Raw genomic sequence first — 223,405 nt, forward strand, 5'->3', positions numbered from 1 at the left:
GAACAATACTACGCTACGTCACCCCAAGCGACCCTCCCGCGGAGCGGGTTCGTGCATTGGTCGTTAGCGGACGTACCCTACCCCTCTCCCTTGAGGGAGAGGGCTGCGTAGACTTGGCTGCTTGCAGCCTTAGTCGTAGCTGGGTGAGGGTGTCACGGCCTCACGCGGGCGCGCGCCACTCGCGTCGATCCCCCTCATCCAACTTCGCCTAGGCGGCTTCGTCGCCAAGGCTTCGTATCCTTCTCCCCCAAGGGGAGAAGGGCGTGTTGCTTCTCGCCGTCATCCTATCCAGCGCACAAAAAAGGGGCCGACTTGGCGGCCCCTTTTTTCTCATTCGGCTTTGCGCGCCCTTAGCGGGGCGGCTGGGCACCGGCTGCGCCTTGCTGTTGCTGCATCATCTGCTGCATCTGCATGATTTCGGCGCGCGACTTGAAGTCGTGGAGGGTGACGTCGAAGATCAGGATCGAGCCGGCGGGGATCGGCCCTGCCGCCTGATCGCCATAGCCAAGCTGCGGCGGGATCCAGAGGCGGTATTTGCCGCCCTTCTTCATCTTTTGCAGGCCTTCGGAGAAGCCGGGGACGACGCCGTCGATCGGCATCGGTGCCTGCGGATTTTCGTCGAACACGGTGCCGTCGAGCAGCGTACCCTTATAGCCCACCAGCGCCACGTCGGCGGTGGTCGGGCTGGGTCCGGTGCCTTCGGTCAACACCTGATATTGCAGACCCGATGGCGTGGTGATCACGCCGTCAGCATCAGCATTCTGCGCCATGAAGGTGGACGGCGAGGCTTCGATGCCCTGCTGCCCGGCCCAGGCCAGACCGCCAGCCGCCAGCGCAAGCGCAGCGACACCAATCCAGAGGCGCGTCAAAGACCCCCTGGCGATAGGACGAAGGGGAACGGCCGTTGTGGACATGGCGAAGCTTCTCGCAATTATGAGCGGGCAGACAGCAGGAAAGCGGGACGGCGCAGGCCGCCCCGGCGGCGCTTACTTCGCGCCGTCGCGCTCGGCGCGCTTGCGGTCCATCTTGCGGGCACGGCGCACGGCAGCGGCCTTTTCACGGGCGCGCTTTTCCGAGGGCTTCTCGTAGTGACGACGCAGCTTCATTTCGCGATACACGCCTTCACGCTGCAGCTTCTTCTTGAGCGCGCGGAGGGCCTGGTCGACATTGTTGTCGCGAACGATGATCTGCATAAGTCCGTCAATCTCCAATCGAAAACGAGCGTTTTGCCGGGATTTTCCAATCCGTCCCGACAGCCCGTCGCAATAGCAAAGCCTGTGAGTCGTCGCAGGTCACCCTACGCCGTGTGGGGCGCGCCCTACCAGCAGAGTCGCGGCAATTCAACCCTAAAGCCCGCGCTCTAGACTTACGTGCGCGGAAGGTGGATAATATTTGCCACTATATAAGAGAGGATCGCCCATGGCCAGCGCCGCAAAACGCCCCGACATATCCCCCGCCGAATGGGAGGCGCGCCAGCAACTGGCCGCCTGCTACCGCATATTCGACCATCTCGGCTGGTCCGAACTCATCTACAACCACATCACCGTGCGCGTGCCGGGCGAGGACAGCGCGTTCCTGATCAACCCGTTTGGCCTGGGTTATCATGAGGTGACCGCGTCCAACCTGGTCAAGATCGACATTGACGGCACGGTGCTGGACGGCAGCCCCTATCCGGTCAACCGGGCGGGCTTTGTCCAGCATAGCGTGTTTCATCGCCATTTGCCCGACGCCCATTGCATCATACACACCCATACGACAGCGGGGATGGCTGTGAGCGCCACGGTCGAAGGGCTGCGCCCGATCAGCTTCTACGCCGCCGCCTTTGCCGGGCGGATCGCCTATCATGATTTTGAGGGCGTCACGATTCGCGGCGAGGAAGGCGAGCGGCTGATCGCCAATCTGGGCGATAGGCGGGTGATGATGCTGCGCAACCACGGCACGCTGGTGATGGCGGAAAGCCTGCCCGAAGCCTTTTTGAAGCAATGGATGCTCCAGCGCGCCTGCGAGATTCAAGTGGCGGCCGGGGCGGCGGGGACGCCGGTGGAGCTGAGCGCAGACGTGATCGCGGTGCATCAGCGCGATCTGGCCGGGGTGCAATTGCCGGTCGGGCCGGGCGTACCGGATTTTCAGGCGATGGTGCGGGTGATCGACCGGGCGGACCGGAGTTGGCGGGATTAGGGAGAGCGAGAGTGGATGCCCCCCACGCCGTTTGTTTCGTCCGCAGTCGAGAAACCTGCGCGCGACGTTTCTCGACTTCGCTCGAAACGAACGGAGGTTGGTGGTTTCACGGCCGCGGACAACTCGCGCCCTCATCCGCCAGCCGTCGCACCTCCTGCGCGGCGACCTGGGCCAGCCAGGCGCGGCGTTCGGCCTTGTCGGCATTTTCTTCCGCCAGTTTGCGCGCGGCCTGCGCTTCGTTCCGCTGCTGCACTGCCATGCGGGCATAGGTGAAGGCGGCGATCGACAGGCCGCTCAGCACGACGATCAGCAGGAAGGCGAAGGCGCCGAGCGCGGCGGCGATGCGGCGGCTGCGGCGCTGGTCGCGGCGGTAGAGGCTGGCATAGGGGGTGCCGAGCAGTCCGGCGATCAGCTTGAGCTTGACGATGTTGCGGTCATTTTTCTGGAGATCGGGCGCAAGCGGTTCGAGCGGCTGGCTGCGATCCAGTTCGCCATTGGCGTCGAGCGCGAACAGCAGGGGTGCGGGGAAACAGTCGGTGTCGACATCCCCCGGCTTGCCCGCCGCGATCAGCGCGAACACCGGAGCGTCCGGGTTGATCGTCTTGAAGCTGCGAATTTCCTTGTCGACCCAGACCGATCGGGCCGCGCTTGGAGAGCAGATGACGATCAGCGCGTCGGAGCGGGCGAGCGCGCCCTGCAATTTGGGGCCGAGTTCGGCGGCCCCGGCCAGCTCATCCTCATCGCGGAAAATCGGACGCAGCCGGGCGGGGATCGGGCCGCGATCGCCCGGCGTGCCGACCAGCGCCTTTGGCACGCGATAATTTTCGATCGCGCGGTGCAGCCAGCGGGCGACCTTCATATCGGCATGGCTGTAGCTGATGAAGGCGGCATAGCGCCCTGCCCCCGCCCCGCCGACCAGAGCGGTCAATTGTTTGGCCAGGTCCGCGCCACCGCTCAGCACTGGCTTTCCGACCATGGCGGCAGTATCCACGGGAATGGAGATGATCTTGCTGAAAGGGTTGGACATGAAGCGCAAAATCCTAGTCGCAAGTGGGGCGATGATGCTGGTGGCCAGCGGGGCGATGGCGCAGGACGCGGCACCAGTTGCCAAGGCACCCGCCGACCCCTTCGCGCAGGCGATTGCCGCGCGGCAGGTCGCCGACTTTGCCAGGCGCGAGGGCGATCCCCATGCGATGCTGACCGCTGCGCGGATGCTCAAGCAAGTGCCGATGACCGATGGCGCGACTCCGGCGGAGGGCGACGCGGCCTTTTCGCCCGATGCGCTGTTTGCCGAGGCCAAGGCGCTCGCGCGCGACGACCAGGCGTTGCTGTTGCAGATCCGGCTGGCCCAGTCGGCGGCGGGGCGCGGCGTAACGGAGTCGGCGTTCGGCAAGGGGCTGGTGCGGCGGGTGCAGGATGTCGGCGCGCGCAACGCCTATCGCTTCACCGTGACGGCCAAGGGTGGCGAACCGCTGCGCATCGGCGCGATCGGCGACATCGGCACCAGCATGTATATCCGCCTGCTCGATGCGTCGGGCAAGCAATTGTGCCTGGACGATAATGCCGATTATGCGCCGGTCTGCGCCGTGACGCCGCGCGCGTCGGGGCAATATCGTATCGACATCGGCAATAAGAGCGCGGCCAAGAGCCGGACGGTGATTTTGAGTAATTGAGGCGCTACTGGCGCATCCGCACCGGCCCACACCCCCACCCGACCGCCCACAGAGTATATCCTGAATGGGCGGTCGGGTGGGGGCGTGGGCCGGTGCGGCAACCGAAATGCGCTCTTTCGCGCATTTCGCCAAAAGGGTAATTGAAATCGGCATCGCGTCAGTTGCCGGTATAAAGTTCGCCGATCGACAGGCTGGCCTGCCCCTGCGCCTTGGCCAGCAGATCGCGGATCGGCGCGACCAGCCGGGCGGCGGCGCGCTGATTTTCGACCGTGCGTAACAGGACCCGGAAGGCTTCGGGCGGCTGGGGCGTCACCAGGGCGACGACATGGTCCGCGCCATAGGGGGCGATGACCTGGCTTTCGAGGACGGGGAGCGACTGGCCCGGCGCAAGGCGACCGTCGCCATCCGAGGGCGCGGATGGGAAGAGGCGCTGGACGGTGCCGTCCGACGCTATGTTGAACACGGTGGCATATTGGGGGGCGGTAACTGACTGAGCGGTCCCCTGCTGCGCCAGCGCCAGCGTGACCGGCGCGCCGGACGGATAGCGCGCGCCATTGTCGAGTGGACCGACCATCAGCCGCGTGCGCTGTTCCGACAGGAGCGGGCGCAGCGCCTCAATCGCGGCCCATTTGTCGATGACGCCGCGCAGTTGCGGCAGGGTTTTGACATTTTGCGCGACCATGTCGCCAGTGCGGCGGAGCATGGCGTGACGGGCAGTGTCCCAGACGAAATCCGCGCCCTTGCCGTCGGTCAGGATGCGCCACGGATGGTCATTGCCGGTGACGCTGGCGCGCGCTTTGACGTCGGCAACATAAAGGCCCGGCAGCGGCGGGGCGACCGGAGGCGCTGGCGGCGGCGGCACGGTGGCGAACAGCCCCTGCCCTTCGCGGCCCGGCGGAATGATGCTGCTGCTTTCCTGCCGCTGGCCGCTCAACATGCGGACCTGGACGTTGAGATAGGTGCCCAGTTCGCCGATGGTCAGTTTGCCATCGCCATCCTGATCGGCCGCCATGCCCTTGCCATCGGCGCGCGGTGTGGTCAGCCCCTGCTCGAACGACCAGGTGAGGAAACCGCGCGTCGGTGCGCCCTCGACCGGAAGGGCGTTTTCCCAAGCGACCTGATCGTCACGCGCGGCGCTGATATAGAAGAGGTTGGGCAGATCATCCCGCGTGGCGGTGAGCGCCGCGCCCTCGACCGAGGCGAGCGTGCTGGCGAAACGCGGGGCGGGGCGTGATCCCAGCTCGACATTGCGCCCGCCCAACGTCAGGCGCGGGGTCATGCCCATGGCGCGCGGATCGACCGAGCGGTGCAATGTGCCGGAATGGCAGGTGTCGGCCATCATCAGCACCTGCACCCCGCGGGGGACATAAAGAGCAAGCCAGGTGTAGAAATCCTTGTCGACGATGAAGCGTTCGGCGTCCTTGCTGTCGGGATCGAAACCGGGCAGCGGCAGGAACTGGTCGGTATCGCCGTCGCGCGTCCCCTTGACGCTGGCTTCGGCCAGTGCGCCATGACCGGTATAATAAAGGAAGATCCAGTCACCCGGTTTAGAGCGAAGCCCCAAAGCATGGAGCGCGGTTTCAACCGTGGTGCGACTGACGCCGTCATTACGCAACACTGTGACATCGCTGGCACCCTGACCGCGAATCACTGTTTCCATCGCCTGGAGATCATTTTCGGGACCGGCCAGATCCATGATCAGGGACGAGCGGAACTGCCAGGCGCCGACCAGCAGGGCGCGTGTTTCGGCTTTGGCGATCGAAGGACATATCAATATTGTGACAAAAGTCGTCAATACTGTTGCCCAGAGTCCACGACGCCCCTTCGCCACTTGGAATCTCCCGCGCTTTTTTGTTGCCTGTTCAGTCATAACCCCATAATCTCATAATGGTTGGGGGAGCAATAACTATATCATGACTCAGGGGGGAACGATGATAATAGTCAGAAGCTTCTTAACCATTGCTTCTGCGGGACTTTTGCTGGGCATGGCATCTGCCGCGCTGGCGCAGGCCAACCCACCCGCGACACCGCCGCAGGATCAGCCGGGCCACGCGACCGATGGCGCGGCGGCACGCGGCGTGCGCATCATCGCCCCCGAAGCGCCGCCCGCGAACGTTGTTGCGAATGGGCAACAAGCCGCTCCCGCGACCAAGCCACCTGCGGCCAATGCGATTGCGCCAGTGAAGCTGCGCCCGGCAGATCCCGTCGGCGCGCGGCCAGTCCCCGTTCCTGCACCCGCCGTGCTGAAAGCCTGCAACCGGCCGGTGGCCAAGCCCACGCTCCGCTTTGCCGATCCTGCCCGGTTCGACCGCGCGCTTAAAGGCGCGCTGAGGCGGGGCAAGACCGTCGTGGTCGATCTCGATTCGCCCTATCCGGTCGCCAATGAAGCGCCCGCGCCGCTGGGTGCCTGGCTGAACGAGGTTGAAAAGAGCGGCGGCATGGTCACGGTCAGTCCCTATTGCCAGAAGGGGCGCGGCCTTGGCGGCTTCCTCGCCAAGCTGTTCGGCGGCGGTCCGGCCGAACCGTATAAGGCCGCGCGCGCCTATGACGCAGTGCTGCATGTCGATGCGGTCGACCAGATCGTCACTCAAGTGGAATTCGCGCCGCGCAAGGCCACGAAATGATCGCGCGCGCTGCTTTGTCTCTCGCGCCCCTGTTCCGCGCCATGGCAGCGCTGGGCCTACTGGTCGCGCTGCTGGCTGGCGGCGGGGCGGCGCAGGCCGCGGACGAACCCCGGCTGGCGCTGGTGATCGTCAATGGCGCCTACCAGTCGTTCGACAGGCTGGCGTCCACCTATGCCGATGGCGACAAGATCACCACCGCGCTCAACGCCACCGGCTTTGTCGATGCGAGCGGCGAGGGACCGGTGCAGGTGCGCCGCGACCTGTCGCGTGACGCGATGCTGGCCGCAATCGCTGATTTTCGCGCAAAACTGGCCGCCGCCGGACCCAAGGCGTTCGGGATGCTCTATTTTTCCGGCCATGGCGCGGCGCTGGGCAGCTATGGCGATGTAATGCTGCTGCCGGTCGATGCCGGGCGCGACGTGACGGCGGAGACGGCGACGCTGACCCGCGCCGCGCTGACCCGCAACCTGCTGGGGTCGGGCGCGAAAACGATGCTGATCGTGCTGGACATGTGCCGCAATGTGCTGGCCGCGCCGCCGCCCTCGCTGGCGCAGATGATCGCCGACCAGACTGGGGTCGAGACGAGCGCCGTGGGCGAGCTGGCCGGGAGCAAGGGGCTGCGCCGGATGGTGCGCGCGCCTGCCGCTGCGATCCGGCCCGACCAGGGCTATCTGGTCGCTTTTTCCACCAGCGCGGACCAGTTCGCATTCGACGATGGTATTTTTTCCAAGGTGCTGGCGGAGGAAATCCGCCGCCCGCAGCAGAATATTGCCGATGCCCTGAAGCGCGTATCGGATCGGGTCGCACTGTCGTCTGGCAAGAATTTCCAGAAGCCGACCTTCGACTATGGCCTGCAAGGCGCGCCGCCCTGCTTCATTTCCTGCGACCGGGCGGCGAACGACCGTTTCTATGATTGCGCCAACTGCCCGTGGATGCGCGCCATCCCCGCCGGCACCACGCCGTTCGGGTCGCCCGCGTCCGAGCCGGGACGCGGCAGTGACGAGCCGGTGCAGGCCAATGTGCGGATCGAACGGCCCTTTGCGATCGGTGTCTATGAAGTGACGATCGCGGAATGGAATGGCTGTGTGCGTGACAATGCCTGCACGAAGCTGGGCAATTGGGCGAAGGAAAATCCCAATCCGCTGATTCCGGCGACCGACATTAGTTATGAGGATGCGCAGGCGTTTCTGGCCTGGCTGACGGTCAAGTCCGGGCGCACCTATCGCCTGCCGACCGAGGCGGAGTGGGAATATGCCAGCCGGAGCGGCACGCCGAGCGCCTTTCCGTGGGGCGATGACATCAGCCCAAGCCAGGCCAATTATGACCATACCGCCCGCTATCGCGGATCGGATACCGCGCCCTATCGCGGCTATCCCGAAAGCGTGAACGGTTACCCCGCCAACGCCTTTGGCCTTAACCAGATGCAAGGCAATGTGTGGGAATGGACGTCGGGCTGCACCGACCAGTCGTGCCGAACGCGCGTGATCCGTGGGGGATCGTTCGAAAGCGCGCCCGATGCGCTGCGATCGGCCAATCGCTTCACCGTTGCGCCATCCAAGCGACGGCAGGATGCCGGACTGCGGGTCGTACGTGATCTGGACCCGGACGAGATACTCGGCGCGTCCTGACAGTTTTTCAATGAGGGTCAGGAACCGGACAGGGAAGCCGGTTCCGCAACAGGGGTGAGACAATGAAGAAATATCTGGCGACGGCGGCACTGATGGCAGTTGTGCCGGGGATGGCGCAGGCGGCGCCCTATCTGGCGACGGTGGGCAGTCCCAACAGCCTGCAACATAGCGCGGTGACCACGGCGCTGAACCTTAATGATCTGGACTATGACGATGACCCGGACACGCCCGGTTTCGACATGGAGGGGGATGCCGATACGATCGGCGCGGCGATCACCTATTGGGGTGCCTATGGCAATGAAGGCCAGCGCTACGAGCTGCGCTATCAAAAGGCGCTGCGCCCGTTCGAGGGCAGCCGCGCGCGCGTGCTGATCGACCCGGTGCTGAACGTCCTGCACGTCAACAATGGCGCGACCGCGACGATGGGGACGCTGTCCACCGGGATCGAGATACCGGTCCAGCCCAACTGGCTGATCACCCCGCGCATCGCCTATGGCGTCACCGACGCGGGTGCCTTTTTCGGATCGACCAGCAGCGACCTGATCACCGTGTCGGCCAGCAGCCGCTACAAGATCGCACAGGTCGGGCGCGGCGACCTGACCATCGGTAATATGATCGGCTGGTCCACCACCACCGATTGGGGTCTGGGGCGTGATCCGGCCTTCTATCTGAAGGAAAATGTCTTCACCTTCCGCAATGGCGTGGCCTATCAGCTGCCGTTCAAGGGGCGGATGTTCGGCGGGCGGCAGGGATCGCTGCGCGCCAGCTACACCTGGACCAAGCTGACCGACGATCCGCAATCCTATGAAAATGTCCATGAAGCGGCGCTCAGCATCGGTGTCCGTACCCGCGAGGCGGAACAGAAGAGCAAGGCGGAGCAACTGCGCATCGGCCTGATCTACACCCATGGCACGAGCAGCTTTTCGCATGATTTCGATTATGACGCGGTGACGCTGACCATCGGCTATCGCTTCTAAAAGCGGCACATCCAAGGGGAGGAACGGGCGATGACGCATGGGGCCAGAAGCTGGGGTGTTGCGGCATTGCTGGCGCTGTCGGGGGTCGGCCTTTCGGCGCTGTCGGCGCAGGAGGCGGACGATCCGCAGTTCATGACAGGCGCAGAACCCGTTTCTCCCGAAGAGTATGCGAAACTGCCCAAACAGGGGCGGTTTCGCGCCTATCTGCCCAAGCGGGTGGACCTGTCCAACGCCTATCCGCCGCCCGGATCGCAGGGACCGCAGCCCAATTGCGTCGCCTGGGCGACCACCTATGCCGCGCGCACATTCCTGAACTTCCGCGACAAGGCTGTGCAGCCCGCCACCCCCGCCGACCAGATGAGCCCGGCCTATGTTTACAACCGGCTGCGCCCGGCCGGATCGCCGTGCAGCGGGACGATCAGCATCGTCCAGGCGCTGACATTGCTCAAGAATGAGGGGACGGTCAGCCTGGCCGACTTCCCAGACGATATGACCAAATGCGCGATCCCCGCGCCCGAAGCGCTGAAAGCCAAGGCGGGCAATTATCGCCTGCTCGACTGGCGCGCGGTCGACCGCGAGGTGAAGGATGACTGGCGCACGCCGATCATCCTGGATGACGTCAAGGGTGCGCTGGCGCGTGGCGCGCCGGTGATCTTCGCCATGCCGGTGCCTGCCGATTTCAAGGCGCATCGGGGCAATGGCATCTATGCCCGTGCCGACAAGCCGGACAAGGCCAGCTATCACGCCATGGCGATCGTGGGCTATGATGAGGAGCGGCAGGCGCTGCGCATCATGAACAGCTGGGGTCCGATCTGGGGCGACAAGGGCTATGCCTGGATCGACTATGCGACCTTCCGGCTGCTGACCGGGGAAGCCTATTCGCTTGAAGCGCCGGTTGTCCCGGCAGCGCCCGGTACGCTGCCGTCTGCGCCCAAGAGCGCGGCGCAGATGGTGAGTGAACAGGCCGCCGCGATGCCGTGTGGGGCCGTCAATATTAAGGGCGGCGCAGTATCGGGCTTTTCCGGCGACCTGAATGCGATCGCCGCCTTGCGCGAAGCCGCTTTGAAGGCGGACCCCAAAACCAGGTTCGAGGTGCGTCATTTGCCCTGGCCGCAATGCGAGGCGGCGCTGACGCTCGCTGCACCACTGGCGCGCGCGGGGACGCGGATCGCGGCGCTGACCGAAGCGGGCACGCCGCGTGAGGGCGATCCGGTGACGATGAAGGAGAATGAGATTTTCGGCGTCAGCGCGACCACCACGGCGGCGCGGCCTTATCTCAGCATCATCTATCTACAGGCCGATGGCAGCGCGGTGGAACTGCATCGCGGCCATCCCGAACCCGATCGCAAGGGCGTGCGGCAGGTGATGATCGGCCTGTCCAAGACCGCGCAACGCTATGCCGTCGCCCCGCCCTTCGGCCCGGAACTGATCGTCGCGCTGGCGTCCGACAAGCCGCTGTTTGGCGATGATGAGGTGGTCAATGGCACCGAACGGCAATTTCTGACGCGGCTGCGCGCCAAGCTGGTCAGCCATCCCGGTGACGGCGTGTCCGCCGCCTTCGTCCGCCTGCACACCAGCAACTGACCGCCACGATGCGCGGGGGCAAGCAGGGCAAGGGACTAAGGCTGCCGCCGGTAGCGCCGATCGTGCGGTTCGGGGCGATGGGGGTCGCTTTCCTGCTGGGTACATGGGGCTTTGCGCAGGCCTACGGGCAGGCCGGGATCGCCTCCACCCTGGCGCAGGATGCGTTCCGGTCGCTGCGGCTGATCGTCGGCAATTTCCCGCAGGCGCTGGAGGGACGCGATTTGCCCGTCGCGCTGCATATCGCGCGCTGGGCGCTGCCGCTGCTGACTTTCTGGTCCACCGTCGCGCTGGCGTGGGAGCAGTTGCGCAATCCCTGGCGGCTGGCGGTGATTCGCGCGCGGGGCGACCATCTGGTGATTGCGGGCGACGCCGATAGCGGGCTGGCGGCGCAGGCAGCGACGGGCGCGCTGGATGAGGGGCGGCGGGTGCTGCTGTGGCCAGGGGACCGGCGCACTGTCTGGGTTGCCGACGCGATCGAGGCTGGGGCAGCGGAGGTCGAGCAGGCGGAGACGGACGACAGCGTGCAAGCACTGGCGCTGGACAAGGCGCGGGCCGTGCTGCTGCTGAGCCGCGAAGCGCGGACCAATATCGCGCTGGCCTCTGCCGTTATGGGGCAGGGGGCGCGGGTGCGGGCCGCTGGCGATCCGCTGGACGTCATCCTGCGGGTCGATGACCTCGACCTGCGGCGCAGCGTCGAGCAGCGTTTCGAGCAGGGCGACCGCAAGACGGCGCGGGTGCGGCTGGCGGCGCTGCCCGACATAGCCGCAAGGCAGCTGGCGTTGGCCCGGCCGATCGACGGTTTCAGTCGCGCCGGACAAACGGGGCGCGGGGTGCTGGTGATCGGCTTTACCCCGCTGGTCGAACGCTATGTGCTGCGGACGCTGGCAGGCGGCCATTATCGCGACGGGGGCAAGCCGTCCTTCTTCATGCATCTGGCCGATGCGGCGATAGCTGAGGCGGGGTTCCGGGCGCGCAATCCGGGGGCGGACAGCCTGTCGCCTGTGCGCTTTGTCGAGGCGCGGCCTGATCCGGCAGGGATCAGCGCGCTGATCGACCTGCATGTCGCGGCGCAGGGTGAGCCGGTCGCGATCCTGATCGATGCGGGCGAGGATGACCGGGCGCTGGCGATCGCGCTGGCCGTCGATGCGCGCTATCGCGCCGCCGCGCTAGTCGCGCCGCCCATCCATGTGCGGATGAATGGCGGGCATGACGCGCGGCTGGGCGCGGGGATTTTACCGTTCGGGGCGCTAGCCGATCTAGCCGATCCCGACATGCTGTTGCAGGATCGGCATGATGCGCTGGCCCGGTCGATCCATGATTTCTATCTGGAGGGCCGCTTTGCGGAAGGGGAGCGGATCGGCGTGCGGGCGTCGATGCAGGAATGGGACAATCTGCCCGAATCCTTCCGCGACGATAACCGGCTGGTCGCCGACTGCTACCAGTTGAAGCTGCGCGACATTGGCGCGCGGCTGGTCGAGGGCAGCGGGCCGTCGCTGCTGCTGACGCCCGACGAGCTGGAGGAATTGTCGCGCGCCGAGCATGACCGCTGGATGGCGGCCAAGCTGGTGCAGGGCTGGACGTTCGGCGCGGTCCGCGACGATGCCAAGCGGCTGCATCCCGACATTATTCCCTATGATGATTTGAGCGAGGCGATCAAGGATCTGGACCGGGAGCAGGTGCGGATCATGGCGCGGTTGCTGGGCGCGTCGGGACGGCGGGCATTGCGGGTGCTGACCGTGGCGATCTTGCCCGGTGGGGAGAGCGCGCCGCCCGATCCGGGCGCGCTGCTGGCGGCTCTGGACGTCCATTACCCCGATCGGGTGCCGCTGTTCGCGGGTGATCTGGCCGATGACTGGTCGCGAGCGATGATGGGGGGGCTGCATGAGCGGGGGCAGTTGATTCAGCTGAGGCTGACCAGCCATGTCCAGGCGATCATCGACAGGCTCCATGGCGGCGACGCGCGGATCGCAGCGAAGTTGGTGCGGGCAGCGGACGGCATCGATGCAGTCGCCGATCCGACCCATCTGCCCGATGCGCAATTGATCCTGACGCCGGGTCCGATGGAGGACAATCGCGCCGTGCAACTGGGCAGCGACGGCGCGATCGTCCGGGCGCCATGGGCGCGCTGAGGGGCAGCCGCAAGATATTTGCCGCGCTGGGGGCCGGGCTGTGGCTGATCGGGCGCGCGGCGCGCGGCATGGCGCGTCGGCTGGTAGCGGGCGACCGGCTGGCGCAGCGGCAATTGGCCGATGGCCTGCCGCTGCATGTGTGGCGACCCTTGCGCACCCTGTTGCCGCTCGCCGCGCTGGCGGGGATGATCGCCGGGATTGGCGCGGCGCGGCTGCTGGCATTGTACAACGCGCAGATTCCGGTGCAGGCGGCTTTGGCGGAAACGCTGTTGCGCGACATCGTGCCGTTGCTGGTCGGGCTGTTTGCGTCGGGCAGCGTGTCGGTGGCGCTCTCATCCCGGCTGGGGGCGATGTCGCTCAATCGGGAGATTGACGCGCTGGAGGCGCTGGGGCGCGATCCGGTCGGCCATGCGCTAGGTCCGGCGCTGGTCGCGGTGCTGCTGTCGGTGCCGATCCATATGATGCTGGCAGGGTTGGCCGCGCTGGTCGGCTGCGCCCTGCCGCTGGGGTTGATGGCCAATATCGACTGGGCCCAATGGGCGGGCTTTGCCTTTTCGCACGAGGCGGCGGGCGCGATGCTGACCGGCATGGGCAAGGTGCTGGTCTATGCGCTGATCGCCTTTGGCGTGGGCGGCGCGGTGGGGGCCAAGGCGGTGCGATCGCCCGCCGACATTGGCCGCCGCGCGACCACTGCCTTTACCGCCGGGCTGCTGGGGATTTTTGCCGCCGCAGTGGTGTGGACGGCCTTGGCATGAGCGCATTGCTGGCATTTGAGGGCGTCAGTCTGGTGCTGGGCGGAGTGCGGCTGCTGGACCGGATCGACCTGCGCATCAGCGAGGGCGAACGGGTTGCTATTGTGGGGGAAAGCGGGTCGGGCAAGGGCTGGCTGTTGCGGCTGGCGGTCGGGCTGGCGGAGCCGGGTAGCGGCACGGTGCGGCTGATGGGGGTTGCGCTGGACGGCGCGGATACGGACCAGCGCCGCCTGTTGCGCGCGCGGTGCGGTCTGGCGATGCAGGGCGGGTCGTTGCTGGGCGATCTGACCGTCGAGGAGAATATGCGGCTGGCGCTGGGGCGCGGCGGCGGGCGCGACGCGCGGGCCGGGCGGCGGATCGACCGGCTGCTGCTGGAATATGGGCTGGAGCAGGCGGCGAGCATCCGTGCCGATATGCTGTCCATCGGTGAGCGGCGGCGGGCGGAACTGGCGCGCGCCTTCATGCGTGATCCTGACCTGCTGATTCTGGACGAGCCGTTCGAGGGCGCCTATGCGCGCGGCGCGGCACTGGAGGAACAGGTGCGGCGGCGGATCGTGCCACATGGCCGGGCGCTGCTGCTGCTGACACAGGATGCGGCGCTGGCGGGGCGATTGTGCGAGCGGGTGTATCGGCTGGAGGCTGGGCGGTTGGTGTGACGCCGCGTGTTCCCGCGCAGGCGGGAATCCATTTCAGAGGGACGGACTGGGTTCCCGCCTGCGCGGGAACACGCGGGGTTGTTCAGCAGGGCGCGGCCGTGACCTTGCCCGATACGGCGTCCTCTACAAAGGCCGCGACCGCCTGCTCGATCGCGCCCTGAAATGCCGCAGCCCGTGCCGTGCCTGCTGCCGAGGCGATCGGACGGGTGGCGCAATAGCGGCCGGTCCAGACCGCCTTGCCCTGCGCCACCTGGGTCACGTCGAAGGCGATGACAGCCTCAGCAACGCCAGCGCCGGTCACTTCCTCGAACCGGTCGAGCGTGGCCACGACCCGGCGGTCGGCGGCGAGCGACAGGTCCGGTCCGGTGACGGCGGCAAAGCGGGTGCGCAGCCCGGCGACCAGCGCGCGGGCGAGCATGGTGGCGGGTGGTTCTTCCCAGAACAGGGTCGCGGCCTGCCGGATTTCGCCGGGCGTGGCGGCATCGACATAGGCGTAGCGCAGCCCGCCGCTGAGGCCTCGCGCCTGTACCGGGGCGACCGCCAGCGTCGGCGCAGGCTGGACCGGGCCGGAGGTGAAGCGAGGCGAAACACGCATGGTGACAGGGGCGTCGCCACCCTTCAGCGCGGCGCAGGCCGGGAGCATCAGGAGCGAGAGGATCGAGGCGAGGCGCATCATTTCTTTCCTCCCGGCGGTGGCGGATCGGCGTAGCGCTGGCCCCGGATCGCGAAGGTCGGGTCGCCCGCCAACCTTTCGCTGAGGTTTCCAAGGCTGGCGCTGGTGCGTTCCAGATTGGCGCTGGTGGCGATCAGCGAGGCGGAGGCGCCTTCGAGGATCATCCGCGCCTCGCTGGCGCTGCCCTTCCCTTCGGCCAGCAGTCCGGCGATGCTGCTCTGGTTCTGCGCGACCATCGCCTGGGTTTCGCGCAAGATGCCGTTCAATGCGGCGATGTCGATTTCCGACGCGCGGCCGGTCGCCTTGCGGACGTGGGAGAGGGTCAGCGCAATGTCGCCCTGCCCCGGCGTGAAGCTTCGGTCGAGCTGGGTGCTGAGCGAGTTCAGGGCGGCGAGGGTTTCGGTGGCGTTGCGGGCGACCTGCGCCATGTCGACCGCGCTGCCCGATCCATCGCCCTGCAACATGGTGGACAGCCGCTGCGCCATGGCGTTGGCGGTGCGGGCGACGGCAGCGGCTTCGCCGATTGCGATCGAGGCGGTTTCGAACAGGTCGGCGGGGCGGCGGCATCCGGCGATGGCGTCTGCGCTCTGTGGCCCGGCGATGCTGTCGCAGCCATAGGCGCGGCGGGCGGTGGCGCATTGGGTGGTGGCGGTTTCCAGCGCGACCAGTTCGATGCGCGGGGCCGTCAGCGGATTGGCGGCGGCAACGGTGGCGAAGGCGCAGGGCGATGGCCGCCAGTCCTTTGCCACGCCCATATGGACCGCGAAGGTGCGGCTGGCACCATCCAGCTCGACCGAGCGAACCTGTCCGATAGGGGCGCCGCGAAAATAGACCTGAACGCCGGGGGAAACACCCTCGACATCGTCGAGCGTCGTGGCGATGACCCGCTGGCGGAAGAAGGGATCAGGGACCAGCGCCAGTATTGCGACCAGCGCGACGGCGAGGATCGCGGCCCCGACGCCCCATCTGATCTGCGTTGCTGCGTCCGGCGTCATCAACCCCTCCCCTGCCGGTCACAACAGACCCGCGCGGGGGTCTTGTCAAGCAGGATCGGATGGGCCGAAGCCGCCACCGCCGGGGGTTTCGATGACGAATATATCGCCTGCCTGCATATTCGCGGTAGCGGTATGGCCGAGCGGTTCGATGCGCCCGTCCGCCCGTTCGATCGCGTTGCGGCCGGGGCTACCCGGCGCGCCGCCAGCCACGCCGAAGGGCGGGACGATGCGGCGGTTGGAGAGAATACCGGCGGTCATATCCTCCAGAAAACGGATGCGCCGGATCGCGCCGTCGCCGCCCTTGTGAAAGCCCAGCCCGCCGGAGCCGGGGCGGATCGAAAATTCTTCCAGCAGCACCGGGAAACGGGTTTCGAGGATTTCGGGATCGGTCAGGCGGCTGTTGGTCATATGGGTCTGCACCACCGCCGCGCCGTCGAAGTCGGGACCGGCGCCGGAGCCGCCCGCGATCGTCTCATAATATTGGTGGCGGGCATTGCCGAAGGTCAGATTGTTCATCGTCCCCTGCGCGCCTGCCATGACACCCAATGCGCCGAACAGCGCGTCGGTGACGACCTGGCTGGTTTCGACATTGCCGGCGACCACGGCGGCGGGATGGCGGGGGCGGAGCATCGAGCCTTCGGGGACAATGATGGTGATGGGCTTCAGGCACCCGTCATTCATCGGCACCGCCTCGTCGATCAGGGTGCGCACGACGTAGAGGACGGCGGCGCGGACGACCGAGACGGGGGCGTTGAAATTGCCGGGAAGCTGGGCCGACGATCCGGTGAAATCGACGGTGGCGGAACAGGTCGCGTGATCAACCCGGACAGTGACCTGGACAATAGCACCATTGTCCATCGCGTAGCTGAATTGGCCGTCGGACAGGCGGGTGATGAGGCGGCGGACGGCGGCTTCGGCCTGGTCCTGGACATGGGCCATATAGGCAGCGACGGTGGCCGGGCCATAATCATTACTTATCCGTAACAATTCTTGACTGCCCCGCGCGCAGGCGGCGATCTGGGCGGTGAGATCGGCGATATTCTGGTCGATATTGCGCGCGGGCCATGGTCCCGACGCCAGCAGCGCGCGTATATCGGCTTCGCGAAACATGCCGCGATCGACCAGCAGCATATTGTCGAGGATGACGCCCTCTTCCTCAACCGATACGCTGCCCGGTGGCATCGATCCGGGGGTGATGCCACCAATATCGGCATGATGGCCGCGCGCCGCGACATAATAAGACGGGGCGGCATCGCTGCCAGTAAACACCGGCATGACGACGGTGACGTCGGGCAGATGGGTGCCGCCATCATAGGGCGCGTTGAGGGCATAGACGTCGCCCGGCTGCATTCCGCGTCCGTCGATCGGTTGCCCGTCCGGCTTGGTCCCGCGCCGCGCCATGATCGTGCGGATACTGTCGCCCATGCTGCCCAGATGGACCGGCATGTGCGGGGCGTTGGCGACGAGATTGCCCGCCGCATCGAACAGCGCGCAGGAAAAATCCAACCGTTCGCGGATATTGACCGAGGAGGCACTGTTCTGAAGCGCGGCCCCCATTTCCTCGGCGATCGCCATGAACAGCCCGCCCATGACTTCGAGCCGGACGGGATCGACGGTGCTGGCGTCGCCGGTCTGCGGCGCGGGGCGTGGGGTGTGGCGGGTGAGGATCAGATTGCCGATCGCGTCGAGCCGGGCGCGCCAGCCCGGTTCGACGGCGGTGGTCGAGACAGGATCGATGATCAGCGCTGGGCCGTCGATGACGCTGGTGAGGGCAAGGCCCGCGCGGTCGTGGACCGGGGCGGTTTCGCCTGCATAGTCGATATGAGCCAGTGGTGGCGCGGGTTGCGCGGCGATGGTGGCGATCGCGCTCATCGCTTCGCTGGTGTCGGCAATCGCCTCGACACGGGCCATGTCGATGAGGATGCGGCCCTGTCCGGCAAAACCGAAGCGGGCGCTGTGCCGGGTCAGGAAATCGGCGCGCATCGCCTCAATGTCCGCCAGCGGCACATCGAACAGGCTGTCGGTCCCGTCATAGCGCAGCCGCAACAGCGTTTCGATCCGGTCGGCCTGGGGCAGGTCGGCGCGGGCGTCTGCGGCGAGGACGGCGAGCGCCTGATCGAGTTGCGCCATATTCTGCGCGTCGAGCGGCAAGGCCAGCGTGCGCTCCCGCACCGCGCGGCGATCGGCCAGCCCCATACCATAGGCGGACAGCACCCCGCCCAGCGGATGGATCATCACCCGGTCCATGCCGAGCGCATCGGCGACCAGACAGGCATGTTGCCCCCCTGCCCCGCCGAAGCTGGCGAGGGTGTAGCGCGTCACATCATGGCCGCGCGCGACCGAGATGCGCTTGATCGCATTGGCCATGCTGGCGACGGCGACGGCGATAAAGCCCTGCGCGGCGTCGCGCACGGTCAGGGTGAGGCCGGTTTCGACCTGCACCTGCGCGCAGATGGCGGCGATGCGGGTTTGCGCCGCGGCGGGATCGAGCGGCTGGTCGCCGTTCGGGCCGAACAGGCTGGGGAAATGATCGGGCTGGATCTTGCCGAGCAGCAGGTTGCAGTCGGTGATGGTGAGCGGCCCGCCGCGCCGGTAGCAGGCCGGCCCTGGCACCGCCCCCGCCGATTCCGGGCCGACGCGAAAGCGGCCATCGACGAAGCTGCAGATCGAGCCGCCGCCCGCCGCGATGGTGTGGATGCGCATCATCGGCGCGCGCAGACGGACGCCCGCGACCCGCGCCTCATTGTCGCGCTCATAGGCACCGGCATAGTGCGACACATCGGTCGATGTGCCGCCCATGTCGAAACCTATGACTTCGCGGAAACCGGCCTGCTCTGCGGTGCGGGCAAGGCCGACAATCCCGCCCGCCGGGCCGGACAATATCGCATCCTTGCCCCGGAACAGGCTGCCGTCGATCAGACCGCCGCTCGACTGCATGAATAGCATGTCGGCCTGATCGCCCAGCGCGTCACGCAGGCCATCGACATAGGCGCGCAGCACGGGCGAGAGATAGGCATCCGCCAACGTGGTGTCGCCGCGCCCGATCAGCTTAATGAGGGGGGCGACATCATGGCTGGTCGAAATCTGGGTGAAGCCGATATCGGCGGCGATCGCAGCGATCGCCTGTTCATGCGCCGGATAGCGATAGCCGTGCATCAGGACGATGGCGATGGCGCGCAGACCGCTGTCATAGGCCGATTGCAGCGCAGAGCGGGCCGCGTCCTGGTCCAGTGGGGTCAGCACCGTGCCATCGGCCATGAGCCGTTCGTGCATTTCCGCCACCTGCGCATATAGCGGGTCGGGCAGGATGATGTGCCGGGCGAACAGCTCTGGCCGATCCTGATAGCCGATGCGCAGCGCGTCGCGGAAGCCGCGCGTGATGGCGAGAAGCGTCGGTTCACCCTTGCGCTCCAGCAGGGCGTTGGTGGCGATGGTGGTGCCGATCCGCAACGAACAGGGTGGGATTGGTCCCTCGCCCGCCCCGGTCAGCCGCCGCACCGCCTCCACCGCCGCGTCGGCATAGCGTTCCGGGTCGCTGGACAGCAATTTGGCGGTGTGCAGCCGCCCGTCAGGGTCGCGCGCCACCACATCGGTAAAGGTGCCGCCGCGATCGATCCAAAATTGCCAGTCCATGGCGCGGGTGATGGCCCTGCGGCGGGCCGATGGCAAGAGCGTGGACTTGCACATGATTGGAACATATAAAGAACATCATGGTCCAAATATCCACCCGTCAAAAACTCGAAATCCTCGCCGATGCGGCCAAATATGATGCGTCCTGCGCCTCGTCCGGCTCCACGAAGCGCGATTCGCGCGGGGGCAAGGGGATCGGATCGACCGAGGGCATGGGGATATGCCATGCCTATGCGCCGGACGGACGTTGCATATCGTTGCTCAAGATATTGCTAACCAATAGCTGCATTTTCGACTGCCATTATTGCATCAACCGCCGGTCGAGCGATGTGCGGCGCGCGCGCTTCACGGTGCAGGAGGTGGTCGACCTGACGCTCAGCTTCTATCGGCGCAATTATATCGAGGGGCTGTTTCTCTCGTCGGGCATCATCGCTTCGTCCGACTATACGATGGAGCAGATGGTGGCGGTGGCCCGCAGCCTGCGTGAGGAGCATGATTTTCGCGGCTATATCCACCTTAAGACCATTCCCGACGCTGACCCTGAACTGTCGCATCAGGCAGGGCTGTTTGCCGATCGTCTGTCGATCAATGTCGAACTGCCGACCCAGGCGGGGCTGGAACGGCTGGCCCCGGAAAAGGATGGCGGGCGGATCGAGGGCGCGATGGCGGGGATGCGCAGCGCGATGGAGGATATGGGCGAGGCGCGGCGCAAATATCGCCACGCGCCGCGCTTTGCCCCTGCCGGCCAATCGACCCAGATGATCGTGGGCGCGGACGATGCCAGCGACAGCGCTATCATCAACCGCGCGAGCAGCCTTTATGACCGGCACCGGTTGCGCCGCGTCTATTATAGCGCCTTTTCGCCGATCCCGTCGCCGAGCGCCGTATTGCCGCTCAAGCGGCCGCCATTGCTGCGCGAACATCGGCTCTATCAGTCGGACTGGATGATGCGCTTTTACGGCTATGCGGCCGACGAAGTGGCGAGTGCGACCGATCCGGTGACGGGATGCTTGCCGCTCGACATCGACCCCAAACTGGCCTGGGCGCTGCGGCATCGCGGGATTTTCCCGGTCGATGTGAACCGCGCGCCACGCGAAATGCTGCTGCGCGTGCCGGGGTTGGGGGTGAAGGCGGTCAACCGCATCCTCGCCAGCCGCCGCCATCGCCGGTTGCGGCTGGACGATGTGGCGCGGCTGACGACGTCGATCAAGAAGCTGCGGCCTTTCCTGATCGCCAGCGACTGGCGACCGGTGCAACTGGCCGATCAGGCGGACCTGCGTCGCCAGATGACCCCTGCCCCCGCCCAGCTCGATCTTTTTTCATGAAAAAGACGCATTTTGCGGTTGATCGCGGGGATGGTTCGTGAAACTCTCAGGGTCAGGTCATCCAAGGGGGTCAGGGTCTTGGCGGCAATGTTCGACAGTCATGCCATGGGCAGCCGCAATGTCGGCTTCGCAAAGCGCATCAGCACGCATCTGGCGGCGGCGCTTGTCACCTTCTGCCTGTTGCAGATATTCATCGTCGCCAAGATGGGCGGATCGCTGGTGCTGCATCTGGGCATCATCGTCGCGATCGGCGGCTTTGCCGTGGCGGCGCGCGGGCTGGAGCGACGCTGGCAGATGCTGGAACGAAGCGACCTGTCGCACAGCGGACTGGCGCTGCGGTTCCGCCGCGACCTGCTCCAGTTGTGGGTTGCCAGCCTGCTCGGCGCGATGCTGTGGATACCAGTCGCGATCATCTTCCGCTTCCTGTTCAGCTGACACGGACCCATTTGCCGGTCCCATCGTTCTCCTCCCCATATCTGGAGGAGACATTGCCATGGCCAACACCACGATTTTCGACCGTCTGAAACAGGATCATGATGCGCATCGCCAGCTGTTCGCCAAAATGGCGGACGCGAAGGACGATGCCGACCGGCTGAAAAAGCTGTTCGACCAGTTCAAGGTCGAGGTGTCGGCTCATGCCGCGGCCGAGGAAGAAACGCTCTACGCCACCATGTTGTCGCGCCCGGACCTGCGCGAGGATGCGCAGCATAGCGTGTCCGAGCATAAGGAAATCGACGATTATCTGGAAGAATTGGACGAGTTGAAATTCGACGGCGAGGCGTGGCGCAAGAAATTTGCGAAGATGAAGGAACGCTACCTCCACCATATCGAGGAGGAAGAGGAAGAGATGTTCCCGACCGCCGCCGAGGATTTGACAGCGGACGAAGAGAAAAAGCTTGGGGCGCTCTTCGCCAAGCGCAAGCCCGCCGAACTGGCCCGCGCCGAGGCTGACAGCTAAAAACGCCATGTATCGCGCGTCGCTGGCCGCCCCGGATGATTTTGACGGCTGGCGGGCGGCGGCGCGTGGCCTGGCTTTGTCCGGGGTCGATCCGGTCGATATCGTGTGGCAGGTCGGGGACGAGAGCGGCGACCTGTTCGCCAGCGATGCGCCTGCGCCGGTCGCGGCGCAGGCGGCTTTCGCGGTGCCGCGCGCCTTTGTCGATCTGGCACAAAGCGCGATCCTGCATCGCGATCCGCAGCGTTTTTCGCTGCTCTACGCGCTGCTGGTGCAGCTGCGCGACCGGCCCGGCACGATGGAGGACAAGGCCGATCCGCTGCTCCGCCGGATCGAGGGGCTGGCCAAGGCGGTGCGGCGCGATATCCACAAGATGCGCGCCTTCGTACGGTTTCGCGCGCTGGAGGATGCGGACGGCACGCGCTTTGTCGCCTGGTTCGAGCCGGAGCAGCATATCGTGCGCGCCAATGCCGGCTTTTTCGTGCGACGCTTTGCGACGATGCGCTGGTCGATCCTGACGCCGGAAGCGAGCATCCACTGGGATGGCGAGACGTTGACGCAGGGGCCAGGCGCAGCACGTGGCGACGCACCGGGGGACGACCCGGTGGAGGAGATATGGAAGGGCTATTATGCAGCCATCTTCAACCCCGCACGGCTGAAAGTGGGCGCGATGCTGTCCGAAATGCCGAAAAAATATTGGCGCAACCTGCCCGAAGCGGCGCTGATTCCCGCGCTGGTCGCGGGCGCACAGGCGCGCGAGGCAGCGATGATCGCCACCGCCCCTGCCCCCGCCAAACGGCCCGGCAACGCGATGGCCGCCTGGACCGCGCTGCGCGAGGACGCGCGCGGCTGCACCCGCTGCCCGCTACACGGCCCCGCGACCCAGACCGTGTTTGGCGAGGGGCCGGTCGATGCGCCCCTGCTGTTCATCGGCGAGCAGCCGGGCGATCAGGAGGATCTGGCCGGGCGGCCCTTCGTCGGTCCGGCGGGGCAATTGTTCGACGCCGCGCTGGCGGAGGCCGGGGTGGATCGGGCGCGGGCCTATGTCACCAATGCGGTCAAGCACTTCAAATATGAGCCGCGCGGCAAGCGCCGCATCCACCAGACCCCGCAGACGGGCGAGGTGCAGGCGTGCCGATGGTGGCTGGAACAGGAACTGGCGCTCGTACGTCCGCGCGTGATCGTGGCGCTGGGCGCAACCGCGGCGCGCGCCCTGCTAGGCAAGGCGGTGGCGATCGGCAAGGTACGAGGTGCCGCGATCCCGCTGGCGGACGGCGCGGAAGCCTGGGTCACGGTGCATCCAAGCTATTTGCTGCGGCTGCCCGACGCGGCCAAAGCGGCGAAGGAGCGGGCGCGGTTTGCGGCGGAGTTGCGCCTTGTAGGAGAGCGGGTGCGGGGGTTGGGGTGAAAGGATTGCATGGGGTGGATGCGGACAGGCTGCTTTGGGGGCGAAACCGGCGTTAATAGCCGTTGTAAACTGCCCAACATCAACGACTGCGTCGCCCATGTGACGAACAAAGGCATTACGAAGCCCGTCGATGTGGCTTTGCCACTTCGTGCGATCCTCGTTCGGATCGACGCCATCAGCCTCAAATAGCCAATTCACAAACTGGTCGGCTGTTACTGTTCCGCTTGCGGGCAGGAAGTCTGTAACATGCAAAGGCCGATCGTTGACGACTGCTCCACACCAACCTCGCTCAACGCAGACCTCATGCATTAACGCATCAAATGGCTCTCGGTTTTGCATCTGTTTATATTAGCAGGTCGGTCGTCTCGTGTCTGCTTTCAGAAACCAAGCTATCTACTCCAAGCGGCAACAAATGGTCGCCAGCGGACGCTCCCCCTCTTCCAACTGCGCCTAACCGCACTGCGTGCGGCAAGGCTTCATATCCTTCTCCCCGGCGGGGAGAAGGAAGCGGCGCGCGCGCCTCTACACCAGCCCCAATTTCGCCAGTTCCCCCAACATCGCGGCTGGCATGGCCGCGGTGGCATCCTCTTCCCCCTCGCCCAGATCGCGCGGGGCGTCCTCCGCCGCCAGATAGCGCCAGCCTTGATGGGCGCGCTTTGGCAGGGGGTGGACGGGGATCAGCGTCGGTTCGAGCCTGATCCAGTGGCGGCCCTGCCCGGTTTCGGCGAAGCCAAGGATCGGGCTGCGGCCGATGATGCGGTGGCCGTGGATCCAGTAGAGCGACCCGCCCGCCATTTCCTCGACCCGCTTGGGCAGATAGCGGGTGGTCAGCCGCGCTTCATCGGCATGGCTTTCCAGCCAGGCTTTTAAGGTGGCGGGGCTTTCGCTCTGGAAGGCGATCTTGGTGATGTGCAGCGGCATGGCGGCGATCTGGGGACGGCGTGGCCGGGGTTCAACGCAGGAACAGAGTAGCTAGCCCCAGGAAGCTGAAAAAGCCGAGTGAATCGGTCATCATCGTCACGAACACGGCGGAGGACACGGCGGGATCGACATTATTGCGTTCCAGCGTGATCGGCACCAGCACCCCCGCCAGCCCCGCGACCAGATTATTGGTCAGGATCGCCGCGCCGAACACCAGCGACAGGTCCATCCGCCCGTAAATCACATAGGAGCCGATGCCGATCAGCGTCCCCAGCGTCGCGCCATTGGTGGCGGCGATGCGGAATTCGCGTCCGATCATCCGCGCGGTGTTGGAACTGGTCAGCTGATTGGTGGCGAGCGCGCGCACGACCACGGCCAGCGTCTGCGTCCCCGCATTGCCGCCCATGCCCGACACGATGCCCATCAAAGCGGCCAGCATCGCGAACCGCTCGATCGTCCCTTCAAACAGGCCGACGACCGAGGCCGCGAGCATGGCAGTGCCAAGGTTCACGACTAGCCAGGTGAGGCGCGCGCGCACCGTCATCAGGATCGGCTCGTTAATGTCGCCCTCACCCGCGCCGGACAGGCGAAGGATATCCTCGCCCGCTTCTTCGGAGATGATGTGGACGACGTCATCGACGGTGATCATGCCGACCAACCGCCCGCTGCCATCGACCACGGCAGCGGAGATGAGCGCATATTTCTGGAAGCGCAGCGCGACTTCCTCCTGATCCATATCGACCGGGATCAACGTCTGTTCGCGCTTCATAAGGTCAGCCATGGCGACGCTGCGCGGACAGGTGAGTATCCAGCTGAGCTGGCAATAGCCGATCGGCCGATGCTTGGCATCGACGACGTAGATTTCCCAGAAATCGGTGGTCAGGTCGCCATGGTCGCGCAGATAGTCGATCACCTGACCCACGGTCATATGTTCAGGCACCGCGACCAGATCGCGCTGCATCAGGCGGCCGGCGGATTCCTCCGGGTAAGACAGTGCGCTTTCGATCGCGGCGCGATCTTCCGGGTCGAGTGCCTCAAGGACGGCCTGCTGATCGGCATCGTCCATATCCTCGATCATGGCGACGGCGTCGTCAGTATCGAGTTCGGACGCGAATTCGGCGACCTGTTCGGGCGCGAGATCGCCGATCAGATCGTCGCGGACATAGTCGTTGAGTTCGGACAGGACTTCCGCGCCGACCAGATCGCCCAGCGCCGCAGCGACTTCGCCGCGCCGGTCGGCAGGCGTCAGTTCCAGAAGGTCGGCAATGTCGGCGGGGTGCAACGGCGAGACAAGTTCGCGCGCACGTTCGGCGTCGCCTTCCTCCACCGCGTCCAGCACGGCGGAGACGAATTCTGGCTTTAGCCGGTCATCCTCATCATGGCGCGATTCTGCCGCGGCAGCGATCGCTTCGTCTGCGTCATCCCCGTCCAACAGGGGCTGGGCTGTGTCGCCGCGCTCGCTCATGGCGCCCCCTACTGTCCGGTTCCTGTTGCATTGCGATCCTTTCGCCCATGCACAATATAATTGCAATGGCGCAGAGGGACCGGAAGCCCAAAACACGGGCTTCCATCATGACTTGCAGCCTCTATATGGGTGCCAGCACTAACCCATCCCCCCAATGAGAGGATTTTTCATGGCTGACGATACCCTGACCCTTAGCCTCGACAGTGGCGGCGACGTCGTCATCAAGCTGCGGCCCGACCTGGCCCCCGGCCATGTCGAGCGCATCACCACGCTGGCCAAGGACGGTTTCTACGACGGCGTCGTGTTCCACCGCGTCATCCCCGGCTTCATGGCGCAGGGCGGCGACCCGACCGGCACCGGCATGGGCGGATCGAAGCTGCCCGACATCAAGGCCGAGTTCAGCCGCGAAAAGCATATCCGTGGCGTCTGCTCGATGGCGCGTTCGTCCAACCCGAACAGCGCCAACAGCCAGTTCTTCATCTGCTTTGACGATGCCACCTTCCTGGACGGTCAGTACACCGTCTGGGGCGAAGTGACGTCGGGCATGGAACATGTCGACGCGCTGCCCAAGGGCGAGCCGCCGCGTACGCCGGGCAAGATCGTCAAGGCGACCGTCGCCTGATTGGCTGAAAGGCTGAACAAAAGGCCCGCCTCCAGAGCATGGAGGCGGGCCTTTTTGTTTGGGCGATGACATCAGCTATCACCGTTCGTCCCCCGCCTTCGCGGGGGCAGGCTCTGAGTAGACGCTGAGCGAAGTCGAAGCGGCATATCGAAGGACAAGCGCCACATGCTTCGATACGCGCCTTCGACAGGCTCAGTCTCTACTCAGCACGAACGGCGGTTGGTAAACTCAACGCAACGCCATTAACGCCCGCCCGCCATCCCGTCGGTCGCGGAAACGGCCTGTGCCGCCTCTGCCCCATTGCCCGCCGCCTCGACAACCGGCGCGGTGTAAGGCCCGATCCTCTCGATATGCCAGCGGCGCTGTTCGGCGGTTGAGCCGGGGACGTCGTTCACCCGGCGCAATATCACCTGGCGCAGCGCGTACCAGGGCTTGCCATTGGCGGCCAGGCGTCCGTAAATCTGCACCGGCACGCTGACATAGAGCGATCCTGCCGCCCCCTCCGGTTCGCTGGGTGCGCCGATATTGGCGTGAATTTCGCTGAAGCCCCGGAAGCGCGCGGCGAAATGGGCGTCGTCCTGCTGGCCGATCGCGCCGGTGGGGTTCCACAGATCCTGTGCGTCCTCGAACCGTTTTTCCTCCAGCAGGCCATAATAGCCCTGCACCACCTGCGCCGCGCCCTGCCCACTGTCGGGGTCGATCGTGCCTTCCGCCAGCGGGGTGCGGTCATCGGGGAGGCCGCCCGGTGTTCCGGGGGCTGGCGGAGTGAGTGGTTCCATGACCGCCATCGCTTCGGCGCGGACGTTATTTTCCACCTGCACCGCATTGGCGCCATTGGCGAGATTATTAATCGCGCTCTCCTCCCGCCCGTCGCAGGCCGCGACGAGCAGGAGGGAGAGCAAAGCGGTGGCCTGTACCGGACCCCGCATCAGTCAGGGCGTTCCTGCCGCGAGGCACCGGGCGCGCGTGAGCGGACGGCACGTTCGGACGGGGCCGGACGGGCGCTCCAGTCGCGCTGCGGACGGGGCTGGTTCATTTGCGGACGCGTCTGGGGCTGGCGCAGGCCCGGCTGGGGCGTTGGGCGCACTGCGTCATTGCCGCGCCAGTTGCCACGACCGCGCGGGGAGTCCGTCCCCTGCGGCGGACGGGGGCGATTGGTCCAGTTCTGGCCATTGCCGGGCTGGCCATCGCGGCCCTGCCAGCGCCCATCTCGATCATCCCGGCCATCGCGACCGTCACGATCGCGGCCGCGCCATTGGCCATAGTTGCGGTCGTCCCGTCGATCATCGCGACGCTCTGCCCGGCGGCCTTCCCAATAGCGGCGCTGACCGTCATTCCAGCGCTGTCGGCGTCCGGCGCGGTCGTACACATAGTAGCCGGTGCCCGGATAATAATAATTATCATACCAGCCATTATAGAGGCCGGGCTGATAATAGCCGGTCGGGCCATAATAACCGTCGCCATAATAGCCGCCACCGCCATAATAACCGGTGCCGACACTCACGCCGCCATATCCATAGCCATCATCATAAGCGCAGCCGCCCAGTGCCAGCGCGCCTGCCAGTCCCATCACGGCCAGAATCCGATGTCGGAAGCCCGTCATCGTCTTTCTCCTCTTCTCCATCTGATCATGGCGTAACGCCCGGCGGTTGAATTGGTTGTGAATGGATTTGGGGCGCTGCGTCCAGCGTTTATCGCAGGTTCAGATAAGCCGGGTTTTGTTCATCGGGGCGACAGAAAGCGTGTTGTTTCCGTCACATAATCGCCTTTTGCCCGATTTTTATGATCCGTTCAGGAAACCTTCGGACAGGGCCGGTCATTTATCCCCCGTCGCCTGAGCCGCTTGCAGCGCTCGTTCGTGCGACCCGGCGGGTCCACACCGTCGCACCAATCCACAACAGAAAAAGGGTCATACCCATGAAGACACTGCTTTTGACGGCAGTTGCTGCCGCGTCCTTCGTTCCTGCCGCCATGGCCCAGGATCAGGCTGGTTCCCCCAGTCGCATCGAGCCTTATGTCGGCGTGATGGGCGGCGTGCATAATTTCGACAGCGAAACCGGCAAGGAAGGCATCCCGCCGGTCGGCTATAAGGGCCGCATGGTCGAAGGCGTCGCAGGCGTGAACTATAATGTCGCAGGCCCGCTGGTCGTCGGCGTCGAAGGCACCGCGTCCAAGGGCGTGTCGGGCGATATCGACTGGGAATATGGCGCGGCAGGCCGGGTCGGCGTGAAGGCGGGCAAGGACAGCCTGATCTTCGGCAAGGTCGGTTATAAATGGGTCAATTTCGACGCGCTTGGCCCCGATAGCCCGGACTATCATGGGACCACCTATGGCGCGGGCGTCGAATTGTCGGCCGCAGACATGGGCGGTTCAGCCGCCAGCAGCAACATCCGTTTCCGGGTTCAGGCCGACACGATGGGCAATTTCCGATCGATCCGCCCGATGGCTGGTGTCGTCACGAAGTTTTAAAAGGTTTGGCGGGCTGTAACGGCCCGCCCCACCGGCCAATCCCCGACCAGGGTCCACCCTGATCAGGGACTGGGGTCCGGGACGGCGCATTGGACTGCCGCCGTCCCGGATTCGCCCCCCTAGCCGCTGTTCCGCAGTGCCGTTGCGATTGCGTTGATCGACAGTTCGATGCCTTCCTTGATGCGCGGATCATCCTCACCCGCGCGATGGCGCTTCAAAAGTTCTACCTGGAGCAGATTGAGCGGCTCGATATAGGGTAGCCGCAAGCGGATAGAGGTTTCCAGCGTCGGATTCTTTTCCAGCAGGCGGCTCTGCCCGGTCACGGCGAGCAGTCCGTCATGGGTCTGCGCCCAACCCTCGCGGATGCGGCCGAACAGCCGTTCGGCCGGTGCCTGATCCTCCACCAGCGGCAGATAATGGGCCGCGATGCCAAGGTCCGACTTGGCGAGTACCATTTCCAGATTGCCCATCGCGGATTTCAGGAACGACCAGCTTTGCGCCATGTCGGTGAGCAGCGCCTTGTCCTCGAACGCGGCGATCGCATGGCCCACGCCGTACCAGCCCGGCAGCATCACCCGCGCCTGCGCCCAGCTGAATACCCAGGGAATGGCGCGCAAATCCTCGATTGCCGTGCTTTTGGTGCGGCTGGCAGGACGGGAGCCGATCTTGAGGCCGGAGATTTCCTGGATCGGCGTAAGCTGCCGGAAAAATTCCTTGAACCCCTCCGTGCCGTAAACCAGATCGCGATAGGCGTTGAAGGCGTTTTTGGACAGCTCGTCCATCGCGCCTGCAAAACGCGCGGCATCCTTGTCCGAAATCCCCTCCGGCTCCAGACTGGCGAGCAGGGTCGCGCTGGTCATCGCCTCCAAATTGGTCATGGCGACATCGCGCGAACCGAATTTCGCCGCGATCATCTCGCCCTGTTCGGTGATGCGGATGCGCCCCTGCACCGTGCCTCTGGGTTGCGCCTGGATCGCGGCGAAGGCGGAGCCGCCGCCGCGCCCGACAGCGCCGCCGCGGCCGTGGAACAGCTGCATCGCTGCGCCGGCATCGGCAAAGACCGGCTCCAGCGCCTTGCTCGCCTTGAACAGGCTCCAGGTCGACGTGATGTAGCCGCCATCCTTGTTACTGTCCGAATAGCCGATCATCACTTCCTGATGCCCGCGCTGCTTCACCACCCCGGCAATTTCGGGCAGGCCGAAATAGGCGGACATGATTTGCGGCGCGGCCTCAAGGTCGGCGATGGTTTCGAATAGCGGGATCGACATGATCGACGCCTGCGGCGGCGCGCCATCGACACCGGCGCGCCACAGCCCCGCTTCCTTGAGCAGGATGTTGACCTCCAGCAGGTCCGACACGCTTTCCGCCTTGGAAATGATATAATGGGTGATGCAGGCGGGCCCGTAGATGCGGTGCGCTTCGGCAGCGGCGTGGACGATCGCCAGTTCGGATGCGGTCTCCTCCGAATAATCGGCAAAGCGCGACCCCAGCGGGCGATTGTTCGCCAGTTCCCGGCGCAGCAGCGCGATGCGGGCATATTCGTCGAGCGCGGCATAGTCCGGCTCGACCCCCGCGACTTTCAGCAGTTCGGCGACGACGCGCTGATGCACATCGCTATTCTGGCGCATGTCGAGCGTGGCGAGATGGAAGCCGAACGTTTCGACCGCGCGGATCAGGCGGCCAAGCGCGCCCCCGCTCGCCAGTGCGCCATTGCCCTCGCTCGCCAGACCCTGCGCCACGGTGACGAGATCGCGGCGGAAATCGGCGGGGCTGGCATAGGCCGCCCCTTTAAGGCTGGAGGGGCGCGGCGGCTGGCCACCGGTCAGCGTCGCATAGGTCGCGGCCAACCGGGCGTAGATGCCCGAAATGGCGCGACGATAGGGTTCGTCCTGACGGCTGGGCGATGCGTCACCGCTGGCGTCGGCAATGTCCAGCACCGCCTGGGGCACATGGGCGAGTTCGGTCGAGAGCGAGAGTTCAGCGCCCAGCGCATGGAGCGAATCGAGATAATAGGCGAGCGCCGCCTGCGCCCCGCGCTTGAGCGCGAACTCCAACTGGGGCGCCTGCACGAAGGGATTGCCATCGCGGTCGCCGCCGATCCAGCTGCCCACGCGCAGGAAACTTTGCGGGCGGGCGCCCAGCACCCGCTCCCACCGGGCATAGAGTGCGGGCAGCACCGGCAGGAAGGTGTCGCGGAAATAGGCGAGGACATTGTCGATCTCATCCGCGACGAACAATTTTTCGCGGCGCAGCGGGCGGGTCTGCCACAGCAGGGCGATCTGGCGGAAGATCGCCTCGTCCAGATTTTCGCCATCGTCCGTCTCTTCGCGGCCCGCATCCTTGAGCAGCATCAGGTCGGCGATGCGGTTCTTGTGATCGATCATGCTCTTGCGCCGCACCTCGGTCGGGTGGGCGGTGAGGACGGGGACGATCAGCGAGTGCGACAACAGACCCAGCACGGCGTCGCGATCAATGCCATGCGAATCCAGCCGGGCGATGGCCGACGCGACATCGGCCCCCGGTTCGGCCGCGATCCCCTGCCGGTCCTCCGCCAGATTGGCGAGCATCGAAAAGAGCATGAAACCGCGCACGAAATTGAGCGTGTCGTCGAGGCTGAGCGCATCCAGCCCGGTGTCGACAAAGTCCGCCCCCTGAATCCCCCGCGCCCGATCGACCGAGGCGGAGCGGATATATTCGGTCTGGCGATAAAGGCTTTCCCCGCCATAGGCCCGGATCACGTCGCCCAGCAGGCGCCCCAGATAGCGAATGTCAGGGTTCTGCGTGATCGCAGGAGCGGACGGTGTGGAGGAGAGAGTCGCCATGGTAACGATGCTGCATTGCAACAGGGAATGGGTCAAGCAGTTCCCATCGCTTTGCAGCCGGGTTCAGGCCGCCTTGAGCGCCTCGATCAGGCGTCCGAACTCAGCCTGCACCTGTTCGACCCCTTGTCGCACGGCTGCGCCCTGCGCACGGGTCGTGGCGGCAGCCTGTGCCGAATGCCGCAGTGCATCGGAAATCGCATCGACCGCCTGATTGGTCGCGCCCGCATCCAGCGCGACCGAACGGGAAACGCGCTGAATATCCTCGACCGACGCAAGCTGTTGCTGGGCAGAGGATGCGGCCACCCCGATCGCCTCGACCAGACTGGCCAGAACAGTGTCGACCGACCCGACCAGCGCGAACGTCTGCTCCGCGGCCTGCTCGATACCGTCCGCGCGCGCCTGAATTTCGCGCGTGGTCTGGGCCGTCTGGGCGGCCAGCGCCTTGACTTCATTGGCGACGATCACGAAGCCGCGCCCCGCTTCCCCGGCGCGGGCCGCCTCGATCGTCGCGTTGAGCGCCAGAAGATTGGTCTGGCCGGTAATTTCCGCGATCAGCTTGGTGGCTTCGTTGACGCTGCCGACATGACGACGCAGATTATCATTGGCGTGGTGCGCGGCGGCCGACTGGCCACTGGCGGTTGCCGCCGATTCGCGGATGTCATAGGCGGTGCCGGTGAAAGCACCGATCGATGCGGTCAGTTCGTCAATGGTCGCGGTAATCGCCTGGGCCGACCCGGCGGTATCGCGTGCGCGCGCGGTTACGGTATCGACATGCCGCTGCTGCTCGTCGATCGTGCGCATCGTATCGTCGGCGCTATGTTCAAGCGCGGCGGCCGTTTCGAACAATCGGGTCACTAGCACGGCCATGGACCGCTCCAGCGCCTCCGCTATCACGCGCCCGTTGCGCCGCAATTCTTCCTGATGTCGCCGTTCCTCGGTCGCGACCTGATCGGCACTGGCTGCCAGTGCCTGCCGCGCGGCTTCAGCCTGCACCAGTGCGTCGCTGGCCTGCTGGGCGGCGGTGCGCGCTTCGTTTTCCGCATCGCGCGAGTGCCGGACCTGCTTGCGCAAAGCCCCATGCGCCGCCACCAGCCGCCATGCCAGCCAGCCCGACATGGCTAGGAATGTCAGGATGATGGCGGTCACGGCGGGCATGATCTGGCGCAACGCCTTGGCCCCGGCCGATGATCGGCGCCATTCCACCTGCCCCAGCACCTGGCCGGTAATATCCTTGACCCGAATCCCGTTTTCGGTGTCCCCGGTGGTGCCGACATTCCATTTCAGCGACAATTGATTGGTACGGCTCATATCCGCCAGAAGGGTCGCGTCGATCGGCTTGGTCAATACCAGATAGCGCAGATCCCCGGACGGCAGGCGGGCGACGTCTTTCCATGGCGTGATCGCGCGGACGGCCAGGATCACCGCTTGCCCCTGCAACCGGGCAAAACGCACGATCGCCTGACGCTCGCCCAGTGCGGCGCGATGGCTCTGCGGCAGCGCCGCCATCACATCATGCAAGACAGGCAGGGCCAGCGCTTGGTCCAGCGGCAGGCGGGGGGCGCGCCGGGGCAGTTCGCTGCCCGCCGCCGCCCAGACGGTGCGTCCACGAACATCAAGCACATAGGCATCGGCCACTTCGGTAGCGAGGTTGCTTTCGGCCCATTCCCTGTTGAATCCGCCATAAACATGGTCGACCGCATCGTCCCAGCGCGCCGACGCCATGACGGCATCGGCCAGTGCCGCGCGCTCACGCAGCAACGCGCCATTGACGACGCGATGGAGGTAGGCGTCGGCATTGCGTTCGATCTGGGCGCTGAGCAGGCCAAGGAGGATGGCGGTGCCGATTATGGCCAGCAGGATGACGCCGCCAAGCGGCACCATCGTGTCCCCTAAATTGTTGCTGCCCGCCAGCAATGCACGCCTGCGCAACATGTGTCGGGCCTGAAAGAGGAGGGACTTCTTTACCATCTTCTCACGGTTAACGCAGACTGGTTGAAAATTGGTGAGCAAGCTTCTTCTTGCGCCAACCCGGCTCACTGGGCCAAAGGACGAGCGTGACCGCCAGCATCAGCATAGGAACCGACAGCCACGGCAAGGACGTGCTGGTCGACGTGGAGGAATTGCTTGCCACCCGGCTGCTCGTCCAGGGCAATTCGGGGTCGGGCAAGTCGCATCTGTTGCGCCGCCTGCTGGAAGAAAGCGCCCCGCTGGTGCAGCAGGTGGTGATCGACCCGGAGGGGGATTTCGTCACGCTGGCCGATAATTATGGCCATGTGGTGATTGATGCTGGCGACTATAATGAGCGCGAGATCGTCAAGATGGCGACGCGGATTCGCGAACATCGCGCGTCGGTGGTGCTGAGCCTGGAGGCGCTGGAGATTGACGCGCAGATGAAATGCGCCGCGTCCTTCCTGAACGCCTTGTTCGATGCGCCGCGCGACCATTGGTATCCGGCTTTGGTGGTGGTGGACGAGGCGCAGATGTTCGCGCCTGCCGCTGCTGGCGACGTGTCCGACGAGGCGCGCCGGGTTTCGCTGGCGGCCATGACCAATTTGATGTGCCGGGGGCGCAAGCGTGGGCTGGCGGGGGTCATCGCGACGCAGCGGCTGGCGAAGCTGGCCAAGAATGTCGCGGCGGAGGCCTCCAACTTCCTGATGGGGCGCACCTTTCTGGACATCGACATGGCGCGTGCCGCCGATCTGCTGGGGATGGAGCGGCGGCAGGCGGAGCAGATTCGCGATCTGGAGCGCGGGCGATTCCTGGCGCTAGGTCCGGCGATCTGCCGCCGTCCGGTCGCGGTGAAGATCGGCGCGGTCAAGACCAGCACGCGCGGCGGCACGCACAAGCTGATGGCCCCGCCGGTGACGAGTGGCGAGGATTTTCAGGAATTGCTGTTTGCGCCCGAAGCGGCGGATGCCGCCCCGGTTGCGCCGCCCCGCGCCGATCCCCCGCCCCGCGCCGCCGAGGATATCATCCGCGCGCTGGCCGATTCGCCCCAGGCCAAGCCCGCCGCGCCCGAACTGGATTTCGGCCAGAATGAGCCGGTGGTGATGGCGGTGCTGGAGGAAATCGTCGCCGATCTGGGCGATGCCGCGCCCAGCATATCGACCCTCTATCAGGATTTTGGCGTGCGCTGCCGGATGAAGGGGCTGCGCACCCCGCCGCTCGACCTGCCTGCCTTCCGCAAGCGCTTTGCCATGGCGCAGGCCGGGATGATGGACGCCGCCGATGTCCGCTGGGAACCGGCAATGCGCGCCGCCGATCCGCTGCCGGAGGATATGCTGGCCCCCTTCCTGCTGATCGCGCGCGCCGCAATGCAGGGCCACCCCTGCCCTGACGACGCGGCGCTGGCGCGGGCCTATGGCACCAGCTCGCCGGGGCGGGTCCGGCGGCTGATCGACTATATGGAGAAACTGGGCGTCATCGTCGCGCGTACCGACTTTTCGGGCAAGCGCTCCATCGGCGTGCCGGGGCTGGGCCTGTCGACCGCGGTGGCGGAGGGGTGACGCCAGCGGTCCTCTTCGTGTGTTTGGGCAATATCTGCCGGTCGCCGCTGGCCGAAGCGGCGTTGCGGGCGGAGGCAGAGCGGGCCGGGCTGGACATATTGGTCGATTCGGCGGGGACGGGCGACTGGCATGTCGATTGCCCGCCCGACGCGCGCGCGATCCGGCAGGCGTTGCGCCATGGCATCGACATATCGGGCTATCGTGGGCGTCAGGTGAACGCCGCCGATTTCCACCGCTTCACCCATATCTTTGCGCTGGATGGCGAGAATCTGAAAAATCTGCGGCGCATCCGCCCCGCCGACGGGACGGCCAAGCTGGCGCTGTTGATGGACATGGTGCCGGGGTACGAGGGGCGCGGCGTGAGCGATCCCTATTATGGCGACGAAGCCGGATTTGCGCAGACGTGGGACGATGTGACCCGCGCGGCGCGGGCGATCGTCGCGACATTCGGCACGATTCGCCAATAGTGCCGGATCAGTCGCCTGCGACCCGATCCCGCATCGTTTGACTCGCACGGAAGGTCAGGACGCGGCGCGGTTCGATAGGCACTTCGACCCCGGTCTTGGGATTGCGGCCCATACGCTGGGTCTTGTCCCGCAGGACGAAGGTGCCAAAGCTGGAAATCTTCACATTTTCGCCGCGTCCGAGCGCGTCGGACATATGATCGAGGATCGATTCGATCAGCGCCGCCGCTTCGGCCCGCGACAGGCCGACATGGCGGTTGACGCTTTCAGCAAGGTCTGCGCGCGTTAATGTGCCTGTCCTCGTCATCGGATTCCCCATTTCCACCCCATGGACCATCGCGGTCGGATGGCCTCTACAGGAATGTGCGGGATTTGCAGGGGTTTGGCAAGGTTGCGTGATATTGCGGGATCAGACCCGCAGGACGCAGGCGCCCCAGGTGAAGCCACCGCCCATCGCTTCCAGCACGATGAGGTCGCCCGCCTTGATCCGTCCGTCGCGAATGGCGCAGTCGAGCGCCAGCGGAACCGACGCCGCGGAGGTGTTGGCGTGGCGATCCACCGTCACGATCACCCGGTCGGGCGAGAGTTTGAGCTTGCGCGCGGTGGCGTCCAGGATGCGGGCATTGGCCTGGTGCGGCACCAGCCAGTCAATGTCGCTGTTGGACAGGCCCGCCATACCCATGACTTCGTTCAGGACCGAGGCAAGGTTGACGACCGCGTGGCGGAACACTTCCTGACCCTTCATCCGCAGCTTGCCCACGGTCTGCGTCGTGGACGGTCCGCCATCGACATAGAGAAGGCCGTTGTGTCGGCCATCGGCATGAAGCTTGCTGGCCAGGATACCCCGCGCGCCGTCGGCGCTTTCCTCTGCGCCCAGCACGACGGCGCCCGCGCCATCGCCGAACAGGACGCAGGTGGTGCGATCCTCCCAGTCGAGGATACGGCTGAAGGTTTCAGCGCCAATCACCAGCGCGCGATGCGCCGCGCCGGAGCGGATCATGCTGTCGGCGACGGTGATGGCGTAGAGAAAGCCCGAACAGACGGCCGCCACGTCGAAAGCGACGCAATCATTGATGCCGAGCGCTGCCTGCACCTTGGTGGCGGACGCCGGGAAGGTCTGGTCCGGGGTTGCGGTCGCCAGGATGATGAGGTCGATGTCCTGCGCGGCGACACCGGCGGCGTCGATCGCCGCGCGGGCGGCGTCGGTGGCCAGCGAGGCGGTGGTTTCATCGTCGCCCGCAATATAGCGATTGCGAATACCGGTGCGCTCGACAATCCATTCGTCGCTGGTGTCGACGGTCTGCGCCAGTTCAGCGTTGCTGACCGTGCGGACAGGCAGGGCCGATCCGGTCCCCAGGAGAATCGCACGACGGATCACTTGGCGGGCTGCTCCAGCTTCGACGAGGCGGTGAGCGCCTGCACGGCGGCCATGTCGGCCGCAATGCGGCGGGTGATATCTTCTTCCAGCAGGCGGGCGGCAACATGGACCGCATTGGCGATGCCCTTGGCATCGGCGCTGCCATGGCTTTTGACGACCACGCCGTTCAGGCCCAGAAACACCGCGCCATTGTGATTATTGGGATCGAGGTGATGCTTGAGCAGGTGCATCGCGGGCTTGGAGATCAGGAAGCCGATCTTCGAGCGGATGGAGCTGGTGAAGGCGTTGCGCAGCACGTCGGTGACGAAGCGGGCCGTGCCTTCGATCGTCTTGAGCGCGACATTGCCGGAAAAACCGTCGCACACGATGACATCGGTATCGCCCCGGCTGATCTTGTCGCCTTCGGTAAAACCGTCAAAGCTCATCGGCAGGGCGTGCGCGGCGCGCAGGATGGCCGCGGCGTCGCGGATTTCATCCGTCCCTTTGAGGTCTTCGGTGCCGATGTTGAGCAGGCGCACGCGGGGCCGTTCCAAGTCGAACGCGATGCGGGCATAGGCTGCCCCCATCACCGCGAACTGGACGAGATTGCGGGCGTCACATTCCGTGTTCGCGCCCAGATCGAGCATGACCACATCATTGTTGCCGAGCGTGGGCAACAGCGCAGCCAGCGCAGGTCGATCAATGCCGGGCATGGTGCGCAGCGCCAGCTTGGCCATGGCCATCAGCGCACCAGTATTGCCGGCCGAAACCGCAGCCCCCGCCTGACCCGATTTGACGGCCGCTATGGCCATGCTCATCGAGCTGCTTTTCTTGCGAATCGCGACGCTGGGCTTGTCGGCACCATCGACGACGGTATCGGCATGGACGACGTCCGACGCCGCGCGCAAATTGGGATGGCTGTCGAGCGCCGCCTTGATGCGGGTTTCGTCGCCGAACAGGGTGAAGCGCAGCCCTTCATGGCGGTGACGGGCGAGCGCCACACCCGCCATCATCACGCGCACGCCTTCATCCCCGCCCATCGCGTCTATGGCGATTCGCGGTTGGCTGGACACCCTAGATCACCCCTTTGCGGAGATCGAAAAGTCGTTACGCCCCGACGGCGACGATTTCGCGGCCGTTATAATGGCCACAGGCGCCGCACAGATTGTGGGGACGCTTGAGTTCACCGCAGTTGGAGCATTCCTGGAATGCTTCGACGCGCAGCGAATCGTGGCTGCGGCGCATACCGCGCTTGGAGGGGGACGTTTTCCTTTTGGGGACAGCCATGTCGGCACCTTGTTCCGTAAATCTATCAGGTTGTGCGAACGGCCAGATCCAACATGAAAGCTGACGCCACAGGCGCCGCAGACCCATGCGGCCCTGGGTGATCGCGAAGCCCTGCGCCTATAGCGCTTTTTGATCGGGGTGCAAGTCCTTCCTTGCCCGCCCGGCCAGGGCGGCTAGGGTGCAGGTCATAGAAATGAGGGGAAAACCGATGCTGTTGCCGATCACACTGACCTTTGCTGCCGCCTGCGCGCTGCTCAACTTGTGGATCGCGACGCGGTGCGCGCGGATTCGCATTTCGGACAAGGCGCTGCATGGCGATGCGGGCAACGCGCTGCTGGCGCGGCGGATGCGGGCGCATGCCAATTATATCGAATATACGCCGATCGTGCTGATCCTGTTCCTGGTCGTCGAACTCGCGATCGGCGCATCGCTATGGCTGTGGATCGGGGCGCTGGTCTATATTGTCGCACGGGTCGCCCATGCGTTCGGCATGGATGCAGACGCCGCTACCGTGTGGCGCGGCGGCGGGGCGCTGCTGACCTGGATCGTCATGGTCGGCATGGCGATAACGGCGCTGACGATCGCCTATACCGCCACGCGCGAGGTGCCTGCGCCGCCGGCGCTGTCGGCGCAGGTGTAACCCCATATCCGTTCGGGCTGAGCCTGTCGAAGCCCTGCCCTTTACTTCAAGAAGAGCGCCCCTTCGACAAGCTCAGGGTGAACGGAGGGGGCGCCAGACGAGGATTAGCCCAGCACCGAATCGGCGACGAAGGGGTTGGTGCGGCGTTCGTGGGCGAAATTGCTCATCTGGCCATGGCCGGGGACGAAGGCGGTGTCGCCGCCCAATGGCCACAGCTTGCCGGTGATCGCGTCGATCAGTTGCTGGTGATTGCCGTGCGGAAAGTCGGTGCGGCCGATCGACCCCTGGAACAGCACGTCGCCGACGATGGCGAGCTTGCTGGGGGCGTGGTGGAACACGACATGGCCGGGCGTATGACCGGGGCAATGGAGGACGTCGAGGGTAAGGTTGCCGACAGTTACCTGATCGCCATCGACCAGCCAGCGATCCGGCTCGAAACTTTCGCCCGGCACGCCCCAGCGCTTGCCGTCCTCCGCCAGCTTGTCGATCCAGAAACGGTCATCTTCATGCGGCCCCTCTATCGGCACGCCCAGGTCGCGGGCCAGCACGCCTGCCTGCCCGCAATGGTCGATATGGCCATGGGTGACGAGCAGCTTTTCGATGGTCACGCCATGCTGCGCCGCTGCCTGTTTCAGCACCGGCAGATCGCCGCCCGGATCGACGAACGCACCGCGCATGGTGGCGGTACACCAGAAGAGGGTACAGTTCTGCTGGAGCGGGGTGACCGGGATCAGCGTGGCTTTAAGTGGACGGTCTTGGGGGGATGTCGTCATCCGCCCGATGTGGCGAAGCGGCGGGACGGACGCAAGACCTAAGCCTCGTCCAGCGCCGCAAACGGCTCGGCCAGGCTGATACCGTCCAGCACCCGCGCCGTCTCGTCGCGCACGCGCAGCATCACACGGTGCAAGCGACATTCCGATTCGGGCAGGCAGTTGGTACAGCTTTCATGCGCGAAGCGGCTGGCGCAGGGCGTCAGCGCGAGCGAGCCGCGGGTCAGGCGGACAATGTCGCCATAGCTGATGTCGACCGGGGCGAGGGCCAGCCAATAGCCCCCGTCCCTGCCCCGCTGCGTCGCCACTAGCCCTTCGCGCGACAGTTCGGACAGGATCACCGTCAGGAATTTGCCCGGAATATTCTGGCGCGCGGCGATCTCGTTCAGCGGCACTGGTCCCTGACGATAGCGGTCGGCAAGATGCTGGAGCGCGCGGATGGCATAACGGGTCTTTTGGGACAGCATATTAGCGTTATTCGCTCAGGCGATGCGTTTGACAAGTCAAGGCGCGGCTTTCTCCAGCACGGTGCGCGCTTGGGCGGGGAAATCGGTAAAGGCCGCGTCCACCCCGGTCGCCGCCACCGCGCGGACATAGCCGGCAAAATCGCCCCGGCCCTGCGCGTCATCGGGGCGCTGATATTGGACGGGCAGGAAGAAATTTTCCATCCGCAGCGTCCAGATATGGACCTGTAGCCCGGCATCATGCGCCTGCCCTACCAGTGCGGTCGCGCCGTCATCGGCCAACACCCGGCTGGTGGAGGGGCCGATGCCATCGGCATAGTCCGCGATGGCCCGTAACCCTTCCACGCTCATCATTGCGTCATAGGTCAGGTCAGGCCGATCCGCCGGTCCGCCGGTACTGTCAATCAGCTGGATCAGCCGCAGCCGGGTGACCGCGCGCAGAGCCTGGAGATTGCCGACCTCGAACGACTGGATAAAGACCGGGTCCGCTTCAGTCAGATAGCCATATTGTTCCAGCAGCGCGAGCATCGGCGCCTGATGCGGCAGGCCGATCCCGGCGAAATAGCTGGGATGCTTGGTTTCGGGATAGAGGCCGATGCGGCGGCCCGCTTCCGCCTCCTTGGCGCGGACCAGCTTCAATATCTCCTCGAACGTCGGGATGAGGTAGAGATCGTTGAAGCGGGTATTGGCGGGGCGCAGCAAGGGCAGCCGTTCGCGCGCGCGCAGGGTACGCAGTTCGGCCAGAGTGAAATCTTCGGTAAACCAGCCGGTGACCGCCGCGCCGTCGATCGTCTTGGTCGTCTTGCGATCGGCAAATTCGGGATGGTCGGCAACGTCGGTCGTGCCGCTGATTTCATTTTCATGCCGGGCGACCAGCACGCCATCCTTGGTCAGGACCAGATCCGGCTCGATAAAGTCCGCGCCTTCGTCAATCGCCCGCTCGTAGGAAGCGAGCGTATGTTCGGGCCGTTCGCCGCTGGCCCCGCGATGGGCGATCAACAAGGGTTCGGCCATGGCGATCTCTACCGGCAAAAGGAGGAGCAGGAGCGTCAGGCAGGCGCGGATCAGGCGCCGCCCGCTCATGCTATGGCACCTGCCAGCGCATTCTCATAGGTCGTCGCCTTGAAACCGACGATGGTCTGCTTGCCCGTGTCCAGGATCGGTCGCTTGATCATCGACGGGTTGGTCATCATCAGCAGGATGGCCTTGTCCGCGTCGATATGCGCCTTGTCCCCGGCGTCCAGCGCCTTGAAGGTGGTGCCGGAACGGTTGAGGATGGTTTCCCAGCCATGCTCCATCACCCATTCCTCCAGCTTCGCCTTGTCAACGCCCGACACTTTATAGTCGTGGAAGCTGTAGGAGACGCGCTCATTGTCGAGGAAATTGCGCGCCTTCTTGATCGTGTCGCAATTTTTGATGCCGTACATCGTGATCATGGCGGCTTACCCTTTGAAAGCGGTGACTTCGATTTCGATTTTCATGTTCGGCTTGATCAGCCCGGCCACGACGCAGCTGGCGGCGGGGCGGATGGTGCCGAACACCGGCGCGGTCGCCTGACCCAGTTCGTCCCAATAGGCGGGATCAGTGATGTAATAAGTGACGCGCACGACGTCGGCAAAGGCAAAGCCCGCTTCGTCCAGCGCCGTGCCAATGACCTTGAGCGCGTTGGTGGCCTGATCGGCGACGCTGTCGGGCATGGTCTTGGTTTCGGGATCGGTGCCGGTGGTGCCGGCGACGAAGCACCAGTCGCCCTGGACGACGGCACGGGAATAGCCGACCTGCGCCTCAAAGGGCGAGCCGGACGAAATAAGCTGGCGGGACATGACGGATTCCTGCTGCAGTGCGAAAGGATCGCGCCCGCCCTTGCCCCCTTGGCCCGATGCTGTCCAGTGGATTCAGCGACGCCCAAGCGGAACGGCGGGCGATGCGGACCGTTAGGGAGGGATTGAACCTGTTACAGGAGAGCGTCCATGGCCCACCCTATCCCCGACAATGATATCGACGACAATGCCGAACAGAGCGAGGCGGGAACGCAGGCGCAGGATGTGGCGGAGTCCGCTCGGACGCGGGCTACCGACCTGAGTGAGGATAGCGAACGCGGCGGACACAGCAATCCGGCGCAGATCATCCCCGATGACGTGCCGGACCTGGTGGACACGATGAATGCCATGAACCGGTCCGGTCGGATCGACATGGATGCCTATGCCGGAGAACCGGCGATGGATGACGAGGACGGGGCGGAAAGCGACGAGGACTGAAGCCTTCGATCAAGCGGCTGCGCTGCCACCGTCCAGCGCGAAATTGATCATGCCGCGCGCCATATGTCCCAGAGCCTGTGCCATCGCATCACCAATGGCCGGGTCCATATCCTTCTGGCCCGCTATGGCGCAGGTCATCGCCAGCGCCCAGTCGTCGGCCAGTGCGGGGGTGATCGGGAAGGCGCGGTGGAGCGACATGACGCACTGGCCGCGCCCGAACCAGTCGCGCGGGCCACCCAGCCAGCCCGACAGGAAACGGGTCAGGCCATGACGCACCGGCCCCAGATCGGCGGCATGGAGCGCGCGCAAGTCAGCATAGAGGCTGTCCTGTTCGATCAGGTCGTAGAAGCGGTTGACGATCGCCGCGACGACCGGTTCGCCGCCGATGCGGACATAGGGGCTGGGCGGCGCGGCGGCGTTCATCGATTGGCTCCATTTCGGATGAAGGAGGGGCCAGCATGACGCATGGAAAGCGCGCGTCATTGATCCGCGTCAAACCCGATCGTCACCGGATCGGCGAGAGGATGGACCGGCTTTAACGCCCTCTTTGCCAATGGCCGCCTATCCTGGCGGCATGGCGAGACAAAGATATGGACGAGCGCAACGACGCAGCGCGGGCTTTGGCGGCCCGGCGATCATCTACGCGCTGTGCCTGGGGCTGCTGCTCGGCTGGTATGGGCCGATCTGGATGGAGCGCGGCGCGTGGCAGCTGCTGGAGATGCCGCGGCAGAGCGTCCCGACCGATAGCCTGTCCGCTCAATTTGGCTTTTGCCATAGTGGCGGCGGGGTCAATTGCGTGGTGGACGGCGACACATTCTGGTTCAGCGGCGAAAAATACCGGATCGCCGATATCGACACGCCCGAAACCCATGGGCCAAGCTGTGCCGCCGAGGGTGCCCTCGGCGCGCGGGCGACGGAGCGATTGCAGGCGCTGATGAACGAAGGCGCGTTCTCGCTGGAAAGCGGCGATCGGGATACCGACCGTTATGGCCGATCGCTCAGAGTGGTGACACGCGGCGGCGAATCGATCGGCGGGATATTGGTGGCCGAGGGGCTTGCGCGCGAATGGGACGGGGCGCGCCGAGGCTGGTGCTGAAAAGGGCGGACGCGCAACGCCCGCCCCTTCCTTCAACTTAGCGGCAGTTCAGGCTGCCACGGTCGATTTCGCGGCCCAGCAGCGCGCCTGCGCCGCCGCCGATCAGGATGCCCGCGACATTGGACTGGCCACGGTCGATCTGGCTGCCGAGCAGGCCACCCAGCGCCGCGCCGACGATCAGGCCGGTCGTGCCGTCCGAACGACGGCAATAATAGCGGTCGTCATAGCCGCGATAGATGCGGGTACGGCGATCGACGCGGATGGGCTGATAACCGGCGCGATAATAGCGGTCGGGCCGATAGCTGCGGCCATAGCGCGGATCGGGACGGTTCCAGTCATAGCTGTACACCGGGCGGCCGGGCTGGCGATAGGTGACGCGGCGGTCGTCGCGGCGATCATTGCGACGGTCGGCGCGGCGCTCCTGCCGATCATCGCGGCGGTCTGCGCGTCGATCCTGACGATCATCCCGACGGTCCGCCCTGCGGTCCTGGCGATCATCGCGCCGTTCGCGATTGTCGTGGCCCGGCTGGGCGAAGGCGGGGGTGGCCGCAAGGCCGGTCAGCGCCATCGCGCCGAGCGACAGGGCGGCAATGGCCTGTCTGAAAGTGAATGTCATGGGCGGGGTCCTTCGCTTGGGTGCAGTGTTAAATATCAGAACCACCGACGATAGAAGATGTTGCATGAACGATACAAAACCGCCCGTTCATCGTGGAGCAGGATGAGACGGGGCGGGATGGCGGCAGAATCGCCACGAACAGAAGCTGTATAGTGAAATTGGGTGATACGCCGGCACGACCCTATGGTGAGGCCGTCAGCCCTGATCCTGATAGGCCATCTGGAGTATGCCCCAGTGCCGACCCTTCACATGGATCGACGCGATCACCTGTTTCAGCAGGATGACGTCGCCGGACGCGGTCAGGCGGCGATAGGCCTTGATGCAGAAGGGCTGGGTGGTGCGACATTGTTCGCGCGTATCGGGGAAATCGAAGATCAGCCCCTGGCGCGAATATTCCGCATTCCATGGGTCATCGCCCGGCCGCTGCGGATGGGCGCGTTCGGGCATGGCGATCGCGCCAAAGGCGTTGCGGTCGGTAAAGGTCATGCCGAACAGGCCGGTAAAGGCACGGGCCTTGTCCTGCTGCGCGCGCGCGGCGGGCAGCATCACATCCTGCACGGGATGGCTATATTGTTGCGGATTGGTGCCGGGTATCGGTATCGGCTGGCTGCTGAACAGCGCGGCTTCGCTGATCTGCCCGCTGTCGATCGCCTGCTCGATCGCGCGGCTGACGATCTCGGCCGATTCCAGGCTGAAACTGATATAGGGCGAATCGGGGATGGCGACCCCGCTTTCGGCCAGATATTGCAGCAGCATGTTGGTATCTTCGCTGGCGGTCGATACGCGGCCCGACAGCCTTTGCAGGCCACCCGCATTGTCCGCCGACGTGCTGGCGAGCGCAGCCAGGCCGGAGCGGATTTCGCCCGCCGACCCAACGATGGACGCGATCCGTTCGGCCACGCCCTCGCTATTGCTCGACAGGTCGACCATCAATGACCCCAGCCGCTCGACCAGCGCCTCTATGTTGCGCGTGTCCGATTGCGCGGTGCGCGCGGTCTGCGCGCCGCGGTTGATACTGTCGAGCATCCCGCCCGCTTCGCCGGTCAGCGCCGCAATCGACTGTTCGATCGTGTGGGTCGCAGCGCCCGTTTCCTGCGCCAGTTTCTTCACTTCGGCCGCGACGACGGCAAAGCCGCGCCCGGCATCACCCGCGCGCGCCGCTTCGATCGTGGCGTTGAGCGCCAGCAAATTGGTCTGGCTGGCAATGCCGCTGATCACATTGGTGACATGGGCGACGGTCTTGAGCGCTTCGCCAAAGCCGTCCAGCCGCTCATGGATGCGGCTGACCTGATCGATCAGGTCGACAAACACATGGTTGGCGGCGGACAATTGCCGGCCCGAATCGTCGATGATGGAACGGGCGGCAATCGCCTTGGCGCGCGCGTCCTGCCCGGCATATGCCACGCTTTCGCCATCGTGCGACAATTGCGTTGCCGCGCCGCTGATCGCCTCGATCGTGCGCGCCTGCTGCGTTACCCGGTCGGCCAGTTCGCTGATGTCGGCCTGTAAATCGAGCGTGCGTATCCCCAGGTCGCCCGACAATTTGGCCACCTTCATCACCGCTCTTGCAACGGTTTCGGATTTCGCTTCGCTACCCACGGATTGAGGGCTAATCCAACATGGTAAAGGAAAGATTAGCGTCGCGTCAGAGCGATCCGGCCAGCGCCAGAACCACGCCCGTCACGACCAGCAGCAGCCCGATCGCCTCGCTGCGCTGCATCTGTTCCTTGAGATAATAACGGGCAAAACCCATGGTGAAGGCGACCTCGACCTGCCCTACGATCCGCACCAGTGCCACTGGCGCGGTGGCAAAGCCGGTGAACCAGCAGGCCGATCCAAGGGCCGAGAGCATCCCGACCTGTCCCGATACCCGCCAGGTAGCAAATACCCGCCGCATCTCGCTCGGTTCGCGCGCCAGCAGCCAGCCGCCCTGCATGACGGTCTGGAGCGCGACCGTCACTGCCAGGACGACCAGCGCTGCCAGGATCGGATCGTCCGTTTCCACCTGCTGCGTCGCGCGGCGGATGCCGATCGCGGTCAGCGCGAAGAAAAATCCGGACGCGATGCCGCATAGCGCGGCGGGCTGGCCCAGCGCGCGGATGAAATCCATTGGCCTCATGCGCCTGCCACCAGTCGATAGCAGCATCACCCCCGCCACGCCGCAGCCGATCCCGGCCCAGGCGAGCGGCGACAAGCGTTCGCCCATGAGCAGGAAGGACAGGAGCGCGCCTTGCACGGCTTCGGTCTTGGAGTAAGCCGTGCCGACGACGAAATTGCGATGGCCGAACGCCAGAATCAGCAGGTTGGTCGCGATGATCTGCGCCAGTCCGCCGCCGATGCAGAAGAGCAGGAACGATGGTCCGACGGCTGGGAGAGTCGCGGGATTGGCCAGCCAATATCCGCCCAGCAGCAGCAGTGCGAACGGCACGCCATACAGGTAGCGCACCAGTCCCGCCGCGTTGAGCGACAGGCTCTGGCTCACCCGCCGCTGGACGGCCGTGCGCCATGCCTGCACCCCACCTGCCATCAGCGTTGCGGGCAGCCAGATCGGCGATGTAATCATCGCGCCGCTATAGCCGCCAGACGCTCTGCGTCATCCCATCATCACCAGCATGGTGAAGAACAGCGCCAGCGCGAGGCAGGCGAACATATAGAGCAAAGGCAGCCGCCACAGCGCGCCAAGGCGTGACAGGCTGTAGGCATCCTTCATCTGCCGGTACATGTGCCAGGCGGCATAGAGCAGCAGCGCGGTCGTCACCAGACCGGCGGTGACATGCAGCGCCGACAGCAGCATCGACAGCGAAAAGAGCAAGGACATGAAGGCGATCGAATAGGTCACATAGATCGCATGATCATACATTTTGAAGCGGCGGCTGAACGGGAAGAGCAGCCATACGAACGGCATGGAAAACAGGATCAGCGCCCAGGAGAATTTATAGGCGTTGGCCTTGAGCTTGTAATAGGCCAGTTCCGGGTCTTTCGCTGCGGCGCTGACCACCTCCCCCACCGTGGCGGCGACCCCGCCATTCATGCCCTCACCGCGCAGACTTTCGGTCATGTTGGCGGCGAGCGAGATGCCCTTTCGCTCGTCGCGCGCCTCGCCCAGATCTTCGTTCAGCGTCGCGCGCTGTGCCGGGGTCAGGCCGGGTGCCTTCAGCCGTGCCTCGATCTTCGCAATCTGCGCGTCGGCCTTCGCCTCTTCGGCGCGCAGTTCGGCGATCGCGCCATCGTCCATCTGCACCATCTTGCCTGCACTGGCGCCATGGCCGCTGGTCAGCGAGAAGATGGCGTACATCAGGAAGGCGCTGAACAGAAACAGGGCGAAGGGCGACACGAATTTCGCCCGCTCGCCATGGATGTAGCGCCGCGTCAGCTTGCCCGGCCGCAGCGCCAGTTCCGGCAATGTCCTGAATATCTTGCCTTCAAAATGCAGCACGCCATGGGCCAGATCATGCCCGATCGCGCCGAAACTGCGATGGACATGCGTCGCCTGCCCGCATTGCGCGCAATAGGCTCCGGCGATTGTCGCGCCACAATTGAGGCAAGCGCCATGGCCTTCATACTCTGACTCGCCATGCCCCGGCTCGACCGCGCGCGCGATCATACCTCCGGTAATGGCGTCCCCCGCTGCGTCGATTTCCCCCGTCATGGGGATCAGGATAACAGCGGTGTATGACGCATGCCAGACGGTTGTTGCGTTTAGCTGGGCTTGACGCCGGGCAGGCCATGGCGCGCCCAGTCCCGCCCCATCGTCCAGTTCGCCTCCAGCCGCACCAGCGGATTGGGCGCACACCAGATTTCGCCGCTGTCGGACAGGCCCGTCACCCAGATCAGATTATGCTCCTGCCCATAATCGATGACGGCCAGGGCATAGCCCTTCCCCTTGCCCTCGACATGAACGGGCAAGGGTGGGTCGAGTTGGGTGAAGGACATGGGACTGGCTCCGGTTTCAGGGTGCGGAGACAATGCCGGGTAAGCGCCGGGGTTCCGGGGGATTAACGCAGGTTGATGCGATTAAGCATCCTTCCCATCTTGCGATGGGGAGGATTATCCTGTCACACGCCCTCCAGCAGCCCTTCGCGCTTGATCTTCTCCTGCCAGACCAGCGGGGCGAGATGGTGGACATTCTGACCTTCGCTATCGACCGCGACGGTCACGGGCATGTCAGCCACATCGAACTCGTAAATGGCTTCCATGCCCAGATCTTCAAAGCCCACGACCTTGGCACCCTTGATCGCGCGGGCGACCAGATAGGCGGCACCGCCGACCGCCATCAGATAAGCGCTCTTATGCTTGGCAATGGCTTTGGTTGCCGCCACGCCGCGTTCGGCCTTGCCGACGCAGCCCAGCAGGCCCTGCTCCAGCATCATGTCCATGAAGCTGTCCATGCGCGTCGCGGTGGTGGGACCAGCGGGGCCGACCACTTCGTCGCCGACCGGATCGACCGGGCCGACATAATAGATGACGCGGCCCTTGAAATCGACAGGCAGGCTCTCGCCGCGGCTCAGCATATCCTTGATCCGCTTGTGCGCGGCGTCGCGCCCGGTCAGCATCTTGCCGTTGAGCAGCAGCCGGTCGCCATGTTTCCAGCTCTGGACGATCTGAGGCGTCAGCGTGTTGAGATCGACGCGGATCGCCTCCTTGCTCGGCGTCCAGTTGACGTCGGGCCATTCGGACAATTTGGGCGCTTCCAGATAGGCGGGGCCGGAGCCGTCCAGCGTGAAATGAGCGTGGCGGGTGGCGGCGCAGTTGGGGATCATCGCCACGGGCTTTCCCGCCGCATGGCAGGGATAGTCGTAAATCTTGACGTCGAGGATGGTGGACAGGCCACCCAGACCCTGTGCGCCGATGCCCAGCGCATTGACCTTGTCGAAAATCTCGACCCGCATCTTCTCGATCTCGGTCTGCGGCCCGCGCGCCTTGAGTTCCCCCATGTCGATCGCGTCCATCAGGCTTTCCTTGGCCAGCGCCACCGCCTTTTCCGCGGTGCCGCCAATGCCGATGCCCAACATGCCGGGCGGGCACCAGCCCGCGCCCATTTGCGGGATCATCTCCAGCACCCAGTCGACGATCGAATCGCTGGGGTTCATCATCTTGAACTTGGTCTTATTCTCGCTGCCGCCACCCTTGGCCGCGACATCGATGACGACCTTGTTGCCCGGCACCATTTCGACCGACAGGACGCAAGGGGTATTGTCCTTGGTATTCTGACGGCTGAAGGCGGGATCGCGCAGGATCGAGGCGCGCAGGCGGTTTTCGGGGTTGAGGTAGGCGCGGCGCACGCCTTCGTCGATGACGTCCTGCATGGAGCGGCTATTGTCGTCCAGGCGGCATTCCATGCCCCATTTGACGAATACATTGACGATGCCGGTGTCCTGGCAGATCGGGCGATGCCCCTCCGCGCACATGCGGCTGTTGGTCAGGATCTGGGCGATGGCGTCCTTGGCCGCCGGGCTTTGCTCCGCCTCATAGGCTTTGCCCAGCGCGCGGATATAATCCATCGGGTGATAATAGCTGATGAACTGAAGCGCGTCGGCGACGCTCTCTATCAGGTCGGCGGTCTTGATGAGCGTCATCTTACCCAGATCCCTTATGTCTGCGGCCCGGCCCTGCACGGCGGGTTCCTGCACGGGCAGCGGCTAGTCAGGAATCGCCCGCCTGTCCAGAGAGGTGCGGCTTAGAGTCTGTTTGGAAAAGCCGGTTCCGGCCCGCTCCCCCGCCCAACCACCCGATCCAGTATCATCCTGTCGGGTGGTTGGGCGGGGGAGCGGGCCGGAACCGCACTTGAAAAGCGCCCTTTCGCGCTTTTCCAAACAGACTCTTACCCACCCGCAAAGGGGAACATCGGCCACCACGGTTCCTTCTCTGCCAGCACCCGCGCAAAGCTGGGCCGCGCCACCAGCCGGGCGAGATAGGCGGACAGGCGCGGATGATCGCTGCCGATCGGCACGATCTTGTCGGCATAGAAGAGCGCCGGGGCGGCCGCGCAATCGGCCAGGGTGAAATTTTCCCCCACCGCCCAGCCGTGCGTGCCGATCCGCGTTTCCAGCAGGGCATAGGCTTTCGCGATCAGCGCGCGGGCCTGCTCTACGCCATAAGGGTCGCGCGAATCGGCCGGGCGCAGCCGGTCGGCGACGATCGCCTGCATCGGGGTCATGACATAATTGTCGAACAGCCGGTCCATCAACCGCACCTGCAACGCCGCGTCGGGATTGAGCGGAATCGGCCGAAACGTACCCGGCTCATGGGTCATCAGATATTCAATGATGATGCTGGCTTCGGCGACGATCGTGTCGCGGGTCGAATCGCGCAGCAGCGGGAATTTGCCGATCGGCCACAACGCCAGCCATTCCTGCGCGACGCCCTCCTCCTCCATCATTCGCGGCGTGAAGGGCGTGCCATTTTCGTAAAAGGCGATCAGCACCTTCCAGCAATAGGAAGAGAGCGGGTGATAATAGAGAATCATCGGTCGGCCTTTGCGTCGGGTGAACGGGACGGGCGGCGGTCTACTCAAGGCACCATCATAGCGCCTTTTGCGCGCACCACGCATTTGCGTGGCAAGGCAAAATTATTTTTTATTCCGTTTTTCCCTCTTGTCTTTCCGGGGAGCGAGGAAAGTCCGTGCGTCGCTGCGTTACAACGGGCAAATTCAGCGACGAAAGGAATCGGAACAGCGACGAGCTGAGTCCCTAAACCGTCATTTACCCTCTTGCGCCCAAAACAGGCTATGGCACTATCTGTGGTATCGGGTAAACGGGGGTCACCCAACAGATTGTGATTGTGTCGCTGGACCAGTTTTCAGTGCAAGGGGGTTTTTGTCCCTGCAATCCCGTCAGTTGGTCCCATTTCCGCCCCGTCGCGATACGGTATCTGCTAAGGTGTCGGCACCTGCCGAACCAGCTTGACCGAATCGAACGGAACAGGAACATTCGGGGGCGTATATGGATTTTCGTGATAGCGGACAGGGTGGTACAAACGACGTGGCGACTGTGATGGATGATGTGATGGACCGGGTGAGCGAACAGCCTGCCGCGCCGACCAAGGCGGAGCCTTTATCCTCTTCCGCGGTGCAGGAACGGCGCTTCGACGTCGTGACCGATCCGTCGCGCGACGCACTGCTGACGGAATTTGGCAAGGATACGCTGAACGACCGTTATCTGCTGCCGGGCGAAAGCTATCAGGACCTGTTCGCCCGCGTCGCGGCGGCCTATGCCGATGATCAGGGCCACGCCCAGCGCGTCTACGACTATATTTCGCGCCTTTGGTTCATGCCCGCCACCCCGGTCCTGTCCAATGGCGGCACCGGGCGCGGCCTGCCGATCAGCTGCTATCTCAACAGCGTGGACGACAGTCTGGAAGGCATCGTCAACACCTGGAACGAGAATGTCTGGCTGGCTTCGCGCGGCGGCGGCATCGGCACCTATTGGGGCAGTGTGCGCGGCATTGGCGAACCGGTTGGCCTCAACGGCAAGACGTCGGGCATCATCCCCTTCGTCCGCGTCATGGATTCGCTGACGCTGGCGATCAGCCAGGGCAGCCTGCGCCGTGGCTCTGCCGCCTGCTATCTCGACGTGTCGCACCCGGAAATCGAGGAGTTCCTCGAAATCCGCAAGCCATCGGGCGACTTCAACCGCAAGGCGCTCAACCTGCATCATGGCGTGCTGCTGACCGACGAGTTCATGGAAGCGGTGCGCGACGGTGCTGACTTCCACCTGCGCAGCCCCAAGGATCAGTCGATCCGCGGCACCGTCAACGCCCGCGCCCTGTTCCAGAAGCTGGTCGAAACCCGCCTGGCCACCGGCGAGCCCTATATCGTGTTCAACGACACGGTGAACCGCATGATGCCCAAGCATCATCGCGATCTGGGGCTGAAAGTCTCGACCTCTAACCTCTGTTCCGAAATCACCCTGCCGACGGGTCGCGACCATCTCGGCAATGACCGCACCGCCGTGTGCTGCCTTTCCTCGATGAACCTGGAAACCTGGGACGAGTGGAAGGATGAGAAGCTGTTTGCCGAGGATATCATGCGTTTCCTCGACAATGTGCTGCAGGACTATATCGACCGCGCCCCGCCCGAAATGGCGCGCGCCAAATATAGCGCCAGCCGCGAACGCTCGGTCGGGCTTGGCGTCATGGGCTTCCACAGCTTCCTCCAGGCGCGCGGAATTCCGTTCGAGGGGGCCATGGCCAAGTCGTGGAACCTGCGCATGTTCAAACATATCAAGAGCCAGGTGGACGAAGCCTCGATGCAACTGGCGATCGAGCGTGGCCCCTGCCCGGACGCTGCCGATCAGGGCGTGATGGAGCGTTTCTCCTGCAAGATGGCGATCGCGCCGACCGCGTCCATCTCCATCATCTGCGGCGGCACGTCGGCCTGCATCGAGCCGATCCCGGCGAACATCTACACCCACAAGACGCTGTCGGGCAGCTTCTCGATCAAGAATCCCTATCTGGAAAAGCTGCTGGTCGAAAAGGCCAAGGATTCGACCAATGTCTGGAATTCGATCCTGGAGCATGGCGGCTCGGTCCAGCATCTCGACTTTCTGAGCCAGGAAGAAAAGGACACGTTCAAGACCAGTTTCGAGATCGACCAGCGCTGGCTGCTCGAGCTGGCCGCCGACCGCACGCCCTATATCGACCAGGCGCAGTCGCTTAACCTGTTCATCCCCGCCGATGTGGAAAAATGGGACCTGCTCATGCTCCACTTCCGCGCATGGGAACTGGGCATCAAGTCGCTTTATTATCTGCGGTCGAAGAGCGTGCAGCGTGCCGGTTTCGCCGGTGGCGTGGAAGCCGACAACACGATCGACGCGCCCAAGTTCGAGATTGGCGAGACCACGGACTATGACGAGTGTCTGGCCTGCCAGTGACGCGCATAGCCATGGGCGTAGCGCGGCGGTCCATACCGCCGCGCTACCCGGCTTATTTTTCTTCTTCGAACGTCACGGCAACATCGCCATTGGCGCTCAACCGCACGGTGCCGTCGCTTTCGATGTCGGCGATCAGGCCTTGGGAAATATAGTGATGATGCCCTTTGTGGCTCCCTTCCCCGCTGTCCTTCTTGGTCAGCTTGATGCGGTCCCCGTCCATATGGTCGACGGTGCCGACATGCACGCCGTCTGCGCCGATGACTTCGGCATGTTCCTTGATTTGGCTGAATTCAACCATGATTGCGCTCCTGTGCTGGGGGTGGTGTGTCTTGAACGCGCCGTACCCGCACTGGTTGCGCCTACCTTTTAAAGCGGAGCCGTCCCATGTCCCTTCTCAAAGCCTCCAAAGTTTACAAGCCGTTCGAATATCCATGGGCCTATGAATTCTGGAAGCGCCAGCAGCAGCTGCACTGGCTGCCCGAAGAAGTGCCTTTGGGCGAGGATTGCCGCGACTGGGCGCAGAAGCTGTCTGATCATGAGCGCAACCTGCTGACGCAGATTTTCCGCTTCTTCACCCAGGCCGACGTGGAAGTGCAGGATTGCTACCACGAAAAATATGGCCGCGTGTTCAAGCCGACCGAGGTCAAGATGATGCTGACCGCGTTCAGCAACATGGAAACCGTCCATATCGCGGCCTACTCGCATCTGCTCGACACGATCGGGATGCCCGAAAGCGAATATTCGGCCTTCCTCCAATATAAGGAGATGAAGGACAAGCACGACTATCTGCAACAGTTTGGCGTGGATACGGACGAGGATATCGCCCGCACCCTCGCCATGTTCGGCGGCTTTACCGAAGGCTTGCAGCTGTTTGCCAGCTTCGCGATGCTGATGAACTTCCCGCGCTTCAACAAGATGAAGGGCATGGGCCAGATCGTCACCTGGTCGATCCGCGACGAGACGCTGCATTGCGAGGGCATCATCAAGCTGTTCCACGCCTTCTGCGCCGAACGCCAGTGCCTGACCCCCGCGGTCAAGGACGACATCATGGACATGTGCCAGAAAACCGTCCGTATCGAGGATGCGTTCGTCGATCTGGTGTTCGAAATGGGTCCGGTCCCCGGCATGACTCCCAAGGACATCAAAAAATATGTCCGCTACATCGCCGACTGGCGGCTGGGCCAGCTGGGTTTGAAGCCCATCTACATGATCGACGAGCATCCGCTGCCCTGGCTCGCCCCGATGCTGAACGGCGTCGAACATGCCAATTTCTTCGAAACCCGCGCGACCGAATATTCAAAGGGCGCGACGCGGGGCCAGTGGAACGAGGTCTGGGACGCCTTCGACCGCCGCAAGACCCGCGCGGCACCGGCCAACGCGGACGATGCCACCGATCCTGACATGTTCAAGGCGGCGGGCATCGCGGCGGAGTGATTGCCAAATTCGTGAAGGGCATCGGGGTGACATTGCTGTTTGCAATGGTCGCCCTGTGCCTGGCCGTGACGATCGTGCCGCCCTTCCTGGACCGCATCTATTATGAAGGGCCGGAAAGCCGCCATTATGACGGCGCGCATTTCTTCAATCCCGATGGCGTGATCGATGTGCCGGCCCCGCCGGGGACGAGCCGGCAGGGCTTTATCGCCCGCTGGCTGCTGGGCCATGACGACCGGCCGCCATGGCCCGACGCTATTGCGGTCAAGCCAGCCCGCCCCGCGCCTTTTGCCGCGCCGCGCGGGATGGTGGCGACATGGGTGGGCCATGCCACGGTGCTGGTGCAGGCGGCGGGCATCAACATATTGACCGACCCGATCTGGTCGGACCATGCCAGCCCCCTGCCCCCCTTCGGCCCCAAGCGGGTCGCGCAGCCGGGCATCCGCTTCGACGATCTGCCCAAGATCGACCTGGTCGTGCTGAGCCACAATCATTACGACCATATGGACCTGCCGACGCTGAAAAAATTATGGGACCGCGACCGGCCCAGGATCGTCACCAGCCTGGGCAATGACACGATATTGAAGGCGCATGGCATTCCGTCGACCGCGCTCGACTGGGGCCAGTCGGTCAGCGGTGCGGCGCTCAATGGCCTTGCCCCGCAGGCGGTGATCCAGTGCGGCAATTACGAACATTGCCCCGACTATCGCGTCCATGTGACCCGCAACCATCATTGGGGCAGCCGCTGGGGCGCGGATCGCAACCGGGCGCTCTGGTCGAGCTTTTTGATCGAAACGCGCGCGGGCAATATCTTCTTTGCAGGCGACACCGGCGCGGGCGACATGGGATGGCCCTATGAGGCCTCGCGCTTCGGCCCGATCCGGCTGGCGCTGATTCCGATCGGCGCCTTCCGCTTCTGGAAGGGGCAGATGGCGTCGGACGCGCATATCGGCCCGCAACAGGCGGTGGAGGTGTTCAAGCGGCTGGGCGCATCGACTGCGATCCCGATCCATTGGGGGACGTTCCGCCTGTCCTACGAACAATGGGATACGCCACCCCGGATGCTGGACCTGTTCCTGGCGTGCGAAGGCATCGACCGCCAGCGCTTCGCCCCGCTGCGGATCGGCCAGTCTCTGCTGGTGCCGGTCTATTCCGCCGTGCCGCGGGGCAAAGGACGATGTGACCGACGCGCGATCAGGGCGCTGGAATAGCCCCCCGCATCAGCCCTTGGGACAATCCCCCACCCGCTTGCCGGAGAGGTCATAGGTTGCGCGCAGCACTGCGCCGCCGCCTTCCGATTGGGTCATGGTTTCGCCCAGTGTCAGCGTATCGCCGGTATAATTGCCCTCCACCGCAATTTCCGACGTGCCCTTGCCCGCCGTGCAGGCCAGCGTCGCGATCAGGCGGCCCTTGCGCGCCATCTTGTCCTTATAAGTGCAAGCCGTGCCATCCTTGCCCGCCAGGGCCGCGGCGTCCGGCATCCCTTCGGCATCGACGGTGAGGCAGACCTTGTCCTCGCTGACTTGGCTGAGCGCCGCCTGATATTGCGCCGGGGTGACGGTGGGGGTGTTGTAACCGGTGGTCTTGCGGGTCAGCACCCACTCGCCCGCCTGCATCAGGATCGGCGCTTCCTCCGCCTGCGGCGCGGGGGCCGGTTCGCTACAGCCGCCAAGGGTCAAAATCGTTACAAGCGGCATCATCGCAAGCGGGATCGCCGCCAGCACGGTCTTTTGCATATCCTCTCCCCCGTTCTCTCAATCGGAACGGGGGCAAGGCTCTACCCGTCGCGGCCAAAGCGCAAGCGGAAATGCGCGGGAATTATTCCGCCGTGGTGCAGTTCGGCCCGATCCACTTGCCTTCGGACCGCGCCTTCATCGCCATGGCCGCGCCGTTAGGGCCGCCTGCCATCTTCATGTCCATGTCCATCGCATAGGCTTCCCCGCCATAGGTGCCGGACATGGCGGCCGTCATCGTACCGCCATCCGCCTTGCACGACACCTGCCCCTTCACGCTGCCGCCGCTGACGGCAAAGCCCTGATAGGTGCAGTTCTTATTCTCCTGACCGGAAAACATCTCGCCGCTGGGATTGGCCGCTTCTTCGGGGGTGACGCAATATTTGAGCGAAGTCTGGCTCATCATGCTCTTCATCTGGTCCTTCATGCCAGCAGGCGCGCCCGGCATATTGGACAGGTCGATATCCTGCACGGTGAAGCGCCCCTCCCACTGGCCCGGCTTCAACTGCACCTTGTCGACCGCAGCCTTGACCTCCTCCTTGGTCATCGAGCCGTTGGCCGACGCGTCGCCGGGCTTGTCGCCGCAGGCTGCGAGCAGCAGGGTCATGGTGGCGGCGGCAAATACAGCTCTGATCATCGCTTATCCCCTCATCGCGTCGGCATGGGCTGGGCCGTGGATAGCGGAGCATATCAAGCCGGTGCGACATTGCAAAATTGTCGCCGAAATGGACGGGATTGAGCTATTTGTTCTTGATTTGTTCTGATTGTCGTGCTACCTGATTTTCCGCAAATCGGGGGATGCGCCAATGCCGGAGAATGAGTCGAGCCGACAGCCAGGACGGACAGCCTTCAATCTCTATCTCCGTACGGGTCGGCGACCCGCCCTGGCCCCGCCCGTGCAGGTCGAGGTGAAATTCAACCCGTGGCACGACGAAGAGGATGGGCGATTCACCTTTGCCGGACAAGGCCGTTACTTTCCGCGCGGCGGTAATACTCGCGCACAGACCATGGAAACCGCAGCGGGCGGACAGGTGCGGCGACCGGCCCGGCCGGATAGCGATGGCGTGCCGGATCGCCGCCACCTGCGCGCCGATCATCCCGGCAACCATTCGACCCATATCGTGCAGCCGGGCGATACGCTGACGCGCATTGCGGCGCGGCGCAAGGGGCTGACGGCGCGCGATCTGGCATGGCTGAACCAGCATCCACTCGACCGGCCACTCAGCATCGGCCAGCGGATCAAAGTGCCGCATCAGGCCTATCTGGATGCCGGACGTGCGGCCAAGAACAAGTTTCTGGCACTAGCCTATTATATGGACACGCATGGCGGAAAATTGCCGCCCGACCCGGCCAATCCACCGTCGCTGGAAAGTCAGATCCTCGACACGAACTGGCGAAAGGAGACGAAAAATGGCTATGATTTCCATATGGATGTCATTGCGCGACCGAGGGAAGTCGTTGCTGTGCTTACAGACGGCCCGATTGCCGCGCGCTCACGACGCGCTCAGGCTCAGGCGGGGCATCCCGATCGCCGTCCGGGCGATGATGGCGGTCATTTTATCGCTGCCCGCTTCAACGGTCCCGGCGACAGCGTCAATCATTTCGCCCAGGACCGGAATTTCAACCGCGGTGCCTATCGCGCCATGGAAGATGGTTGGGCGAGGAATTTGCGAGACGGCAAAAGCGTCGTCGTCCATATCGTTCCACTATATGCGGGAACCTCCAAACGGCCCTATCGCATCAACGTCACATGGCGCGTCAACGGCAAAGAAGAATTCAGGGATTTCTCAAACGAAAGCAAAGGCAAGCCCCGTGACCGATAAACTTGACGCCTTGGGGCCGCTTATGAACGAGATTGGACTCGAATTGGCCGCCCTGGTCGGCGGCGATCCGAATGGTGTTTTTCTTTATGTGGAAATCGGTGAGGGTTGGGTGAGTCCCAGCGTTTTTAAGGACGAGGGAGAAGTCATCCGCTATTATAATCCAAGTGATACAAATCTTAGCGATATGCTGTGGGAAGCTTGGTATCTCGAACCAGATGGACCAAATATGCGATGGTCGGTTCTGGAATATACCATCCAAGACAAAAAATTCCACGTCAGCATGAAATATCCCGAAGAGGTCAACGTAGAGATCGTCGATGACGAACGGCGCGAAGCCGCCCTGCGCGCCCGTTTCGGCGACAAGCCTGTCGTCTATCCACCCCCGCCCAAAGGCGCGTTCGAGTTGAAGCCCTGACGTCAATTGCGTCCTGACGCAAAGACCCCATATTGCCCCCATGGCCATTCAGATCCGCACCACGCTCGACGAGCCCGATACCGACGCCCATTTCGTGCCGCACCGGCCTGCGCGGCCGGACAAGAGCGAGGGGGGGCGGCCCTTCACGCTGGTGAGCGATTATGAGCCGTCGGGCGACCAGCGCACCGCGATCCCCGAACTGGTGGAACAGGCGCTGGCCGGGGAGCGCGATCAGGTGCTGCTGGGCGTCACAGGCTCCGGCAAGACCTTCACCATGGCCAAGGTGATCGAGGCGTTGCAGCGCCCGGCGCTGATCCTGGCGCCCAACAAGATTCTCGCGGCGCAGCTTTATGGCGAGTTCAAGAGCTTCTTTCCCGACAATGCGGTCGAATATTTCGTCAGCTATTATGATTATTACCAGCCCGAAGCCTATGTCGCGCGGTCGGACACCTATATCGAGAAGGAAAGCAGCGTAAACGAGAGCATCGACCGGATGCGCCATTCGGCCACCCGATCGCTGCTGGAACGGGACGACTGCATCATCGTCGCATCCGTCTCCTGCCTCTATGGCATCGGCTCGGTCGAAACCTATTCGGCCATGACCTTCTCTATGAAGAAGGGCGGGATAGAGGATCAGCGCGAGATCATCCGCAAGCTGGTCGCGCTTCAATATAAGCGCAACGATGCGGGCTTTGCGCGCGGCAATTTCCGGGTGAAGGGCGATAATCTGGAAATCTTCCCGTCCCATTATGAGGATACCGCCTGGCGCATCAGCTTTTTCGGCAACGAGATTGAGGCGATCGTCGAGTTCGACCCGCTGTCGGGCAAGAAGGTCGCAAGCCTCGACTATGTAAAGGTCTTTCCCAACAGCCACCATGTCACCCCCGGCCCAACGCTCAAACAGGCGATGGAGGCGATCCGCTTTGAACTCACCGAACGGCTGAAGGAATTGGAGGCGGAGGGCAAGCTGCTGGAGGCGCAGCGGCTGGAGCAGCGGACCAATTTCGACCTGGAGATGATCGCCGCGACCGGCAGCTGCGCGGGGATCGAAAATTACAGCCGTTTCCTGACCGGGCGTTTGCCCGGCGAGCCGCCACCGACCCTATTTGAATATCTGCCCGAAAATGCGCTGCTGTTCGTCGATGAAAGCCATCAGACCGTGCCGCAGATCGGCGCGATGGCGCGGGGCGATCATCGGCGCAAGATCACCCTGGCCGAATATGGTTTCCGCCTGCCCAGCTGCATCGACAACCGCCCGCTGCGTTTCAACGAGTGGGACGCGATGCGACCGCAAACGGTCAGCGTCTCCGCCACGCCCGGCAAATGGGAAATGGAGCAGACCGGCGGCGTATTCAGCGAACAGGTGATCCGCCCCACCGGCCTCATTGACCCGCCTGTCGAGATCAAGCCGGTCGAGGATCAGGTGGATGACCTGATCAACGAATGTCGCAAGGTCACGGCCAACGGCTATCGCACGCTCGTCACCACGCTGACCAAGCGGATGGCGGAGGATCTGACCGAGTTCATGCATGAGGCGGGGATCAAGGTCCGCTACATGCACAGCGACGTCGAGACGCTGGAGCGCATCGAGCTGATCCGCGACCTGCGGCTTGGTGTCTATGACGTGCTGATCGGCATCAACCTGTTGCGCGAGGGTCTGGACATTCCCGAATGTGGGCTGGTGGCGATCCTCGACGCGGACAAGGAGGGCTTTTTGCGCTCCGAAACCTCGCTGATCCAGACGATCGGCCGCGCCGCGCGGAACGTGGACGGGCGCGTCATCCTCTATGCCGACCGGATCACTGGCTCCATGGAGCGCGCACTCAACGAAACCGGGCGCAGGCGCGAGAAGCAGGAAGCCTATAACCGCGAACATGGCATCACGCCGACCACGATCAAGCGCAACATTGGCGACATCATCGCCCATGTGTCCAACAAGGACAGCGTGCTCATCGAAACCGGCGACGCCGACCGGCCCCACATGGTCGGCCACAATCTGCGCGCCTATATCGAGGATCTGGAAAAGAAAATGCGCGCCGCCGCCGCCGACCTAGAGTTTGAGGAAGCCGGCCGTATCCGCGACGAAATCCGCAAGCTGGAGGCCGAGGAGCTTGGCCTGCCACACGAACAGCAGGTGGCCGCGCCCAGGGGGCGTGCGACCGAAGGCAAGCCGGGGACGCGGAAGTTGCGATACGGCAAGACGCAGAAGAAATTTGGGCGGTAAGGCTTTTTGCGCCCCTCCCGCAAGCGGGAGGGGAAACAAGGTTCGCCACTCCCAAAAAACCACCGCTGGATAATCCCGCGCCGCGCTCTACATAGCGCCTATGCCGCCTGACATGCCCACATCTGCGCCCTTGCCCCCTGTCTGGGCGACGCTTCGGCGGTTCCTGCCCTATTTGTGGCCGGCGGATGCCCCGGCGCTGCGGCGGCGGGTGGTTGTCGCCATGCTGTGCGTGCTGGCAGCCAAAGCCATTAGCCTCGCCATGCCCTTTGCCTATAAGGCCGCGATCGACCGGATGGTGCCGGGGATGGAACCGGCCGCGAGCCTCGCCATCGCGCTCGTCGCGGTATATGCGGGTGCGCGCTTTGGCAGCGTGTTGTTCGACAATCTGCGCAATGCGGTGTTCGAGAAGGTCGGGCAGGAGGCCGGACGGCGGCTGGCCGACGATGTGTTCGTCCATCTCCACCGTCTGTCGCTGCGCTTCCATCTCGACCGGCGCACCGGCGCGGTCACCAAGATTGTCGAGCGCGGGACCAAGAGCATCGACACGATGCTCTATTTCCTGCTGTTCAACATCGCCCCCACCGTGCTGGAGCTGGTCGCGGTCTGCGCCATCTTCTTCGTGAAGTTCGGCGCGTGGCTGGTCATCGTCACGCTGGCGATGGTCGCGCTCTATATCTGGTTCACCCGCACCGTGACCGAATGGCGCAACCAGTTGCGCCGCGACATGGTGGACATGGACACCAACGCCGTCGCCCATGCGGTCGACAGCCTGCTCAATTTCGAGACGGTCAAATATTTCGGCGCGGAAGCGCGCGAGGCGAAGCGTTACGGCACGTCGATGCGCCGCTATGCGCAGGCGGCGGTCAAGAGCGAGAATAGCCTGGCATGGCTCAATATAGGCCAGTCGCTGATCACCAACCTGATGATGGCGGGGGCGATGGGCTATACCGTGTGGGGATGGAGCCGGGGGCAGTTCACGACGGGCGACGTGGTGCTGGTCAATACGCTGCTGGCCCAGCTGTTCCGGCCATTGGACCTGCTCGGCATGGTCTATCGCACGATCCGGCAGGGGCTGATCGACATGGAGGCGATGTACAAGCTGATGGACACGCCGCAGGAGATTGCCGACGCGGACGGCGCGCCTGCCCTGGTCCCGTCCGGCGGCGAAGTGCGGTTCGATCATGTGCGCTTCGGCTATGATCCTGAACGGGAGATTTTACACGATGTGAGCTTCACCGTCCCGGCCGGGCGGACGCTGGCGATCGTCGGGCCATCGGGCGCGGGCAAGTCCACCATCGCGCGCATCCTGTTCCGCTTCTACGATATTCAAGGGGGCCAGGTCAGCATCGACGGGCAGGATATCGCCAGCGTGACGCAGGCATCGCTGCGCGCGGCGATCGGCATCGTGCCACAGGACATGGTGCTGTTCAACGACACGGTCGGCTATAATATCGGCTATGGCCGCGAAGGCGCTTCGCAGACAGAGATCGAATCGGCAGCCAAGGCCGCGTCGATCCATGACTTCATCCTGAGCCTGCCCAAGGGGTATGAGACGCGCGTGGGCGAGCGGGGTCTGAAACTGTCAGGCGGGGAAAAGCAGCGGGTGGCGATTGCCCGGACGCTGCTGAAGGACCCGCCAGTGCTGGTGCTGGACGAAGCGACCAGCGCGCTCGACAGCCGCACCGAAAATGAGATTCAGGATGTGCTGCGCAACATTGCGCGCAAGCGGACCACCCTGATCGTCGCGCACCGCCTGTCCACCGTGGTCGACGCGGACGAGATCATCGTGCTGGACCAGGGCCGCATCGTCGAACGCGGCCGCCACGCCGATCTGGTGCGGGCTGACGGGCTCTATGCCGTGATGTGGAACCGGCAGGCCGCCGAGCGGGAGGATATGCGGGTCGAGCCGGGGATAAGCGACGTGTTTGAGGTGGTGCGGCCTTAACCGATCATCAGCTGGGATAAATATCCTGCTGTCGCTCAACAATATCGGACCAGAAGGGTATGTGTCGTGGAGAGCTAATTTCGTAACGACCTTCAAATTCGTTGCGGAAATATTCCTTCAAGTTTGCGCCATAGTAAACTGTATCGAACCCATGCATCGAGAAAACCGGATTGCCCGCCTCACTTGGTGTTTCGGGAATAAAGCGATGCGAAAGCAACGGTATGAGACGCGGCGCTGATTGGAATGCTGCGCGCACAATCTCTGCCCGCTCTGCCGATAGATCAGGAATATCTCCCCAATCTGGCCACCAAAGGCCATTTTCGACATTAAATAACAGACATTCCAACGGCCAATTCAACATTTGCCTGATACGGTCATTTTCTGATGCCCAATTGTAGCCATCTTCCGGCTGCCGGTCTAAGAGCACGTCGATCAAGTCTGGTGGAAAGCGCAGGGCGTAGCGTTCCTGTGCGTCATCCAGCTCGCTTTGGGTATAACCGGTAGTCCAGCGGCGCATATCTCACTCACGTTTCAACTGGCACCAACCTGCTGTCTTGTCCTTTCACTCCGCCGCGAACCGCGCCGCCACCTCCGGCGGCACGCGCAATATGCGGCCCGTGCCTTTGTCCACGATCGCCCAGGTCGATCTGGCCGTGACCTTCACCTTGCCGTCGGGTCCGGTAAACTCGATCAGCCGGTCGAAGCGCGCGCCGCGCGGGCCGTCGGGTATCCAGGTGCGCGCCGTCACCGTCTCCCCCTCCGCCACATTGCCGCGATAGTCGATTTCGTGGCGAGTCACGACCCAGACATAGGCATCGACATGGGCTGGGTCGGCATCATGGGTCCAATGTTCGGTCGCGACCTGCTCCATCCACTGGACCCAGACCGCATTGTTGACATGGCCGAGTATGTCGATGTCAGCGGGTTGGGCGGTGATGCGTGTGGTGTAAGTGGCGGGCATTCTTCTCTACCTCCGTTCGGGCTGAGCGAAGTCGAAGCCTTCTGCTGAGCGGAGCGAAGTGGCTTCGCTCCGCTCAGCCTGGCCCTTCGACAGGCTCAGAGCCTGCCCCCGGCTTGATCGGGGGGCGAACGGAGGAGAGGTTGGCTCTGTCACGCGCCAGCCATCCCCATCTGCCACAGGATGAACGCAAATTCCTCCGCGCTTTCGTGCAGACTCTCGAACCGCCCGGACTTGCCACCATGGCCCGCGCCCATATTGGTCTTGAGCAGCAGGACATTGTCGTCGGTCTTGGCCGCGCGCAGCTTGGCGACCCATTTGGCTGGCTCCCAATAGGTCACGCGCGGGTCGTTCAGCCCTGCCGTCACCATCAGCGGCGGATAATCCTGCGCCGTCACATTGGCATAAGGGTCATAGGCCAGGATCGTCTCGAACGCGGTCTTGTCCTCGATCGGGTTGCCCCATTCGGGCCATTCGCCCGGCGTCAGCGGCAGCGTCTCGTCCAGCATGGTGTTCAGCACATCCACGAACGGCACATGCGCCACCACTGCGCCCCACAGGTCGGGATCGCTATTGATCACCGCTCCCATCAACTCGCCCCCGGCCGATCCGCCCGAAATGCTGATCCGCCCCTTGCTCGTATAGCCCAGATCGATCAGCTCCCTGGCCACATCGACAAAGTCGGTGAAGGTATTGTTGCGCTTGTCCAGCTTACCGTCGAGATACCATTGCTGGCCCAGATCGTCGCCGCCGCGAATATGGGCGATGGCGAAGGCAAAGCCGCGGTCGAGCAGCGACAGTCGCCCGGTCGAAAAGCCCGGCTCCATCGCCATGCCATAGGCGCCATAGCCATAGAGGTGCAGCGGCGCGCTGCCGTCACGCGGCAGGTCGGCGGGATAGACGATCGATACCGGAATCTGCGTGCCATCGCGCGCCGGGATCATCAGCCGCTCGGTGGCGTAGCGGGTCGCGTCATAGCCCGACGGGATTTCCTGCACCTTGAGCAGTTCGAACCGTTCTTCGGTAATATGATAGTCGAAGATCGTGTCGGGCGTGACCATCGATTCATAGCCGATGCGCAGCACCGTCACATCATATTCGGGATTATCGTCCAGCGACGCGGAATAGCTCGCCTCCGGGAACGGCAGGCGTTTTGGCGTGTGGGTCGCATAATCGCGCAGCTCGATCTGGTCGAGACCATCCAGCCGCCCTTCGGTGACGTAGAAATGTTTGAACAGGGTGAAGTCGGTCAGGTAGAAATGCGCGTCTGGCGCGATCACCTCCGTCCACTGGTCGGGCGCGTCCAGCGTCGCCTTCACCAACCGGAAATTGGGATGGGTGTCGTTGGTCTTGATATAGAGCGTGCCGTCATGCTCATCGACATCATATTCGCGCCCCGCCTGCCGCGCAGCCACCAGTAAAGGCGGCGCGGTGGGATTGTCTGCGGGGATCAGCCAGGCTTCGGTCGTCACATGATCGCCGGTCGCGATGACGATCCATTTTTCCGACGAGGTGAGGCCGATCGAGACGCGGAACCCCTCATCATCCTCGTGGAACAGCTCGACGTCAGACTCGATGCTCTGCCCCAGCCAGTGCAGCCGGGCATTGTCGGTGCGCCAATTCTCGTTGGCGAGGCCGTAGAGCAGCCCCTTGCTGTCGGACGTCCACACCAGCGAAGATAATGTGTCGGGGATCGATTCCGGCAATATCTCTCCGGTGAACAGATCCTTGATCCGCGCCTCGAACCGTTCCGACCCGTCATTGTCGATCGCATAGGCAAGGTAGCGCCCATCGGGGCTGACCGACATCGCGCCCAGCCGGAAATAATCATGCCCTTCCGCCAGCGCCGGTTCGTCCAGGATCAGCTGGTCCGGCCCGCCGGCCACGGGCTTGCGATACCATTTGCGATATTGCGCCCCGGTCTCGAACGCGCGCCAGTAGATATAGTCGCCATCCTTTTGCGGAACGGAACTGTCATCTTCCTTGATGCGTCCCTTCATCTCGGCAAACAGCGCGTCGGTCAGCCCCTTGTGCGGGGCCATGGCGGCCTCGAAAAATGCATTTTCCTGGCCCAGATAGGCCAGCACATCCGCGTCCTTGACGTCCGGGTAGCCCGGATCGCGCAGCCAAGCATAGTCATCGCTGACGGTGATGCCATGATGGGTGATGCTGTGCGGCCTAGGCGGGGCAACGGGCGGCGTGGTGTTTACGGTCATTCACTATCCATCTGCAAGGGAGCAAGGCGGGCGCTGGCATATGTGCCACAGCCTGCTTATGTTGTTGCCATTATGGCCTGCGCAAGGGGGCCGATACGCAAGGAAGTATGAATGTCCACCTATCAAGACCGTCTCAACGCCCTGCGCGCGCAATTGGTGCGCGACCGGCTGGACGGTTTCGTCGTGCCTTTGACCGACGAGCATATGAGCGAATATGTCGGCGCCTATGCCCAGCGCCTAGCCTGGCTGACCGGGTTTCAGGGGTCTGCGGGCAGCGCAGTGGTGCTGCCGGAACAGGCGGCGATCTTTGTCGATGGCCGCTATACGTTGCAGGTGCGCGAGCAGGTCGATGGCGCTTTGTGGCAATATGAAAGCGTACCGCAAACCTCCATCGCGGCCTGGCTGAAAGCCCATGCCCCGGCGGGCGGGCGGATCGGCTATGACCCGTGGCTGCATACCCGCGCGTGGGTGGAGCAGGCCAGCGCCGCGCTGGCGGAAAAGGGGGCGACGCTGGTGGCGGTGGACACCAACCCGATCGACCTGGTCTGGCCTGACCGCCCTGCCCCCAGCGACGCCCGGCTGGTCGTGCATGACGATCGCTTTGCCGGGCAGAGCGCGGCGGAAAAGCGGCAGGCGATGGCCGACTGGCTGGTCGAGAAAAAGGCCGATGCTGCCGTGCTGTCCGCACTGGATTCGATCGCCTGGACCTTCAATATTCGTGGTAAGGATGTGGACCGGACGCCGGTGGCGTTGGCCTATGCCATCGTCCACGCCGACGCGACCGCCGACCTTTATGTCGCGCCCGAAAAGATGGACGAGGCGGTCGCCAAGCATCTGGGCAACGCCGTGCGCGTGCATGATCGCGCCGCCTTTGCCGATGCACTGGCCGGTTTTGCGGGCAAGAGCGTGGTGGCCGATCCCGAACGGGCGGTGGCCGCGATTTTCGAGGCGCTCGACAATGGCGGGGCGACCGTGATGCCACTGCGCGACCCCGCGATCCTGCCCAAGGCGATCAAGAACCCGGTCGAGATTGCCGGGCATAAATCGGCACAGGCGCGCGACGGCGCGGCATTGAGCCGCTTTCTGCATTGGGTATCGGTGGAAGCGCCCAAGGGCGGCCAGACCGAAATGACCGCCGCCGACCGGCTGGAGGCGTTCCGCAAGGATACCGGCCTGCTGGAGGATTTGTCCTTCGACACGATCAGCGGCGCCGGGCCAAACGGCGCAGTGGTGCATTACCGGGTCGAGGAAAAGACCAACCGCTCGATCGAGAGCGGCACCCTCTATCTGGTCGATTCGGGCGGCCAATATCGCGACGGCACCACCGACGTGACGCGCACGCTGGCGATCGGCACGCCGACCCGCGAGATGCAGGAACGCTTCACGCTGGTGCTGAAAGGCCATGTCGCGCTGGCGTGCGCGGTGTTCCCGGTCGGGACGCGCGGCGGCCAGTTGGACATATTAGCGCGGCAGTTCCTCTGGGCGCAGGGGTTGGATTACGCCCATGGCACCGGCCATGGCGTCGGCAGCTTCCTGTCGGTGCATGAAGGGCCGCAGCGGATCGCGACATTTGGTGGCGGCGACGAGCCGTTGCAGGCGGGCATGATCCTCTCCAACGAGCCGGGCTATTACAAGACCGGCGAATATGGCATCCGCATCGAAAATCTGGTGCTGGTGGAGGAACGCGCCGTGCCGGGCGCGGAAAAGCCGATGCTGGGCTTTGAAACGCTGACCTTTGCCCCGATCGACCGCCATCTGATCGCGCTCGATCTGCTGAGCGCCGACGAGCGGGCCTGGGTCGACGCCTACCATGCCAAAGTGCTGTCGGTCGTCGGGCCGCAACTGGACGGCGACGCAAAGGCGTGGCTGGAAAGCGCCTGCGCGCCGCTTTAATCTTTCGGACTGTCGGGCGCAGGCGGCGGGGGCATGACTTCGCGCGCCTGCGCCTTGCGGCGGCGCAGATTGTTGCGCAGCGCCTGCGCCAGCCGCGCCTTGCGATCATCCTGTTCGCTAGTCATGGCATGGCCTTAAGCAAAATGTGGCATCGGCTGCAACCCGCCTTGACAAGGGCGGCGCGCGCAGCCATAGGCCCGGCTCCGCAGGCCGAACAGGCCCGTGGACATGAAATAGTGCTGCCGTAGCTCAGTGGTAGAGCGCATCCTTGGTAAGGCTGAGGTCGTGAGTTCAATCCTCACCGGCAGCACCATTTCTCCCCCCGATATATTCGTGAATGAACCCGCCCGGCGGGGCCATGTACGCCGTCAGGCGGGCGGTGGCGCGCTTGATTCCGCGATCAGCAGCGGCAGATCGACCTGCATCAGCGTATCGGTAGGCCGTTTGGCGATGATGTCGAACAGGCACCGCGCGGCCATCTGCGCCATCTCCCCCATCGGACGCTGCACCGTCGTCAGCGCCGGGACGATCATCCTGGCTAACAGGCTGCCATCAAATCCTATGACGGTCAGGTCGCGCGGCACCATCAGGCCGCGCGACGCGGCGACCTTGATGACACCGGCGGCCATGATGTCATTGGCCGCAAAGATCGCGGTCGGCATCGGATCGATCGACAGCAGCCGCTCCGCCGCCGTCACGCCCGATTCAAAGCTGTAATCGCCAGCCGCCTCGCCCACCAGCGTTCCGCCCGCAGCGGTCAAAGCGGACAGGAAGCCCGCGCGCCGCTCCTGCGCCGACAGCATGGCCGGCGGGCCTGACACATGGCCGACGCGCCTGTGACCCAGCGCGACGATATGCTCCGCCACCCGCGCGGCCGCACCGCGCTCGTCGGACACCAGCATAGCGTCGAACCCGGCAAGGCTGACGGACGAAAGCGCCACCGCCGGGATGCCGACGTCCTGAAGCGCGTCGGCCAGGCCCGGCACGCCCGATACAGGAGCCAGGATGATAACGCCATCGACACGGGAGCGCCGGACGAAATCCAGCACATCCTCGATCGAGCCATCCTCGCCCGTCGGGGTTGCATGGGCGATGACCTCATAGCCCTGCGCGGTTGCTTCGTTCGCCAGTCCGCGCTGCACATCGCCCAGCACCAGCACGTTCCTGTCATTATGGATCATGCCAATCAGATAGGACCGCCCGGTCGCCAGCCCCCGCGCCCGCGCGCTCGGCCGGAAACCCAGTGCTTCGATCGCGCTCAGGATCGTCGCGCGCGTCTCCGCATTGACCTTGGGCGATCCGTTGATGACGCGGGATACGGTGCGAATGGAAACATGCGCCCGCGCGGCCACGTCTGCGATCGTGACATCGGCCCCGACCGCCCAATTCCCCTGCTTCGTCATGCAGCAGCCATAGCCGGTCTGCCGATGCAGGCAAGATCAGGCTGGCGGCGGGATCAGCCTGTCTTTATGCGCTCTCTTGCACGGCTTCCACCGGCGCACGGCGCGACCGTTCCTTCACCTTGTAGAAATCCGCCTCAAACTTGGGGCGCATCGTGCCGCACAGCCGGTCCCAGATCGTGGTGTAGCCGCCGAAATTACCGGTGAAATAGCGATGATGCTGATCGTGGAAGGTCGTGGAGATGAACCATTTGGTCGCCCAGCTGCGGTTCCACCAGCGCGGCAGAAATTCATAGCCCGAATGAACATAAAGACCCATGATGATGTTGGTCGGTACGATCAGCGCGACGGTAGCGTCATGAACCGTAAAGACCGCCAGGAACAGCGGCACGAACCCGCCATTGATCAGCGATTCCAGCGGGCTGACCGACAGGGTGGTCAGCAGATTGGGCGACGTTGAGCGGTGATGCAGCTTATGGACCCAGCTATAGACCGGTTCCTTGTGCATCCAGCGGTGCAGCCAGTAGAAATAGGTGTCGAACAGGAAGAAATAGAGGGCATATTCCAGCCCCACCCGCCAGAGCGCTGGCCCCGTGGCAAAGCTGATCGCACCCGACGCTTCCAGCGCATGGCGGAGCGTGCCGAGCAGAAAGCCGGTAATGGCGAGATTGATGACTGCAAACAGCGCTTCGTTGCGGAAGATCGCCCATTTGAAACCCTTGGGCTGGATCTTGCGTGCCTTGAAATAGCCGCTGACCACGCCTGCCGCGATGCCGCTGGCGACGAACAGCCCTAGCCAGATCGACAGCAGATGATCGCCATTGAGTAACCAAGCAAACATGACACGCCTTCCCGTCCCGCGCCATTGATAGCGCGGGACAGGCGCTATCACCTGTCAGGCTGAGAAATTTGTCCGTCCCGACAAATAGGGCAATATCGTCGCGCCCTCAGTTCGCGAAGCTGATGCCGATCCATAGGGTGCGCGGGGTGCCCAGGTCCATCGACCCGCCCGCGTTGCGGGTGACGACCGCCTTGTCGAACAGATTTTCGCCGCGCGCCACCAATGCCACGCCATGGCCGACCGGCAGCCGCGCGATCGCATCGACCGTCAGCGCGTCGGGCAGAACGTCGCTTTGCAGGTCATCCTCATATTGTTTGGCGACATAGCGCAGCGTGGTGGACAGGGTCGGTCCCTGCGCCGGGCTGTAGGCGATCGTCGCGCTGGCGGCATGACGCGGGCTTTGCGCCGGGGTCAGGCCGTTGAAAGCAGCGCCGGGGGCGTGGACGCGGCTGTGACTATAGGCGTAGGAGGCCGACAGGCGCAGGTCGCCCAGCGCGGCCGTTGCGGTCAATTCTATCCCCTTGGCGACGATGCGATCGACATTGCGACGCTGGCGGGTGGTGGCATTGATCGTGACATTGGCGATGGCGTCATCCAGCCGGTTGTAGAAGGCCGTGGCTGACAGGGTGACGCCCGGCGTGGGGGTCAGGTCGATGCCACCCTCCGCGCCTTTGAGCTTTTCCGGGGTCAGCGCATCATTGGCCTGGGTCGTGATCGGAAAGACCACGAAAGGCCGATAGAGTTCATTCAGAGTCGGCAGACGGAAGCCGCTATAGGCAGCGCCGCGCACGGCAATGGCCTCGCTCACCCGGTAGAGCGCGCCGACCCGGCCCGACACTTCCCAGTCCGACCGATCGGCAAAGGCGCTATTGGTCGCCGCCCCGGTGGTGGCGCTCACCTGCCGGTAAAAGCCGTTGCAGATCGACCAGCGATCAGCCCGCACCCCGCCGGTCAGGACCAGATTACCAATCGTCCAGTCATCCTCTACGAAGACGCCGCTGGTCAGCTCTTCGCCCCCGGCATGACGGCGGAAGGTCGCCGGGTTGCTGGCGATATTGGCGTTAAACGCATCCTCGAACATATCGCCGGTGGCAAAGCGGGTATCGACGCCGACGCGCAGCAGATGGTTGCCGCCAACCGGCGGGCGCAACTCGATCTTGCCGCCAAGCCCGGTCGAGGGCGTGTTGCGCTGATCAAGCGACTTGCGGAAGGTCGAGGCGGACATGACGATGTTGGAGAAGTTGCGCGCCTGGATATAGGCCAGCGCATCGACCTGCCAGCGTCCGCGATTGATATAGCGGATGCTGGCGTCCTGTCCCTGGCTCATACTGTCCGCGCCCGCAAAACGCAGCGTGCGGTTATCCTGAAACAGGGTCGCGCGAAATTGCAGTTCGGCGGTGGTGGAAATGGGCGCAACCGCGCGCATATTGGTCGACCAGCCGTCATAGGCGGCTGGCACGGTCGCGGCGCCGCGCTGGTTCTTGAGCGTGGTTTGGAAGCCATCGCCCCGGTCCCACCGGCCCGACAGTGACACATAGCCGCTGCCAAGGTCCGGGGTGAGGCTGGCGGACAGTTCGGTCGAATTGCGGCTGCCGTAAAAGGCGCTCGCACCAAAGGTCGGCAACTGGTCGCGCGTGGCGCTGGCCAGTTCTATGGTGCCAGCTACCGCCCCCGCGCCGAACGCACCAATGCCGCCGCCGCGCGTCACCCGGACGACCGAAAGCCGGTCAGGCACCAGCGCGCTGAACGGGATATAGCCGAAGAAGGGATCGGCCATCGGCACGCCGTCGAGCAGCACCAGCGTCCGGCTCGACGCATTGCCGCCCAGCGCGCGCAGGGTCGCCCCTTGCGCTGAAGGGTTGGCGGATCGACTGTCGGAGCGGCGGAACTGCTGGAAACCCGCAACATCGCCCAGCACGCTTTCGATCCGACCCGACGCGCTGTCCTGCAACCGGGCGCGATCGATCAGCACCGATCCATAGGCCGGGGTGCCGGGCGGCAGCGACAGGCCCGTACCCGTGACGATGATGGACGGCGTGTCACCCGCATCCTCCGGCACCTGTGCCAGCGCGGCGGTAGGCATGGACAAGAGCAAGGCGGGCAGGACGATAATTTTCATGGCGATCCCCTCGACGCCCCTCTCTTTATTTTCCATCGTCTTTGCAAACGGAAAGGGGCCGCATCCCTGTTTAGGATGCAGCCCCCGCCCCGTGACATTGTTCCTTGGGTCGATCAGCCGATCAGAAGAACAGGATCGCCCCAGCCGCCAGCGCGTCCGAACTGGCCTTGTTGTCATTATGCGCTTTCGACGTCGTGTGGACATATTCGCCCAACAGCGTGACCCAGCTGTTCAGGCCATAGCGCAGTTGCCCGACCCAGCTGCCATTCTTGTCCACCAGCAGCGGATTGGCGAGCGCATCGCCGGCATTGGCATAGTCGAGATGGCTTTCGCCATAGCTGGCCCCGACCGAGATTTTGCCGAACGTCGCCAGCCCCTGAAGATAGAAGCCATGGCTGTCGCGCCGGTTGCCAAGGCCATCGGTGTCGAACAGGTTGAGCGCGGTGGTGCCAAGGCCCGACGCATCATAATAGGTGCCAACCACGGTGATCGGCCCGAACGTGACCTTCGCACCCGCGTCCCAGCCCCAGCCGGTATAGTCCGGCCCGGCGACCACATTATGCTTCTGGCTGATCCCCGACAGCCACAGCCGCGTCGCGACATCGCCCAGCTTGCCATCATAGACGAATTTGGCCTGGAAGCCGGGCTGCTTGTTCGATTCAGCTGGCCCCGTCAGGGAAGAAAGCGGCTCGAAAATGCCGATGCTGGCGGTGAAGCCATTGAAACTGGGCGTCGTATAAGTGATCTGCGGCTGGAAATCGGTATAGATATAGCCGGTGCCGATGCGCCCCAGCGTCGTGTTGGATGGCGCGACATTGCCCGCCGGCGTGCCCGATGACAGCAGGGTGATGTCATTGAGGATCGCTTCTGACCCGAACAGGCCGATGTCGCGACCGATCTTTACCTCGCCAAAACCCGCCCGGCCAAAGGTCAGATAAGTCTGGCGAAAATCGATCCCGGCGGTCTGGAGCGCACGGGGATTGCCGGGGCCGTTGGCACCGCCCGCCGCTGCATAATTGACCGAGTTGATGCCCGGATACATGCCGAAATGCGCGCCGACATCCCAGCCTGCCTGTGTCGTCATCGCCTCCACTTTCAGGAAGCCAGGCAGCAGCCCGTTGCGGACCGCGGAACTATTGCCGCCAACCGTCGCCACACCGCCCACGACGGTGTTGGTGGCGCTGGGTGCCTCGCCATTGTCATGGACGTAGAAGCCATTGACCGAACCGGAGAATTTGAGCGTGACGTCGCCCATTTGCAGCCCAACGCCGCTGTCGGCCATGCGGACGAGCGGCTTGCCGCCCGACGCATCGGGGGTGACCGGCGGTGCCTGCGCGGCCTCGGCGCTCTGGCCCTTCACCAGGTCCTGATATTCCTCATCGGTCAGGATGCCCTTTTCATGCAGGCGCTTGAGCAGATCGGCGGTGGTGCCGGCCATGGCCGGTGCAGCGGTGGCGGCGAGCAGCAGCGCGCCCGCCGCGCTCATCAGGCGCAACGTCCTTTTCATATCATCCTCCCGTTCGTGCCGCCGGTTTCCCCCCGGCTGAAGCAGGAGGGTGGCGCGCCCGGATGGACGGGGAAATTGGACTTAGGTTCTCATTCCTTCGGACAGGACAAGCGCGCGGAACGGGCGCGCAATCAGTGGCTGATCAGGCCGACGATGCGCACCAGTTGCGATTCCCGGCGACACCCGGTCTTGTCGTAGATGCTGCGCAGCTGCACCTTCAATGTTTCCGCTGACACGGATCGTGCCGCCGCGATGTCGGCGCGGGACTGGCCCGCCGCCAATCGGATGGCGATGTCCGCTTCGGCCGGGGTCAGGCTGAATGTCCGCATCAGCAGCTGGACATGACGATCGCTTGGCGCACCGACCCGTGCGATCACGATGGCGCGCGGCGCGAAGGGCAGCGACCAGGGGCGGCTGGGCAATGGATAAATTTCAAGCATGATCCCAACGCCACCGGCGTCGTCGCCCAGCGCGACCGGATCAGCCGCGCGGCCGGGCGGGTCGATCACAGTGCGGACGGCGCGGGTGATGGCGCGGCTTTCGTCCGCCCGTTCGCTTGCCAGCCAGCCGTCGCTCACCCTGATACGGCTGGTCGCCAGCAGCGCTTCGGCGCGCGGGGTCATGCCCCCGACCCGGCCCGTCGCATCGAGCAGCCAGCAGGCGCGGTCCATCGCCTCGAACGTACCGGACAGCAGGGAAAATCCCTGCTGCTCGATCGCGCGCTGGAGCCGCACCGCAGTGCGGGCATGGCCGGCAATCTCGCCGAACAGGTCACGCTGCTCCTGCGTCGTGCGCCCGTCCTTGCTGTCGCGCAGCAGCGCCAGCCCGATCATCCCTTCCCGTCCAGCCAGAAGGCGGGTCTGGCAGCCGTCAAAAATGTCGAAATCGGCGCACAGGTCGAGATAGTCGTCCGATCGCAACGACTGGCGGGCGACGTCATAATGGACTTCGTGGACGATCGGCGGATTATCCGCCAGCCCGTCGGCGGCGACACGGAAATTCAGGTCGGGCCGGGACTGGTCGATCGCGGCGGTCTTGGCGATGATGCTGTCATCAATGTCGCTGATCCAGTTGAAGCCGCTGGCACCGGGACCAAAGCCGATCAACTGGCCATGACGCGAGCCCGTAGCATTGGCCATGGCCCTGATCGCCCCGTCCCAATTTTGCGGATCAAGCGCGGCGGACAGAAACAAGTCTGCCCATTTATCCCCATCCGTGGCGTATGACGCCATCCCCAAAACCCCCACAGTCCCGTGGGCATCCGTTACGCAATATACCGATGAAGTCAAATAAACGGCGAGAATAGTGTCTTATAATTCTTGGCGATGTTGATCTGGATTAATCCAGATCAGGCCGCCTGCGCCAGCGCCTCTTCCCGCACGGCGCAGAACATCCGGCAGGGGGGAATATTACGCCATTCCAGTTCATCGCTGACCCGCCCGAACACGGGGTCGAGCAGGCGGCGGACATAGCGCGAATATTGATAGACCAGAAACGCCCCGCCCGGCCGCAACGCGGCGCGTGTTTCGGCGCAGATCGCCGCGCCCACGCCATCTGGCAGCGTCGAAAAGGGGATGCCGGACAATATATAGTCGGCTTGGGGCTGCCCTGCTTCCCGAATGAAACGGCGTACATCAGCTGCCGATCCATGCACGACCTTAAGCCGGGGATCGTCGAACTGCGCCTCCAGATAGGCAACGAAATCCAGGTTCAGGTCGATCGCCAGCAGGGTGGCGTCGGGATGCAGCCGGTCGAGGATCGCCTGGGTGAAAGTGCCCACCCCCGGTCCATATTCGACGAATAGTCGCGTATTGTGCCAATCGACCTGATCCAGCATGCGGTTCACCAGCGCGGCGGACGAGGGGATGACCGATCCGATCATGCCGGGATGCTTGACGAACTGGCGGAAAAACATGCCCCATTGCTGGAAGAACCGGCCTGCACCTGCCTTGCTGCCCGGAATGTTTTTCTTTTTCAAGGGTATGGAGGCCATCACTATCCGTCTGTCTATGGTCGTGGTCGGGCGTCGCAAATATCGGCGCGACTGGCAAGCTGCTTTGCGTGTGCATGACAAGGAACGCGCAGGCGGCAGATGGTTTCCCTGCCGCCTGCCAGCGCCCTAATCCTGATCCCGCTGCCGCCCGCGCAACATGCCCGGCGCGACGAAGCCGATCGGATCGACCTGCATCGCCTTCTGCTTCAGCGTCGCCTGGATCTTTTCATATTCATGCTCCATTTCCGGCGTCACTGACGCGCGGGTTTCTTCCAGCGCTGCCTCGAAATGCGCCATCGTCACCTTGTCGACCGACAGCGACTGGCGCAGCGCGAACAGGCCCGCCCGCCGTGCCAGATCCTCCAGATCCGCGCCGGTAAAGCGCTCCGTCCGTTCCGCCAGCGATGCCAGATCGACATTGTCGGCCAGCGGCATCTTGCCCGTGTGGATCGACAGGATGCGCTGACGCCCCGCCTGATCGGGGACCGGCACATAGATCAACTCATCGAACCGCCCCGGCCGCAGCAGCGCCGGATCGACCAAGGTCGGCCGGTTGGTCGCGCCGATGACGACCACCGATTGCAATTCTTCCAGCCCGTCCATCTCGGCCAAGATCGTGTTAACCACTCGCTCGGTCACTTGCGGTTCGCCCATGCCATTGCCGCGCGCGGGGACCAGGCTGTCCAGTTCATCGATGAAGATGACGGTCGGCGCCACCTGCCGCGCACGGGCAAACAGGCGAGCAATCTGCTGCTCGCTCTCACCATACCATTTGGACAGCAGGTCGCTAGATTTGGTGGCGATGAAATTGGCCTGCGCCTCCCGCGCAACGGCCTTGGCCAGCAAGGTCTTGCCGGTGCCGGGCGGACCATAGAGCAGGAAGCCCTTGGCCGGGCGGATGCCGATGCGGCGGAAGGCGTCAGGGTCTTTCAGCGGCAGCTCGACCCCCTCCTTCAGGCGCATCTGCGCCTCGTCCAGCCCGCCGATATCGGACCAGCCGATATTGGGCGCCTGCACCATCACTTCGCGCATCGCCGAGGGCTGGACCCGCTTGATCGAGGCCATGAAATCGTCGCGTGTGACCGACAATTCCTCCAGCACGTCGGGCGGAATCGTGCCGTCCTCCAGATTGAGGCGCGGCATGAAGCGCCGCACCGTCTCGATCGCGGCCTCGCGGGTCAGTGCGGCAAGATCTGCCCCGACAAAACCATAGGTCATGCGCGCCAGTTCCGACAGGTCGACCGTGTCGCCCAGCGGCATTCCGCGCGTATGGATGCCCAATATCTCGCGCCGCCCCCGCTCGTCGGGGACGCCGACGACGATCTCCCGGTCGAAGCGGCCGGGACGCCGCAACGCCTCGTCAATCGCTTCGGGCCGGTTGGTGGCCGCAATCACCACAAGATTGGTGCGGGGCTCCAGCCCGTCCATCAGGGTGAGCAATTGCGCGACGAGCCGCTTTTCGGTCTCGCCGGTCACCTGTCCCCGCTTGGGTGCGATCGAATCGATCTCGTCGATGAACAGGATCGACGGCGCAGCCTTGGCCGCCGCCTCGAAAATCTCGCGTAGCTGCTTTTCGGATTCGCCATAGGCCGACCCGACAATTTCCGGGCCGTTGATCAGGAAGAATTCAGCTTCCGACTCATTGGCGACGGCGCGCGCCAGCCGGGTCTTGCCTGTCCCCGGCGGACCATGCAGCATCACCCCGCGCGGCGGATCGACGCCCAGCCGCTGGAACAGTTCGGGATAGCGCAGAGGCAGCTCGACCATCTCGCGCAGCTGGTCGATCGTGTCAGCCATCCCGCCGACATCGTCATAGGTCACGTCCGCGCGACGGGCCTCCTTCGGCTCCTCATATTCGGGGCGCAGCTCGACCTCGGTCTCGGCGTCGATATGGACGATGCCCTTGGGTATGGTCGACACGACCACCAGCCGGATTTCCTGCAAGGCATAAGCCGGCGCGGCCAGCATCTGGCGCAGTTGGGGCGGCATGTCGCCGGGCGGCACTTGCTGCTGGCCCGCCGTTGCGACGACATCGCCCGCCGTCAGCGGCCGCTGAAAGAATACCCGCTTCAAGGCTTCGGGATGGCCCTGAAGTCGCAGATTATTTTGTGCAGGTGCGAACACGACCCGCTGCGCGGCGCGCGATTCCAATTTGTCGATATGCACGAAGTCGCCGGAGCCGACCCCGGCATTGGCGCGCTGCAACCCGTCGAGGCGCAGCACGTCGAGTCCTTCATCTTCCTTATAGGGTCGCACCACCCGCGCGGCGGTCGATCGCTTGCCGACGATCTCGATCACATCGCCTTCGGCCAAGCTCAACTCCGCCATAACCGCCAATGGCAGCCGCGCCAGCCCGCGTCCGGCATCTTCCGGTCGTGCATTGGCGACCTGAATCCGGCGTCCCGTGCTGTCCTCTTGCGCCATTTTGCTGTCCTGTCCTTGTCGCTTCCGTAACGAGATAGGAAACGCCAGAGCGAGAAAAAGGGGGCAAGCCCGAAACGATCGGCACAAAAAAAGGGCCGACCCAAAGGCCAGCCCGGAAAGTTTTAGGAGAGGATGCCTGAAAGGCACCTCCTATGTGCAGCGCGGCAGACTTTATTGCAAGTGCGAAAAGAAAAGCGGAGTTGCAGAAAATGCATCTTGCCATTTTGCAGATTTTCCTGCTCAGTACGGTCAGGATGCTTGGGACCGGCTGACACTGCGATCGACAAAAAGACATGACGCGACGCAGCGCACCGGCTTCGGATTAGTGAATATAGATGCGCAGATTGCCGCCACTTACGGCCCTGGAGGCCTTTGTTCAGGTTGCGCGCCTTGGCTCGGTCAAGGCGGCAGCAGAGGAACTCGCGCTCTCGACTCCCGCGCTCAGCCGCCGCGTTCAGGCGCTCGAACGCTTCATCGGCCGCCCCCTGTTCGACCGGAAGCATCAGGCGCTGGAAATCAATGCCGAGGGGCAGAGGCTGCTTGACGATATCGCCCCGGCCCTAGATTCCCTCGCCCAGGCGCTGGAAAATATCCAGAGCGGCGGCAACCAACTGCGCCTGCGACTGGCGGTCATGCCGCTGTTCGCGACCCAGCGGCTCTTCCCTCATCTGGGCGCGCTGCGGACGCTGCATCCGCAATTGCACATCGACATCGAAACCACCCCCTATGCCGTCGCGCGGCTGGGCGAAGGGCTGGACGCGGCGATCGTACTGGCCAAGGATATTGATGCAGCGCTCTATGCGCATGAATTGGACCATGACGAAATCTATGTCATCGGCGCGCGATCCCTGCTCGAACAGCCCCATGCGCTGACCTCGCCGGAGGAACTGGCCCAGCATACCGTGCTGCTCCACCGCGACATGCCGCTGGCGTTCGATGCCTGGAAAGAGGTAGTCGGCTTGCCCGACCTGCAACCGCTGGCCATCGACAATTATGATTCGGGCCAGTTGATGCTGGAAGCCGCTGCCCAGGGGCTGGGCGTCGCCTTCATGCACGCCAGCCATTTCAGGGAAGCGGCCGACAGCCGACTGGTCCGCCTGTTCCCGATCCGGGTCGAAAGCCCCTATCGCTATTTCTTCGTCTGCCGCCCCCGCGCGCTCCAGACTCGCGCCGTGCGCATCTTCCGCGACTGGCTGGTCGCTGCCGATATTTGAGACTGGGCGTCGCCCATTCGTACCGCACCGGCCCTCACAGATTTTTCTCTGTCTTGGCTCTTAACCTTGTTTCGCGACCGCCGTTATAGCCAACATGACTGGGGCCATTTCACCTTCCGCTAGCCCGCAACATGGGCTGACCGACCGTTTGGCACGATGGGCGAAAGGCCTGTCGGGCAAGCCTGACGAGGAGGTCAGCGTGGAAGAACAGCGCCCTCGTTCCGGTTCGGCATCCAGCCGCGAAGTGAACCGCCGCCGCCAACTCTATGGCGAGATTGGCGACTTTCTGTTCGCTCATGATCTGGACCTGACGCCCATCAATTTCAGCGTCGCGCTCGATTATCTGACCGGCGCGAATATCGGCGTGGAAAAGGCGATCAAGGCAGTGCTGATGGAGCGCGGCAAGATCACCAATGGCTGGATCGAATCCGTATCCGCCGAACAGCGCGCCGATGAGGTCACGCCCGATTCGCTCGCCACGATGCTGGACAAGGTCGAGGAAAATCTGACCCAGTTTACCGGCCTGATGCACGAATCGCGCAATTCGGCGAAGGATTATGGCGCTGCGTTGCAGGAACAGGCCAAGGGGCTGGCCGAGGGCAGCGACGCCGAACCCGTGCTGGCGCGTCTGGTGGGCCTGACCCGGTCGATGGTCGAAAAGACCCGGCTGGTCGAAACCCAGTTGCGCGACAATCAGAAGCAGACGCAGGCGCTCAAATCCAGCCTGGAAAATGCCCGCCGCGCTGCCGAACATGACCATTTGACCGGCCTGCCCAACCGCCGCGCTTTTGAAGGCGTATTGCGCGAAGAAGTGAAGCTGGCACAGGAAAATGGCGAGACGCTGTCAGTCGCTTTTTGCGACATCGACCATTTCAAGCATGTCAACGACACCCACGGCCATGACACGGGCGACCGGGTGCTGAAATTCGTCGCCGGGCTGCTGGCCAAGGCATCGAACGACCATTGCCATGTCGCCCGCCATGGCGGCGAGGAATTTGTCATGCTGTTCCGGGGCAAGACCGCCGCCGAAGCGTGCGAAGCCGTCGACTCGGTGCGCGAGGATTTGGCTACCCGCAGCCTGGTGAACCGCTCCAACGGCGAGCGGATGGAACGGGTCAGCTTTTCCGCGGGCGTCGCCAATGTGCTGGCCTATGACGACCCACGCACCGCCCTCAAAGCCGCAGACCGCGCCCTCTACCTGGCCAAGGAACATGGCCGCAACCGTGTCTATCTGGCGGCGGAGACGGATTGAGAAAGGGAGGCGCGTTCGCCTCCCTTAAAAATCCGGTTTCTCATAATGGGGCGGCGGGGTGATCACCTCCATCCGTTCCGACAGGAGCGGCCGGAACGACGGGCGCGACTTGAACCCCGCATACCAGCGCCGCACCGGCTCATGCCCCTGCCAGTCGATGCCGCCCAGATAATCCGCCACTGACAGATGCGCCGCCGCGGCAATATCGGCAAGGCTCAACGTGCCGCCCGCCATCCAGCTTCGATGGTCGAGCAGATAGTCCATATAATCCATATGGACGTTCGCCCGCTTCATCGCCTCGCGCAGAATGCGGGCGTCGGGCGGCGCGCGCTCGATCAGCCTTTTCTTCATCCGCTCGTGCAGCAGCGGACCGACCACGTCGCCATAGAAATTCTGGTCGAAAAAGGCGGTCAGCCGCCGCACTTCCGCCCGGCCAGCCGCCGTGCCGGAGATGAGCGGAAACTTCTCCACCGTCTCCTCGAAATATTCGCAGATCGCCTGGCTGTCGATCAGGGTGATGCCTTTCTCCTCCTCCACCATCACCGGCGTCGTGCCAGCCGGGTTCAGATCGAGAAATTCGTCGCGCATCGCCCAGGGCGATTCGCGCACCAGATCATAGCCTACGCCCTTCTCCCCCAGCAGCAGGCGGACCTTGCGGGAGAAAGGGCAGAGCGGAAATTGATAGAGAAGCCACATAGGCGATTCCTGTTAGGCGTGCCTGCGCGCGGGGGAAAGCGGCAAAATGCGGAACGGTCGATCGAGCGCTTCGGTCATATCGACCAAAAGGATGATGATAAACGGCATGAACGGCGCTTCCGGTCACCGCCTCTGGGCGGTAGAAGGCCAGCCAAACAACGGTTTCGTTACGGAAAGGATGCCCGATGTCTGACGATTTCTTCCCGGTGCCGGAGGATTGGGCCAAAAATGCGCTGATGGACCGCGCCGCGCGCGCCGCCGACTATGCCCGCTCGATCGACGATGCCGACGCCTATTGGCTGGAACGGGCGCAGCGGCTCGACTGGATCACGCCACCCACCCGCGCGAATGAAAGCAGCTTTGCCGAAGCGGATTTTGGCGTCAAATGGTTTGCCGACGGCGTGCTGAACGTCAGCGCCAACTGTATCGACCGCCATCTGGCAGAGCGTAGCGGTCAGACCGCGATCATCTGGGAACCCGATTCGCCCGATGCCGAGCCGCGCCACTACAGCTACGCGCAGGTGCATGAACAAGTGTGCCGCTTCGCCAATGTTCTGAAAGCTGCTGGCGCGCGCAAGGGCGACCGCATCACTCTATACCTGCCGATGATCCCCGAAGCCGCCTTCGCCCTGCTCGCCTGCGCCCGGATCGGTGCGGTCCACAGCGTCGTGTTCGGGGGCTTTTCCCCCGAAGCGCTGGCCGGCCGCATCATCGATTGCGATTCCACGCTGGTGGTGACCGCGGACGAGGGCCGTCGCGCGGGGAAGGCGGTGCCGCTCAAGGCCAATGTCGATGCTGCGTTGAAGGATTGCCCCAGCGTCAGGACGGTGATCGTCGTGCAGGCGACCGGCGGCGCGGTGACCATGGCACCGGGTCGCGATTTGTGGCTGCACGAGGAAGCGGCCAAAGCGTCTCCCGACTGCCCGCCCGAACCGATGAATGCGGAGGACCCGCTGTTCATTCTCTACACGTCGGGATCGACCGGCAAGCCCAAGGGCGTGCTGCACACGACTGGCGGCTATCTGCTCTGGGCCAGCCTGACGCATGAACTCTGCTTCGACTATCGGCCCGGCGACATTTACTGGTGCGCCGCCGACATTGGCTGGGTCACCGGGCACAGCTATATCGTCTATGGCCCGCTGGCGAACGGCGCGACGACGTTGATGTATGAAGGCGTCCCCAATTACCCGACGCCCGCCCGCATCTGGGAAGTGGTCGACCGGCATCAGGTCCAGACAATCTTCACCGCCCCCACGGCGCTGCGCGCGCTGATGAAGGAGGGCGACGAATTCGTCCATTCGACCAGCCGCAAATCGCTCCGCCTGCTCGGCACCGTCGGTGAGCCGATCAACCCGGAAGCCTGGCGCTGGTATCACAGCGTCGTGGGCGAAGGGCGCTGCCCGATCATCGACACCTGGTGGCAGACCGAAACCGGCGCGGCGATGATCGCGCCGACACCGGGAGCAACCGATCTCAAGCCCGGCTCCGCCACCCTGCCGATGCCCGGCGTGGTGCCGCAGATCGTCGATGCGGAGGGCCAGGTGCTGGAGGGCGCGACCGAGGGCAACCTGGTCATCGCCCAAAGCTGGCCCGGCCAGATGCGCACCGTCTGGGGCGATCATGATCGCTTCTTCCAGACCTATTTCACTACCTTCCCCGGCAAATACACTACCGGCGACGGCGCACGCCGCGATGCGGACGGCTATTACTGGATCACCGGGCGCGTCGACGACGTCATCAACGTGTCGGGCCACCGCATGGGTACGGCGGAGGTCGAAAGCGCGCTGGTGTTGCATGAAAGCGTCGCCGAAGCCGCCGTCGTCGGCTTCCCCCACGACATCAAGGGCCAGGGCATCTACGCCTATGTGACGCTCAATGCCCATGAAGAACCAAGCGACGAGTTGCGCAAGACGCTGGTCAAATGGGTCCGCACCGAAATCGGGCCGATCGCCACCCCGGACGCCATCCAGTTCGCACCGGGCCTGCCCAAGACCCGGTCGGGCAAGATCATGCGCCGTATCCTCCGTAAAATTGCGGAGGGCGAAGTGTCGGCGCAGGCGCTAGGGGATACCAGTACGCTGGCCGATCCGTCCGTAGTCGACAATCTGGTCGCGAACCGGCAGGGTTGACGCATAAGCTCAAGGAGTTGCCATGGACCGCTATACATCCGTCGCGCGCGCCCTGCACTGGATCATGGCGGTCCTGATCATCGTCAATCTGGTCCTTGGCATCGGCCATGACGCCCTGCCCAAGGACTGGGCGGTGATGCCGGTCCACAAGTCGATCGGCCTGACGGTGCTGGCGCTCACGCTGGTGCGACTGGCCTGGCGGCTGGGCCACCGCCCGCCGCCGCTTCCGGCCGCCATGCCCGGTTGGGAGAAAGCGGCTGCGCACGCCACCCATGTCGTCTTTTACGCCTTCATGATCCTGGTGCCGCTGACCGGCTGGATCATGACATCGGCCGGCACACGCCCGCTCAACTGGTTCTTCCTGTTCGACGTGCCAAAATTCGCGGTCGCCAAGGGCGATATCCTCGTCGATGTCTCCGGCGAGGGGCATGAACTTATGGGCTTCGCCTGGGCCGCGCTGATCATCCTCCACATCGCTGCTGCGCTACGCCATCATATCGTGCTGAAGGACAATGTGCTGCGGCGGATGTTGTAGCGGCTTTTGATCGGAAGCTGACAGTTCGGCTTTGGTGCCCCTACCGGTTGCGGGCGGGGCTATATCCTAACCGTAACTAAACCATCTCGCCCGTCAGCAACCGTGGCAGCGCGCCTGACTGCCCGCGCGCCTCTGCCATGAAGCGCCCTTTCAGCAGCGACGTGCGCTGCACCGCCGCCAGCCCCGCGCGGCGCGCCAAGGCAGGCAAGCGCCCCGGAATATCAAACAGCCGCACCAGCCCGTCCATCGCCACGCTGACCGAGAGCGAATCCAGGCTCCGCCAGCGCTGGTAGCGTGCCAGCAATTGCGCGTCGCCCGGATCAAGGCCCAGCCTCTTGCCCTCCACCAGCACCTCGACCAGCGCGGCGACATCGCGGAAGCCCAGGTTCAAGCCCTGCCCTGCAATCGGGTGGATCGCATGGGCGCTGTCGCCGACCAGCGCCAACCGCGTGTCGGTGATCCGCGCGGCATGGTGAAAGCCCAAGGGGTAGGAGGAACGCGGTCCGGCCAGGCTTATTTCGCCCAGGAACCCGCCGATCCGCTTCTGCGCTTCGGCCAGCCAGGCGCGCTCGGACAATTTGAGCATCGCGGGCGCCTGTTCCGTCGGCACCGTCCACACGATCGCCGATCGCGTACCGGGCAGCATCGGCAGCAGCGCGAAAGGGCCGCCGACATAGAAAATCTCATAGGCCGTGTTGGCGTGCGGCACCTCATGGTCGATCGCACTGACCATGGCGGTATGCTTATATTGCCAGCGCGTGGTGCGGATACCTGCCGCCTCGCGCGTGGGGCTGTTGCGCCCCTCCGCCGCGACCAGCAGCGCCCCCTGAATCATCGCGCCACTCGCCAGCGTCAGCGTCACGCCATCGGCATTGCGATCGACATGGATCGCGCGGTCAGGCTGGAAGCGGGTGAGACGGGTCGCCCCCTCTGCTGCCTGCGCCAGCGCGATGCGCAGGTCGCGATTGGGGATCATCGTCCCCATCACGCCATCATCGGCGTCCGGCACGAAATCGAGCGCCCCCGGCTCCAGCCCGTCGCTGACCCAGATGCGATCGATCGGGCAGCCCTTGCCTTCCAGAAAGGGCGCGACCCCGATCGCCGAGAGCATCGCAAAACTGGTCGAGCTGATCGCCGACACACGACCGTCAAAGCCGGTGGCAGTGGTATCCACCGGATCGGCGGGGTCGATCACGGCACAGCGCACGCCATGGCCGGAAAGGGCGATGCCAAGGGTCAGGCCGACAAGGCCGCCACCCAATATCACGACGTCGAAGCGTTCCATGCGCCTTATCTAGGCGCTAGGGGTGCGATTGGGAAGCGGCTGTGCGCGCCCTACGCCCGAAAGGACAGGGTGCAGCACCATAAAAAAACCCGTTCGTCCTGAGCCTGTCGAAGGGCCGTCCTTCCTTTCAAGAAAGAACGACAGGGCTTCGACAAGCTCAGCCCAAACGGGGTTTGGAATCATCCGCCGGTTACAGCATCCGCACCCAGCCCGCCGGATCCGCTACCGTCCCGCGCTGGATGCCGGTCAGTTCCGCCCGCAGCGTTTCGGTGACGATGCCGCCATCGCCATTGCCGATGGTGAAGTCGCCATCCACGCTCTTGACCGTGCCGATCGCGGTGACGACCGCCGCGGTGCCGCAGGCGAACGCCTCGCGCAGCTTGCCGCTGGCCGCATCGGCGCGCCACTGGGCAAAGCTGTACGGCTCTTCGCGCACATCATGCCCCTTGGCGCGGGCCAGGGTGATGATCGAATCACGGGTAATGCCGGGCAGGATGGTGCCGCCCAGCGGTGGGGTGACGATCGACCCGTCGTCCATGACGAAAAAGACGTTCATGCCGCCCAGTTCCTCAACCCACTTATTTTCCGCCGCGTCCAGAAACACGACCTGGTCGCAGCCATGGCCGATCGCTTCCTTCTGCGCGACCAGCGACGCGGCATAATTGCCGCCGCATTTGGCAGCGCCGGTGCCGCCCCGCGCCGCGCGGGTGAAATGTTCCGACACCCACAGGGTCACGGCCTTCTTGCCGCCCTTGAAATAGGCACCGGCAGGCGAGGCGATGACGCAGAAAATATATTCGTTGGAAGGGCGCACACCCAGGAAATTCTCGCTCGCGAACAGGAAGGGGCGCAGATAGAGGCTGCCTTCCCCGCCCGGAATCCATTCGGCGTCGATCTGCACCAGCGCCTCGACCGCCTCCAAAAATATGTCCTGCGGCAGTGCGGGCATCGCCATGCGCTCGGCCGATTCGGCAAAACGACGGGCATTTTCCTCCGGGCGGAACATGGCGATGCTGCCATCTTCCAGCCGATAGGCCTTCATCCCTTCAAAGATTTCCTGCGCATAATGCAGCACCGCGCAGGCCGGGTCGATCTGGAACGGCTCGCGCGGACCGACCGCATGGCTGTGCCAGCCCTGCCCTTCGGTGTAGCGGATCGTCACCATATGATCGGTAAAAATCCGCCCGAAACCGGGGTCCGCCAGCAATACGGCACGCTCGTCCGCCGACACAGCCCTGGGGCTTGGGGTGACGGTAAAGCGCGATGTCTGCTCGACGTCCATAGTCTGTCTCCTTGGGTTGGACGGCGTGCCTATGTCACAAATGAGCGCATGAAACAACGTCAACTATACTGACCCATCAGGCCATTGCGCCCATGCTGGCCTCTTGGCGCTTTCTCGCCACCCCGCTATCGCTCGGCCATGCACTTTTTTTCCGACAATGCGACCCCGGTTTGCCCGCAGGTGATGGCGGCGATGGCAGCCGCCGACAGCGCCGACCATGGCTATGATGGCGACCGGTGGAGCGCCAGGCTGGACGGGGCTTTCTCCGCCCTGTTCGACACGCAAGTCCGGGCGCTGTGGATCGCGACCGGCACGGCGGCCAACAGCATCGCGCTGGCGACGCTCTGCCCGCCCTATGGCGGGGTGATCTGCCATGAGGAAGCGCATATCGTCGTCGACGAATGCGGCGCGCCCGGCTTCTTCACCCATGGCGCCAGCCTGATGACGCTGCCGGGGGATGGCGCGAAGCTGACCCCCGAAGCGGTCAACGCACGACTGGCGGCCATCCGTCCCGACGTGCATCAAATGCCCGCCCGCGCGATTAGCATCACCAACGCCACCGAATATGGCCGCCTCTATGCCCCTGATGAGGTTACGGCCCTCGGTGCCATCGCCCGCAGCCATGACCTCGGCTTCCACATGGATGGCGCGCGTTTCGCCAATGCGGTGGCGCATCTGGGCTGCACACCCGCCGACCTGACATGGCGCGCCGGAGTCGATGCGCTCAGCTTTGGCTGCGTCAAAAATGGCGGGATGATCGGCGAAGCGCTGCTCTTCTTCGGCCCGCAGGCCGATACCCGCGCCGCGGAGGCCGCGCGCTGGCGCAAACGGTCGGGGCATCTTTTCTCCAAGGGCCGCTATCTCGCCGCGCAGATATTGGCGATGGTCGAGGATGATCTGTGGCTGGCCAACGCCCGCGCCGCCAATGCCGCCGCGCAGGCGCTGGCGCAGGCTGTGCCGGATCGCCTGCTCCACCGCGTGGCGGCGAATGAGCTGTTTATCCGCCTGACCGCACCAGAGGCCGCAACGCTGCGCGCGCAAGGCTTCGATTTCTACGACTGGGGCGAAGGGGCCGCGCGGCTGGTCACCAACTGGTCGCAGGACGCCGCGAGCGTCGAGCCGCTCGCCGCCGCGCTACGGGCGCTCGACGATGGCTGAACCCGCCGACAAGGGTGGCATCCTCTTCCCCTTCATCCTCGTCACGCTGATCTGGAGTTCGACCTGGATCGTCATCCGCGACCAGATTGGCAGCGTCCCGGCCAGCTGGTCGGTCTGCTATCGCTTCGCGCTGGCCGGGGTCGCCATGGCCGTCTTTTGCCGGATGCGCGGTGTGTCGTTGCGGATCGGCGGCGCGGGGCTGATCTTTGCCGCTTTGCTGGGGACGGCGCAATTCGTCCTCAACTTCAATTTCGTCTATCGCGCGGAACTGACCCTGACATCGGGTGTCGTCGCGGTGATCTACGCCATGCTGCTCATCCCTAACTCCATCCTGTCCTTCATCATTTTCCGCCAGCCGGTCGGCCGCGCCTTCATCGCCGGGTCGGCGGTGGCAACGGCCGGTATCGCGCTGATGCTGACCCATGAATATCGCGCCGCCGGCATCGCGCCGGGCGACGTGCTGGTGGGTGTCGGCTTCGCTGTCGCCGGATTATTGAGCGCGTCTGCCGCCAATGTCATGCAGGGAATGGAGATTGCCCGCCGCCTGCCGATGATCGCGGTGCTGGCATGGGCGATGCTGATCGGCGCAGGCATCGACGCCGCCTATGCACTCGCCACGGTCGGGCCGCCTGTGGCCGAATGGCGCGCGGGTTATTGGCTGGGCGTCGCCTGGCTGGGGCTGGCCGGATCGGTCGTCACCTTCCCGCTCTATTTCCGCCTGATCCAGCGCATGGGCGCTGGCCGCGCGGCTTACACCAGCGTCCTGATCCCGATCATCGCGATGCTCATTTCCACGCTGGTGGAAGGCTATCGCTGGACCGGGCTAGCGGCTGGTGGCGCCTTGCTGGCGATCGCGGGCATGGCCATCGCGCTGCGGGCGAAGGCGGGGTAAATTCCCCCGCCCGCGCTTTCTCTTATCCGCCTCTTATCCGCGCAACACGCCGCCCAGCTTCTGCGCCGCCTTGACGATCGCCGCGCTGATCGCGTCCAGCTCTTCCTGGGTAAAGCTCTTCTCGCCCGGCTGGAGCGTGACTTCGATCGCCAGCGATTTGCTGCCTTCGTCCACGCCCGGCCCGGTAAAGACATCGAACAGGCGCGCGTCCACGATCGCCTTCTTGTCCGCGCCCTTCACGGCCCGGACCAGCGCATCAGCCTCAACGGCGTCAGCCACGACAAAGGCGAAATCGCGCTTCACCGCCTGCAAGGCGGGTGGCGCATAGGGCGCGCGCATGAAGCCGGTCTTGCGCTTGCCCGGTATCGCGTCGAGGAAAATCTCGCCCGCCACCACCGTGCCGCTCAACCCGAACTGCTTGGCGAGGCCCGGATGCAGCACGCCATATTCAGCCAGCACCACCTTCGGCCCCAGCCGCAACGTCCCCGACTGGCCGGGATGATAGGCCGCCGATGCTTCCCCGAAACTCTGGAGATTGGCGACCGGCGCGCCTGCCGCCGCCAGCAGCGCCATGATATCAGCCTTGGCATCATAGGCGGTGAAGGGCTGGGCCTTGCCATCCTGCCAGCTGCGCGACTGCTTTTCGCCCGCCAGTACGAAGCCGACGGTCGCCCGCTCGCCCTGCTTGAAATAGCGCCGCCCCAGCTCGAACAGTCGCACCGACGCAGCGCCGCGATCCATGTTGCGGCGGCTGGCCGACAGCAGGCCGGGCAGCAGCGAAGGCCGCATGACCTTCAGATCCTCCGAAATCGGATTGGCCAGCACCCACTGTCCCCCGCCCACGGAAGCAGCCTCCTTTTCCGACAAGAAGGACCAGTTGATCGCCTCTGCCAAACCGCGCGCCGCCGCCGTCCGGCGCACCCGGCGCTCGACCAGCTGTTCCGCCGTGGCGGTCGGGCGGGCAACGCCGGGCATACGCGGAAGCGGGGTGGAGGGTACATGCTCCAGCCCGACGATGCGCACGACCTCCTCGACAATGTCGGGCCAGCCATCGACGTCGCGCCGCCAGCTTGGCACGGTGATCGACCAGGCGCCCGGCACGATGACCGGCACGCCATCCTCATAATCGGTGCGGTTTTCCTGCCCGCCCAGGACAAAGCCCAGACTTTCCAGGATGCGCTTCTGCTCGTCCGCCGCCACATAGACGCCCGCCAGCGTCAGACACTGATCGGGGGTATAGGCCACGACCTTGGGCGTCACCGGCGGCGCGCCCGCACGGGTTGCCTCACTCGGCGTGCCGCCGCACAGATGCGTCACCAGACTGGTCGCGATCGACAGGCCATCGTCCAGAAAGGCCGGATCGACCCCACGCTCGAACCGCCCGCGCGCGTCTGAGGTCAGGGTCAGCTTCTGCCCCGTCATCGCGATCCGTTCGGGCGTAAAGTAAGCGCATTCGATCAGCACGTCGGTGGTGCCGTCCTGCGCGCCCGAATGTTCGCCGCCCATGATGCCGCCAATGTCGTGGACCGCTTCATCGTCGGCGATGACGGTCATCGTCTCGTCAACCGTATAGGTCTTGCCGTTGAGCGCCAGCACCTGCTCGCCCGGCTTGCCCTTGCGCGCCACCAGCCCGCCCTTCAGGCTCGCCATGTCATAGACGTGCAGCGGACGGCCCAGGTCGATCATGATATAGTTGGTGATGTCGACCAAAGTGCTGATCGGCTTCTGCCCGATCGCCTTCAAACGCTTGGCCATCCATTCGGGCGACTGGCCATTGGTCACGCCGCGCACGGTCCGCGCGAAGAAGGCCGGGCAGCCTTCCGCATCCTCGGTCCGCACGTCCGGCCCCGGACCCACGCCTGCAATCTCTGGCACGATGATGGCGTTGAGCGTCCCCAACCCCGCTGCCGCCAGATCCCGCGCAATGCCGCGCACGCCCATGCAGTCCTGCCGGTTGGGGGTGATCGACACGTCTATGACCGGATCGTTCAGCCCCGCCCAGTCAGCATAGACCTGCCCCACCGGCGCGGCTGCATCCAGTTCGATGATGCCGTCATGATCATCGCCCAGCTCCAGCTCGCGCGTCGAACACATCATCCCGTTGGATTCGACGCCGCGAATGGCGGTCTTTTTCAGCACCATGCCGTTGGCAGGCACCACCGCGCCCTCGGTCCCGAACACACCGACCAAACCCGCACGCGCATTAGACGCGCCGCACACGACCTGGAGCGGCGCGCCGTCGCCATGATCGACGGTCAGCACTTGTAACTTGTCGGCCTGCGGATGACGCTCGGCGGTCAAAACCTTCGCGATCTTGAAACCACCCAGCTTTTCCGCCGGATTCTCGACCCCCTCGACCTCCAGCCCGATGGCGTTCAGCGTCTTGAGGATCGTGGGCAAGTCCGCATCGGTCTTGAGATGCGTCTTGAGCCAGCTCAGGGTGAACTTCATGCGCCCACTCCCCCGCTCAGCGTCGGCACGTCCAGCGCCGAAAAGCCATAATGTTTGAGCCAGCGCAGATCGCCGTCGAAGAAGGCCCGCAAGTCGTTCATCCCATATTTGAGCATGGCGAGCCGGTCGACCCCGGTGCCAAAGGCAAAGCCTTGCCACTCGTCTGGGTCCAGTCCGCACGCCTCGATCACCCGCCGGTTGACCATGCCGCTGCCCAGCACTTCGAGCCAGCCGCCATCGGCTGCATCGCCGTCCCCGCCGATCACCCGCTGGCCATTCACTAGCGCATAGCCGACATCGACCTCGACAGAGGGTTCGGTGAAGGGGAAGTAGCTGGGGCGCAGGCGCAGGACGATATCCTCGCGCTCGAAAAACGCCTTGAGGAAGGTCTCCAGCGTCCATTTGAGATGACCCAGCGTGATCCCCTTGTCGATCACCAGCCCCTCGATCTGGTGGAACATCGGCGTGTGGGTCGCATCTGAGTCGCTGCGATAGACGCGGCCCGGCGCAATGATGCGGATCGGCGGCGGCGTCGTCATCATCGTGCGAATCTGCACCGGCGAGGTGTGGGTGCGCAGCAGCATCCGCTTCTGCCCCTCCTCGTCGGGGAAGTAGAAAGTATCGTGCATCGCGCGCGCCGGGTGCGTCTCAGGAATATTGAGCGCGGTGAAATTATGCCAGTCGTCCTCGATCTCCGGTCCGGTCGCGACCGAGAAGCCCAGATCAGCGAAGATTTCCGCCAGTTCGTCCATCACCTGGCTGACAGGATGCACGCTCCCCGGCGGACCAAGATCGGCGGGCAGGGTCATGTCGATCTTCTCAGATGCCAGTCGCGCGTCGAGCGTCGCCTGCTCCAGCGCCGCCTTCTTCGCGGCGATCGCGGCGGTCACGGATTCGCGCAGATCCTGGATCGGCGGGCCTTTTTCCAGTCGCTCGTCCGGCGACATACCACCCAGCGTCTTGAGCAGGCCGGTAATGACTCCGCTCTTGCCCAAAGCGCCAACGCGCAACGCCTCGACCGCGTCCAGCGTGTCGGCGGCGGCAATGTCGGCAACCAGCCCGGCTTTCAATGCGCTAATGTCTGTCATCTACTGTCATTCCTGAGGAGCGGAAACATAGGCGCGCCTTAGCGAGGCGCGCCGTGCAAGGGAAGGCTTACGCCCGCGCGCCCAGCAAAGCGCCGCCAAAGCCGATGAACATCACGCCGGTCGCCCGGTTGAACAGGCGCTGGCGGTTCACCGGTGCCAGCCAACGGGCCAGTTTGATCCCGCCCAGCGCATAAGCGGCCTGCCAGCCGAGCTCGATCACCACGAAACTGATCACCAGGATCGCCAGCTGCGTCCCGAACGGACGGCTGGGGTCGATGAACTGGGGAAACAACGCGGCGGCGAAGATGATCAGCTTGGGGTTGGACAGGCCGGTCAGCAGCCCGGTCAGGTAGAGCGCGCGGTCCGAACGCTTGGACACCGCGCCATCAACCCCGCCAACCGGCGCGCGCCAAGCCTTGATCCCCAGCCAGACCAGATAGGCAACGCCCGCGTAACGCAGCACGTCGAACAGGCGCGGCGAGGCCTTGAGCAACGCCCCCAGCCCCAGCGCCGACGCGATCAGGCACAGCAGCACCGCGCTCATCAGCCCAGCCATCGTCGCCAGCGCGCGGCGCGGACCATGGGCGATGCTCTGCGTCATCACATGCAGCATGTTCGGCCCCGGCGTGGCGGAGATCAGGAACACGGCGGTCACATAAAGCCACCAGAGATGCAGCGACATGGGGTTGGTCCTTATGTAATATCCCGTTCGGGCTGAGAGAAGTCGAGGCCCTCCGCTGAACGCAGTGAAGCGCCTCGCCAGGCTCGGCAGAACCCTTCGACTTCGCTCAGGATGAACGGAGTAGTGGCAACAAACAAAAAGGGCGCCGGAAGCTTCTGCCCCGGCGCCCTTTTGACGATCTTGCGATCGACCGGCCTTATGCTGCGGGCAGCGCAGCCTTGGCCTGGGCGATGATGGCGCTAAACGCCTCGCCTTCGTGCATCGCAATATCGGCCAGAACCTTGCGGTCCAGCTGCACACCGGCGAGCTTGAGGCCATGCATGAATTGCGAATAGGTCAGGCCTTCAGCGCGGACACCCGCGTTGATGCGCTGGATCCACAGGCCACGGAAGCTGCGCTTCTTGACCTTGCGATCGCGATAAGCGTACTGGCCGGCCTTTTCGACCGCCTGACGGGCGACGCGGATCGTATTCTTGCGACGGCCATAATAGCCCTTCGCCTGTACGAGAAGCCGCTTATGCTTGGCGCGGGTGGTTACACCCCGTTTGACGCGTGCCATTGTCCCTTACTCCTTACTTGAGGCCGTAGGGCGCCCAGAGGCGGACGTGAGCCACGTCGGCATCGGACAGCACGGAAGTACCACGGTTCTGGCGAATATATTTGGCGTTGTGGCTGATCAGACGGTGACGCTTGCCAGCGACGCCGTGCTTGACCTTGCCGGAAGCGGTGAACTTGAAGCGCTTCTTCACACCGCTCTTGGTCTTGAGCTTGGGCATTTTCGTCTCCTTTGCGTAGCGCGACGATTACAGACAGCCCCGGCAGCCCTAGTTAGCCGGGCGGTCCCACTGAATATCGCGAAGGGCGCGCATAGGCGGACATGCGCATAAAGGCAAGCGATTCGCACATGGCGCGCGACCGGAGCCATTTCGCCCGCCGGGGCGTTGAGGCCGCCATGGTCGATGGTGATGCGCAGATTTCGGAAAGCCCGGCCCCCGCGCCCCGCGCAGGCTATCGCGCCCATGCGACCGCGCTGCGCGAACGGTGGCGCAGATTGCCATGGCCCGTGCGCCTCCTTCTGGGCATTGTCGGCTTTCTCTTCGCAATCTGGCTGATCCTGTTCATTACCAAGGGGCGCTTCCTTAAAAGCCCGTTCGAACAGATATTGGGCAATCGGCTCCAGCGCGAAGTCCGCGTCGGCGGCGATTTCCAGCTCTATTTCGCGCCGATCAGCATCAAGTTCCGGGCTGAGAAGGCGCGCATCACCAATCTGCCCTGGGCGAGCCAGCCCGACCTGTTCCGCGCCGACCTGATCGACGCGCGGATCGCGCCGCTCAGCCTGATTTTCGGCGACAAGGTCCGCCTGCCCTGGCTGGAGTTGCGCAATGGCGCGGTCGATCTGGAATGGTCGCGCGATCACAAGCATAATACATGGACGCTGGGTGATCCCAAGGCGGACGGCAAGCCGATGGTTTTCCCCCTGATAACCCAAACCAGACTGGCAGGCACCACGTTGCGCTACCGCGATCCGCGCCTGCAACTGAATGCCGACATCGGGTTCGAGACGGTCCGGGCGAAGGATACGCGCTTTATCAGCGATATACGCCTGTCCGGCACCGGCACTATGCGAAGCAAGCCGTTCACGCTCGAAGGCAGTTTGCTTTCTCCCAATGCCACGGTCTCGCGCGGCAAGAACAGCCTGCAACTGCGCGCGCAGGCTGGTGCGACGGTCGTGGACGTCACCGGCACACTGCCCGGCGCGACGCAGCTGGAAGGCAGCGACCTGCGCCTCGTCACCCGCGGTCCCAACCTTAGCCTATTGTTCGATTTTCTGGGCGCAGCCATTCCCGACACCCGCGTCTATCGCTTTACATCGGCCCTGACCAAGGTCGGCGACGAATGGCGCTTCACGAAACTGCAGGGACGCTTTGGCGCCAGCGATCTAGCAGGCCGCTTCACCGCGTCGCTTCCCGATGGCCGCCTGTTGCTCAAAGCCGACCTGGCGACCCAAACGCTCGACATCATCGATGCCGCGCCTTTCTTTGGCTATGATCCTGAAAAGATCGAACAGCAGGGCGCGGCTGGCGCGATCGAGACGGTACAGGGCACGCCGCGCCTGCTGCCCGACACGCCGCTCCGGGTCGAGGCGATCCGCAATTTCGACGCCGACGTAACCTACAGCGTCAAGCGCGTCCGGGCCGAGCGCGTCCCCATTTCCGACATCGCCCTGACCCTGAAACTAGACCGCAGCCTGCTCACCCTCTCACCGCTGACCTTCGACATGTCGGGCGGCCATGTCGCGTCGGACATAGAGATCAACGCGCGCGGCACGCCGGTCAGGACCAGCTACGATATTCGCCTTGCCCCCACGCCCATGGGTACGTTGCTGGCACGCTGGGGTGTCGAACAGTCCGGCACGACCGGCACGATCAAGGGCCGGGTGCAGATGACGGGGATGGGCGACACGCTGCATGATTCGCTCGCGACCGCCAATGGCCGCATCGCCGTGATCCTGCCCGCTGGCACGATGTGGGCGCGCAACGTCCAACTGTCGGAACTCGACATCGGCACCTTTGCGACCAAGATGTTTGCAGGCAAGCTCAAGGATCCGGTGCAGATCAATTGCGGCCTGATCGCCTTCACCGTGCGCAATGGCGTGGCAGCCGCCGACCCGATCCTGATCGACACGAAGAAGAATGTGATGATCGGCCGGGGCGGCTTTTCCTTCCGCAACGAAAGCATCGACATCGCTTTCCGCGCCGACAGCAAGAAGATCAGCCTCTTCTCCGGTCAGTCGCCGATCGGCATCAACGGCTATTTCGCCCGGCCCGGCATGTCGGTCATCAGTCCCGAACTGCTGGCGCGCAGCGGTGTGGCCGCAGGACTGGCAGTCGTGGGGACGCCGCTGGCGGCCGTCATCGCCTTCGCCGATGTCGGCGACGCAAAGGGTGCGGCGTGCGGCCCGATCCTGTCCGGTGCCAATGCGATCGCCCAGCGCACCAAGCGCGGCAATCCGCGCGACGATGTCGGCCAGGGCACGACGGCAAAGGATGAGAAGGGCAAGGGCAGCAAAAGCGAGCAGAAACGCCAGGACAAGAAGTTTCTGGGGATTTTCTGACCCCCTTATGCCCGACCCCTAATGGCTGTGGCCATGCGCCGCGTTGGCCATCGCCTCCAGCACATCTTCCAGTCGCGCCGGATCGCCCAGCGCCAGCACATGGCCGTCGCTGTCGGCAGTCAGCGGTTCACCGTGCCAGTCGCACATCAGCCCGCCAGCACCCTCTACCACCGGCACCAAAGCGGCGAAATCATAGGATTGTAGCCCCGATTCGATCACGATGTCGAGGAAGCCCGACGCCAGCAGGCCGTAATTATAGCAATCCCCGCCATAGACCGGTCCCTGCCGTGGCGATCCGCCGGAGACCGCTGCGACCAGCGCCATATAAGGCGGCACGTCGCCATCATCGAAGAGGTGCGGGCTGGTCGTCGCAATGCCTGCGCCCTCGATCGCGCGGCAGGCGCGGGTGCGGATCGGCTGGCCGTTGAAGGTCGTCGGCTGCCCCGCCATACCGGCCCACCGTTCTTTGGCGATCGGCTGGTCGATGATACCGATGGTCGGCCACCCCCCTTGCGTCAGCGCGATCAGCGTGCCGAAGATCGGCCGACCGGCAATGAAGCTGCGGGTGCCGTCGATCGGATCGAGGATCCACACCCTTTCGGCATCCTCGCGCACCGAGCCATATTCCTCGCCAATGATGCCGTCGCCCGGACGCTCTTTCTCCAATATCGCGCGGATCGCGGCCTCCGCCGCGCGATCGGCTTCCGTCACCGGCGATTTGTCCGCCTTATATTCCATGTCATAGCGGGCGCGGAAAAAAGGGCGGATCGCCGCGCCAGCGGCGTCGGCAAGGCGGTTGGCAAGGGCCAGGTCATCGCGGGTGGTCATCCCCTTCGCCTAGCGGCTGTGCGGCCTTTGCGCTAGACTGCGTGCCAATGGAGAAGGAGGGAAAAATGCCCGGTTCGCCTGTAATCCCATGCCTGCGCTATGCCGACGCCCCTGCCGCGATCGACTTTCTGTGCGACGCCTTCGGTTTCGCGCGCCACGCCATCTATGCCGATGATGCCGACCCCGCCATCATCCACCATGCCCAACTGGTGCTTGGTGCGGGCATGATCATGCTGGGCAGCGTGCAGGATATGGCCGCCGAATCGCTCTATACCTGGTCCACCGCGCGCGACCTGGGCGGGATCACGGGATGCGTCTATGTCGTGGTGCCCGATGTCGATGCCCATTGCCTCCACGCCCGCAATGAAGGCGCGGTGGTGGTCGATGAGCCACGCGACAATAACGGCTATCCGGGGCGCGGCTACAGCGCGCTAGACCCGGAAGGCAATGTCTGGAGCTTTGGCAGCTACGATCCCTGGGCTTAAGCCTTCGGCAACCCCGTCACGCTAAGACTCGCGAGCAAAGGGGTTGCCCATGGCGCTGATCGGCTGGTTCCTGAGTTTTGTCGCCCTGTTTTCGGGCCTTGCGCTGCGGCAGGACATGCCGGTCGGCGGCGCTGCCACCCTGTCCAACCTACTGATCGCGCTGGCGGTGCTGGCCTGCCCGATGGTCTGGCAGGGCAAGCCGCTCGGCATATCGCGCGGCCAGCGTGTCGTGGCCGCGCTGATCATGATCCTGTCTGTGCCGCTGATATTGCTACCAGCGGCCTGAACCTCTCAATCAAACAGGCTCGACACCGAGCTTTCGTCGGCAATCCGCTTGATCGCTTCGCCCAGCAAAGGCGCGATCGGCAAATGACGGATATGCGCGGCATTGTTCACCGCATCGGTGCCCTGGATCGAATCGGTGATCACCAGTTCCAGCAGGTCCGACGCCTCGACCCGCGCGACCGCGCCACCCGACAGCACGCCATGGCTGACATAGGCGACCACTTCCTCGGCACCGGCGGCCTTCAGCGCACTGGCCGCGTTGCACAGCGTACCCGCCGAATCGACGATATCGTCGATGAGGACGCAGAAGCGGCCCTTCACGTCGCCGATGATATTCATCACTTCCGATTCGCCCGCACGCTCGCGGCGCTTGTCGACGATGGCGAGCGGCGCATTGTCCAGCCGCTTGGCCAGCGCCCGCGCGCGCACAACGCCGCCGACGTCGGGCGACACGACCATGATGTTACGATCGCCAAAGCGAGCCTGAATATCCGCCGACATGACCGGCGCACCGAACAGATTGTCGGTCGGAATATCGAAGAAACCCTGGATCTGCCCGGCGTGCAGATCGACCGACAGGACGCGATCGGCGCCCGCCTTGGTGATCAGGTTGGCGACCAGCTTGGCGCTGATGGGCGTGCGCGGGCCGGGCTTGCGATCCTGCCGGGCATAGCCGAAATAGGGGACGACGGCGGTGATCCGCTTGGCCGACGCGCGTTTCAGCGCATCGATCATGATCAGCAATTCCATCAGATTGTCGTTGGTCGGATAGCTGGTGGACTGGATCACGAACACATCTTCGCCCCGGACATTTTCGTGGATTTCCACGAACACTTCCTCGTCGGCAAAGCGGCGGACGCTGGCGTCGGTCAGGGGGATTTCGATATAGTCGGCGATGGCGGCCGCGAGCGGCTTGTTGGAATTGCCGGTCATGAGCTTCATGGCCAAGTCCCCCTGCTATTTGGCGGCGTGACGAATTGATGACGCTGCGTGAAAACGCCGCCCCTTTAGCCGCGTCCGTTCCTGCTGGAAAGGCGCTTTTGCGCGTGGCGGCAAAATGCTCTAACGGCCCCGTTCATGACCGACAAACTTGTGATCGCCCTTGCCCAGATGACCCAATCGGTAGGCGACCTTGCCGCCAATGCCGACGCGATGCTGGCATGGCGGGACAGGGCCGTTGGCGCGGACCTGATCGTCTATCCCGAATTGCAGCTGATCGGCTATCCGCCCGAAGATCTGGTGCTGAAACCCGCATTGGTCGAGCGCGCGAATCAGGAGCTGGACCGGCTGGCGCAGGCGACTGCCGATGGCGGTCCGGCGATGCTGGTCGGCACCGTGGTTGCAGCGCATGGCGTGTTGTTCAACGTCGTCGCCCTGCTGGAGGGCGGCGCGGTGACGCAGATCCGGCAGAAGCGCGAATTGCCCAATTATGGCACGTTCGACGAAAAACGCCTGTTCGCCCCCGGCCCGCTGCCCGCGCCGATCGACTTTCGCGGCGTGAAGATCGGCGTGCCGATCTGCGAGGATATCTGGTTCCCCTTCGTCACCGCCCATCTGAAAAGCGAGGGCGCGGAGATATTGATCAGCCCCAATGGCAGCCCCTATGAAGTAGACAAGGATGACCGCCGCCAGACCATGGTGGCCGGCACGCGGGTACGCGAAACCGGCCTGCCGCTTGTCTATCTCAACCGCGTCGGCGGGCAGGATGAGCTGGTGTTCGATGGCGCATCCTTCGTCATGAACGCCGATTTCGGCATCGCGGCGCAACTGCCCGACTGGGAAGAGGCGCTGGTGCTGACCCAGTGGGAAAAATGGGACGGCCAGTGGGTCTGCCTGCCCGGCGATTGCCATGTTCCAGACGAGCGCCCCGCCGACATTTACAACGCGATGGTATTGGGCCTGCGCGACTATGTGAACCGCAACCGCTTTCCCGGCGTGGTGCTGGGCCTGTCCGGCGGGATCGATTCGGCGCTGTCCGCCGCCGTCGCGGTAGATGCGCTGGGCGCTGACCGGGTGTGGTGCGTCATGATGCCCTCGCGCTTCACCAGTCAGGAGAGCCTGGACGATGCGGTCGAATGTGCGCGCCTGCTGGGTGTGCGTTACGACACCATCCCCATCGAACCGGCGGTTGGCGCGTTCGACACCATGCTCAGCGATGTGTTCGCCGAGCGCCAGCGCGACCTGACCGAGGAGAATATCCAGTCGCGTATCCGCGGCGTGACGCTGATGGCGCTGTCCAACAAATTCGGCCACATGCTGCTGACCACAGGCAATAAGAGCGAGATGTCGGTCGGCTACGCCACCATCTATGGCGACATGGCGGGCGGCTATTCGGTGCTGAAGGACGCCTACAAGACCACCGTGTTCGACCTGTCGCGCTGGCGTAATGAGAATGTCCCGTCGTTGGGCGAGGGCTTTGGCCCCACCGGCCCGGTCATGCCGCAGCGGGTCATCACCAAGCCGCCAAGCGCCGAACTGCGCCCCGACCAGCGCGACGATGACAGCCTGCCGCCCTATGAGGTGCTGGACCCGATCCTCTACGGGCTGGTCGAGGAGGAATTGTCGGTCGACCAGCTGGTCACCCGCGGGTTTGAGCGCGAGACGGTCGCGCGGATCGAGCGGCTGCTCTATGTCGCGGAATATAAGCGCCGCCAGTCGCCCCCCGGCGTGAAACTGGGCAGCCGCAATTTCGGCCGCGACCGCCGCTATCCGATCACCAATGCGTTCAGAACATTATGATTTCCCCGTTCGCCCTGAGCGAAGTCGAAGGGTCAAGCTGAGCGGAGCGAAGCCACTTCGCTCCGCTCAGTGGATGGCTTCGACTTCGCTCAGCCCGAACGGATTTAGGATTAACCCATGACCGTCATCACCCGCTTCGCCCCCTCACCCACCGGCCACCTCCATGTCGGCAATATCCGCGCCGCGCTGCATAACTGGCTGTGGGCGCAAAAGAGCGGCGGGCAGTTTCTGCTGCGGCTCGACGATACCGACCTGGAACGTTCGCGCCCCGAATATGCCGATGCGATCCGCGCCGACCTGCAATGGCTGGGCCTCCACTGGGACGCAGAGGCGAAGCAGTCGGAGCGCTTCGCCCTTTACGAAGCGCGGTTTGAAGCACTGCGGGAATCGGGCCACGTCTATCCCGCTTACGAGACGAGCCAGGAACTGGACCTCCGCCGCAAGGTCTTGCTGGGGCGTGGCTTACCGCCAGTCTATGATCGCGCCGCGCTGACGCTGACCCCGGACCAGATCGCCGCTTACGAGGCCGAAGGCCGCGCGCCCCATTGGCGGTTCAAGCTGGATCATGACCAGCCGATCGTCTGGACCGACCTCATCCGCGGCGACCAGCGTTTCGACCCCAAATTGCTGTCCGATCCGGTCATCCGCCGCGCCGATGGCAGCTGGCTCTACATGCTCCCCTCGGTCATCGATGATGTCGATATGGGCGTCACCCACGTCCTGCGCGGGGAGGATCATGTGTCCAACACCGCGACCCAGATCCAGATGTTCTCAGCGCTCGGCGCGCCGCTCCCGGCCTTTGCGCATGAAGCCCTGCTCACGGGGAGCGAGGGCAAGCTGTCCAAGCGGCTGGGGTCGCTGGGCGTCGCGCATTTCCGCGAGATCGGGCTGGAGCCAGCCGCCATCGCCTCGCTGCTGGCGCGGCTGGGCAGTTCGCAGCCGATCGAGCCGTTCGCAGACATGCAGCCGCTGATCGACAGTTTCGACTTCGCCCATTTCGGACGCGCGCCCGCGCGCTTCGACGAAGGGGAACTCGCGACCCTCAACCAGAAGATCGTTCACCTGTTGCCTTATGATGCGGTGGCCGCCCGCCTGCCCGATGGCATGGATGCGCCGGCATGGGACGCCATCCGCCCCAATCTGGAGACGGTTGCAGGCGCCGCCGACTGGTGGCGGATCGTCACCGGCCCGATCGACGCGCCCGCACCGGAAACAGAGGATCGCGACTTCCTCGCCCTGGCCCACCGCATCCTGGCCGACGCCTCCTTTGACGCCGATATATGGCGAACGCTCACCCATGCGCTGAAGGAAGAAACCGGCCGCAAGGGCAAAACCCTTTTCCTCCCCCTGCGCCGCGCGCTTACGGGGCTGGATCATGGCCCGGACATGGGGCAATTGCTGCCACTGATCGGCCGCGAGGAAGCCTTGGTTCGCCTTCAGCCCTGAGGACGGTTTTGGAGAACAGGCGCGGTCATTTCCAAGTCCAGCCGTGGGGGTATGTTGCGATGCGCCCATGTCAGCTTTAGGGATCATGTCATGAATATCGATAATCGGCTCGCCACCTACGGGACGCTCGCTCCCGGTCGCCCCAACCATCATCATCTTGCCGATCTGCAAGGCCATTGGCTGGACGGATTTGTGATTGGCACTTTGGTCGAGAAGGGCTGGGGCGCGACTCTGGGGTATCCGGCACTGGTCCTTGATGATGCGGGCGACCGGATCGGCGTTCACCTGTTCGAATCGATCGACCTGCCTGACCATTGGTCGCGGCTCGATGCCTTCGAAGGTATCGAATATCGTCGTGCGAAGGTTCAGGTCGAAACCGATAACGGCCCCGTCGAAGCGTGGATTTACATCGACGCTGATCCCACGACCTGATGCTTGCTGCCGCTCATAGGGTTGCTGGCATGAACGCCAGTCCCCGCCGCCACCCGCGCAGCGCCGACAAAGCCAGGCCTTAGCGTCGGCGCCGCATCGCTGTCGCAACGCCCGCAAAAAACGCGGATATATGAACGTTCGAGCGATGACCTTGCTCGTCATTTTATGGCGCTTGGGAACCCCAACGCGATCGCCTCAGGCGCGCATCGACTCCAGCGCCTTGCCCACTGCGGCAATGCCTTCGGGCGCGGCGGCAAAGCCCATATGGGTGCAGTCGACCTCGATCGCGCTATCCCGCTCCCCGCTGCGCCCCTTGGCGCATTCGGGCAGGATCACCCCATCGCGCCGCGACCAGAGCGCGACCGTCGGCACGGGCGGCTTGGCTTCACGCGTGCAGGGAAAGGGCGGGCGATCGACCGGCGTACCGGACACCAGTTGATAGAGCCGCCAGGCATGGTTGGCGCGCGGGTCGCCGGAAAAGGGCGTACCCATCGTCACCACGCCGCCGACCTTGGCCGCTGCCAACTTGGCATATTCGCGCGCATACAGCCCGCCCAAACTCCATCCGACCAGCGTCACCGGACCACCGGTCATGCGTCGTATGTCGTCCACCCGACGGTCGATCGCGTCCAGACTATCCGCCTTCGGACCGAAATTGCGGCCTTGACCCCAATGATGGGCGTCAAACCCGGCCCTGTTCAGGATCGCACGCATCGGCTCCATCCGCGCGTCCGACGCCAGCAGGCCGGGGATCAGCAGCAGTGCGCGACCATCACCCCGGATATTCTGCGCCAGCGCATCGGCCTGCGCCCGCGTGCGGGCCAGATCGAAGGGAAGTGCCATATTGCCGACCAGATGCTGGACCGACGGCCGGGCGACGGCGCGCGGGCCGGACGCGAGGCGATCTTTCCAGAAAGTGGTAACGGTAGCATAAGGTGGCACGACGACAAAATCCCTTTGGCCCAAAGGCAAAGATGACAGTGTCGTGACAAACGCCGTCCGCGTCCATCGGTTTCATCGCAGTAGAGAAACTGTTTATCGCAATATTGGATCAGGGTGCCAGCGGCGACGTCTGCGCGACCGGCGCGCCCTCAACGCTGCGCAGCGCGCGTGGCTCCAATATGGCCGCCGTCTCGATCAGGTCAAGCGCACGACGCGCCTCCAGATAGCGGCGGGCCAGCTGGATCCAGCGATCCGCAACCGCACGGCCCGGCAGCCGCTCCACCTCCGCCAGCGCGGCACTTACCCGTCCGCCGTCGAGATAATGGATCGCCCGGTCAAACCCGGCCTGCGGACGGGGTGAAGGGGTCGATGCCCGGCGGATCGTCACCAGTTCGCGCGCTTCATGCTCGATCGCGCTCCACCAACTCGCATCGGCAGGGGGGGTCGTTGCCCGGTCGCCAATGTCGATCAGCCCGCCGCGCAGGTCAGCGAGCGTCACCGGCTCGCGTGCTGCATTGATGATGGTCGCAACCGCGCGCGGCTGGGCCTGGCCGAAGCGCAGCCGCAACTGTCCCTCGACATAGCCGAGCGGCGCGCCGCTATCGAGCGCCCGGCGCGCGGCGAAGGCGACCAGCAGCCCTTCGGCCCGCGCGGCATTGCCCGATGCCGCCTGCGCCTCCACGGTGATGCGGGTCAGCCGCTCCTCCAACTGCACCACACGCGCGTCGAGCATCTGCGCCGCGTCAGCGGTGAGCGGACGCTGCGCCAAAGTGGGTGCGGTATTGCTGCCCAGCAGCGGGGCCACGCTGGCCGCCTGCGGCTGAGGATTACCCCAGCGGCGCTGGATCTGCGGCCAGGCCCAGACGGTGACGCCAACCCCTACGACAAAGGCGAGGAAGATCAGGATCAGCAGCGGCACCATGCTCCGTCGCCGTGCAGAAGGCGGGGTCGGGGTCATGCTGCCAAGGCCGTCCTCGTCACTCATGCTGCCCCCTTTGCCTGTCATTCCACCCGTCATTCGCACAAACCACGCACGAGGGCCAGCATGTCGTCATCGCGTGGCTGGTCCGGCGCTTGTCCGCTGGCCCAGCCCGTTCCGCACGCCACCAGTGCCGCCGGACTGATGGCGATGATATGCAGCGCAGCGCGCGCAGCCATCGGGACTTGCGCCGCCAGCCGCTCCCCCGCACGGGGCGAATGGACCAGCAGCACCGATCCCGGCACCGCATCACGCAACAGGGCCGGATCAGGCGGCAGGCTTGCCATGCTATACACCGCGATCCGCATGACGTGCAGCGGCCCTGCCTCCATCGGCGCAACCGTCGTGCCCGCCAGATGCAGCACCGCGCGGTGGCCATCAGTTGCGATCCGCGCCGCTATGGCGCTGGCGTCGCCATCGCCCGCGACTACGCTATCAAATCCATACGCCTGCAAAGCCGCCGCCGTCGCGCTGCCCACGGCATAAGCGGGCAGCGCGCGATACGCCGCCAGCGCTGGTCCAGCCAGCCGCGCCGCATGGGCGCTGGTCATCAGCAGCGCGTCAAAATCCCCGGCCACAGGCGCTGTCCAGTCCAGCGGCTGCGGCGCGAAAAGCGGATGCACCGCCGCCTCCAGCCCCAGCCGCGCCACGGCCTGCGCCGTCCTGCCCGCACCCGGTTCGGGCCGCAGGATAAGAACCCGCCTCACGCTTCGAACAGCGACCGCAGCGCCGGACTGGCCCGGTCCAGCAGCGCACGACCCATTGCCTGCGCAGCGTCATGATCCTGCCGGTCGATATGGGCGTCCTCGCTGACCGTTTCCTGCCCGTTGGGACTGATAATCTCCGCGCGCAGGTGCAGCCGATCGCCATCCACCAGCGCCAGCGCCGCTATCGGCGAATGGCAGGTGCCGCCTAGCCCCATCAGCACGTGACGCTCGGCCATGACGCAATCGAAAGTGTCAGCATCACTGATCGCTGCCAAAGCCGCTAGCACTGCGTCATTGTCCGCCAGCGCCTCTATCCCCACCGCGCCCTGCGAAGGTGCGGGCAGCATCATGTCGATCGGGATGGTCACGCCGACATCGCCCTGCCCCAGCCGGTCCAGCCCTGCCGCCGCCAGCAGGGTCGCATGGACCTCCCCCGCCGCCAGCTTGGCCAGCCGCGTCGCGACATTGCCCCGGAACAGGGTGATGGTGGCGTCGGGCCGCAGGCGCGTCACCTGCGCAGCACGGCGCGGCGAGCTGGTGCCGACGATCGGATTGGCGGGTAGCGCATCGAAACTGTCCGCCCCTACCAGCCGGTCACGCACATCGGCGCGCGGCAGCATAGCGGCGATACGGAACGCGGCAGGGCGCAGCGTCTCCACATCCTTCATGCTGTGGACCGCAAAATCGATCTCGCGCTCGACCAGCGCCCGGTCCAGTTCCTTGGTCCACAGCGCCTTCCCGCCGATCTCGGCCAGCGCGCGGTCCTGTATCCGGTCGCCACTGGTCTGGACGGTGACGATCGCCACGGCGCTATCGGGCCAGCCATGGGTATCGCACAAGGCGCGGGCGGTCATGCGGGCTTGGGCCAGCGCAAGGGGCGAGCCCCTGGTGCCGAGGCGCAACGGTCGGTCGGACAAAATCATATGCGGCTTGCTCTAATGACCACGGGCATTAGATGGAAGCGACAATGACAATCATCCTCGGTCTGGAATCGAGCTGCGATGAAACCGCAGCGGCGCTGGTGACGGCCGACGGGCGGATTCTTGCGCATCGGCTGGCCACGCAGGAGGAAGCGCATCGCCCCTATGGCGGCGTCGTCCCCGAAATCGCCGCCCGCGCCCATGTCGAGGCGCTCGGCCCCCTGATCGAAGCCGCGCTGGCGGACGCGGAGATGACGCTCGATCAGGTCGATGTGATCGCCGCGACCGCAGGGCCGGGCCTGATCGGCGGGGTGATGGTGGGTCTGGTGACGGCCAAGGCGCTGGCCCATGCGGCGGGCAAGCCACTGATCGCGGTCAACCATCTGGAGGGCCACGCCCTCTCGCCGCGCCTGTCCGACCGGACGCTGCAATTTCCCTATCTGCTGCTGCTGGTATCGGGCGGCCATTGCCAGATTTTGCTGGTGCGCGGCCCTGGCGACTATTCTCGCCTCGCGACCACGATCGACGACGCAGCGGGCGAAGCCTTCGACAAGACCGCCAAGCTGCTGGGCCTGGGCTATCCCGGCGGGCCACAAGTGGAAAAGGCCGCGACGCAGGGCAATCCCAAAGCCGTTCCCCTGCCCCGCCCGCTGCTCGGCACGGCAGAACCGCATTTTTCCTTCGCTGGCCTGAAAAGCGCGGTCATGCGCGCGGTCCAGTCTGGTAATCATTCGACGCAGGACATCGCCGCCAGTTTCCAACAGGCAGTCATCGACTGCCTGATCGACCGCACCCGTCGCGCACTGGGGCAGGCGGACGGTATCACCGCGCTCGTCGTGGCCGGTGGCGTCGCAGCCAATCAGGCGATCCGTGGGGCGCTCGAAAAGCTGGCGGCAGACCATGGCCTGCCCTTCGTCGCGCCGCCACTATGGCTCTGTACCGATAATGCTGCCATGATCGCCTGGGCCGGAGCGGAGCGCTTTGCCGTGGGACTGATCGATGACCTGACCGTTCCCGCCCGGCCGCGATGGCCGCTCGATCCGGCGGCAGAAAAGGCGCGCGGCGCCGGAGTGAAAGCATGAAGGCTGGAGTCATCGGGGCGGGCGCATGGGGCACGGCGCTGGCGCAATTGCTGGCCGCCGACGGGCAGGCCGTGACGCTCTGGGCGCTGGAAAGCGATGTCGTCGATGCAATCAACGGGGCGCGGGAAAACCCGCTCTATCTGCCCGGTATCACACTGGCCCCGTCCATTCGTGCGAGCGGCGCGATGGCCGACCTTGGCGATTGCGATATGCTGCTGGTGGTCAGCCCGGCCCAGCATTTGCGGAGCGTCGTGGCCCAAGCCCCCGCTGGTGTGCCGCTGATCCTGTGTTCCAAAGGGATAGAGGCGGGCACCGGCCTGTTGATGGGGGAAGTGGCGCGTGCAGCGCAGCCGACATCGCCGATTGCCGTCCTGTCCGGCCCGACCTTCGCCAATGAAGTGGCCAGGGGATTGCCGACCGCGATCACGCTGGCGTGCGACGATGCCATATTGGGCGCGCAACTGGCGGCGCGGATCGCCCGCCCCGCTTTCCGCCCCTATCTGTCCGACGATGTCACCGGCGCGGAAATCGGTGGCGCGGTCAAGAATGTGCTGGCGATCGCGTGCGGCGTGGCGGATGGCGCGGGGCTGGGCCTTAATGCCCGCGCGGCGCTGATCAGCCGGGGCTTTGCCGAAATGACGCGCTTTGGCCTAGCGCGCGGCGCAAGGGCGGAAACGTTGGCCGGACTGTCGGGGCTGGGCGATCTGGTGCTGACCTGTTCGTCCACCAATTCGCGCAACTTCTCGCTGGGCAAGGGTCTGGGCGAGGGGCGTAGCGCTGCTGAGCTCCTGTCCAACCGCCGCACCGTGGCCGAGGGCGCGTTTACCGCCCCGGTGCTGCGTGATGCCGCGCGGGCGGCGGGGGTGGAAATGCCGGTGGTCGAAGCGGTCTGCGCCTTGCTGGCCGATGCCGCGCCGCTCGGCACCGTGATCGACGCGCTACTCGCGCGTCCGTTGCGGCCCGAATAAGCCGTCGCGCGACCGCACCATCATGGCTACATTCCAGTCATCAGACGGGACGACAGAGGGGAGTCGATTGACCGCGCAGCTTCCTGCGTCAAAGGACGAGGATGACATCGCCGCCCTGGCCAAGGGCGGGCGGACCAATGTGTTCGGTTTTCTCCTTCGGTTGGCTGCACGGCTGCCCTTCCTGTTCATCGCAGGCCGGGTCTATGGGGCAGAAACGCTGGGCCGCTTCGCCTATGCCGTGCTGGTGGTAGAATTTGTCGCGCAATTGGCGACGCTCGGCCTGAAACGCGGGCTGGCGGGTGCGTTGAGCCAGACCGAACGACCCCACGCCCATGTCGTGACCGATGCAATGCTGGTGACGATGATCGCTGCCCTGCTCGGCGCAGGCCTGCTGGTCGCGTTCCCACAGGCGATGTTTCCCAATAGCGGCATCAATGGCCTAGACCGGCTGCTGGCGTTGATCGTTATCGCGGTTGCCGGGTCGGACGTGGCACTGGCCGCCTGCGCCTATAAATTCGATGTCGGCGCGACCGTGCGGGCGCGGTCGATCATCGAACCCTGGGCGATCAGCATCGGTGCGTTCGCCTTTGCCTTCTATTCGACCCGCGACGGGTTGATCCTGTCCTATGCCGTGTCGATGATCGCCGCCTTCATCGCCTCGATCATCCCGATGGCGCGCCATTATGGCCTGCCGGTCGGCTGGCGGCCCGATGCCGGGCGGTTGTGGCGGCTGGCGCGGCGCAACCTGCCGCTGGCGGCCGCCGACGGGGTGGAGTGGGGATCGCGGCGGCTGGACATGGCGATATTGGGCCTGTTCGTCAGCCCGGCGGTGATCGGCATCTATTATATCGCGCAGCAGGTCGCCTCGCTGCCGCAAAAGCTCAAGACCAGCTTCGACCCGATATTGGGTCCAGTCATCACCCGCAATCTGGCGGAGGGCAATATGGCCGCGATCGCGCGGCAGGTCAGCCAGGTCGGCTTCTGGATCATCGCGGCGCAGGCGGGGATCGCGCTGGCGCTGGGCATCCCCGGCGAAGCGGTGATGGGGCTGGTCGGCCCGCATTTCGTCAGCGGCACCGGCGCGCTTGCTTTCCTGCTGATGGCCGAAGTGATCGCCGCCACCGCCGTCGTCAGCGAATCGGCGCTGGTCTATATCGCCCGCCACCGCAACCTGATGATCTCGCTCGGCATGATCGGCTGCCAGGCAGCTTTCAGCTTCGCGCTGATCCTGCTCGCGCGCCAACTCGACCTGACGGTCATGGCAGTGGCCGCAGCGCCCGCCCTCGCCCTATGCTTGGCGCTGGCGATCGGGGCCTTCGTCAAGGCGCGGTTGCTGTCCCGCCTGCTCGATGCGCCGATCAACGCCTGGCGCTGGCCGTTGCTGAGCGCGGCGGGCGTCGCCTGCATCGTCGGTTCCGCCTTCGTCGCCCTGCCGCCGCGGCTCGAATGGGTCGAGCTGGTCGTCGGCGTCTGGGCGATATTGGGCGCTTATGGCGTGGTCATCTGGCGCTGGGGCTTTGGCCCCGATGACCGCACCCTGTTCCGCAAGCAGAAAGCGGACTGATCAGGCGAACAGCGTGTCGCGGATGACGCTCAGATCATCCTCCGGCCGTGCGCCCCAGTGGGAAATCACCTCAGCTGCCGCCGCTGCGCCCAATGCCAGGCAATCGGCCACGCTGCGCCCGTCGATATGGGCAGCGAGGAAGCCGGCGGCGAACAGGTCGCCAGCGCCGGTCGTGTCGATAATTTGCGCGACCGGCGCAGCAGGCGCTTCGTAACGCACGCCATCAACGATCGCGACCGCACCCCTTTCGCTGCGGGTCGAGACCAGCACCGGCACCTTGGCCGAGATGGTCGCCATGGCCTTGTCGAAATCGTCAATCTGCGCCAGCGACTGGATTTCACCCTCATTGGAAAAGAGGATGTCGATCTGGCCATGGTCGATAAGGTCGATGAAGTCGGCGCGGTGGCGGTCGATCACGAAATTGTCGGACAGGGTGAAGGCGACCTTGCGCCCGGCCCCCCGCGCCGCGTCGATCGCCGCCCGCATCGCCGCACGCGGCTGCTCCGGGTCCCACAAATAGCCTTCGAGATAGAGGATGCCGGCCGAGCGGATCATATCCAGGTCCAGCGCAGCCTCCGGCAGAAATTGCGAGGCACCCAGAAATGTGTTCATCGTCCGCTGCGCATCTGGCGTGACGAGGATCAGGCAGCGGGCAGTCGGCACATCGCCGGTCATCACGGGCGTGTCGAAACGGATGCCGATCGCACGCACGTCATGGCTGAACACCGCGCCCAGCTGATCGTCATTCACCTGGCCGATAAAGCCGCATGTCTTGCCCAGCGCGGCGAGGCCCGCCAGCGTGTTGGCGGCCGACCCGCCGCTGATTTCCTTGGCCTGGGGCATGTCGGCATAGAGGGTTTCGGCCATTTCGGCGTCGATCAGCTGCATCCCGCCCTTGGTCAGCGCATGCTCGGCCAAGAAAGCGTCATCGCTGCGCGCGAGGACATCGACAATGGCGTTGCCGATGGCGACGACGTCAAGCGTCGGGGCCGAAACTGGAGCGGAAGCGGTCACGCAAAATCCTTATGGTGCGGGGAATGTCAGGGTGCCGTCTCTATCGGCGTGCGTGCGCCCATGCAACAGCGCGCGATTGACGGGCGTCGCGGCAGGCCGGATAATGGCCCGATGGTCCTGACCGCCGCGCTGCGCGCCTTCCCGTTGATCTTCCACGCTGCCGCCCGGCGGTTGCTGGTCAAGACATTGCTGCTGACACTTTTGGTCTTTGCCGTGCTGGCGGTGGGGCTGTGGGCGGGGGTCCATGCGCTTCGCTTGCATTATGGCTGGGGCGGCGGTGGCCTAGCGGAAGCGGCGGCGACTGCGCTGATCGTCGTTGCGCCAGGCTGGCTGCTGTTCCGCGCAACCGCGATGGCGGTGATGGGTCTGTTCGCCGACGATATTATCGCGGCGGTGGAGGCGGATCGCTACCCGGACGCCGCGGCGGACGCGCGCCCAGTCGGGCTGGCACGCAGCATCCGCTATGCGCTGGCGTCGGTTGCGCGGACGATCGGCTGGAACCTGCTGGCGCTGCCCGCTTACATCGCGCTGCTGGTGACGGGGGCGGGAACGATCGGGCTTTTTCTGGCGCTCAACGCCTATCTGCTGGGCCGCGATCTGGCCGACATGGTCGAGCCGCGCCATCCGGGTCATCTGCCGATCCCGCGCGGCAGCCGGTGGCTTCTGGGTCTCGCTTCGGCGCTTCTGTTCCTCATCCCGCTGGTCAACCTGCTTGCGCCGATCTGGAGCGCGGCTATGGCGGTCCACATGCTGCACGGCGTCAGAAGGAAGCCTGTATGAACGCCCCTCGCCTTGCCCTGATCGCGCTGCTGGCGCTGCCGCTTGCCGCCTGTGGCGCGGGTGGCGTGGTGCCGCAGACCGGGATCGCGCCGCCGCCCGCCGGTCCCCCGGCCAGCGCCTTTGGCAAGCCCGGCCCGCTGATGGGCGCGGACGCGCGCGCGCTGACCCAGATGTTCGGCACGCCCCGGCTCGACATTCGCGAAACCACGGTGCGCAAGCTGCAATTTGCCAATGGCCGCTGCGTCCTCGACACCTATCTCTACGCCCCGGCACGCGGCAAGGAGCCGGTCGTGACCCATGTAGATGCGCGCTCGCCCGCTGGCAGCGACGTCGATCCGGCGGCCTGCGCGACGGCGTTGCGGGCGCGTTAGGTCGACAGCTTTTCGATCGCCCATGCCGCCGCTTCTGCCACGACCGGATCATCATCGCCCGTCAGCGTCTGCAATCGTCCCAGTAACCGCCCTTCACCGCTATTGCCCGCTGCGATCGCCGCATTCCTCACCATGCGGTTGCGGCCTATCCGTTTGATCGGGGAGCCTGAAAAAATCTCGCGAAACGCGGCGTCGTCCAGCGCCAGCAGGTCGGCGATGGCGGGAGCGGCGAGTTCGGCGCGGCCCAGGAACGCCTTGTTGGCCGCGGCCGACTCGGCAAATTTGTTCCAGGGGCAGACCGCCAGGCAATCGTCGCAGCCATAGATGCGATTGCCGATGCCCTGCCGCAATTCGTGCGGGATCGGCCCCTTATGCTCGATCGTCAGATAGGAAATGCAGCGCCGTGCGTCCACGACATAGGGCGACGGGAAGGCATCGGTCGGGCAGGCAGTCTGGCAGGCGGTGCAACTGCCGCAATGGTCGATCTCCGGCGGGTCGGGTTGCAGCGCGATTTCGGTGTAGATCGCGCCCAGGAACAGCCAGCTGCCATGCTGGCGGCTGACCAGATTGCTATGCTTGCCCTGCCAGCCCAGCCCCGCCCCCTGCGCCAGCGGCTTTTCCATGACCGGGGCGGTATCGACAAACACTTTGAGCGCGCCGGGCTGCTGCTCCACCAACCATCGGGCCAGCGCCTTCAACCCCTTTTTGACGACATCATGATAGTCCCTGCCCTGCGCATAGACCGAGATGCGCGCCCGGTCGCCCACGTCCGCCAGCGCCAGCGGATCGCGCCCCGGCGCATAGCTCATCCCCAGCATCACCACGCTGCGCACGTCGGGCCACAGGCCGCGCGGCGATCCGCGTTGTCCCGCGCGTTCGGCCATCCACAGCATGTCGCCATGATGGCCTGCGTCCAGCCATTCGCCCAGCCGCTGCCCGGCCTGGGGGGCCACGTCGGCGGGCGCGATGGCGCAGGCGGCGAAGCCCAGCGACGCGGCCTGTACCTTCAGGCGGGTTTCCAAGCTTTCCATTTGCGTTGGCATGGGGGGACACTATCAGGAGCGGATGAACGGCGACACTCCGGCCCCGCCCCTCCGCTATGCGCTCGAAGGCCATGGCCTTGTCAAGACATTCGGCAGCTTCCGCGCGGTCGACGGCGTCGACATCGCCGTGCCTGCCGGGTCGATCTATGGCGTGCTGGGGCCTAATGGCGCGGGCAAGACCACGCTGCTCCGCACCCTGCTGGGCATTATCGACCCGGACGAGGGGGTGCGGTCGCTACTGGGCGACGCCGCGCCGCTGCGGATGGCGCGACAGGTGGGCTATCTGCCGGAGGAGCGCGGGCTATATCCGTCGATGAAGGCGTTTGAAGCGATTGCCTTCATGGGCGCGCTGCGTGGGTTGCCGCTGAAACAAGGTCGCGAACGGGCGCGGGCGATGCTGGAGGGGCATGGCATGGGCGGCGCGATCGACAAGCCGATCCGCCAGCTGTCCAAGGGCATGGCGCAGACGGTGCAACTATTCGGGACGATCATCCACGAACCCCGGCTGATCGTGCTGGACGAGCCTTTTTCCGGGCTGGACGCGATCAATCAGGAGAAGCTGGAGGCGCTGATACGCGAACAGGCGCGGCGGGGCGTCACCATCCTCTTTTCCACCCATGTCATCGCCCATGCCGAACGCCTGTGCGAACGGATCGCCATCGTTGCGGGCGGGCGCATCCGGTTCGAAGGGACGGTGGCCGACGCGCGCGACCGGCTGCGCCCGCAGGTGCGGCTGCGTACCAAGGCGAGCGACGGGGCGTGGCGGCGCGCTTTGCCCGGCGATACGGTGGTGGAGGATGGCGCATGGCATTTCGCCCTGCCCGACGACGGGATCGAGCCATTGCTGCGCGCATTGCTGGATGGGCAGGCGGGGATTGAGAGCCTGTCGATCGAACGGCCAGGGCTCCACGACGCCTTCGTCGCCATCGCCGGAGAAGCGACCGCGCGCCAGATGGAAGAAGCGCAGGCGCGGGAGCAGGACGCATGAGAGAGATGATACGCGCCGCTCTGGTCATCGCCCGACGGGATTTCACCGCAGTGGTGCTGTCCCGCACCTTCATCCTGTTTCTGCTCGGTCCTTTGTTGCCTATCCTGATCGGCATGGCCTTTGGCGGGCTGGGCGAGAAAATCTCCAGCACCGACCTGCGCCCGATGGTCGGCATCGCCATGCCCGCCAGCGAGGCGGCGCGGCTGGAGCGCGCCCATACACGGCTGACCGCCCGGATGGGACCGCAGGCGCTGGTCCGGTTGCGGCGCGTGCCGCTGACCCCTGCCCCGCACGAGCAGCTGGCGCGGGCCGATTCGGCGGTGGTGGCAATCCTATCCGGTTCGGTGGCGCACCCGATACTGACCGGCAAGCCCGACGATCTCGACAAGATGCAGGGTGACCTCAGCCTGATCGCCAGCGCTGCGCAGGCAGAACATACGCTGCGGCTGGTACAGGTGGAGCGGCAGGAGGTCGCCACCAGCCTTGGCGCACAGGCACAGGCGCGGCTGCTGATCGGGCGGGTGGCACAGGTCGTCATGTTCTTCCTGACGATCCTGCTGGCGGGCATGATCCTGTCCAATCTGGTCGAAGAAAAAACCAACAAAATCATCGAGATATTAGCCGCCGCCGTGCCGATCGACGCGATTTTCCTAGGGAAACTGATGGCGATGCTGGCGATGAGCTTTGTCGGCATTGCTTTCTGGGGCGGGACGGCCTTTGCGATCTTCCTGGCGCTGCACGGGTCCGCGTCGGGCCTGCCTGCGCCAGCGGTCGGCTGGCCGATGTTCCTGATCCTCGCCGTGCTGTATTTCGCCATGGCTTATACGCTGCTGGGTTCGTTGTTCCTGGGGATCGGTGCGCAGGCGGCGACGGTGCGGGAGGTGCAGACGCTGAACATGCCGGTGACCATGGGACAGATGCTGATCTTCTTCTTTGCAAGCTACGCCGTCGACCATATGGGATCGCCCGCTGAGGTCGCCGCAACGATATTCCCGTTCAGTTCGCCCTTTGCCATGATCGCGCGGGCGGCGCAGGATGATGCGCTGTGGCCGCATCTGCTGGCGCTGCTGTGGCAGGCGGCGTTTGTGGCGCTGATCATCCGGGTCGGGGTGCTACTGTTCCGCCGACATGTCATGCAGTCGGGCGGGCGCTGGTGGAAAAATCTGTTCAGGAACACGACAGGCTGAGAGGTGTTGAAGGACGTCATGAACCGGCGACTTTTCCTGGGTGGCGTGGCGACCGGCGCGGTGGCGCTGGGCTGGTGGCGGCTAGGCCTTGATCGAGCGGAGGCCGCCTATCCTTTTGTGCTGAGCGATGCCGAGTGGCGCAAGCGGCTCTCCCCGCTCGCTTACAATGTGCTGCGTAAACAGGCGACCGAGCATCCCTTCACCAGTCCGCTCAACAAGGAGCATCGAGCGGGGATTTTCGCCTGTGCCGGGTGCGGGCAAAAGCTGTTCAGTTCCAAAACCAAATTTGACAGCGGCACTGGCTGGCCGAGCTTCTATGCGCCGCTGCCCAAGGCGGTCGGCACAAGCCGAGACTTCGACCTGGGCTATCCCCGCACCGAAGTCCATTGCGCGCGCTGCGGCGGGCATCTGGGCCATGTGTTCGACGATGGGCCAAAGCCAACCGGGCTGCGCTACTGCATGAACGGGGTAGCGCTCAGCTTCGTGGCGACCTGATCCGGTAGATTTTGAGCGGGCCTTTGGTGGGCAGCGGTTCCAGCCCGTTTGGCGTCGCGCCGCGCGCCAGTTGGGCGGCGAGGCCGTTGTGGTTGGCTTGTCCATAGAGGCGATATTCGCTAAGGCCGTCGCAGGTCACGACATAGCGCGCGCTGGTAGCGCCAATGACGGCGCGGGCCTGATCGGGCGCATCGACAAAGCCTTCGATCACCGCAGTGATGCCCGCCGCATTGCGATGATGGGCAGTGCCGATAACGCTGTGGCGGGTCTGGACGAGAATGTCCGGGCCAAGATCAATCGGCGCGAACAGGGTCGCAGTCGGCAGGGTGCGCAACGGTGCCAGCACGCTGGCCGCGCGACAATTGGCGCTGGCTTTCTTCGCTGGCTCTGGCGTGGCGGCGATCGCGACCCACAGCGCGCACAGGCCAGCCGGGGTCAGCAGCACCAAAGCGACCGATCCCAATATCCGCACGATGGCGCTGGCAGACGCCTGTACCCGGCGGAACAAGGCGATCAACAGCCAGGCGGTGCCGGGCAGCGCCAGCAGATGCGCTACCGACACGGCGCGCATCACCATGATCGCAACCAGCATGGCCCCGGTCAGCAGCAACGCCAGCGTCAGCCAGCGCATCCGCGCCGGGCCGCTAGCACTGCGCGCGGCCAGCAGGGTCGCGATCAGGCCGAGCAGCGTGGGCAGCAGGATGACGCCTGCCATCGACCGGCTCTGTTCCCAGATCGGTCGCCCTTCCATGACCTGCAAATACCAGAGCTTATAGGCCAGCGGTCCCAGCGCCGCGAAGGGATCGCCCGACAGGCAAGGCCCGCCGGTCAGCGCGAAGGTCGCCAGCGCCGCACTGCCGCCGATTGCGGCGACAAGGAAGCGGCGCAGCGGGGTCGACGAGCCGATCAGGCGCGCAGCCAGAAGCGTTGCAACGGCCAATGCTGCCAAGGGCCAGACATAAACGAAGGAGAGCGCATCGCAGTGGCGCACCAAAACCGCAGAGGGACCACGCAGCAGCATGAGCGGGATCAGAGCGGCACCGCCAATGGCGACACTGAAGCCGACATAGCGCGGCGTTTCTGCCCGGTCGATCCAGTGGCGTAGGGCAAAGACTGCGGCAACCAGCGCCGCATAGGGCAGGCCTTCGCTCGAAATCTGGAGCCACAGTGCCAGCGCCAGCCCCGCTACGATGCCGCCGCGCGCCGCGCGGGCGTCCATCGCGCCGCACAGCGCCAGCGCGGCCGCCATGATCTGCCAGCCATGATGGTCGATCCGCAACGGCGTGAACTGGACGAGAATAGACGGTGCGGTCAGCAGCAATGCGACCGCCAGCAGCGCAATCCCCGCCCCGGCCATCCGTTTCGCCGCGATGAACAAGGCCGTCGTCAGCCCACCCAGCAGCAGCAGCGGCACAATGGCGCAAGCGACCAGCTCCGCCGTCGCCATACCCAGCAACGGGCGCAGCAGCAGGATCAGCGCCGCGATCGGCATATCGACGATCCGCGACCAGTGCATCGGGCCGCCTTTGGGCGGGTTCACCCGGTGCTGGCTGACATCCCAGAAAGCCTGCCCGCCGATCCAGTCGCGCACCTGCGCCAGCCGCATCGCGTCATCGGGATCACGGAAACCGAGCGTGGCGAAATCACCGTGGAACAGCCACAGCATCGCCGCGCTGCACAGCAACCAGGCGAGAAGCGCCAGCAGCGCCGCCCGCCTGCCATCAGGCGCGGGCAAAGACGCCATATTTGCGGATCGCATAGACGGTGAGGAAACTGACCGGGACGGACAGCAATTTGGCGATCGTCGGCGCAACGCCGATCAGGCTCAGCCCGCCGACCATGGCAAGCGTAATGCCCATGCCCAGCAGTGCGCTGGCCACAAAACCCGCGCGCTGCGCATGGGTGGGACCGGTGCCGGTATCGAATACGAAGCGGATGCTGATCATCCAATGGACAGCCAAGCCGATGGCATAGCCGCCAAACGCCGCCAGCATCGGGGCCGCACCAAAATGGTCGAGCATCAGGAACAGGGCCATGTCGCTCGACAGCGCACAGATGCTGGCCAGCAGATAGCGGGCGAACATCAGCCGCGCGACCAGCGCCGTCAGGACGCGCACCGGATCAGGCAGCCTTCAGGCGCGACGGCACGGCGCGGGTGCTGGCCAGCGCCGCCTGCGCGTCGGCATCAGCCCCATTAATTTGGCCCTCTTCGCCAGCCTCATGATATTCGGCATCTTCATTGACCGACCAGACATCATGGACGCGCGCGCCCGCGACGATGTTGCGGACGGTCAGCATCGCCGTCATCATCGCATGGTCCTGATTATTATAGCGGTGCATCCCGTTGCGCCCGACCATGTGCAGCGTGGGATAGCGGGCTTCCAGTTCGGTGCGCATCGCCAGCACATTGGCGGCATAGGCGTCGTCATAGACCGGATAGGCCTTTTCCTGCCGCACCACCGCGCCGCCCACGACATCGTCGGGGTTGCAGAGGCCCAGCAGCGCCATTTCCTTCGTCGCCAGCGCGACCAGATCAGCGTCGGACGAGGCCCAGAGGCCATCGCCCTCAAAGCAGAAATATTCCAGGCCCACACAGGCCAGCGTCGGGTCCGGCACCATTTCGGGCGACCAGCTGCGGAAATTCTGGATGCGACCGACCTGCACCTTGCTGTCGTGGATATAAATCCAGTTGTCGGGGAAAATATCCTCCCCCTTCACCATCAGCGCCACGGTCAGGAAGTCGCGATATTTAAGGTCCATCGCTTCGGGCAACGTCGCGGGCAGCGGGTGGATGCGGCCCGCCAGTTCGCGCATGGGCGCGGACGAAATGACATGGCCTGCGTTGATGACGACCTCACCCTCCGGTCCCTGCGCCACCAGCCGCCAGCGGTCAGTCCCCTGATCCTGCTCCAGCCGTTTGAAGCTGTGCGCCATCAGCACCTGATTGCCGCCATCGACCACATGGTCGCGCGCCTTTTCCCACATCATGCCGGGGCCCAGGCGAGGATAGCGGAAGGTTTCCAGCAGCGTCTTGGTCGCCATGCCGTCATTGGGCTTCTTGTTGAGGCCGAGCGAGCGTTTCAGCCCGTCGGTGACGGCGCCCCAGAGCGACAGGCCCTTGATCCGCTGCGCCGCCCAGTCCGCCGACATTTCATCGCACGGCATCCCCCACACCTTCTCTGTATAGGTTTTGAAGAAGATGGAGAAAAGCTTGTGGCCAAACGCATTGACGGTCCAGTCCTGAAAGGAGCGGACATTGCGGTTGGGCAGCAGCTTCGCCTTGGCAAAGCTCGCCATGCACAGCGTCGAGCGCCAGACGCCCAGGTTCCACAGCGCCTCGAACGCGCGGAGCGGATAGCTGTAGAATTTGCCCTCATAATAGATGCGGCTCATCCGGGGACGCTGGATGAAGTCGTCGGGCAATATCTCGTTCCACAGATCCACGACCTGCTGCGATTTGGAAAAGAAGCGATGCCCGCCAATGTCGAAACGGAAGCCGTCCAGTTCGACTGTCCGGCTGATGCCGCCGACATAGACCGGGTCTTTTTCGATCACCGTGACGCTGTAGCCCTGCCTGGTCAGCAGATAGGCTGCAGTCAGGCCCGCCGGGCCTGCGCCGATGATGGCGACGTCCACGCTTTGATCGATACGCGGCATGACAGGCAATTCCCCCGGATGGTCTTTCGTCGCCATGGGAGTGAAGGAAATATTCTAAGGACTGGTTAACGCGCGGTAAGGATCGCACGCGAAACGAGCCGCATGACAAAGGGCCGTCCCGCGCGATGCGGAACGGCCCCCTGCAGTCCCCTTCGTGAGGGGAACCGGGCAGACGCTTAACCCAGGCGCTGGGCCATGGCGTTGAGATCTGTGCGGGCGCCGGTCAGCGCTTCGCCATAGCAGGTACGATAATCTTCGCTCACCGGGATGATCGAGCCGTTTACATAGCCGCAGACCTGCTTGGCGGCGCGGATGACGCGATAGTCGGCGCGGCGCAAGCCAGCGCTGCTGGCCAGGTTGAGGTCCGCCACCGATACGGCGACCGAGCGCGTTTCCGCACCCGTTCGGCCATCGACGATCACATCCATGTCATTATTGCCCGCACTCGCCACACCGGGCAGCGCAAGCGCCATCGTGGCAACCAGCGCCACCAGCGTCTTTGCAGTCATCCTGTTTCTCCTGTCGAACATGTTTTTCTAATTGTCCGCCCCACGTCTGACGTGGAAGTAGGGTCATGCTCTAAATAAGCGCACAGGCTGTTGTTGAAAAGAGGCCAGTTGATAAAAAGTGGCTGATTCACGCGATTTTTGCGGATGCGAAGGCTTTTACTTCGCACCCGCGGAGGATTAATGCCGGAAGTGGCGCATGCCCGTGAACACCATCGCGAGGCCCGCTTCGTCAGCCGCCGCGATGACTTCATCGTCGCGGATAGATCCACCCGGCTGGATGACCGCAGTGGCCCCCGCTTCGACCGCCGCCAGCAGGCCGTCTGCGAAGGGGAAGAAGGCATCGGATGCGACCGCCGAACCGATAGTGCGCGGCTCGCTCCAGCCCGCCTTCTCAGCAGCATCCTTGGCTTTCCACGCGGCGATGCGCGCGGATTCCAGGCGGTTCATCTGGCCCGCGCCGACGCCCGCCGTGCTGCCGCCCTTGGCATAGACGATGGCGTTGGACTTGACATGCTTGGCGACAGTCCAGGCGAAGAGGCAGTCGGCCAGTTCCTGTTCTGTCGGCTCCCTTTTGGTCACGACCTTGAGCGCGTCGCGGCTGATCTGGCCATTGTCGCGGCTTTGCACCAGCACACCGCCCGCGATCGTCTTGAGCTGAAGGCCGGGGCGCGCGGGATCGGGCAGGTCGCCGGTCAGCAGCAGGCGGAGATTCTTCTTCTTGGCAAAGATGGCGCGCGCCGCATCATCTGCGTCGGGCGCGGCGACGACTTCGGTGAAAATGCCGCTGATCGCTTCGGCTGTGGGGCCGTCGAGCGGACGGTTGACCGCGATGATGCCGCCAAAGGCCGACACGCTGTCGCAGGCAAGCGCGGCTTCATAGGCTTCGATCAGGGTCGCGCCGGTCGCCACGCCGCAGGGGTTGGCGTGCTTGACGATGACGACGGTCGGCGGACCGTCGCGAAATTCGCTGACCAGTTCGAGTGCGGCGTCGGCGTCATTATAGTTGTTGTAGGACAGTTCCTTGCCCTGGATCTGCTTGGCCTGGGCGATGCCATTGGCCGACGGGCCGGTGGGCAGATAGAGCGCGGCGGACTGGTGCGGATTTTCGCCGTAACGCAGCGTGGTCGAGAGCGTGCTGGCGACGGCCAGCGTTTCGGGGAACATCACGCCCTGATCGGCGAAGGCGAACCAACTGGCGATCATCGAATCATAGGCAGCGGTCGCAGCATAGGCCTTGGCTGCCAGCATCCGGCGGAAGTCGTAGCTGGTCGCCCCACCCTTCTCGTCCATCTCCGCGATCAGCCGGGCATAGTCGGCCGGATCGGTGACGATCGCCACGCTCTCATGATTCTTGGCCGCAGAACGCACCATAGACGGGCCGCCAATGTCGATATTCTCGATAATCTCCTCGCGCTCGGCGCCCTTGGCGACGGTCGCGGCGAAGGGGTAGAGATTAACCACCACCAGGTCGATCGCGCCGATCTGATGCTCGTCCATCGACGCAACATGCTCCGGGTTGTTCCGCACCGCGAGCAGGCCGCCATGCACCTTGGGATGCAACGTCTTGACCCGGCCATCCATCATTTCAGGGAAGCCGGTGAGGTCGGAAATATCCATGACGGTCAGTCCCGCGTCGCGCAGCGCCTTGGCCGTGCCACCGGTCGATACCAGCTCCACCCCATGCTTCCCCAGCGCCTGCCCCAGTTCGATAAGGCCAGCCTTGTCCGACACGGACAATAAAGCGCGCTTGATGGGGTAATCGGTCATGGGACAGGCCTTCTGGTTGCAGGACGACTTTGCGCCGGTCCCTTAAGGGCAGACGGCGGAAAAATACAGCCCTGCGTCAATCCCACTTGCGCCGGACTTGGAGCATCGCGTCGATCTTCTCCAAGGAACAGTCGAGACAGCTTATTAGCTCTCGGGGCATCCAGTACCGGCCCCATCCCCAGTCATAATCAAAACCATGCCCCATATTGGGCAGAATGGTCAGCACGGGGATAGGCATCTCCACGGCCGTATCTGCGACCCGAAACAGCGGGCGATGCGAACGGTCCCTGATTTCGACATAGGCCAGATGAATGCGATTGCGGGATAGGAGCCAAGGAAGCTTCCCCGCTCCCCCTCCCCGCCCCCATCGGCCCTCCCGCAGAAGCAGATCATAATCAGTCAGCGGCGGTTCCGCGACAAGACATACGTCGTTTGCGAGATGTTCCTCATGCAGGCGACCTAGCTTCCATCTGTCCTGTTCTGTTTCGCCAAATGGCGATCTCAAGTTGCGATCGACGGGTGGGCTTGCCGGGCATTCACTCAATGGTTTGAGCCGATAGGTCTGCGCAAGATGAGACAAGGGGGCGGCGCCACGCTGGATATCTTCGAACGACAGGCCGCTGCTACTGTTGACAGTGACGCTATGCACTGAATCCTCGAACAGAAGGGCGACACAGCGACTGTCGCAACTGAAAGGACCACGACCGAAATCGGGGATGCCGGATTCTATGCGGATATCGCCGAAGGGCTTTATCGGGCCGGCGGGCTTCACATTCGTCAGTTGATGGTCCGCCGCTAGTCGCCTGCCCGCGCTGATGGAGGGCTGCGGGATGGCCCAGACAAGCCCGGCCGTGACCACGATCGCCAGCATTGCTGCCCGCAATGGCGACAGCAGGAAGCCGCCCGCCCAGTAGAAGGCGGCCAACATCGCGCCCCACAGAAACGCTGTTGGCATGACTACTAGAAAAACACCGGGAAGGACCATCAGCATGAAACCGAAAATCAGAATCCATGGTGCAACCAGTACGATGGCCGAGAGGGTTCCAGTGAAGATCAGATACCGCTTGAGAAACAGATCAAATGAGCCGTTTCCGTTACGCACGACCATCCTCACCCCACCCGCTTGAACAGCCACCCGATGCTCGATCCGCCGGGCAGCGCCTCGCTGGTCACAACCAGCTGCTTGGTCGGATGCGGCCTGCCGTCGCCATCGACCCACAGGCTGTCCTCGACAGTCAATACGCCGGTGCCGGTGCGGAATTGCCAGAGCGCGCCCATGTCGATGCGCAGCAGTGCGCCCTGATTGTCAGCGGTCAGGGTCGGTTCGACGCCGGGCGCCAGGTGGAAGCGCAGCAGGACCGGGAGTTTGGCGGGCTTACGGCGGCGCTGCGCGGGGGTCAGCATATCCTCGCCGCGAATTTCCTTGCCGTCGCCGCTGACCAGCAGCAGGCGGCGGTGGACATAGCCGATGCGGCGGACATAGCCGTCATGGGACAGGTCGACCCGGCTGCCATTATCCAGTTCCTGCCGGTTCAGCTCCACTTCGGTCACGCCGCGGCCCAGCGTGCCGTCGGGCATCAGCGCGGTGCTGTTGCAATCGTCCAGCACCAGCGTGCTGTGCGCGGCGGTGGTGCGCAGCCCCTGCGCAAGATCGCGCGGTATCCACGCCCCCTCCAGCCCGGCGCCGCCGCAATTGACGATCAGGCGGTGCGCCCCGTCGCTAATCTCGATTGCGCCGGTCGAGGCGCAGCCTGCGTCGGCGAGGCGCGCGACCGGTGGCGGCGCGGCGTCGATCTGCACCACGGTGCCGCCTGCCGCGATCCGCTGATAGCCCCAGTCGCGCGCCTGCCGTAGCGGCCGGGCGCGCACCCGGCTGGCCGCGACAACGGCGTTGACGATCAGGGGATCGATCGCGCCCGCACCCTGCCAGTTGCCTAGGCCGCCGTCGCCATGGGTCAGGCCCAGCAGTGCGGGGACGATCCGGGTCAGGCCGTCATTGAGGAAGGCGGGAGCGGTTTCGCGCCGCACATCATAGACAGCGCGCAGCATGGACAGCGCCATCACCGCCTCCACCTGCGCCAGCGGGGATCGGGAGACGATGCCGCCATCGGGGTAGAAGCCGCTGTCGATTGCGCGCTTGAGGCCCGCTTCGCCGAACAATTTGCGCGCTGCGCCGCCTGGCATGAGCATGGAGGCCGCAACGATCGCGCTCCAGCCAACGATGCGCGGCAGGCCCATCGCTGCCTTGTCGGCGATGCGATCAAGATGCCGCGCGGTGCGGGCGATGCAATTGAGGACCAGCGAACGATAGACGAGATCGCTGGAGGACAGGATCAGCGGCGCATGGGCGGTCCAGAAGAAGAGCCGCCAGCCCGCATTGTCGGCGCGCCATGCCGGTTCGCTGGGCGTTTCGGCATTGGCGGAGAGCCATTTGCGCATGACGCTTTCGGCGATCGGCGCGGCCTGTTCGCGGCTGGCAGCACTGGCCAGATCGCGCAGCCAGCGGAAGCTGTGCAGATAGTCGGCAAAGGCGGGATCGAGGTCCAACCGAGTGAAATCGAGCGTGTCGATAATCTGCTTCTTGCCGCGAAACAGGAAATAGCCGGCGCGGATCGCCTGCCCAGCGCGCGTGTCGCCGGGCAGTTCGTCATCGGGGACGGCCAGCAGCTTGAGCGGATATTTGCCGCGCAGCTTGCGACCGTGGATCGGCGTTTTCCAGCTGAGCAGATAGAAATGATTGGCGATTTTCTGCGCCAGCGACAGCCCCTTGTCATCCGCGACGCGGATGAGACGCTTGCCCTGTTCGATACCGTCGTCGCTGCTCTCTGGAGCGGCGGGTTCGGGCGTCTTGCGGGCGGACATGCGCCGGACCTCGTTCACCCGCCCCGCAGCTTCCGGATATTATCGGCATAGGCCGATGGTCCACCGCGGAATGTGGCGGTGCCTGCGACCAGCACGTCGGCCCCGGCGGCAATCGCCTTGGGCGCGGTGGTGAAATCAATGCCGCCGTCGACCTGGAGGCGGATGTCGCGCCCGCTCTTGTCGATCATCTTGCGGATCGCTTCGATCTTGCGCAGCTGATTTTCGATGAAGCTCTGCCCACCGAAACCAGGGTTGACGCTCATGACCAGGATCAGGTCGACATCGTCGATCAGATAGTCGAGCATCTTGGCCGGGGTGCCGGGGTTCAGCACCACGCCCGCCTGCACACCCAGCGACTTGATATATTGGATCGAGCGGTGGATATGCGGCCCCGCTTCGGGATGAACGGTCAATATGTCCGCGCCCGCCTGCGCAAAGGCGTCGAGATATTGATCGACTGGCGAGATCATCAGATGGACGTCGAACGTCTTTTTCGTGTGCGGGCGCAATGCCTTGACCACCGCCGGGCCAATGGTGATGTTCGGCACGAAATGGCCGTCCATCACGTCGATATGGATCCAGTCGCAGCCCGCTTCGTCAATGGCGCGTACCTCCTCACCCAGACGGGCGAAGTCGGCGGAGAGGATGGAGGGCGAGATCAGGATCGAGGGTGTCATTAACCGTTCGCCTTAGCTATGCCTCGGTCCAAGGGCAACGGGTGATTTGGGGGTGGCGCGTGGAGCGCGCCCAAGCCGCTATAACATAACGAAAATCGTTGGATCGAGCCGGTGGGAAGGGGCCGCGCCGTGCGGCAGCATTTGCTTGACCCCGTGCAGGCCGATCACCTCTTGCGCATCGTTCAGTACGGGTGCGGCAATCAGCCGCATGGCGCACTGGCCCATACCGTCTGCCTGATGAATATCGACGTCCAGGGTGAAGCCGCGCTTGTGGCGGATGGCATAGGTACGCAGCCGCTGCATCGCTTCGCGCGAGTCCGGGGCATAGAGCGACACGGACAAAGCGCGCGGCACCGATATATGCCGCTCCAGCCCGAAAATATCGTAGACGCCCGCCGTCCAGGTCAGGCTGTCATCGGTCAGGTCGCAATGCCACAGGCCCAGCCCCCGCTCCGCCAGCGCCGCATCGTTGCGCGCCAGCGACGGGTCCAGCATCACCGGGGCGAGATGTTCGCGCAGGTCGTAGAGCGGCCAGCTATGGTGCAGGGGCAAAGGTTCGATCGGACGCACGGCGCACCTCCAGACGAGGAATGGTCATCCTAAGTGCTTCATGGTTAAGGCTTAGTTCGTTGCTTTTGCAAGACGCGCGATAAAAAATCCGTCCGCGCCGCCCTGATCCGCCAATGTGTCGGGTAAGGTGCGCAGCCAGCCTTGTGGCGTGGAGGCCATGCCGTCGGGCAATTCATCGGCTTGCGCGGGGACAAGCGTGAAGTCCGGGCGGGCGGCCAGGAAGCGGGCGATCTGATCCTCCCCCTCGGCCTGTTCCAGCGAACAGGTGGCGTAGAGCAGCACCCCGCCCGGCTTCAGCCAGTCGGCGGCACGGGCGAGCAATTCGCCCTGCAATTCCGCCAGCTCGGCAATCTGGCGCGGGCCGATACGGTGCAGCACGTCGGGGTGGCGGCGGTAGATACCGGTCGCAGTGCAGGGTGCGTCGAGCAGGATGGCGTCGACCGGTTCGTCCGGCTGCCACTGGCGCAGGTCGGCCTGCACAACGTCGGCGGGCAGGCCGGTACGCGCGAGATTCTCGGTCAACCGCTCCAGCCGCTTTTTAGAAGAATCGATCGCAGTGACGCGCCAGCCGGCCGCCGCCAGCTGCATCGTCTTGCCACCGGGCGCGGCGCACAGGTCCAGCACATGGCGACCCTCCCCTGCCCCGAGCAAGCGCGCCGGGCAGGAAGCGGCGACATCCTGCACCCACCACGCGCCATCGGAAAAGCCGGGCAGATCGGGAATATTGGCCCCGTCGGGCAGGCGGACATGGCCGGGGGCCAGGCTGACGCCGCCCAATTGCGTCGCCCAGTCGGCGGTGGCGGCAGGATCGCGCAGGCTGATGTCCACGGGCGGGCGGATGGCATAGGCGCGCGCGGCGGCATCCACCATCTCTGCGCCCCATTGCGCGGTCCAGCGTTCGGCGACGGCGGCGGGCAGAGTCGGCGGCACGGGCAGCACTGGCGCGCTGCGCGTCACCGTGCCGAACACGCCATGGACCAGCTTGCGCGGCCCGCCATCGACCAGCGGCAGGGCAGTGGCGATCGCGGCGTGGGGCGCGGTGCCCAGCACCAGCACCTGCGCCAGCGCGATGCGCAGCACCATGCGCGCCTTGGCATCGTCAGGCAGCGGCAGCCGGGTCGCGCCGTCGATCAGCGCGTCGAGATCGGGCAGATGGCGCAACACTTCGGCGGCGATGGCATGGACCAGCGCCCGGTCGGCCCGGTCGGCCAGCCCCTGGCAGGCCCCATGCAGCGCAATTTCGAGCGGGTCGCCACGCCGCAGCACGGCGTCGAGCAATTTGAGGGCGGAACGACGCGCAGGCAGGCCGGGGACGTCAGCGGGGCGGGGAGATTGAGCCATGCGCCCGCGCCTAGGCCATTTTGCAGGGATAAGAAAGCGTGCCTCCCCTTCATACCCTTGCGCTTGAGCCTGTTGCCGCCCAAATGGCGGCTTGAGGACAAGGGCGTCGCTGCGGCGCTCCGCTATCGAAAGGCGGCTATATGGGACATTATAATGGCAAGCGCCCCGCGCATGTGCAGCCGCCCGCCCATCTCTCCAAAAGCCCCCCCGTGCCACAGCCAGACCCGATTGACAGCCCGCCGCAGCACCAAGAAGAGTTAAGCCCGGTCCGCTACGGCGATTGGGAACGCAAGGGCTTAGCGATTGATTTCTAAGCCATAGCGCTTTCGGCTCGCCGCCTATATTGCACAATTTCCGATGTGCCGTGCCACCGCCGCGAGCGATGGCGCCTGCCACTCTGGCCTATCCGTCCCCGCCTGCGCAGGACAGGGGGCAATAAGGAGAATGGGGCGTGGGCGTACATCTGGTTGCGGATATGAATGGAAAAACGGTGTCGGATTATGCGCCGGAAGATGCGGCGTTGCTGTGCGCGGTCGGGCGGCTGGTGTGCGCCTGGACGATGCTGGAACAGAGTCTGGAAACCAAGATCGGCCTGATGCGCGAGAAGATGGGCGATATTCGCACCGTCGGCGCGCGCACCCGCCCGTCCATGGCCAAGCTGATGACCGAATTGCGCACGATGGTGGCGATGCGCGACCGGCGCAATGCGAGTGCGCTGACCGAAATCGCGGCGATCGAGCGCGACATTCAGCGGATCGACCGCTTTCGCGCGCTGATCATCCAGGGCTTTCATCAGCCCCAGCCGGGCGGATTTATTTGTCGCGATCAACGCAATATCCATCAATTTGTCACATTCGAGCAACTTGATCAGGAAATAGGCGATCTGGAAACGGTCGCGAACCGCTTGCTTGCAGTATAGGGTGCAGCGCACACAGCAAATTCTGGCCGCGCGCTTGACCTTTTTCGCATGTGCGGCAAATCATACATGGCCGTGGGGGCCGGGGTTAAGGGGAGTCCATCTTGAATAAGCCGATTCGCAAAGCCGTTTTTCCTGTCGCTGGGCTGGGCACGCGCTTTTTGCCCGCGACCAAATCAGTGCCCAAGGAATTGCTGCCGGTGGTCGACCGTCCGCTGATCCAATATGCAGTGGACGAGGCGCGCGAGGCGGGCATCGAGCAGATGATCTTCGTCACCGGGCGCGGCAAGGGCGCGATCGAGGATTATTTCGACATCGCCTTCGAGTGCGAGACCTTGCAGCGCGAGCGCGGCAAGGATCTGTCCGCGCTGGAAGGGACGCGGCTGGCACCGGGCAATGCGGTGTTCCTGCGCCAGCAGGAATCGCTGGGTCTGGGCCACGCCATCTGGTGCGCGCGCGACATTATCGGCGATGAGCCGTTCGCGATCCTGCTGCCCGACGAGTTCATGAAGGGCGTGCCGGGCAATGGCTGCATGAAGCAGATGGTCGATGCCTATGAGAAGGTTGGCGGAAATCTGGTCTGCGCGCTGGAAATCCCGATGGAACAGACGCCCAGCTATGGCGTGATCGATCCGGGCGTCCGTGATGGCGTACTGACGGAGGTGAAGGGGCTGGTCGAAAAACCCGCCGCCGGGACTGCACCGTCCAACCTGATCCTGCCCGGCCGCTATATCCTGCAACCCGATGTCATGAAGATATTGGAAACGCAGGAAAAAGGCGCAGGCGGCGAAATCCAGCTGACCGACGCGATGGCAGCGCTGATCGGCAAACAGCCGTTCCACGGCGTGACCTTCGACGGCCGCCGCTTCGATTGCGGGTCAAAGGCCGGCTATATCGAGGCCAATCTGGCGCTGGCGCTTGAGCGGGACGATCTGCGCGATCATATTCGCGCCTTCGCGGCCGAAGAACTGGCGCGCGGCTGATAAAAAAAGGGGCGGTTTCCACCGCCCCTTTTTGTAAAATGCATCGTGCCGATCAGAACGGCACTTCATCGTCCAGATCATTGTCGAAATTGGGGCTGCCTGCGCTGCCGCGGCCGCCGCTTGATGCGCCGCCGCCCGACGAACGCCCGCCACCAAAGCCGCCGCCGCTGTTGCCGCCGCCAAAATCATCATAGCCGCCTGACGATGCGCCCCAGTCGCTGACGCCCTGCTGCGAGCGGCCACCGCCGCCGCCCTGACCGCCGCCGCCGGGCGCGCCGTCCAGCATGGTCAGGACCGCGCCTGGACCCTGCACCATGACTTCGGTCGAATAGCGGTCATTGCCGCTCTGGTCCTGCCATTTGCGAGTGCGCAGCTGGCCTTCGATATAGATTTTGGAGCCTTTGCGCAGGAAACGCTCGGCGACGCCGACCAGCCCTTCGCCGCCGATGACAACAGTGTGCCATTCGGTGCGTTCCTTCTTCTCGCCTGTATTGCGATCCTTCCAGCTTTCGGACGTGGCGATGCGCAAATTGCATATTTTGCCGCCGTTCTGGAAGCTCTTGACCTCCGGGTCGGCGCCCAGATTGCCGACCAGAATGACCTTGTTGACCGAGCCTGCCATGATTCCTCCGAGAGATTAGCGGGCCTTTATAGCGACGCGCGGCGGCAAATCCAGCGGCGACATGGGGGACGGCTCAATGCGTCATGGCTCCCAGCACCAGACCACCCGACAACAGCGCCAGCCATGACCCAGCGATACGGCGCAGCCATCGCGCATCACCGCCACTTTCGCCCCGCCCCGCCCGCGCGCCCAACCCTGCCCACATGCTGGCGGCCAGGACCACCGAAGCGCCGAACAGCAGCAGATGCGGGCCGAACAGCGGGTCACGCGGCGATGGCAACAGGACCAGCCCGACCACAAGCCCCTTGGGATTGAGCAGGGTCGTGATGAACAATCGAGCGATGCCGACCGGCTGCGCCGCGACATGGCCGGACGGCACCCGCCACAGAATGATGGCGAGATAGAATATCCACAAGGCCGCGCCGAATTTCAGGACGCGCGCCAGGTCGGGCCACTGCGCCATGGCATCGGCACCGATCAACGCGACCGGCAGCACCACCAGCAGATAGGCCGCGAGTTCCGCCGGAACCAGCCGCAGCGTGGACCGCCAGCCGCCTTGTGCGCCTGCCAATGCCATCAGCGTATTGGTCGGGCCGGGCGTCAACAATAAGACCCAGATCGCAATGAGAAAGGGCGCTGTGGCCATATCCGGTTTCCAAGGAAGGACTATCCGGTCGGCTTAGTCCGTCGTGGCAGCGCCCGCCTTGATCCGGCACAAATTCAGCTGAGGCCCAATGCCGTCGCGGTCCAGAAGGTCAGGCCCGCCGCGACATAAGCCAGCACGAACAGATAGCCGAGCATAAACAAGGGCCATTTCCAGCCATTGGTTTCGCGCCGGGTCACCGCGATGGTCGAAATGCACTGGGGCGCGAAGATGAACCAGGCCAGAAACGCCAGCGCGGTCGGCAGCGGCCACTGGTCTTTCAGCCGGTCGCCAAGGCTGCGTTCCAGCAGCGCCTCGTCATCGCCAGCGTCGATCGAATAGACGGTGGCGAGCGCCGACACCGCGACTTCGCGCGCCGCCATCGCCGGGATCAACGCCAGCGAGATGTCGCGGTTGAAGCCGATCGGCTCCAATATGACGTTAAGACCGCCCGCTATCCGCCCCGCGATCGAATAATCGACCTGGCTAACGGCACTGTCTTCCGGTGGCTTGGGATAGGACAGCAGCACCCACAGGATCACGGTGGAGGTGAAGATGATGGTGCCGGCGCGCTTGAGGAAAATGATCGCGCGCTGCCACAGGCCAAGCAATATGTCCTGCGGCCGGGGCCACTGATATTTCGGCATTTCCATCAGGAAACCGCCGCTAGCCCCCTTGGTCACGGTCATGCGCAGGATCAGCGCCACCAGCATCGCGCCGATGATACCCGCGACATAGAGGCAGAAGAGAACGAAACCCTGCAGGCCGACACCCGGCAGCACATCGCGCGCCGGAATGAAAGCGCCGATGATGACGGCATAGACCGGCAGCCGCGCCGAGCAGGTCATCAGCGGCGCGATGAGGATGGTGGTCAGCCGATCCTTGGGGTCCGCGATGGTCCGCGTCGCCATGATGCCGGGAATGGCGCAGGCGAAGGAGGAGAGCAACGGAATGAAGGCACGGCCCGACAGGCCGACCTTGGCCATGATGCCGTCCATCAGGAAGGCGGCGCGGACCATATAGCCGGTCGCCTCCAGCATCAGGATGAAGAAGAAGAGGATGAGGATCTGGGGCAGGAACACCACCACTGACCCCACGCCATTGATGACGCCATCGACCAGGAAGGATCGCAGCATTCCGTCGGGCAGCGCGTCGCGCGCGGCGGTGGCGGCGGCCTCGGCCAGCCCCTCGATCATGGCGATCGGCGCTTCGGACCAGGCATAGACCGCCTGGAACATGACGAACAGCAGGCCGAGCAACAGCAGCAGCCCGAACACCGGATGCAGCGCCACGCGATCGACGGCGGCAGTCAGGCGGCGCGAGGGGGTTTCGCGCACGATGGCGGCGCGGGCGATGCGGCGGGCTTCGCCGCGCACCGTATCGAAATCGCGTTCCGGCGGCAGGGCTTTGGCCTCCGGCGCGGTGCTGCCCAGCAGGCCGCCCAATTCTTCGCGCAGATGGTCAAGCCCGCGCTTGCGCACAGCGACGGTCGCGATCACCGGCACGCCCAGTTCGCGCGCCAGCACGGCGGCGTCCAGTTCCAACCCGTCGCGGGTGGCAAGGTCCACCATATTGAGCGCCACGATCGTCGGCAGGCCGAGCGCGATCAGTTCCAGCGCGAATCGCAGATGATTGTCGAGGTTGGACGCATCGACCACGATCACCAGCGCATCGGGCCGCCTTTCGCCCGCCTGCCTGCCCATCACGACGTCGCGCGTCACCTGTTCATCGGGGCTGGCGGCGTTGAGGCTGTAGGTGCCGGGCAGATCGACCAGTTCGACCGGGCGACCATCGGCCAGCGCCAGCCGCCCCGCCTTGCGCTCCACCGTGACGCCAGGATAATTGCCCAGCTTCTGCCGCGCGCCGGTCAGCGCGTTGAACAGCGCGCTCTTGCCAGCATTCGGATTGCCGACCAGCGCGACCAGTGGCAGCGCGCTCATGGCGCGGCGTCCGGTCCGGTGCGGACGGTCACGGCGGCGGCGTGATTGCGGCGCATGGCAATGGTCATGCGGCCCACCTTGCAGGCGATCGGTCCCTCGCCCCACAGGCCGCCATGGTGCAGCGCCTCAACACTCGCCCCTTCGCACAGGCCGAATTCGCGCAGGCGCTGGCCTTCCGACGGGGAAAGCGCGGACCAGTCGATCAGGTCAACAAAGGCAGGCTGGCGCAGGGGCAATTCGGTAAGGCGCACGGGGACACATACTCACAGGACAATTGCTGCGAGTGACTATCAATACCGATTAGGAAAGACCAGAAGGAAATAGCGTTCGGCGCGGCAGATCATATCGCCGGGTAACGCAGCCGCCCGATGAAACGCGCCAGGCTAAGCCGTTCGCCGCCACCCACGCCCTTGACCTGTGCCTTGAGCTTTTCGAAGCGCATGACGCCTTCGATCCGCCGGGCGAGGAAGGCGCGGCTGTCGGCATGACCTTCGCTTTCGTCGTCCACGAACACCAGCAGCGTGGCGGCATAGACCCCCGCCAGCGTCATCCGCTTGGTATAATGGGCAAGGTCCGTGGCATTGTCGCCCGCCGCGCGCCACATGACGTCGGCCGCGCGCCAGCCCAGCCGGGTCGCGCGCGCTGCATTGGTCGGCATGGCGAGGATGGCGATGGCGCGGCGCAGCGCTTCGCGGTCGGGCGCAAGCAGGTCGAGACGCGCCTCCACCAGCGCGATGATCCTGCGCCGGATCGACAGCGTATCGAGCGTTTCGGGTCGCAGAGCGTCCAGCATCCGCGCATCGATGCTGGCGAACCAGGCGTCGATCATGTCGACCGGCCCATCGGCAAAGGCGAGCGCGGCAATGTCTGGATCAACGCCCTTTTCCGCCGCCGCCATCGCGACCGCCTCCTTGCGCCAGCCATCAAAGGCGGCATGGCGCGCCAGCACGGGTGCCAGCAGGACGCGGATTTCGTCGAGGGTCATGTCGGCAATGTCGCTCATTACGCTAATCTAGGCACGGGAGGGCAACCGCACAAGCACCAGCGCAGCGGCAACCGCCATCGTCCCCACCATATCAGTAACGCTCAGCCATTCGCCAAACAGCATCCAGCCCAGAACCGCCGATACCGCCGGTTGCAGCAGCAGGCTCAGCCCCAGCACCAGCGGAGTGAACCAGCCGATCGCATAGGTGAGCAGCCCCTGCCCGATCAGCTGGCTGGTCAGCGCCAGCACCACCAGCGGGGTCCAGTCGCCCGGCATGATCCGCTCGCCCAGCCACAGCGCGCACAGCAAGAGCGGCGGCGCGCTGACGACGCTGGAGATCGCCAGCACCGACCAGCTGTCCAGCCGCCCGCGCACCCCCTGCACGATCAAGAGATAGCCGGTATAGAGCGCGCCTGCGAGCAGGCAGAGCAGGTCGCCATGGAGGTAGCGGGGCGAGAGTTCATAGCTGCCCGCCATCATCACCGCCGCGCCAGCAGCCGCCAGAGTGAGCGCGATTCCCTGCATCCGCTTTGGCCGCTGGCGCAGCACGACCAGCCCCCAGATCGGCAGCATCAGCCCGCTCATATTGCCGAATATGGTGGCGTTGGTGACTTTGGTATAAAGAATGCCGATATGCCAGGCGACCAGATCCGCCGCGAAGAACAGCCCGGACCAGACCAGTGCGCCCCATTCGCGCATCGTCGGCGCGGTGCGGCGCAGCCCCGGCAGCGCCAGCAGGATGAGGAAAGGCAGGGCCAGCGTCAGCCGCCAGAAGGCCGCCGCCACCGGCCCGACATCGGCCAGCCGAACCAGCACCGGACCGAGCGGCAGTATGAGATTTGCCAATATGAGTGCGGGAAATGCGAATTTCGGCATAGCCGCGCGCATGGTAGGGGTTGAACTGGCCATGGCGGCTCCCTAGCTGGCTTTCAGCATCAAGTCCCGTTGCAATTTGCAACTTTGAAAAAGGGGAGATTTCATGTCCAGCCTGTTCAAACCTGTCCAGATCGGCGCCATCACCGCCCCCAACCGCGCCATCATGGCGCCGCTGACCCGTGGCCGCGCAACGCGTGACCATGTGCCTACCCCGATCATGATCGACTATTATCGCCAGCGCGCAGGCGCGGGCCTGATCATCACCGAAGCGACCGGCATTTCGCGCCAGGGGCTGGGCTGGCCTTATGCGCCTGGCATCTGGTCGGACGAACAGGTCGCCGCCTGGCAGCCAGTGACGCAGGCCGTGCATGATGCGGGTGGACGGATCATCGTCCAGCTGTGGCATATGGGGCGGCAGGTCCATTCAAGCGTGACCGGCGAGCAACCGGTGTCGTCCAGCGCGACAGCGACGGCGGGCGACGCCCACACCTATGAGGGCAAAGCGCCGTTCGAGACCGCCCGTCCACTGACGCTTGAGGAAATTCCCGGCCTGATCGACACCTATGTCGTGGCCGCGCGCAATGCGATCCGCGCCGGATTTGACGGGGTGCAGATTCACGCCGCCAATGGCTATCTGATCGACCAGTTCCTGCGCGACAACGCCAATTTCCGCACCGACCAATATGGTGGGAGCATCGAAAACCGCGTGCGGTTGCTGGCAGAGGTGACGCAGGCGGTGGCCGATGCGATCGGCGCAGACAAGGTGTCGGTGCGCCTGTCACCCAATGGCGATTCGCAGGGCGTGGACGACAGCAATCCTGGGCCGCTTTTCGCCCATGTCGCGCAAGTGCTGAACGCGATCGGTATCGCCTCGCTCGAACTGCGCGAACCGGGACCGGACGGCTCGTTCGGCGCAACCGACGTGCCGCGCCAGTCGCCGCTGATCCGCCAGCATTTCAAGGGACCGCTGATCCTGAACAGCGATTATGACAAGGACCGGGCGCAGGCAGATCTGGACAGCGGCCTTGCCGACGCGATCAGCTTTGGCCGCCCCTTCATCGCCAATCCCGACCTGGTGGAACGGCTGGGCAGCGGCGCGCCGTTGAACCCGATCAAGGGCATGGAGACCTGGTATAGTCCGGGTGAGCTGGGTTATACCGACTATCCGGCACTGGCCGAACAAGGCGCCACGGCGTAACCACATTACCCGTCACCCCCGCGAAAGCGGGGACCCAACGTGCCGCCGCCAATCCAGCTGCGTAACGAAACATGGGTTCCCGCCTGCGCGGGAATGACGGGTGTTTTACGAGTTTTCCGGCGCTCTACTTACAATCCTCCCCTTGCAGGGGAGGATTTTTTTGTCCCTTACGCCCCGAACCGTTCGCGCAGGGCCAGCATCGCGATGGCAGCCTTGGCCGCTTCGCCGCCCTTGTCCTTTTCGGTCCGCTTCGCGCGGGTCAGCGCTTGCGCTTCATTTTCGACCGTCAAAATGCCGTTGCCGATCGCGATCGCATCCATGCTGAGCGCCATCAGGCCGCGCGCGCTTTCGTTCGACACGACTTCGAAATGATAGGTTTCGCCGCGGATCACCACGCCGATGGCGATGAAGCCGTCATAGCGGCCGCTTTCCGCCGCCAGCGCGATCGCGCCGGGGATTTCCAGTGCGCCCGGCACCGTCACCACCTCATATTTATGCCCGGCGTCATCCAGCGCGGCTTTTGCGCCCTCGATCAGCAGGTCGTTGAGATGGTCGTAGAAGCGCGCTTCGACGATCAGGAATTTGGCCATGATAAATCCTTTACTGCTCGATCGGACGCTGCCCAACCACGGCCAGGTCATAGCCGTCAAGCGCGATCAGGCTATGATGGCTGTTGGTCAGCAGGACCATGTCATGCACGCCCAGTTCCGCCAATATCTGTGCGCCCGCGCCATAGTTGCGCAGTTCGTCCATATCGCCGACGGCGATACCGGCATTTTGCTGAAGCATCCGGGTAAGGACGTCGGGTTCGTCGCCGCGCAGCAGGACGATGATGCCCGCACCTTCCGCGCTGATAATCTCCATGGATCGTTGCAGCAGGCCGGAGCGCGGCCCCTGCTTGCCGAACGTGTCGCTCAGCGGCGCGAACTGGTGCATCCGCACCAATGTGGGCTTGTCGGGGTCGACATGGCCCTTCTGCAACACCAGCTGCTCGGTCTGGGTCGCCTTGTTGTAGAAGCTTATCGCCTTCCAGTCGCCGCCCCACTGGCTCTGAAACACGGTTTCGGCGCGGCGCTCGACAATATGGTCGTGGCGGCGGCGATAGGCGATCAGGTCGCGGATCGTACCGATCTTCATCTTGTGCTTTTGCGCAAAGGGGATGAGGTCGTCGAGGCGTGCCATCGTGCCGTCATCCTTCATCACTTCGCAGATGACGCCCGACGGGTTGAGACCGGCGAGCCGCGCGACGTCCACCGCCGCTTCGGTATGGCCGGTGCGCACCAGCACCCCGCCATCCTTGGCTACCAGCGGAAAGACATGGCCCGGTGTGACGATATCGTCCTTGCCCTTCGACCCGTCGATCGCTACGGAGATGGTGCGGGCGCGGTCCGCCGCGCTGATCCCGGTGGTCACCCCCTCGCGCGCCTCGATCGACACGGTGAAGGCGGTTTCATGCCGCGTGCCATTATTGCGGCTCATCAGGCCCAGGCCCAGTTCATCGACCCGCGCCTTGCTCAGCGCCAGGCAGATCAGGCCGCGGCCATGGGTGGCCATGAAATTGATCGCATCGGGGGTCGCCATCTGCGCCGGGATCACCAGATCGCCCTCATTCTCGCGATCCTCGTCATCGACCAGGATGAACATGCGGCCGTTGCGGGCTTCGTTGATGATTTCTTCGGGGGAGGCGAGCGCGGTGCCGCCTTCACGCTTCAAAAGATAGGCTTCCAGCTTGCCCAATGTATCGGCGGTCGGGTTCCAGTCGCCCTCGCCCAGCTTGCGCAGCGAATTGGCGTGCAGACCCGCCGCACGGGCAAGGCCGGATCGCGACATGCCACCATCGGTGACGAGGCTGCGGACGGTATCGATTAGGGCTGAGGACATGGCAAACGACTCCTTCCCGATCGCCGGGATGGGCCGTATATCACATTGCAGTGTGATTATATCAAGAGGCAATCACATTGTGCGGTTGCGAACACTCATCATCCGGTCAAGATAGCGCGCGAGGACATCAATCTCCAGATTAAAAGCCCGCCCCTGCGGCAGCGCGTCGAGCGTCGTTTCAGCCGCCGTGTGCGGGATGATGTTCAGGCCGAAATGCACGCTGCCATCGGGCTGATCCTCGACGCTGTTCACGGTCAGCGAAATACCGTCCAGCGTGATCGACCCCTTGGCCGCCAGCGCAGCGGCCAGCGCGGCAGGCGCGGCAATGACCAGCCGGGTCGAATCGCCCTGCGGCGTGGCCGACACCAGATGGCCCACGCCATCGACATGGCCGGTAACGATATGCCCGCCCAGCTCATCGCCGACCTTGAGCGCGCGTTCCAGATTGAGCCGGCCGCCCTGCGTCCATAGGCCCGGCGCGGTGCGCGCGACGGTTTCGGCCGACAGATCGACCGCGAACCAGTTCGCGCCCTTTTCCACCACGGTCAGGCAGGCCCCCGAACAGGCGATCGACGCGCCGATCGCAACCGACGCCATGTCATAGCCGCTGCCGATGACCAGCCTCAGGTCGCCGCGTTGTTCCGCCTGGCGGATGGTGCCGATGTCGGTGATGATGCCGGTGAACATATTTCTGGACCGCCCTCAAACATCCGTTCGCCCTGAGCTTGTCGAAGGGCCGCACTTCTTGAGAAGAAGGACAAGGCTTCGACAAGCTCAGCCCGAACGGGGTAAAACTCACGCGGTCATCTAAGCGCTGGACACCGCCTCGTAAACCTCCAGCCGATCAACCCCCAGCCGCCGTTCGTCGGTCAGCCGCCAGCGACCATGCGCATTGGCCAGGTCCATCAGGCCAATGTCGCCAATTCCCGCCAGACCCGCGCCGATAATGATGGGCGCGCGATAGAGCAGCAGCCGGTCGACCAGCCCAGCGCGCAGAAAGGCTGCTGCCGTTTCCGCGCCCCCTTCCACCAGCAGATGATCGACCCGGTCGAGCGCGGCAATCTCGTCGGGCGCGCCGATCCGTTCCCATCCATCGGGCGCATCGCCCCGGCTGAGCAATATCCGGCGGGGCGAGCGGTCCTCCAGCCCAGCCAGCCGCACGTCCAGCCCCGGCGCATCGGCGCGCAGCGTGCCGCCGCCCACCACTATCGCGTCGTGCCGCGCCCGCTCGACATGGGCATGGGCACGCGCATCCGGGCCGGTGATCCAGCGACTGGAGCCATCCGCCAGCGCAATCCGTCCATCTAGCGAGAGGCCGAGCTTCAGCGTCACATGCGGCCGCCCGCGCGTCTGGCGCAGCACAAAGCCCGCCATGGCGCGCGCAGCTTCCTCCGCCAGCAGTCCCATCTCGACCGTGATGCCGCGCTCGCGCAGCCAGGCCGCGCCCTGCCCATCGGTGCGCGGATCAGGGTCGCGCAGCGCGATCACCACCCGCGCCACCCCGGCACGCGCCAGCAAATCAGCGCAACGCGGCCCGCGCGGCGACAGATGAAAACAGGGCTCCAGCGTCACATAGGCCGTCGCCCCATGGGCCTGCTCCATCGCCTGCCCCAGCGCCTGCGCTTCGGCATGGGGGCGACCACCCTTTTGCGTCCAGCCACGTCCCACCACATGGCCATCGCGCACGATCAAGCAGCCGACATTGGGATTGGGAGTAGAAAGCCCGCGCCCGCGCCCCGACAGCGCGATGGCAGCGGCCATGAAACGCCGGTTGGCGGCGGACGTCGACGTCTGGCTCAGGGCTTGGCGACTTCCGGTTGCGCGCCCGGCTTGCTCTCAGCCTCCGCCTTCACTAACCGCTGGTCGAGCATCGCGTTGATCTGCTTGACCGCTTCCTTGCGCCGGGCGGTATTGCGCGCCTCATCCTTGCGCCAGTCGATGCCGAACGCATCGGCGATCTTCTGCATCTCCACCTGATTTTTTTGCAGGATGGCGTCGCGCCGGGCCAGATCCATCTTCTGTTGCAGGATGATCGCGGCATCGCTGCGATTCGCGTCCCAACTTTGGAAATAGATGATCTTGTTGCGCGTCGGCATGGTGTTGGTGTTGGCGTCGGTGATGAATGTCCACACGATCACCCAGGTGAACGCCATCGAAACCCCCAGCAGCGGCCATTTATGCTGGCGCGGCTGGCGGAAATAGCCCCACAGATCGCCAAGCGCGCTCTTGGGGGAAACGGGACGGGGAAAAATCGCCATGTCGCCCATATAGTGCAGGCCGCGCCCGGATGCAAAAGGGGTGGGATGCAAAAGGGGTGGTGTAACGTCCATCCTCCCCTTTTGGGGGAAGATGGACGTCACTCGTCACCGGTTCGTCAATGTGAAGCGCACCGTCAGCGTTTTCGTGGTCGCCACTGGCACGCCGTCCCGCGTGGCGGGGCGGAAGCGCCATTTGCGCAGGGCGTGACGCTGGGTCGCGAGCCAGAAGCTCTCGTCGGTCGCAGACACCCGCGATATGTCGGTCACCCGCCCTTCCGCATTGATCGTGACCCGCACCGTCACCGCGCCTTCCAGTCCCTGACGGATCATCGCGCCGGGATAGTCGGGCTGAAACTGCGACAGCGCGCGCGGATCGATACCGGCATCGACCAGCACAGGCACACGGGGTGGATCGGCAGGCGGCTGGATGATGGTGGGACCAGGATCAATCGCGTCCCCCATCCCGGTGCCGCCGGTGATTACGGGATCGCCCTGCGCGCCGGGCACGATCGGGTCCGTAGCGGTGGGTCGCTGCTCGATCGGCCGCGTCTTGATCGGTTTCTCGACGGTCTGTTCGACAGGTTCGGGCGGCGGCGGATCACTGATCGGAATGTTCGTCGTCGTCAACGGCGGTGGTGTGAAAACCGTGTCGATCACCTCCTTGGGGATCAGCAGCCACGCCCCGATCACCAGCGCATGGACGGCGATCGCCCCGCCAATGCCAACCGGCGATCCGGTGCCGCTGCGATAGCCCGATAGCACTGGCCTCTCGCCTGCACCTGCTATTCTCCCATGCCCGATGGCTGCCTGCATCATGCTCATCCGCATTGCCCGACTCCTCTCCTGCCCGTCCACTTTTGGACGGTGCATGACATGTTACATCATATTTCTATGATATGTTGCAACATCATTTTTAGGATCGCGTAGATGCTCTGCTTCACTCCTTAGAACAGCGTGTCGATGGCGTGGATGATCAGCCCCACCAGTCCGCCGACCAGCGTGCCGTTAATGCGGATATATTGCAGGTCGCGGCCAACCGCACCCTCCAGCCGATTGGTGATCGTGCCCGCGTCCCAGCCGCGCACCGTATCGCTGACCAGCCGGACGATCGCGTCGCCATAGGTAGCGGTCGCCCCCACCGCCGCGCGGCGCACGAAGCGGTTGATGACATGCCGCAGCCGCGCATCCTCCTGCAACGTGCCGCCAAGCTGGCGCAGTGCCTCCCCCAGTCGCCCGGCCATCGCCTTGCCCGGATCGCGCACCGCGCGCAGTAATCCGCTGCGCGCCTGTTCCCAAAGGCCGTCGATCCAGCGCTGCATCGCCGGATTGTCGAGAATTTCGTCGCGGATTTGCGCCGCCTTCGCCTGCATCTCAATGTCGAACTGGAGATCGAAGGCGAGCTTGGCCATCCCCTCCTCGGCCTTCAGCCGCAGGCTGTGACCCGGATCAGCGGCCATTTCCGCCAGCATCTTGCGCAGCCCGTCGATGATCGCATTGGCCAGATTTTCGTCCAGCCCCGTCCAGCGCAGCACCTTGCCCGCCTTGTCATGCACCATCTGGCGGATCAGATGATCATTCGCCTCCAGCGTCCTGTCGGCCCAGTGGATGATGCCGTCCATTACCGGCGCATGGCGGCCGTCGCGCATCGCCGCCTCAATCGCCTGCCCCACCAGCGGGCCGATATTGATGCCCCGCAGCCGCTGGCCGATCGCGCCCTTGACCATGCCACCAAGCCGTTCCTGGTCCAACGCCTCCAGCATGTCGGCGATCAGGCGCGACGCACCTTCGCGCAGACGCCCGTCGCCCGCCGATGGACTGGCCAGAAAGCGTCCGGCCGCGGCCGCGACATCCATGCCGCGCATCCGCCGCGCGACGACCGCAGGCGTCAGGAAATTGTCGCGCAGGAAGATCGCCAGCGTCTCGCCGATCCGGTCCTTGTTACGCGGGATGATCGCAGTGTGCGGAATGGGCAGGCCCAGCGGGTGACGGAACAGGGCCGTGACAGCGAACCAGTCGGCCAGGCCACCGACCATCGCCGCCTCGGCAAAGGCCTGCACGAAGCCGATGGCCGGGTGCAGATGCGCGGTGCTGCGCGCGGCGATGAACAGAGCCGCCATCGCCAGCAACATCCCCGTCGCCAGCAGCCGCATCCGTCGCGCGGGATTGGGCAGGCTTTCGCCGATCGGGCGGGGGACGCGGAGCAACTTCATGGCTCCCCAACGGTTACGCCGCCGTTTCGTTCAGGCAAAGCGTTGTTTTGCTACCCGATCACTCCGCCGGTTGGACATGCCCCGGTGCATCCTTGTCATCGCCCGGCTTGTAGGTCAGCAGTCCCCGGCCCAGACGCGGCCCGACCCAGCTTTCGATCGCGATCGCCAGACTGAAAGTTGCCGGCACTATCACCAGCGTCAGCACGGTGGACAGCAGCAGCCCGCCGATCACGGTGATGCCCATCGGCGCACGCCAGGCGCCATCGCCCGACAGCGACAGGGCGGTCGGCACCATGCCCGCCACCATTGCCACGGTGGTCATGACGATCGGCTGGGCGCGCTTGTGTCCCGCATCCATGATCGCCTCGAACTTGGGTACACCCTTCTCCATCTCCTCCAGCGCGAAGTCGATGACGAGGATGGAGTTTTTGGCAACGATGCCAAGCAGCATCAGCAGGCCGATGAACACCGGCATCGACAGTGGCTGCCCCGCGATATGCAGCGCAAGCGCGCCGCCCAGCGGCGCGAGCAACAGCGACCCCAGATTGACGAAGGGCGGCATGATCCGCTTGTAGAGCAGCACCAGCACCGCCAGCACCAGCATGATGCCGGAAATGACGGCGATGATGAAATTCTCGATCATCTCATTTTGCCATTTCGCATCCCCGGCTGTGATCTTCTGCACACCCTGCAACTTGCCTTCGTTGATCTGCTTCATCACCGGAATGGCGTTGATCTTCGCCATTGCCTGGCTGGTGACGATGCCCGGTGCCAGATCAGCCCCCACGACGATACGGCGGATCTGGTTATAACGGCGGATCTGCGTCGGCCCCGCGCCAAAGCTGATGTCGGCGACCACCTTCAATGGCACCGATCCGCCATTGACCGTGGGCACAGGCATATTCTCGATCGTGCCGATATCCTTGCGGCTTTCCTCGGCGATCGAGACACGGATCGGAATCTGGCGATCGGACAGCGAGAATTTCGCGCTATTCTGGTCGATTTCGCCGATCGTGGCGATGCGGATGGTCTGGCTCAGCGCAGCAGTGGTCACCCCCATGCTGGCGGCAAGGTCCAGTCGCGGCTTGATGATGATTTCGGGCCGCTGCATGTCGCCCTGTACCCGCGGCGCGCGCAATTCGCGGATTTTGGCCATTTCTGCGACCAGCTCGTTGGCAACTGCGTCCAACTTTTCAGGGTCGTCGGACCCGAACATCATGATGATGTCGCGACCAAAACCGCCACCCGACTGCGACTGGAAATTCACTCGCGCGTCGGCGATCGTCTGGAATTTCGGCGCGATCTTGCGCTCCCAGTCCACCGACGACATCGGCCGGTCTTTTTTGAGTGTCAGGAAGATGTCGGCATTGGTGGTTTCGATGTCGGCAAAAGCCGCATCGACCACGTCAGTGTCGGCCGCCAGCATGTCGGCGACCCGGCGGGTAATCGCGGTCGTCTGCGCCAATGTGCTGCCCGGCACAGTCTCGATCTTCACCTGGCTGAAATCGGTATTGGTGACCGGCTGGAAGGTCATGGGCAAAGTCGCAAAGGCAATGATCGTCGCGACAAAGGCCAGAAAACCAAAGCCGACAGTCCACATCCGGTGATCCAGGAAAATCGCGGTAAAGCGCCGCCATCCGCCCCGCCCGCGATGAGCCATTGCCTTTCGTTCGTCGAGCGACCAGCGCAGTACGCTCATATAGCGGTCCATCAGCCAGCCTTCGCCATGGCTTTCGGCACCATGGGCCTTGAGGAAATAGGCCGCGATCATCGGCGTGATCAACCGCGCGACCGCCAGGCTCATGAGGACGGACACGACCACCGTCATGCCGAACTGGATGAAGAACTGTCCCGAAAGCCCCGGCATCAACGCCACCGGCAGGAATACCGCGACGATCGCCATGGTGGTTGCCAGCACGGCCAGACCTATTTCATCGGCCGCGTCGATCGATGCCTGATAGGCGCTTTTGCCCATGCGCATGTGGCGGACGATATTCTCGATCTCCACGATCGCGTCATCGACCAGCACGCCGGCGACCAGACTGAGGGCCAGAAGCGAAATGCTGTTCAGCGTAAAGCCCATCATGTCCATGAACCAGAAGGACGGGATCGCCGACAGCGGGATCGCCAGCGCCGAAATCATCGTGGCGCGCCAGTCGCGCAGGAACAGGAATACGATCACGACTGCCAGCACCGCGCCCTCGATCATCGCGGCCATCGCCGAATGATATTGGTCCTTGGTGTAATCGACGCTGGTGTAGAGCTGCTTGAAGGTGACCTTGGGGTTTTCCTTGCGCAGCTTGTCCAGCTCGACCATGGCATCGTCATAGACGGAAACGTCGGACGCGCCCTTGGCCTTTTCCAGGGTGAAACTGGTAACCTGGCGCCCGTTCATCAGCGACATGTTGCGCTGTTCAGCATACATGTCGCGCACATCGGCAATATCGGCCAGCTTGACCGTGCGACCACCGGTAATGGCGATCTGCGCCGCACCCAGATCGCGCGCATTGCGGGCGTTACCCAGCACGCGGATCGACTGTTCGGCCCCGGCGATTTCGGTACGCCCACCGGCCGCATTCAGATTAACCTGCTGCAACTGCTGGTTGACCTGCGCGGCGGTGATGCCGAAGGCCTGCAATTTGGCCGGGTCCAGAATGACGCGAATTTCGCGGCTTACGCCGCCGCCGCGATTGGCTGCCGCCATGCCGCTGACCGACCGCAACCGTTTGGCTACGGTATTGTCGACATACCAGGACAATTCCTCCAGCGTCATGTCGGTCGCTTCGGCGCTGAAATAGGCGATCGGCCCGCCATCAATGTCGACGCGGGTGACTTGCGGCTCCAAAATACCATCGGGCAGGTCGCTGCGAATCTGGTCGATGGCGTTTTTGACATCGCTGACGGCCCGGTCGATCGGCGTGCCGATGGCAAACTGGACATTGCTCAGCGACCGGCCTTCGGACGCGAAAGAGGTGATTTCATCGACACCGCTGATGCCGCGCACCGCCGCTTCGACCCGCTGCGTGACCTGGGTTTCCAGTTCGGTCGGGGCTGCACCCGGCTGACTGACGACCACGCTGACCATCGGAAAGCTGATGTCGGGATTATTGTTGATGTCCATGCGGCTGAAACTGACCAGCCCCGCCAGCAGCAGCGCGGCAAACATCACCAGCGGCGTCACCGGATTGCGGATGGCCCAGGCCGACATATTGCGAAAATTCATGGGCTACCGCTTCCTTCGCCGGACGCAATCCGTCCTCTCATCCGTATCACCACCACCCCGAAATGAGGGCAGTCGCGCCTTTTTTTACCGGCCCTTGATCGGCTCCGGCTTCACCTTCTGCCCAGGGGCCAGGAAGGCGCCGGCCGACGTCACGATCTTTTCATTGCCGGTAATGCCGCTTGTCACCGCGACACCCGCCTCCGACACCTGACCCACGGTCACGGCGCGCCGTTCGACCTCATTCTTGCCGTTGACGACATAGACATAATTGCCCTTGGGATCGCTCTGCACCGCTGATTCCGGCAGCAAGGGTGCGCTGCCCGATCCGCTGGTGATGGTGACGGCGGCAAAGCCGCCCGGCCGGATCGCCGCCTGATAAGGCAGCGCGATGCGGGCAATGCCCTGCCGCGTCTGCGGATCGACCACAGGCGATACCTGCCACACCCGTCCGGCAAACTGGTCCTTGCCACCCACCGGAGTGACGATGGCGCTGTTACCGGCGCGCAGCGATTGCAAGTCACCCTCGGCCACCTGCGCCAGCAATTCCATCTCGCCATCCTTGGCCATGCGGAACAGCACGCCGCTGCCAGACCCCACAATCTGCCCCGGCTCGACCGCGCGGGTCAGCACCAGGCCATTGGCCGGCGCACGAATGTCCAGCCGCCCGGTGCGGGCGCGCTGTTCGGCCAGCTGGGCGACGGCGACATTGACGCGCGCATTGGCCGCGTCACGGGTCGCGGTGCGCTGATCAATGTCCGCCGCGCTGATGAAACCGCGCCCGACCAGCGCCTTGGCGCGATCGAGCTGCGCTTGCGCCAGCTTGGCATCGGCACGGGCGACATCGACCTGCGCGGCCAGCGAATTGACCTGCTGCGCCTGCACCGACCGTTCGATCACCGCCAGCACCTGCCCGGCGCGCACCCAGTCGCCCGGCTGCACCAGGACTTGGGCGACCATGCCGCCTTCGCCCACGACCCCGACCGGCATGTCAACACGTGCGCCAAGCGATCCGGTCGCGGTCACCGTGCGAGCGACGGTGGACTGGCCCGGACTACTGACGGTCACAACCGGCACCTGCGCCGTGACCGCAGGCGCAGCCGCACCGCCGCCGCGCATCGAAATCCACACCGCGCTACCCACCAGCAACAGGACGACCACCGCCGCGACCAGCCACAGCCGCCGCTTGCGCGCGCGCGCCTCCTCATCGTCGATGACGACAGCTGAGTCTGCCATGACCTGGGTCTCGTAATTCATGCGATTCTGTCTCTCCGGCGCTTCGCCATCCACCAACTGTGTTATATGAATATAGCACCGCCCTCAACCCCCAATATCATGGGTCAAAGGGGGAGGGCAAAGCGATATTGCGCGACTGTATAAGCCAGAGCGGAGGAAATGGCACGGTGGTTCGTTTGGCGCGAACGGGACCGGCTGCGGCGTGGAACGGGATTCATTTGCCAAAAGCCCCCGATTATGGCGCTATATGCGCCGGGTGCGAAACATCGAGGGAGAGGAGCGCGCCATGGATTTGCTAGGTTGGATCTTTATCGGCCTGTTGGCCGGGGCAATCGCAAAGCTGATCATGCCGGGACGCGACCCTGGCGGCTGTATCGTCACTATGTTGCTGGGCATCGCCGGGGCGCTGTTGGCGGGCTTTGTCGGCCGCCTCGCGGGCTTCTATTCTTCGGGCCAGAACGCGGGCTTCATCGCCGCGATCCTGGGATCGGTCGCCGTGCTGGCTCTCTACCGCTGGTTTGCTACGCGGAGATAGGGTTAGACGTAAGCGTGCAGGCCAGTGCGGGACACAACAAAAAAGACCGCGCCCCGGTGAGGAGCGCGGCCTTTTGGGCAGTCAGTCGTGAAGGTGCGTTTAGCGCACCGATCCGCGACGGACCAGGTTGACGATCGCCAGCAGGATGATCGCGCCGACCAGCGACACCAGGAAGCTGTACAGCGTCAGGCCTGCATTGTTGATCGAACCGCCGCTGAAAATCATGCCGCCGATAAACGCACCGACGATGCCGACGACGATATTGAGCAGGATGCCCTGCTGCGCGTCAGTCCGCATGACCATGCTGGCGAGCCAGCCAATAATGCCACCGACGACAAGCCACATAATGATGCCCATGATACTCTCCTTGACCACGCCCCCAGCGGGTTGGGTGCTGCGGGATTAACGGTGCAAGGGGCAGCCTGTTCCATGGGTGAAAAATGATTCCGGGCGGGAAACCATCCCCGTCCCGCCTCGTTACAGGCGGTTTTTCTTGATGGTTGGTTTTTCAAAGGCGCATTTCAACAAAGATTCCCAAGCAAAAGGGGCCGCCGGATGCTTTCCGGCGGCCCCTTTTATGCTGCGTCACTGACGCCCGCGCGGACAGGTCAATATTTCTGCTGCCGTTCGTAAAGGGACTTATAATATTGGATGCGCGTCACGCGCAGGCCGTGCATCCCCGACCGGTCGACCGCCCGCTGCCAGCCGGCAAATTCTTCCAGCGTCAGATTATAGCGCGCGCACGCCTCATCCACGGTCAGCAAACCGCCATTCACGGCCGACACGACTTCGGCCTTGCGCCGCACGACCCAACGTGTCGTGTCCGGTGGCGGGAGGCTGTCCAGCGTCAGCGGTTCTCCGAGCGGCCCGACGACCTGGGCTGGCCGTATTTTCTGGTTTTCGATCATTACTACCCTCAAAAGCGGCGCTGGCGTTGTCAAATCCAGCAGCGAAACCTTGATATATGTTCAGCCCTGAAGAACGGCTAAAGCGCCAAGGTAAACGCCACCTTCATCATCCTTTCCCCACAGCTAAACGGTTCGCGATCAGCGGATTAAAGCTTCCTGCTAGCCGAACGGCTTCGATCATGCCGCCGGAACGTGGCGCGAAAATTCCCGCCAGCTCCTGAATCCAGTCTTCCGTTCCATCCTGCCCCCGCAGGACGCCCGCAACCGCCAGCGCAGTCGGGCTGGCCGCCTGCTGTGCTGCACAGGCAGCCCGCAGGAACGGCCAGACCGGCACGCGTGCGCGGCCAAGGGGTCTGGCATTGGCGGGGGTAAGCCCGCCTGTCCGAAGAAAACTCAAATCCATGAAGCTGCTTCTACGCGACAATGGATAAGGGTCGGTAAATGGGCGCTCGCTTTGTCGCATCCCGCGCTGCGGCCCGTCGCATCACGCCCACTGGCATGAAAAGCGCACTGCGCGTATAGGCGCGACCATGCAGCCAGAGTTTCAGCTAGCCCAGCCGCTCGACGCGCGGCGCATTGTCGTTGCCATGTCCGGCGGGGTCGATTCCTCCGTCGTCGCCGCGCTTGCCGCCAAAACCGGCGCGGAAGTGATCGGCGTCACGCTCCAGCTTTATGATCATGGCGCGGCGGTGGGCCGCACCGGCAGTTGCTGCGCGGGGCAGGACATACGTGATGCCCGCGCCGTCGCCGACCGCATCGGCATCGCCCATTATGTGTTCGATTATGAAAGCCGCTTCCGCGAGTCGGTGATTGCCGACTTTGCCGACGAATATATGGCCGGGCGCACCCCCATCCCCTGCGTCAAATGCAATATGGGTGTGAAATTCACCGACCTGTTCCAGATTGCGCGCGATCTGGGGGCCGACTGCCTCGCCACCGGCCATTATGTCCGCCGGGTAGAGGGCGCGAACGGCGCGGAACTGCACCGCGCCGCTGATCCCGCGCGCGACCAGAGCTATTTCCTGTTCGCCACCACCCAGGCGCAGCTTGATTATCTGCGCTTTCCGTTGGGCGGCTTACCGAAACCGATGGTGCGCGAAATCGCCGCCGAACTGGGGCTGGCCGTAGCCTTGAAACCCGACAGCCAGGACATCTGTTTCGTCCCCGACGGCGATTATGCCAAGATCGTCCGCAAACTCCGCCCCGACGCGGATGAAGGCGGCGACATCGTCCATGTCGATGGCCGGGTGCTGGGCCGGCACAAGGGGATGATCCATTTCACCGTCGGCCAGCGCAAGGGGCTGGAGATTGGCGGCCAGCCCGACCCGCTCTATGTCATAAGGCTGGATGCGGCGGACAAGCGCGTGATCGTGGGACCAAAGGCGGCACTGGCGGTATCAGGCGCGACGTTGAGCGACATCAACTGGCTGGGCCGCGACTTTGCCGGACCGCTAACGGCGAAAGTGCGGTCGATGGCGAAGCCCGTGCCCGCGCGGCTGGTGGACGGGCAATTGCTGTTCGACGCCCCCGAATATGGCGTCGCGCCGGGGCAGGCGGCGGTGCTGTATGACGGCGACCATGTGCTGGGCGGCGGCTGGATCGCCAGCACGCAGAGCGCGATGATGGACGCATAATCCTTCCCAAGCTTGCTTGGGGAGGGGGACCGCGCGAAACGTGGTGGAGGGGAAACGGCACGACCTGCGCATTGCCCCTCCACCACTCGCTTTGCGAGCGGTCCCCCTCGCCACGCCTGCGGCGCAAGGAGGATTAGATCCCCCCAAATCCTTGCCCTCCCCCCCCGGCCCCGCTAAGGCCCGCGCGTCATGACTCGCACCCTCACCTTCGCCATTCCCAAGGGCCGCATCCTCGATGAAGCGCTGCCTTTGCTTGCCAAAGCCGGTATCGAGCCGGAGGCGGAGTTTCATGACAAGAAAAGCCGCGCGCTGCGCTTCGCGACAAATCGCCCCGACGTGTCGATCATCCGCGTGCGCGCGTTCGACGTCGCCACCTTCGTCGCCCATGGCGCGGCCCAGATCGGCATTGTCGGCTCCGACGTGGTGGAGGAATTCGACTATTCCGAACTCTATGCGCCCGTGGACCTCGACATTGGTCATTGCCGTCTGTCGGTCGCGCAGCCCGCTGACCTGGCCGACGAGGATGAAGCCGCGATCAGCCACGTCCGCGTCGCCACCAAATATCCGCACCTGACGCGCAAATATTATGAAGCGCGCGGGCTTCAGGCCGAATGCGTCAAGCTGAACGGCGCGATGGAGCTGGCCCCGTCGCTCGGCCTGTCGCGGCGCATCGTCGATCTCGTCTCGTCGGGCGCGACGCTGAAAGCCAATGGGCTGGTCGAAACCGACATCATCATGCCCATTTCCGCCCGCCTGATCGTCAACCGCGCCGCCTTCAAAATGCGCTCGGCCGAACTCGCGCCGATGGTGGAGGCGTTTCGCAAGGCGGTGGGGGTGAAGGATGCGGCGTAACGCCTCCGTCGTCATTCCCGCGAAGGCGGGAACCCATCTCCCAACAGCGATCCTCGACGCAAGGTATCGGAGATGGATCCCCGCCTTCGCGGGGATGACGGTAAAAGAGCTGCAAATCCCATGACCCAGCGCCTCACCACCACCGCCCCCGATTTTGCCGCCGCCTTCACCACGCTCGTAGATGCGCGCCGTGAAGCGGATGAGGATGTATCCCGCGATGTGACCGCGATCCTGAAAGCCGTGCGCGCGGGCGGCGACGCGGCGCTGGCGGATTATACGCAGCGTTTCGACCATCATGACCTGAACGTCACCGGATGGGCGGTGACGCCAGCGGAAACCCGCGCCGCGCTCGACGGCATTTCCAGCACGCTGCGCGACGCGCTTGAACTCGCCGCCGCGCGCATCACCGCCTATCATGAAAAGCAGCGTCCCGTGGACAGCGACGGCGTGGACAGCGCGGGCGTGCGTCTGGGCGCGCGCTGGAGCGCGGTGGACGCGGCGGGCCTCTATGTGCCGGGCGGTCGCGCCGCCTATCCCAGCTCGCTGCTGATGAACGTCATTCCCGCCAAGGTCGCGGGGGTCAGCCGCATCGCCATGGTCACGCCGACTCCCAATGGCGAGATCAATCCGCTGGTCCTTGCCGCCGCGCACATTGCGGGGATCGAGGAAATCTGGCGCGTCGGCGGGGCGCAGGCCGTCGCCGCGCTCGCCTATGGCACAGACCGCATCGCCCCGGTGGACGTCATCACCGGTCCCGGCAACGCCTGGGTCGCCGAAGCCAAGCGCCAGCTTTACGGCGTGGTCGGCATCGATATGGTCGCCGGGCCGTCCGAAATCGTCGTTGTCGCCGATGCGAAGAATGACCCGGACTGGATCGCCGCCGACCTTTTGAGCCAGTCTGAACATGACCCAACCAGCCAGTCGATCCTGTTCACCGATGACGCGGCCTTTGCCGATGCGGTCGAACGCGCGGTCGAGGGTCGGCTTGGCCAGCTCGCCACGGAAAAGGTCGCCCGCGCCAGCTGGACCGCCAATGGCGCGATCATTGTCGTGCGCGATTTTGAGGAGGCGATGCCGCTGGTAAACCGCCTGGCCGCCGAACATCTCGAACTGGCGGTGGATGATCCCGACGCTTTGTTCGCCAAGGTCCGCCATGCAGGCTCGGTATTCCTGGGCCGGATGACCCCCGAAGCGGTCGGCGATTATGTCGCCGGTCCCAACCACGTCCTGCCCACCGGGCGCCGTGCGCGCTTCTCGTCGGGCCTGTCGGTGCTCGACTTCATGAAGCGCACCAGCTTCCTGAGCCTCGACGATGCCGCAATCCGCGCGATCGGCCCGGCGGCGGTGGCGCTGGCCGAAGCCGAAGGCCTGCCTGCGCACGCTGCATCAGTATCTCTCCGTTTAACATAAATTCCGTTCGCCCTGAGCGAAGTCGAAGGGCTGGGCAGAGCCGAAGGCGAAGCCGCTTCGCTTCGCTCAGCAGAGGGCTTCGACAAGCTCAGCCCGAACGGCTAAGGAAGACATTATGAACGCACGCTCCAAATCCCGCTCCGCCGCGCGCCTTGCCGCGGTGCAGGCGCTGTATCAGCTCGAAATGGAGGGAACCCCCGTCCATGTCCTGCTGCACGAATTCCATGCCCATCGCCTGGGCGCCACGATCGAGGACGTGACCTACGCCCCGGCGGAGGAGCCGTTTTTCGATGATGTCGTGTCCGGCGTAGACAAGCGCCGCGACGAGATTGACGCGCTGATCGTCGCCCGCCTGTCGAGCGGCTGGAGCCTCGACCGGCTCGACAAGCCGATGCGCCAGATATTGCGCGCAGGCACTTATGAACTGCTGGCCCGCGCCGACATCGCGACCGCAACGATCATCAGCGAATATGTCGACGTCGCCCACGCCTTCTACGACAAGCGCGAATCCGGCTTCGTCAACGGCCTGCTGGATGCGGTGGCGAAAGACGCGCGGAAATAAAGCTCCGTTCGCCCTGAGCGAAGTCGAAGGGCGCGCCTGAGCGAAGTCGAAGGCATCTCGCTGCGCTCGATGTAGGGCTTCGACTTCGCTCAGCCCGAACGGTAGGGTATAGCCATGTCCGCCGAATCCCGCTTCCTCACCCTGCTGCGCCTGCTGGCCAACCACCCTGCCGCGCAGGGGTTGATGGATGATGTCGCGGTCCTGCCAATCGGCGACACCAACCTGATCCTCACCAGCGACACGATGGTGGAGGGGGTCCATTATCTCCCCACCGATCCGCCCGCCGACATTGGCTGGAAACTCGCCGCCGTGAACCTGTCCGACCTTGCGGCCAAGGGCGCGCGCCCGGTCGGTTGCCTGCTCAACTATGCGCTGTCGGGCGACGAAAGCTGGGACGCCGCCTTTCTCGACGGGCTGGGCGAGGCGCTCGACCGGCACGGCCTGCCATTGCTAGGCGGCGATACGGTGAAGATGCCCGACGCCGCGCCGCGCAGCTACAGCCTGACCGCGATCGGCGAGGCGGGCGGCCCCATCCCCACGCGATCGGGCGCGCAGCCGGGCGACATGCTCTATAGCACCGGCCCGGTGGGCGACGCTGGCATTGGCCTCTCCCTCGCCCGTGCCGATCCCACAGCGTCCGGCCCGCTGGTCGACGCCTATCGCCGCCCCCGGCCCCGCCTGTCCGAAGGCGCGCTGATCGCCCCGCTTGCCACCGCGATGATGGACCTGTCGGACGGGCTGCTGATCGACGCACAGCGCATGGCGCAGGCCAGCGGCGTCGCCATCACCATCGACCATATCCCGCTCTCCCCCGCGCTCGAAAGCGTGCGCGGGGCCAGTACCGCCGTCCAGATCGCCGCCGCTCAAGCGGGCGACGATTATGAACTGCTCTTCACCCTGCCGCGCGGCACCACGCCCCCGGTCCGGGCGATCCGCATTGGCCATGTCGGCACCGGCGCGGGCCTTACCCTGATGATCGACGGCGCAACCGTGCCATTACCGGCCATACTTGGCTGGGAACACGGATAGTCCCCCAACCCGCTTGACGCGCGCTGTCGGGCCTGTAGCTTCATCTCACCCTATTCTCAGCCCGGTTGGACCGCTTATGTGCGTGTGCCTGATGCTGATTGACGCGGTGCCAGATGCCGGACCCCACCCGTCCGGCCGCCCGCCGATGCGCCCTTCGTCCGCCCGTCATTCCCTGCGGAGCGGCCGATGAAAGTCATAATTGGGGGAGAGGAACATCTATGCCAATCGTCACCATCGCCATAGGGTGCGGCCTGCTGGCCGTGCTCTACGGCCTGTTCACCAGCCGCCAGGTGCTAAGCGCCCCTGCGGGCAACGCCACCATGCAATCCATAGCGGACGCCATTCAGGAAGGGGCCAAGGCCTATCTCGGCCGCCAATATACCACCATCGCCATTGTCGGCGCGGTCGTCGCGCTGCTGGTATTCTATTTTCTGGGGCTGACATCGGCGGTCGGATTCCTGATCGGCGCGATCCTGTCGGGCGCGGCGGGTTTTATCGGCATGAATATTTCGGTGCGCGCCAATGTCCGCACTGCCGAAGCCTGTCGCGGCACGCTGCAAAGCGGACTGACCGTCGCTTTCCGGGCGGGGGCTATTACGGGCATGCTTGTGGCAGGCCTGGCCCTGCTCGCGATCAGCCTGTTCTTCTGGTATCTGACCGGCCCGGCAGGCCATGCGCCTGACGACCGCCTCGTCATCGACAGCCTCGTCGCGCTGGCGTTCGGCGCATCGCTCATCTCCATCTTCGCGCGTCTTGGCGGCGGCATCTTCACCAAGGCCGCAGACGTCGGCGCGGATCTGGTGGGCAAGGTCGAGGCCGGCATACCGGAGGATGACCCACGCAACCCCGCCGTCATCGCGGACAATGTCGGCGACAATGTCGGCGACTGCGCGGGCATGGCCGCCGACCTGTTCGAAACCTATGTCGTCACCGTCGGCGCGACCATGGTGCTGATCGCGCTGCTGGTCGCGGGCGTCGACAACGCCTTCAAGATGAACCTGATGTCGCTCCCGCTGATCGTGGGCGGCGTGTGCATCATCACCTCCATCATCGGCACCTATTTCGTCCGGCTGGGGGCCAGCCAGTCGATCATGGGCGCGCTCTACAAGGGCTTCTGGGTCACAGCGATCCTCTCCATCCCCGCCATCTATTATGTCACCTGGCGCACGCTGGGCGATATGCACGCCGTGTTCGGCGCGGATCTGGACGGGGTCGGCGGCTATACCGGCATGGACCTGTTCTGGTCGATGATGGTCGGGCTGGCCGTGACCGGGCTGCTCGTGGTCATCACCGAATATTATACCGGCACCAATTATCGCCCGGTCCGTTCGATCGCCAAGGCTTCAGAGACCGGCCACGGCACCAACGTCATTCAGGGGCTGGCCGTCAGCCTGGAATCGACCGCGCTGCCCACGCTGGTGATCGTGGCGGGCATCATCGTCGCGCACCAGCTGGCGGGCCTCATCGGCATCGCCTTTGCCGCCACCGCCATGCTGGCTCTGGCCGGGATGGTCGTGGCACTCGACGCTTACGGCCCTGTCACCGACAATGCGGGCGGGATCGCCGAAATGGCGCATCTGGACGACAGCGTCCGGGTCAAGACCGACGCGCTCGACGCGGTCGGCAACACGACCAAGGCAGTGACGAAGGGCTATGCCATCGGCTCTGCGGGCCTTGCCGCGCTGGTGCTGTTTGGCGCCTATACGGAGGATCTGAAATTCTACAATTCGGCGCTGGGCCTCACCGCCCCGGTCGATTTCAGCCTCTCCAACCCCTATGTCATCGTCGGGCTGCTCTTGGGCGCATTGCTGCCCTATCTGTTCGGGGCGATGGGCATGACGGCCGTGGGTCGAGCGGCGGGTGACGTGGTAAAAGACGTCCGCGCACAATTTGCGGAAAATAAGGGCATTATGGACGGCACCAGCAAGCCCGACTATGCCCGCACGGTCGATCTGGTGACGAAGGCGGCGATCAAGGAAATGATCATCCCTTCGCTCCTGCCTGTCCTTGCGCCGATCATTGTCTATTTCGTCATCGCCGCCGTCGCGGGCGTCTCCAACGGCTTTGCCGCTCTTGGCGCGCTGCTGCTGGGCGTCATCGTATCGGGCCTGTTCGTCGCCATCTCCATGACCAGTGGCGGCGGCGCATGGGACAATGCGAAGAAATATATCGAGGATGGCAACCATGGCGGCAAGGGCAGCGAAGCCCATAAGGCCGCCGTTACCGGCGACACGGTGGGTGATCCCTACAAGGACACCGCCGGGCCAGCGGTCAACCCGATGATCAAGATCACCAACATCGTCGCGCTGCTGCTGCTGGCCGCGCTGGCGCATGGGGGAGTGTAGGCTCCACAACGGACTGAAACGATGACAAAAATATCGTGACGAAGCGCCAACCCCGCCCTATTTCCCAGGGCGGGGTTGATGGTTTTCTGGGGGATAGGAATGAAGGCAGTTTTTGCATGGTTTGTCGGCAGCGCCCTGCCTTTCGCCGCGCTGGCGCAAACCAATGCCACCGTTGCACCGGCCGCGCCTGCTCAACCCGCCTATACGCTCAAGGACTTCGCCGCCCTGCCGCTCATGGACGCACCGGCCTTGTCCCCCAACGGGTTGCACGTCGCCAGCCGCGTCGCGATCGACGGTGAACAGCGGCTTGTCATCGCCGACATTCATGAAGGCCCCGGCCGGATCCGCTCGATGGGATTGGGCGAAAACGACCTCAACTGGTGGCAATGGGTCAATGACGACTGGTTGATTGCTGGCGTAGGTGCTGAAAGCAATATGCAGGGGATGCCCTGGTATATCAGCCGCGTGGTCAGCGTAAAACGCGATGGCAGCAAGATGAACATGCTGGCAAAGAATGTCGCCGCGCAAAATGCCGACGATGTCATCTGGATCGCACGCGACGGCACGCCGCGCATCATGCTGTCATACCAAAGCTCGATATATTCCAACGATCCGGGTTTCTGGCCCAAGGTCGATGAAATCGACGTCAGCACCGGACGGATGCACAATGTCGTCGCGCCCAAGGCTTTTGTAGGCCGCTGGTTTACCGACGCCGCCGGAACGGTCCGCATGGGTGTGGGCTATAATGATTCAACGCGGACGGCGAAACTGCTCTATCGCCCGGACAGAAAATCGTCTTTCCGCACGATCGATCGCGCTGATCGCCGTCGTGACGAATCGCTTGTCTCGCCGCTGCTCTTTACCGCCGATCCGAACAAGGCGATTGCAGAGGATGATCGGGAAGGCACCGATGCTCTCTACGAACTGGACCTCGCCACGCTGGAACTGGGGAAGAAGATTTTTTCCGTTCCGGGCTTTGATATAGGCAGCATATCGGCCGACAGCAGCGGGATGGCGCTGGCCGGGGTCGGCTATACCGCAGACGCGCCATCGGTCCATTGGTTCGACGCCACGCTGGCCAAAATTCAGGCGGATCTGGACAAGGCTGTTCCTGATCGGCGCGCGCGTATCATATCGCTCAGCCGCGACCGGCAAAGGATGATCGTCCATGTCGGCTCTGCCGATCAGCCAGGTGCCTATTATTATTATGATACCAACGCTGGCGCGATGAGCCTCTTGTCCAAGGTCAGCGACCGGTTCAGCACGAAGGCACATCTCGGTCCGGTCAAGACCATTCGCTACAAGGCGCGCGATGGGCTGGAGATCGCTGCCGTCCTGACCCTCCCGGTCGGACCGGCAGTAAAGGATTTGCCGCTCATCCTGATGCCACATGGCGGCCCCTTCGCCCGCGACAGCGAGGATTGGGATTGGTGGGTGCAATTTCTGGCGTGGCGCGGCTATGCTGTGCTGCAACCCAATTATCGCGGGTCGTCGGGCTATGGCACCGCCTTTGCGGAAAAGGGTGAAGGGCAATGGGGCCTGGCCATGCAGGACGACCTGAACGATGCGGTCGACTGGGCGGTCAAACAAGGGATTGCCGACCCCAAGCGCGTCTGCATGGTGGGGGCGTCCTATGGCGGCTATGCAGCGATGCGCGCGGCCCAGCGTGACCCGGCGAAATATCGATGCGCCATCTCCTATGCTGGCGTATCGGACCTGGCGGCGATGATGCGCTATGACAGTCGCTTCCTCAACCATGGCACGCGCAAGGCCTGGCTGAAGGAACAGGCACCCGATTTCGTAGCGGTATCGCCGGTCCATTTCGCCGCACAATTTGCAACGCCGATCCTGCTGATGCACGGCAAGAAAGACCGTCGCGTTCAGGTCAACCAATCACGCGAGATGGCAGAAAAGCTGAAGGCCGCAGGCAAGGTCCAGGGACGCGACTATATCTATGTCGAACAACCGCTGGCCGATCATCATTTTTCCCGCGAGGCGGATCGGGTGGAATTTCTCGAACAGATGGACGCATTTCTCAAAGCCCATAATCCGACGTGACAGTCATTGGCAGCAGCGGCCATGTGGCGTCGGTTTTGATGGGCTTCGCGTTTTAGACTGTGATGACGTTACCCATCGTCTGTCTCACCCCCGCCGCTGCGCCGGGGGTCGCGCAAAGTTTCGCCTGAAATGTGCATATATCGATATGGGCGAAGTTTGCGAAGTTCCGCCCCCGCGCCTATAGCCCCGGCCATGACCGCCGAACCCTTTGCCAGACAGCTGGCCGCGCTGGAATCACGCGGCCGGTTGCGCCGCCTGATCCCCAGGTCGGGCCGTGATTTTGCCTCCAACGACTATCTGGGCCTGTCGGGCGATCCGATCATTGCGGGCGCTGTGGCCGACGCGATCGGGCGCGGCGTGCCGGTCGGGTCGGGCGGGTCGCGCCTGCTGCGCGGCAATGCGCCCGAACATGAAGGGCTGGAGGCGAAGGCCGCCGATTTCTTCCGCACCCAGGCCGCCCTGTTCGTCGCCAATGGCTATGTCGGCAACCTCGCTTTGTTCGCCACCCTGCCCCAGCGCGGCGACCTGATCGTCGCCGATGAACTGATCCACGCCAGCGCCCATGACGGCATCCGCATGAGCAAGGCCGCCGCCGTGTTCGCCCGCCACAACGACGTGCAGAGCTTTGCCGATCTGATCGCCGCTTTCCGCGCCGAAGGGGGCAAGGGCCGCATCTGGATCGCGGTCGAAACCCTCTATTCGATGGACGGCGACATCGCCCCGCTCACCGATCTCGCCAAGTTGGCGGCCAAACATGGCGGGATGCTGATCCTGGACGAAGCCCATGGCACCGGCGTGTTCGGTCCGGGCGGACGTGGCCTGTCTGCGGGGCTAGATGGGCTGCACAATGTCATCACCCTGCACACCTGCGGCAAGGCGATGGGGGTCGAAGGCGCGCTGATCTGCGGCCAGCGCATCCATGTCGACTATCTCATCAACCGCGCCCGCGCCTTCATCTTTTCCACCGCGCCATCGCCGCTGATGGCGGTCGCCGTCTCCGCCGCGCTCGACCGGATCGAGGAAGCGGGCGACCTGCGCGACCGGCTGACGACCCTGCGGCAGGACGCGGCCGAATCCATCTGCGGCCCGCTCGGTCTGCCCGCCCCGCGCAGCCAGATCGTGCCAGTGATCCTGGGTGGCGACGCCCGCACCATGGCCGCCGCCGCCGCCCTGCAGGAAGCTGGCTTCGACGTGCGCGGTATCCGCCCACCGACCGTCCCGCCCGGCACCAGCCGGTTGCGTATCTCGCTGACGCTGAACGTCAGCCGCGCCGACATCGCCGCGCTGGGCCGCGAGCTTGTGCGGATCGTCAAATGACCATCCTCGTCGTCACCGGCACCGACACCGGCATCGGCAAGACCGTGTTCGCCGCTGGCCTGGCCGCGACGCTGGGCGCCCATTACTGGAAGCCGATCCAGGCGGGCATCGATCCTGACGGTGACAAGGAGGAGGTCGCCCGCCTTTCCGACCTGCCCGCCAGCCATATCCTGCCCGAAGCCTATCGCCTGACCACCCCCGCCTCCCCCCATCTCGCCGCGCGGATCGACGGGGTGGAGATCAGCCTCGACCGGCTGGCGCTGCCGCAAGTGGATGGTCCGCTAGTCGTGGAGGGCGCTGGCGGCGTGCTGGTGCCGGTCAGCGAAGCGCTACTGATGGCCGACCTGTTCGCTTATTGGGGCCAGCCGGTTATCCTGTGCGCCCGCACCACACTTGGCACGATCAACCACAGCCTGCTCAGCATCGAAGCCCTGCGCGCCCGCAACGTGCCAGTCGCGGGCATAGCCTTCATCGGCGAGCGCCATGAAGAGAATGAACGGATCATCCCGCAGCTGGCGAAAGTCCCCAGCCTAGGCCGCCTGCCACTGCTCGATCCGCTTGATCCCGCCACGCTGGCCACTGCCTTCGCCACGCATATCCGGCTTTCCGATCCTTTCAACGGCTGATAATATTCGACCAACGACATGGACAGGATTGTTGGACAGGCGTTCAACTCCCCGTCATGCCGGGCGCGCTCCACCGCGCCCACTCAAGCAAGGGATGCTTTGATGAACCACCTCCTCCTGCGCGCCGCCGCCTCCGCCCTGGCGCTGACCGCCGCCATCGCGCACGCGCAACAGCCTGCCACGCCAACCGCTACCGCCCCCGCCAAGCCAACCTATGGCAGCTATGGCTTCGACGCCGCGGGCATGGACCCGTCGGTGAAGGTCGGCGATGATTTCTACCTCCACGCCAACGGCACATGGGCGAAAAACACGCCGATCCCCGCCGACAAGTCCAACTATGGCGCGTTCAATACGCTGGACGAACTGTCACGCACCCGCACCCGCGCGATCCTGGACGCGGCCAAGGGCGACGCCAACAGCAAGATCGGCGCGGCCTATGCCAGCTATCTCGATACCGCCGCGGTCGAGGCGAAGGGGCTGGCCCCGATCAAGCCATGGCTCACCGAGATCAAGGGCGTGAAGGACAAGGGCGGTTACGCGCTCGTCGCCGCCAAGGCCGCACGCAGCGGGATCAGCGGCCCGTTCCGCTTCTATGTCGGGCAGGATGATAAAGACCCCGAAACCTACATCCTCTCGATGAGCCAGAGTGGCCTGGGCCTCCCCGACCGCGACTTTTATCTCGACCAGAAGCCCGAAATGGCCAAGATCCGCGCCGCCTATGTCGCGCATCTGGAGACGATGCTGACGCTGGCGGGCGAAGCTGACGCCAAGGCGCGCGCCGCAGCACTGATGGCGTTCGAAACGGAAATCGCCAAAGTCCACTGGACCCAGATCGACAGCCGCGACGCGGACAAGACCTATAACAAGCTGACGCTCACCGCGCTGCAAAAGGCCGCGCCCGGCTTCGACTTCGCCGCCTATTTCAAGGCCAATGGCCTGACCCCGACCGATCTGCTCGTCGCCCAGCCTTCGGCGATCACCGGGGAAGCCGCCCTGATCGCCAAGGCACCGATCGGCGTACTGAAGGACGCCCTGTTGCTGCGCAGCCTGCACGCCTACGCCGACAAGCTGCCCGACAGCGTCGCCAACGCCGACTTCGCCTTTTACGGCACCACCTTGTCCGGCACGCCGGAGCGCGAGGCGCGCTGGAAGCGCGGCGTCGATTTCCTCAAGGACTCGCTCGGCGAAGAGGTCGGCAAGGCCTATGTCGCGCAATATTTCCCGCCAGAGACCAAGGCGGCGATGGACGTTCTGGTCAAGAATGTGATCGCCGCCATGGGCCGCCGCATCGACGGCCTGCCGTGGATGAGCGACACCGCCAAGGCGCGCGCCCACAAGAAGCTGGCCGCCTTCACCCCCAAGATCGGCTATCCCGACAAGTGGCGCGACTATGCAGGCCTGACCATCCAGCGCGACGATCTGCTGGGCAATGCGATGCGCGCCAGCCAGTTTGATTTCGACTATAATATCGGCAAGCTGGGCAAACCCATCTATCGCTGGGAATGGGGCATGACCCCGATGGAGATCAACGCTTACGCTAATTTCGGCATGGTCGAGATCGTCTTTCCCGCCGCGATCCTGCAACCGCCCTTCTTTGATCCCCATGCCGATCCGGCGGTCAATTATGGCGGCATCGGCGCGGTGATCGGCCATGAACTGAGCCATCATTTCGACGATCAGGGCGCGAAATATGACGAGACCGGCAAGCTCAACCAATGGTGGACCGATGCCGACGTCGCCAATTTCAAGGGACTGACCGACAAGTTGGTCAAGCAATATGACGCCTATGAACCCTTCCCCGGCGCGCATGTGAAGGGTGCGTTCACGCTAGGCGAGAATATCGGCGACCTGGGTGGCCTCGCGGTGGCGCTCGACGCCTATCATGCCTCGCTGGGCGGCAAGCCCGCGCCGGTGATCGACGGCATGACCGGCGACCAGCGCTTTTTCCTGGGCTGGGCGCAGGTATGGCGGCGCAATTATCGCGAGGCGAACCTGCGCCAGCGGCTGGTCACCGATCCGCACGCCCCGTCACAATATCGCGCCGACATCGTGCGCAATTTCGACGCCTGGTATGATGCCTTCAAACCCGCGCCCGACGGCAAGCTGAGCCTGAAACCAGACGAGCGGGTCAAGATCTGGTAAGGAGACAAGACGGGGCGCGTTATCCAACGCGCCCCGTGCCTTAAAGCGCCGCGCTGTTCGCGATCTGGCGGAAGGCGGTGAGGTCACGCGCGAAATAATAAAGCGCAGGCGCTTCATAGGTGGTCATGTAGAGCAGCCTGCCAATCATCGCCGCGCGCGCTTCGCCCAGCCGCCGGACTTCGCTGTCAGGCCGCGTATAGCTGTAGGTGAAGCGCACCCCTGCCGCGCCCGCAAAGCGCGCCGGTTCGACACTGTCGATGCTCATCAGCGGCGTGTTGAGTGCGATCCGGTAGCTGCTTTCCAACAGCGCCGGGATGTCGGTGATCAGCATCGTTCCCGACACTTTGGGCAGCGGTCGGTTGCGCTTGTCCACCTCGCGAAACAGCGTGCGGCCGTCGGGAATGCCGCCGTAGAAGGTAATCTCATTCAAACCGTCGCCATCCAGCGTCCAGCTTTCCGAATTACGCCCCGGCCGCGCGCCCAGCTTGTTCCATTCGCTCGCGGGCGTCACGGCCAGCGCCGATTTCGCCACGAGAATCTTGGCTCCTGGCGCGATCAGGCTGTTACCCGCCTGAACCGGCGACGCCGCCACCAGCAGCGCGACCGTCGCGCCCATCATCCTGATCATCCCCATCCCCTTCATTGTCCGACCAGCGCCCCGATCATCGCAGCATCGGGCGCACCCGGCTTGGCGTCGAGATAGCGCCGCAATGCCGCCTTGCCCGCGTCCAGCTGCTGGCTCCGCAGCAGCGACAGGCCCAACCCGCGCTGCGCTTCCGCCCCGGTAAAACCTCCGTCGATCGCCTGCTGATAAAATTGCGCCGCGCTTACCAGATCACGCGGATTGCCCCGCTGGCGATAGAGTTCGGCACGGGCATAGAGCAGGTCCGGCGTCCAGCCATCCGCCGCCAGTTGCCCCAGCAGATAATCGGTGCCGCCAAAATCGTTGAGCTTGATCTGGTCGGTCAGAAAATCCCCGATGAACGGAGCCAGCGCCGCGCGGTAGGCCGCAGCGCCCGGATCACCGGGATCATTCGCCTTGGCTGCCGCGTCGCGCAAATAGGTGGCGCGGGTCAGTTCGGTCGGGTGGCTGGCGAAGAAACCGGCGCTGTAGCGATGCGCCTTGACCTTGCGCTTGCGCCCGGCGGCGGTCGCGTCCGCCTCCGCCATCAGCCGCTCCCAGACCGGCGCAGCGCTGGCGGCGGGGTAAGGTGACTGCGCCAGATAGGCAAGGCCAAGCAGGTCGGCTTCGGTTTCCTGCCCGCGACTGAATGAATAAAAACCACCGATCGCGCTGGTCGCCATCGACGAATAGAGCGTGGCTGACAGCAAGGCCGTCCAGGTCAACAAATCACCCAGCCCCCGCGCCCGCTTGAACCCTTCCAGCGTATGGCGTTGCTCGAAATGCCCAAATTCATGGCCCAGCACCGCGCCCAGTTCCGCCTCATTGCGCACACGCAGCAACAGGCCGGACCAGACCGTCATCATCCCGTTGGGATACATGGTGGCGTTGAAGATGGGCAGACGCTGGATATAGAGCCGGGTCGACTGGCAGCGATCCTGACCCACCGTCCGGCACAATATCCCCCGCACATAGGCGTTGAGCGCCGGGTCGCGCAGGACGAAGGGCGAATCGCGCATCTGCCGTTCGGCTTCATCCGCCTGCATCCACATGCCGCGCTCATCCACGCCGGTCGGTTCATAGGCGGGCGTATAGGGCGGAAGTGGCGCAGCGGCGGTCAGCGCAAAAGCTATTCCCGACAGGACAGCAAGCCGCTTCATTGCCCTGCCGCTGACGCGACGGGTCGCCCCGGAAAGCCCTCGAACAACTGCGCGACCCGTTTTTGCGCGCCTTCTTCGGTCCGCACGTCACCGCCCATTTGCAGGTCCGCATTGAGCCACACCAGGTCGCCGGTCCTGATATCGACCAGTCCGGCGAAACCCTTATGCACGCCCGATGTTATGCCAACGCCGCCCAAGGCCGCCAGCAGTTGCACAGCTTTCCGGCCAGCCGATCCAAACTGATCGTCTGTCGTCACGAACAATGCATAGTCGGCCCCCTTCAGCCCCGGCAGGCTGGCAACGCCCGGTCCCAGCGTCCAGCTGAACTGGCCCTTGCGCTTCTTGGTCGGCAGGCGGTTGCCGGGGAAGAACTGATAGACGATCACGCTGTCCGCCAGCGTCGTGAACAGCGCCTGATATTCAGCCAGCGCGCTGGCGTCCGCGCCGACAGGCTCGACCAGATCGACGACGCTGTTGCCCAACTGCCCCTGCACCGACCCGATCGCACGGCCCAGCATATCGCGCGCCTGAAGCGTCCAGTCCGCGTTTGGTTCGAACAGGCCGCCGGTCGATTGTTCGCCGACCCGGATCGACGGACGCATCAGCACGATCCGTGCCGTGCCGGGGGTCAGGGTAAAGCCGGGCTTGTTGCCTGTCTTTTCCTGCGCCGCTGTCGGCAAGGCAGTCGTCAGCAACGCGACCGCCACCAAGCTCTTGAAAAATCCCCGCATATGCCCCCCGGCTTGACTCCCCTTGGCGGAATCATGGCGGTTTCAGCCTTACCTTGTCAATTGCCGCCAACCCGATAAAGCCGCCTCATGACCTCCCCCGTCTGGCATCCCTTCACCCAGCATGGCCTGAACGAGCCGATCCCCCATGTCGTGCGCGCCGATGGGGCATTGCTGCATCTGGCCGATGGCAGCACATTGATCGACGGGATTTCAAGCTGGTGGGTGACGACGCATGGCCATTGCCATCCGCGCATCGCCGCCGCCATTGCGCAGCAGGCGGGCCAGCTCGATCAGCTGATCTTTGCCGGTTACACCCATGACCCAGCCGAAACGGTGGCGCGTGGGCTGATCGACATCGCACCCCATGCGCCCGGTTGCGACCCGCTTGCCCACGTCTTTTTCTCCGACAGCGGATCGACGGCGGTAGAGGTCGCGCTCAAAATGGCGCTAGGTTACTGGCATAATCTGGCGCTGGACGGACTGGCAGAAGCGCGCAGCCGCATCCTGGTGCTGGAACATGGCTATCATGGCGACACGATCGGCACGATGTCGGTGGGCGAGCGTGGCGTTTATAATGCCGCCTGGACGCCGCTTTTGTTCGATGTCGGCACCATCCCCTTTCCTGCGCCGGGGTGCGAACAGGCCTGCCTTGATGCGCTGGACGCCGCCTGCCGCGACAAGCCCGCCGCCTTCATCGTCGAGCCGCTGATATTGGGCGCGGGCGGGATGCTGCTCTACCCCCCGCATGTCCTGCGCGAGATGGCGGCGATCTGCCGTCGCCAGGACGTACTGTTCATCGCCGATGAAGTGATGACCGGCTGGGGCCGCACCGGCACGCTGTTCGCCTGCGAGCAGGCAGGCGTGGTGCCGGACATCATGGCCGTAGCCAAGGGCATTACCGGCGGCGCTATCCCGCTCGCCGCGACGCTGGCGACGGCGCGGATTTTCGAGGCGCACCGGTCGACCGACCGCGCCCGGCTCTTCTATCATTCGTCCAGCTACACCGCCAACGCCATCGCCTGCGCTGCTGCCGTCGCCAATCTCGCCATCTGGCGCGAGGAGGATGTGCGCGGGCGAATCGCCGCACTTGCCGATGGAATTGCCACGCGACTCGCAACCCTCGCGCAGCACCCCGCCTTCGCCCATCCCCGCCAATTGGGCACGATCGCGGCGATCGACATCGTCACGGCCGACGCTGGCTATCTGTCCGATCTTGCGCCACGGCTGCGCGCTTTCTTCCTGCAACATGGCCTCTTGCTGCGGCCGTTGGGCAACACCATCTATCTGATGCCGCCCTATTGCATCGACGCGCAGCAGCTTGATTGCGTCTTTGCCGCGCTCGTCGCAGCGGGCGATCATTTCAGCGCATGAAGCCGCCTTTCATTTTGGATGAATTGGCGCTATGGCGGCGCGATTTTTTGAATTCGGGATATTATGGCCAAAGAAGAACTGCTTGAAATGCGCGGACAGGTTGTGGAGCTTCTCCCCAACGCCATGTTTCGCGTCCGGCTTGAGAATGATCATGAGATCCTCGGCCATACCGCTGGTAAAATGCGCAAGAATCGCATCCGCGTCCTCGTGGGGGACGAGGTGCTGGTCGAACTGACGCCCTACGACCTGACCAAGGGTCGGATCACCTACCGCTTCAAATAAGCCAACGGGTGTCAGGCCCGATGCGGCTCATTCTTGCTTCCGCTTCCCCCCGGCGCCTGGCGCTGCTGGGGCAGATCGGCGTTGCGCCCGATACCGTGGACCCGGCCGATTGCGACGAAACCCCGCGCAAGGGCGAATTGCCCTCCGTCTATGCCGCGCGGGTCGCGGCGGACAAGGCGGCGATTGTCGCCGCGCGCCATCCGGGCGCACTGATCCTGTCGGGCGACACCGTCGTTGCGGCGGGTCGGCGCATATTGCCCAAGGCGGAGACGGAGGAGGAGGCACGCACCTGCCTCACTTTGCTGTCGGGGCGGCGGCATCGCGTGCTGAGCGCGATCACGTTGATCGACGCCGCAGGCAAGGCGCGGCATCGCCTGTCCACCAACATCGTCACCTTCAAGCCGCTGGAGCGCAGCGAGATCGACCGCTATATTGCCAGCGACGAATGGCGGGGCAAGGCGGGCGGCTATGCCATACAGGGGCGGGCCGCTGGCCTGATCCGCGCGATCCAAGGCAGCCACAGCGCGATCATGGGCCTGCCGCTTTATGAAACCCGCACGCTGTTGAAGGCGGCGGGCTATACAATCGATTAGGAACTGACATGGCCGAATGGCTTTACGAAGAAGGCATTGGCGAAGCCCGCGCCGCGCTGGTGGAAAAGGGCCGCCTGGTCGAGGCGCTGATCGAGCGCGAGACCGGTGGCGTGCGCGCAGGAGCCGTTGCGCAGGGTCGCCTGACCCAGACGCTGATCCCCAAAAAGCGCGGCGTCGTGCGGCTGATCAGCCAGGAAGAAGTGCTGATTGAGCCGCTGCCGCCGCGCACGTCCGAAGGATCGACCGTGCTGGTCGAAATATTGCGCGAAGCAATCCCCGAAGAGGGCCGCCCCAAACGCGCCAAGGGCCGCATCGCCCAGCCCGGCAGCAAGCCCCATGCCGGGCCAAGCCTGCTGCAACGGCTGCGCGCCACCGGCACCCCGGTCGTCCCCTGCCCCGCGCATGAGGAGGACCGGCTGGAGGCGGTCGGCTGGACCGAGTTGATGGAAGAGGCGATCAGCGGCGATGTTGGCACCGAAGCCGCCGCCCTGCGCCTCTATGTGACCCCGGCCATGCTGCTGATCGACGTCGACGGATCGCTACCGCCGGCCCAGCTTGGTCCCAAGGGTGCCAAGATCGCGGCGCAGACGATTCGTCGCATGGGGCTGTCGGGGTCGATCGGCATCGACCTGCCGACCATGAACAACAAGGATGAGCGGATGATCGCGGCGGCGCAGATCGACAAATATCTGCCGCTTCCCTTCGAGCGCACTGCGGTCAACGGCTTCGGCTTCCTCCAGATCATCCGCAAGCGCGAGCGGGCCAACCTCATCGAATTGCTGCGCGCCGATCCGGTCGAAACGGCAGCGCTGGCGCTGCTGCGCCGGGCGGAGCGGCACGGCAATGGCGGCCCGGCGACGCTGACGGCCGCACCGGCGATCATCGACCTGCTCTATCGCAAGAGTGACTGGATCGAACAACTGGCCAAGCGGCGCGGCGGCGCGATCACCCTGACGGCCGATGCGACGCTGGCGCTGGGGGCGGGCCATGTCGCCTAAAGCCGCCGCCTGCCCGGTCTGTCGCCAGCCCGCAAAGCCGGAAACCCGCCCCTTTTGCAGCCCCGCCTGCCGCGACCGCGACCTGTTGCAATGGCTGGGCGAGGGCTATCGCGTACCCGGTCCGCCAGCGGAAGAAGGGATGCAAAAAAGCAGCGATTATGGGCTAGACAGCGACGCGGATTGACGACTATAGGCACGCTTCCATCGGGCGGAGCCATCCGCAGTTGGCTGTGCCTGGATAGCTCAGTTGGTAGAGCAAGCGATTGAAAATCGCTGTGTCGGCGGTTCGAATCCGTCTCCGGGCACCATTTTTTCCTCATCCTGATCATGTCACCCACAGTCAATCTGGCAGCGGGCGATTGCGCTGATCGTGCGGCAGCTTTAGCCTTTGGGGCTTCACCCCTCTCTGCCGCGAGTGTTCGTCTGTCGATGCGTCTGTTTGCCCGTTGCCTTGCCATCCTGTCAGCCCTGCTTTCGTCCAGCTTTGCCCATGCGGCGCCTGCGAACCGACCGACGCCCGGCTATATCCGGGTGGCGATCGAAACGTCGGTGGGGACGATCATCGTGGCGCTCGACACCAGGCGCGCGCCGCGGACGTCGGCCAATTTCCTGACCTATGTGGACGACGGGCGGTTCGACGGTGTGACCTTCTATCGCGCGGCGCGGCGCAGGAGCGATCCGAAACAAGGGCTGATCCAGGGTGGGATCGATATGGATGTGCGGCGATCGCTGCCGCCCGTCGTGCATGAGCCGACCAGCCAGACCGGCATCCGCCATCTCGACGCCACCCTCTCGATGGCGCGACCCAACCGGACCAATTCGGCGATGGGCAATTTCTTTATCACCATTGGCGCGACCCCGACGATGGACGCGCGTGAGGGGTCCATCGGCTATGCCGCTTTCGGCCATGTCGTGGGCGGGATGGCGGTCGTGAAAAAGATATTGGCGGTGCCGACCTGTTGCGGAACGGGTCCGATGCGAGGACAGATGATCGTCAAACCTGTCCAGATCCTGCGGGCGCGGCGGATGGATGGGACGGCAAAACCGACGCGCGGGGTCAAGCCATGGTTGATCGGGTTGAAAAGGCCGACAGTGAGATAGACATAGGTAACGCAATATTGCGCAGGAGGTCGGGATGGCGGGGCGGATCAGGATCGGCATTGGCGGCTGGGTATTTGAGCCCTGGCGCGGGACTTTCTATCCGGCCGGGCTGCGGCAGAAGGATGAACTGGCCTATGTCGGGCAACATCTGACCGCGACCGAGATCAACGCGACCTATTATAGCACGCAGAAACCGGCGACTTTTGCGGGTTGGGCGAAGGCGGTGCCGGACGGTTTCCAGTTTGCGGTCAAGGCGTCACGCTATTGCACCAATCGCAGGGTGCTGGGGGAAGCTGGCGAGTCGGTCGCCAAGTTTGTCGGACAGGGGATCGCCGAGTTGGGCGACCGGCTGGGGCCGATCTTGTGGCAATTCATGCCGACCAAGGCATTTGATCCCGACGATTTCGGTGCGTTCCTGAAGCTGTTGCCGGCCAGTGTCGATGGCGTGCCGCTGCGCCACGCGCTGGAGGTGCGGCACGCCAGTTTCGACGATCCCGTCTTTCTGGCGATGGCGCGGGAGGCTGGTGCCGCGGTGGTGCTGGCCGATCATGACACCTATCCCGCAATTCAGGGCGCGGACGTCGGGTTTTCCTACATGCGGCTGATGCAGGCGCAGGAGGAAGAGGCGACCGGCTATGGCGCGACGGCGCTGGCGGACTGGGCGGCACGGCTGCGGACGCAGGCGGCGGCGGGCGATGCCTATGCCTTCTTCATCAGTGGCGCGAAGGTGCGCAACCCAGCCGCGGCGCTGGCATTGAGTGCGGCAATATAATCACAGTCTGTTGCATTTGTTGCAATCGGTGCGCCGCGCTTTGCGATTGTTACAATAGCATGACGGGCGCATAGGCCCGGTCCGCCCGACTTGGGCGGCAATGAATGACCATATTGGAGTTATATATGCGACAGGCTTTTCAGGGCGCTGCGCTGGTGGTTGCGGTCGGCGTGCAGATGCTGACCTTCTATTCGGTGCTTTACGCCTGAGCGCAATCCGCGCTCATCTCTACGCCGACTCGTCGGGATATTAAAAAGCCGCCCATGGCCTATGCCGGGGCGGCTCTTTTATTATAAGCTGACTTTGGACGATCTTGCCGTCGGTTTACCCTTCCGCGAGCCAGCCTGCGAGCAGATAGGCCACAACGCCGACCGGGCCGAGTGCGCACAGCGTCAGCAGGACGGTGGCGACGCGGATCAGAGTGACGTCCAGTCCGGTGCGGTTGGACAAGCCCGCGCACACGCCCATGATCTTGCCGTGGCGACGGTCGAGGGTGAAGCTGTTGTTCATGAGTCTGGCCTTCTGATTTTGGGATTTTGGGGAAAAGTGCGGGTCGATCAGGCGATCGGCAGGACCGGCACCGCGGCACCGACGAACAGGCTGGCGACGATGAACGCGCCGACAAGAGCGACGGCGGCACTGTGGAACTTGGCGATGGACATGGTAGAAACTCCCTGATTTTTGGCTGGCCGGGCGATCCGGCCTTGATGCCCAACAGGATTGCAGGAGCCATGCCAGTTTTGCTTTTCCGCAGAAATTCGCGACTTTCAGCGGCGAAAGAGCGAAACATGCGTGTGGAAGTTTCTGCGTGTTGGGAAAATTCACCGTTTATCGGGATAATTTCCAAGGGTGCAGCATGAGTGGCGCTTTGCTGTTCGTCTATGGCACATTGCGGGCCGGTTTCGATGGGTCGATGGCGCGATGGCTGCGCGGCGTGGCGCCTGTCTTGGGACGGGCGACGGCGCGCGGTGCGCTGTATCGGGTCGATGCTTATCCGGGCTTCGTGCCGGGTGATGAAGGGGTAGTGACGGGCGATCTGTTTGCCCTAGCCGATCCGGCTACATTGCTGGCGCGGCTGGACGAATATGAGGAATGCGCCGCATATTTCCCGGAGCCGCATGAATATCGGCGCGCAATGGTGACGGTGCTGGGGGCCGACGGACCGGTCGAGGCCTGGACCTATATCTATGCGCGCGATGTGGCAGAGTTGAAGCGGATTGAGGGTGGGGATTTTTTTGGTGAGTGAATGGCCTTGGAGGCAAACTACCCCGTTCGTCGTTCGTCCTGAGTAGCCATTGAGCGAAGTCGAAATGGCGTATCGAAGGATCACACGCAGCGCATAATGCTTCGATACGGGCCTTCGGTTTCGCTCAGTCCCTACTCAGCACGAACGGCGTTTTTTTATTTCTGCTTCATCGCCTGGACCGCCGCCAGCGTGGTTTTGACATGTTCGGCGTAATTCATTTCCGAATGGACGAAGGCGATGCGCCCGGACGGGGCGATGACGTAGGAGGTGCGGTCGGTCATGCCGGGGCGCATCTTGAGCGCGACGTCATAGCCCGATACGATGCCCGGCCCGGCGGAGGCGACGGCGAATTTGCCCGCACATTCCTTGGTCGAGAAGGCGACCAGATCATCGACCGGGTCGGCCGACATGCCGATGACGGTTGCGCCAGCCGCCTTGAACTTGTCGATATTGTCGGCAAATTCGCGCGCTTCGGCCGAGCAGCCGGGCGTAAACGCCTTGGGGAAGAAATAGAGGACGACCGGGCCGCGCTTCAACTGATGCGACAGGGTCAGGGTGAAGGTCTTTCCCGCCTGCGCCCCGCGCGTGGTGAAATCGGGCGCCTTGGCACCAATGGCAAGGGCGGCCATAGCCCCGCTCGATCCCAGCAAGGTGGCAGCGGCGGCGAGCAACAGGGAGAGACGCTTCATCATCAGGCTCCTTAAAATCACGGTCAGGCGGCGGGCGCGGGCGGCTCCCACAATTCGATGGCATTGCCTTCGGGATCATGAATACGGGCAAAACGTCCGATATCGGGATGATCCCATTCGGGATTAGTGATGACGGCAATGTCGGCGTTCCGCAAGCCGGTCAGATGGGAATCGAGGTCGGACACGCGCAGATTGATCATGAACGCCTTGTCCGCGGCAAAATAGTCGCTGTCGGCCTTGAACGCGGAAAATACCATCGGCCCGCCCAATGTCCGCCAGGTCCATTCGTCGGGCTTGGCGTCGGGATCGGACACGCAACCCGCGCCAACGCCCAGATGGGTGCGATACCATGCGTTCAGCGCGTCGGGATCACGCGCGCGAAAAAATAATCCGCCCATTCCCAGCACCGACATGACATGCTCTCCCTCTTTCACATCGGCGGAGAGAATAGCATGGCGACGACAGTCGGTCACGATCAGGGACAGGAACCGCGGGACAGCTCGCCGGTTCTGTTATGATGCGCCATGCCCTTGCCCTGCTACCGCTGATCGCCCTTGCCGCCTGCGACAAGCCTGCCGAAAAGCCGGAGGTGCAGCCCGGCGTGGTGACGAATATCAGTGACCGGACGGAGCGCGCGCCGGATGTGCCGCCACCAGTCAACGCCACGGTGCCAACGGGGTCGCCCGTACCGGCTGTGCGGGCATCCGGTCTGATCCCTGCTGCCTTGCAGGGTCGCTGGACCGGCGTGACAGACAAGTGCAGTGACCGGATGGCCGATCTGGAGCTGAATATCCTGCCGGACCAGTTGGTCTTTCATGAAAGCGTTGGCACGGTCGAGGCGGTGACGCCGGGGGATGATGGCCAATTGTCGGTCAAGGCCGCCTTCACTGGCGAGGGCCAAAGCTGGACGCGCACGCTGGCGCTGCGCCCCGCGGCCGATGGCGCGACGCTGACGATTATCAATGATGGGACGGCAGTGACGCGCAAGCGCTGCTAAACGCTTTCCCGCGCGCGCCGACCCGGCTACAGCCGGGCGATGATCGGCCGCCTGACCTTGAGCGATTTCCGCAATCATGCGGATGCGCTGATCGTACCCGATCATGGTTTCATCCTGCTGACCGGCGATAATGGCGCGGGCAAGACCAATATATTGGAGGCGGTGTCGATGCTGGCGCCCGGACGGGGGCTACGCGGCGCGGCGTTGCGGGCGATGGCGCGGCAGGACGGACCGGGCGGTTTTGGCATTGCGGCGGAGGTGGATGGCGCGGTGCTCGGCACCGGGGTTGCCGCCGCTACGCCCGATCGGCGGCAGGTGCGGATCGGCGGGGTGGCATCGTCCGCCAATGCGCTGGCCGACCATCTGTCGATCGTCTGGCTGACCCCGGCGATGGACCGGCTGTTTCTCGACAGCCCCGGCGGGCGGCGGCGCTTTCTGGATCGGCTGACGCTGGCGCTGCACCCGGCCCATGCCGCGCACAGCGCGCGTTATGATGCAGCGATGCGCGCGCGCAACCGGCTGCTGTCCGATCCGCGCCGGGCCGATCCGGCGTGGCTATCCGCGCTGGAAGCGCAGATGGGCGAACATGGCGCGGCGCTGGTGGCGGCGCGCAGCGATCTGGTCGCGCGGCTGAACCTGGCGCTGGCGGGGCAGTCTGACGCGCCCTTTGCCCGACCGCTGGTAACGATAGAAAGCGAGGAGGATGACAGCGATTTGCCGCTTGCCGAGCGGCTCGGGCGGGAAAGACGGCGCGATGCAGCGGCGGGGCGCACCTTGTCCGGGCCGCACCGGCATGACCTGTCGGTGATCCACATTGCCAAGAACCAGCCCGCCGCGCTCTGTTCGACTGGCGAGCAGAAGGCGCTGCTGCTCTCGATCCTGCTGGCTCACGCTGCACTGGTGGCCGAGCATCGCGGCCAGCCGCCGGTGTTGTTGCTCGACGAAGTGGCGGCGCATCTTGACCCGTCGCGACGGGCCGCCCTGTTCGACCGATTGGGGGAAACAGGCGGGCAAGTGTGGATGACCGGAACAGAATCCAGTCTTTTCAACGAATTATCGTCGGCCACTCGACTGACGGTAACGGGTGGCCACGTTTTTCGTTCCGCGACATAACCCGCCCCCGCAACGACTCGTCGCCCGGCGCTTTTCAACCCGCCGTTGGTCTGCCCTAAAGCCTCTCAACGGGGCAAAAGCCTGAAACAAGGTCGGGGTCGCATTCGCATGATCAGTGGTTTTCAACGGCTTATCGCCGCTGCTCTTTGTGCGCTATCCTTCCTGATCGTTTCGCCTGCGACCGCAGGCGTGCTGCAATGCGCACCCTTCGCCCGTCAAGTGTCCGGCATCCAGCTGCACGGCAACGCCAACACCTGGTGGAACCAGGCGCAGGGCCGCTATGATCGCGGCCATGAACCGCGCGTCGGCGCTGTCCTATCCTTCGCCTCCAGCCGCGCCATGCCGGTCGGCCATGTCGCCATGGTCAGCAAGGTGGTTAGCCAGCGCGAAGTGCTGCTGACCCATGCCAACTGGTCCTATCGCGGCGGCATTGAGCGCAATGTCCGCGCCGTCGACGTGTCGGCTAACAACGACTGGTCCGACGTGCGCGTATGGTATGGCCCGATCGGCAATCTGGGGCTGCGCTCCAACCCGGCCAACGGCTTCATCTATGCCGACCAGCCCAAGACCATCGACCAGCCGGTCCAGGTCGCCATGGCCGATGCCAGCGTAACCGGCGCTGCCCGTTCGGCTTTCTAAACGGCTTAACCGCTTCATAACAGGTCAGGAACTAGGATCGATCCCGGTGGGGCGATTCTCAGGGTTTCGAGATCGCATATGGTTCGACAGTTTCGCTGGGCGGCGGTGTGCCTGCTGTCCGGTCTGAGCGCTGCACCCCTATGGGGTGCGACGGCGCTGCAATGCGTCCCCTATGCGCGCATCGTGTCGGGGGTAGAGATTCGCGGCGATGCGCTGACCTGGTGGGACCAGGCGGCGGCGCACTATAAGCGCGGGCAAAAGCCGAAAAAGGGCGCGGTGCTGGCCTTTCGTCCGGCTGGACCCATGACATTAGGGCATGTCGCGGTGGTCAGTCGCGTGCTGGATGACCGGCGCGTGCTGATCCGCCATGCCAACTGGTCGGTGCCGGGCGCGATCGAGGAAGATGTGCTGGCGATCGACGTGTCGGATGCGGGCGACTGGAGCCAGGTGCGGGTGTGGCATAGCCCCACGGGGCAGATGGGCGCGCGCACCAACCCGACCTTCGGCTTCATTTATCCGGCCAAGGCGAAGCTGCATGACTTCACGCCCGACCCCGCCTTGGGCAGCAGCGTGCGCTTTGCCCGTGTCGATCGCGATCAATGGGACGAGGTGCAAGTGCCCGCCGCGATGGCGACGCGACGTGCCGCGCCGCAAATGGCGCAGGTCAAGGCGAACGGACGCAAGCCCGCGCCACGGCTGGAGGCCGATCCCTTCATCGTCGAATATGCCGACAATGCCCCGTCGCAGCGCACGCTGAGCGCGATCATCGCCGATGTGAAGCGGGAAACGATGCTGAACTGATCGACGCCACTGCGCCGATGCCGATCATTCGGCGTCGGCGGGCTTTTCTTCGGATTCTGCCGGCGGAGTCTGGAACCAGGCTTCGACCGGGCCGCTCAGCTTGATCGTCAGCGGGTTGCCATGGCGATCGCGGGTCTTGCCGGCGGCGACGCGGATCCAGCCTTCGGAAATCGAATATTCCTCGACATCATTGCGCTCACGCCCCTTGAAGCGGATGCCGATGCCGCGTTGCAGCACGTCCATGTTGAAATGGGGGCTGCGCGGGTTGGTGGACAGATGATCGGGGGGCGTGTCGCTCATGGTCAGATATTTCCTGCAAGGTTGCGCCGCGCCTAGCCGTTTGCCCGTCCTGCTGCAACCCGCCTCCGGTCGGCGGCGGGTTGCAGGCTGGTCATGCGATCAACGACAGATGCGCACGCGCACGTCACGGTCGCGATAATGGTCATAGCGCCATTCGGTCCAGCAGCGCTGGCGATAGCCGCGATAACGCCAGTCGCGCCGGTCGCCGCGCCAATGGCGGCGATTGTCCCAGCGCCTGTTATCCCAGCGGCCATTATTCCAGTGATGGCCACGATCGCCGCGCCAGCCATCGCGATAGCCGCCATAATATTGCGCCTGCGCCGGGGCTGCCAGGCTGAGGCCCGCTATAGTCAGGCTGAGTGCCGCGGCACCTTTCCAGATGATGTTCATGTCGCTCTCTCCTCACATGCCCCGCCGCTCCAGAGGCAGGACCATGAGGGGGACAATGGCCCAAGCCGACTGAACCGTCCGCGAACACGCCATTTAGCCGCGGTTCAGCCAGTCAGCGCCCCTGGAGGGCGGCCTCATCCTCCTGCATATAGTCGCGGGTGATCGGCAAAGTGCGGCGGTTGCGGGCATATTGGACCTGGTAATTGACCATGCCGCCATGTTCGAACACGGTCGCGGCACCGGCCAGATAGAAGGTCCAGAGGCGAAAGAATCGCTCGTCATAGAGAGCGATGATGTCGGCGCGGTGGGCCATTGCCCGCTTGTACCAGTGACGGATGGTCAGGCCATAATGGAGGCGCAGTACCTCCACATCGGTCACCATCAGCCGCGTTCCCTCACTGCCCGCCACCATCTCCGACAAAGCGGGGATATAGCCGCCGGGGAAGATATATTTCTGGGTGAAGGCGTCGGTGATTCCCGGCCCGCCCATGCGGCCGATCGTGTGGACCAGCATCACCCCATCGGGCGTTAGCAGGTCGTGGCAGGTGTTGAAGAACTTGCGGAAATGGGCGGTGCCGACATGCTCGAACATGCCGACCGACACGATGCGGTCGAACGGTCCCTTCATGTCGCGATAGTCGATCAGTTCGAAGCGGACATGGTCGGCCACGCCCGCGTCGGCGGCGCGCTGGCGGGCGATCTTGAGCTGTTCTTCGGACAAGGTGATGCCGGTCACATCGACGCCGCAGGTGCGGTGGAGATAGAGCGCCATGCCACCCCAGCCGCAGCCGATATCCAGCACCTTCATGCCCGGCTTCAGCAACAGCTTGGCGGCGATATGCGCCTTCTTATCCTCCTGCGCCTGATCCAGGCTGATGCCCGCGTCATTGTCGGCGTCGGGCCAGTAGGCGCAGCTATATTGGCGGTCGCGGTCGAGGAAGAGGGCGTAGAGCGCGGCTGACAGGTCATAATGATGGGCGACATTGGCCTTGGCCCGCGCCTTGTGATTGGCGCGCCACAATTTTTGCCGGACGCTGCCGAGGCCGCGGGTCAGCGCGCTTTTCGCGTCGATCGATCGGCCGCTTTCCCACGGATTATTAGCGCGGATCATGGAGAGAAATTCCATGATCCCGCCGCCCTCTATCGTCACGCGCCCGTCAATATAGGCTTCGGCCATGCCGAGACGCGGATCGCGCACAATGTCGAAGGCGACCCGCTTGTCCTGCAACCGCAGCGCAAGATCGGGGAAAGCGGGGTCGGACTTGCCGACCGTGAAATGGGTGCCGTCAGGGGTGAAGATCGTCAACTGGCCATGAGTGACCAGTCGCCGCAATATCCGCTCGAACAGTGTCATGGCGATAATCTGTCACCCCCGACGGCGCAGGTCAAATCCCGGCATACCAGTCATATCCGGCATGATCCTCCCAAAAGCCGCCCTTGCCCTTGCCGATGCCGTCCAATGTTGCGACCGCTTCGATGCCCATCAGATATTTGGCCTGTTTATAGCCCAATTGCCGCTCGACCCGCAGCCGCAGCGGCGCGCCATTGGCGACGGTCAGGAGGCGGTCATTGAGCGCATAGGCCAGGATCGTTTGGGGATGGAAAGCGTCGAACCGGTCGATACTCTCATAATAGGGCCGTCCCCCGCCCATATCGTCGGCGCAGCGAAAGACGAGATAGCGGGCGCTATCGCGCAATCCGGCGGCTTCCAGGATGGTTTTCAGCGGAACCCCGCGCCATTTGCCGATCGCGCTCCAGCCTTCGACACAATCATGGCGGGTGATCTGGGTGCGGTGGGGCATCGCCTGCAATTGCGCCAGAGAGAGGGACAGCGGGCGCGTCACCAGCCCTGTCACCGGCAGCCGCCAGTCGGCAAAGCCGCCGCGCCACAGCGCCTTATAGGCCGGCGTATTGGGGTTGGCGGTGCCATTGGCGCGGAAGATCGGCGATATCTGGTCAGGGCGGAATTCCTGCGCCAGCGCGTCGCGCGCCATCAGACTGCGTTGCGCCCAGCGGTGGAAATTTTCAGCTGAAAAGAGGGCTTCACGCACGCTTTCATTCCGCCCCAGCCGGTCGCACCCCGCCAGCGTGGCGGTGGCCCCCAGCAGCAGGGTGCGACGGGTGAGAATCATGGCCGTTCCTCCGGCACGCGATAGCGGCCTGTTATCATCGATCGCACCTCGTTCACTGGCCCGGCCAGCAGCACCATCAGGATATGGACGAGGAAGAAGGCGACCAGCACAAAAGCCGCGATGAAGTGGAGCGAACGCGCCGATTGCCGTCCGCCGAACAGATCGACCAGCCAAGGCCAGGCCGCATTCATCCCCGGCGCCATGGTCAGGCCGGTCAGGATCAGCAGCGGCAACAGGATGAAGATGACGCCGATATAGCTGACCTTTTGCAGCACATTATAACGGAGCGCCGCGTCGCCCGTGGGAAAGCGCAGCCGGGCATGATCCTTGATATCCTGCCAGATATGGCGCGGGGCAAGGTCATCGCGACGGAAGGCGAGGTCGCGGACGATGTGCCGGTTGGCGAGGCTCCAGAGCATGTAGAAAAGCAGCGCGAAGGCGAAGATCGGCGCGGCCGCCAAATGCCAGTGGCGCGACATGGCCAGGCTATAGAGCGCAGGCAGGGTCAGCCAACCGGGGAAGCGATCAAGCTCCAGCCAGGCCGCATCCAAATTTGCGCCATATTGTCCCCAATAGAGGCGGGGATGGGCGTTGAAGATGCCAAGCCCGCTGGTGAACAGCACATAGAGCAATGCCGCATTCAGCCAGTGCCACAGCCGTGTCGACAGGCGGTGCCGCCTGACGGTGCCGGTCGCCTTTGGGGTCTGACTGTCCATGCGCGCTATCCTAACCGATCACGCCGCCTAGTCCACGGATGTTCGTAATGGTGCGCGCACAGCCATCCCATGGCATTGTTACACTTTTGCAACAGAAGATTGAAATCATTTGAAATAAAGACCTAACCCCTTTGCAAACCAAAAGAGCGAACCTAGATGGCGGTTGCGCGATGTCGATGCCGATCGCGGCCATATATTCCCCAGACAAGGTGGAGATGTGGGCAGGAGGAGTTTTGTTATTTTAGCCATAATTTCTTGGCATCGAACCTGAACGCCGGATGAATTTCTCTATTCGGCCATGAATATATATCGAGGACTTTATGAAAACTGTGATTTTCGCAGCGATTGCTGCTGCCTGCGTTTCGGCCCCTGCTTTCGCTCAGGATGCTGCGCCCTTCACCGGGCCGCGCGCTGGCGTAACGCTGGGCTATGACAATGCCGGCGACGAGGACGGCTTTGCCTATGGCGTGACCGCCGGTTATGACCTGGCGCTCGCCCCCCGCATCACCGGCGGCGTCGAAGTCAGCCTGGGCGACACCACTGTCGGCGATTCCGGCGTGGAAATCAGCCGCGATCTCGCCGCGTCGCTGCGCGTCGGCTTCGTCGCCACCCCGCGCGTTCTGGCGTTCGGCAAGGTCGGCTATGCCACCACCCGCATCGAAACGCTGGGCGTTGGCGCGGCGTTCGAGGGCGTGCGTTTCGGCGGCGGTCTGGAATTCGCTGCGACCCCGAACACCTATATCTCGGCTGAGTATCAGCGCACCGAATATGAGCAGAATATCGGTGGCCGTGACGCCGCGATGGTTGGCGTCGGTTTCCGCTTCTGATCCTTTTCAGGACCAGTTTGGAATAAGGAAAGGGCGGTCCGGCAACGGATCGCCCTTTTCTATTCAGGCAAGGGCTGAAGGTCAGGCGTAACCCAATTGCGGCGCGCGGCGACCGACATCAGCGTGTCCCGTGACCAGTAAGTGAACAGCCAGTCCTTGTCCCCCAATGGGGATGCCATCAGCGCGGCCAGCGCGGTGGCAGGCGTCGCATCTTGCGGCAGACCAGCCAGCAGCGCGCGGGTCATATGCAACGACGCCTGGGTGATCGTTTCATGATAACCGCCCGTGTCGCTGTTTATCCCGCCAACACTCTCATTATAGCGGCAGATCATGGCGGGCATGTCGCGTTCGGGCGTGATGTCGGGCCGTTTGAGGATGAGCCACAAGGCGGTCGCGAAATGCGCGCCGTGGGTCCATTCGGCTTTCGGCAGGGTGCAGGCGCAAAAGCCGGTGGCCAGCCGCTCAATCTCGTCATCGGTCATCGTCAGGCTCCCCCAAGCATCAAATGCATCCTCCCCGCCGTGGGATCATTGGGAAATTGATGCTTCACAGATTTCTACGTCATCCCCGCGCAGGCGGGGATCCATCTCCGGCGTTATCAGCAGGTGCAAAGGTGGGAGATGGATTCCCGCCTTCGCGGGAATGACCAAGATTTGTGACGGCATCCAAATTTCGCAATGGTCCCCCGCAAGGGAAGGATTACCCCCTCAGCCCAGCGCCGCCTGCTTTTCCTCCGCCAGCCGATCCAGCTCAGCGCGACTCTTCTTTTCGCTCGCCGATTTCAACTGCCCGCAGGCCGCCATGATGTCGCGCCCGCGCGGGGTGCGGACGGGGGCGGAAATGCCGCCTTCGAACACGATGCTGCTGAACGCGCGAATCCGATCCGGCGTCGAACATTCATAGTCGGTGCCGGGCCAGGGGTTGAACGGGATCAGGTTGACCTTGGCCGGCAGCTTATATTTGCGGATCAGGCGGACCAGTTCGCGCGCATCATCGTCGCTGTCATTCTTGTCCTTGATCATCACATATTCAAAGGTGATGCGGCGCGCATTGCTGGCCTTAGGATAGTCGGCGCAGGCCTGGAGCAGCTCCTCAATCCCATATTTCTTGTTGATCGGCACCAGTTCGTCGCGCACTTCCTTGGTCACGGCATGGAGCGAAACAGCCAGATTGACGCCGATTTCCTCGCTCGCCCGCGCCATCATCGGGATGACCCCGCTGGTCGACAGGGTGATGCGGCGGCGCGAGAGGGCCAGGCCATCGCCATCCATCACGACTTTCAGCGCATCGCGAACATGCTCGAAATTATAGAGCGGCTCGCCCATGCCCATCATGACGATGTTGGTCAGCATCCGCCCGTCGGGCGAATATTGCGGGGCGTCCTCATCTTCGTCATCCGGGATGGCGGCAGCGCTGCCCATATTGCCCTTGGGCCACTCACCCAGCGCATCGCGCGCCAGCATCACCTGGCCCACGATTTCGCCGGGCGTCAGATTGCGGACCAGGCGCATCGTGCCGGTGTGGCAGAAGCGGCAATTGAGCGTGCAGCCGACCTGGCTCGATACGCACAAAGTGCCGCGATCCGCATCGGGGATGAATACCATCTCATAATCCTGCCCGTCGTCCGAGCGGAGCAGCCATTTGCGCGTGCCATCGGTGGAAACCTGCGCCTCCACCACCTGCGGCCGACCGACCACGAAGCGTTCCGCCATCCAGCCGCGCATCGGCTTGGCCAGATCGGTCATGGCCTCGAAATCCGTCTCACCGCGATGATAGAGCCAGTGGAACAGCTGTTTCGAGCGCAGCTTTGCCGCTTTCACGTCCAGCCCCGCTTCCTCCAGCACGGACTTGATCTGCGGCCGCGACAGGCCGAGCAGGTCGGTGCGACCGTCGGCGCGCGGGGTCACGGCGCGTGGCACGGGCACAGGATCAATAAGGCCGGGAATCGGCATGATGGGGTTGGCGGCTGATTGCATGACCGCGCCCATAGTCGATTTTCGCGGATTATTAAAGCGTCGCCGCTTTACCGCAGTCGCGCGCACCCTAGAGCCGCTGCGTCGATCGCCGTCGCCGCGCCGCGCAGGGCGTAGCTGTCGGCAAAGGCGCGGCCTTGCGCATCGCTGGTCTGGATGCTCATGCTGCTGGCCGATCGCATGGCGGCGATGATCGCTGCGTCGCCACGCTGGTCAGCGGCCCAGGCGTCACTGCGCCCCGCCACCAGGGTGAAACGGCGTTCGCCGACGCTGAGCGTCACGGGCGCCTTGTCCGCGCGGCTGCGGCTCAGACGGAAATGGACCTGGCCCCGCACCTTCTGTCGCGGCCAGGTGCCGACCGAGGCGAAGCCCGGACCGACCCGTCCGTCGCGTTTGGCTGGCCGGGCGATTGCGTAGCAGCGCGGAATCGAAGGATCGCGGAATGCCCCCCAGCGGTCGAACATGCCCAGCGAATCCCGCGCGGCGGCGGGCATGGCGGCCATCAGCAGGACAATCAGGAGGGCGGCGATGCGGCTCATGCGCCAAGGCAGAGCGCACCCTGTCCCGTTTTGCAAGCGTCCTGCTGTGGGAAAGCGTGAGCGAGTGCTTGCCCATGCCGCAACAGCGGTTATGAAGAACCATCCATCATAGTCACCCGGATTCGAGTGCATCCGGGCCACTTGCAAAAAAGAAACGGACAGAACAGGGACATGAAGGCCACCATCGAACGCGCGACGCTGTTGAAGAGCCTGAGCCACGTCCAGTCGGTGGTCGAGCGGCGCAATACGATTCCCATCCTGTCCAACGTGCTGATCGAGGCATCGGCCGATGGCGCGATCAAGCTGATGGCGACCGATCTGGACCTTCAGGTCGTCGAAAGCATTTCCGCGCAGGTGGAGCAGGCTGGCGCGACCACCATTTCGGCCCACACCCTGTTCGACATCGCCCGCAAGCTGCCCGAAGGCAGCCAGGTGTCGTTGCAGGCGGCCGATGGCAAGATGCTGATCCAGGCCGGGCGCGCGCGCTTCAACCTGTCCACCCTGCCCCGCGACGATTTCCCGGTGATCGCCGAGGGCGACCTGCCGACCAGTTTTGAACTGCCCGCCGAAACGTTGAAGCAGATCATCGACAAGACGCGCTTTGCGATCTCGACCGAAGAGACGCGCTATTATCTGAACGGCATCTATTTCCACGTCTCCGACGACGGCCAGCCGGTGCTGAAGGCCGCCGCAACCGACGGCCATCGCCTCGCCCGCGTCACCGTGCCCCGTCCCGATGGCGCGGACGGGATGCCCGGCATCATCATCCCGCGCAAATGTATCGGCGAATTGCGCAAATTGCTCGACGAGGTCGAGGGGTCGGTGCAGATTTCGCTGTCCGCCAGCAAGATCCGCTTTGGCCTGGGCAGCGCGATCCTGACCAGCAAGTTGATCGACGGCACTTTCCCCGATTATAGCCGCGTCATCCCGACCGCGAACGACAAACTGCTCAAGATCGACCCGCGCAGTTTCGAGGAAGGGGTGGATCGCGTCGCAACCATCGCCACCGAAAAGACACGCGCGGTCAAGATGAGCCTGGACCGCGACAAGATCACCCTGTCGGTGACCAGCCCCGAAAATGGCACGGCAGCCGAAGAAGTGTCGGGCGTTTTTCAGGGCGAGGGTTTCGACATCGGTTTCAACGCGCGCTATCTGCTCGACATATTGGGCCAGATCGACAGTGAAACGGTGGAACTGCATCTGGCCGATGCTGCCGCACCAACGTTGATCCGTGAGAATGACCGTAGCCCGGCGCTCTACGTACTCATGCCGATGCGGGTGTGACGAGCCGCATGTTTAGTCGGCGCGTCTAGTGCCGTTAAACATGCAAAAGTCCCGTCGTTTGAAGTAATTCTATATAAACGAACGGACGTTAAATAAAGCGCATGTCTCCATTGCGCGCGTCCCTTACCGATAGTCCCTCCCGTTCCATGTCGCTCATGGTTGCGCTGGGACTGGCGGAGAGCGGGACCGAGGTTGCAGCGTCCTGGATTTCCGGTGCCTTTGTCCAGATTGCGCGCCTGTGGCCGCTGATCCTGCTGGCCAAGCTGTGTGTCATCACCCTGCTGGGCATCCCCTTCTATCGTCCCGGTGACAGTGAGCAGGCGGTGATCATGACCGTAATGCTGCTGGTTGACGGCGCGTTGATGGTGGTGCCGCGCTGGTCGCTGTTTCAAGAGCGGATGCCGCATATCCAGAACTGGCTGATGCTGCCAATGCTGTTCCTGTCCGGCCTGACCTTCAGCCTGTGGCTGGGGCATGATCCGAAGGCATCGTCGGACTCGCTGTTCCTGGCCGCCGTGCCGGAACTGGCGGTCGCGCTGTTGGCGGTGTGTATCTTTGGCGACCGGCGCTTGCTGGGGATCAGCTATTTTCTGGGGGCGCTGCTGGTGTCTGTCACGGAAAAGGCAGGCCTGGCGCAGATTGGCCTGCTGGTCAGCTGCGTCATCGTCATGGCGGTCGCGACGCTGCGGCAGGCGACGGCGGACCGGGAACGTGCGATCGAACGCCAGCGGCAGGATTTGCGCGCGCAGCGGTCCGACCGGTTGTTGCAGGAACATGAGCGCACCGGGCGCGGCTGGTTCTGGGAAACCGACCGCCAAGGGTGTTTGACCTATATTTCCGATACGCTGGCCCATACGCTCGATGCGCCGCAGGGCGGGCTGATCGGCCGTCCGATCACCGAAATCATCCGCCCCGGCGACAAACAGCAGGGCGATGGTGAGCGCACGCTGGGCTTTCACCTGTCGGCGCGCACCGGCTTTTCCGACATCTCCGTCCGCGCCGCCATGGCGCAGGAGGAGCGCTGGTGGTCGATTTCCGGCCAGCCGGTGTTCAACGAATATGGCCAGTTTCACGGCTTTCGCGGATCAGGCACGGACCTGACCGAAATGCGCCGCAGCCAGGCAGAGGTCACGCGGCTGGCCCAGTTCGATTCGCTCACGGGCCTCGCCAACCGTATCCAGATGCTACGCTCCCTGGAGCAGGCCGTCGCCGACCGCCATGGCAAAGCAGGCGATTGCACGCTGATGATGCTGGACCTCGACCGGTTCAAGAGCGTCAACGACACGCTGGGCCATCCCGCGGGCGACGCGCTGTTGCGGCAGGTCAGCCAGCGGTTGCAGCGAGTGGTCGGGGATCTGGGCCTTGTCGGACGGCAGGGCGGCGACGAGTTCAAGATATTGCTGCCGGGACATCAGGACCAGACGATGCTGGCGCAACTGGCGCAAAGCATCATCGGCACCGTGTCCCAGCCCTATTCGATCGAGGGGACAGCGGTCGTCATCGGTGTGTCGATCGGCATCTCCTCCTGCCCGCAGGATGGCGTGACCGCCGACGCGCTGATCCGCAACGCCGATCTGGCGCTCTACGCGGCCAAGGGCAATGGCCGGGGCGTCCATCGTTTCTATTCGTCGGACATGCACGCCGATGCGGAAGATCGCCGCGCGCTGGAAGAGGATCTGCGCCATGCGCTGGCCGCGGATGGTTTGCATCTGGTCTATCAGCCAGTCGTATCGTCCAAGACCGAGCAGATTACCGGCTATGAAGCGCTGCTGCGCTGGCAACATCCGGTGCGTGGGCCGATTTCCCCCGCCCTGTTCATCCCGATCGCCGAAGATACCGGGCTGATCGCGCAGATTGGCGAATGGGTGCTGCGCACCGCATGCCGCGATGCCGTCCAGTGGCAGGAGGATATTCGGGTCGCGGTCAATGTATCGCCGACCCAATTTGCCAATCCGGGTTTCCCATCCACGGTGATGAACGCCCTGGCCAGTGCGCAGCTTGCGCCCGAACGGCTGGAGCTGGAAATCACCGAAAGCGTATTCCTGAACGATGATGACGGCACCGACGCGATGTTCGCGCGGCTCAAAGCGCTCGGCGTGCGGCTGGCGCTCGACGATTTCGGCACCGGCTATTCCTCGCTCGGCTATCTCAAGAAAGCGCCGTTCGACAAGATCAAGATCGACCAGAGCTTCGTGCGCGGTGCCGCGACCAAGGGCAGCCGCAACAGCGCGATCATCAAGGCGATCGTCAGCCTGGCCGAGGCGCTGGGCATGGATACGACGGCCGAAGGCGCGGAAACGCAGGACGAACTAGCGCTGATCCGGCAATTGGGATGCAGCCATATCCAGGGCTATATCTATGGCCGCCCGATGCCCGCCGCCGATGTGCTGGCCGGCCAGCGTGCCACTGGTTCCGCCGCATCGGCTGACGGCTTCCAGTCGAGCCGCCCGGAACGCAAGACGATGCTGCGCACCATCGGCGTGCATCATGACGGCCATGTCTATACCGGCCGGGTCCGCAACATCTCCGCCACCGGCGCGCTGATCGAGGGGTTGTGGAACGTGCCGCTCGGCACATTGTTCGCGATCGAGCTGGGCGAAGGCCAGTTCATCAACGCGACCGCCCGCTGGTCGAAGGACGACAGGATGGGCGTGGAGTTTGCCGGAACCGTGGATATCGCCGCGCTGCGCAATGCGCCAAGGGCGCTGGCGTCCTGAAGGGACGCCGGGACTGCCGTTTCCAGCAATAAAATATCACGAAATCACCCCGGAACTGCGCGTTTGCGTGGCGATTATGATCGGCACATACCCTCGATGGAGACAGCCGATGCTTGATAGAAATGATCGTAATGTAAAGAGACGCGGACGTCGCAACGGGCTGGCCGTCATCGGCATGGCGCTGGTTCTGGGCATCGCGACGCTGAGCGCCTATATGTTGTCCGGCGAGGACGCGACGGTGAAGCCCGCCACAGGCACGGCGCAGGCAATGGCGCTGGCCAGTTCCAATGCATCGACCCCTGATTGATCGGGACACGAAATAGGGGGCAGAAGCGATTTGCCCCTGCCCCCTATTTCGTTAGTCGCACTATGATCAGGCGGCGATCGCAACCGGTTCCGCTTCCGCCTCGATGAGGCCTCGCGCCACGTTCTTGATCAAAGTCACGAATCGGGTCGCTTCGCGCACGATCATCGCCTTGTTGAAGCAGGCGGCTGCCCCCCGGTCCATCGCTTCGGCGACGATCGGCGCGCCGTCACGCATCAGGCTGGACAGCATGATCACCGGGCATGGTTCCATGTCCATAATCTCGTCCAATATCGTCATGCCGTCTTTGCCGGGCATGGCGATGTCGAGCGTCACCACATCGGGCTTTTCGGCCCGGATCATCTCGATCGCTTCCACCCCGTCGCGGGCGATGCCCACCACCTCGACCCGGCGGTCGCGTTCGAGCAGGGTTTCGATCATCGCACGGATGGTGAGCGAATCGTCGACCACCACAATTCTGATAGGCTTCATCTGCCGTCTCCCCGAACCGTTTATGCACATCATAACGACCGGGGTGCATCATGCTTTAGGCGTGGCTAACAGCAATTTAACTACGTGGTCGATTATTGGCGGCAAAATTGGGGAAGAAGAGCTTGCGGAAGCTGATCGTCACCGCGCGGCCCAGCGGGTCGAGATAATCCTGCTGGTAACGCAGCGGCGTCATGCCGGTTGCGTCAGTCACCTCGCGGCGCTGGTTGAAGATATTGTCGATGCCGATCGACAGCCGTGCGCCACGCAGGAAGGGTACGGATTTCACCAGCTGCGGCATCTGCCCCAGATTGGCGAAGATGCGCAGATTGACCGTCGCCAGACTGCCAAAGTCGAGCCGCGATGCCCCGCCAAGCGCACCATCGACATGGGTGCCGCTTTCCCAATCGACGCCCAGCCGCGCGCCGATGCCGTTATTCATATAACCGATCCGCCCCTCCAGCTCATGACGCGGCTGGCCGCCTGACGATCCGGTCGCGTCGCCATCCAGCAGGTTGAGCTGTGGCACGCCGGGCGCGATGGTGATGCTCTCGGTCAGGTGCCAGGTGTGATAGAGGCTGAAGCTCAGCCGCCCACCACCGCCGCCGGGACCACGCGGGCCGCCAAAGCCGCCGCCGCCGGGGCCACCCGGACGTCCTCCGCCTGCTCCCATGCCACCCTCGCCGCGGGGCCGGTCACCGCCTTCGCCGGGCGCACGGGCGCCTTCGGGCCGGGGCTGGCGGTTGCCGAACAGGGCCTGCAATTCGGGCGGCCGATCCTCCGGCTTGCCGCCCGCCGCGCGCCAGGCCTCCATGACTTTCTGGATGTGCGATTTGAGCGGGATCGACAGGTCAAAGCCCCAGCGGAGCTGTTCGCTTTGCGAGCGGAGGAAATTGGTCGGGCGCGTGTCGATCTGGAGCAGATTGCCGTCCGCGTCGCGCAGGAAGCGCTGGAGGAAGGCCGCCTCGATCGCCGGGGTGGGCGACGGAAAAGCGGCGATCGGGTTACTGGTGCGGCTGTTCAGATAGGTGGCGGTCAGCGTCAGATTGGGCTTGTCGAACGGCTTGATCGTGGCACCGAGGCGGAACTGGTCGCGCACGCTTTCGCGCAGGCTTGCGTTGCCGCCCGACAGCTGGGTGACGAACACGCTCTGCCCGGTCGCATAGTCGAACACGGTGACGTTGGGAGTGTAGATCAGCGGATCAGTGATCTGCGTGCCGGTCGGCGCAGCACGATCCTGATTGGCGGACATCAAAAGCTGCACCGCCTTGACCGGCTGCCAGCGCAGGCCATAGCCGAGCGTCGAGAGGGTGCCGAAGTCGGAAAGCTGCTGCGCGGCAAGGTTCAGATTGACGCCAATATCGCCGACTGCGCCAAGGACGTCGCGCGAACGGCTGGTGAGCGGCAGGTCGATGCTGACCTGACCGCTAGCAATCTCCCGGCTATAGTCGGACGGGCTTTCGACCCCGGCGCGGATGGAGCGGCTTTCAAAGCCGTTGGCCGACGCGCCAATGCGCACCGACGTCATCGCCTGCCCGGCGGGCAGGTCGAACAGCGCCCCGCTGACTAGCAAGTCGCCCTGCAGCGCCTGCGACTTGGCGCGGGCGCGGTCGGTCAGGCGGGTGGCGAGAAGGTCGGGGGCGAAGCTGGCATAGGGGTTGACGCTGGCGTCGTCTGCATCGAGCGCCGCCTGGATCGCGCCGGTGGCGACGCCCCGGTCGGTCCGGGTGCGGGTGATCGACAGGTCGCCATTGCCGGTGAAGGACCATTGCCAGCTGCCCCCCAGCCGCCCGTTCAGGGTTACGCCGACATGCGCCGTCGTCCCGCGCACCTGCTGCCCCAGCGCGCCGGGCTGGACCAGATAGCGGGACAGGGTAACGTCGTTGGCGAAGGGGGAGAAGGGGCTGGCCGCGGGCAGTGTCAGTGCAGCCTGCGAAAGGCCTTGCAGCGAATCGCTGTCGGACAGTTCGACCCGCCCGTTGATCGTCGCCGACACGCCGCCCAGGGCGCGGGCGAGGGTGGCGTTGGCTGAGAAATTCTCGGTCGCGGGGCTGAGGGTGCGATAGGGGGTGAGGTCGATCGCTTCGCTGGTGGTTGCGCCGGGGACGAAGCTGGCGAGGGTCGGCAGGGCCGTCGCGGCGCTGGCGGGGATGCCGGTCTGGGTCACAGTCGCGCCCGCGAGCGCAGAGAGCGCCGGGTCGATTTCCGCGCCGCGTGTGGTGGCGGTGACGCGGGAGCTGCCTGTGTTGACGATGTCGCGCTCGCTTTCCAGCAATTGCGCGGCGCGGCTATATTTGACGTTCAGGGTGAAGCGATTGTCGCCCTGGATGCGGAGGAAACCGCCCTCCGCCTGGCCATTGTCCCGCCCGCCATCAGTGGTGGTGCCGCCGCGCAGGTCGATGCTTTCGGCGCGGAAGCGCTGGCGCAGGACGATGTTGACCACTTTTTGCGTGGGCGCATAGCCATAGGAGAGCGCGACCTGTTCGGGCAATATGTCCACCCGCGCGACCGCTTCGGACGGCAGGTCGGAAATTTCCGAGAAGCTGGAAATCCGCTTGCCGTTGAGCAGGACAACGGGCGATCCGTTGGTCTGGGGCGACAATTCGGTGAGTAATTCGGAGATGGACGTGACGCCCAGCGCGCGGACGTCCGCGCCGCTGAGCTGCTGTTCGGGTTCGATGTTGCCCAGCACCGCGCCGCGTTGCGGCTGGCCGGTGACGATAATTTCCTCGCCATCGTCCATTTGCGGGGCAGCCTGCGGCGCAACTTGCGCCATCAATGCGCCGGGCGCGGCCCCCAGCATCAGCGAAAACAGGACGAACGAAGCGGATCGGCGCACGTATTTACCCCCGGACAAATCTCTTGCCTCTCCCTCTAGCGGGCAGTTGTCGCAAAATAGTGGCAAGGGCCAGCGGGAATTGTCGCAAGATGTAATCGGCGCGCGGAAGTTCGCTAAGTTCGCCCATGTCGCGCATGGAAATTTCACGCAAAGTCAGCGGGCGATCAACGCAGGGGTGCGCTGTCGGGGCAGGGAAAGCAGACGGTAGGAAGGAGCCGGGGCGAGGTTAGCAGCAACCGGCGCAGTAGGACAGATGCGGGCTTCAGGCGCGGGCTTCAGGCGGCGGTGATATGCTGGCGAAACCAGTCGGCCAGGTCGGTTTCGGTGAGATTGCCGGCGGCAAAGGCGATCATCGTGCGGGTGGCGTCGGTCGCATCGAAGGTCAACGCAACCCGATTGAGCGCCAGGAACAGGCGCGCCAGCACCCAGCCGGTGCGCTTGTTGCCATCGACAAAGGGATGGTTGCGGACGATGCCGAACGCATAGGCCGCCGCCAGTTGGCACGGATCATCCTCGCCATAAGCCCACTGGTTGAGCGGACGGGCCAGCCCCGATTCCAGCAACCCGTCATCGCGCACGCCGGTGCCGCCGCCATGTTCGGCCAGCTGACGATCATGAATCGCCAGCGCCACGGATTTTTCGATCAAGACCGGTTCGCGCCGGTCCCCTTCAGGATCAGCCATGCGCGCTTACTTCGCCAAAACGCGCAATATGTCCCGATCTTCCCGCATAATCTGCTCGGCCAGGTCCATCTTGGCCCCGAAATCGGGGTCGGCGGCGGTCAGCCGGATACCGTCGGGCGCTTGCGTGACATAGAGCATGTCCCCCGGCCCGACCCGCAACTGCGCCAGCAACTCCTTGGGCAAGATGACCCCGGCGCTGTTGCCGATCTTCGTGATTTTGAGAGGCGCGTTCATACGGAGATTATAACGCTGAGGCATATTGATATCAAGCCATACAAGAATAGCCTTCTACACTGTCAAATTTGTTCTCAATTTTTAAGAAACCTAACCTCCAGCAGTTCAATTTCTTGACCAGCAACAAAGGTAGAAAAATCTTTTTTAATTTCCCTTTTCACTGGAATAAACTGAGCTAGATTCTGATCGATATCCAACGCAGAAAACTCTTTAGAACAAAGAACCGTTCCTAAATTTGCCATTGGTTCCAAGCGCGCTGCAAAATCGACAATCGGTCCATCAATATCCTTGCGGCCAGTTGCAGGGTTATAGTTCATCCGAATAGCACCCCATGCCATTCCTATTCTCGCTTCAAGTTGCTCAACACTCAAATGACGCAGAAACTTTATCGCGCTAGCAATAGCTTGGTTGGGATCCGTAAAAGTTGCAACGATAGCGTCGCCCCACATATTAATTTCATGAGCACCGCGATCAGCAAGCAAAGGCGGCGTGATACCTCGAAGCATATCAACTACAGATTGCTTATTATCAAACGTAAATTTCGAAAATCCAGATACATCCAGAAACATTACTGCTCTAAGATCACTTTCTGAATCCCTTATTTTTTCCAAAGATTTTCTAAGAACATCGAGATATTCTTGCTTTAAATCAACCAACTCATCGTTAATCCTTTTGGCCCTCTCACTTTCATTAACAAACTTTTGATTCATGACAGAAAGCTTGGTTGCCAACTCAGACACTTGTCTCTGCAAGACCTCTTTATCTTCGTCATTGGCAGAAATTGAGAATACAGAAATTGCGACTCCAGATGTCCCACTCCTATGTTTGTCTGGAGTTCTAAATTCATACTGTACATCGTATTGAGGAAAAGCCTCTGAAAGTATTTTCCCAACAACACCATTTAGAACATCATCGTAAGAGCTACATGAAGGAGTCTTTATTCTAATAGCCATTCTATTTTCGGTATCAGACCATAGTATATCGTCACATAGCTCTGTGCATTCGTCACATATAAATACCGTCGGTCCAGCAATTAGCTTGAAAATTTCATGCTGACTTTTCCCGCAAAAGGAACAAAATAAAGTTTCCTTAGCTTCCGGCTTGCCCCGGCGACGGTTGTTTTGCTGCATGATACCCCAAAATATTGCGTGCCCTATATGGTTGGACGTATCTCAAAGCGATACTCGTTTGCAATCCTCGCTATAGCGGCGCCTGCCCTTACACAATCAATCCCGCTCCCTATCCCCAGCGCCCATATACAGCTCACTGCCGGTTTCCCTGAACACCCGGCTCATTTCGGCCATGCCCTCTTCGGCAAGGGCTGCGTCCAGGGGCGCGCGCCCTCCACCAGCCTGCGGCTGGTTCCCCTCCCCGTGCCGGGGAGGATTGGCCGCGATGAAGGCGTCGGCGTCCTGATTCTGCTTCGCCGCAAAATCGCGGACCTCTTGCGTGATCTTCATCGAGCAGAATTTGGGGCCGCACATGGAGCAGAAATGCGCCGACTTCGCGCCTTCGGCGGGGAGCGTCTGGTCGTGATATTGCTCGGCTGTGTCCGGATCGAGGCTCAGGTTGAACTGGTCGCGCCAGCGGAATTCGAAGCGGGCGCGGCTTAGTGCGTCGTCGCGGACCTTGGCCGCCGGGTGGCCCTTGGCAAGGTCGGCGGCGTGGGCGGCCAGTTTGTAGGTGACCACGCCGACCTTCACGTCGTCGCGGTCGGGCAAGCCCAGATGCTCCTTAGGCGTGACATAGCAAAGCATCGCCGTGCCATACCAGCCGATCATGGCCGCGCCGATGCCGCTGGTGATATGGTCGTATCCCGGCGCGATGTCGGTGGTGAGCGGCCCCAGCGTGTAGAAGGGGGCTTCGCCGCAGGCTTCGAGCTGCTTGTCCATATTCTGCTTGATCTTGTGCATGGGGACGTGGCCCGGCCCCTCGATCATCACCTGCACATCCTGCGCCCAGGCACGCTTGGTGAGTTCGCCCAGCGTGTAGAGTTCGCTGAACTGCGCTTCGTCATTGGCATCGGCGATCGATCCGGGGCGCAGGCCGTCGCCCAGCGAGTAAGCGATGTCATAGGCTTTGCAGATTTCGGTGATCTCGTCGAAATGCTCGTAGAGGAAGCTTTCCTTGTGATGGCTGAGGCACCATTTCGCCATGATCGAGCCGCCGCGCGAGACGATGCCGGTGACGCGCCTGGCGGTCATCGGGATATAGGCGAGGCGCACGCCCGCATGGATGGTGAAATAATCGACGCCCTGTTCGGCCTGCTCGATCAGCGTGTCGCGGAAAATATCCCAGGTCAGCTCCTCGGCCACGCCGCCGACTTTTTCGAGCGCCTGATAGATGGGGACGGTGCCGATGGGGACGGGGGAGTTGCGGATGATCCATTCGCGCGTGTCGTGAATGTTGCGACCGGTGGACAGGTCCATCACCGTGTCCGCGCCCCAGCGGATCGACCAGACCAGCTTGTCGACTTCGGACGCGACATCGCTGGCGACGGCTGAGTTGCCGATATTGGCGTTGATCTTGACCAGGAAATTGCGGCCGATCGCCATCGGTTCGGATTCGGGATGGTTGATGTTGCTGGGGATGATCGCCCGGCCGCGTGCCACTTCGTCACGGACGAATTCCGGCGTCACATAATCGGGGATTTCCGCGCCCCAATCCTGCCCGTCGCGGATATATTCAGCGAGGCGCGCGCGGCCGAGATTTTCGCGCTCGGCGACATATTCCATTTCCGACGTGATGATGCCGCGACGGGCATAGTGCATCTGGCTGACATTCGCGCCGGGCTTGGCGCGCAAGGGGCGGCGGTGGAGGCCGGGGAATTGGGCGACGCCGCCGGAGCGGTCCGGGCCTTTGAGGCCGTTATCTTCGGGCTTTACCTCGCGCGGATCATATTCCTCCACATCGCCGCGCGCGATGATCCAGTCACGGCGCAGCTGCGGCAGGCCCGCCATGATGTCGATCTGCGCGTTGGGATCGGTATAGGGACCGGACGTGTCATAGACTCGCACCGGCGCTTCGCCGCTGCCCGGCTCCAGCGTGATTTCGCGCATCGCAACCTTGAGCGGGCCGACATGGATTTTCTTCGATCCGCGGATAGCGCCAGTGGTAACGTTCATTGCCGCCTGCCGGCGGATGAAGCCTTCGGCTTCGGGCATTTCGGTGCGGGCGGGGACGTCTGCCATAAGTCACTCTCCTTGCAGCGAAAGAGAGAGAATGCGGGCGGTGTGAGTGCGCGCTTGCCCTCCCTACGCCGGTGTTAGCCGGATCAGGTTCAGCGGGTCGCGGCCACAAAGCCGCCTCTCAACCGTCTGCGGACGGTCCCCCGGGGATGGCGGGGACGGTAAGGACTTTGGCGCGCGGGGTCCAGTGGCTTGTCGCGGCATCGCCGGGGCGGGCCGTGTCCGCGCAGATTCTTTGCCCGCCAAATCATTTGCATATTGCATTGCAACAGGGGGTAGCGTTTGATCCGCGCCATGCTCAAAGCCGCGCTCCACCACCGCACCGCCTATCGCTACAGCCGACCAATCCGGCTTGGCCCACAGGTCATCCGCCTGCGCCCCGCGCCGCACAGCCGGACCAAGGTGCCCAATTATGCGCTGAAGATCGAGCCGGCGGGGCATTTCCTGAACTGGCAGCAGGACCCGCACGGCAACTGGCTGGCGCGGGTCGTGTTTCCAGAGCCAGTCGATCATTTCAGTATCGAGGTCGACCTGCTTGCTGATCTGGACATCATCAACCCGTTCGACTTCTTCGTGGAGCCGTACGCGGAAAATTATCCCTTCGCCTATGACGAGCAGCTGAAAACCGATCTGGCCGCCTATTTCGATGTCGAGCCGCAGGGCGCGCTGTTCGAGACGATGGTGGATCAATATGCCGGTTACCAGAGCCGCACGGTCGATTTTCTGGTCGAGGTCAACCGCCGCCTGCAACAACAGGTGGGCTATGTCATCCGCATGGAGGCGGGCGTCCAGACGCCGGAGGAGACGCTGGAAATCGGCACCGGATCGTGCCGCGATTCGGCCTGGCTGCTGGTACAATTGCTGCGGCGGCTGGGCTTTGCCGCGCGGTTCGTGTCGGGATACTCGATCCAGCTGGTCGCGGACGTCGAGCCGATCGAGGGGCCGAAAGGAGTCAGCCAAGACGTCGTTGACCTGCACGCCTGGGCGGAGGCCTATGTGCCGGGCGCAGGCTGGGTCGCGCTGGACGCGACCAGCGGCATGTTTGCAGGCGAAGGGCATATCCCGCTCTGCGCAACGCCGCACTACAAATCCGCCGCGCCGATCAGCGGCATGGCCGAACCCGCCGAGGTCGATTTCGATTTCGCGATGACCGTCAGCCGCATTGCCGAAGCGGTGCGGATCACCAAGCCCTTCACCGACAAGCGCTGGGACGCGGTGATGGCGCTGGGGGCGAAGGTGGACGCCGATTTGGCCGCGCAGGACATGCGGCTGACGATCGGTGGCGAGCCGACCTTCGTGGCGGTGGATGGCGGCGATGCGGGCGAATGGAATGGCGATGCGGTCGGCCCGACCAAGGCGGCCTATGCCGACCGGCTGATCCGCAAGCTGCGGGCCAGTTTTGCACCGGGCGGCTTGCTGCATCATGGGCAGGGCAAATGGTATCCGGGCGAAAGCCTGCCGCGCTGGGCTTACGCGGTCTATTGGCGAACGGACGGCACACCGATCTGGCACGACGAAAGCCTGATCGCGCCCGACGATGCTCCGACAGGCGCGCGCACCGTGACGCCGGACGACGCCCGCGCGTTCCTTGGCCATATGGCGGCCAATATGGGCTTTTCCGACGAATATACCCATGCGGTGTTCGAGGATCCGGCGGTCTGGTCGATCAAGGAATCGGAACTGCCGATCAACGCCACCACCGACGATCCCAAGATCAGCGACCCCGAAGCGCGCGCGCGGATGGTCAAGACGTTCGAGCGTGGCCTCGATCAGCCGGTCGGCTATGTGCTGCCGGTGCAGCGCTGGCAGTCGCAGGTAAGCAAGCCGCGATGGCAGAGCGAAATCTGGCAATTGCGGCGCGGCAAGCTGTTCGCGGTGCCAGGTGATTCGGCGCTGGGTTACCGCCTGCCGCTCGGCTCCCTGCCCTATGTGCCGCCGTCCGATTACCCCTATATCCACCCGCGCGACACCAGCGAACCGCGCGAGCCTTTGCCCGATTTCCGGGCGCAGGTGGTGCAACAGGCCAATGTCGAAGAAGTGCGCGCGCAACAGTCGCAGCGTGTGGCTGGCCCCGAAGGCGGCATGGCCGCGCAGGACCGGGTCGAACAGGTCATCATCGAAGGAGCCGTCCGCACCGCTGTGACGGTCGAGCCGCGCGGCCATTATCTGTCGGTATTCCTGCCCCCGGTGCAGGCGCTGGAAGATTATCTGGAGCTGATCGCGGAGGTTGAGGCGGCGGCCGAGGCGCTGCGGATTCCGGTGCGGATCGAGGGCTATTCGCCCCCGCCCGACCCGCGCATCGCGGTGCTGAAGGCCACGCCCGACCCCGGCGTGATCGAGGTCAATGTCCATCCCGCCTCCAGCTGGGACGAGACGGTGGCGATCACCGAACAGCTGTACGCCTATGCCCGCGAGTGCGACCTGACCGCCGACAAGTTCATGGTCGATGGCCGCTCAGTCGGCACCGGCGGGGGCAATCATATCGTGCTGGGCGGGCCGACGCTGACCGATTCGCCCTTCATCCGGCGGCCCGATCTGCTCAAAAGCTTCGTCCTCTACTGGCAGCGGCATCCCTCGCTCTCCTACCTGTTTTCAGGCCTGTGCATCGGCCCGACGAGCCAGGCGCCGCGCATCGACGAGGCGCGGCATGACGGTCTGTATGAGCTGGAGATCGCACTGGCGCAGGTGCCCAACCCGTTCGCGGGCGAAGGCGCGTCGCCGCCCCCATGGCTGGTCGATCGGCTGTTCCGCAACCTGCTGGTCGATGTGACCGGCAACACCCACCGCACCGAAATCTGCATCGACAAGATGTTCTCGCCCGATGGCCCCACCGGGCGACTGGGCCTGCTGGAGTTTCGCGGCTTTGAAATGCCGCCCGAAGCCCGGATGAGCCTGGCGCAGCAATTGTTGATCCGGGCGCTGGCGGCGTGGTTCTGGCGGCAGCCGCAGCAGGGCAATCTGGTGCGCTGGGGGACGACCCTGCATGATCGCTTCATGCTGCCTCATTTCGTCTGGGCCGATTTTCTGGAGATACTCTCCGACCTGCGCGGCGCGGGCTATGATTTCGACCCCAACTGGTTCGAGGCGCAGCGCCAGTTCCGCTTCCCCATCCACGGGACGGTCGATGCCGGTGGCGTTGCCCTTGAAATCAGCCATGCGCTCGAACCCTGGAATGTGCTGGGCGAAACCGGGGCGATCGGCGGCACGGTGCGCTACGTCGACAGTTCGACCGAGCGGTTGCAGGTCCGCGCCACGGGTCTGGTCGCCGGGCGGCATATCGTTGCGTGCAACGGGCGACAGGTGCCGATGACGGCAACCTCCGTGCCGGGCGAGGGCGTGGGCGGTGTGCGCTACAAAGCATGGGCGCCCGCCAATTGTATGCACCCCAACCTGCCCGCCAATGCGCCGCTGACCTTCGACGTGCTGGACAGCTGGAGCGGGCGGTCGCTGGGCGGCTGCGTCTATCATGTCGCGCATCCAGGCGGACGCAATTATGACACGCTGCCGATCAACGGATATGAAGCCGAAGCGCGGCGCAAGGCGCGTTTTCAGGACCATGGCCACACCCCCGGCCCGGTCGACATGCCCGCCGCCGAACCGGCCGGCGAGTTCCCGATGACGCTGGACCTGCGCTTCAGGCATCCGGGCGCGTAAGGGCGCTTTGGTGGACGCTGACACAAGATTGGACTGGGCCAACGCCTATCTGGCCGCGGCTCCAGCGGGCGATCTGTTTGCCGGTGCAGCGCCCGCCATGCAGGATCGCTGGCGCGCGATGCTGGACCGGCTGTCGGCACAGGCGCAGGGCAATCCGGCGATGCTGGCGGACAATGTCGCGCGGCAGGCGATCGACCTGGGCATGGCGTTCCGCCTGACCGGGGACGAGCAGGAACGATCCTGGCCGCTGGGGCCGATCCCGATGCTGATCGATGCGGGCGAATGGGCGCATATCGAACAGGGTCTGGCCCAGCGCGCCGAATTGCTGGAACAGGTAATCGGCGACATTTACGGCGCCGGATCGCTGGTCCGCGATGGCAAGCTGCCCGCCAGCGTCATTGCCGGTAGCCCGCATTATTGGCGGGTGATGACCAGCACGCCGCCACCGCGCGGCCATCACCTCCATTTCTACGCCGCCGATATCGGACGCGGCCCGGCGGGCGAATGGCGCGTGCTGGCCGATCGGGTGCGGACCCCGGTGGGGGTGGGCTATGCGCTGGAAAACCGGCTCGCTCTGTCGCGCGCGACCGGCGATCTGCTGGGCGCGATGAACACGCGGCGGCTTGCGCCCTTTTTCGACGATCTGCGCCGGGGGCTGGCGGCCGATTGCGAGCGATCCGACCCGCGCATCGGCCTGCTGACGCCGGGCCGTTTCAACCAGAGCTATGCCGAACAGGCGCATCTGGCCCGTTATCTGGGCCTGTTGCTGGTCGAGGGCGAGGATCTGATCGTCACCGACGGGCAATTATTCGTCCGCACGATTCAGGGTTTGAAGCGCATCGACGGGCTGTGGCGCTGGATGGACAGCCGCTTCATGGATCCGCTGGCGTTCGACAGCAAGTCGCGCATCGGCGTGCCCGACCTGTTCGACGCCTGCGCGCGCGGCGGGCTGGTCCTGTCCAACTGGCCGGGCGCGGGGGTGATCGAATCGCGCGCCTTTGCCGCCTTCCTGCCGCAGTTGAGCAAGGCACTGCTGGGCGCGGACCTGATCCTGCCCAATATCGCGACCTGGTGGTGCGGCCAGGGCGAGGAGCGCGCCTATGTACGCGATCGGCTGGACCGGCTGGTCGTAGGGTCCGCCTTCGATCAGGACGTCGCGGGCCTGCCCGACGCGCGCTTCACCCCCGGATCGGCACTGGATGCACAGCAACGCGCCACGCTGGCCGAGGCCATGGCGCGGCGACCGATGGATTATGTCGGGCAGGAGGTGGTCAAACTCTCCACTACCCCGGCAGTGGTCGACGGACGGCTGACGCCCCTACCCTTCACCCTGCGCGTGTTCGTGGCGCGCGACGCGCAGGGCCAGTGGCGGGTCATGCCCGGCGCCTTTGCGCGGCTGGCGGGCCATGGCGATATTCGCGCCGCGCTGATGGGCAAGGGCGACATGTCCGCCGACATGTGCGTGGTCGATAGTCAGCCAGTGCCGCCCGACACATTATTGGGCGGCGGCGCGCCCCCGATCCGGCGGATCGGCGGGATGCTGCCGGCCAAGGCGGCGGACAATCTCTATTGGCTGGGCCGCTATATCGAGCGGACGGAAATGACCCTGCGGCTGATCCGCGCCATTGTCGGCGGGTCGATCGAGGCGGACCTTGGCCCCTCGGTCGCGTCGCCAACGATGAACCGGCTGGTGGGGCAATTGGTGCTGTGGGGCGCGATCGCCCGCGACGGCGGTGGCCCGGTCGGCCCGCTCTGCGCCACCGCGCTGGGCGATGCGCGCCAGTCGGGCAGCGTCCGCGCGCTGATGGCCAGCGTCGGCAATATCGGCGAAGGGCTGCGCGACCGGCTGGCGAGCGATTTCTGGCGGCTGGTGCGCCTGCCGCTGCCCACATTCGATGGCGCAGTGACCGAAACCCTGCTCGATGCCTCGTCCCGCATGATCGAGCGGATTTCGGCGCTGTCGGGGCTGGCCGCGGAAAATATGGGCAGGACCGAAGGGTGGCGCTTTCACGATATGGGGCGGCGGATGGAGCGGGCGATCAATGGCTGCCGCCTGCTCGGCCTGTTCGGTGGCGATGGCGCGAGCGCGGACGACTTGACCGTATTGCTGGACCTCAATGACAGCCAGATCAGCTATCGCACCCGTTACCTGACCGGCCCGGCGCTGCCCCCGGTGCGCGATCTGGTCGCGCTGGAGCCGCATAATCCGCGTGCCATCGTCTATCAGGCGCAGCTTCTGGCCGATCATATCGCGGCGCTGCCGACGCTGCGCGGCGACGGGATGCCGGAAGAGCCAAAGCGCCTGGCCGATGCGCTGGTCGCGCGGCTCAGCCCGCTGACCGGGGATATGCTGACCATCGCCGACGTCAACGACGTCGAAAACCGCCTGCTCGGCCTGTCCGACGCGATCGGCCAGCGCTATTTCCTGCAAGTGCGCAAGGCGGAAAAGGCCGATGGAGCGGACCTTTTGTCATGATCTACCATGTCCGCCACCAGACCATATTGCGCTATGCCGCGCCGATGCGGCTTGCCCGCTTCAACCTGCGCCTGCGCCCCGCGCCCTGGGCCGGGCAATGGACATCCGACTATGCGCTGACGGTCGATCCGGTCCCGTCGATCATCGCGTCGCGCCCCGGTGCCTGGCCGGTTCATGTCGCGCGGCTGGTGATCGAAAGCCCGATCCGGCAGCTGACGATCGAGAGCCGATTCCGTATCGGCGTGCAGGACAGCGCCCCGCCCGAACCCCAGCCCGATGATCCCACCATCGGCGCAGTGGCCAAGGCGGCGCTGGTCGATCGCGACATGAGCGCGTCGGCCCCCGCCCTCTATCTCTATGCCTCCACCCGCGCGCCCTTGCTGGCCGAAATCGGCGAGTGGGTCGGCGACGGGCTGGCCCCGAAACGCCCGGTCGTCGCCGCCGCGCTGGCGCTGGCGCTGCGCATCCGCGCCGAGTTCGCCTATGATCCGGGCGCGACCGACGCCAGCACGCCAGTCGCCGACGCTTTTGCCGCGCGTCATGGCGTGTGCCAGGATTTCGCCCATGTCATGGTCGTCGCGCTGCGGCTGGCCGGGCTGCCTGCCGCCTATGTCAGCGGCTATCTGCGCACCGATCCGCCGCCCGGCCGCCCCCGGCTGATCGGCGCGGACGCGATGCACGCCTGGGTCATGCTATGGTGCGGGCCAACGCGCGGCTGGATCGGCTTTGATCCCACCAATGGCTGCATCACCGGCAACGGCCATCTCTTCGTCGCCATGGGCCGCGACTATGCCGATGTCGCGCCAATGGACGGCCTGTTCGTCGGCGGCGGGGGCCAGAGCATCCAGGCGATGGTGGATGTCGTGCCGGAGGAGGAGATGGCGTGAAGCCTACTTCGGGTCAGTTCGCCAGCTTCTCGAACATCAACCACATCCCCTTGCGCGGGCGCACGGTCAGGCGGCTGATCGGTTCGGGCTTGTAGCCCGGCCGCACCGACAGGCGATAATGGCGCAGCACGTCGGCGATGACGGTCATCACCTCCTGCTGGGCAAAGCCCGCCCCCACGCAGACGCGCGGGCCGCGGCTGAAGGGCAGCCAGGCCTGCTTGACCATCTCCGCATTGGCCGGATCGTCGAACCGGTCGGGATCGAAACTGTGCGGGCAGGCCCAATTATCCTTGTTGCGCTGGGTCAGCCAGGGGGCGACCACCAGCATCGCGCCGGGCACCAAATCCTTGTCGCGCATCCGCATCGGGCAGGGGACTTCGCGCGGGAAGAAGGCGAGCGGAGGATAGAGGCGCAACGTTTCCTTGAACACGTTGCGCACCACGCCCATGTCCTTGAGCATCGCCGGGGTCAGTTGCGCGTCGCCCGCCACCGCCATCACTTCGGCCCGCGCGCGCTCCTGAATATGGGGGCATTCCGACAGAAGGTAGAGCGCCCAGGTCATCGTGCTGGCGGAGGTTTCATGCCCCGCGAGGAAGATGGTCGCGACCTGATCCATCACCTCTTTCAGGGTGAAATGCGCGCCCGTCTGGGGATGCTGCGCCTCGATCAGCGACTGGAGAATATCCTTGTGCGGTGCGGGTTCCCCAGCATGGAAGGCGTTGAACCGCTCCTCCACAATCGGCGCGAACACGCCGCGAATGGCGTTGGCGGGCCGTTCCGACCAGCGTTCGAACCAGCGGTTCGGCAGACCATAGAGGCCCAGCATCGAGGCCGAATGGGAGTAACGCTGGAACCGCCCGAACGCCTGATGGATGATGAAGGAGCGCTCGGTATCCAGCGTCTGCGAAAATAGCGTGCGAAAGATGATGTCGGCAGCCACATGGGTCATCATCGCGTCGATGTTGATCGGCTTGGTTCGATCCATCCCGTCGATCCGCGCCAAAAAGGCCGCGACGGCCTCAACCATCAATGGCATCGTCTTGTTCATCGCGGTATGGGCAAAGGCGGGATTGATCATCGCCCGCTGGCTTTCCCAATCCTCGCCATTGGCGGAAAAGACGCTATTGCCGATCAGCGGCGACAGCCCCTTGACCAGTTCGGAATGTTTGGGAAATTCCGTCCCCCCTTTCAGGATACGGTCCACCAGCGGCAGTTCATTGGCGATATACATGAGCTGCCCGCGCCCGCGCACCTCCCCCATTTTCATCGTGTAGCTTTTCTCGAACAATACATGAATCCAGCTGTGCCAGCCGATGAAGAAGCGCCGCAGCATCGTGCGCTTGTTGCGCGTGGGCTGCGGGAAGGGCGGGGTGAAGAGCGGATCGGTCATGGGATCGTCCTGAAAGCGGCAATGGCGTCGTCCAGGGTGCGGCGGCCCGCAGTGAGGCTCAGGAAGTCGACCGGCGACAGGCGATCGCCCACCCGCAGATAGTCGAAATGCGCCTCATATTTGTTCGACCAGCCGCCATGATAATTTTCAGGGTCGTAGAAGAGGTGGAAGCGCGGCGAGAGCATATCAACGCGCGCGGCATGATTGTCGCTTTCCAACAGCAGCGGATTGACGTTGAAATAGGCCGCGCCATCGGGCGGAAAACTCAGGTCAACATAGCGGAAATGCTTGTCGGCCAGCGCGCGCAAATCGGCATGATACCAGCGCGCGTCAGTGCGCAGCGCCACCACCGGCACCACCTGCCCCATGCCGACCATCGCGAAATGATCCGGCAGTCGCGTGCCGCGCAGGTCGAACAGGCGCCGCATCACGGACATGCCCAGGATCGTGCCAGCGCTATGGGTCAGGAACAGGATTTCGTCCCACGGCTCGTCGAGTTCCTCAGAAATCCGCCGGGCGAACGCATCGAGCCGCGCGTCGAGCGCCTCCCCCGGTCCGCCGGCGGCGAGCGTGTGGTGATAGTAAGTGAAACGCAGCAACCACGGCACGACCAGCTTGTTCAGCCATTTGCCCGACGCCACCGCGCTGATGCCGATCCCGGCCAGCGCCGCCGCCCAGAAAGGCAACACGGTCCACAGCAGCAAGGCAGGGAGCAGCGCGAACAGCAGCGGGATCATCACCGCCAGAAAGGGCGGGTAGCAGATGGTCAGCACCGGGCCGGGACGCAGCTTCTTCATGCGCTTGAACTGCATGAAGCGGCCATGGCCGATATAGGTGGCGATCGATCGCCAGGCGAGTTTCAGCGGATTGCGAATCCACACCTTGCCGACCAGATCCTCCCAGCGGAGAAATTCATAATCCGTCTCGACCCCGGCCTGCGCATTGTCCACGCTCCACACGGTGGAGACGACCGACCCCGCAGGACCGGCACGGCGGCCGCTCACAATGACGTCCTCGCCGGTCAGCCGGTCATAGCGTCCGGCCTGGTCGCGATAGAGCTGATGGTAAAAACGCACGCCGCGCGGATCGAAACCGCCGAGATAAAAGACTTTACGCTTGAATTTTTGCACTGCCCCGGCCCTAATCGGGTCATGAACACGCCCGAACGCGACTACTGCTATTTCATAGACCACCGTAAATACAACCGAAACATCGGCTGTAGGAAGCATGACAATGTCTATGGCATCAACGGGGGCGGCAGCGAACGGGACCGCTGGCGCGCGGACATGGCCTTCTATCGCCATATGAAAAGCCATGGCGATCCGATGGCGCTGCCATCGCTGATCGCCTGCCTTTGCTTTGGCTGGTTCTGCTGGAACTATCATCCGGGCAAGGGGCTGTGGCGTGGCCAGCTCTTGCGGCGCTTTGCCAAAGCGCCCAAGTGACCGACATGACTGATCCAAAACATGTGCGTGTCGGCCCGATCACCATCGGTAACGACCTGCCCTTCGTCCTCATTTCCGGCCCCTGCCAGATCGAAAGCCGCGACCATGCGCTGTTCATGGCCGACGCGCTGGCGCAGATCGCGCGGCAGGCGGGGGTGCCGTTCATCTTCAAATCTTCGTTCGACAAGGCAAACCGGACATCGGTGTCGGGTCAGCGCGGCGTCGGCATCGACGCGGGGCTGGCGATCCTGGCGGAGGTGAAAGCGACATTGGGCTGCCCGGTGCTGACCGACGTGCATGATGCGGGTCAGGTGGAGGCCGCCGCGCAGGCGGTCGATATCCTCCAGATCCCTGCTTTCCTGTGTCGCCAGACCGACCTGCTGCTCGCCGCCGGACGCACCGGCGCGGTCATCAACGTCAAGAAGGGCCAGTTCATGGCCCCATGGGACATGGCGGCGGTCGCGCAAAAAGTCGCCTCGACCGGCAATGAGCGCATATTGCTGACCGAACGCGGCGCGAGTTTTGGCTACAACACTTTGGTCAGCGACATGCGCGCGCTGCCAGTGATGGCGCAGACCGGCTATCCGGTGGTGTTCGACGCCACCCATTCGGTCCAGCAGCCCGGCGGCCTGGGTTCCGCGTCCGGCGGCCAGCGCGAATATGCCCCCCTGCTCGCCCGCAGCGCGGTGGCGGCGGGCGTCGCGGCGATCTTCGCCGAGGCGCATCAGGACCCGGATAATGCGCCGTCCGACGGCCCGGTGATGCTCCCGCTCGACTGGGTCGCGCCGATGCTGACGAAGCTGAAGGCGATCGATGCAGTGGTGAAGGGGTAGATAACCGCGTGTTCCCGCGCAGGCGGGAACCCAGTTCTGACGGTGGGACTGGGTTCCCGCCTGCGCGGGAACACCCGGAGCTTACGGCCGAACCTGCCCCGTCCCGCGCACAATCCATTTATAGGTCGTCAGCCCCTCCAGCGCGACCGGCCCGCGCGCGTGGAGGCGGCCGGTCGAAATGCCAATCTCCGCGCCCAGCCCGAATTCGCCGCCATCGGCAAACTGGGTGGAGGCGTTCCACATCACGATGGCGCTATCCACCGCATTCAGGAAACGCTCTGCAACCTCGGCATCTTCGGTGATGATCGCGTCGGTATGGTGGCTGGCATGGGCGGCGATATGGGCGATCGCGTCCTCGACGCCATCGACCAGCCGGATCGACACGATCGCTTCGAGATATTCGGTGTCCCAGTCCTGCTCACTCGCCGCGATGACGCGCGTATCCATCGCCTGCACCGCTTCATCGCCGCGTACTTCGCATCTGGCGTCGAGCAAGGCCTTTACCAGCGCGGGCGCGTCGCCAAAGGCGCGGTCGATCAGCACCGTTTCGGTCGAACCGCACACGCCCGTCCGCCGCATCTTGGCATTGACCACCAATTGCCGCGCCATCGCCGGATCGGCCGCGCCATCGACATAGCTGTGGTTGATGCCGTCCAGATGCGCCAGCACCGGCACCCGCGCTTCCTCCTGCACCCGCGCGACCAGGCTCTTGCCCCCGCGCGGCACGATCAGGTCGATAAATTCGGTGGCGCGCAGCAAGGCGCCCACGACCGCGCGGTCGGTAGTGGGGATGAGTTGCACGACATCGGCGGGCAGGCCCGCGGCCACGATCCCCTCTACCATCGCGGTCAGGATCGCGCGGTTGCTCTCCTTCGCCTCGCTGCCGCCGCGCAGGATGACGGCATTGCCCGCGCGCAGGCAGAGCGCCGCGGCATCCGCCGTCACATTGGGGCGGCTTTCATAGATGATGCCGATCACGCCCAGCGGCACGCGCACGCGGCTGAGTTGCAGCCCGTTGGGGCGGACGCTCTGGTCGATGACGCTACCCAGCGGATTGGGCAGGCTGGCGACCTGCTCCACCCCGTCGGCGGTCGCGGCAACCCGGCCCGCGTCCAGCTTCAGCCGGTCGAGCATCGCAGGCGACAGGCCGTTGGCGGCGGCATTGTCCATATCGCGCGCATTGGCGGCGATGATCGCCGGTGCCTGATCCCGCAACGCCTGCGCCGCGCGGCGCAGCGCATCGACCTTTTGCGCGTCGCTCGCCTGCGCGAGGGCCAGCGCAGCGCGACGGGCGCGCGCGCCCATCATCGCGATCAGCATTTCAGGGGTCTGGGTCAGGTCGTTCATCATGGGTCTCGCCAATATGTTGGCGGCGGCCTAGCATGAAAGCAGGATGAAGCGAAGGCGCGACATGACAGGTCAAGGGCCGATGACCAGATCATGGGTCGCGAATGATCCGGTCATCGGCAGGCAGTCAGACCACCTTCTTATAGCATTATGCGGCCCGCAGCCCGCGCGCATACCCCATCGGGGTTATGCGCGCGAATATGCTTAGCTGCTGATCTTGCAGCCTTTGCTGGCAGCCAGCCCGCGCAGATAGCCGCGCCGGGCGATCCCCGCCGTCACCGCTGCCTGCAAACGCCGTTCCTGCGGCGCGGCACCGCTGATTTCGCGCACCAGACCCCGGAAAGGGATCAGCGAATTGACGATGGTCTTGCCGACCGCCTCGGCAATCTTACCGGTGCGATTCTCGTTCGCTTTTGCGCCGACCGTGAAATCCTCACCCAGCACCGCGTTGAGTTCACCCAGCGATGCTTTCAGCCCCTTGCAGGTCCGCGACGCCGGGGTCGCATAAGGATTTTCCACCGCTTTCAGCAGCACCGGCGGAATCTCATCCTTGTCTAGGCCGATGTCGCGCACCGGCTGGCTGGCGATATTCCCCGCTTTTTTGAGTGTTTCGTCCTTTGGCTTTTCCGCTTCCTGCGCAAGCGCCGAAGTTGAACAGAGTAAAAGCGCGGCCATACCGTATATTTTCATGATCATGTCTCCCGCCTGCCAAACCAGCGATGCAATCTTTCGGTTCCCTTGCGAAACGAGCGCGCGTCGGGACAAGACAGGCGGCTGCCCCCGCGCTAAGGCAGGCGCGCATCATCAGGAGACACAAGGACGTGACAGACGCACCGGTCGGTATCGCTTCGGACCAGCTAAGCGCCACGATAAATCCCCACGGCGCGGAACTCTGGTCGCTGCGCGATGCACAGGGACGCGAGTTGATGACCGACGCCGATCCGCGCTGGTGGACCGGCCATGCGCCGTTGCTCTTCCCCTTCGTCGGCCGATCGCGCGGCGACGTCTATCGGCTCGACGGTCGCGATTATGCCATGCCCCAGCACGGCTTTGCCCGACACAGCGCGTTCGCCCTGATCGACCGCAGCGACAGCGCTGCAACCTTCCGGCTGGAGGCGGATGCGGCCAGCCTTGCCGTCTATCCCTTCGCCTTCCGGCTCGACATGGATTTCGCGATCGACGGGGCGAGCCTGCGCATGACCGCGACGGTGACCAACCAGGGGGAGGCGGTCATGCCCTTCTCCTTCGGCTACCACCCCGCCTTCGCCTGGCCCCTGCCCTATGGCGGCACGCCAGAGGATCACCGCATCGTTTTTGAGAAGCCCGAACCCGCGCCGATCCGCAAGGTGGGCGCGGAACCGGGCCTGATCGCGCGGGAGTCGGTCGTGTCTCCGGTCGATGGCGACACGCTCGCCCCCAGCCACGCCATGTTCGCGGGCGACGCGCTGATCTGGGACGAACTCAATAGCCGCTCGCTGCTCTGGGGCGTGCCGGGCCAGCCGCGTCTGAAAATCGACTTTCCCGACACGCCATGGCTGGGCCTGTGGCAGAAGCCGGGCGCGCACTATCTGTGCGTCGAACCTTGGGCCGGGATGGCCGATCTGGTTGGGTTCGTGGGTGATGTGTGGGCGAAACAGGGCATCATCGCCCTGCCACCGGGGCAGAGCCGCGCCTTCCGCATGGACGTGACGCTGATCCAAGACTGACCCCTATTTTTTCCCGTCATTCCCGCGTAGGCGGGAATCTATCTCCCAACCTCACCTCCCGCCGCACAGTCGGGAGATGGATCCCCGCCTTCGCGGGGATGACGAACCAGATAGATTGACCTGATGACCATCCCATCCCGCCGCACCTTCGCGATCATTTCCCACCCCGACGCCGGTAAGACCACGCTGACCGAGAAGCTGCTGCTGGAAGGCGGCGCGATCCATCTGGCGGGGGAGGTCAAGGCGCGCGGGGCGAACCGGCGTGCGCGATCGGACTGGATGAAGATCGAGCAGCAGCGCGGCATTTCCGTCACATCCTCGGTCATGACGTTCGAGCGGACGCGCGATGGCGAGACGATCACCTTCAACCTGCTCGACACGCCGGGGCATGAGGATTTTTCCGAGGATACCTATCGCACGCTGACCGCCGTCGACTCAGCCGTGATGGTGATAGACGCGGCCAAGGGCATCGAGCCGCAGACCCGCAAATTGTTCGAGGTGTGCCGCCTGCGCAACCTGCCGATCATCACCTTCGTCAACAAGGTGGATCGCGAAGGCCGCGAGACGTTCGGCCTGCTCGACGAAGTGGCGGACCAGTTGCAGCTGGACGTCTGCCCGATGAGCTGGCCGGTCGGCATGGGCGGCGAGTTTGAGGGGATTTACGACTTCGCCACCAACCGGCTGATGCAGCCGAGCGGGCCGAGCAAGGAATTTGACGGCACGCGGCACCAGTTTACCGGGCTGGACGACCCGAAACTCGCCGATTTCCTGTCGCCAGATGGCCTGACCAAGCTGCGCGAGGAGGCCGAGCTGTCGCAGGGCGGCTATGCCGAGTTTGATCTCGACCGCTATCGCCAGGGTGACCTGACACCGGTCTATTTCGGTTCCGCGCTCAAATTGTTCGGCGTGACCGAGCTGATCGACGCGCTGGCCGCCCACGCCCCGCCACCACGCGCCCAGCCCGCCGAACCCGCCGCGGTCGAGCCGGAGGGCAGCGAGGTTACCGGCTTCATCTTCAAGGTGCAGGCCAATATGGACCCGATGCACCGCGACCGCATCGCCTTCATGCGGCTGGTGTCGGGCAAGTTCCGGCGCGGCATGAAGCTGACGCCGTCAGGCTCCGGCAAGGCGCTGGCGGTCCACTCGCCGATCCTCTTCTTCGCGCAGGATCGCGAGCTGGCAGACGAGGCCTATCCCGGCGATATTATCGGCATCCCCAACCATGGCGCGCTGCGCGTGGGCGATACGCTGAGCGAGAAACCGGGGCTGCGTTTTACCGGCCTGCCCAATTTTGCGCCGGAAATTTTGCGCAGGGTGCAGCTGAAAGACCCGACCAAGACCAAACAGTTGCGCAAGGCCCTGGACGACCTGTCCGAAGAGGGGGTGATCCAGGTATTCTACCCCGAAATCGGCAGCAACTGGATCGTCGGCGTCGTGGGCCAGCTCCAGCTGGAAGTGCTGATTTCCCGGCTGGACGCGGAATATAAGGTCGCGGCGGGCCTCGAACCCTCGCCCTTCGACACCGCCCGCTGGATCAGCGGTGACGAGGCGGCGATCAAGGATTTCATCGGCTTCAACGCCGCCAATATGGCCAAGGACCGCGACGGCGCGCTGGTATTCATGGCCCGCAGCGCCTGGGACATCGGTTACCAGCAGGAACGCCATCCCAAGATCAAGTTCAGCGCGACCAAGGAGCGGTAGAACGCCCCGTGTTCCCGCGAAGGCGGGAACCCAGTTGAGACGTTGGAACTGGATTCCCGCCTTCGCGGGAACACGGGGTGGCTATGCGCTAACCCAATCCTTGCGTAGCGCCCTGCCCGCCAGCGCCATGAATAGCCCCGCCAGCAGATAGAATCCCAGCGCCGCCACAATCGCGTAACGTAGCGACTCCGCGCCATAAGTCGGCGTCAATGCGTCGGACAGCGCCCCCACGCTCCAGCTGCCCAGTCCCAGCCCGACCAGATTGTTGATCAGCAGGAAGCTCGCCGCTGCGCTGGCGCGCATATGGGCGGGGACGAGGTGCTGAACGGCGGTCAGTACGGGGCCAAGCCAGACATAGACCAACGCCTGCGGGATCAGGAATAGCGCGAAGGCCACGCCCACGCTGTCGGACAGCACGCCGACCACGAACAGGGGCATCCCCACGACATAGCTGATCGCAGGCACCCAGGCATAATAGGCCTTGTCCTTGCCCCCCATCGCGTCGCCCAGCCAGCCGCCGAGCAGCACGCCCGCCACCCCGCCGATCAGCAGCAGCGCGCCCAGAAACTGCCCCGCGCCCATCAGGTCTAGGCCAAAGCTGCGCATCAACAGGCTCGGCAGCCAGAACGCGACGCCATAGCCGCACATCGAACTGCACGCCGCGCCCAGCGCCAGGAACCAGAAGCCGCGCTTGGCCGCCAATATGCCGAACACTGCGCTGACAGGCACCGCATCGCTCGCCAGCACCGGGCGCGCGGGTTCGCGCACCACCAGCCGGAACAAGGGCGCGATCAGCAGGCCCGCCAGCCCCACCGCGATGAAGGCGGTGCGCCACTCGACCGCCTGCGCAATATAGCCGCCCAGCAGCACGCCGCCCGCCGATCCCAAGGGAATACCGAGCGAATAAATAGAGAGCGCCCGCGCCCGCTGGTTCGCCGGGAAATAATCGGAAATCACGGCATAGGATGGCGCGACGCCGCCCGCCTCTCCCACGCCCACGCCGACGCGGAAAGCGAACATCTGCCAGAAACTGCCCGCCAATCCGCACAAGGCGGTAAAGCCGCTCCACACGGCGAGGGAGACGGTGATCACCCAGGTCCGGCTGGTACGGTCGGCCAGCAGCGCCAGCGGAATGGCCAGCGTCGAATAGAGCAAGGCAAAGGCGATCCCGCCCAGCGCGCCCAACTGCCCGTCGGTGAGACCCAGCTCCGCCTTGATCGGGCCAGCCAGGATGCCAAGGATCTGCCGGTCGAGGAAGTTGAACGTATAGACCAACAGCAGCATCGCCAGCACGACGCCGCGATAGGCGGGGGAAACGGGTGCCGGGGTGGCGGGTGTTGGGTCGGTCATGCTTGCTTCTTACGCTCCCTACCGCCCAGCAACAGCGTGTTCCCGCGCAGGCGGGAACCCAGTCCCGCCGTGGCACTGGATTCCCGCCTGCGCGGGAATACCGAACCTAGAACTTCACCGTCCCCGTGACGAACACTTGCCGGGGATTGCCGTAAAAGGCGGTCAGCGTGCCTTCCTTGCCCAGCGAAGGGGTCGGGAAACCGGCGGCATTGTTGATGATCGCACCGGTCGTCGCATTGGCCGCGACGAAGGTGTAGCCCGACGTCTTATATTCCTTGTCCAGCAAATTCTTGCCATGCAGCCCGACCGTCCAGCGATCGTCCGGTGCGGTATAGACGATGCTGGCGTCCCACAGGGCAAAGCCCTTCTGGTCGATATAGGGGTTGGGGACTTCAAACTGATAGGTCTTGCTGCGCCACGACACGGTGCTGCCTGCGTACAGGCTGCCGTCGCCCACCGGGGTAGTGTAGCCCAGCGTGCCGCTGGCGGTCCATTTGGGGGTGTTCTGCACTTCGCGGAAGGCAGCGACATCGGTCGGCACACCGCCAATATTGGTGATATATTCGCGATATTCCGCGTCGATGAAGCCCACCGCCGTGGCCAGGCTCAGCCGATCGCCGCCGGTCAGGAAATCCTGCGCCAGCCGCGCGTTGCTTTCAAATTCCAGCCCTTTGAACCGTGCCTTGCCCGCATTGGACACAACCCCGCAGAAGGAGGGGATGCCGCCGACCGAGCAGGCGACGGAGCCGGGGATCTGCACGTCGGTATAATCGGCATAGAAGCCCGCAACCGCGACATAGAGCGCGCCGTTCATGAAGTTGCCCTTATAGCCCACTTCATAGCTTTCGACGCTTTCGGGGCGGAAGCTCAGGAAGGACGCTATCTCGCTATCCTCGCGGATGCCGTTGCTGTTGAGATCTGGTGCATTGGTGCCGACCCCGCGCGGGTCGAAACCGCCACCCTTGAAGCCCTGCGCATAGCTGGCATAGATATTATGATCAGGCGTCGGCTTGTAGCTGATCGAGACGCGCGGGGTGAATTTCTTATATTCGCGCTCACCGTTGAAATTGGTGCTGGGTGCGCCGAACGCCACGCCCGCGCCGCCGAATACCGGCGACCCGCCACCCAGATAATTTTGCCGCAAAATGTCGGCCCGGCGCTTGTCCCAAGTATAGCGACCACCCGCTGAAATGCTCAACTGCTGCGAAATGTCGAAGGTGAAATCGCCAAACACGGCATAGGTTTCGGTGTCGACATCGGCCTGGGTGAAGGCGGTCAGGCCGGGGACGGTGGTAAACAGGCGCACGTCGAACGCGGTGTCGGCCTTGGCATCCAGATAGTAGAAGCCCAGCAGGCCGTGCAGTGGGCCGCTGTCATACAGAAGCTGGAATTCCTGGCTTAGCTGCTCGTTGAAGTAGAAAGCCGGGACGTCGACATCGACCGCGGGCAGCGCGTCGAAATCGATCGGTGATGCGCTGTCATCCTTGCGCCACGCGCTGATCGACCGCAGCGTCACCGCGTCGGACAATTCCGCCGTGATATTCATCGAAAGCCCGTAGGACTTCACATATTGCTTGGGATCGACCAGCCCGCCGCGTGTGTCGAACACATCGCCCAGCACCGGCGCACCCGACAATTGGCCGGGGATCAGGCGATGGCCGCCGCGTGCGCTGCTATTATCCTTGGTATAGTCGCCGGTGATCCGCATCAGCACCGGCTGGCCATAGCCGCCCATCTCGAACGTCGCACGCCCGGCCCAGACATCCTTGTTGTAATTCTCGTCCCCGGTGGTGAGATTGTCGCCAAAGCCACCGCGCGACAGGCGGGCAAAGGCGCCGCCGACCCGGATCATGTCGCCGATCGGCGCCGACACGCTGATGATGCCATCGGCCTGATCATAAGTGCCATAGCTGCCCTTGATCTTGAGCGCGAAATCCTGCGGCAGCATCTTGGTCACATATTTGACCGCGCCGCCGATCGTGTTGCGGCCATAAAGCGTCCCCTGCGGCCCGCGCAGCACTTCGATCCGCTCGACATCATAAATGTCCAGGATCGCGCCCTGCGGCCGGTTCAGATAGACATCGTCCAGATAGATGCCCACGCCCTGCTCGAAGCCGGACACCGGGTCCTGCTGGCCCACGCCGCGGATGAAGGCGGTCAGCGTCGAATTGGTGCCGCGCGATGCTTCCAGCGTGGTGTTGGGGGTCAGGTTCGCCAGATCGGTAATGTCGATCGCGCCCTGGCTTTCGAGCTTGTCGCCGGAAAAGGCGCTGACCGCGATCGGCACGCTGACCAATGTTTCCTCGCGGCGGCGGGCGGTGACGATGATCGCGCCTTCGCTGTCGTCGGCGGCACCCTGCGGCGCGTCCTGGGCAATGGCGGGTAGGGCCAGCACGCCGGTCCAGGCGGCGGAGGCAAGGGCTAGTGCGCGGATGCTGTGATAGGCCTTCATGAGCGGTTCCTCTCCTGAATTGAGTGCGCCCGGTTGGCGGGTCGCTATGTGTCTTGCCCGATTCGATAATGAAAGTTGAACCATCTTTCAACTTCAAATATAGGACGGGCTATCGACGCGGCCAAATTGCGGTAAAAAGAACACAGCGACGGGGGAGAGACTATGACCGATCAGGGGCTTGGCAGGGACGACAAGACACCCCGCACCGCGCGCGGCGAACGCACCCGCCGTGCGTTGCTGGAGGCGGCCGCGCAGGAATTCGGCGAAAAGGGATTTCACGAAGGATCGATCAGCGGCATCACCCGTCGGGCGGGCTGTGCGCTGGGCAGTTTTTACACCTATTTCGATACCAAGGATGATATTTTCCGCGCGCTGGTGGCCGACATGTCAGGGCAGGTGCGCGACTATGTGTCACCCCGCATCGCGACGGCGCGCGACGGCATCGACGCTGAACGAATCGGCCTGCTCAGTTTCCTGGAGTTCGCCCGGTCGCACAAGGAAATCTACCGCATCATCGACGAATCGGAGTTCGTCGATCAGGCCGCCTACCGCGCCCATTATGAAAATACCGCCGCCCGGATGACGACCCGCCTGGCCAAAGCCGCAGAGCGCGGCGACGTGCGCGGCGACGTGGAGGAGGTCCACGCCTGGGCGATCATGGGCATGAACGTGTTTCTGGGGCTGCGCTACGGCGTCTGGGACGATAGCCGTCCGGCCGACGAAATTGCCGCCATCGCCAATGCGCTGATCGAAAAGGGGATCGGAGCGCGGGGATGAGGCGCCCGTCCTAGCGGACGTTCAGTCCCAGTTCGCCCAGCAGTTGCCCTGCCTGGCTGCGCGAAATGGTCGCGCCCCGGAACAGCCCCGCATCGACCAGCCGCAGCCCGCCAAGATCGGCCGACCGCAAGTCCGCGCCGTCAAAGCGCGATCCCGCCATAGTGGCGTCCCGCAGACTGCAATCCTCGAAAACCGTGTGGCGAAAATCGCATTTGCGCAGATCCGCCTGCGAAAAATCGACCCTCGTCATCACCTGCTTGCGAAACGAGAAACCCGACAGTTTCGCGTTGATCAGCAGCGTTTCGACAAAGGACAGGTCCATGCCCCTGGCGTCGGTGAAATCCGCGCCCGTCAGCTTGGCGTTGTTGAACGTCGCCGACGTCAGCACCGCGCGCCGAAAGCTACTATTGTTGAAATCGCTGGCGGTGACCTGCGCCTCGCTCAGGTCCGCGCCGGTAAAATTGGCGAAGGGCGCGCGGCATGATGTCCATATGGTCCGGTCCAACTTTGCGCCGGTCAGATCCGCCTTGCGCAGCGTGCATCGCTCGAACGTCCATCCCGACAGGGTCAGGCCGGACAGGTCGGCTTCCTCCAGCTGACAGTCGACCAGCCGGTGCGGTCCTGCCCGCAACGCTTCGACATCCTCCCGTGACAGCGTCCGCCCTGCAATCGCCCTTTCGGAAAACAGATCATCCATCACCCGGTCACCCACCTATTTCCGCAGCAAAAACACCGCATGTTCGGCAAACAGATTGGCGTTGGCGTGGGTGGTTTCCTTGTCGCCCTTCAGGAACCATTGCCCGTCGATGGTCCAGCCGCGCTCCTTCACCAGCGCGCGGAAATCGTCCACCGTCACATGATGGATGTTGAGCGTGTCGTACCATGTGTCGGGCAACAGCCGCGTCACCGGCATCCGCCCGCCCCACAGCAGCGAAATCCGCCCACGCCAATGGGCAAAATTGGGGAAGGACACGAAGGCCTGCCTGCCGATCCGCAGCAATTCCTCCACCACCAGATCGGGCCGCCGCGTCGTCTGAAGCGTCTGGCTCAATATCGCATAGTCGAAGCTGGCGTCGGGATAATAGCGCAGGTCGGTGTCCGCGTCGCCCTGCACCACCGACAGGCCACGCCCGACAGCGTCCGCAACGTTCGATCCGTCAATCTCCAGCCCGCGCGCATCGACCCCTACATTGTCGCGCAGCGCCGCCATCAGCGCGCCGTCGCCACAGCCCACGTCCAGCACCCGCGCACCCTGCCGCACCGTGCGCGCGATCAGCGCGAGATCGGGCCGCAACTGCTCACTCACGCCCGGCCACCTTTCAGGAAGCCGTCGACGACGCGGTTCAATTCAGGACATTCCAGCAGGAAAGCGTCATGACCGAACGGGCTGGACAGTTCGACGAAACTCGCCTGCGCACCCCCGGCGTTGAGCGCATGGACGATGATCCGCGATTCCGCCGTCGGATAGAGCCAGTCGGTATCGAAACTGACGAGGCAGAAGCGCGCCTTGCTGGCGGTAAACGCCCTGGCCAGCGACCCGCCATGATCCTCGGCAATGTCATAATAGTCCATGGCGCGAGTGATGTAGAGGTAGCTGTTCGCATCGAACCGCTCGACAAAGCTCAGCCCCTGATGGCGCAAATAGCTTTCCACCTGAAAATCCGCGTCGAAGCCGAATGTCTTGGCGTCGCGCCCCTGCAAGCGCCGCCCGAATTTCTCGGTCAGCCCCGCTTCGGACAGGTAGGTGATATGCGCCGCCATCCGCGCGACCGCCAGGCCCGCGCTCGGCACTTGCCCGTCGGCATAATAATCGCCGCCGCGCCAGTGGGGGTCGGCCATGATCGCCTGCCGACCGACCTCGTGAAAGGCGATATTCTGGGCGCTGTGCCGCGCAGTCGACGCAATGACGATGCAGCTTTCCACCCGTTGCGGAAACAACGTCGGCCAGGTCAGCGCCTGCATCCCGCCCATCGATCCGCCGATCACCGCCGACAGCCGATCCACCCCCAGATGGTCGAGCAGCATGGCCTGCGCCCGCACCATGTCGGCGATGGTCAGCACCGGAAAGCGCATGGCAAAGGGCGCGCCGGTGGCCGCGTCCAGGCTGGCCGGGCCGCTCGATCCCATGCAGCTGCCGATGACATTGGCGCAGACGATGAAATGGCGCGCCGGATCGACCGGTCGGCCCTCCCCCACCAGCCGCCACCACCAGCCGGGCTTACCCGTCACCGGATGGTCCGACGCCACATATTGGTCGCCGGTCAGCGCATGGCAGATCAGGATCGCGTTGGACCGGTCAGCGTTCAGCGTGCCATAGGTTTCATAGGCGATATCGACCGGCCCCAGCGCCGCGCCGCTATCCAGCGGCAACGGCCCGGCAAGCCGAACCTGTCGGCGCAGGCCGAAACGGCTGTCATCTGTCATAGAGAGGCTGGCCATGGTCGCGCCGGGCTAGGACCACGGTGGAGCGCTGTCAATCTGGACGGGCGCTTTGCCTTTGGCGCGGAAGCCGCTAAAGCGCGTCGCCATGACAGAGACACTTGTAAAACCCGCTCCCAAGGACTGGATTCTCGGCATTTCGCCCTATGTGCCGGGCAAGTCCGCGACCGATGATGGCCGCCCGCTGATCAAGCTGTCGGCCAATGAAAATCCGCTGGGTACGGGCGCTGCCGCGCGCGCCGCGCTGGTCGCCGCCACCGCCGACCTTGCCACCTATCCCGATCCGGGCGCGACCAGGCTGCGTGAGGCGATCGGCGCGGTGCATGGGCTGGACCCGGCGCGGATCATCTACGGCACCGGATCGGACGAGTTGCTGCACATCGCCGCCAGCGCCTATGCCGGGCCGGGCGATGAAGTGCTGTATGTGCGCTATGGCTTTGCCGTTTACGACATCGCCGCCCGCCGCGTCGGCGCGACCCCGGTGATCGCGCCGGACAAGGATTATGCGACCGACGTGGACGCGCTGCTGGCGGCAGTGACGGACAAGACCAAGGTCGTGTTCCTCGCCAATCCCAACAACCCCACCGGCACGATGACCAGCCGCGAAGAGATTGCGCGCCTGCACGCGGGCCTGCGCCCCGATATCTTGTTCGTGCTGGATCAGGCCTATGCCGAATATCTGGACGCTGACGAGGATGATGGTGGGCTGGAACTGGCCAATACCGCCAACAATGTTTTCGTCACCCGCACATTCTCCAAGATTTACGGGCTGGCGGCGGAGCGGATCGGCTGGGGCTATGCCAGTGCGGAGGTGATCGACATTCTCCACCGCATCCGCGCCCCGTTCAACGTCACGACCGCTGGCCAGGCCGCCGCGATCGCCGCGATCAACGACAGCGGCTGGGTCGAATCGAGCCGCACCCATAATGCGCGCTGGCGCGAATGGCTGGCTGGCGAGGTGGCGGCCCTGTCCAACCATGGCCTGCGCGTAGTGCCGAGCAAGACCAACTTCCTGCTGATCCTGTTCGATGGCAAGCTGACCGCAGAGGCCGCGATGAAGGGATTGTGGGAAGAAGGCTATGCCACCCGCTGGTTGCCCGGCCAGGGGCTGCCCAACGGCCTGCGCATCACCATCGGCACCAAGGCGCAGACCCGCGCGGTCGCCAACAAGCTGCGCGCCATGGCGGAATCGGCCTGACGCGATGCTGCCGTTCGCCCGCATCACCATCATCGGCCTTGGCCTGATCGGCTCCTCGCTTGCCCGCGCCATCCGGGCGGAAATGCCCACGGTGCGGGTCACCGGCCATGATGCCGATCCGGCGGTGCGGGACACCGCCCGGCGGATCTACCTGTGCGACGACATCACCGACACGGCGGGCGCTTCGGTCACCGACGCCGATCTGGTGGTGCTGTGCGTGCCGGTCCGCGCCATGGGCGCGGCGGCGGCGGAACTGGCCGATGATCTGCACGCCGACGCGATCATCAGCGATGTCGGATCATGCAAGGCGGACGTGCTGGCGCAACTGGTCGCAGCGCTCCCCGGACGGACGATCATCCCGGCGCATCCGGTCGCAGGCACGGAGAATAGCGGGCCGGAAGCAGGCTTTGCCACATTGTTCAAGGGCCGCTGGTGCATCGTCACCCCGCCCGCTGACGCTGATCCGGCAGCGGTCGAGCGGGTTGCCGAACTGTGGCGGCGAGTCGGCGCGGACGTCGAGATGATGGACCCGGCGCATCATGATCTGGTGCTGGCCGTGACCAGCCATTTGCCGCATCTGATCGCCTACACTATCGTCGGAACGGCCAGCGATCTGGAAAATGTGACGCAGTCGGAAGTCATCAAATATTCCGCCGGCGGCTTTCGCGATTTCACCCGCATCGCCGCGTCCGATCCGACCATGTGGCGCGACGTGTTCCTGGCCAACAAGGACGCGGTGCTGGAAATGCTCCAGCGCTTTTCGGAGGATCTGTCAGCGCTGCAACGGGCGATCCGCTGGAATGACGGCGACGCGCTGTTCAACCTGTTCACCCACACCCGCGCCATCCGCCGGTCGATCATCGAACAGGGTCAGGACGACGCCAAGCCCGATTTTGGCCGGGCGCATTAAGCCAAAGCAGAGGGCGGGTTCAGCGCGTTGATCGCGGCATGGACCCGCACTTCCGCCTCGCGCCGGTCCAGCCCGGCGGGGACGATCTCGCCGACCTTGTACGTGATGACGCCCGCTTTTTTGAGGAAACTGCCCTTGGGCGATACCAGCCCGCTGTTGAGCGCAATCGGCACCACGGGCAGCCCCAGCAGCGCATAGAGGCCGGCAAAGCCCGACCGTAACGGCGGTGCTTCGCCATGGGGAACGCGGGTGCCTTCGGGGAAGATGCAGACCGCCCTTCCGGCTTCATTGGCTTCCTTGGCGCGGGTCCGCAACGTCCGCATCGCACTCGCCCCGGCGGTGCGTTCGATCGGGATCAGGCCGTAACGGTCGGCAATGGTCCCCCATAGCGGAATATCGAACAGCTCCCGCTTGGCGGCGATCACCGGTCGGTCGAACACGCACAGCATGTCGATCGTCTCGAACATCGATTCATGCTTGACGATATAGAGATAGGGACCAAGCGGCAGATCGCCTTCTATCACCACCTTCTGCCCAAGCAGCCAGCGGGCGCAATAGCGGTGGAACCAGCCCCACACCGTCGACACACGCTGCACGGTGGGCGGCGAAAAACTGCTGGATATCAAGGCAGCCAGCACCAGCAGCAGGCTGCCGGGATAGAAGATGAGCGAAAAGACGATGGAGCGCAGCAAGGTGATCATCGGAGCGCTATGCCATCAAATGCCAAGAAGTGCAGCCGCGCGGCGCAGCAGATATTTATTATATTCGCGCGCCAGCATCGTCAGGCTGGGGCGGCTGGGCACGGCATCATAGACGATGGCGACCCGGCCGGGCAGCGCCTGCCGCAATTCTAGCGCAGCGCGGCGCATATGCCAGTCGGTGGTGATCAGCCGCACCGTCTTATAATCGCGCCGTTCCAGCCAGCGCGCGGTTTCGATGGCGTTGGACCGTGTGTCGATCGCTTCGCGGCCCAAGGTGATGCAGCAGGTGAACAAGGCTTCGGGCGTCTGATATTGCGCCGCCAGTTCGCCCGGACGGACCGACCGGTCAACGCCGGAAATCAGCATCCGCTTGGCCGCCCCGCCCTGCAACAGGGCAATGCCCCGGTCGATCCGCCCCGCGCCGCCGGTCAGCACGACGATCGCGTCGGTCTGGCGCCCGTCGAGCGGCTGGGGCAGGAAGATCGCAAACCACACAAAGCCCAGCATCCAGCCCAGCAGCGAGACGGCGAGCAGCCGGACGATCACAGCGCCCGCCCCAGCGCCCGCAACACCGTCCAACGCGCCGCCAGCGTCGCCAATATGACGCCCGCCACCGGCAGCAATGCCAGCACCGCCCAACTGATCGGCGGCAGGCGCACCGCGCCCAGCAGTTCCGAACCAGTCGCGCTCAACCGCAGGCCGATCAGCAGGATAACGAAGGCAGCGAAGGCAAAGCCCAGCGCGCTGCCCAGCATGGCGTCGAGGCCAATGCGGCGCTGGAACAGCCGGGCAATCTGGACGTCGGTGGACCCCATCAGGTGCAGCACCTCGATAGTGCCACGATGGCTGTCATGCGCGCCGCGCGCCGCCAGCACCACGACCGCCCCGGTCGCCAGCGTCATCAGCAATACGACCCCGGCGGCCAGCCAGCCCAGCGCCGACAGCAAACCGGCAAGCGGCAGCAGGAAGGCGGCATGGGGTTCGATCCGCAAGGCAGGCGACAGCCCGCCGAGCAGGCGGCGCAGCCGCGCGACCTTTGCATCGGCATCGCCGGGCGTCAGCGTCACGTCGATCAAAGCGGGCAGCAGCAGGTCGCCGCTGGTCGCTTCCTCTCCCAGCCAGGGGCGGATCTGGTCGGCCAGCAAAGCGGGATCGACTGCGGCGGCAGCCTGCACCCCGTCCGCGCCGCGCAATGCGGTCAGCGCTCGTGCGGCGAGTTGGTCGCGCTGTTGAGGGTTCGCCTCCACCACCTGTACGCTGGCGCGTCCGGCCAGATCCGCACTCATCGACTGGACCGCCGCGCCCAGACCCAGCCCGGCGGCGGCGGCCAGCACGGTCAGGAACATCATGATCGCAATGATCCACAGCATCGGCCCGGCCACCCGCCCCCCGGGCAGCAGGCGATGGCGCGCGGCGGCGGCGGCACGGCGATCCGCACGCGACACCATCACTCGCTGCCCTGCGGGCACGGCGGATAACGCAGCGATCCGGTCGGGTCGGCCAGCCGTCCCTTGTCCAGCCGCATCATCTGCGCGCCCGAGACCTGCGCGATCAGCGGCAGGTCGTGGGTAGCAACGACGATGGTGGTGCCAAGGCGATTGAGCGCCTCGAACAGGGTCATGAGGCGGCGGGCCATGTCAGCATCAACGTTGCCGGTCGGTTCGTCCGCCACCAAAATTTCGGGCCGCCCGATCACCGCACGGGCGATGGCGACGCGCTGCTGCTCCCCGCCCGACAGGGTCGCGGGCCGCGCCTGCCCGCGGTCGCCAAGCCCGACCCAATTGAGCATCTCGGTAACGGGGGCGTCGATCTCCCCCTCCTCCATGCCAGCCACGCGGAGCGGCAGGGCGATATTGTCATAGGCGGACAGATGCGGGACCAGCCGGAAATCCTGAAACACCACGCCGATGCGGCGGCGGAAACCGGGAAGGCGTTTGCGCGGCAGGGTCACGACATCTTCGCCGAACAGGCGGATGACGCCCCGGCTGGGGCGCTGGGCGAGGTAGAGCAATTTGAGCAACGATGTCTTGCCCGCGCCCGATGCGCCGGTCAGGAAATAAAAGCCGCCGCCCGCCAGCGTGAAGCTGACGTCGGACAGCGTTTCACTGTCCAGACCATAGCGCAGGCCGACATTCTCGAACTGGACGATGGCCGACATGTCTTGAAATATGGCGCTCGCGCGCTCCCTGTTCCCCGGAAGCACAGCCATGGCACAGCGGGCAGGCAGCCGTAAAGCCCGGCCCGCATCTTGCCGCGAGTCGCGACGGAATGACGCCAACATAAGTTGACCGCTTGCGCGCGAGTCCCTGCCATGCCTATGAAGCAACATGATCCTGGTGTGCCCCAATTGCGCGACGCGCTATGTCGTGCCGGACAGCGCCGTCGGTCCGGCCGGCCGCCAGGTCCGCTGTGCCGCGTGCAAGCATAGCTGGTTCCAGCAACCAGCCGCCCTGCCGCCGCGCGAGAGCGCACCGGTCGAGGCGCCAGTGGTCGTGCCGCCGGTTGCGGCACCGGTCGAACCGGTCGCCCCGCCCGCGCCAATAGCCGCACCGGAAGCCGCCGAAGCCGTGGCCTCTGTGCCGGAGGAAGTCGCGCCCGTTGCGCCGCCGATCGCCGCGCCTGCGGACAATCGGATCGACGATATTTACGCCGGTGCGCCGGTCGACCCCGCGCAGGATAGCCAGTTCGCGCCCGCCCCGCCGTTCAAGCCGCGGCGCAATCCAGTCAAGCTGTGGACCTATGCCGCGATCGCCTTTGCCGCGCTTGTGGCCGCGGCGGGGGGTGCCTTCTATTATTTCGGGCCACCCGGATGGGCGGTCAGCCTGGGGCTGGTGGCCGAAGAGGGCGATCCTGATCTGCTCTTCTATCTGTCCAAGCCGGCCGAACGGCGCAAGCTGCCGACGGGCGAGGAATATTTCGCGTTCGGTGCGCGGATCGTCAACAGCGGGACGCAGGCGCTGCCGGTCCCCCCGGTGCTGGTGCAATTGCGCGACCGGCAGAACCGGCTGGTGTTCAGCTGGACGACCAAGGCGGACAAGAGCCGGCTGAAGCCAGGCGAGGAAGCCTCGATCAACGAGAGCCGGATCGACATTCCCAAAAATGCCGAGAATCTGTCGCTGACCTTTGTGCAGTAGGGCGACGGCGCGTCCAGCCGCCTGCCTCCTCCACCATCGGCTGCGCCGACGGTCGCCCTCCCCGAACCGGCAGCGTTATCGCATATCGAACTGCCCCCTCCTTCATCGTCATGCTGAACTTGCTTCAGCATCCATTTCGCGTCTCCAGCTGCGGCTTTTGGGGCCCGATGGATCCTGAAATAAATTCAGGATGACGATGTAGGGATAACGAAAAGTCATATGCAATTCCCCTCCCCGAAACGGGGCTTTTTACGGATAGCTGACCGTCTTGGGCCGTCCCTGCGGGATGGGGATGAACTCCTGATCGTCGCCGGGGATCAGGGGGAAGCGCAGCGCGTCCCAATCTTCGCGTGCCTGCATCAGCCGGTCCTGGCGGGAGGAAACGAAGTTCCACCAGACATGGCGCGGCGTCTTGAAGGCTTCGCCGCCGCACAGGACGACGCGGCCACCATCGACGCTCATCAATGTGGCGCTGGTGCCGGGGCGCAGGACGTAGAGCGTCTGAGGGGCCAGCATCATCCCGTCGAGCGCAGCGTCGCCGCCCGACACGTAAATCGCGCGTTCGTCGGTGGACGGGTCGATCGGCACGCGGCCGCCGGGGGACAGCTGGATATCGGCGTAGATGGTGTCGGCATAGGTGGTGACAGGCGAGGCTGCGCCCCAGAGCGACCCCATGATGACGCGGGCGCGGACGCCATGCGTCTCGATCACCGGCAGGCCGCCCTCGCCGACATGCTCGAACGCCGGGTCCATTTCCTCCAGCGCGTCGGGGAGCGCCAGCCAGGTCTGGATAGCGGACAGCTTGGAGAGCTTGGCGCGCTCCTCATCGGGCGATCGTTCGCTGTGAACGATGCCCTTGCCCGCCGTCATCAGATTGACCGCGCCCGCCTCGACGATCTGCTCCGTCCCCAGCGAATCCCGGTGGAAGAAGGCCCCTTCATACATATAGGTGACGGTGGCGAGATTGATGTGCGGATGGGGGCGGACGTCGATACCCTGCCCCGCGCCGATCTTGGCTGGCCCCGCCTGATCGAAGAAGATGAACGGGCCGACCATCGTGCGCCCCTTGGCGGGCAACGACCGGTGGACCTTGAAATCGCCCAGATCATGGGTGGTGGGCGTGATCGTCTGGATGATGAGATCGTCCATGGTCATCAGGCTTCTCCGGGTGCGCGCGCCTTGATGGCCAGCGCATGGACCTTGTCGCGCAGCAAGTCGGCCAGCGCCGCGTTGACCATGCGCTGGCGGGCGACGCGATTCTGACCGGTGAAGCGATCCGACACGATGTCCACGGTGAAATGGCTTTCGCCAGAGCCATCATGCCCGGCATGGCCGCGATGCTTTTCGCTGTCGTCGATCACGGCCAGCTGTTGCGGGGTCAGGGCATTTTGCAGCCGCGTTTCGATTTCGGTGGCCACTGGGCCTTTCAGAATCTGGGTCATGCCGCCTATATAGACGCTTTGCCGCGACTTGCATCAGGACAGTTTTGTCGACCGACCCTTTCTCGACCCGCCGCTTCAACCGCTTTCATGGCCGGGTGGAGGGCGACCGCCCCTGCTGGGTGAGCGGCTGCCCCGAAGCGGGCGAGTTCCGTGCGCCGCCGCTGGAGGGCAGCGCCCGCCCCGGCGATGAGGGGCCGCGCTGGCGCTGGTTGTGCCTGGACCATGTGCGCGAGTTCAACCAGGGCTATAATTTCTTCACCGGCATGTCGCCGGAGGAAATCGCCGCTGCCCAGCGCCCCTTTGCCGGATGGGAACGGGAGACGCGCGCTTTTTCCTCCAACGCGCACAGCCCGCCGCCCAAATGGTCCGATTTCTCCGACCCGCTCGACGCCATCGGGGCGAAGTTCAAGGAGCGGGTGGCCAAGGCACGGGCCGATGCGCAGATGCGGCAGGACGGGAAATTCCTGTCGGCCGAGGACCGCAAGGCGCTGCGCGTCATGGAGCTGGAGATCGACGCCGACCGCAAGGCGCTGCGCACTCGCTATACCCAGTTGCTGCGCCGCTATCACCCCGACCATAATGGCGGCGACCGCAGCCATGAAAGCGCGTTGCAGGCCGTGATCGAGGCCTATGGCCATTTGAAGAAGGCGGCAGTGTTCGCCTAAAGTTTCCGTGATGGTCAAAAGTGTTCCCGCGCAGGCGGGAACCCAGTTCTGACGGCGGGACTGGGTTCCCGCCTGCGCGGGAACACGGATACCTTAACTTCGCATATTTCCCGGTAAATGCGACATTTTCATGCGCAATTACGTAATTTCATTACGTTTCGTGTGTCGCGATCGACGATGGGAAAGAGCAGGTTCGAGCATGGCAGTATAGGGCCGTGTAGGACAGCCTTGTCCTGATGCGGCGGCGATGCCATAGGGCGCGGCCCCTTCCCCGGAGACAGATCATGCAGGACGTGCCGCGCGCGCTGGGCCTAGATTTCGGCACGACCAACAGCGTCGTCGCCATCGCCACCGGCCAGCAGTCCGATCTGGTCGAATTTGCAGGCAGGCAAGCGACCGGCGCGGTGTTCCGGTCGGCGCTCTGTTTCTGGCATGAGGAAGGCGTCAAGGGCGGGCTGGCGCATGAGGCGGGGCCGTGGGCGATCGCCGAATATATGGAATATCCAGAGGATAGCCGCTTCCTCCAGTCGTTCAAGTCGGTCGCCGCCAGCCCGATCTTCGAGAGCGCCAATATATTCGAGAAGCGCTATCGCTTCGAGGAATTGGGGGCGATGTTCCTCCATCGCATG

The 223,405-nt window shown here is 64.3% G+C and carries 214 protein-coding genes, 2 tRNA genes, 1 pseudogene and 1 riboswitch (1 of these 218 cut by a window edge); of the genes and pseudogenes, 94 read left to right on the plus strand and 123 right to left on the minus strand.

Annotated elements, in window-relative coordinates; genetic code table 11:
- Positions 1-350: 350 nt before the first annotated feature.
- Both ACODR8_RS09160 and rpsU read right to left on the minus strand, forming a co-directional pair.
- Positions 351-914, minus strand: a complete 564-nt coding sequence (locus ACODR8_RS09160; RefSeq protein WP_294137780.1) for an FKBP-type peptidyl-prolyl cis-trans isomerase — start codon at positions 912-914, stop codon at positions 351-353.
- Positions 915-986: 72 nt separating this feature from the next.
- Positions 987-1,193 carry a 30S ribosomal protein S21 gene (rpsU, locus tag ACODR8_RS09165; RefSeq protein WP_006957190.1) on the minus strand — a complete coding sequence of 69 codons (207 nt, stop codon included), beginning with the start codon at positions 1,191-1,193 and terminating at the stop codon, positions 987-989.
- A gap of 226 nt (positions 1,194-1,419) precedes the next feature.
- Between rpsU and ACODR8_RS09170 the strand changes: the two genes are divergently transcribed.
- Positions 1,420-2,178 carry a class II aldolase/adducin family protein gene (locus ACODR8_RS09170; protein WP_489006964.1) on the plus strand — a complete coding sequence of 253 codons (759 nt, stop codon included), beginning with the start codon at positions 1,420-1,422 and terminating at the stop codon, positions 2,176-2,178.
- Between the two features lie 106 nt (positions 2,179-2,284).
- Here ACODR8_RS09170 and ACODR8_RS09175 read toward each other — a convergent pair whose 3' ends face one another.
- On the minus strand, positions 2,285-3,205 hold the full coding sequence (locus ACODR8_RS09175) for a toll/interleukin-1 receptor domain-containing protein (protein ID WP_489006965.1): 921 nt from the start codon (positions 3,203-3,205) through the stop codon (positions 2,285-2,287).
- Here ACODR8_RS09175 and ACODR8_RS09180 point away from each other — a divergent pair.
- Positions 3,204-3,851 carry a hypothetical protein gene (locus ACODR8_RS09180; RefSeq protein WP_489006966.1) on the plus strand — a complete coding sequence of 216 codons (648 nt, stop codon included), beginning with the start codon at positions 3,204-3,206 and terminating at the stop codon, positions 3,849-3,851. The genes ACODR8_RS09175 and ACODR8_RS09180 overlap by 2 nt on opposite strands.
- 157 nt (positions 3,852-4,008) lie before the next feature.
- Here the strand turns inward: ACODR8_RS09180 and ACODR8_RS09185 are convergent, their stop codons facing one another.
- Complete coding sequence (locus ACODR8_RS09185) at positions 4,009-5,646, minus strand: caspase family protein (protein ID WP_489006967.1); 1,638 nt, start codon at positions 5,644-5,646, stop codon at positions 4,009-4,011.
- A gap of 190 nt (positions 5,647-5,836) precedes the next feature.
- Between ACODR8_RS09185 and ACODR8_RS09190 the strand changes: the two genes are divergently transcribed.
- The 7 genes from ACODR8_RS09190 to ACODR8_RS09220 all read left to right on the plus strand — a co-directional run bounded on the left by ACODR8_RS09190 (position 5,837) and on the right by ACODR8_RS09220 (position 14,201).
- A complete protein-coding gene (locus ACODR8_RS09190; protein ID WP_489006968.1) occupies positions 5,837-6,475 on the plus strand; it encodes a hypothetical protein in 639 nt (212 codons plus the stop codon).
- Positions 6,472-8,103: an SUMF1/EgtB/PvdO family nonheme iron enzyme gene (locus ACODR8_RS09195; protein WP_489006969.1), complete on the plus strand. Its 1,632-nt coding sequence runs from the start codon at positions 6,472-6,474 to the stop codon at positions 8,101-8,103. The genes ACODR8_RS09190 and ACODR8_RS09195 overlap by 4 nt, the downstream gene beginning before the upstream one ends.
- A gap of 62 nt (positions 8,104-8,165) precedes the next feature.
- Complete coding sequence (locus ACODR8_RS09200) at positions 8,166-9,080, plus strand: hypothetical protein (RefSeq protein WP_489006970.1); 915 nt, start codon at positions 8,166-8,168, stop codon at positions 9,078-9,080.
- Positions 9,081-9,110: 30 nt separating this feature from the next.
- Positions 9,111-10,664 carry a C1 family peptidase gene (locus ACODR8_RS09205; protein ID WP_489006971.1) on the plus strand — a complete coding sequence of 518 codons (1,554 nt, stop codon included), beginning with the start codon at positions 9,111-9,113 and terminating at the stop codon, positions 10,662-10,664.
- 8 nt (positions 10,665-10,672) lie between these two features.
- Positions 10,673-12,793 carry a RyR domain-containing protein gene (locus ACODR8_RS09210; RefSeq protein WP_489006972.1) on the plus strand — a complete coding sequence of 707 codons (2,121 nt, stop codon included), beginning with the start codon at positions 10,673-10,675 and terminating at the stop codon, positions 12,791-12,793.
- Complete coding sequence (locus tag ACODR8_RS09215) at positions 12,781-13,548, plus strand: ABC transporter permease (RefSeq protein ID WP_489006973.1); 768 nt, start codon at positions 12,781-12,783, stop codon at positions 13,546-13,548. The genes ACODR8_RS09210 and ACODR8_RS09215 overlap by 13 nt, the downstream gene beginning before the upstream one ends.
- Positions 13,545-14,201: an ATP-binding cassette domain-containing protein gene (locus ACODR8_RS09220; protein ID WP_489006974.1), complete on the plus strand. Its 657-nt coding sequence runs from the start codon at positions 13,545-13,547 to the stop codon at positions 14,199-14,201. The genes ACODR8_RS09215 and ACODR8_RS09220 overlap by 4 nt, the downstream gene beginning before the upstream one ends.
- Before the next feature lie 82 nt (positions 14,202-14,283).
- On the opposite strand, the gene ACODR8_RS09225 is transcribed toward ACODR8_RS09220, so the two are convergent.
- The 3 genes from ACODR8_RS09225 to ACODR8_RS09235 are packed head-to-tail and all read right to left on the minus strand — an operon-like array spanning position 14,284 to position 19,502.
- A complete protein-coding gene (locus ACODR8_RS09225; protein WP_489006975.1) occupies positions 14,284-14,877 on the minus strand; it encodes an ABC-type transport auxiliary lipoprotein family protein in 594 nt (197 codons plus the stop codon).
- Entirely contained in the window at positions 14,874-15,869 is a 996-nt protein-coding gene (locus ACODR8_RS09230; protein ID WP_489006976.1) for an MlaD family protein, read from the minus strand. Before ACODR8_RS09230 ends, ACODR8_RS09225 begins: the two co-directional genes overlap by 4 nt.
- Before the next feature lie 45 nt (positions 15,870-15,914).
- Positions 15,915-19,502: a hydantoinase B/oxoprolinase family protein gene (locus ACODR8_RS09235; RefSeq protein ID WP_489006977.1), complete on the minus strand. Its 3,588-nt coding sequence runs from the start codon at positions 19,500-19,502 to the stop codon at positions 15,915-15,917.
- 77 nt (positions 19,503-19,579) lie between these two features.
- On the opposite strand from ACODR8_RS09235, the gene ACODR8_RS09240 reads away from it, so the two are divergent.
- From ACODR8_RS09240 to ACODR8_RS09255, 4 genes are all read left to right on the plus strand, one after another.
- Positions 19,580-20,824, plus strand: coding sequence for a putative DNA modification/repair radical SAM protein (locus tag ACODR8_RS09240; protein WP_489006978.1), 1,245 nt, complete (start codon positions 19,580-19,582; stop codon positions 20,822-20,824).
- An 87-nt stretch (positions 20,825-20,911) separates the two neighbouring features.
- Entirely contained in the window at positions 20,912-21,259 is a 348-nt protein-coding gene (locus ACODR8_RS09245; RefSeq protein ID WP_489006979.1) for a hypothetical protein, read from the plus strand.
- A 58-nt stretch (positions 21,260-21,317) separates the two neighbouring features.
- Complete coding sequence (locus ACODR8_RS09250; RefSeq protein WP_489006980.1) at positions 21,318-21,782, plus strand: hemerythrin domain-containing protein; 465 nt, start codon at positions 21,318-21,320, stop codon at positions 21,780-21,782.
- 7 nt (positions 21,783-21,789) lie between these two features.
- Positions 21,790-23,187, plus strand: a complete 1,398-nt coding sequence (locus ACODR8_RS09255; RefSeq protein WP_489006981.1) for a UdgX family uracil-DNA binding protein — start codon at positions 21,790-21,792, stop codon at positions 23,185-23,187.
- Between the two features lie 522 nt (positions 23,188-23,709).
- Here the strand turns inward: ACODR8_RS09255 and ACODR8_RS09260 are convergent.
- Positions 23,710-24,108 carry a DUF1489 family protein gene (locus ACODR8_RS09260; RefSeq protein ID WP_489006982.1) on the minus strand — a complete coding sequence of 133 codons (399 nt, stop codon included), beginning with the start codon at positions 24,106-24,108 and terminating at the stop codon, positions 23,710-23,712.
- Positions 24,109-24,139: 31 nt separating this feature from the next.
- On the minus strand, positions 24,140-25,573 hold the full coding sequence (gene mgtE / locus ACODR8_RS09265; RefSeq protein ID WP_489006983.1) for a magnesium transporter: 1,434 nt from the start codon (positions 25,571-25,573) through the stop codon (positions 24,140-24,142).
- 169 nt (positions 25,574-25,742) lie between these two features.
- Here mgtE and ACODR8_RS09270 point away from each other — a divergent pair, with 169 nt between their 5' ends.
- Entirely contained in the window at positions 25,743-26,195 is a 453-nt protein-coding gene (locus ACODR8_RS09270) for a peptidylprolyl isomerase (RefSeq protein ID WP_119747068.1), read from the plus strand.
- 242 nt (positions 26,196-26,437) lie between these two features.
- On the opposite strand, the gene ACODR8_RS09275 is transcribed toward ACODR8_RS09270, so the two are convergent.
- A complete protein-coding gene (locus ACODR8_RS09275) occupies positions 26,438-27,124 on the minus strand; it encodes a hypothetical protein (RefSeq protein WP_489006984.1) in 687 nt (228 codons plus the stop codon).
- Complete coding sequence (locus ACODR8_RS09280) at positions 27,124-27,798, minus strand: peptidase (protein ID WP_489006985.1); 675 nt, start codon at positions 27,796-27,798, stop codon at positions 27,124-27,126. The genes ACODR8_RS09275 and ACODR8_RS09280 overlap by 1 nt, the downstream gene beginning before the upstream one ends.
- Positions 27,799-28,112: 314 nt before the next feature.
- Between ACODR8_RS09280 and ACODR8_RS09285 the strand changes: the two genes are divergently transcribed.
- Positions 28,113-28,664 carry an outer membrane protein gene (locus ACODR8_RS09285; protein WP_489006986.1) on the plus strand — a complete coding sequence of 184 codons (552 nt, stop codon included), beginning with the start codon at positions 28,113-28,115 and terminating at the stop codon, positions 28,662-28,664.
- Between the two features lie 119 nt (positions 28,665-28,783).
- Here ACODR8_RS09285 and ppc read toward each other — a convergent pair whose 3' ends face one another.
- Both ppc and ACODR8_RS09295 read right to left on the minus strand, forming a co-directional pair.
- A complete protein-coding gene (gene ppc, locus ACODR8_RS09290) occupies positions 28,784-31,486 on the minus strand; it encodes a phosphoenolpyruvate carboxylase (RefSeq protein ID WP_489006987.1) in 2,703 nt (900 codons plus the stop codon).
- Between the two features lie 63 nt (positions 31,487-31,549).
- Entirely contained in the window at positions 31,550-33,418 is a 1,869-nt protein-coding gene (locus tag ACODR8_RS09295) for a methyl-accepting chemotaxis protein (RefSeq protein ID WP_489006988.1), read from the minus strand.
- 122 nt (positions 33,419-33,540) lie between these two features.
- Here ACODR8_RS09295 and ACODR8_RS09300 point away from each other — a divergent pair, with 122 nt between their 5' ends.
- Both ACODR8_RS09300 and ACODR8_RS09305 read left to right on the plus strand, forming a co-directional pair.
- Entirely contained in the window at positions 33,541-34,992 is a 1,452-nt protein-coding gene (locus ACODR8_RS09300; RefSeq protein ID WP_489006989.1) for a helicase HerA domain-containing protein, read from the plus strand.
- Positions 34,989-35,459 (plus strand): low molecular weight protein-tyrosine-phosphatase, encoded by a 471-nt coding sequence (locus tag ACODR8_RS09305; RefSeq protein ID WP_489006990.1) that lies wholly within the window; start codon positions 34,989-34,991, stop codon positions 35,457-35,459. Before ACODR8_RS09300 ends, ACODR8_RS09305 begins: the two co-directional genes overlap by 4 nt.
- 7 nt (positions 35,460-35,466) lie before the next feature.
- Here ACODR8_RS09305 and ihfA read toward each other — a convergent pair whose 3' ends face one another.
- The 4 genes from ihfA to rpmF all read right to left on the minus strand — a co-directional run bounded on the left by ihfA (position 35,467) and on the right by rpmF (position 38,100).
- Positions 35,467-35,763 (minus strand): integration host factor subunit alpha, encoded by a 297-nt coding sequence (gene ihfA / locus ACODR8_RS09310; RefSeq protein ID WP_489006991.1) that lies wholly within the window; start codon positions 35,761-35,763, stop codon positions 35,467-35,469.
- 102 nt (positions 35,764-35,865) lie between these two features.
- Entirely contained in the window at positions 35,866-36,834 is a 969-nt protein-coding gene (locus tag ACODR8_RS09315) for a beta-ketoacyl-ACP synthase III (RefSeq protein WP_489006992.1), read from the minus strand.
- The gene (plsX, locus tag ACODR8_RS09320; protein WP_489007141.1) at positions 36,831-37,853 is read right to left on the minus strand and encodes a phosphate acyltransferase PlsX; all 1,023 of its coding nucleotides are present in this window, start codon (positions 37,851-37,853) and stop codon (positions 36,831-36,833) included. The genes ACODR8_RS09315 and plsX overlap by 4 nt, the downstream gene beginning before the upstream one ends.
- A gap of 67 nt (positions 37,854-37,920) precedes the next feature.
- Positions 37,921-38,100 (minus strand): 50S ribosomal protein L32, encoded by a 180-nt coding sequence (gene rpmF / locus ACODR8_RS09325; RefSeq protein ID WP_006957677.1) that lies wholly within the window; start codon positions 38,098-38,100, stop codon positions 37,921-37,923.
- A 208-nt stretch (positions 38,101-38,308) separates the two neighbouring features.
- Here rpmF and ACODR8_RS09330 point away from each other — a divergent pair, with 208 nt between their 5' ends.
- Positions 38,309-38,740 (plus strand): MAPEG family protein, encoded by a 432-nt coding sequence (locus ACODR8_RS09330; RefSeq protein ID WP_489006993.1) that lies wholly within the window; start codon positions 38,309-38,311, stop codon positions 38,738-38,740.
- A 104-nt stretch (positions 38,741-38,844) separates the two neighbouring features.
- Here ACODR8_RS09330 and ACODR8_RS09335 read toward each other — a convergent pair whose 3' ends face one another.
- From ACODR8_RS09335 to ACODR8_RS09355, 5 genes are read right to left on the minus strand one after another with little or no spacing between them, the layout of a single operon-like run.
- Positions 38,845-39,513, minus strand: a complete 669-nt coding sequence (locus ACODR8_RS09335; protein WP_489006994.1) for an MBL fold metallo-hydrolase — start codon at positions 39,511-39,513, stop codon at positions 38,845-38,847.
- A 38-nt stretch (positions 39,514-39,551) separates the two neighbouring features.
- Positions 39,552-39,977 carry an RrF2 family transcriptional regulator gene (locus ACODR8_RS09340; protein ID WP_489006995.1) on the minus strand — a complete coding sequence of 142 codons (426 nt, stop codon included), beginning with the start codon at positions 39,975-39,977 and terminating at the stop codon, positions 39,552-39,554.
- A 36-nt stretch (positions 39,978-40,013) separates the two neighbouring features.
- Positions 40,014-41,057 carry a glycerophosphodiester phosphodiesterase gene (locus ACODR8_RS09345; RefSeq protein ID WP_489006996.1) on the minus strand — a complete coding sequence of 348 codons (1,044 nt, stop codon included), beginning with the start codon at positions 41,055-41,057 and terminating at the stop codon, positions 40,014-40,016.
- On the minus strand, positions 41,054-41,410 hold the full coding sequence (locus ACODR8_RS09350) for an ArsC family reductase (RefSeq protein ID WP_017181978.1): 357 nt from the start codon (positions 41,408-41,410) through the stop codon (positions 41,054-41,056). Before ACODR8_RS09350 ends, ACODR8_RS09345 begins: the two co-directional genes overlap by 4 nt.
- 6 nt (positions 41,411-41,416) lie before the next feature.
- Complete coding sequence (locus ACODR8_RS09355; RefSeq protein ID WP_489006997.1) at positions 41,417-41,797, minus strand: RidA family protein; 381 nt, start codon at positions 41,795-41,797, stop codon at positions 41,417-41,419.
- 147 nt (positions 41,798-41,944) lie between these two features.
- On the opposite strand from ACODR8_RS09355, the gene ACODR8_RS09360 reads away from it, so the two are divergent.
- A complete protein-coding gene (locus tag ACODR8_RS09360; protein ID WP_294138070.1) occupies positions 41,945-42,232 on the plus strand; it encodes a hypothetical protein in 288 nt (95 codons plus the stop codon).
- Between the two features lie 9 nt (positions 42,233-42,241).
- Here the strand turns inward: ACODR8_RS09360 and ACODR8_RS09365 are convergent, their stop codons facing one another.
- A complete protein-coding gene (locus tag ACODR8_RS09365; RefSeq protein WP_489006998.1) occupies positions 42,242-42,655 on the minus strand; it encodes a globin domain-containing protein in 414 nt (137 codons plus the stop codon).
- 151 nt (positions 42,656-42,806) lie between these two features.
- Between ACODR8_RS09365 and ACODR8_RS09370 the strand changes: the two genes are divergently transcribed.
- A complete protein-coding gene (locus tag ACODR8_RS09370; RefSeq protein ID WP_489006999.1) occupies positions 42,807-43,328 on the plus strand; it encodes a thermonuclease family protein in 522 nt (173 codons plus the stop codon).
- A gap of 37 nt (positions 43,329-43,365) precedes the next feature.
- On the opposite strand, the gene ACODR8_RS09375 is transcribed toward ACODR8_RS09370, so the two are convergent.
- The 7 genes from ACODR8_RS09375 to ACODR8_RS09405 form a co-directional block, all read right to left on the minus strand.
- The gene (locus ACODR8_RS09375) at positions 43,366-43,944 is read right to left on the minus strand and encodes a glycine zipper 2TM domain-containing protein (protein WP_489007000.1); all 579 of its coding nucleotides are present in this window, start codon (positions 43,942-43,944) and stop codon (positions 43,366-43,368) included.
- Positions 43,945-44,139: 195 nt separating this feature from the next.
- Positions 44,140-45,501 (minus strand): methyl-accepting chemotaxis protein, encoded by a 1,362-nt coding sequence (locus ACODR8_RS09380; protein ID WP_489007142.1) that lies wholly within the window; start codon positions 45,499-45,501, stop codon positions 44,140-44,142.
- Between the two features lie 88 nt (positions 45,502-45,589).
- Entirely contained in the window at positions 45,590-46,507 is a 918-nt protein-coding gene (locus ACODR8_RS09385; protein WP_489007001.1) for an EamA family transporter, read from the minus strand.
- 30 nt (positions 46,508-46,537) lie between these two features.
- Positions 46,538-47,593 (minus strand): DUF3667 domain-containing protein, encoded by a 1,056-nt coding sequence (locus ACODR8_RS09390; protein WP_489007002.1) that lies wholly within the window; start codon positions 47,591-47,593, stop codon positions 46,538-46,540.
- Positions 47,594-47,643: 50 nt separating this feature from the next.
- Entirely contained in the window at positions 47,644-47,877 is a 234-nt protein-coding gene (locus ACODR8_RS09395) for a hypothetical protein (RefSeq protein ID WP_217674342.1), read from the minus strand.
- A gap of 122 nt (positions 47,878-47,999) precedes the next feature.
- Complete coding sequence (locus tag ACODR8_RS09400; RefSeq protein ID WP_489007143.1) at positions 48,000-49,520, minus strand: fumarate hydratase; 1,521 nt, start codon at positions 49,518-49,520, stop codon at positions 48,000-48,002.
- A gap of 245 nt (positions 49,521-49,765) precedes the next feature.
- Positions 49,766-50,410 (minus strand): glutathione S-transferase family protein, encoded by a 645-nt coding sequence (locus tag ACODR8_RS09405; RefSeq protein WP_489007144.1) that lies wholly within the window; start codon positions 50,408-50,410, stop codon positions 49,766-49,768.
- Between the two features lie 475 nt (positions 50,411-50,885).
- Between ACODR8_RS09405 and ACODR8_RS09410 the strand changes: the two genes are divergently transcribed.
- Positions 50,886-52,814, plus strand: coding sequence for a ribonucleoside-diphosphate reductase subunit alpha (locus ACODR8_RS09410; protein ID WP_294138060.1), 1,929 nt, complete (start codon positions 50,886-50,888; stop codon positions 52,812-52,814).
- A gap of 52 nt (positions 52,815-52,866) precedes the next feature.
- Here the strand turns inward: ACODR8_RS09410 and ACODR8_RS09415 are convergent, their stop codons facing one another.
- Positions 52,867-53,112, minus strand: coding sequence for a DUF2171 domain-containing protein (locus tag ACODR8_RS09415; protein WP_294138059.1), 246 nt, complete (start codon positions 53,110-53,112; stop codon positions 52,867-52,869).
- A gap of 86 nt (positions 53,113-53,198) precedes the next feature.
- On the opposite strand from ACODR8_RS09415, the gene ACODR8_RS09420 reads away from it, so the two are divergent.
- Both ACODR8_RS09420 and ACODR8_RS09425 read left to right on the plus strand, forming a co-directional pair.
- Positions 53,199-54,248 (plus strand): ribonucleotide-diphosphate reductase subunit beta, encoded by a 1,050-nt coding sequence (locus tag ACODR8_RS09420; protein WP_294138058.1) that lies wholly within the window; start codon positions 53,199-53,201, stop codon positions 54,246-54,248.
- Between the two features lie 44 nt (positions 54,249-54,292).
- A complete protein-coding gene (locus ACODR8_RS09425) occupies positions 54,293-55,456 on the plus strand; it encodes an MBL fold metallo-hydrolase (protein ID WP_489007145.1) in 1,164 nt (387 codons plus the stop codon).
- Positions 55,457-55,465: 9 nt separating this feature from the next.
- Here ACODR8_RS09425 and ACODR8_RS09430 read toward each other — a convergent pair whose 3' ends face one another.
- Entirely contained in the window at positions 55,466-55,981 is a 516-nt protein-coding gene (locus ACODR8_RS09430) for a DUF3617 domain-containing protein (RefSeq protein ID WP_489007003.1), read from the minus strand.
- Positions 55,982-56,063: 82 nt separating this feature from the next.
- Positions 56,064-56,615 (minus strand): DUF3617 domain-containing protein, encoded by a 552-nt coding sequence (locus tag ACODR8_RS09435; protein WP_489007004.1) that lies wholly within the window; start codon positions 56,613-56,615, stop codon positions 56,064-56,066.
- 259 nt (positions 56,616-56,874) lie between these two features.
- Here ACODR8_RS09435 and ACODR8_RS09440 point away from each other — a divergent pair, with 259 nt between their 5' ends.
- From ACODR8_RS09440 to ACODR8_RS09455, 4 genes are all read left to right on the plus strand, one after another.
- The gene (locus tag ACODR8_RS09440) at positions 56,875-57,801 is read left to right on the plus strand and encodes a LysM peptidoglycan-binding domain-containing protein (RefSeq protein ID WP_489007005.1); all 927 of its coding nucleotides are present in this window, start codon (positions 56,875-56,877) and stop codon (positions 57,799-57,801) included.
- Between the two features lie 22 nt (positions 57,802-57,823).
- On the plus strand, positions 57,824-58,216 hold the full coding sequence (locus ACODR8_RS09445; protein ID WP_489007146.1) for a hypothetical protein: 393 nt from the start codon (positions 57,824-57,826) through the stop codon (positions 58,214-58,216).
- Positions 58,217-58,256: 40 nt separating this feature from the next.
- On the plus strand, positions 58,257-60,440 hold the full coding sequence (uvrB, locus tag ACODR8_RS09450) for an excinuclease ABC subunit UvrB (protein WP_489007006.1): 2,184 nt from the start codon (positions 58,257-58,259) through the stop codon (positions 60,438-60,440).
- 100 nt (positions 60,441-60,540) lie between these two features.
- The gene (locus tag ACODR8_RS09455; protein ID WP_489007007.1) at positions 60,541-62,385 is read left to right on the plus strand and encodes an ABCB family ABC transporter ATP-binding protein/permease; all 1,845 of its coding nucleotides are present in this window, start codon (positions 60,541-60,543) and stop codon (positions 62,383-62,385) included.
- A gap of 7 nt (positions 62,386-62,392) precedes the next feature.
- Here the strand turns inward: ACODR8_RS09455 and ACODR8_RS09460 are convergent, their stop codons facing one another.
- The 3 genes from ACODR8_RS09460 to ACODR8_RS09470 all read right to left on the minus strand — a co-directional run bounded on the left by ACODR8_RS09460 (position 62,393) and on the right by ACODR8_RS09470 (position 65,559).
- Complete coding sequence (locus ACODR8_RS09460; RefSeq protein WP_489007008.1) at positions 62,393-62,902, minus strand: hypothetical protein; 510 nt, start codon at positions 62,900-62,902, stop codon at positions 62,393-62,395.
- A gap of 45 nt (positions 62,903-62,947) precedes the next feature.
- On the minus strand, positions 62,948-63,346 hold the full coding sequence (locus ACODR8_RS09465; protein WP_489007009.1) for an acyl-CoA thioesterase: 399 nt from the start codon (positions 63,344-63,346) through the stop codon (positions 62,948-62,950).
- A gap of 149 nt (positions 63,347-63,495) precedes the next feature.
- Positions 63,496-65,559 carry a S9 family peptidase gene (locus ACODR8_RS09470; protein WP_489007010.1) on the minus strand — a complete coding sequence of 688 codons (2,064 nt, stop codon included), beginning with the start codon at positions 65,557-65,559 and terminating at the stop codon, positions 63,496-63,498.
- Positions 65,560-65,670: 111 nt separating this feature from the next.
- Here ACODR8_RS09470 and ACODR8_RS09475 point away from each other — a divergent pair, with 111 nt between their 5' ends.
- On the plus strand, positions 65,671-67,452 hold the full coding sequence (locus ACODR8_RS09475) for an aminopeptidase P family protein (RefSeq protein ID WP_489007011.1): 1,782 nt from the start codon (positions 65,671-65,673) through the stop codon (positions 67,450-67,452).
- Here ACODR8_RS09475 and ACODR8_RS09480 read toward each other — a convergent pair.
- Positions 67,449-67,577: a hypothetical protein gene (locus tag ACODR8_RS09480; protein ID WP_489007012.1), complete on the minus strand. Its 129-nt coding sequence runs from the start codon at positions 67,575-67,577 to the stop codon at positions 67,449-67,451. The genes ACODR8_RS09475 and ACODR8_RS09480 overlap by 4 nt on opposite strands.
- A 113-nt stretch (positions 67,578-67,690) precedes the next feature.
- Between ACODR8_RS09480 and ACODR8_RS09485 the strand changes: the two genes are divergently transcribed.
- A tRNA-Thr gene (locus ACODR8_RS09485) sits at positions 67,691-67,765 on the plus strand.
- A 55-nt stretch (positions 67,766-67,820) separates the two neighbouring features.
- Here the strand turns inward: ACODR8_RS09485 and ACODR8_RS09490 are convergent.
- The 7 genes from ACODR8_RS09490 to ACODR8_RS09520 all read right to left on the minus strand — a co-directional run bounded on the left by ACODR8_RS09490 (position 67,821) and on the right by ACODR8_RS09520 (position 77,736).
- Positions 67,821-68,855 carry a LacI family DNA-binding transcriptional regulator gene (locus tag ACODR8_RS09490; RefSeq protein ID WP_489007013.1) on the minus strand — a complete coding sequence of 345 codons (1,035 nt, stop codon included), beginning with the start codon at positions 68,853-68,855 and terminating at the stop codon, positions 67,821-67,823.
- Positions 68,856-68,919: 64 nt separating this feature from the next.
- A complete protein-coding gene (locus ACODR8_RS09495) occupies positions 68,920-69,693 on the minus strand; it encodes a sterol desaturase family protein (RefSeq protein ID WP_489007014.1) in 774 nt (257 codons plus the stop codon).
- 106 nt (positions 69,694-69,799) lie between these two features.
- On the minus strand, positions 69,800-71,812 hold the full coding sequence (locus tag ACODR8_RS09500) for a TonB-dependent receptor (protein WP_489007015.1): 2,013 nt from the start codon (positions 71,810-71,812) through the stop codon (positions 69,800-69,802).
- Positions 71,813-71,933: 121 nt separating this feature from the next.
- Complete coding sequence (locus ACODR8_RS09505) at positions 71,934-73,319, minus strand: porin (RefSeq protein WP_489007016.1); 1,386 nt, start codon at positions 73,317-73,319, stop codon at positions 71,934-71,936.
- A 131-nt stretch (positions 73,320-73,450) separates the two neighbouring features.
- Positions 73,451-74,551, minus strand: coding sequence for a helix-turn-helix transcriptional regulator (locus tag ACODR8_RS09510; RefSeq protein WP_489007017.1), 1,101 nt, complete (start codon positions 74,549-74,551; stop codon positions 73,451-73,453).
- Positions 74,552-74,667: 116 nt separating this feature from the next.
- On the minus strand, positions 74,668-75,312 hold the full coding sequence (locus ACODR8_RS09515; protein WP_489007018.1) for a class I SAM-dependent methyltransferase: 645 nt from the start codon (positions 75,310-75,312) through the stop codon (positions 74,668-74,670).
- Between the two features lie 126 nt (positions 75,313-75,438).
- On the minus strand, positions 75,439-77,736 hold the full coding sequence (locus ACODR8_RS09520) for a CDC48 family AAA ATPase (protein WP_489007019.1): 2,298 nt from the start codon (positions 77,734-77,736) through the stop codon (positions 75,439-75,441).
- A gap of 335 nt (positions 77,737-78,071) precedes the next feature.
- On the opposite strand from ACODR8_RS09520, the gene ACODR8_RS09525 reads away from it, so the two are divergent.
- Positions 78,072-78,950, plus strand: a complete 879-nt coding sequence (locus tag ACODR8_RS09525; RefSeq protein WP_489007020.1) for a LysR substrate-binding domain-containing protein — start codon at positions 78,072-78,074, stop codon at positions 78,948-78,950.
- A 94-nt stretch (positions 78,951-79,044) separates the two neighbouring features.
- Entirely contained in the window at positions 79,045-80,202 is a 1,158-nt protein-coding gene (locus tag ACODR8_RS09530; RefSeq protein WP_489007021.1) for a GGDEF domain-containing protein, read from the plus strand.
- Between the two features lie 24 nt (positions 80,203-80,226).
- Here the strand turns inward: ACODR8_RS09530 and ACODR8_RS09535 are convergent, their stop codons facing one another.
- Complete coding sequence (locus ACODR8_RS09535; protein WP_489007022.1) at positions 80,227-80,898, minus strand: glutathione S-transferase family protein; 672 nt, start codon at positions 80,896-80,898, stop codon at positions 80,227-80,229.
- Between the two features lie 185 nt (positions 80,899-81,083).
- Here ACODR8_RS09535 and acs point away from each other — a divergent pair, with 185 nt between their 5' ends.
- Both acs and ACODR8_RS09545 read left to right on the plus strand, forming a co-directional pair.
- Positions 81,084-83,027 (plus strand): acetate--CoA ligase, encoded by a 1,944-nt coding sequence (gene acs / locus ACODR8_RS09540; protein WP_489007023.1) that lies wholly within the window; start codon positions 81,084-81,086, stop codon positions 83,025-83,027.
- 22 nt (positions 83,028-83,049) lie between these two features.
- Positions 83,050-83,562, plus strand: coding sequence for a cytochrome b (locus ACODR8_RS09545; protein ID WP_489007024.1), 513 nt, complete (start codon positions 83,050-83,052; stop codon positions 83,560-83,562).
- A gap of 76 nt (positions 83,563-83,638) precedes the next feature.
- Here the strand turns inward: ACODR8_RS09545 and ACODR8_RS09550 are convergent, their stop codons facing one another.
- Together ACODR8_RS09550 and ACODR8_RS09555 are read right to left on the minus strand one after the other, a co-directional pair.
- Positions 83,639-84,847, minus strand: a complete 1,209-nt coding sequence (locus ACODR8_RS09550; RefSeq protein ID WP_489007025.1) for an FAD-dependent monooxygenase — start codon at positions 84,845-84,847, stop codon at positions 83,639-83,641.
- A gap of 190 nt (positions 84,848-85,037) precedes the next feature.
- On the minus strand, positions 85,038-86,129 hold the full coding sequence (locus tag ACODR8_RS09555; protein ID WP_489007026.1) for a branched-chain amino acid aminotransferase: 1,092 nt from the start codon (positions 86,127-86,129) through the stop codon (positions 85,038-85,040).
- Positions 86,130-86,267: 138 nt separating this feature from the next.
- On the opposite strand from ACODR8_RS09555, the gene ACODR8_RS09560 reads away from it, so the two are divergent.
- On the plus strand, positions 86,268-87,287 hold the full coding sequence (locus ACODR8_RS09560; RefSeq protein ID WP_489007027.1) for a threonine aldolase family protein: 1,020 nt from the start codon (positions 86,268-86,270) through the stop codon (positions 87,285-87,287).
- Positions 87,280-88,179 (plus strand): DMT family transporter, encoded by a 900-nt coding sequence (locus ACODR8_RS09565; RefSeq protein WP_489007028.1) that lies wholly within the window; start codon positions 87,280-87,282, stop codon positions 88,177-88,179. The genes ACODR8_RS09560 and ACODR8_RS09565 overlap by 8 nt, the downstream gene beginning before the upstream one ends.
- Before the next feature lie 33 nt (positions 88,180-88,212).
- Here the strand turns inward: ACODR8_RS09565 and pheT are convergent, their stop codons facing one another.
- The 5 genes from pheT to rpmI all read right to left on the minus strand — a co-directional run bounded on the left by pheT (position 88,213) and on the right by rpmI (position 93,176).
- Positions 88,213-90,630: a phenylalanine--tRNA ligase subunit beta gene (gene pheT / locus ACODR8_RS09570; RefSeq protein ID WP_489007029.1), complete on the minus strand. Its 2,418-nt coding sequence runs from the start codon at positions 90,628-90,630 to the stop codon at positions 88,213-88,215.
- The gene (pheS, locus tag ACODR8_RS09575) at positions 90,627-91,718 is read right to left on the minus strand and encodes a phenylalanine--tRNA ligase subunit alpha (protein ID WP_489007030.1); all 1,092 of its coding nucleotides are present in this window, start codon (positions 91,716-91,718) and stop codon (positions 90,627-90,629) included. Before pheS ends, pheT begins: the two co-directional genes overlap by 4 nt.
- Before the next feature lie 67 nt (positions 91,719-91,785).
- Positions 91,786-92,400, minus strand: a complete 615-nt coding sequence (locus ACODR8_RS09580) for a LysE family translocator (RefSeq protein WP_489007031.1) — start codon at positions 92,398-92,400, stop codon at positions 91,786-91,788.
- Between the two features lie 196 nt (positions 92,401-92,596).
- A complete protein-coding gene (gene rplT / locus ACODR8_RS09585) occupies positions 92,597-92,959 on the minus strand; it encodes a 50S ribosomal protein L20 (RefSeq protein WP_006952270.1) in 363 nt (120 codons plus the stop codon).
- Between the two features lie 13 nt (positions 92,960-92,972).
- Entirely contained in the window at positions 92,973-93,176 is a 204-nt protein-coding gene (rpmI, locus tag ACODR8_RS09590) for a 50S ribosomal protein L35 (protein WP_004208916.1), read from the minus strand.
- Positions 93,177-93,352: 176 nt separating this feature from the next.
- Here rpmI and ACODR8_RS09595 point away from each other — a divergent pair, with 176 nt between their 5' ends.
- Positions 93,353-95,515, plus strand: coding sequence for an AsmA family protein (locus tag ACODR8_RS09595; protein WP_489007147.1), 2,163 nt, complete (start codon positions 93,353-93,355; stop codon positions 95,513-95,515).
- An 18-nt stretch (positions 95,516-95,533) separates the two neighbouring features.
- Here the strand turns inward: ACODR8_RS09595 and ACODR8_RS09600 are convergent, their stop codons facing one another.
- Positions 95,534-96,343: an inositol monophosphatase family protein gene (locus tag ACODR8_RS09600; protein WP_489007032.1), complete on the minus strand. Its 810-nt coding sequence runs from the start codon at positions 96,341-96,343 to the stop codon at positions 95,534-95,536.
- A 65-nt stretch (positions 96,344-96,408) separates the two neighbouring features.
- On the opposite strand from ACODR8_RS09600, the gene ACODR8_RS09605 reads away from it, so the two are divergent.
- Together ACODR8_RS09605 and ACODR8_RS09610 are read left to right on the plus strand one after the other, a co-directional pair.
- Positions 96,409-96,828, plus strand: coding sequence for a VOC family protein (locus ACODR8_RS09605; RefSeq protein WP_489007033.1), 420 nt, complete (start codon positions 96,409-96,411; stop codon positions 96,826-96,828).
- 49 nt (positions 96,829-96,877) lie between these two features.
- Positions 96,878-97,114 carry a hypothetical protein gene (locus tag ACODR8_RS09610; protein WP_489007034.1) on the plus strand — a complete coding sequence of 79 codons (237 nt, stop codon included), beginning with the start codon at positions 96,878-96,880 and terminating at the stop codon, positions 97,112-97,114.
- Between the two features lie 5 nt (positions 97,115-97,119).
- Here ACODR8_RS09610 and ACODR8_RS09615 read toward each other — a convergent pair whose 3' ends face one another.
- Entirely contained in the window at positions 97,120-98,055 is a 936-nt protein-coding gene (locus ACODR8_RS09615; RefSeq protein WP_119746953.1) for a ribose-phosphate pyrophosphokinase, read from the minus strand.
- A gap of 135 nt (positions 98,056-98,190) precedes the next feature.
- On the opposite strand from ACODR8_RS09615, the gene ACODR8_RS09620 reads away from it, so the two are divergent.
- From ACODR8_RS09620 to ACODR8_RS09630, 3 genes are all read left to right on the plus strand, one after another.
- A complete protein-coding gene (locus tag ACODR8_RS09620) occupies positions 98,191-99,852 on the plus strand; it encodes an NAD+ synthase (protein WP_489007035.1) in 1,662 nt (553 codons plus the stop codon).
- Between the two features lie 117 nt (positions 99,853-99,969).
- Positions 99,970-101,298, plus strand: a complete 1,329-nt coding sequence (gltX, locus tag ACODR8_RS09625; RefSeq protein ID WP_489007036.1) for a glutamate--tRNA ligase — start codon at positions 99,970-99,972, stop codon at positions 101,296-101,298.
- Positions 101,299-101,388: 90 nt separating this feature from the next.
- Positions 101,389-101,730 carry a gamma-glutamylcyclotransferase family protein gene (locus tag ACODR8_RS09630; protein WP_489007037.1) on the plus strand — a complete coding sequence of 114 codons (342 nt, stop codon included), beginning with the start codon at positions 101,389-101,391 and terminating at the stop codon, positions 101,728-101,730.
- 195 nt (positions 101,731-101,925) lie between these two features.
- Here ACODR8_RS09630 and ACODR8_RS09635 read toward each other — a convergent pair whose 3' ends face one another.
- The 4 genes from ACODR8_RS09635 to hemC form a co-directional block, all read right to left on the minus strand.
- Positions 101,926-102,672 (minus strand): esterase/lipase family protein, encoded by a 747-nt coding sequence (locus ACODR8_RS09635; protein WP_489007038.1) that lies wholly within the window; start codon positions 102,670-102,672, stop codon positions 101,926-101,928.
- A 109-nt stretch (positions 102,673-102,781) separates the two neighbouring features.
- The gene (locus ACODR8_RS09640) at positions 102,782-103,657 is read right to left on the minus strand and encodes a hypothetical protein (protein WP_489007039.1); all 876 of its coding nucleotides are present in this window, start codon (positions 103,655-103,657) and stop codon (positions 102,782-102,784) included.
- Positions 103,658-103,686: 29 nt separating this feature from the next.
- Positions 103,687-104,358, minus strand: coding sequence for a uroporphyrinogen-III synthase (locus ACODR8_RS09645; RefSeq protein WP_489007040.1), 672 nt, complete (start codon positions 104,356-104,358; stop codon positions 103,687-103,689).
- Positions 104,355-105,281, minus strand: coding sequence for a hydroxymethylbilane synthase (gene hemC, locus ACODR8_RS09650; RefSeq protein WP_489007041.1), 927 nt, complete (start codon positions 105,279-105,281; stop codon positions 104,355-104,357). The genes ACODR8_RS09645 and hemC overlap by 4 nt, the downstream gene beginning before the upstream one ends.
- Before the next feature lie 44 nt (positions 105,282-105,325).
- Between hemC and tsaD the strand changes: the two genes are divergently transcribed.
- Genes tsaD through ACODR8_RS09665 form a run of 3 tightly spaced genes read left to right on the plus strand, consistent with a single transcriptional unit; the run spans position 105,326 to position 108,892 of the window.
- Positions 105,326-106,360 carry a tRNA (adenosine(37)-N6)-threonylcarbamoyltransferase complex transferase subunit TsaD gene (gene tsaD / locus ACODR8_RS09655; RefSeq protein ID WP_489007042.1) on the plus strand — a complete coding sequence of 345 codons (1,035 nt, stop codon included), beginning with the start codon at positions 105,326-105,328 and terminating at the stop codon, positions 106,358-106,360.
- Positions 106,357-107,328 carry an NAD(P)H-dependent glycerol-3-phosphate dehydrogenase gene (locus ACODR8_RS09660; RefSeq protein ID WP_489007043.1) on the plus strand — a complete coding sequence of 324 codons (972 nt, stop codon included), beginning with the start codon at positions 106,357-106,359 and terminating at the stop codon, positions 107,326-107,328. Before tsaD ends, ACODR8_RS09660 begins: the two co-directional genes overlap by 4 nt.
- Positions 107,329-107,350: 22 nt before the next feature.
- Positions 107,351-108,892: a lipopolysaccharide biosynthesis protein gene (locus ACODR8_RS09665; protein WP_489007044.1), complete on the plus strand. Its 1,542-nt coding sequence runs from the start codon at positions 107,351-107,353 to the stop codon at positions 108,890-108,892.
- Here the strand turns inward: ACODR8_RS09665 and ACODR8_RS09670 are convergent, their stop codons facing one another.
- Positions 108,893-109,906: an adenosine kinase gene (locus ACODR8_RS09670; RefSeq protein WP_489007045.1), complete on the minus strand. Its 1,014-nt coding sequence runs from the start codon at positions 109,904-109,906 to the stop codon at positions 108,893-108,895.
- Positions 109,907-110,017: 111 nt separating this feature from the next.
- Between ACODR8_RS09670 and ACODR8_RS09675 the strand changes: the two genes are divergently transcribed.
- Both ACODR8_RS09675 and ACODR8_RS09680 read left to right on the plus strand, forming a co-directional pair.
- Positions 110,018-110,686: an EI24 domain-containing protein gene (locus ACODR8_RS09675; RefSeq protein WP_489007148.1), complete on the plus strand. Its 669-nt coding sequence runs from the start codon at positions 110,018-110,020 to the stop codon at positions 110,684-110,686.
- Positions 110,683-111,057, plus strand: a complete 375-nt coding sequence (locus tag ACODR8_RS09680; protein WP_119746934.1) for a hypothetical protein — start codon at positions 110,683-110,685, stop codon at positions 111,055-111,057. The genes ACODR8_RS09675 and ACODR8_RS09680 overlap by 4 nt, the downstream gene beginning before the upstream one ends.
- On the opposite strand, the gene queG is transcribed toward ACODR8_RS09680, so the two are convergent.
- Complete coding sequence (gene queG, locus ACODR8_RS09685) at positions 111,054-112,088, minus strand: tRNA epoxyqueuosine(34) reductase QueG (RefSeq protein WP_489007046.1); 1,035 nt, start codon at positions 112,086-112,088, stop codon at positions 111,054-111,056. The genes ACODR8_RS09680 and queG overlap by 4 nt on opposite strands.
- Before the next feature lie 34 nt (positions 112,089-112,122).
- Here queG and ACODR8_RS09690 point away from each other — a divergent pair, with 34 nt between their 5' ends.
- The 3 genes from ACODR8_RS09690 to msrB are packed head-to-tail and all read left to right on the plus strand — an operon-like array spanning position 112,123 to position 114,770.
- Entirely contained in the window at positions 112,123-113,088 is a 966-nt protein-coding gene (locus ACODR8_RS09690) for an ABC transporter ATP-binding protein (protein ID WP_489007149.1), read from the plus strand.
- On the plus strand, positions 113,085-114,275 hold the full coding sequence (locus ACODR8_RS09695) for an ABC transporter permease (protein ID WP_489007047.1): 1,191 nt from the start codon (positions 113,085-113,087) through the stop codon (positions 114,273-114,275). The genes ACODR8_RS09690 and ACODR8_RS09695 overlap by 4 nt, the downstream gene beginning before the upstream one ends.
- An 18-nt stretch (positions 114,276-114,293) precedes the next feature.
- The gene (gene msrB, locus ACODR8_RS09700) at positions 114,294-114,770 is read left to right on the plus strand and encodes a peptide-methionine (R)-S-oxide reductase MsrB (RefSeq protein ID WP_489007048.1); all 477 of its coding nucleotides are present in this window, start codon (positions 114,294-114,296) and stop codon (positions 114,768-114,770) included.
- Here msrB and ACODR8_RS09705 read toward each other — a convergent pair.
- From ACODR8_RS09705 to ACODR8_RS09750, 10 genes are all read right to left on the minus strand, one after another.
- Complete coding sequence (locus ACODR8_RS09705) at positions 114,751-116,514, minus strand: hypothetical protein (protein WP_489007049.1); 1,764 nt, start codon at positions 116,512-116,514, stop codon at positions 114,751-114,753. The two genes, msrB and ACODR8_RS09705, sit on opposite strands and share 20 nt — an antisense overlap.
- A complete protein-coding gene (locus tag ACODR8_RS09710; protein ID WP_489007150.1) occupies positions 116,492-116,854 on the minus strand; it encodes a GtrA family protein in 363 nt (120 codons plus the stop codon). The genes ACODR8_RS09705 and ACODR8_RS09710 overlap by 23 nt, the downstream gene beginning before the upstream one ends.
- Before the next feature lie 37 nt (positions 116,855-116,891).
- Positions 116,892-118,427, minus strand: coding sequence for an NAD(P)/FAD-dependent oxidoreductase (locus tag ACODR8_RS09715; RefSeq protein ID WP_489007050.1), 1,536 nt, complete (start codon positions 118,425-118,427; stop codon positions 116,892-116,894).
- A gap of 176 nt (positions 118,428-118,603) precedes the next feature.
- Positions 118,604-118,936: a UrcA family protein gene (locus ACODR8_RS09720; RefSeq protein WP_489007051.1), complete on the minus strand. Its 333-nt coding sequence runs from the start codon at positions 118,934-118,936 to the stop codon at positions 118,604-118,606.
- A 177-nt stretch (positions 118,937-119,113) separates the two neighbouring features.
- Entirely contained in the window at positions 119,114-120,703 is a 1,590-nt protein-coding gene (gene purH, locus ACODR8_RS09725) for a bifunctional phosphoribosylaminoimidazolecarboxamide formyltransferase/IMP cyclohydrolase (RefSeq protein ID WP_489007052.1), read from the minus strand.
- 76 nt (positions 120,704-120,779) lie between these two features.
- A complete protein-coding gene (locus ACODR8_RS09730) occupies positions 120,780-121,811 on the minus strand; it encodes a hypothetical protein (protein ID WP_489007053.1) in 1,032 nt (343 codons plus the stop codon).
- A gap of 2 nt (positions 121,812-121,813) precedes the next feature.
- Entirely contained in the window at positions 121,814-123,565 is a 1,752-nt protein-coding gene (locus tag ACODR8_RS09735; protein ID WP_489007054.1) for a heparinase II/III family protein, read from the minus strand.
- Between the two features lie 14 nt (positions 123,566-123,579).
- Positions 123,580-124,242: a ribulose-phosphate 3-epimerase gene (rpe, locus tag ACODR8_RS09740; protein ID WP_294137096.1), complete on the minus strand. Its 663-nt coding sequence runs from the start codon at positions 124,240-124,242 to the stop codon at positions 123,580-123,582.
- Between the two features lie 78 nt (positions 124,243-124,320).
- The gene (locus ACODR8_RS09745) at positions 124,321-124,812 is read right to left on the minus strand and encodes a diguanylate cyclase (protein WP_489007055.1); all 492 of its coding nucleotides are present in this window, start codon (positions 124,810-124,812) and stop codon (positions 124,321-124,323) included.
- Positions 124,813-124,863: 51 nt separating this feature from the next.
- The gene (locus tag ACODR8_RS09750) at positions 124,864-126,153 is read right to left on the minus strand and encodes an RsmB/NOP family class I SAM-dependent RNA methyltransferase (RefSeq protein WP_489007056.1); all 1,290 of its coding nucleotides are present in this window, start codon (positions 126,151-126,153) and stop codon (positions 124,864-124,866) included.
- A 140-nt stretch (positions 126,154-126,293) separates the two neighbouring features.
- Here ACODR8_RS09750 and ACODR8_RS09755 point away from each other — a divergent pair, with 140 nt between their 5' ends.
- The 3 genes from ACODR8_RS09755 (at position 126,294) to ACODR8_RS09765 (ending at position 128,052) form a co-directional block, all read left to right on the plus strand.
- Positions 126,294-126,467: a DUF1674 domain-containing protein gene (locus ACODR8_RS09755; RefSeq protein ID WP_489007057.1), complete on the plus strand. Its 174-nt coding sequence runs from the start codon at positions 126,294-126,296 to the stop codon at positions 126,465-126,467.
- 161 nt (positions 126,468-126,628) lie between these two features.
- Complete coding sequence (locus ACODR8_RS09760; protein WP_217674415.1) at positions 126,629-127,072, plus strand: hypothetical protein; 444 nt, start codon at positions 126,629-126,631, stop codon at positions 127,070-127,072.
- Between the two features lie 98 nt (positions 127,073-127,170).
- Positions 127,171-128,052 (plus strand): UTP--glucose-1-phosphate uridylyltransferase, encoded by an 882-nt coding sequence (locus ACODR8_RS09765; RefSeq protein WP_489007151.1) that lies wholly within the window; start codon positions 127,171-127,173, stop codon positions 128,050-128,052.
- Positions 128,053-128,104: 52 nt separating this feature from the next.
- Here ACODR8_RS09765 and ssb read toward each other — a convergent pair whose 3' ends face one another.
- The 6 genes from ssb to ACODR8_RS09795 all read right to left on the minus strand — a co-directional run bounded on the left by ssb (position 128,105) and on the right by ACODR8_RS09795 (position 133,151).
- Positions 128,105-128,674, minus strand: a complete 570-nt coding sequence (gene ssb, locus ACODR8_RS09770; RefSeq protein WP_294137092.1) for a single-stranded DNA-binding protein — start codon at positions 128,672-128,674, stop codon at positions 128,105-128,107.
- 73 nt (positions 128,675-128,747) lie between these two features.
- The gene (locus tag ACODR8_RS09775; protein ID WP_489007058.1) at positions 128,748-129,320 is read right to left on the minus strand and encodes a LysE family translocator; all 573 of its coding nucleotides are present in this window, start codon (positions 129,318-129,320) and stop codon (positions 128,748-128,750) included.
- 74 nt (positions 129,321-129,394) lie between these two features.
- Positions 129,395-131,257, minus strand: a complete 1,863-nt coding sequence (gene feoB, locus ACODR8_RS09780; protein ID WP_489007059.1) for a ferrous iron transporter B — start codon at positions 131,255-131,257, stop codon at positions 129,395-129,397.
- On the minus strand, positions 131,254-131,508 hold the full coding sequence (locus ACODR8_RS09785) for a FeoA family protein (protein ID WP_489007060.1): 255 nt from the start codon (positions 131,506-131,508) through the stop codon (positions 131,254-131,256). Before ACODR8_RS09785 ends, feoB begins: the two co-directional genes overlap by 4 nt.
- An 89-nt stretch (positions 131,509-131,597) precedes the next feature.
- Positions 131,598-132,260: a COQ9 family protein gene (locus tag ACODR8_RS09790; RefSeq protein WP_489007061.1), complete on the minus strand. Its 663-nt coding sequence runs from the start codon at positions 132,258-132,260 to the stop codon at positions 131,598-131,600.
- Positions 132,261-132,269: 9 nt separating this feature from the next.
- Positions 132,270-133,151, minus strand: coding sequence for a DMT family transporter (locus tag ACODR8_RS09795; protein WP_489007062.1), 882 nt, complete (start codon positions 133,149-133,151; stop codon positions 132,270-132,272).
- Positions 133,152-133,221: 70 nt separating this feature from the next.
- On the opposite strand from ACODR8_RS09795, the gene ACODR8_RS09800 reads away from it, so the two are divergent.
- Complete coding sequence (locus ACODR8_RS09800; RefSeq protein WP_489007063.1) at positions 133,222-134,316, plus strand: alkene reductase; 1,095 nt, start codon at positions 133,222-133,224, stop codon at positions 134,314-134,316.
- A gap of 167 nt (positions 134,317-134,483) precedes the next feature.
- On the opposite strand, the gene ribH is transcribed toward ACODR8_RS09800, so the two are convergent.
- From ribH to ACODR8_RS09845, 9 genes are all read right to left on the minus strand, one after another.
- Positions 134,484-134,906: a 6,7-dimethyl-8-ribityllumazine synthase gene (gene ribH / locus ACODR8_RS09805; protein WP_017184317.1), complete on the minus strand. Its 423-nt coding sequence runs from the start codon at positions 134,904-134,906 to the stop codon at positions 134,484-134,486.
- A gap of 10 nt (positions 134,907-134,916) precedes the next feature.
- Positions 134,917-136,197 carry a 3,4-dihydroxy-2-butanone-4-phosphate synthase gene (gene ribB, locus ACODR8_RS09810; protein ID WP_489007064.1) on the minus strand — a complete coding sequence of 427 codons (1,281 nt, stop codon included), beginning with the start codon at positions 136,195-136,197 and terminating at the stop codon, positions 134,917-134,919.
- 72 nt (positions 136,198-136,269) lie between these two features.
- Complete coding sequence (locus ACODR8_RS09815) at positions 136,270-136,884, minus strand: riboflavin synthase (RefSeq protein WP_489007065.1); 615 nt, start codon at positions 136,882-136,884, stop codon at positions 136,270-136,272.
- A 120-nt stretch (positions 136,885-137,004) separates the two neighbouring features.
- Entirely contained in the window at positions 137,005-137,958 is a 954-nt protein-coding gene (gene ribD, locus ACODR8_RS09820; protein ID WP_489007066.1) for a bifunctional diaminohydroxyphosphoribosylaminopyrimidine deaminase/5-amino-6-(5-phosphoribosylamino)uracil reductase RibD, read from the minus strand.
- A 35-nt stretch (positions 137,959-137,993) separates the two neighbouring features.
- Positions 137,994-138,464 (minus strand): hypothetical protein, encoded by a 471-nt coding sequence (locus ACODR8_RS09825; RefSeq protein ID WP_489007067.1) that lies wholly within the window; start codon positions 138,462-138,464, stop codon positions 137,994-137,996.
- Between the two features lie 96 nt (positions 138,465-138,560).
- Positions 138,561-139,283: an energy transducer TonB gene (locus ACODR8_RS09830; RefSeq protein WP_489007068.1), complete on the minus strand. Its 723-nt coding sequence runs from the start codon at positions 139,281-139,283 to the stop codon at positions 138,561-138,563.
- Positions 139,284-139,399: 116 nt separating this feature from the next.
- Complete coding sequence (locus ACODR8_RS09835) at positions 139,400-140,665, minus strand: DUF445 domain-containing protein (protein WP_489007069.1); 1,266 nt, start codon at positions 140,663-140,665, stop codon at positions 139,400-139,402.
- A 58-nt stretch (positions 140,666-140,723) separates the two neighbouring features.
- Positions 140,724-143,888: an efflux RND transporter permease subunit gene (locus tag ACODR8_RS09840; RefSeq protein ID WP_489007070.1), complete on the minus strand. Its 3,165-nt coding sequence runs from the start codon at positions 143,886-143,888 to the stop codon at positions 140,724-140,726.
- Positions 143,889-143,972: 84 nt separating this feature from the next.
- Positions 143,973-145,142, minus strand: a complete 1,170-nt coding sequence (locus ACODR8_RS09845) for an efflux RND transporter periplasmic adaptor subunit (protein WP_489007071.1) — start codon at positions 145,140-145,142, stop codon at positions 143,973-143,975.
- 265 nt (positions 145,143-145,407) lie between these two features.
- Here ACODR8_RS09845 and ACODR8_RS09850 point away from each other — a divergent pair, with 265 nt between their 5' ends.
- Complete coding sequence (locus tag ACODR8_RS09850; protein ID WP_489007072.1) at positions 145,408-145,656, plus strand: GlsB/YeaQ/YmgE family stress response membrane protein; 249 nt, start codon at positions 145,408-145,410, stop codon at positions 145,654-145,656.
- Positions 145,657-145,755: 99 nt separating this feature from the next.
- On the opposite strand, the gene ACODR8_RS09855 is transcribed toward ACODR8_RS09850, so the two are convergent.
- From ACODR8_RS09855 to ACODR8_RS09865, 3 genes are all read right to left on the minus strand, one after another.
- Positions 145,756-146,013: a GlsB/YeaQ/YmgE family stress response membrane protein gene (locus ACODR8_RS09855; RefSeq protein WP_217674270.1), complete on the minus strand. Its 258-nt coding sequence runs from the start codon at positions 146,011-146,013 to the stop codon at positions 145,756-145,758.
- Positions 146,014-146,264: 251 nt separating this feature from the next.
- Positions 146,265-146,564, minus strand: a complete 300-nt coding sequence (gene sciP / locus ACODR8_RS09860; protein ID WP_006952381.1) for a CtrA inhibitor SciP — start codon at positions 146,562-146,564, stop codon at positions 146,265-146,267.
- Positions 146,565-146,670: 106 nt separating this feature from the next.
- Complete coding sequence (locus ACODR8_RS09865; RefSeq protein ID WP_006952382.1) at positions 146,671-146,967, minus strand: hypothetical protein; 297 nt, start codon at positions 146,965-146,967, stop codon at positions 146,671-146,673.
- Between the two features lie 127 nt (positions 146,968-147,094).
- On the opposite strand from ACODR8_RS09865, the gene mnmA reads away from it, so the two are divergent.
- From mnmA to ACODR8_RS09915, 10 genes are all read left to right on the plus strand, one after another.
- Entirely contained in the window at positions 147,095-148,198 is a 1,104-nt protein-coding gene (gene mnmA, locus ACODR8_RS09870) for a tRNA 2-thiouridine(34) synthase MnmA (protein ID WP_489007073.1), read from the plus strand.
- Between the two features lie 189 nt (positions 148,199-148,387).
- Positions 148,388-149,050 carry an ATP phosphoribosyltransferase gene (gene hisG, locus ACODR8_RS09875; protein ID WP_294137075.1) on the plus strand — a complete coding sequence of 221 codons (663 nt, stop codon included), beginning with the start codon at positions 148,388-148,390 and terminating at the stop codon, positions 149,048-149,050.
- 120 nt (positions 149,051-149,170) lie between these two features.
- Positions 149,171-150,460 (plus strand): histidinol dehydrogenase, encoded by a 1,290-nt coding sequence (gene hisD / locus ACODR8_RS09880; RefSeq protein WP_489007074.1) that lies wholly within the window; start codon positions 149,171-149,173, stop codon positions 150,458-150,460.
- A gap of 115 nt (positions 150,461-150,575) precedes the next feature.
- Positions 150,576-151,022 (plus strand): transcription antitermination factor NusB, encoded by a 447-nt coding sequence (gene nusB / locus ACODR8_RS09885; protein WP_489007075.1) that lies wholly within the window; start codon positions 150,576-150,578, stop codon positions 151,020-151,022.
- A 114-nt stretch (positions 151,023-151,136) separates the two neighbouring features.
- On the plus strand, positions 151,137-152,051 hold the full coding sequence (thiL, locus tag ACODR8_RS09890; protein WP_489007076.1) for a thiamine-phosphate kinase: 915 nt from the start codon (positions 151,137-151,139) through the stop codon (positions 152,049-152,051).
- A 218-nt stretch (positions 152,052-152,269) separates the two neighbouring features.
- Positions 152,270-154,396, plus strand: a complete 2,127-nt coding sequence (locus ACODR8_RS09895) for a sodium-translocating pyrophosphatase (RefSeq protein ID WP_489007077.1) — start codon at positions 152,270-152,272, stop codon at positions 154,394-154,396.
- 99 nt (positions 154,397-154,495) lie between these two features.
- Positions 154,496-156,454, plus strand: coding sequence for an alpha/beta hydrolase family protein (locus ACODR8_RS09900; protein WP_489007078.1), 1,959 nt, complete (start codon positions 154,496-154,498; stop codon positions 156,452-156,454).
- A 192-nt stretch (positions 156,455-156,646) separates the two neighbouring features.
- Positions 156,647-157,771, plus strand: coding sequence for an 8-amino-7-oxononanoate synthase (locus ACODR8_RS09905; RefSeq protein WP_489007079.1), 1,125 nt, complete (start codon positions 156,647-156,649; stop codon positions 157,769-157,771).
- Entirely contained in the window at positions 157,768-158,397 is a 630-nt protein-coding gene (gene bioD / locus ACODR8_RS09910; RefSeq protein WP_489007080.1) for a dethiobiotin synthase, read from the plus strand. The genes ACODR8_RS09905 and bioD overlap by 4 nt, the downstream gene beginning before the upstream one ends.
- A gap of 102 nt (positions 158,398-158,499) precedes the next feature.
- The gene (locus tag ACODR8_RS09915; protein ID WP_489007081.1) at positions 158,500-160,539 is read left to right on the plus strand and encodes a M13 family metallopeptidase; all 2,040 of its coding nucleotides are present in this window, start codon (positions 158,500-158,502) and stop codon (positions 160,537-160,539) included.
- A gap of 40 nt (positions 160,540-160,579) precedes the next feature.
- On the opposite strand, the gene ACODR8_RS09920 is transcribed toward ACODR8_RS09915, so the two are convergent.
- The 3 genes from ACODR8_RS09920 to ACODR8_RS09930 are packed head-to-tail and all read right to left on the minus strand — an operon-like array spanning position 160,580 to position 163,052.
- Positions 160,580-161,167 (minus strand): hypothetical protein, encoded by a 588-nt coding sequence (locus ACODR8_RS09920; RefSeq protein WP_489007082.1) that lies wholly within the window; start codon positions 161,165-161,167, stop codon positions 160,580-160,582.
- 11 nt (positions 161,168-161,178) lie between these two features.
- Positions 161,179-162,321, minus strand: a complete 1,143-nt coding sequence (locus tag ACODR8_RS09925; protein WP_489007083.1) for a M48 family metalloprotease — start codon at positions 162,319-162,321, stop codon at positions 161,179-161,181.
- Complete coding sequence (locus ACODR8_RS09930; protein WP_489007084.1) at positions 162,318-163,052, minus strand: hypothetical protein; 735 nt, start codon at positions 163,050-163,052, stop codon at positions 162,318-162,320. Before ACODR8_RS09930 ends, ACODR8_RS09925 begins: the two co-directional genes overlap by 4 nt.
- 87 nt (positions 163,053-163,139) lie before the next feature.
- On the opposite strand from ACODR8_RS09930, the gene ACODR8_RS09935 reads away from it, so the two are divergent.
- The 8 genes from ACODR8_RS09935 to ACODR8_RS09970 all read left to right on the plus strand — a co-directional run bounded on the left by ACODR8_RS09935 (position 163,140) and on the right by ACODR8_RS09970 (position 168,169).
- Positions 163,140-164,423, plus strand: a complete 1,284-nt coding sequence (locus ACODR8_RS09935; protein WP_489007085.1) for an adenosylmethionine--8-amino-7-oxononanoate transaminase — start codon at positions 163,140-163,142, stop codon at positions 164,421-164,423.
- Positions 164,424-164,486: 63 nt separating this feature from the next.
- Positions 164,487-164,705 (plus strand): translation initiation factor IF-1, encoded by a 219-nt coding sequence (gene infA / locus ACODR8_RS09940; protein ID WP_003049127.1) that lies wholly within the window; start codon positions 164,487-164,489, stop codon positions 164,703-164,705.
- A 20-nt stretch (positions 164,706-164,725) separates the two neighbouring features.
- Positions 164,726-165,298, plus strand: a complete 573-nt coding sequence (locus ACODR8_RS09945; RefSeq protein ID WP_489007086.1) for a Maf family protein — start codon at positions 164,726-164,728, stop codon at positions 165,296-165,298.
- Between the two features lie 8 nt (positions 165,299-165,306).
- Positions 165,307-166,296 (plus strand): ribonuclease, encoded by a 990-nt coding sequence (locus tag ACODR8_RS09950; RefSeq protein WP_217674252.1) that lies wholly within the window; start codon positions 165,307-165,309, stop codon positions 166,294-166,296.
- Positions 166,286-166,480, plus strand: a complete 195-nt coding sequence (locus tag ACODR8_RS09955; RefSeq protein WP_217674251.1) for a DNA gyrase inhibitor YacG — start codon at positions 166,286-166,288, stop codon at positions 166,478-166,480. The genes ACODR8_RS09950 and ACODR8_RS09955 overlap by 11 nt, the downstream gene beginning before the upstream one ends.
- Before the next feature lie 48 nt (positions 166,481-166,528).
- A tRNA-Phe gene (locus ACODR8_RS09960) sits at positions 166,529-166,604 on the plus strand.
- 121 nt (positions 166,605-166,725) lie between these two features.
- The gene (locus tag ACODR8_RS09965; protein ID WP_489007087.1) at positions 166,726-167,397 is read left to right on the plus strand and encodes a peptidylprolyl isomerase; all 672 of its coding nucleotides are present in this window, start codon (positions 166,726-166,728) and stop codon (positions 167,395-167,397) included.
- Positions 167,398-167,431: 34 nt separating this feature from the next.
- Positions 167,432-168,169 (plus strand): DUF72 domain-containing protein, encoded by a 738-nt coding sequence (locus tag ACODR8_RS09970; protein WP_489007088.1) that lies wholly within the window; start codon positions 167,432-167,434, stop codon positions 168,167-168,169.
- A gap of 324 nt (positions 168,170-168,493) precedes the next feature.
- Here ACODR8_RS09970 and ACODR8_RS09975 read toward each other — a convergent pair whose 3' ends face one another.
- Entirely contained in the window at positions 168,494-168,679 is a 186-nt protein-coding gene (locus ACODR8_RS09975) for a PspC domain-containing protein (RefSeq protein WP_217674220.1), read from the minus strand.
- A gap of 346 nt (positions 168,680-169,025) precedes the next feature.
- Here ACODR8_RS09975 and ACODR8_RS09980 point away from each other — a divergent pair, with 346 nt between their 5' ends.
- Positions 169,026-169,415, plus strand: a complete 390-nt coding sequence (locus tag ACODR8_RS09980; RefSeq protein WP_489007089.1) for a gamma-glutamylcyclotransferase family protein — start codon at positions 169,026-169,028, stop codon at positions 169,413-169,415.
- A gap of 155 nt (positions 169,416-169,570) precedes the next feature.
- On the opposite strand, the gene ACODR8_RS09985 is transcribed toward ACODR8_RS09980, so the two are convergent.
- Together ACODR8_RS09985 and ACODR8_RS09990 are read right to left on the minus strand one after the other, a co-directional pair.
- Entirely contained in the window at positions 169,571-170,104 is a 534-nt protein-coding gene (locus ACODR8_RS09985; protein WP_119750065.1) for a peroxiredoxin, read from the minus strand.
- 23 nt (positions 170,105-170,127) lie between these two features.
- Positions 170,128-170,517, minus strand: a complete 390-nt coding sequence (locus ACODR8_RS09990; RefSeq protein ID WP_489007152.1) for a VOC family protein — start codon at positions 170,515-170,517, stop codon at positions 170,128-170,130.
- Between the two features lie 104 nt (positions 170,518-170,621).
- Between ACODR8_RS09990 and ACODR8_RS09995 the strand changes: the two genes are divergently transcribed.
- The 4 genes from ACODR8_RS09995 (at position 170,622) to ACODR8_RS10010 (ending at position 173,654) form a co-directional block, all read left to right on the plus strand.
- A complete protein-coding gene (locus tag ACODR8_RS09995) occupies positions 170,622-171,101 on the plus strand; it encodes a hypothetical protein (protein WP_489007153.1) in 480 nt (159 codons plus the stop codon).
- Between the two features lie 39 nt (positions 171,102-171,140).
- Positions 171,141-172,214, plus strand: coding sequence for a DNA replication/repair protein RecF (gene recF / locus ACODR8_RS10000; RefSeq protein WP_489007090.1), 1,074 nt, complete (start codon positions 171,141-171,143; stop codon positions 172,212-172,214).
- A gap of 108 nt (positions 172,215-172,322) precedes the next feature.
- Positions 172,323-172,853, plus strand: a complete 531-nt coding sequence (locus tag ACODR8_RS10005; RefSeq protein WP_294137053.1) for a CHAP domain-containing protein — start codon at positions 172,323-172,325, stop codon at positions 172,851-172,853.
- 78 nt (positions 172,854-172,931) lie between these two features.
- Positions 172,932-173,654: a CHAP domain-containing protein gene (locus ACODR8_RS10010; protein WP_489007091.1), complete on the plus strand. Its 723-nt coding sequence runs from the start codon at positions 172,932-172,934 to the stop codon at positions 173,652-173,654.
- Between the two features lie 24 nt (positions 173,655-173,678).
- Here ACODR8_RS10010 and ACODR8_RS10015 read toward each other — a convergent pair whose 3' ends face one another.
- From ACODR8_RS10015 to ACODR8_RS10035, 5 genes are all read right to left on the minus strand, one after another.
- A complete protein-coding gene (locus ACODR8_RS10015; protein WP_489007092.1) occupies positions 173,679-173,954 on the minus strand; it encodes a DUF3297 family protein in 276 nt (91 codons plus the stop codon).
- Between the two features lie 99 nt (positions 173,955-174,053).
- Entirely contained in the window at positions 174,054-174,344 is a 291-nt protein-coding gene (locus ACODR8_RS10020; protein WP_489007093.1) for a hypothetical protein, read from the minus strand.
- Positions 174,345-174,456: 112 nt separating this feature from the next.
- Positions 174,457-175,698 (minus strand): class I SAM-dependent methyltransferase, encoded by a 1,242-nt coding sequence (locus ACODR8_RS10025; protein ID WP_489007094.1) that lies wholly within the window; start codon positions 175,696-175,698, stop codon positions 174,457-174,459.
- 31 nt (positions 175,699-175,729) lie between these two features.
- Entirely contained in the window at positions 175,730-176,476 is a 747-nt protein-coding gene (locus ACODR8_RS10030) for a molybdopterin-binding protein (protein ID WP_489007095.1), read from the minus strand.
- Positions 176,473-177,192, minus strand: coding sequence for a cytochrome b/b6 domain-containing protein (locus tag ACODR8_RS10035; protein WP_489007096.1), 720 nt, complete (start codon positions 177,190-177,192; stop codon positions 176,473-176,475). The genes ACODR8_RS10030 and ACODR8_RS10035 overlap by 4 nt, the downstream gene beginning before the upstream one ends.
- Before the next feature lie 320 nt (positions 177,193-177,512).
- Between ACODR8_RS10035 and ACODR8_RS10040 the strand changes: the two genes are divergently transcribed.
- The gene (locus ACODR8_RS10040; protein WP_489007097.1) at positions 177,513-178,019 is read left to right on the plus strand and encodes an outer membrane beta-barrel protein; all 507 of its coding nucleotides are present in this window, start codon (positions 177,513-177,515) and stop codon (positions 178,017-178,019) included.
- Positions 178,020-178,078: 59 nt separating this feature from the next.
- Here the strand turns inward: ACODR8_RS10040 and ACODR8_RS10045 are convergent, their stop codons facing one another.
- The 3 genes from ACODR8_RS10045 to ACODR8_RS10055 all read right to left on the minus strand — a co-directional run bounded on the left by ACODR8_RS10045 (position 178,079) and on the right by ACODR8_RS10055 (position 180,531).
- Positions 178,079-178,501, minus strand: coding sequence for a hypothetical protein (locus ACODR8_RS10045; protein ID WP_489007098.1), 423 nt, complete (start codon positions 178,499-178,501; stop codon positions 178,079-178,081).
- 225 nt (positions 178,502-178,726) lie between these two features.
- Positions 178,727-179,995, minus strand: coding sequence for a dual-specificity RNA methyltransferase RlmN (gene rlmN / locus ACODR8_RS10050; RefSeq protein ID WP_489007099.1), 1,269 nt, complete (start codon positions 179,993-179,995; stop codon positions 178,727-178,729).
- 47 nt (positions 179,996-180,042) lie between these two features.
- On the minus strand, positions 180,043-180,531 hold the full coding sequence (locus ACODR8_RS10055) for a hypothetical protein (protein ID WP_489007100.1): 489 nt from the start codon (positions 180,529-180,531) through the stop codon (positions 180,043-180,045).
- Between the two features lie 171 nt (positions 180,532-180,702).
- Here ACODR8_RS10055 and dnaN point away from each other — a divergent pair, with 171 nt between their 5' ends.
- The 3 genes from dnaN (at position 180,703) to ACODR8_RS10070 (ending at position 184,839) form a co-directional block, all read left to right on the plus strand.
- On the plus strand, positions 180,703-181,815 hold the full coding sequence (gene dnaN, locus ACODR8_RS10060) for a DNA polymerase III subunit beta (protein ID WP_006958571.1): 1,113 nt from the start codon (positions 180,703-180,705) through the stop codon (positions 181,813-181,815).
- A gap of 146 nt (positions 181,816-181,961) precedes the next feature.
- Positions 181,962-184,532 (plus strand): EAL domain-containing protein, encoded by a 2,571-nt coding sequence (locus ACODR8_RS10065; protein ID WP_489007101.1) that lies wholly within the window; start codon positions 181,962-181,964, stop codon positions 184,530-184,532.
- Positions 184,533-184,641: 109 nt separating this feature from the next.
- A complete protein-coding gene (locus ACODR8_RS10070; protein WP_489007102.1) occupies positions 184,642-184,839 on the plus strand; it encodes a hypothetical protein in 198 nt (65 codons plus the stop codon).
- A gap of 66 nt (positions 184,840-184,905) precedes the next feature.
- Here the strand turns inward: ACODR8_RS10070 and ACODR8_RS10075 are convergent, their stop codons facing one another.
- The 6 genes and pseudogenes from ACODR8_RS10075 to thiC all read right to left on the minus strand — a co-directional run bounded on the left by ACODR8_RS10075 (position 184,906) and on the right by thiC (position 192,272).
- Complete coding sequence (locus tag ACODR8_RS10075; RefSeq protein WP_489007103.1) at positions 184,906-185,328, minus strand: response regulator; 423 nt, start codon at positions 185,326-185,328, stop codon at positions 184,906-184,908.
- A gap of 76 nt (positions 185,329-185,404) precedes the next feature.
- A complete protein-coding gene (locus ACODR8_RS10080) occupies positions 185,405-188,164 on the minus strand; it encodes a TonB-dependent receptor (protein WP_489007104.1) in 2,760 nt (919 codons plus the stop codon).
- Positions 188,165-188,439: 275 nt separating this feature from the next.
- On the minus strand, positions 188,440-188,847 hold the full coding sequence (locus ACODR8_RS10085; protein WP_489007105.1) for a type II toxin-antitoxin system death-on-curing family toxin: 408 nt from the start codon (positions 188,845-188,847) through the stop codon (positions 188,440-188,442).
- A gap of 6 nt (positions 188,848-188,853) precedes the next feature.
- Positions 188,854-189,081: an AbrB/MazE/SpoVT family DNA-binding domain-containing protein gene (locus ACODR8_RS10090; protein WP_119750047.1), complete on the minus strand. Its 228-nt coding sequence runs from the start codon at positions 189,079-189,081 to the stop codon at positions 188,854-188,856.
- Positions 189,082-190,057: 976 nt separating this feature from the next.
- Positions 190,058-190,211 (minus strand): annotated as a pseudogene (locus tag ACODR8_RS10095) (ClpX C4-type zinc finger protein); the annotation flags it as partial.
- A gap of 96 nt (positions 190,212-190,307) precedes the next feature.
- A complete protein-coding gene (thiC, locus tag ACODR8_RS10100) occupies positions 190,308-192,272 on the minus strand; it encodes a phosphomethylpyrimidine synthase ThiC (RefSeq protein WP_489007106.1) in 1,965 nt (654 codons plus the stop codon).
- A gap of 43 nt (positions 192,273-192,315) precedes the next feature.
- A riboswitch (TPP riboswitch) is annotated at positions 192,316-192,425 on the minus strand.
- Between the two features lie 138 nt (positions 192,426-192,563).
- Here thiC and ACODR8_RS10105 point away from each other — a divergent pair.
- The 3 genes from ACODR8_RS10105 (at position 192,564) to ACODR8_RS10115 (ending at position 199,286) form a co-directional block, all read left to right on the plus strand.
- Positions 192,564-195,923, plus strand: coding sequence for a transglutaminase family protein (locus tag ACODR8_RS10105; RefSeq protein WP_489007154.1), 3,360 nt, complete (start codon positions 192,564-192,566; stop codon positions 195,921-195,923).
- Between the two features lie 97 nt (positions 195,924-196,020).
- Positions 196,021-198,399, plus strand: a complete 2,379-nt coding sequence (locus ACODR8_RS10110; RefSeq protein WP_489007155.1) for a circularly permuted type 2 ATP-grasp protein — start codon at positions 196,021-196,023, stop codon at positions 198,397-198,399.
- On the plus strand, positions 198,396-199,286 hold the full coding sequence (locus tag ACODR8_RS10115; protein WP_489007107.1) for a transglutaminase family protein: 891 nt from the start codon (positions 198,396-198,398) through the stop codon (positions 199,284-199,286). Before ACODR8_RS10110 ends, ACODR8_RS10115 begins: the two co-directional genes overlap by 4 nt.
- Positions 199,287-199,299: 13 nt before the next feature.
- Here the strand turns inward: ACODR8_RS10115 and ACODR8_RS10120 are convergent, their stop codons facing one another.
- Complete coding sequence (locus tag ACODR8_RS10120; protein WP_489007108.1) at positions 199,300-200,676, minus strand: cytochrome P450; 1,377 nt, start codon at positions 200,674-200,676, stop codon at positions 199,300-199,302.
- On the minus strand, positions 200,673-201,806 hold the full coding sequence (locus ACODR8_RS10125; protein WP_489007109.1) for a hypothetical protein: 1,134 nt from the start codon (positions 201,804-201,806) through the stop codon (positions 200,673-200,675). Before ACODR8_RS10125 ends, ACODR8_RS10120 begins: the two co-directional genes overlap by 4 nt.
- A gap of 21 nt (positions 201,807-201,827) precedes the next feature.
- On the opposite strand from ACODR8_RS10125, the gene ACODR8_RS10130 reads away from it, so the two are divergent.
- Together ACODR8_RS10130 and kdsA are read left to right on the plus strand one after the other, a co-directional pair.
- A complete protein-coding gene (locus ACODR8_RS10130) occupies positions 201,828-202,121 on the plus strand; it encodes a hypothetical protein (RefSeq protein ID WP_489007110.1) in 294 nt (97 codons plus the stop codon).
- A gap of 5 nt (positions 202,122-202,126) precedes the next feature.
- Positions 202,127-202,954: a 3-deoxy-8-phosphooctulonate synthase gene (gene kdsA, locus ACODR8_RS10135; protein WP_489007111.1), complete on the plus strand. Its 828-nt coding sequence runs from the start codon at positions 202,127-202,129 to the stop codon at positions 202,952-202,954.
- Positions 202,955-203,035: 81 nt separating this feature from the next.
- Here the strand turns inward: kdsA and ACODR8_RS10140 are convergent, their stop codons facing one another.
- Complete coding sequence (locus tag ACODR8_RS10140) at positions 203,036-204,301, minus strand: glutamate-5-semialdehyde dehydrogenase (protein WP_489007156.1); 1,266 nt, start codon at positions 204,299-204,301, stop codon at positions 203,036-203,038.
- 204 nt (positions 204,302-204,505) lie between these two features.
- Complete coding sequence (locus ACODR8_RS10145; RefSeq protein WP_489007112.1) at positions 204,506-204,991, minus strand: hypothetical protein; 486 nt, start codon at positions 204,989-204,991, stop codon at positions 204,506-204,508.
- A gap of 131 nt (positions 204,992-205,122) precedes the next feature.
- On the opposite strand from ACODR8_RS10145, the gene ACODR8_RS10150 reads away from it, so the two are divergent.
- Together ACODR8_RS10150 and ACODR8_RS10155 are read left to right on the plus strand one after the other, a co-directional pair.
- Positions 205,123-206,007, plus strand: a complete 885-nt coding sequence (locus ACODR8_RS10150; protein WP_489007113.1) for an aldose 1-epimerase family protein — start codon at positions 205,123-205,125, stop codon at positions 206,005-206,007.
- A gap of 123 nt (positions 206,008-206,130) precedes the next feature.
- Positions 206,131-207,708, plus strand: a complete 1,578-nt coding sequence (locus tag ACODR8_RS10155) for a peptide chain release factor 3 (protein WP_489007114.1) — start codon at positions 206,131-206,133, stop codon at positions 207,706-207,708.
- Positions 207,709-207,789: 81 nt separating this feature from the next.
- On the opposite strand, the gene ACODR8_RS10160 is transcribed toward ACODR8_RS10155, so the two are convergent.
- Positions 207,790-209,058, minus strand: coding sequence for a spinster family MFS transporter (locus ACODR8_RS10160; RefSeq protein WP_489007115.1), 1,269 nt, complete (start codon positions 209,056-209,058; stop codon positions 207,790-207,792).
- A gap of 106 nt (positions 209,059-209,164) precedes the next feature.
- Positions 209,165-211,510 (minus strand): TonB-dependent receptor, encoded by a 2,346-nt coding sequence (locus ACODR8_RS10165; RefSeq protein WP_489007116.1) that lies wholly within the window; start codon positions 211,508-211,510, stop codon positions 209,165-209,167.
- A gap of 162 nt (positions 211,511-211,672) precedes the next feature.
- Between ACODR8_RS10165 and ACODR8_RS10170 the strand changes: the two genes are divergently transcribed.
- Positions 211,673-212,287, plus strand: a complete 615-nt coding sequence (locus ACODR8_RS10170) for a TetR/AcrR family transcriptional regulator (RefSeq protein WP_489007117.1) — start codon at positions 211,673-211,675, stop codon at positions 212,285-212,287.
- Positions 212,288-212,297: 10 nt separating this feature from the next.
- Here ACODR8_RS10170 and ACODR8_RS10175 read toward each other — a convergent pair whose 3' ends face one another.
- From ACODR8_RS10175 to metX, 3 genes are read right to left on the minus strand one after another with little or no spacing between them, the layout of a single operon-like run.
- Complete coding sequence (locus ACODR8_RS10175) at positions 212,298-212,984, minus strand: pentapeptide repeat-containing protein (protein ID WP_489007157.1); 687 nt, start codon at positions 212,982-212,984, stop codon at positions 212,298-212,300.
- 15 nt (positions 212,985-212,999) lie between these two features.
- Entirely contained in the window at positions 213,000-213,593 is a 594-nt protein-coding gene (gene metW / locus ACODR8_RS10180; RefSeq protein WP_489007118.1) for a methionine biosynthesis protein MetW, read from the minus strand.
- The gene (metX, locus tag ACODR8_RS10185) at positions 213,590-214,726 is read right to left on the minus strand and encodes a homoserine O-acetyltransferase MetX (RefSeq protein ID WP_489007119.1); all 1,137 of its coding nucleotides are present in this window, start codon (positions 214,724-214,726) and stop codon (positions 213,590-213,592) included. Before metX ends, metW begins: the two co-directional genes overlap by 4 nt.
- Positions 214,727-214,814: 88 nt before the next feature.
- Between metX and hisC the strand changes: the two genes are divergently transcribed.
- On the plus strand, positions 214,815-215,924 hold the full coding sequence (gene hisC / locus ACODR8_RS10190; protein ID WP_489007120.1) for a histidinol-phosphate transaminase: 1,110 nt from the start codon (positions 214,815-214,817) through the stop codon (positions 215,922-215,924).
- A gap of 4 nt (positions 215,925-215,928) precedes the next feature.
- Entirely contained in the window at positions 215,929-216,834 is a 906-nt protein-coding gene (locus ACODR8_RS10195) for a prephenate/arogenate dehydrogenase family protein (protein ID WP_489007121.1), read from the plus strand.
- Here ACODR8_RS10195 and ACODR8_RS10200 read toward each other — a convergent pair.
- From ACODR8_RS10200 to ftsE, 4 genes are read right to left on the minus strand one after another with little or no spacing between them, the layout of a single operon-like run.
- On the minus strand, positions 216,831-217,535 hold the full coding sequence (locus ACODR8_RS10200; protein ID WP_489007122.1) for a lysophospholipid acyltransferase family protein: 705 nt from the start codon (positions 217,533-217,535) through the stop codon (positions 216,831-216,833). The genes ACODR8_RS10195 and ACODR8_RS10200 overlap by 4 nt on opposite strands.
- 15 nt (positions 217,536-217,550) lie before the next feature.
- Complete coding sequence (locus tag ACODR8_RS10205; protein WP_294136767.1) at positions 217,551-218,081, minus strand: YdcF family protein; 531 nt, start codon at positions 218,079-218,081, stop codon at positions 217,551-217,553.
- Positions 218,078-218,983: a cell division protein FtsX gene (locus ACODR8_RS10210; protein WP_489007123.1), complete on the minus strand. Its 906-nt coding sequence runs from the start codon at positions 218,981-218,983 to the stop codon at positions 218,078-218,080. The genes ACODR8_RS10205 and ACODR8_RS10210 overlap by 4 nt, the downstream gene beginning before the upstream one ends.
- Positions 218,983-219,693, minus strand: coding sequence for a cell division ATP-binding protein FtsE (ftsE, locus tag ACODR8_RS10215; protein WP_489007124.1), 711 nt, complete (start codon positions 219,691-219,693; stop codon positions 218,983-218,985). Before ftsE ends, ACODR8_RS10210 begins: the two co-directional genes overlap by 1 nt.
- A gap of 169 nt (positions 219,694-219,862) precedes the next feature.
- Here ftsE and ACODR8_RS10220 point away from each other — a divergent pair, with 169 nt between their 5' ends.
- The gene (locus ACODR8_RS10220; protein WP_489007125.1) at positions 219,863-220,669 is read left to right on the plus strand and encodes a zinc-ribbon domain-containing protein; all 807 of its coding nucleotides are present in this window, start codon (positions 219,863-219,865) and stop codon (positions 220,667-220,669) included.
- Positions 220,670-220,918: 249 nt separating this feature from the next.
- On the opposite strand, the gene ACODR8_RS10225 is transcribed toward ACODR8_RS10220, so the two are convergent.
- Together ACODR8_RS10225 and ACODR8_RS10230 are read right to left on the minus strand one after the other, a co-directional pair.
- Positions 220,919-221,824 carry a pirin family protein gene (locus ACODR8_RS10225; RefSeq protein WP_489007126.1) on the minus strand — a complete coding sequence of 302 codons (906 nt, stop codon included), beginning with the start codon at positions 221,822-221,824 and terminating at the stop codon, positions 220,919-220,921.
- Complete coding sequence (locus ACODR8_RS10230) at positions 221,824-222,111, minus strand: BolA family protein (RefSeq protein ID WP_294136764.1); 288 nt, start codon at positions 222,109-222,111, stop codon at positions 221,824-221,826. The genes ACODR8_RS10225 and ACODR8_RS10230 overlap by 1 nt, the downstream gene beginning before the upstream one ends.
- Before the next feature lie 44 nt (positions 222,112-222,155).
- Between ACODR8_RS10230 and ACODR8_RS10235 the strand changes: the two genes are divergently transcribed.
- Together ACODR8_RS10235 and ACODR8_RS10240 are read left to right on the plus strand one after the other, a co-directional pair.
- The gene (locus ACODR8_RS10235; RefSeq protein WP_119748955.1) at positions 222,156-222,776 is read left to right on the plus strand and encodes a J domain-containing protein; all 621 of its coding nucleotides are present in this window, start codon (positions 222,156-222,158) and stop codon (positions 222,774-222,776) included.
- Positions 222,777-223,060: 284 nt separating this feature from the next.
- A protein-coding gene (locus ACODR8_RS10240; protein WP_489007127.1) for an Hsp70 family protein crosses the window boundary here: on the plus strand, positions 223,061-223,405 show its beginning. Its footprint extends 948 nt past the window's final position; the window shows 345 of its 1,293 coding nt (coding positions 1-345); it begins with the start codon at positions 223,061-223,063; its stop codon lies off the right edge, out of view.

The organism is Sphingobium sp. FG58 (assembly GCF_057809055.1).

Bases quoted from the DNA above. Each gene is read 5' to 3' on its own strand.
- ACODR8_RS09160 (WP_294137780.1), bottom strand. From the start codon at position 914: ATGTCCACAACGGCCGTTCCCCTTCGTCCTATCGCCAGGGGGTCTTTG.
- rpsU (WP_006957190.1), bottom strand. From the start codon at position 1,193: ATGCAGATCATCGTTCGCGACAACAATGTCGACCAGGCCCTCCGCGCG.
- ACODR8_RS09170 (WP_489006964.1), top strand. From the start codon at position 1,420: ATGGCCAGCGCCGCAAAACGCCCCGACATATCCCCCGCCGAATGGGAG.
- ACODR8_RS09180 (WP_489006966.1), top strand. From the start codon at position 3,204: ATGAAGCGCAAAATCCTAGTCGCAAGTGGGGCGATGATGCTGGTGGCC.
- ACODR8_RS09175 (WP_489006965.1), bottom strand. From the start codon at position 3,205: ATGTCCAACCCTTTCAGCAAGATCATCTCCATTCCCGTGGATACTGCC.
- ACODR8_RS09190 (WP_489006968.1), top strand. From the start codon at position 5,837: ATGGCATCTGCCGCGCTGGCGCAGGCCAACCCACCCGCGACACCGCCG.
- ACODR8_RS09195 (WP_489006969.1), top strand. From the start codon at position 6,472: ATGATCGCGCGCGCTGCTTTGTCTCTCGCGCCCCTGTTCCGCGCCATG.
- ACODR8_RS09200 (WP_489006970.1), top strand. From the start codon at position 8,166: ATGAAGAAATATCTGGCGACGGCGGCACTGATGGCAGTTGTGCCGGGG.
- ACODR8_RS09205 (WP_489006971.1), top strand. From the start codon at position 9,111: ATGACGCATGGGGCCAGAAGCTGGGGTGTTGCGGCATTGCTGGCGCTG.
- ACODR8_RS09210 (WP_489006972.1), top strand. From the start codon at position 10,673: ATGCGCGGGGGCAAGCAGGGCAAGGGACTAAGGCTGCCGCCGGTAGCG.
- ACODR8_RS09215 (WP_489006973.1), top strand. From the start codon at position 12,781: ATGGGCGCGCTGAGGGGCAGCCGCAAGATATTTGCCGCGCTGGGGGCC.
- ACODR8_RS09220 (WP_489006974.1), top strand. From the start codon at position 13,545: ATGAGCGCATTGCTGGCATTTGAGGGCGTCAGTCTGGTGCTGGGCGGA.
- ACODR8_RS09225 (WP_489006975.1), bottom strand. From the start codon at position 14,877: ATGATGCGCCTCGCCTCGATCCTCTCGCTCCTGATGCTCCCGGCCTGC.
- ACODR8_RS09230 (WP_489006976.1), bottom strand. From the start codon at position 15,869: ATGACGCCGGACGCAGCAACGCAGATCAGATGGGGCGTCGGGGCCGCG.
- ACODR8_RS09235 (WP_489006977.1), bottom strand. From the start codon at position 19,502: ATGGACTGGCAATTTTGGATCGATCGCGGCGGCACCTTTACCGATGTG.
- ACODR8_RS09240 (WP_489006978.1), top strand. From the start codon at position 19,580: ATGGTCCAAATATCCACCCGTCAAAAACTCGAAATCCTCGCCGATGCG.
- ACODR8_RS09245 (WP_489006979.1), top strand. From the start codon at position 20,912: ATGTTCGACAGTCATGCCATGGGCAGCCGCAATGTCGGCTTCGCAAAG.
- ACODR8_RS09250 (WP_489006980.1), top strand. From the start codon at position 21,318: ATGGCCAACACCACGATTTTCGACCGTCTGAAACAGGATCATGATGCG.
- ACODR8_RS09255 (WP_489006981.1), top strand. From the start codon at position 21,790: ATGTATCGCGCGTCGCTGGCCGCCCCGGATGATTTTGACGGCTGGCGG.
- ACODR8_RS09260 (WP_489006982.1), bottom strand. From the start codon at position 24,108: ATGCCGCTGCACATCACCAAGATCGCCTTCCAGAGCGAAAGCCCCGCC.
- mgtE (WP_489006983.1), bottom strand. From the start codon at position 25,573: ATGAGCGAGCGCGGCGACACAGCCCAGCCCCTGTTGGACGGGGATGAC.
- ACODR8_RS09270 (WP_119747068.1), top strand. From the start codon at position 25,743: ATGGCTGACGATACCCTGACCCTTAGCCTCGACAGTGGCGGCGACGTC.
- ACODR8_RS09275 (WP_489006984.1), bottom strand. From the start codon at position 27,124: ATGCGGGGTCCGGTACAGGCCACCGCTTTGCTCTCCCTCCTGCTCGTC.
- ACODR8_RS09280 (WP_489006985.1), bottom strand. From the start codon at position 27,798: ATGACGGGCTTCCGACATCGGATTCTGGCCGTGATGGGACTGGCAGGC.
- ACODR8_RS09285 (WP_489006986.1), top strand. From the start codon at position 28,113: ATGAAGACACTGCTTTTGACGGCAGTTGCTGCCGCGTCCTTCGTTCCT.
- ppc (WP_489006987.1), bottom strand. From the start codon at position 31,486: ATGGCGACTCTCTCCTCCACACCGTCCGCTCCTGCGATCACGCAGAAC.
- ACODR8_RS09295 (WP_489006988.1), bottom strand. From the start codon at position 33,418: ATGTTGCGCAGGCGTGCATTGCTGGCGGGCAGCAACAATTTAGGGGAC.
- ihfA (WP_489006991.1), bottom strand. From the start codon at position 35,763: ATGACGAGGACAGGCACATTAACGCGCGCAGACCTTGCTGAAAGCGTC.
- plsX (WP_489007141.1), bottom strand. From the start codon at position 37,853: ATGGGCGGGGATGAAGGCGTGCGCGTGATGATGGCGGGTGTGGCGCTC.
- rpmF (WP_006957677.1), bottom strand. From the start codon at position 38,100: ATGGCTGTCCCCAAAAGGAAAACGTCCCCCTCCAAGCGCGGTATGCGC.
- ACODR8_RS09330 (WP_489006993.1), top strand. From the start codon at position 38,309: ATGCTGTTGCCGATCACACTGACCTTTGCTGCCGCCTGCGCGCTGCTC.
- ACODR8_RS09335 (WP_489006994.1), bottom strand. From the start codon at position 39,513: ATGACGACATCCCCCCAAGACCGTCCACTTAAAGCCACGCTGATCCCG.
- ACODR8_RS09340 (WP_489006995.1), bottom strand. From the start codon at position 39,977: ATGCTGTCCCAAAAGACCCGTTATGCCATCCGCGCGCTCCAGCATCTT.
- ACODR8_RS09345 (WP_489006996.1), bottom strand. From the start codon at position 41,057: ATGAGCGGGCGGCGCCTGATCCGCGCCTGCCTGACGCTCCTGCTCCTC.
- ACODR8_RS09350 (WP_017181978.1), bottom strand. From the start codon at position 41,410: ATGATCACGATGTACGGCATCAAAAATTGCGACACGATCAAGAAGGCG.
- ACODR8_RS09355 (WP_489006997.1), bottom strand. From the start codon at position 41,797: ATGTCCCGCCAGCTTATTTCGTCCGGCTCGCCCTTTGAGGCGCAGGTC.
- ACODR8_RS09360 (WP_294138070.1), top strand. From the start codon at position 41,945: ATGGCCCACCCTATCCCCGACAATGATATCGACGACAATGCCGAACAG.
- ACODR8_RS09365 (WP_489006998.1), bottom strand. From the start codon at position 42,655: ATGAACGCCGCCGCGCCGCCCAGCCCCTATGTCCGCATCGGCGGCGAA.
- ACODR8_RS09370 (WP_489006999.1), top strand. From the start codon at position 42,807: ATGGCGAGACAAAGATATGGACGAGCGCAACGACGCAGCGCGGGCTTT.
- ACODR8_RS09375 (WP_489007000.1), bottom strand. From the start codon at position 43,944: ATGACATTCACTTTCAGACAGGCCATTGCCGCCCTGTCGCTCGGCGCG.
- ACODR8_RS09380 (WP_489007142.1), bottom strand. From the start codon at position 45,501: ATGAAGGTGGCCAAATTGTCGGGCGACCTGGGGATACGCACGCTCGAT.
- ACODR8_RS09385 (WP_489007001.1), bottom strand. From the start codon at position 46,507: ATGATTACATCGCCGATCTGGCTGCCCGCAACGCTGATGGCAGGTGGG.
- ACODR8_RS09390 (WP_489007002.1), bottom strand. From the start codon at position 47,593: ATGACGGGGGAAATCGACGCAGCGGGGGACGCCATTACCGGAGGTATG.
- ACODR8_RS09395 (WP_217674342.1), bottom strand. From the start codon at position 47,877: ATGTCCTTCACCCAACTCGACCCACCCTTGCCCGTTCATGTCGAGGGC.
- ACODR8_RS09400 (WP_489007143.1), bottom strand. From the start codon at position 49,520: ATGACGCTCATCAAGACCGCCGACCTGATAGAGAGCGTCGCCGACGCG.
- ACODR8_RS09405 (WP_489007144.1), bottom strand. From the start codon at position 50,410: ATGATTCTCTATTATCACCCGCTCTCTTCCTATTGCTGGAAGGTGCTG.
- ACODR8_RS09410 (WP_294138060.1), top strand. From the start codon at position 50,886: ATGGATTTTCGTGATAGCGGACAGGGTGGTACAAACGACGTGGCGACT.
- ACODR8_RS09415 (WP_294138059.1), bottom strand. From the start codon at position 53,112: ATGGTTGAATTCAGCCAAATCAAGGAACATGCCGAAGTCATCGGCGCA.
- ACODR8_RS09420 (WP_294138058.1), top strand. From the start codon at position 53,199: ATGTCCCTTCTCAAAGCCTCCAAAGTTTACAAGCCGTTCGAATATCCA.
- ACODR8_RS09425 (WP_489007145.1), top strand. From the start codon at position 54,293: ATGGTCGCCCTGTGCCTGGCCGTGACGATCGTGCCGCCCTTCCTGGAC.
- ACODR8_RS09430 (WP_489007003.1), bottom strand. From the start codon at position 55,981: ATGCAAAAGACCGTGCTGGCGGCGATCCCGCTTGCGATGATGCCGCTT.
- ACODR8_RS09435 (WP_489007004.1), bottom strand. From the start codon at position 56,615: ATGATCAGAGCTGTATTTGCCGCCGCCACCATGACCCTGCTGCTCGCA.
- ACODR8_RS09445 (WP_489007146.1), top strand. From the start codon at position 57,824: ATGAACGAGATTGGACTCGAATTGGCCGCCCTGGTCGGCGGCGATCCG.
- uvrB (WP_489007006.1), top strand. From the start codon at position 58,257: ATGGCCATTCAGATCCGCACCACGCTCGACGAGCCCGATACCGACGCC.
- ACODR8_RS09455 (WP_489007007.1), top strand. From the start codon at position 60,541: ATGCCGCCTGACATGCCCACATCTGCGCCCTTGCCCCCTGTCTGGGCG.
- ACODR8_RS09460 (WP_489007008.1), bottom strand. From the start codon at position 62,902: ATGCGCCGCTGGACTACCGGTTATACCCAAAGCGAGCTGGATGACGCA.
- ACODR8_RS09465 (WP_489007009.1), bottom strand. From the start codon at position 63,346: ATGCCCGCCACTTACACCACACGCATCACCGCCCAACCCGCTGACATC.
- ACODR8_RS09470 (WP_489007010.1), bottom strand. From the start codon at position 65,559: ATGACCGTAAACACCACGCCGCCCGTTGCCCCGCCTAGGCCGCACAGC.
- ACODR8_RS09475 (WP_489007011.1), top strand. From the start codon at position 65,671: ATGTCCACCTATCAAGACCGTCTCAACGCCCTGCGCGCGCAATTGGTG.
- ACODR8_RS09480 (WP_489007012.1), bottom strand. From the start codon at position 67,577: ATGACTAGCGAACAGGATGATCGCAAGGCGCGGCTGGCGCAGGCGCTG.
- ACODR8_RS09490 (WP_489007013.1), bottom strand. From the start codon at position 68,855: ATGACGAAGCAGGGGAATTGGGCGGTCGGGGCCGATGTCACGATCGCA.
- ACODR8_RS09495 (WP_489007014.1), bottom strand. From the start codon at position 69,693: ATGTTTGCTTGGTTACTCAATGGCGATCATCTGCTGTCGATCTGGCTA.
- ACODR8_RS09500 (WP_489007015.1), bottom strand. From the start codon at position 71,812: ATGAAAATTATCGTCCTGCCCGCCTTGCTCTTGTCCATGCCTACCGCC.
- ACODR8_RS09505 (WP_489007016.1), bottom strand. From the start codon at position 73,319: ATGAAAAGGACGTTGCGCCTGATGAGCGCGGCGGGCGCGCTGCTGCTC.
- ACODR8_RS09510 (WP_489007017.1), bottom strand. From the start codon at position 74,551: ATGGCGTCATACGCCACGGATGGGGATAAATGGGCAGACTTGTTTCTG.
- ACODR8_RS09515 (WP_489007018.1), bottom strand. From the start codon at position 75,312: ATGGCCTCCATACCCTTGAAAAAGAAAAACATTCCGGGCAGCAAGGCA.
- ACODR8_RS09520 (WP_489007019.1), bottom strand. From the start codon at position 77,736: ATGGCGCAAGAGGACAGCACGGGACGCCGGATTCAGGTCGCCAATGCA.
- ACODR8_RS09525 (WP_489007020.1), top strand. From the start codon at position 78,072: ATGCGCAGATTGCCGCCACTTACGGCCCTGGAGGCCTTTGTTCAGGTT.
- ACODR8_RS09530 (WP_489007021.1), top strand. From the start codon at position 79,045: ATGACTGGGGCCATTTCACCTTCCGCTAGCCCGCAACATGGGCTGACC.
- ACODR8_RS09535 (WP_489007022.1), bottom strand. From the start codon at position 80,898: ATGTGGCTTCTCTATCAATTTCCGCTCTGCCCTTTCTCCCGCAAGGTC.
- acs (WP_489007023.1), top strand. From the start codon at position 81,084: ATGTCTGACGATTTCTTCCCGGTGCCGGAGGATTGGGCCAAAAATGCG.
- ACODR8_RS09545 (WP_489007024.1), top strand. From the start codon at position 83,050: ATGGACCGCTATACATCCGTCGCGCGCGCCCTGCACTGGATCATGGCG.
- ACODR8_RS09550 (WP_489007025.1), bottom strand. From the start codon at position 84,847: ATGGAACGCTTCGACGTCGTGATATTGGGTGGCGGCCTTGTCGGCCTG.
- ACODR8_RS09555 (WP_489007026.1), bottom strand. From the start codon at position 86,129: ATGGACGTCGAGCAGACATCGCGCTTTACCGTCACCCCAAGCCCCAGG.
- ACODR8_RS09560 (WP_489007027.1), top strand. From the start codon at position 86,268: ATGCACTTTTTTTCCGACAATGCGACCCCGGTTTGCCCGCAGGTGATG.
- ACODR8_RS09565 (WP_489007028.1), top strand. From the start codon at position 87,280: ATGGCTGAACCCGCCGACAAGGGTGGCATCCTCTTCCCCTTCATCCTC.
- pheT (WP_489007029.1), bottom strand. From the start codon at position 90,630: ATGAAGTTCACCCTGAGCTGGCTCAAGACGCATCTCAAGACCGATGCG.
- pheS (WP_489007030.1), bottom strand. From the start codon at position 91,718: ATGACAGACATTAGCGCATTGAAAGCCGGGCTGGTTGCCGACATTGCC.
- ACODR8_RS09580 (WP_489007031.1), bottom strand. From the start codon at position 92,400: ATGTCGCTGCATCTCTGGTGGCTTTATGTGACCGCCGTGTTCCTGATC.
- rplT (WP_006952270.1), bottom strand. From the start codon at position 92,959: ATGGCACGCGTCAAACGGGGTGTAACCACCCGCGCCAAGCATAAGCGG.
- rpmI (WP_004208916.1), bottom strand. From the start codon at position 93,176: ATGCCCAAGCTCAAGACCAAGAGCGGTGTGAAGAAGCGCTTCAAGTTC.
- ACODR8_RS09595 (WP_489007147.1), top strand. From the start codon at position 93,353: ATGGTCGATGGTGATGCGCAGATTTCGGAAAGCCCGGCCCCCGCGCCC.
- ACODR8_RS09600 (WP_489007032.1), bottom strand. From the start codon at position 96,343: ATGACCACCCGCGATGACCTGGCCCTTGCCAACCGCCTTGCCGACGCC.
- ACODR8_RS09605 (WP_489007033.1), top strand. From the start codon at position 96,409: ATGCCCGGTTCGCCTGTAATCCCATGCCTGCGCTATGCCGACGCCCCT.
- ACODR8_RS09610 (WP_489007034.1), top strand. From the start codon at position 96,878: ATGGCGCTGATCGGCTGGTTCCTGAGTTTTGTCGCCCTGTTTTCGGGC.
- ACODR8_RS09615 (WP_119746953.1), bottom strand. From the start codon at position 98,055: ATGAAGCTCATGACCGGCAATTCCAACAAGCCGCTCGCGGCCGCCATC.
- ACODR8_RS09620 (WP_489007035.1), top strand. From the start codon at position 98,191: ATGACCGACAAACTTGTGATCGCCCTTGCCCAGATGACCCAATCGGTA.
- gltX (WP_489007036.1), top strand. From the start codon at position 99,970: ATGACCGTCATCACCCGCTTCGCCCCCTCACCCACCGGCCACCTCCAT.
- ACODR8_RS09630 (WP_489007037.1), top strand. From the start codon at position 101,389: ATGAATATCGATAATCGGCTCGCCACCTACGGGACGCTCGCTCCCGGT.
- ACODR8_RS09640 (WP_489007039.1), bottom strand. From the start codon at position 103,657: ATGAGTGACGAGGACGGCCTTGGCAGCATGACCCCGACCCCGCCTTCT.
- hemC (WP_489007041.1), bottom strand. From the start codon at position 105,281: ATGATTTTGTCCGACCGACCGTTGCGCCTCGGCACCAGGGGCTCGCCC.
- tsaD (WP_489007042.1), top strand. From the start codon at position 105,326: ATGACAATCATCCTCGGTCTGGAATCGAGCTGCGATGAAACCGCAGCG.
- ACODR8_RS09660 (WP_489007043.1), top strand. From the start codon at position 106,357: ATGAAGGCTGGAGTCATCGGGGCGGGCGCATGGGGCACGGCGCTGGCG.
- ACODR8_RS09665 (WP_489007044.1), top strand. From the start codon at position 107,351: ATGGCTACATTCCAGTCATCAGACGGGACGACAGAGGGGAGTCGATTG.
- ACODR8_RS09675 (WP_489007148.1), top strand. From the start codon at position 110,018: ATGGTCCTGACCGCCGCGCTGCGCGCCTTCCCGTTGATCTTCCACGCT.
- ACODR8_RS09680 (WP_119746934.1), top strand. From the start codon at position 110,683: ATGAACGCCCCTCGCCTTGCCCTGATCGCGCTGCTGGCGCTGCCGCTT.
- queG (WP_489007046.1), bottom strand. From the start codon at position 112,088: ATGGAAAGCTTGGAAACCCGCCTGAAGGTACAGGCCGCGTCGCTGGGC.
- ACODR8_RS09690 (WP_489007149.1), top strand. From the start codon at position 112,123: ATGAACGGCGACACTCCGGCCCCGCCCCTCCGCTATGCGCTCGAAGGC.
- ACODR8_RS09695 (WP_489007047.1), top strand. From the start codon at position 113,085: ATGAGAGAGATGATACGCGCCGCTCTGGTCATCGCCCGACGGGATTTC.
- msrB (WP_489007048.1), top strand. From the start codon at position 114,294: ATGAACCGGCGACTTTTCCTGGGTGGCGTGGCGACCGGCGCGGTGGCG.
- ACODR8_RS09705 (WP_489007049.1), bottom strand. From the start codon at position 116,514: ATGGCGTCTTTGCCCGCGCCTGATGGCAGGCGGGCGGCGCTGCTGGCG.
- ACODR8_RS09710 (WP_489007150.1), bottom strand. From the start codon at position 116,854: ATGTTCGCCCGCTATCTGCTGGCCAGCATCTGTGCGCTGTCGAGCGAC.
- ACODR8_RS09715 (WP_489007050.1), bottom strand. From the start codon at position 118,427: ATGCCGCGTATCGATCAAAGCGTGGACGTCGCCATCATCGGCGCAGGC.
- ACODR8_RS09720 (WP_489007051.1), bottom strand. From the start codon at position 118,936: ATGACTGCAAAGACGCTGGTGGCGCTGGTTGCCACGATGGCGCTTGCG.
- purH (WP_489007052.1), bottom strand. From the start codon at position 120,703: ATGACCGATTACCCCATCAAGCGCGCTTTATTGTCCGTGTCGGACAAG.
- ACODR8_RS09730 (WP_489007053.1), bottom strand. From the start codon at position 121,811: ATGGTCGTGCGTAACGGAAACGGCTCATTTGATCTGTTTCTCAAGCGG.
- ACODR8_RS09735 (WP_489007054.1), bottom strand. From the start codon at position 123,565: ATGTCCGCCCGCAAGACGCCCGAACCCGCCGCTCCAGAGAGCAGCGAC.
- rpe (WP_294137096.1), bottom strand. From the start codon at position 124,242: ATGACACCCTCGATCCTGATCTCGCCCTCCATCCTCTCCGCCGACTTC.
- ACODR8_RS09750 (WP_489007056.1), bottom strand. From the start codon at position 126,153: ATGGCTCAATCTCCCCGCCCCGCTGACGTCCCCGGCCTGCCTGCGCGT.
- ACODR8_RS09755 (WP_489007057.1), top strand. From the start codon at position 126,294: ATGGGACATTATAATGGCAAGCGCCCCGCGCATGTGCAGCCGCCCGCC.
- ACODR8_RS09760 (WP_217674415.1), top strand. From the start codon at position 126,629: ATGAATGGAAAAACGGTGTCGGATTATGCGCCGGAAGATGCGGCGTTG.
- ssb (WP_294137092.1), bottom strand. From the start codon at position 128,674: ATGGCAGGCTCGGTCAACAAGGTCATTCTGGTCGGCAATCTGGGCGCC.
- ACODR8_RS09775 (WP_489007058.1), bottom strand. From the start codon at position 129,320: ATGGCCACAGCGCCCTTTCTCATTGCGATCTGGGTCTTATTGTTGACG.
- feoB (WP_489007059.1), bottom strand. From the start codon at position 131,257: ATGAGCGCGCTGCCACTGGTCGCGCTGGTCGGCAATCCGAATGCTGGC.
- ACODR8_RS09790 (WP_489007061.1), bottom strand. From the start codon at position 132,260: ATGAGCGACATTGCCGACATGACCCTCGACGAAATCCGCGTCCTGCTG.
- ACODR8_RS09795 (WP_489007062.1), bottom strand. From the start codon at position 133,151: ATGGCCAGTTCAACCCCTACCATGCGCGCGGCTATGCCGAAATTCGCA.
- ACODR8_RS09800 (WP_489007063.1), top strand. From the start codon at position 133,222: ATGTCCAGCCTGTTCAAACCTGTCCAGATCGGCGCCATCACCGCCCCC.
- ribH (WP_017184317.1), bottom strand. From the start codon at position 134,906: ATGGCCAAATTCCTGATCGTCGAAGCGCGCTTCTACGACCATCTCAAC.
- ribB (WP_489007064.1), bottom strand. From the start codon at position 136,197: ATGTCCTCAGCCCTAATCGATACCGTCCGCAGCCTCGTCACCGATGGT.
- ACODR8_RS09815 (WP_489007065.1), bottom strand. From the start codon at position 136,884: ATGTTCACCGGCATCATCACCGACATCGGCACCATCCGCCAGGCGGAA.
- ribD (WP_489007066.1), bottom strand. From the start codon at position 137,958: ATGGCCGCTGCCATCGCGCTGTCGGGGCGCGGGCGCGGGCTTTCTACT.
- ACODR8_RS09825 (WP_489007067.1), bottom strand. From the start codon at position 138,464: ATGGGCGACATGGCGATTTTTCCCCGTCCCGTTTCCCCCAAGAGCGCG.
- ACODR8_RS09830 (WP_489007068.1), bottom strand. From the start codon at position 139,283: ATGCGGATGAGCATGATGCAGGCAGCCATCGGGCATGGGAGAATAGCA.
- ACODR8_RS09835 (WP_489007069.1), bottom strand. From the start codon at position 140,665: ATGAAGTTGCTCCGCGTCCCCCGCCCGATCGGCGAAAGCCTGCCCAAT.
- ACODR8_RS09840 (WP_489007070.1), bottom strand. From the start codon at position 143,888: ATGAATTTTCGCAATATGTCGGCCTGGGCCATCCGCAATCCGGTGACG.
- ACODR8_RS09845 (WP_489007071.1), bottom strand. From the start codon at position 145,142: ATGAATTACGAGACCCAGGTCATGGCAGACTCAGCTGTCGTCATCGAC.
- ACODR8_RS09850 (WP_489007072.1), top strand. From the start codon at position 145,408: ATGGATTTGCTAGGTTGGATCTTTATCGGCCTGTTGGCCGGGGCAATC.
- ACODR8_RS09855 (WP_217674270.1), bottom strand. From the start codon at position 146,013: ATGGGCATCATTATGTGGCTTGTCGTCGGTGGCATTATTGGCTGGCTC.
- sciP (WP_006952381.1), bottom strand. From the start codon at position 146,564: ATGATCGAAAACCAGAAAATACGGCCAGCCCAGGTCGTCGGGCCGCTC.
- ACODR8_RS09865 (WP_006952382.1), bottom strand. From the start codon at position 146,967: ATGGATTTGAGTTTTCTTCGGACAGGCGGGCTTACCCCCGCCAATGCC.
- mnmA (WP_489007073.1), top strand. From the start codon at position 147,095: ATGCAGCCAGAGTTTCAGCTAGCCCAGCCGCTCGACGCGCGGCGCATT.
- hisG (WP_294137075.1), top strand. From the start codon at position 148,388: ATGACTCGCACCCTCACCTTCGCCATTCCCAAGGGCCGCATCCTCGAT.
- hisD (WP_489007074.1), top strand. From the start codon at position 149,171: ATGACCCAGCGCCTCACCACCACCGCCCCCGATTTTGCCGCCGCCTTC.
- nusB (WP_489007075.1), top strand. From the start codon at position 150,576: ATGAACGCACGCTCCAAATCCCGCTCCGCCGCGCGCCTTGCCGCGGTG.
- thiL (WP_489007076.1), top strand. From the start codon at position 151,137: ATGTCCGCCGAATCCCGCTTCCTCACCCTGCTGCGCCTGCTGGCCAAC.
- ACODR8_RS09895 (WP_489007077.1), top strand. From the start codon at position 152,270: ATGCCAATCGTCACCATCGCCATAGGGTGCGGCCTGCTGGCCGTGCTC.
- ACODR8_RS09900 (WP_489007078.1), top strand. From the start codon at position 154,496: ATGAAGGCAGTTTTTGCATGGTTTGTCGGCAGCGCCCTGCCTTTCGCC.
- ACODR8_RS09905 (WP_489007079.1), top strand. From the start codon at position 156,647: ATGACCGCCGAACCCTTTGCCAGACAGCTGGCCGCGCTGGAATCACGC.
- bioD (WP_489007080.1), top strand. From the start codon at position 157,768: ATGACCATCCTCGTCGTCACCGGCACCGACACCGGCATCGGCAAGACC.
- ACODR8_RS09915 (WP_489007081.1), top strand. From the start codon at position 158,500: ATGAACCACCTCCTCCTGCGCGCCGCCGCCTCCGCCCTGGCGCTGACC.
- ACODR8_RS09920 (WP_489007082.1), bottom strand. From the start codon at position 161,167: ATGATCAGGATGATGGGCGCGACGGTCGCGCTGCTGGTGGCGGCGTCG.
- ACODR8_RS09925 (WP_489007083.1), bottom strand. From the start codon at position 162,321: ATGAAGCGGCTTGCTGTCCTGTCGGGAATAGCTTTTGCGCTGACCGCC.
- ACODR8_RS09930 (WP_489007084.1), bottom strand. From the start codon at position 163,052: ATGCGGGGATTTTTCAAGAGCTTGGTGGCGGTCGCGTTGCTGACGACT.
- ACODR8_RS09935 (WP_489007085.1), top strand. From the start codon at position 163,140: ATGACCTCCCCCGTCTGGCATCCCTTCACCCAGCATGGCCTGAACGAG.
- infA (WP_003049127.1), top strand. From the start codon at position 164,487: ATGGCCAAAGAAGAACTGCTTGAAATGCGCGGACAGGTTGTGGAGCTT.
- ACODR8_RS09945 (WP_489007086.1), top strand. From the start codon at position 164,726: ATGCGGCTCATTCTTGCTTCCGCTTCCCCCCGGCGCCTGGCGCTGCTG.
- ACODR8_RS09950 (WP_217674252.1), top strand. From the start codon at position 165,307: ATGGCCGAATGGCTTTACGAAGAAGGCATTGGCGAAGCCCGCGCCGCG.
- ACODR8_RS09955 (WP_217674251.1), top strand. From the start codon at position 166,286: ATGTCGCCTAAAGCCGCCGCCTGCCCGGTCTGTCGCCAGCCCGCAAAG.
- ACODR8_RS09965 (WP_489007087.1), top strand. From the start codon at position 166,726: ATGCGTCTGTTTGCCCGTTGCCTTGCCATCCTGTCAGCCCTGCTTTCG.
- ACODR8_RS09970 (WP_489007088.1), top strand. From the start codon at position 167,432: ATGGCGGGGCGGATCAGGATCGGCATTGGCGGCTGGGTATTTGAGCCC.
- ACODR8_RS09975 (WP_217674220.1), bottom strand. From the start codon at position 168,679: ATGAACAACAGCTTCACCCTCGACCGTCGCCACGGCAAGATCATGGGC.
- ACODR8_RS09980 (WP_489007089.1), top strand. From the start codon at position 169,026: ATGAGTGGCGCTTTGCTGTTCGTCTATGGCACATTGCGGGCCGGTTTC.
- ACODR8_RS09985 (WP_119750065.1), bottom strand. From the start codon at position 170,104: ATGAAGCGTCTCTCCCTGTTGCTCGCCGCCGCTGCCACCTTGCTGGGA.
- ACODR8_RS09990 (WP_489007152.1), bottom strand. From the start codon at position 170,517: ATGTCGGTGCTGGGAATGGGCGGATTATTTTTTCGCGCGCGTGATCCC.
- ACODR8_RS09995 (WP_489007153.1), top strand. From the start codon at position 170,622: ATGCGCCATGCCCTTGCCCTGCTACCGCTGATCGCCCTTGCCGCCTGC.
- recF (WP_489007090.1), top strand. From the start codon at position 171,141: ATGATCGGCCGCCTGACCTTGAGCGATTTCCGCAATCATGCGGATGCG.
- ACODR8_RS10005 (WP_294137053.1), top strand. From the start codon at position 172,323: ATGATCAGTGGTTTTCAACGGCTTATCGCCGCTGCTCTTTGTGCGCTA.
- ACODR8_RS10010 (WP_489007091.1), top strand. From the start codon at position 172,932: ATGGTTCGACAGTTTCGCTGGGCGGCGGTGTGCCTGCTGTCCGGTCTG.
- ACODR8_RS10015 (WP_489007092.1), bottom strand. From the start codon at position 173,954: ATGAGCGACACGCCCCCCGATCATCTGTCCACCAACCCGCGCAGCCCC.
- ACODR8_RS10020 (WP_489007093.1), bottom strand. From the start codon at position 174,344: ATGAACATCATCTGGAAAGGTGCCGCGGCACTCAGCCTGACTATAGCG.
- ACODR8_RS10025 (WP_489007094.1), bottom strand. From the start codon at position 175,698: ATGACACTGTTCGAGCGGATATTGCGGCGACTGGTCACTCATGGCCAG.
- ACODR8_RS10030 (WP_489007095.1), bottom strand. From the start codon at position 176,476: ATGATTCTCACCCGTCGCACCCTGCTGCTGGGGGCCACCGCCACGCTG.
- ACODR8_RS10035 (WP_489007096.1), bottom strand. From the start codon at position 177,192: ATGGACAGTCAGACCCCAAAGGCGACCGGCACCGTCAGGCGGCACCGC.
- ACODR8_RS10040 (WP_489007097.1), top strand. From the start codon at position 177,513: ATGAAAACTGTGATTTTCGCAGCGATTGCTGCTGCCTGCGTTTCGGCC.
- ACODR8_RS10045 (WP_489007098.1), bottom strand. From the start codon at position 178,501: ATGACCGATGACGAGATTGAGCGGCTGGCCACCGGCTTTTGCGCCTGC.
- rlmN (WP_489007099.1), bottom strand. From the start codon at position 179,995: ATGCAATCAGCCGCCAACCCCATCATGCCGATTCCCGGCCTTATTGAT.
- ACODR8_RS10055 (WP_489007100.1), bottom strand. From the start codon at position 180,531: ATGAGCCGCATCGCCGCCCTCCTGATTGTCCTGCTGATGGCCGCCATG.
- dnaN (WP_006958571.1), top strand. From the start codon at position 180,703: ATGAAGGCCACCATCGAACGCGCGACGCTGTTGAAGAGCCTGAGCCAC.
- ACODR8_RS10065 (WP_489007101.1), top strand. From the start codon at position 181,962: ATGTCGCTCATGGTTGCGCTGGGACTGGCGGAGAGCGGGACCGAGGTT.
- ACODR8_RS10070 (WP_489007102.1), top strand. From the start codon at position 184,642: ATGCTTGATAGAAATGATCGTAATGTAAAGAGACGCGGACGTCGCAAC.
- ACODR8_RS10075 (WP_489007103.1), bottom strand. From the start codon at position 185,328: ATGAAGCCTATCAGAATTGTGGTGGTCGACGATTCGCTCACCATCCGT.
- ACODR8_RS10085 (WP_489007105.1), bottom strand. From the start codon at position 188,847: ATGGCTGATCCTGAAGGGGACCGGCGCGAACCGGTCTTGATCGAAAAA.
- ACODR8_RS10090 (WP_119750047.1), bottom strand. From the start codon at position 189,081: ATGAACGCGCCTCTCAAAATCACGAAGATCGGCAACAGCGCCGGGGTC.
- thiC (WP_489007106.1), bottom strand. From the start codon at position 192,272: ATGGCAGACGTCCCCGCCCGCACCGAAATGCCCGAAGCCGAAGGCTTC.
- ACODR8_RS10105 (WP_489007154.1), top strand. From the start codon at position 192,564: ATGCTCAAAGCCGCGCTCCACCACCGCACCGCCTATCGCTACAGCCGA.
- ACODR8_RS10110 (WP_489007155.1), top strand. From the start codon at position 196,021: ATGCAGGATCGCTGGCGCGCGATGCTGGACCGGCTGTCGGCACAGGCG.
- ACODR8_RS10115 (WP_489007107.1), top strand. From the start codon at position 198,396: ATGATCTACCATGTCCGCCACCAGACCATATTGCGCTATGCCGCGCCG.
- ACODR8_RS10120 (WP_489007108.1), bottom strand. From the start codon at position 200,676: ATGACCGATCCGCTCTTCACCCCGCCCTTCCCGCAGCCCACGCGCAAC.
- ACODR8_RS10130 (WP_489007110.1), top strand. From the start codon at position 201,828: ATGAACACGCCCGAACGCGACTACTGCTATTTCATAGACCACCGTAAA.
- kdsA (WP_489007111.1), top strand. From the start codon at position 202,127: ATGACTGATCCAAAACATGTGCGTGTCGGCCCGATCACCATCGGTAAC.
- ACODR8_RS10140 (WP_489007156.1), bottom strand. From the start codon at position 204,301: ATGAACGACCTGACCCAGACCCCTGAAATGCTGATCGCGATGATGGGC.
- ACODR8_RS10145 (WP_489007112.1), bottom strand. From the start codon at position 204,991: ATGAAAATATACGGTATGGCCGCGCTTTTACTCTGTTCAACTTCGGCG.
- ACODR8_RS10155 (WP_489007114.1), top strand. From the start codon at position 206,131: ATGACCATCCCATCCCGCCGCACCTTCGCGATCATTTCCCACCCCGAC.
- ACODR8_RS10160 (WP_489007115.1), bottom strand. From the start codon at position 209,058: ATGACCGACCCAACACCCGCCACCCCGGCACCCGTTTCCCCCGCCTAT.
- ACODR8_RS10165 (WP_489007116.1), bottom strand. From the start codon at position 211,510: ATGAAGGCCTATCACAGCATCCGCGCACTAGCCCTTGCCTCCGCCGCC.
- ACODR8_RS10170 (WP_489007117.1), top strand. From the start codon at position 211,673: ATGACCGATCAGGGGCTTGGCAGGGACGACAAGACACCCCGCACCGCG.
- ACODR8_RS10175 (WP_489007157.1), bottom strand. From the start codon at position 212,984: ATGGATGATCTGTTTTCCGAAAGGGCGATTGCAGGGCGGACGCTGTCA.
- metX (WP_489007119.1), bottom strand. From the start codon at position 214,726: ATGGCCAGCCTCTCTATGACAGATGACAGCCGTTTCGGCCTGCGCCGA.
- hisC (WP_489007120.1), top strand. From the start codon at position 214,815: ATGACAGAGACACTTGTAAAACCCGCTCCCAAGGACTGGATTCTCGGC.
- ACODR8_RS10195 (WP_489007121.1), top strand. From the start codon at position 215,929: ATGCTGCCGTTCGCCCGCATCACCATCATCGGCCTTGGCCTGATCGGC.
- ACODR8_RS10200 (WP_489007122.1), bottom strand. From the start codon at position 217,535: ATGATCACCTTGCTGCGCTCCATCGTCTTTTCGCTCATCTTCTATCCC.
- ACODR8_RS10210 (WP_489007123.1), bottom strand. From the start codon at position 218,983: ATGGTGTCGCGTGCGGATCGCCGTGCCGCCGCCGCCGCGCGCCATCGC.
- ftsE (WP_489007124.1), bottom strand. From the start codon at position 219,693: ATGTCGGCCATCGTCCAGTTCGAGAATGTCGGCCTGCGCTATGGTCTG.
- ACODR8_RS10220 (WP_489007125.1), top strand. From the start codon at position 219,863: ATGATCCTGGTGTGCCCCAATTGCGCGACGCGCTATGTCGTGCCGGAC.
- ACODR8_RS10225 (WP_489007126.1), bottom strand. From the start codon at position 221,824: ATGACCATGGACGATCTCATCATCCAGACGATCACGCCCACCACCCAT.
- ACODR8_RS10230 (WP_294136764.1), bottom strand. From the start codon at position 222,111: ATGACCCAGATTCTGAAAGGCCCAGTGGCCACCGAAATCGAAACGCGG.